Below are 230,686 nucleotides of genomic sequence, written 5' to 3' on the forward strand. Positions count from 1 at the left end.
CCACCGTGTAAATTTCCTTTTCAACAGTGATTTTAAGCTGATGCAATGTTGCTGTAAATTTCCCGGCCAGCAGATGATCGTTTTCTTCGGCCACTTTCAGCAAAGCAAAAAACTTGTATCTGATCGGGTTGAAATCGAACAGTTCGCGCAGCAAAACCTGTTGGAAAGTTTTTTTGGCTTCCGTCAGGCTGTTTTCGGTTGGTGCGTTGCGTTCGCTTTCAATGGTATAAGTAGCAACAGTTTGATCGGTAATCACGCTTTTTCCTTTCAGCGGAGAACTTAAAACCATGCCTTCCAGCGTTTTACATCTGCTTAAAGCAACGTAAACCTGGCCGTGGGTAAAAGCATCTTCGGCATCAATAATGGCTTTTTCAAACGTTAAACCCTGACTTTTATGGATCGTAATTGCCCAGGCCAGCCGCAGCGGGTATTGCGTAAAACTGCCAACAATATTTTCCTGTACTTCTTTTGTGGATGGATTTAAAGCGTATTTAATGTTTTGCCAAACCATCTGGCCAACGCCAATTTCATCTTCATCGCCCTGGCATTTTACATAAATCACTTCATCTGCAATCCGCACAACTTTGCCAATTTTTCCGTTGTAAAAAAGTTTGTCGCGCGAGCTGTCGTTTTTTACAAACATCACTTGTGCGCCAACTTTCAGCTCCAGATCAAAAACCGTTGGATAAGCAAATTCCGGAAAATCGCCCTGAATAACAGCTTTAAACTGATGTGTAACTACTTTAAGCTGAGCCAATTTGCTGACATTCAGGTTTTGTGCCGAATTATTGTGCGTGGTCAGCGTGATATAACCTTCACTTTCATTCGGCTTAAAATCAGGCACATAGCGTTTGTTCAGATCAGCTAAAACTTGCTGCGTGATCCGGTTTTCGCGGATGGCATTTAAAAGGTCGATAAAAGAAGTATCGGCCTGACGGTAAATATGTTTTAGTTCGATGTTCACCAGCGGCGTTTGTTTGAGAGCGCGGCTGCTGAAAAAAAACATCGTATCGTAATAAGCGCGCAGCAGTTGCCATTCATCCGGCTTTACAATGGGCGAAAGCTGGTGCAAATCCCCGATCATCAGCAACTGCACGCCGCCAAAAGGCTGATTACGAGATCGATAACGGCGCAGCACCTCGTCCATTGCATCCAAAACATCAGCGCGCACCATACTAATCTCGTCGATCACCAGCAAATCCAGACTTTTCAGCAGGTTGATTTTTTCCCGGTTCAACTGTTTTTTAAAAGCGGCGTTACGGTCCGGGTTTTCCTGCGGGATATATGGTCCGAACGGTAACTGAAACAACGAATGAATAGTTACGCCGCCCGCATTGATAGCCGCCACTCCCGTTGGTGCCACAACTGCAATGCGCTTGTTGGACGTTTTTTTCAACTGGTGCAGAAACGTGGTTTTACCTGTTCCGGCTTTTCCGGTTAAAAAAATATTGCGGTTGGTATGCTGTACAAAGTTGTTTGCGAGATCAAGTTGCGGGTTTTGCTGCATAAAACAATGATAAGAAATTTAGCAATAATATTAAAACGAAATTTTTTATTGTTTAAGGAAACTATAATTTTGATTGTCTATTGTTGTTATAATTCCTATCTTCAAATAAAAAAACAATGAAAACAGTTGAATTAGAAAATATAGTCTGGAAAGAAGGCAAATATCATGTAGCCAGATGTTTAAATGTTGAAGTTTCCAGCTTTGGCGAATCTAAAGAAGAAGCTTTAACTAATTTGCAGGAAGCTTTGGAATTGTATTTTGAAGATGAAGATTCAATTAATTTGGTATCTGTAGAATCTCCCGAAATCGTAGCAACTACTTTAAAATATGCCTAAACTTTACTCTTCCGATTATATTATCAAGATTTTAAAGAGTAAAGGTTTTAATATTATTTCACAACAAGGAAGTCATATTAAACTACGTAGATTTGGACGACCAACTTTAACAGCTATTGTTCCAGCAGGCCGAAAAGAAATGCCTATCGGAACATTTCGTTCAATTTTAAAACAAGCCGGATTATCTGAAAATGATTTCAAATAAACTTCTTCAACGCATTCTTCACCTGCGCCAAATATCCCGTTCCAAATAAATTCAAATGCAGCAGCAAAGGATATAAATTCCACAGATCAATCCTTTCCTGCCAATCATTTTGCAAAGGAAACACTTCCTGATAAGCCTGGTAAAAATCAGCACTAAAACCACCAAAAAGATGCGTCATGGCCAGGTCGAACTCCCGGAAACCATAACTTACGGCCGGATCAATTAAATAAGGTTTGCCTTCGCTGCTGATCAGGTAATTCCCGCTCCACAAATCGCCGTGGATCAAGGCTGGTTTTTCTTCGTCAAAAAGTCCGCCTAACTTTTGGTAAAGCTTTTCAAAATCAGACACCAATTTTAGGTCGATAAAAGAAGCATCGAAAGCCATCCTGACCATCGGCTGCAAGCGTTCTTCTGTAAAAAAAGCTGTCCAGGTTTGATGTTTTTGGTTGGATTGTGGCAGCGAACCCATGTAATTATCCTTTTCAAAACCAAAATCCGCAGCAGGGTTTTGGTGCATTTCGGCTAATTGAAAACCTGATTTTTGCATGGCGGCTTTTGTTTTCGGGCCGGTTTCGATGTTTTCGAGCAGCAAAAAACTTTGGTTTCCGGCAATTCCCGTTCCGGTTACGTTGGGCACGGCAATAGTTTTGGTTTGGCGGATGGCAGCCAAACCTTCTACTTCCAAAGCAAACATATCCGGAAATCTCTCAGCATCGTTCAGCTTTAAAATGAAGTGTCCGGCCGCGGTTTGCAAACGATAAACTTTGTTGATACTTCCGCCAGAAACGGGTTTTGCAGCGATGATACTGTTTTTATCGCCTAAATTTTGGTGCATTACCGATTCTATTTTCTGTTTTAAATCCTGTTCAAAAACTGCCATATAACCACTATAAAATCCACCCAAATAATCACAAAATTTTGTTCTTCTAAAACGTTATTTTTGCAGGATAAATGAAGCACATCCGCAATTTCTGTATCATCGCACACATTGATCATGGTAAAAGTACCCTGGCCGATCGGCTGCTCGAATATACCAATACCGTTACCAAACGCGAATCGCAGGCGCAACTGCTGGACGATATGGATTTGGAGCGCGAGCGTGGCATCACCATCAAAAGCCACGCTATCCAAATGGACTATGTTTTAGACGGTCAGCCATACGTTTTAAACCTGATCGACACGCCCGGACACGTTGATTTTTCGTACGAAGTTTCCCGTTCTATCGCCGCCTGCGAAGGTGCTTTGCTGATTGTCGATGCCTCACAAGGAATCCAGGCGCAAACGATTTCCAACTTATATCTGGCTTTGGAAAATGATTTGGAAATTATTCCGGTTTTGAATAAAATGGATTTGCCGGGCGCAATGCCGGAAGAAGTGAAAGACCAGATTGTGGATTTAATTGGCTGCAAACGCGAAGATATTCTGGCGGCCTCGGGCAAAACCGGACAGGGCGTGCACGAAATTTTGGAAGCAATTGTTGCACGCGTCCCGGCTCCTGTTGGCGATCCAACTGCACCTTTGCAGGCGTTGATTTTTGATTCGGTTTTTAACTCTTTCCGCGGCATTATTGCTTATTATAAGGTAGTTAATGGCGAAATCCGTAAAAATACCAAAGTGAAATTTATGGCCACCGGCAAAGAATATATTGCCGATGAAGTGGGAACGTTAAAACTGACGCAGGTGCCGAAAGACGTGATCAAAACCGGTGATGTCGGCTACATAATTTCGGGCATAAAAGAAGCACGCGAAGTTAAAGTTGGTGATACAATTACCCTAATTGAACGCCCGGCAGCCGAAGGCATACAAGGTTTTGAGGAAGTAAAACCAATGGTTTTTGCCGGGATTTATCCGGTTGATACGGATGATTTCGAAGAGCTGCGCGAAAGCATGGCCAAATTGCAGCTAAATGATGCTTCGCTGGTTTTTGAACCGGAATCATCAGCGGCTTTGGGTTTTGGTTTCCGCTGCGGTTTTTTGGGGATGCTGCACATGGAAATTATCCAGGAACGTTTGGAACGTGAGTTCGATATGACGGTAATTACCACCGTTCCCAACGTTTCTTATCTGGCTTACACTACCAAAGGCGATGAATTGCAGGTTCACAATCCTTCCGATTTGCCTGACCCAAGCAAATTGGATTTTGTGGAAGAACCATACATCAAAGCTAATATCATTACCAAATCGGAGTTTGTTGGTCCGGTAATGTCGCTTTGTATCCAGAAACGCGGAACGATCGTGAATCAATCTTACCTGACTGCCGATCGTGTGGAATTGATTTTTGAGCTGCCGATGGGCGAAATTGTATTTGATTTTTACGATAAATTGAAAACGATTTCCAAAGGTTACGCTTCTTTTGATTATACGCAGATCGGTTACCGTCAGTCGGATTTGGTGCGTTTGGATATTCGTTTAAACGGCGAACCGGTTGATGCTTTGTCTTCGCTGATCCACCGAAGCAATTCTTATGATTTTGGCAAGAAAATCTGCGAAAAACTGAAAGAACTGATCCCGCGCCAGCAGTTTGAAATTATTGTTCAGGCTTCTATCGGTGCTAAAATTATCGCCCGCGAAACCGTAAAAGCTTTACGTAAAGATGTAACCGCAAAATGTTATGGCGGCGATATTTCCCGTAAACGCAAACTTTTGGAAAAACAGAAAAAAGGTAAAAAACGGATGCGCCAGGTGGGTAATGTGGAAATTCCACAATCCGCATTTATGGCGGTTTTGAAATTAGATTGATAAAAGAAGTATATTTATCAATAATTATGATTGTAGATTTAAAAAATATTGGTGCAATAAGCCACTCAGAAATTGATCTTTCTAAAGATTTAATTATACTATCTGGACCAAACAATACTGGTAAAACTTATATAGCTTATACCTTGTACGCTATTTACAAATTTACAAGGGAGTTTGATGAGTTGACCTTAATGGGTAGTAATGTTGTAAATACATTATTAGAAAAAAATATTGAATTGTTATTACACGATGGGAAAGTATCAATCAAATTAAAAAACGAAATAATATTAGCAATAATTGAGGAAGTTTTCGAAGGAGTTGTAAGTTATCTACCAAATGTGTTTGCCAGTGATGAAAAGTTTTTCTCTGAAGCAAAAATAAAACTGCAGATTCCAAATAAATTTATTTCAGATTTTATTGATCATCTTCAAATAAAATCTAGCTTTAAATTTCCTGGTAATATAATTATCCAAATTCAAAAAGATCAAAACAACGACGAAATTGACTTTTTTTACAGTGTAGATACAAAGACGGAACGAACAAGCAATAGTCGAATTATTTTACAAATTAGGTACATTATTGCACAAAAAATTACTGAAAGCATTTTAAATGCCATGTTTAATAACGTTTATATTACTCCTACAGAAAGAACGGCTATAAATTTATTCAGTAAAGAACTTTCTGTTAAAAGAAATGAAATTGTTGATCGTTTATTAGAATATAAAACAAATAAAGCTCAAAATAATCTTTTAAGAGAAGTTCAAAGATATCCTTTACCAATACGAGATAGTTTAGCAATTGCCGAAGATTTAGCTAACCTTCAAAAAAGCAAAAGTGATTATAATTTTATTGCTGATAAAATCGAAAAAGAGATTCTAAAAGGGAAAATTACTGTTTCTAAAGATGGTGATGTCTTATTCAATCCTTCAAAATCTAATATTAAAAATCTTAATATACATTTATCGGCTTCTGTTGTAAAATCATTATCTAATTTAGTTTTCTACTTTAGACATTTAGCTCAACATAATGATTTTATAATTATTGATGAGCCAGAATTAAACTTGCATCCTGACAATCAAATAATTATGGCTAGGTTAATTGCAGAAATTGTTAATAATGGATTTAAAGTATTAATAAGCACACACAGTGATTACATAGTCAAAGAACTTAATAATCTAATTAGAATAAATCATGGCAGTGATGAGATCAAAGATAAATTAATGTCGTTGTATGGATATTCTGAGAATAATTTATTAAGAAAAGAACAAATTGGTGTTTATTTATTTAAGGACAAAAAATCTCAGAATATTCCTGTAGATGACTTAGGATTTGAAGTATCTACCATAGAAAAAGAAAATAGTATTTTAGCTGAGGCATCAGAAAGAATTTATTTTGAAGTGTTTGAAAAATGATACTCAATAAAATTCAAAATATAATTTATAGTTCATTTCAAACAAACGTAAAGGGTAGAAAATTTACTCTAAAAGAATCGTCTAAAAGTGCCAAATGTATAACTGCAAAATTTGAAGCAGAAGGTGACTATATAGTTTTCAAGTTCGATCAAGCTATAAAAAGAAATGGAATTAAAATTCAAACATTGATCCCTTTTCTTGAAGATGGTAACTCTCAGTGTATCTGTGATTATTTGATATTTTACCTTAAACCTAACGGTTCTTTATTTGCTGTAATTTGTAATATGAAATCAGTAAATAAGAGTAATAATATAGAACAAATAAATGCTGGAAAAATACTTGCAAACTTCATCTTTGAAACTGCTAAAAGGATAAATCCATTAGAATTCGAAAATGTAAGCTTAAATACTACACAAGTTCTTTTCTCTTATAAAAATCTTTATCAAGGCGGTAAGAACAATCAATCTGGCATTATCAACTTAGTTTCTAACTCTGAAATTAGTCAAACATTTATTTTTGAACACAAGTGTAAATAATACATGCAACTCCTCGACGGCAAATACATCTCCGAAAAACTGAAAACAGAAATTGCACAAGAAGCTGCTGAGGTTTTAACGCAAACCGGTCGTAAACCACATTTGGTAGCGGTTTTGGTTGGACATGATGGCGGCAGCGAAACTTACGTGGCCAGCAAAATGCGCAACTGCGAAAAGGTTGGTTTCCAATCTTCATTGGTGCGTTATGAAGATGACGTAAGCGAAGAAGAATTGCTGGAAAAAGTTGCCGAATTGAATGCAGATGCCGGCATCGACGGAATCATTGTACAATTGCCTTTGCCCAAACACATCGACCCGGAAAAAGTAACCGAAAAAATTGACCATCGCAAAGATGTAGATGGTTTTCATCCGTTAAATCTTGGAAGAATGCAGCGTAACTTGCCTTCTTTTATTCCGGCTACGCCTTATGGGATTATGTTGATGTTGCAGGAATACGGCATCCAAACTTCCGGAAAACATTGCGTGGTGGTTGGCCGAAGCAATATTGTAGGTTCGCCAATGAGTATTTTAATGGCGCGAAATGCCAATCCCGGAAACTGCACCGTTACCATTTGCCACAGCCGCACGCCGGATATTAAAAAATACACTTTAGAAGCTGATATTTTGATCGTTGCTATCGGCAAAAAGAATTTTATTACGGCAGATATGGTGAAAAACGGCGTAATTGTGATCGATGTTGGCATGAATAGGGAAACTTCAACCCAAACCAAATCCGGCTACAAACTTTATGGTGATGTGGATTTTGAAAAAGTGGCACCAAAAGCTTCCTGGATTACACCGGTTCCGGGCGGCGTTGGTTTGATGACAATTATCGGGTTGCTTAAAAACACACTTGCCGCAGCACGAAAAGAGGTTTATCCTTAAAAATAGGTGGTAAAAGAAGCATTCATCTTGAATAGATTTCCGCTGTATATAACCAACATAAAGGGCCGTTTGCAAGATCGGCACTTTTAAGGTAGCCACCCAAGCGTGGTGGGTTGAATGCCGCCCGGAGGCGATCCGGCATTCTTGAATTTTTGGTTCTTTTGTTTCAAGACAAAAGAACGAAACAGCCAGCAACCGCAGGTTTGCTTTTATCAACCATGCTTCTTTTAGCATATATTTTTTGATCAGGAACTGCGTTCCCTCTTCTATTTCTTTTTCCTTGATGAAAAAGAAACAAAAAATCAAGGCAAACCCGATCGCCTCCGGGCGTTTTGCCGGGCAGCCGCACCTGAGTGGTTATCTGTCCTGCGGCTTTGCAAACTTCATAATTGCAAAATCAAAAAATAGGTGATAAAAGAAGCATCTGGCAAAAATAAAGAGCCGTCATAAAGATCAGCTGTGAAAGGCAGTGTGCAAAGTAGCCACCCAGGCGCGCTGGGAAGAATGCCGCCCGGAGGCGATACGGCATTCTTGAATTTTTGGTTCTTTTTGTTTCAAGACAAAAGAACGTAAAACCAAGCAACCGCAGGTTGGTTAAACCGAACATGCTTCTTTTATCATATATTTTTTGAAGTATGTTCAAAAAATATATTAATATTCTACTTTCAAATTCATCAGCTTTGGCGTTTTTATTATCTCCCCTAAAGTGCTGTTTAAAGTGAGCGTTTTTTTATCCGCAGAAAGCTTTGCCCGCACATTTCCGGTTTTTTTGACCGGCCGCGGGAAACGCATCAGCACGCTGTAAGGCATCTCGATCAATGCCGCTTTGGCCATACTGTACATTGCTTCGTTTTGCCGGAAATACTGCCGGAATTTTACCGTATCGATCTGGCGCGAAAACTTTTTGCCACTGATGTCGTAATCAAAATAATCTTCGTTAATGCCCATCCCGCCGCTGCTTGCGCCGGTTTGCATCACCTGCGGATCGCTGATCAATTGTCCGATTTTTTGCTGCTGTGCCAGTTTAGAAACATGCGTTAAAAAATATTTTACTTCTTTGGCACTTTTGGCTTCGTACTGCACGTTAACCTGCATCTGGCTGTTTTTCAGGTTCATTTTAAGGTGCAGCAGCGTTGCCCGCGCCAAATCAACCTGGTCGTTGCTCAGCTTTTTGCGTTCGGCAGCGGTCAAATCACTGTAGAAATTAATGGCAGTGTCTTTTTGCATCAGGTAAGATGGCGTTTGTTTTACAGAATCGGGCAGCAGGTTGGAAAGCACCGAAACCGCCCTGCCCATGTTAAACCGATAATCAATTTTGCAGGCACCGCCTTTTTGAAAAACGTAATGTTCCTCCACGTTCACACACGAAGAAAATACCGATAAAAGAAGCATCAGCAAAGGAAAATAGAGTTTTTTCATGCAAACAGTTTTTGGGGCGGTACAAATATGCGGTATTTATTAAACTGAATGTCAGGAAATTTAATCGCCAAAAACCAATACCGCCCGATTGCTTATATTTGCCGCTTGGAACTTACATCAGCACAACCGGCAGCGGGCACCATGCTTCCTTTAATGGAAGAATTTTATACTATTCAGGGTGAGGGCTTTAACACTGGCAAAGCGGCATATTTTATCCGCTTGGGCGGATGCGATGTAGGTTGCCCCTGGTGCGATGTGAAGGAAAGCTGGGATGCCGATAAACACCCGATGACGGCGGCCGATACGATTGTGGCAAACGCCAAAAAATACCCGGCAAATGCAGTAGTGATCACCGGTGGCGAACCGCTGATCTACAATTTGAATTACCTGACTTCGGAATTGCAGAAAGCAGGCGTCAAAACTTTTATAGAAACTTCCGGTGCGTACCCGATTTCCGGTTTTTGGGATTGGATCTGCCTTTCGCCCAAAAAATTTAAAGCACCAACGCCTTCAGTTTTAGCTGCTGCGGATGAACTGAAAGTGATCGTTTTTAACCAATCCGATTTTAAATGGGCTGAAGAACATGCTGCTTTAGTTTCTGCGGATTGCAAATTGTATCTGCAGCCCGAATGGTCAAGAGCTGCAATTGTTACGCCGCTGATTGTAGATTACGTGATGCAAAACCCGAAATGGGAAGTTTCGCTGCAAACGCATAAATATTTAAACATTCCGTAAAGAAATTTCTAACTTGGTTTCGTATAAAGCTTTGCTATGCGATACCTGTGGACACTTCTTTTATGCGTACTTTTTTCACTTGGCCTTAATTTTTCTGTTTTTGCGCAAAAGCAATATTCCACCAACAACAAAGAAGCGATTAAATTCTATGCTTTAGCCAACGAAAGCATTGATTATCAGCAATATGACCAGGCAATTACGCAATTAAAACAATCCATCGCGGCCGATGAACAGTTTGCCGAAGCGCATAACCAGCTGGGCAACGTTTATCGTTACAAACACCGTTATGCCGAAGCTTTTACCGAATTTACACGCACCATCGCCCTCAACCCAAACTACAACCGCGCCGTTTATTTGAATTTAGGCGATGTAAGCATTATGCTGGGAAAATACAGCGAAGCCAAAAACGTTTTGCAGCAATATCTGGCTTTTAACGAGGTTTTGCCGAAAGACCGCGCCACGGCAAAAAAGCTGATAACTGATTGCGATTTTAGCTTGCAGGCCGTTCAGCATCCGGTTGATTTTAAGCCGGTCAACCTCGGAAACGGGATCAATTCCCCTGCTGATGAATATTTGCCCAGCGTTACTGCGGATGAAAGCACGCTGATTTTTACCCGAAAAATTGGCAATAATGAGGATTTTTATCAGAGCAAAAAGCAAAACGGACAATGGGCAGATGCCGCCGGTTTGAGCAACAAAATTAACACGCCGGATTTTAACGAAGGTGCCCAATCGCTTACGCAAGATGGTCAGTATCTGTTTTTTACGGGCTGCAACCGACCGGATGGTTTGGGAAGATGCGACATATTTTTATCCCATAAAAACAGTACCGACTGGGATAAACCATTTAACTTGGGCGAACCGATCAATACGCCCGGCTGGGAATCGCAGCCTTCCATCAGTGCAGATGGCCGCACGCTTTATTTTGTGAGTTTGCGCAAAGGCGGTTATGGCGGATACGACATCTGGAAATCGCATTTAACCGATAAAGGTTGGGGCGAACCGGAAAACCTGGGCCCCAACATCAACACGCTCTACGATGAGCAGTCGCCGTTTATCCACCCGGACGATCAAACGCTGTATTTCAATTCCAATGGCTGGCCGGGTTTGGGCGGAAAAGATTTGTTTTTGAGCCGGAAAGACCAGAACGGCAACTGGCAAAAACCGGAAAACCTGGGTTATCCCATCAATTCCGGCGGTGATGAAAACGGCTTAACGCTCACGGCCAATGGCAGTTATGCGTTCTTCTCGTCCAACAATTTAAAAGGTGCAGGCGGCTATGATATTTATACTTTCGAGCTGCCCGAAAAGCTGCGGCCAACCGTGGTTACGTATGTAAAAGGTACGGTAAAAGATGCACAAACTAAGCAAGCCATTGATGCCGATGTGCAGATTGTGGATTTGAAAACCAACCAAACGATTTTTAAGAATGTAAACGCTTTAAACCAGGGACAATTTTTGGCAACGCTCCCGATAGGAAAAGATTATGGTTTAAATATCTCCAGGCCGGGTTATTTGTTTTATTCTGAAAATTTCTCGCTGAGCAAACAAAAAAACGATAAGCCATTTGTAATTGATGTGGCTTTGCAGGCGATAGAAGCCGGCAAAAAATCAGTTTTACGCAACATTTTTTTTGACACCAATAAGTTTACGCTGAAGCCGGAATCCAAATCGGAACTGGAAAAACTGATTGCTTTTTTAAACCTCAACCCAAAAGTTGCTATTGAGGTTTCGGGTTTTACAGATAACGTGGGCGATGCAAAATCAAACCAGCTGCTGTCGGAAAACCGGGCAAAAGCGGTGTATCAGTATTTGCTCGCCAATAAAGTTTCGCCCGCAAAACTAACTTTTAAAGGTTACGGTGCCATGCAGTTTATCGCCCCAAACACGACCGAAGAAGGCCGTGGCCGGAACAGAAGGACGGAATTTAAGATTGTTTCTTTTTAAAAGGAAATGGATTGGATTGAGGCTTCTTTTACGATACATTTTTTGATCAGGAACTGCGTTCCCTTTTCTCTTTCTTTTTCCTTGATGAAAAAGAAACAAAAAATCAAGGCAAACCCGATCGCCTCCGGGCGTTTTGCCGGGCAGCCGCACCTGGGTGGTTACCTGTCCTGCGGCTCTGTATAGTTTTTAAAAAAGTAAAAAAATAGATGATAAAAGAAGCATCTGCCTGCCAAATTTATACCTATAAAAACAGCATTAAATGCTACTTTTAGCTGCTATCCGAATACCATGTCTAAAAACGCTTATCAGCCAATATTACAACAATCTTGACCGCGCCTTACAATTTGGCAAATCCAGCACCGAAACCGCCATCCACAACCATTTTTGGATATTGCTGAACGAATACGCCACTGTTTGACGGGCCCTAAAACAAGTTCAGGAGACAGCAGGCCGTATGCCCAACAATGTTTTTACGTGCGCTCTACAGTGCCATTAACTTTTAAGCGGATAATTTCCATATTGTCCAAACCTTCGTTATCAACTACTTTTACCGCAATATTGTGGATGCCCGGTTTAAACTTGTGCCGTTGCGTGCCTTGTTTATCAATGATCACATCGGGTTTAAAACCTTTTTCTGCCTGATAATTAAAATCCCAGGTAAAAAATTCAATACCTGCAACGCTGTGGCCGCTTGCTACAAATTCAATTTCACGGACGTTGTTTTTATCCCTTCCGGCTTCGTTTACTTGTACCGTTAAGGTTGGTTTTTTGGCAATCGGCACAATGTCTTCCACTTTTATCAATTCTATAATTACATCTTCCTGATTGTGTAAACGCGCAACTTCCTGTATCGCACCTTTGCCAAAGGAAAACGCGATGATAAAACCAACCGGCTTTTTCGCTGCTTTATTTTTTTCAAAAAGTGCTTTGTCGTAACGTTTTACGGCGGAAAGAAAATTATCAACCACGTTTCGGCCGATGTTGTCGCTGCGCTTTACTTGTATGGGCGTATTGTCTTTTGTTTTTCCATCCAAACCCAAATCATTGCGTTGTTTGGAATTGCTGGTGCCGCCATATTGGGAAACGATCCAAGTTTCAAATTCAAAAGCATCTTTGTACCGAAGTGTATCATAATCATACTTATGCAATTGCACGATAAAAGGTTTGCTGAACAAATCCTGCTGCACGTTTAAGCGGAACTCGGTTACTTTTACAGCTTGTACGGATTGATCAATCCCAACCCAACGACGGTTAAATTTATCTGCAACGGCAACGGTTGTACCGCCACCAACAAAAGGATCGAGAATTAGATCATTTTCGTTGGAACCTAATTCTATAATTCGTTTTAGTAATGCTTCTGGTTTTTGTGTTGGATAACCAATTCTTTCTATTGTTTGAGATTGTACATTACCTATGTCAGTCCAAATATTACTTAATAGATTGCCTTTTTGTTCGTTTAAATATCTTTTTAGTCTTGGTCTTTTAGAAAAATCAAAACTTTCATTAGCTCCAATTGGATAATATATTCTTCCTTCATCATGTAATTTTTGCATTGTAGCTTTTTCATAACGCCATCCTTTAGGTGGATATGGAAAACCTTGCCACTCGTACATCATATTAGGCCGAGGATTTGGACTTGCCATATCTGCGAGCGAATAAACACCGCGGCCATCGTTATCATCTGATTTGAAAAAACTTTCTTTATAATCATCACTATGGTTTCCATAAATAGGATTATGAGTGTACTTGTCTGATTTTGTATAGTACCAAATTGTATCAGTAAGTACAGCCAATTTTTTCTTAGCATCATTATGTGAATTATGACGTTGCCAAATAATTTCTGCTTTAAAATTTTGATAACCAAAAATCTTATCCAAAATCTCAACTCTGATATAAGCGTTGGCGTGCCAATCACAATGCAAAAAGATGGAACCGGTTGGTTTCAATATCCGGTGCATTTCGATCACACGTTCTTTTAACCAGGAAATATAATGATCGATGCCGCCGCTAAAACGGTCTTCAAAACTGCGCACTTCGCCGCTGTCGCCCCAAATCACTTCGTAAGTGCGGTTACTAAAAAACGGCGGGTCGAGGTAAATCAAGTTTATGGTTTCGCTTTCAAGCTGCTTCAGTATTTCTAAATTATCGCCAAGTATCAATTTGTTCACCGCTTCCATTATCCGTATTGGTTGTTTAGCCAATTGCTAAACCTATATAAATCCAGCGATTAAACAAAAAAGTATGCTAAAAACAGCATGTGGCAAATCGGGCTTGATTATCTAAATAAATTTAGATAATCCTGGAAAACATATAATCTCCCGCGTTGTCCGCCGGTTATTTCTTCAAATATTTTTAATTTTTCGAGGTCGTCTGCAAGTTTATAAGCGGATGCTGCAGATAAACCGGTTATCTTTCCAATCATGGCAGAATTGACAATTGGTTTTTGATATAAATAATTGAGCACTTTTTGCGCGTTCAATGCCCGGCTGCCTAAAGAAGCTATTTTTGCTTCTGTTTTTTTCTGTAGTTGTAGTATTTGGTCGAAAGTTTGAATTCCGCTACGTGCAGTTTCAGTAACACCAACTAAAAAGAATTTAAACCAGCGCGAAATGTCGTTTTTCTCTCTGGCGCGCATCAAGTTATCATAATACAGGGTTCTGTTTTTTTCAAAAAAATCCGACAGGTACAAAATAGGTTTTTTTAAAATTCCTTTTGAAACCAAATATAAGGTGATAAATAAGCGGCCAATCCTGCCATTACCATCTAAAAACGGATGGATGGTTTCAAACTGGTAATGAATTAAAGCAATTTTTAAGATTTCCGGTAAAAATATGGTTTCGTTATGGGCAAACATTTCGATATCGCTCATTAAATCGGCAATACTTGTATGCACCGGCGGTACAAATACAGCATCGCTAATGGTTGCACCTCCAATCCAATTCTGGCTTGTTCTAAAGTTTCCCGGTTGTTTTTGTTCGCCACGTACACCTTGGAGCAATATTCCGTGTGTGTCTTTGATCAATCTGGAAGAAAAAGGAAGTGTTTCCAAACGCTCAATGCCATAATTCATGGCCTGGATATAATTTTGTACTTCGTCCCAATCATCACGCTTATCCAACGGCACATCTTCTTTAGCCAAAAGGGCTTCTTCCATGTTGGTTTGCGTGCCTTCAATTTTGCTGGATTGCGTAGCCTCTTTAGTAACATGCATTTGTATAAACAAATTCAGGTTAGGGATGTAATCAGAAAACATGTCCAATCGGCCTAATTCCCGGTCTGCTTTACTTAGCAAACTGATAATTTCCATATCTTCTAATTTCCAATCCCGATTAATCAGATTAGGCTGAAAACTTTTGTAATAACCTTGATTGGTATATAATCCTGCTTTAAATGATTTCATTATTCTTATAAACTAAAATAAAGATACGCCTTATTTTAGTTTTCGGCCAAAAACTAAAATAAGGACCGACGCTATTTTAGTTTTGCTCCGTTTTCTAAAATAAGGTTTTTGCAAATTTCCGATTACAATCCAAATGCTTCCGCATAATTTGATAGCTTAGGGTTTCTAAAATATTTTCTCTTTACATGAAAAAACGGATACTGTTTTTATCGATACTTTTTTGGGCAAACGGCTTGATGGCACAAAAAATACAGTCGCCGGCAGAGTTTTTAGGTTACAAATTAGGCGATCAGTTTACGCAGCACGAGCGCATTGTAGCTTATTTCAGGTACATCGCCCAAACTTCCAAAAACGTAAAACTGACGCAGTACGGAACGACGAGTGAAGGCCGCCCGCTGCTAACGGCTTTTATTGCTTCGGATGAAAATATTGGAAAATTAGAAGAAATCCGCCAGAATAATTTGAAGTTGGCGGGTCTGGAAAACGGACAAGGCAGCACCAATACACCGGGAATTGTGTGGCTCGGTTACAACGTCCATGGCAACGAGCCAAGCCCAAGCGAAGCGGCCATGGAAACGCTTTTTGAACTGGCTGATCCATCCGATGCCAAAACAAAAAACTGGTTAAAAAACGTGGTTGTGGTGATTGACCCATGCCAGAACCCGGACGGCCGCGAGCGTTATGTTAACTTTTACAACCCGGTACATACCATTCCGCCGGATGCCGACCCCGCCGCACGCGAACACCGCGAACCCTGGCCGGGCGGCCGCTACAATCATTATTATTTTGACATGAACCGCGATTGGGCCTGGCAAACACAAAAAGAATCGCAGGAAAAACTGGCCAATTACAACAAATGGCTGCCGCAGGTGCATGTGGATTTCCATGAGCAGGGCTACAATGCGCCGTATTATTTTGCGCCTGCCGCCGAGCCTCTTCACCGCGATATTACGCCCTGGCAGCGCGAATTCCAGGTAATGGTGGGGAAAAACAACGCCAAATATTTTGATCAAAATGGCTGGCTTTACTTTACCAAATATGAGTTTGACCTGCTGTACCCGTCTTACGGCGATACTTATCCGCTGTACAACGGCTCCATCGGGATGACGTTTGAGCAAGGCGGAATCAGTGCTGGTTTGGCGGTAAAAACTTCTTCCGGTGATACGCTGACTTTGGCTGATCGTGTGGCGCATCACCTGGCAACAAGTTTGAGCACGGTGGAGATTTCTTCGAAAAACGCCCAAAAACTGATGCAGCATTTTAAAGAATTTTATGATAAGGCCAGGAACAATCCGCCGGGCGATTTCAAAACTTACGTGATCAAAAATGAAAATCCGGATAAGCTGAAAGCACTGGCAAAATTGTTCGATAAAAACAGCATCCGTTATGGTTTTGGCGGAAACGGGCCGGTCAGCGGTTTTAATTATTTCAGCGGAAAAACAGAAAAAACGAATATTGATGCCGGTGATATGATCGTAAACGCCGCGCAGCCAAAAGGCATTTTGCTGCACGTTTTGATGGAGCCGAAAACGTTTATGAGCGATTCTGCCACGTATGATATTACTGCCTGGAGTTTGCCTTACGTGTACGGACTGAAAACTTATGGCCTAAAAGAAGCATTGAAACCGGCATCCCTCAACCCAAAAACCATCGAAAATAATTATGTGGCAACCAGCGGAACGTACGCTTATCTATCCGAATGGAAATCAATGGAAGATGTAAAATTTTTGGCGGCACTGCTTAAAAATAAAGTAAAAGTGCGCTTTACAGAACAAAACTTTTCTGCTTCGGGGAAAACGTTTGCGCCGGGTTCGCTCATCATCACCAAAGCCGGAAATGGCGGACTGAAACAGTTTGACAACGTAGTTTTATCCGCGGCAAAAACCTTCGGCCGTACTTTAACGCCGCTTACTTCGGGCTTTGTGGAAAAGGGAAATGATTTAGGTTCGGGATACGTGCACGTCATCAATCCGCCAAAAATTATGATAGCCAGCGGAGACGATGTTTCGGCTTCTGCCCTGGGCGAGGTTTGGTTTTATTTTGAAAAAGAACTGCATTATCCGGTCACGCTGATCAACACCAAAGATTTAAACCGTGTAAAATGGACGGATTTTGACGTGGCCATTTTTCCGGATGGTTTTTACAATGATCTGCCTGCCGATGAGCTGCAAAACTGGGTAAGCAAAGGCGGAAAACTGATTTTGATGGAAAATGCCGTTGCAAAAATGAGCGGTAAAAAAAGCTTTTCCATCAAATTAAAAGAAGACAAAAAAACGGAAACAGACGTAAAAAACACCGATAAAAGAAGCATTTACGCAAACATAAAACCGTACGGAGACCGCGAGCGCACGGACATCAGTAATAATGTTGCCGGTGCCATTTACAAAGTGGACTTAGACAACACCCATCCGCTGGGTTTTGGTTACCCTGATTATTACTTCACCTCAAAACAAGACGATAAACTGTACAATTTTTTAGAGGATGGCTGGAACGTTGGCACCATCCGCAAAGGCGGTTACGTGGCCGGTTTTGCAGGACAAAAAGCCAAGGCGCGTTTGCAGGACGGTTTACTATTCGGTGTGCAAAATACGGGCCGCGGCGCAGTTATTTACCTGGCCGACGATCCGCTTTTCCGCAGCTTTTGGGAAAACGGAAAATTGTTGTTTGGCAATGCTGTTTTTATGGTGCAATAATTAGCCGCCGCTTTTTACCCGGTTTTTTTCGTCGTCCGCGCCGCTTTTGTGGCGGCGTGCCGGTGCCAGTTTGCTGTTGCCAAAATTGTAGGTCAGCGTAAGCAAGGCCACGCGCGAATCTCGCTTTTGGTAAATATTGATGTTGGTATTGGTATAATTGCTGCTGAGGTTGTTGGTGCGTGTGTTAAAAATATCGCTCACCGAAAATTTTGCGTTCAGTTTTTTGTTGAGGAAAGTTTTGCTCAAACCGGCATCAACCGCATATTGTGGCCTGATGTTGAAAACACCGTAAACCAATGGCGATTGATAATCCCCGGAAAGTTCTGCTTTAAAACCATTACCAATTATAAATGTGTTTAAAGCTTTGGCCTGAAAAGCCGCTTTCCCTCGGCTTAAACTGGCACCAAGCAACGAATCAGACTTAAAACCTAAGTAAAAACCGTTGAAATTTAAGTTGCCCGTCCACCATTTGGCAAAGGTAAAAGGCGCATTAATGTTGATGTTATAAGCGTTTTGCGTTTGCAGGTTCAGTTGTGTATCGTAGGATGCTTTGTTTACCGTTTGGATCACTTCAGTAATCACATCTGTGGTGCGGCTATAGCCCAAACTCAGGTTAATGGTTTTGTTGTAAGTATAGCTCAGCTCGAAAGATTGCGTGTACTGCGGTTTTAAAAACGGGTTTCCCTGGCTGTACGTGTATTGATCTAAATAATAAACAAACGGGTTCAGGTTATCATAACTCGGCCGGTCAATCCTGCGACTGTAATTAAAACCGATGTCGTTTTTGGCGTTGATGCTTTCCTGCAAAAACAAACTCGGGAAAAAGTTCAGATAACTGCGGTCAACCACCTGGTTTCTGGTGATTAAATTTCCGTTGGAACTGGTATTTTCTGCCCGTAAACCAACCTGTACCGAAAGTTTTTTGAACGTATGGCTTAAATTCAAATAAGCCGCGCTGATTTTTTCGGTATAAACAAAGCGGTTGCTGCGCGTGGTATCGTTAACATAACCGCTGCTGCCGGCCAGTTTTTGCGCCTGCAGATCGTTGTCGGTTTTAACATCGCTCAGTTTGATGCCCGCTTCCAGTTTGCCAATTTTTTTCAGGTTTTTGGTATAATCTGCCTTGCCGGTTTTAATGGTGATGACGGATGGCGTTTGGTTGCGCAACAATAACGGCGTACGCTGCACGTTTCCGTCACTCAAAAAGAAATCCGTATTGTATTGCGCGACGTTATTGTTGTTGAATTTTGAGTAATCCAGATCGATCGCCAGTTCCTGCCCGGAAGTATCCAGCTGCAAACGATCGTTTAAATTAAAAGCAAAATTTTTAAACGTTTGATGCAGCTCAGAATACGTTTTCTGCACAGAATCTGTAACACCTTCCTGCGCACCAATCAGCGTGTTAGCCGTGTTAATGTCCTGTTCGCCATTAAAATAACCGTTTATCAAAAAGCCGATGGTGTGTTTTTTGGTGATGTCGTAATCCGTGCCAAAGCGGTAATTATTGTAATAATTGGTTTGGGGCATAAACGTTTTCTGGCTGAAATAAGTGGTATTGTTTCCGCTGCCCACCACACGGTCAATGTTCAGGTTGTTATATCTTTTGTTGTCGCCATGATTGTAGGAACCGAAAAAGTTGAATTTTCCTTCTTTATGGTTTAACGTAAGCGATTGGCTAGTTCTGGGGTAAGCACCGTAACCGCCGGCCAAAATCAGACTGCCGTTGGTGCCCGAAGCCCGGTTTTTCTTCATTTTAATATTGATGATACCCGAATTTCCGGCCGCATCGTATTTTGCGGAAGGATTGGTGATCAGTTCGATAGACTGGATCGAATTGCCATCCGTAGAACGCAGCAGCGTGGCCAGCTGCGCCGACGAAAGATACGTAAGCTTGCCGTCGATCATCACCGTAACGCCTTGTTTGCCTTTCAGGCTGATGTTGTCGTCTTTGTCCAGCGTAACGCCCGGTGCTTTTTGCAAAATTTCCAGCGCATTGTTTCCGGCCGCCAGCACGCTATTGGCTACATTTAATACCGTTTTATCAATTTGATGCTCGATCAAAGGTTTTTGCGCAACCACAGAAACGCCTTTTAATTGCTGCGTGGTAGCCGTCATCACCAGTTTTTCTATGGTAAAAACAGCATGGCCATCGCTGATGGTAACTGGTTGAGAAAAAGCTTTCTTGTAATTGATGACCGTGGCCGAAACCAGATAACTACCGGCCGCAACATTAGCAAATTGATAGTGGCCTTTATCATCCGTTAATGCGCCTTTTACTAAAGTAGAATCTTTGGTTTTAAGCAGCGTTACCGTGGCATAATCCAGCGGTTTTTGTTGTGCATCAACCACAAAACCGCTGATTTGTCCGTTTCTGGTTTGGGCTGATATTCCTTCAGCCCAAAAAATAGTGGATAAAAGAAGCATGGTCAAGGTAAAAAGGTGTTTCATTTTGATAAAATTTTAGACAAAACCATCACGGCCAAGAGAAATCCTCCTTCTTAAAAGCGGTTCAGATAATGCTTTTCAGTAAAAAAATCCCGGGCGTTTTGCCCGGGACCCGTTTTGTTTATGTGCGGGGTTTTGTATTAAGATGCACAAACCACAGGAAAAGTTACAGCGTTTGGCAAATTTTTATCCGATAAAACAAGCATTATTGTTGATGGTCTTTTTCCTGCACTTTTTTAAGGCAGACCAAGCCGTTTTCGGTCATTTTAAAGCGGGCAAATCTTCTGCCTTGCTGGTTCTGGTCTTCGTAGCAATCGTACAAATCCACATCATTCAATATATAATCCAGGCTTTCATCAATTGTAACAACCGAATTTAAGGGCAATTTCAGCGTAACATCCACCTTTTGATCGTGCCACAAAACCCGGTTTGCCGGTATAAGTTTACGATCAAACCTTATGACAGAATCCTGCTGTGTAAAATGATAAGTGGCGTTCCGTGCGTTGCGCAGCGCATCCTGATAATTTGCCCCTTTGGCACGATAGGAAGCTACTACGGCCGGAAATTCGGTTTCGCTTTTTTCGATGTGCAGGCGCACGTTTTCCGGACTTAAATCGGTATCGTTTTCATCGTTCGTGTTCACGATAATATCGTTTGCAAAATCATTTTTTTTAATGCCCAACGTTGCGCTGTCTTCCTTGGTCAGTATTTTTGCGTTGTTTATGCTGAGGAAATAATTTTGCCCGCCGGTTTGCATGACATCGGTTTTTTGGCTGAAACTGGCTTCGTACCTAAAATCTTCGGCAATTTTGGTGGCATAAAAAGCAACGGTACTCAAAGCAGCGATCCAGCCGATCAATAATATAAAACCCACACCTCTGCCAAACACGTCCCTGGAAAAAACAACGCGCACCGTAAACAAAATCAGGGCAAGCAGCGGGATGGCGCAAACCAAAAACCCGCACACGTACAAAAGGTTGCTAAACTCGTAATTGACCAGGTTAAACGGAGAAAAACCGTGCACAAACATGGATTTATTGGCCGAAAAAACCACAATTGCCACCAGTAAAGCAATCATGGCGAACGCACAAACCAGGCAAAACAACACGGCAATTACTTTTAAAATGATTTTACCGCCTCCGTTTAAAAAGCGTTTCAGGAGCAAAAAAAATTCGCCCACAAAATCGCGTATCTTGTATAAAAACGGCTTGGCTTCGCGGTTGGCGTTGGATAAAGATTGGCGCAGGTTTTTAACTTCTTCATCAAAATTACGCTTAAAACCCTGCAAATCAGTTTTTTCGCCTTTCATGGCCATGCGTTCGGCACGGGTGTTGGCACGCGGGATAATTGCCCACAAAATAATATAAATCAGGAAACCGCTGCCAGCACCAAAAATACCAAACACAAAGGCCAGCCTGATCCAAATCGGCTCTACGCCAAAATAATTGGCAATACCGGCCGCCACGCCGCCAATTAAATGATCTTCCGGATCCCGGAACAGGCGGCGTTCGGTTTGATTGTCTGAAAAAACAGTGCTAAAAGAAGCATCGTCCGTGGTTTCGGTAGAGAAATCCTCCAGCGTGCCCATCTGCGCAATCACGGCCGTTACATCCGAAGTGAAAATAACCTGTTTGCCTTCGTTTTTAAGTATTTCGCCAAACATTTCGGCCAGGCGGTTTTCAATATCGGTGGTAATTTCATGGCTGTCGCTGCTGGCCGCAAAATGCCTTTTGATGCCCGTCATGTAGTTTTTCAGGATTTCGTAAGCATCTTCCTCAATATGGAAAATGATGCCGTTTATATTGATAATGATGGTTTTGTTCATGATAAAGATGAGTTGTAAAGGTTTATGGCTTTTTTTTCAGGGAGATTTCTACGGCGAACGATAATTCATGCCAGGTTTTTTCCAGCTGCTGCAGCAGCACCGAGCCTTCGGGCGTAAGCTGGTAGTATTTCCGCGGCGGCCCGGAAGTGGATTCTACCCAGTTGTAACTTAACAAACCGTTGTTTTTAAGCCGGGTAAGCAGCGGGTACAACGTTCCTTCTACCACCAGCAGCTTAGCCGTTTTCAGTTCGGCAATAATATCCGAAGCATAAATTTCCCCGCGGGAAATAATGGCCAGGATACAATATTCCAGTATGCCCTTGCGCATTTGGGTTTGCGTGTTTTCCAAAATCATACTACAAAGATATATGTTTAAGATTGTATTATGCAATACAAGGTACTAAATTTATAAAATTTTTATTTTTAAAAACTTATATGTATGGCAAAATCCTGTTTATCAGGCTTTTACGAATTATCAAGTTTTTGACAGGGCAATTTTTTACAAAAAAAAATCCCAGATAGAAAAATTTATTATATTTTCAGCATTATTTAACTAATAAAAAACGCATGAGAAAAAAATTACTTAGTTCGTTATGGTTTTTTCTGCTGATAGGTTGTTATACCTATGGGCAAAACCGTACAGTAACCGGCACCGTGACCGGCAAGGATGATGGCCTGCCGCTGCCGGGGGTAAGTGTTAGCGTAAAAGGCACCAAGTTTGGGACCCAAACGAATACAACAGGCCGCTTTTCGTTAAGCATCCCTGAAAACAATAGCGTATTGGTTTTTTCTTTTTTGGGATACAGTACACAGGAAGTTAGTGCTACCGGCAATCTTAACATTTCTTTAAATCCGGTAACCAACCAGTTGAACGAAGTCACTATAACCGTTCCTTACGGTACGGCCAACCGAGAAACTTTTGTTGGTTCTGCAGCATCTGTTTCCTCAAAAGACTTAACGAACAGACCTGTTACCAACCCGCTTAGTGCTTTGGCCGGTGTAGCTCCCGGTATTCAGGTAAATCCGGCCAGCGGACAACCGGGCGGTGCGCCAGCAATCAGGGTGAGAGGGTTTGGCTCAATTAACTCCTCTAACGATCCGTTGATTATAGTTGATGGTGTACAATATCAGGGTGCATTAAATAACATCAACACTGAAGATATTGATAATATTTCAGTGCTAAAAGATGCATCTTCAACAGCATTATACGGTGCAAAAGCAGCTAACGGGGTAATTATTGTAACTACCAAAAGAGGCAGAAAAGGTAATAGCCAGTTTAACGTTAAAGCAACACAAGGTGTAATTTTTCGTGGTATTCCGGAATATGATCGTGTAGATGCTTATCAATATTACCCTTTAGAGTGGACAGGTTATCGCAACAGTTTGGTATATGCAACAAACAATCCGCTTTCTATAGCAGATGCAAATATTATCGCATCAGGATTGGGTACACGCAATGCCAATAATCAGCAGGTACTGAACGGCAGAAATTATTTAGATATTTCTCAAACTTTAGGTGCTTTGATCGTTGGTGGTGTATATACCCAAAGCAATAACCCTTTTAATGTACCAAGCACACAAATTGTTGACGTAAATGGTAAAATCAACCCTGCCGCCCAGTTAAGGTACAATGATTTGGATTGGTTAAAAGAAACATTAAGAACAAGTAATAGAAAAGAATATACTTTAAATTATAGCGGTGGCACCGATAAAACAGATTATTATACTTCAGTAGGTTATCTTAATGAAAAAGGATTTGCCAAGAAATCAGATTTTGATCGTCTTACGGCTCGTTTAAATGTCAATACACAAGCTACAAAATGGCTTAAAACCGGTGTAAATATGAATGGTACTGTATCAGAAACGAATAGTACAACAACTACGAGCACTTCTTATGTTAATCCTTTCTTTTTTAGTCGTAACATCGGTCCGGTTTATAATGTATATGCACATAATCCGGTAACCGGGGCCAACTTATATGATGCTTTGGGCAATAAAATATATGATACCGGTGGCTTAGGCAACCTGGGCGTGCCTTCAAGGGCCAGCGGTGCCAGTCCGGGCCGGCATGTATTGCAAGAAATTTTGTTAAATGATAATTCTTTTAAACGTAATTTATTTAGCACGCGTGCTTACGGGGAAGTAAGTTTTCTGAAATACTTTAAGTTTACTACAAATTTAAGTGCTGATTACAGCAACACCTATACCTCATCATACCAAAATCAAATAGTTGGGGATGGTGCACCGGGCGGACGCGCAACCAGGACTGCAAGCTTTATAACAACTTATAACTTAAACCAGTTACTAAATTACTCGCAAACTTTTGATAAACACAGTGTTAGCGTATTAGCTGGACATGAAAATTATTCAAGGTTGATAGATGTATTGGACGGTTCCAGAAACACACAACTTTTGGCCGGCAACACAGAATTGGCAAACTTTACCACAACCAGTAATTTAACTTCGTATAAAGACAGGGACCGCTCAGAAGGATATTTTTCACAATTAAATTATGACTATGATCAGAAATACCTGTTCTCTGCATCAGTACGGCGTGATGGGGTTTCAAGGTTTGGAAGTGATGTTCGGTGGGGAACATTTGGTTCGGCAGGTGCTGGTTGGAGAGTTGACAGGGAAAATTTTCTACGGGACGTAACCTGGATTGATTTGCTAAAAATCCGCAGTAGCTTCGGTACTGTAGGGAATTACCAAACATTAGACAGTAATGGTAATCCAACTTATTATCCATATCAAAGCGTTTATGATATCAACAATAATGCGTTAGAACCGGGTTTCTCACAAAATACTGTTGTAGGTAACCCAAACCTGGAATGGGAAGTAAATAAAACCTTGGATGTGGGTATTGAGTTTGGATTGTTTAAAAACAAGTTAAGCGGCAGCGTAGAATACTATAACCGGAAGTCATCAAACCTACTTTTCTTAGTGCCTCAGCCGCTTTCAAGTGGTATTACCAGTCAATATCAAAATATTGGTACCATGTACAATAAGGGTGTAGAAGTAAATCTGGCAGGTGAGCCTGTCAGGTTTAAAAACTTTAGCTGGAATGTTAATTTTAATGCAACTACCATCAAAAACAGGATTACTAAAATGCCGGACGGGCAACCTGAAATCGTTACCGGAACTAAAAAATTAGCCGTTGGCCACTCTATATATGATTTTTATCTGCGCCAATATGCAGGTGTTGACCCGTCTGATGGTTCAGCACTTTATATCCCAAATGATGGGGCAACCGGCACAAGTATCCGAACCATAAACGGTATTAATTATACAACCGCTATAACAAATGCAAAACTTGATTATAACGGCACTTCATCAATACCGGATGTTTACGGGGCGTTGACTAATACCTTCTCATACAAAGGTTTAAGCCTTTCCATCTTGATTAATTACCAATTAGGAGGGAAAATATATGATTCAAACTATGCCAGCCTGATGTCTATCTCTTCCTACGGAAGTGCTTTGCATAAAGATATATTGAACAGCTGGATGAAACCCGGCGATATAACTGATATACCAAGGATAGACCAGGGAAATTCAACCAATTTATATGCTGCATCAAGCCGTTGGCTGACTAATGCTTCCTATCTGTATTTTAGAAACGCAACCCTTAATTATTCACTACCGAATAAATTTGTATCAAAAATATCCGTTAAGAATGCACGTATTTATGCAAGTGGAGAAAACCTGTTTCTGATAAGCGGGAGAAAAGGGATGGACCCAACACAAAATTTTAATGGTACAGTAACCAATGGCTATGTGCCCCAACGTATCATTAGTTTAGGTTTAAACTTTTCTTTATAAAATAAAATCAACATGAAAAGAAAATATATTTATAGCTTTTGCATAGCGATGGCAGCTTCTGTATTAGTATCATCCTGCAAAAAAGATTTTTTGGAAACGGCCCCAACAGATCAGGTATCAGCAGCAGCTGTATTTACTACAACCAGTAACGCTGCTGCTGCCATGAATGGTGTGTACAGATTAATGTTCAGTGCTTATGACAACCAGGATGAATCGGGCGAAGGGTCAGTTATGATTGATATTGACATGCTTGGCGAAGATCTGGTCAATCCTACAGTAGGCAATAACTGGTTTATATCTTTGTACAGGTATATCACTACACGTAGTGTTACTGCCAGTCAAACGGCCTTTGTTTATCGGTACTATTACAGGCTGATATCCAATGCCAATGCTATTATTGAAGGGGTTGAAGGAGCAACCGGTACTGATGCTGAAAAGAGTGTAATCCGGGGAGAAGCTTTGGCTATACGTGCTTATGCTCATTTTAAATTAGTTCAACTATACGCACAACGTTATGCTGCTGGAGGCCCGAATACGCAATTAGGTATTCCAATCAACATTACCACAACCGTACAAAAACTGCCGCGTTCTACTGTTGAGGAAGTGTATGCGCAAATCAATAAAGATTTGAATGCAGCCATAACCAACCTTGGAACTGCTCCGGCACGATTAAATAAATCGCATATCAATTTGAGTGTGGCACAAGGCATGAAGGCAAGGGTGGCATTAGCAATGCAGGATTACCCAACGGCCGCTACGTTTGCTGCTCAGGCCAGAATGAGTGCTTCGGGCATAAGCTTAATGTCTAACACGGATTATACGGCCGGATTTAACAACCTGACCAACAGTGAATGGATGTGGGGAATTAACCAAATTGCAGATCAGGGAACGTTTTTTTATTCATTCTTTGCTTACATGTCTGTAAACTTTAGTTCTACCAATATCCGTGGTAATCCAAAATGTATCAATTCTACCTTGTATGACCAAATTCCTGCTACCGATATAAGGAAAAGTTTATGGGACCCTACAGCTAAAAGTACTGCATTCCCGGTTCCCCCAAGTGGCTCCAGGTTCCCTTACATGAACCGGAAGTTTTTGGCAAACAGTGCAAGCAACAGTTATGGTGATTTACCTTTTATGCGTTTGGCAGAAATGTATTTAATTGAGGCAGAAGCAAATGCCCGCCAGGGTAAAAATGCGGAGGCACAAAACGCTTTATATACACTTGCGATAAAACGTAACCCAAGTTATGTAAAATCTGCCAGCACTGGCACTAACCTTATAAATGAAATTATGCTTCAAAGACGTTCGGAGCTTTGGGGCGAAGGCTTCAGGTTCACAGACTTAAAACGATTAAACCTTCCTTTAAATAGAAATGGTGCCAATCACGTGGCTTCTGTTGCGATGGTATTTGATATTCCTGTCGGCGACCAACGCTGGCAGTGGCTGTTTCCGCAAGCCGAAATTAATGCGAACAACTTAATTGTGCAAAACCCTAATTGATTTTTCAGGATACTGGTCCGGCTGATTTTTACCCTGTAAAAACAGCATCACCTTTCCAGCACAACTTCCACCCGAAGATTTTTGACCGCTTCTTCGGGTGTTTTATTGTCAAAAAGCGGGTGTTTTCCGCCTAAACCAAAACAACGCATCCGGTTGGCGGCAATGCCGTGCTGCAGCAGATAAATTTTAACGGCCAGCGCGCGCTTTTCAGACAGCCGTTGTAAATAGCGTTCATCCGTAAAAATATTGGCGTTGGTATGGCCGATGATTTGGATGGAAATGTCTTTTTCTTCCTGCAGCAAAATTAGTAGCCGCTTTAAATCATTGCCGGAAGCATTTACAATGGCGGCACTGTTGGGCAAAAAACGGATGTTGTAAAAAACAATCCTGGCATCCGGTTTTAAAATTTCCAGCGTATAATTTTTACCTGGCCGGTCCGGCAAAAAATCATTCAAAAGCACGTATCCTTTTTTCAAAATACTTAGCGTATAAGCCTGGTTCGGGATTTGGAACGAATACTTTCCGCTTACCGCATCGGATACTGTTTTTAGCAGGGTTTTTCCGGCCGAATCTTCTACCAAAATCTCCGCAGCAATGGGTTGCATACTGTTTTTATCAGTTAAATTTCCGCTTAAAACGGGTGTGGTTTTTTGGTTGGAAAGTGACCCCTCGACCGAAGAAAAAAACGTAAAACCTTTGCCGCCCGGATAAATGTTATCAACCACCAGAATGTAGTTTTCACCGGCACGGACAGCAACCGGTTCAGAAAAACTTTTGCCAAGCCCAGGCGATGTAAAACGATCTGAAAAACCCTTTTTTAAACCGGTTTTCCCGTTGATGGAAAGCTCATTCCGGCTGTTGTTGGTTCTGACGGGACGATCGTAATCAATCGTTTGGTTGTTATGGCCGGATGTTTCCTTAAAAAGCATCCAATCGTAATCATCTTTATTTTGAAGCGGCATAATTTCAAAAGATAAAAAACCATCCGCAGCAACCGCCAAACTAAACCAGGCCGTATTATGCTCTTTTTCAAACAGATAGCTTTTTCTTTTTTTATGCTGCGGATATTCCTGTTCCTGCCCGAAACCAACGGCACTGTTTTTAAACACATATTTTTGGTTGAGGCTGAGGGTTACGGCTTCTGTGTAATCACCATTCAGGTGCTGACTGTATGCTTTTAAACTAATCAACATCAAAAACAGCACGACCGGCCGGGCAAAACTCATTTTTTGTCAATACTGTACAAGCCCGGGCCGATAAAAATCAAGCCTAAAAATACGATCGCATCTTCTATGGCGTGGGCCGCGCCTTCCAAACCGGCCCCTTTAGAAAAGTGCATCAGTGCAGCCACAATCAGATTGATCAGCAGCAAAATACAAACCGGTCTGAAAAGCAAGCCGATCAGCAGCAACAAACCGCCAAAAGTTTCGGTAACGGCGGCCATAAAGCCCCAAAAAGCGGGCGCGTAATCAATGCCGACGGCTTTCATGGCACTGCCGATTTTTACCCAATGTTCCGGGCCGCCAGCTAATTTGGGCACGCCGTGGTAAATAAACATTGCGCCCAAACCGATGCGGATGATCAGTAATCCAAGGTTTTTGTAGTTCGACAGGTTTTCAAAAATGGCCATGTTATAAATAAGTTGCGGTTACATGCTGTTTTTGCACAGCTAAATTTAGTGTTTTTCCGAAGATTAAAGCCTGATTATTGGCAATATGCCCGGCTGGAAAGTTAAAACAAACGGGATAACGGTATTCTTTTACCACATCAATAATAATTTCTTCGGCTGTTTGGCCGAAAGGAATGTCATTATCTTTCAGTTCTGTAAAGCCGCCAACCATTAACCCGGCCAGGTTTTTTAGCTTTCCGGCGCGTTTTAGCGTCCTCATCATCCGGTCTATTGCATACAAATATTCGCCTACATCTTCCAGGAACAAAATTTTACCATCATAATCAAAATCAGAAACAGAACCGGAGACGGAAACAAGCAAAGTCAAATTTCCACCAACCAAAATACCTTGCGCCCCGCCCAAACGGTTAAGGTTTCCTGCGGGGAAATGATAACCGAAATCTTCGCCAAATAAAGCTTTTTTTAAAGTTTGCAGCGATTCAGTTGTTCCGTCGGGAATGGTCAGCGGCATTTGTCCGTGGATGGATTGCAGGCCAAAAACCGAAAAAAGATGTGCGTGCAAAACCGTGATGTCGCTAAAACCGATAATCCATTTTGGTGCTGTTTTTATCGGCATAAAATCAACGCGGTCAATCATCCGGACGGTGCCATAACCACCGCGTGCCGCAAAAATCGCTTTGATGCTTGGATCGTTGATAAAACGTTGCAGATCAGCAGCGCGCAAAGCATCATCGCCAGCAAACTGATGGTAAGAAGCCGTAACTGTTTCGCCCAAAACCACCTCCAAGCCCCAGGAATTTAAAAGCGCGATGGCGTCCGTCATTGGTTTTGGCAATTTTTTTGCCGGGCAAGTGATGGCAACTTTATCGCCTTTGCTGAGGTATGGCGGCCTTATAATTTCCATATAATCAAAACCAGATTTTAAGAGCAGGCAATTTGCCTTATCTTTGCAAATTAAAAAATTATCCCCGCAAATTTTGGAAGATCATCAGATAAAAAGATATACCGTTACTGCCGCATTGCCTTATACTAATGGTCCCGTGCACATCGGGCATTTGGCTGGCGTTTACATCCCGGCGGATACTTACGTGCGTTACCTTCGCCTTAAAGAAAAAGACGTTATTTTTGTTTGCGGATCCGACGAACACGGCGTGCCGATCACGTTAAAAGCGCGTAAAGAAGGCGTTTCCCCGCAGGAAGTTGTGGATAAATACCACAAAATCATTGGTGATTCTTTCCGCGATTTTGGGATTTCTTTCAATATTTATCACCGCACTTCTTCGCAAACGCACAACGAAACGGCCGCTGGTTTTTTCAAAAATCTATATGATAAAAACGTTTTCATCGAAGAATCTACTGAACAATATTTTGATGAAAGTGCACAACAATTTTTGGCAGACCGGTACATTGTAGGAACTTGCCCGGTATGCGGCAACGAAAATGCTTATGGCGATCAGTGCGAAAAATGCGGAACATCTTTAAACCCGACGGATTTGATCAACCCGCATTCTACGTTGTCCGGCCAGGCACCCGTTCTGCGCAAAACAACCAACTGGTTTTTGCCGCTCGATAAAATGCAGCCCGAAATCGAAACTTACATAGAAAGCCACCAAAAAGATTGGCGTTCAACAGTTTACGGCCAGTGTAAATCCTGGCTAAACGGTGGTTTACAGCCGCGGGCGATGACGCGCGACCTCGATTGGGGCGTAAAAGTGCCGATAAAAGGAGCAGATGGCAAAGTTTTATACGTTTGGTTTGATGCGCCGATCGGTTATATTTCGGCTACCAAAGATTTACTGGACCCTGATCTTTCCGCAGAAAAAAAACAGGAATATTACCTCAAAAATATACCGGTAAAAACAGCATCCTGGGAAGATTACTGGCAATCCGAAGAAACCAAATTAGTGCATTTTATCGGGAAAGACAACATCGTTTTCCATTGTATCATTTTCCCGGCGGTGCTGATGGCGCATGGCAATTATATCTTGGCCGATCAGGTGCCGGCAAACGAGTTTTTAAATTTGGAAGGCGATAAAATTTCCACTTCCAGAAACTGGGCGGTTTGGCTGCCCGAATATTTGAAAGATTTCCCGGGGAAGCAGGACGTTTTGCGTTACGTGTTGACTTCGGCCGCGCCGGAAACAAAAGACAATGATTTTACCTGGAAGGATTTCCAGGCGCGGAACAACAACGAACTGGTTGCCATTTACGGCAATTTTGTAAATCGTGTGCTTGTTTTATCACATAAATATTTTGATGGAAAAGTAATGCCGACCGGTATTTTATCTTATCATGATGTGGAAGTGATCAACAGTTTGGAAGCTTTCCCTGAAAAAATAGGTTTGGCACTGGAGAATTTCCGTTTCCGCGAAGCTTTGACAGAATTTATGAATCTGGCGCGGTTGGGCAACAAATATCTGGCGGACGAAGAACCGTGGAAAACCATCAAAACCGATCCTGACCGCGTGCAAACCGTGCTGAACATTGGTTTGCAGATCGCGGCAAACCTGGCTATTTTGTCGCAGCCGTTTTTGCCAAACAGCGCCGATGCTTTGTTTACCCTATTAAATTTGGCACCGCAAAATTGGGACAAGGCCGGAACGAAAGATTTGCTGCAAGACGGGCATGTTTTAAACGAAGCCAAACTGCTTTTTGAAAAAATAGAAGATGAACAGATCGAAGCGCAAATTCAAAAACTATTAAACACCAAAATGGAAAACGAACAGGTAAAATTGCCTTTGGTTGAAGCAAAACCAAATATCAGTTTTGAGCAGTTTGCGGCTTTAGATATCCGTGTGGGCACAATTTTATCCGCAGAAAAAGTTGCGAAAACCAAAAAGCTTTTAAAGTTGCAGATTGATACCGGTCTGGATCAGCGGACAATCGTTTCCGGCATTGCAGAATATTTTGAACCGGAAGCAATTATTGGCAAACAGGTAAGTATTTTGGTAAACCTGGAGCCGCGCGAGATAAAAGGGATTTTATCGCAAGGCATGATTTTGATGGCTGAAAACCCGGAAGGAAAACTGAGTTTTGTTGCGCCGACGGAAGGATTTGTCAATGGAAGTGTGATTAGGTAAATTTTTCGCTACTCATACTTTTCAAAATATAAATTTTGTAAATTAGTATTCAGGGTTGTTAGTAATCTTAATTATTTTCCGCAATAAAATTTAAAAATATGTCCAGAAAAAATCAGGATAAATCAAGCACCGAAAACCTGACCAACGGTACGCGGCGAAATTTCTTAAAGCAGTCGTCCTTGATAACCGCTTTGGCATTGGCACCTGCAACAGTTGTTAAAGCTGCCGAAAACCAGTGGGACGAAAAGCTGGCCGATGTTTTTGAAAAGATGCCGGTTACCTTAGAAGTAAACGGTGTAAAGCACAGTTTACAGGTTGAGCCGCGGGTAACGCTTTTGGATACGCTGCGCGAACAATTAAACCTAACCGGGACCAAAAAAGGTTGTGATCGCGGTCAATGCGGTGCCTGCACGGTACATGTGGACGGTGTCCGAATAAATTCTTGTTTGAGTTTGACGATAACCAATCAGGGGAAAAAAATCACGACGATTGAAGGATTGGCCAAAGGTGATGAACTGCACCCGATGCAGGAAGCGTTTATCAAACACGATGGTTTCCAATGCGGGTATTGCACGTCTGGGCAAATTATGTCTGGCGTGGCTTTGATTAAGGAAGGACATGCCAACTCTGAACCGGAAATACGCGAATTTATGAGCGGAAATATCTGCCGTTGTGGTGCTTACCCGAGAATTGTAAATGCGATACAGGACGTTAAAAACGGAAATCAATCATGAACCAGTTTCAATATTCAAGGCCGGCCGAGGCTTCGGTAGCCATCAAAGCTTTGGCCAAAGAACCAAATGCCTACTTTTTGGCCGGCGGCACCAATTTGATCGATATGATGAAAATGGGCTTGGTGGCCCCGCAGAAATTGGTGGACATCAACAATTTGCCCTTAAAAACAGTATCCGAAATCCCGGTCGGGTTACGGATCGGCGCGCTAACGAGCAACAGCAACATGGCCGAACATCCGCTCATCAAACAAAAATATCCTTTGCTTTCGCTGGCTATTAACGCCGGTGCATCGCCCCAGCTGCGCAACATGGCCACGCTTGGCGGCAACATGATGCAGCGCACGCGCTGTCCGTATTTTTTTGATTTGACAATGCCCTGCAACAAACGTGTTCCGGGCAGCGGTTGCGGCGCGTTGGCCGGATATAACCGGATGCATGCTATTTTTGGGGCGAGCGATCAATGTATCGCCGTAAACCCGAGCGACATGAACGTTGCTTTGGCTGCTTTGGATGCGACGGTGCATATCAGCGGGCCGAAAGGAAGCAGAACGATGAAATTTGTAGATTTCCACCGTTTGCCGGGTGATCATCCGGAGCTGGACAATAACCTGAAAAAGGGGGAATTGATTACTGCTGTTGATTTGCCGGAAGCCCGTTTCAGCAAAAACGTACATTATGTAAAAATCCGGGACCGTGCTTCGTATGCTTTTGCGCTCGTTTCTGCAGCGGTAGCGTTGGATATCGAAAATAACACGATAAAAGAAGCACGCTTGGCGATGGGCGGCGTGGCACATAAACCATGGCGTTTAACATCCGCAGAAACCTTTTTAAAAGGAAAACCGGTTAGCGAGGATAATTTTAAAAAGGCCGCACAAATTGCTATGGAAGGCGCAAAAGCTTATCAATACAATCAATTTAAGTTAAAAATGGCACCAAACGCAATTTTACAGGGTTTAAAAATAGCATCCGGACTGGCATCTGCATAATTATCTATTTAAAATTTAATGATGAAAAAAGATATGATAGGCGACCCGATGAGCCGGGTGGACGGCAGGTTGAAAGTTACCGGCGGTGCAACCTACTCCGGCGAATATAAAGTGGCAGGTTTAACTTATGGGGTACTTGTCCCGGCAACCATAACATCCGGAACCGTTACGGCAATTGATACCAAAGCGGCGTTGCGTGCGCCCGGCGTTTTAACGGTGATTACTTCTTTTAACGCTATAAAATTGCCTGGTTATCATAATGATGCAGAAAGGCCGGTCAAAGGTTTAAAGCTTTTTAACGATAATAAAATCTATTTCAACAGCCAGCCGATTGCCTTGGTTGTTGCCGATACATTTGAACGGGCAACTTATGCTGCCACATTGGTAAAGGCAACTTATCAAACCGCACCGTTTGAAACGGATTTCCATAAAAACTTAGATAAAGGCGTGGTGCCGCAAGGTGGCCGCTATAAAGATTACGTTCGCGGCGAAGCGGATGCCTATAAAAATGCACCTGTAAAAGTAGAGCAGGAATACATGCTGCCGTCGGAAATGCACAATCCAATGGAACTGCATGTAACAACCGCTTTTTGGGACGGGGATAAGGTAACGCTCTACACCAAATCGCAAGGCGTAAAAAGCTCACAGCGTTCTGTTGCGGCGGTTTTTGGTATCCCTGCGGAAAATGTACAGATCAATTCTCGCTTTGTGGGCGGCGCTTTTGGCTCGTCGTTACGCACCTGGCCGCATGAAATCGCAGCTGCACAAGCCGCTAAAATGATTGGCAAACCTGTAAAACTGACGCTCACACGGGAGCAAATGTTTACGTTGGTTGGTTATCGGCCGTTGACTATCCAAAAAATAGGTCTGGGCGCTACGGCAGACGGAAAATTAGTTGGGATCACACACGAGTCTCATTCACAATCATCTGTTTACGAGGAATTTACAGAAAATTCTGTCAACGTTTCCCGGTTTTTATACGCCAGTCCGAATGCCAACACGCGTTATAAAATCATTCCGTTAAACGTTGGCGTACCAACACCGATGCGCGGCCCCGGCGAAGCAACGGGATCTTTTGCCCTGGAATCTGCTTTAGATGAGCTTTCCTATCAGCTTAAAATGGACCCGATCGAGCTTAGGCTGAAAAATTATACAGACATGGATCCGGAACGAAACCTGCCATGGTCCAGCAAATATTTAAAAGAATGTTATCAGCTTGGTGCGCAAAAAATCGGCTGGGAAAACCGCAAACCACAACCGGCAACTGCACGTGATGGTGACTGGTTAATTGGTTATGGTATTGGCTGCGGTGCGTTTGGCGCGTATCGTTCTGCCGCACAGGCAAAACTAACTTTAACGCCAGATGGTAAGGTAAATATTAAAAGTGCCACGAGTGATATTGGCCCCGGCACGGCAACAGCAATGGTATTGATTGCTGCCGATATTTTGGGGTTACCTGCGGAAAATATAACGTTTGAATTGGGTAATTCCGCTTTCCCGATGGCGCCAACGCAAGGCGGTTCTGCAACTGTTTCTTCGGTAGGTTCTGCCGTGCATGATGTTTGTATTGCTTTTAAAAATAAAATGCTTCTTTTAGCAGGCAAACCTCAGAATAGCGAAGAAAAGCTGGATTATGTGGCAGTTTTGAAGGAGGCAAACTTGCCGCTGCTCGAGATTACGCAGGAATCAAAAGGCGGCGAAAATGCCCAAAAGTATTCTATGTATTCCTTTTCCTCGCATTTCGCCCAGGTTTATGTGCATCCGTTGACCGGCATGATCAAAGTAAAAAAAGTGGTGGCCGTGGTTGATGCCGGCAAAATAGTCAACTTAAAAACAGCAAGCAGCCAAATGATTGGCGGCGCAGTTGGCGGCATTGGCATGGCCATGACGGAAGAAGCGGTGATGGATGATCGTTATGGCAAGTTGGTAAACGGTAATTTTGCCGATTATCATGTGCCGGTTAATGCAGACATCCCGCAGATTGAAGCCCTTTTTATTGATAAACCCGACCCGATTATCAACCCCATCGGCACAAAAGGTATTGGCGAAATTTCCTTGATTGGCGTGGCCGCAGCTATTGCAAATGCGGTTTACAACGCTACAGGAAAGCGCATCCGGGAGCTGCCGATCACGCCGGATAAATTAGTCTGATTTTGATTGAAAGTGTGATGCTTCTTTTATCGGATAAAATTTTGTCTCTACGCAAAAAACGCCTACTAAAAAAGTATGGTAAAAGAAGCATCGCCATTCAAAAGGCTTTATTGCAAAATAGGTGTTTAGCTGAAGAAAGTTTCAAAGGAAAAACTTAGTTTTGCAATCCGATAAACGTTTTGGTGCGGTAAATAAAAAATGGTCCCGTAGTTCAACGGATAGAATAGAAGTTTCCTAAACTTTAGATATGGGTTCGATTCCCGTCGGGACCACAAACCTGAAAGTTCTGCTTTCAGGTTTTCTCTTTTAAAAATCCTCCTCTTTCAAGAATTGCGATCACTTTGATAATTCTTTAAATAACTGCTGTTTAAAGTTTATTCCGAAGGAAATCAAATCAAGTTAAATTCACATGCTTCTTTTACCACCTAAAATTTGGTGGTTCTTTTGATGGATTTTTCCATCAGCAACAATTACAAAAGGCAAAATTTTAGCCGATAAAAGAAGCATGACCATCGATACCATATCTTCCTAAACCTAATCTGTAATACTTTTTTTATCGACCTAAAAAATAAATTTTTAATTAAAATAAATTTGCTAAACCAATTTAGTTTTTATAGGTTTGATCAACCAATTAAACTTACAAACCATGATTAACTTTAATTACACTTCAGATGGCAAACCGCGTTTCAACAAAAACACTTGTTGCAGAATTAAACCGAAAAAGATAATTATCTATTTATCAGTATTTTAAGTTATTTGATCAATAACTTTCTGTTTATCAATTTCCATACATCTTTTACCCTAAAAAATTTTTAAATGACAGATTTTACATTAACAAAATGGAAAACTGCTGCTTTGTGCTTTTTACTGATCCTGCTTAACAGCTTAACAGGCACAGCGCAAAGCAGAACGGTTACCGGCAAAATAGTTGACAGCAAAAGCAACGAAACCCTTATTGGTGCAACCGTGCAGGTTAAAGGCACCACTACGGGCACAGCCACAGATTTGGACGGGAACTTTAGCCTGAAAGTAAACACCGGTGATGTGCTTGAAATAAAAAGTATCGGTTATGCTACTTTATCCGTACCTGCGGATTTTAGCAAACCAATGGCCATTAGGTTAGAACCGGCAAATACTGCCTTAAACGAAGTATTGGTTGTAGGCTATGCCACACAGCGAAAAGTGGACTTAACGGGTGCTGTATCAAGCATTAAAAGCAGCGATATTGCCAGCCTGCCTGTTGGCGGTGCCGATCAGATTTTGCAGGGAAAAGCAGCCGGTGTTGCCGTAACACAAAATACAGGCGCGCCAGGAGACGGGATCAGTGTGCGCATCAGAGGCGTCGGGACGATCAACAACAACAATCCGCTGTATGTTATAGATGGCATACCTACACCAAACGGTATCAATCAGATTTCGCCAAACGATATTGAAAGCATTAATGTGTTAAAAGATGCTTCATCTGCTGCTATTTATGGTGCCAGAGCGGCAAACGGTGTCGTAATTGTAACCACTAAAAAAGGCAAAAAAGGGCCGCCAAAAGTAAGTTTGAACGCTTACACCGGCGTACAAACGCCGCAGCACCTGATAAAAATGGCCAACACCAGCCAGTATGTTGCAGCATTCAATGCGGCAGCCATTGCGGACGGACGGACACCAATACCCACAAGTTTAAGCAGCAATTTGCCGGATGTGAACTGGCAGAAAGAAGTTTTAAGGCCATCGCCCATAAGCAATGTACAATTAGGTATTAGCGGCGGCAGCGAAAACACCACTTACATTGTTTCTGCAAACTATTTTGCACAGGACGGATTGATCCAGAATTCTGCTTACGACCGCTTAAATTTGCGCACAGCTATCAACAGTACCCTCTCCAAAATTTTTACGGTTGGTACAAATATCAACCTGAGCTATGCCAAAAACCGCCAGGTTGGTACTTCGGGCGATGGTTTTGGGAGCGGAAATCCGGGCGCAAGTGTAACCCGTTATGCCTTGTTCAGAACGCCCGCAACACCGGTTTTTAACAAAAACGGTCAGTATGTAGATATTCCCGCCAACCCGGAGTTTTTTGGTGATGGTTTGAACCCGGTGGGTTTTGCAGACAACTACAACCGGAACTTTTACAATTACGGTTTACTGGGAAATGTATTTTTAGAAATCAACCCGATCAAAAACTTAAAAATCAGAAGTGATGTTGGCACCAATTTTTTGATAACCGATTACAAGCAGTTTTTTGCAACCTGGGGGATTGACCGTTTCTTAAATTCACCCAATAGTTTGGCGCAATCCAACACCAACCAGTTTGATTATAACTGGACGAACACTGCGACTTATAATCTGACACTGGCACAAAAACATGTGTTCAACTTTTTAGTGGGCAGTGAAGTAATCAAAAGCAATACACAAGCCTTGGGTGCTTCCCGTACATTGTATTCTGACCAGGGTTCAAGTTTCCAGTATTTGGATAATGGTTTAGGCATCCAGCAAAACGGTGGCAATCAAACACATTGGGCGTTGTTTTCTTTGTTCGGCCGTGTCAATTACGCTTATAACGATAAATATCTGGCGACATTTAATTTCAGGCGTGATGGTTCTTCCCGCTTAGATCCGCGTAACCAGTACGGAAATTTTTATGGCGGTTCTGTAGGCTGGCGTATTGATCAGGAAGAGTTTATGAAGGACATCAAGCCAATATCTTTGTTAAAGCTGCGGGCCGGTATTGGGCAATTGGGCAATCAGGAAATAGGTAATTACAGTTACGCAACGCTAATCTCGGGTGCCGGTTATTATCCGTTTAACGGAACTGGTAACCAGGGCAATGCCATCAACACTCTGGGAAACCCGAATGTGCGGTGGGAAACAAGTACGCAAACTGATATAGGTTTGGATTTAGGTTTGTTTGATGGTGCTTTGCAAATCACTACGGATTATTTTATCAAAAAAACATCAGGTATGTTGCTGCAGCCGGGCAAACCTCCCAGTGCAGGCGGTGCGGCAAGTGCGTTTGTAAATGCAGGTTCTATGCGTAATCAGGGGTTTGAGTTTGAACTGAATTACCGCAACAGCATCAGCAAAAAAATTAAATACAATGTAATCGGTAATTTATCTGTCATCAACAACAAGGTTACTTCCCTGGCAGATGGCTCCCCTTTAGTTGGCGGCCGGATCGACAACAATTATTATGCTACACAAACGGCTGTAGGCCACCCGGTTGGTTCTTTTTATCTGTTACAGCAGGAAGGCATATTCCAAAACGCACAACAGGTTTTCACCCATGCATATCAAGGAGCTGGCATACAGCCCGGCGATGTAATGTTTAAAGACATCAGCGGCCCGAACGGCAAACCTGATGGTGTTATTGATGAATATGACCGTACTTATGTAGGCAGCCCGATCCCGAAACTGACTTATGGTTTAACCGGTAATATCTCTTATGGAGGTTTTGATGTAAGCTTATTTTTTCAAGGGGTTTACGGTAACAAATTGTACAATCAGATCAATACAGATATTGAAGGGTTTTACCGTTCTTTTAACATAACAGAAAGAATTGCGACACAAAGCTGGATCGGCGAAGGAAGCACCAATGAATTTCCGCGCTTGTCCTGGAACGGTGCCACCAACAATAAACGCCCTTCTACCCGCTTTCTGGAAAATGGTTCTTATCTGCGCCTAAAAAATGTTCAGTTAGGTTATACCATTGGCAATCAGTTAGTAAAAAGGTTAAAGGTTTCTTCGGTAAGGGTTTTTCTGAGTGCTCAGAACGTATTTACGATAACGAAATATACTGGTATCGATCCGGAAATCTATACCAACAGCAATTCAAGTGGTGATGGTGTGCGAGCGGTTGGTATTGATTGGGGAACGTATCCTTCTGCCCGTACGCTTACAGCAGGTATCAGTGCTAATTTTTAAGATTAAATCATAAAAAAATGATCAAAAAATATATAATAACAGCTATAACAGGCAGCTTTTTATTATTGACCGCCAGTTGTAAAAAAGTATTGGAGCAGCCAATCTTAGGCACCTATCAGGCGGCCAATTATTTTACTTCGGTTGCCAATGCAAATGCAGCGGTAAACGCAGCATATGTGCCTTTAACTTTTACAGATGCTTTCTCTAACGAGATATGGGTTTTGGGCGATGTTGCTTCTGATGATGCCGTTAAAGGTGGCTTGCCCGGGGATCAGGCCGATATTGATAACATAGATAAATTTAACATCCTGACCAGTAACTCTGCTGTGGAAGCGGTTTGGGGAAGGTATTATGATGGCGTTTCTAAAGCTAATTTTGTACTGGGCGGCTTATCAGATGAAAACAAAGCTGTGCCTGATGCCACAAAAGCAACCATCAACGGGCAGGCTAAATTTTTAAGGGCCTACTATTATTTTATGCTTACCAATTGCTACGGTGATATTCCTTTGCGTTTACAAGTTGCCACTGCAGATAATTTAAGCACTCCTGCAGTGCCGCAAGCACAGATTTTTGCACAAATAGAAAAAGATTGCACAGAAGCCGCCGCCGCGCTACCAACTGCCTGGACAGGAAGCGATTTAGGACGAGCAACAAAAGGTGCTGCACTTTCTTTACTGGCCAAAACTTATTTATTTGAAGCCAAATATGCAATGGCCGCACAAACGGCGCAACAGGTAGAAGCCTTAGGCATTTATGATTTAACCGCTAAGTTTACCGATAACTTTAACGCGGGTACCAAAAACAACAAAGAAGCTATTTTTTCCATCTGGCACACCGCTGGTTTGAGCCCGAAGCAGGGCAATGCCATGAACCAGGCATTTGCACCGCGGGGAACGCTAAATGGTTACGGTTTTTTTCAGCCAACGCAAAGTTTGGTCAGTAATTTTGAACAATCTGCAACAGGCGTGGACGACCCCCGATTGGATTACACCGTTGCACGTGCCGGTCATCCTTATTTTGACAGTGCTTTTGATGCCAGCTGGACAGCAACCGGTTATCTCACCAAAAAACAAATCCAGCCACTTTCAGAAATCCCTACAGCAACCAAAGGAGATGGTAATCTGAACGTGGAAGCACTTCGTTTTGCAGATGTTTTACTGATAGAAGCAGAGGCTTTGAACGAAGCAGGAAACAGTGCCGCAGCCTTGGTTCCGCTTAACAAAATAAGAAAACGTGCCCGCGAAAGTTATTTAAACGACAATACTTTGACCGGATTTGGCACCGTACCAACCGGCCTGCTTCCGGATATTACCACAACCAGCCAAACACAATTGCGGGATTTGATCCGCAGGGAAAGAAGATCTGAACTGGCTTTGGAGTTTGGCCGCTTTTTCGACCTGATCCGTTACGGAAGTGCGTACGCCACTGCTGCATTGCGCGATCAGCCAAACTTTAATTTTACAACCAACAAGTTTTTCCCGATCCCGCAAAGCGAGCGTTCAACCAATAAATTATTAGGTAAATAATCAAACAAAGCCATGAAGCAATATCAAAAATACTTAGGTTTTACGCTGTTGGCATTTTTGCTGACATGCTGTTTTTATGCCTGTAAAAAAAGCACTTCCCAGGAAACTTATAATTCCAACAAACAAATTATCTCTACTACCATCGATTCTGCAAATAACTTTTATACCAAATCTGTTGAAGGAAAGCGGGCGGGCAATTATTCCGTTGGCTCCCGCACTGATCTTAAAACAGCGATAGATCTGGCCACTGCCGTAAAATCCTCCAGCCAGTACAGCCAGCAGGAAGTAGATAATGCAACGGCAAATCTCCGCCGTGCCATCACTGCCTTTCAATCCAGGTTGATCCAGGATGTTTCTGCAGATAATTTAATTGCACAATGGAAATTTACCGGCAATGCAAACGATGCTTCCGGCCATGGCCACAACGGCACATTAATGACAGGCTATATTAGCGGAGGGATAGATGGAAACACCTTGCCGCAATTAGTTGCTGATCGTTTTAATACAGCAAACAGTGCTTACGATTTCCAGAACGGGGCCAATATTGAAGTACCTTATACAATTGATCTGAACCCGAAAGAGTTTACCATTACCATGTGGATAAAACGCGGCGTGACCAACCCGGACAATTACCTGTTTTCTTTAAATACCTACAACGGGTTTAAATTTCAGTTGCAGGGCAGTAATTTCCTGTTTTTAACTTTTAAGGGCGATAACGGTTACCATGATGTGGACAGCAACCCCGGCGTTGTACCGGCAGATGTGTGGACTTACATCGCCGTATCGTACACCAACGGTACCATGAAATTTTACGTAAACGATAAACTGGTGAAAACCGCAGCCGTAACCGGTACACCTGTTACGCTGCCAAATCCGGTTAATCTGGTGATCGGCCAGAGCTTGCCTAAAAGCCAGATGGGCAGTTCGTATTTTAAAGGTTCTATTGATGATATCCGTTTTTATAACCGCGCTTTAACCGATGCGGAAGCACTTTCGATTTACACCACAGAACAGCCTTAATCAACCTAAACCAATAAAAAATATGCGCCAAAATATAATCAGGCATACTTCTTTTACCTACCTAAAATCAGCCTTGTTCGTTTTGTTTTTTATGCTGATAAACGAAGCATTCGCCCAAAAAAACCGTTTGCCGGATTGGGCTTTCGGTGGATTTAAACGTCCGGCAGGCATTAACCCAATCATCTCTCCGGATTCAACTACACGGTTTTTTGACCCGATTTTGAAGAAAGAAGTCGGCTGGGAATCCAACGATACCTTTAACCCGGGAGCCGCGGTTTTAAACGGCAAAATAGTGGTTTTGTACCGGGCAGAAGATAAATCGGGCGTTGGTATCGGCTTCCGTACTTCCAGGTTGGGTTATGCCGAAAGTGCAGACGGTTTTCATTTTAAACGAAAAAAAACGCCGGTATTTTATCCGGCAAACGATGACCAAAAAAAGTATGAATGGCCGGGCGGCTGCGAAGACCCACGGGTTGCCGTAACCGAAAACGGTACTTACGTGGTGTTTTACACGCAGTGGAACCGCGATGTGCCGCGTTTGGGCGTTGCCACTTCTGCCGATTTGAAAAACTGGAAAAAGCACGGGCCGATTTTTGAAGATGCTTACCATGGAAAATTCCTGAACATCCCGCATAAATCGGCCTCGATCCTGACGAAATTAAAAAACGGTAAACAGGTCATCACCAAAATAAACGGCAAATACTGGATGTACTGGGGCGAACTGCATGTGTATGCGGCAACTTCCGCTAACCTGGTGGACTGGGCACCGGTAGTAAATACCGACGGTACTTTGAAAGAATTAATTTCGCCGAGAAAAGGTTATTTTGATAGCGAACTGACTGAATGCGGGCCGCCGGCTTTGCTGACCGACAAAGGAATTATCCTTTTTTACAACGGAAAAAATAAGGCCGGAGCGGATGGCGACAAGCGTTTTAACGGAAATTCTTACTGTGCGGGCCAGGCTTTGTTTGATAAAAACGATCCGGCAAAAAATATCACCCGTTTGGATGTGCCGTTTTTGCGCCCGATGGCAGCTTTTGAAAAAAGCGGACAATATGTAAACGGGACGGTTTTTATCGAGGGTATGGTTTACCATCGGCAAAAATGGTTTTTGTATTATGGCTGTGCCGATTCCAGGGTTGCCGTTGCGGTTTACGATCCGAAACACCCGGCAGCACCTGATCCGGTTAATTAGTTGTAATGCTTGTTTTTGTCCGATGCTTCTTTTATCACCCTAAATTTTAGGTGGTAAAAGAAGCATTTGTTTTGTGCGGTAAAATTTGCGTATTATACCGCCTGCTTTGCGGTGCTGCAAACAAGATATAATCCGGTATTGATTAGGGATGAAAAAGAAATTATCTATTAAAGATATCGCTCAGGAACTTCAGATTTCCAAAACCACCATCTCGTTTATACTGAACGGCAAAGCCAAAGAAATGCGCATCAGTGATCAGCTCATTCAAAAAGTGAACGACTTTATGAAAGAGAAAAACTATCACCCCAACCAGTTTGCACAAAGTTTACGGACAGGCAAAACCAAGATGATCGCCCTGTTTGTAGAAGATATTGCCGATTCGTTTTTTGCCAGTGTTGCCCGTTTGATCGAAGAAAGTGCTTACCAGAAAGGTTACAAAATAATGTATTGCAGCACCGAAGACAGCCCTGAAAAAACCCGCGAACTGATACAGCTTTTTAAAAGCCGGAACGTTGACGGCTACATTATCACACCGCCAAAAGGTATTGAAAAAGAACTGAAACAGTTGCTGCAGGAAGAAGTGCCGTTTGTATTGTTTGACCGGTATTTCCCTAAAATAAAAACGGATTATGTAATTATCGATAATTTTAAAGGCACACAGGATGCCGTGCGGCATTTTAAGGAACAAGGCTATCAGCATATTGCCTTTATTACTTTAGATTCCGGCCAAACGCAGATGAACGAACGTTTGCGCGGATATGAAACCACGATGGATGAGTTTAAACTGCCTAAAAATACCTTAAAAATCCCGTTTAAACTTGATGTACAAAAAGTTACCGAGCAGTTTACCGGTTTTTTTACCGAACATAAAAATATTGATGCGGTACTTTTTGCCACCAATTACCTGGCCCTGCGTGGTTTTGAAACCTTAAAAAAACTGAATAAAACCATCCCCGGTGATATTGCGGTTATCGCTTTTGACGACCATGAATTTTTCAAAGTTTTTAACCCGGCAATCACTGCCGTGGCCCAGCCGATGAAAGCATTGTCCGATCATTTAATTTCAATGCTGCTGAACAAACTTAACCCGGAACCAGGTTTACAATTGCAAAACCTGCACCAGATTGTGTTACCGGCACAGCTGATTGTCCGGGAATCATCCCCGAAAAAGTAAGGTATGATGGTTTAGCTAAACCTGTTAATACTCAAATCTGCAAAACCGTAGAAAAGAACATTTATGTCGATTGCTTTAAACAGGCCAAAAAAACACCGATAAAAGAAGCATTGGTTTTTTACCGGCGCAGATTATATACGTTGGCAATACCATAATTCAATTCAGGATTGATACCTTGCAGTTATTTAACAAAACTCAAAGCAGTATTTTAATGAGTATTAACGGAATCATCAGCATTACAATCATCCTGACGGCGGTTTTTGCCTACATTAACCATCGGCTGATCAAATGGCCGCCAACAATCGGCATCATGGTGCTCTCGATGGCGAGTTCTATGCTGCTGGCCGCTTTCGGAAACTCTTTCCTGTCTGATAAAGCCATGCAACTGGTTTATTCGATTGATTTCCAGAACATCCTGATGAATTTTATGCTCAGCCTGCTGCTTTTTTCAGGGGCAATACATATCAATGCCAGCAACCTGAAAAAAGAACGCTGGCCGGTACTGGCTTTATCTACCATTGGTATCCTGATTTCCACGGCATTGGTTGGGGGGCTGGTTTGGTATCTGTTACAGCTTTTTCATCTCAAAACACCTTTTATTTATTGCCTGCTGTTTGGTTCCCTGATTTCGCCCACAGATCCGATCGCGGTATTGGCTATTTTAAAACAGGCCAAAATACCTTCTTCGCTGGAGCTGAAAATTTCGGGCGAGAGTTTGTTTAACGATGGTGTGGCCGTTGTGATTTTTATGACGCTGGCCGAAGCCGCACATGCCGGTCCGGATAAAATATCTGTGCTGAACATTGCCAAACTATTTGCGCAGGAAGCAGGCGGCGGACTGATATTTGGTGCGGTGCTGGGCTATATCGGCTATTATGCGCTGCGATCAATCGATGATTATAAAGTTGAAGTGCTGGTTACACTTGCAATTTGCGTGGGCGGTTATTATGTGGCTGGTTATATGCACGTTTCCGGTCCGCTGGCAATGGTGATTGCAGGAATCATCACCGGTAATAAAGTAAAAGATGAAATCCTGTCAGACAACAGCCGGGATTACTTGGTCAAGTTTTGGGAACTGATTGACGAAATCCTGAATGCTGTGTTGTTTCTGCTGATCGGGCTGGAAATGCTGATTATCAAAACCACCGCCATTTTAATGCTGATCGGGGTAATTTGTATTGTAATTGTTTTACTGGCCAGATTGATTTCGGTTTATGTGCCCATAACTTTATTACGGCTTAAAATTTCTTTCGAGAAAAATGTCGTTCTGATCTTAACTTGGGGCGGTTTGCGCGGTGGTTTATCGGTGGCCCTGGCACTTTCTTTAGGCGCAAACATGTACCGCGAAGAATTTGTGCTGATTACTTATATTATTGTGGTATTTTCTATCCTGGTGCAAGGACTAACCATTGGCCGTTTAGTAAAACGGCTGCAACCTGTTGATGCAAGTTAAATGAATGAACCGCTAAAATCATTTAAAAATTATCTGGCCGGAAGGCTGAACCTGCAGGATGACCGCGAAGGTGATGAAATTACCATTGAGTCCATCCGGAAAAATATTGAATTTAAAGGCGTAAACCTGTGGACGCTGATTTTTGCGATTTTTATTGCTTCCATCGGTTTAAATGTAAACTCTACTGCCGTAATTATCGGTGCAATGCTGATTTCGCCTATCATGGGGCCTATTATGGGCATCGGTTTAGGCATTGGCGTTAATGATCTGGAACTGGTAAAAAAAGGTGCCAGAAGCTTGTTTACGGCTACTTTGATCGGCATTATCACTTCGGCCGTTTATTTTGCCATCACGCCGCTGCACGAGGCTCAATCAGAATTGCTTGCCCGCACATCGCCTTCCATCTGGGATGTTTTTATTGCTTTTTTTGGCGGTTTGGCCGGTATGGTGGGTGCTTCCCGAAAGGAAAAAACAAACGTAATACCCGGTGTGGCCATAGCAACGGCCTTGATGCCGCCGCTGTGTACCGTTGGTTACGGCATAGCTACCGGCAACTGGTATTATTGTTTCGGGGCACTTTATTTGTATTCTATCAACAGTATTTTTATTGCCATTGCAACTTATTTAATGGTACGATACCTTAAAATCGGCAAGAAACAGTTTGATGACAGCCGGGTAGAAAAACGGGTTCACCAGTACATGGTTACGATTGTGGTAGTTACCGTTTTGCCCAGCATTTATCTGGCCTATAAAATTGTAGATAAAAATATTTTTGAAAGCAACGCACGTAAATTTTTGAACGAGCAGTTTGTATTTCCCAACACACAAGTGGTCACCAAATCTTTTGTTTATGACAACCATGACAAAAGTATCAACGTGCTGCTGTTTGGAGAGGTATTGCCTAAAAAGAAGATCGACTCGCTAAAAACAGCATTAACCCAATATAAATTAAAAGGTGTAAACCTGAGTATTTTGCAAGGGTTAGATGCGCAGAAACAGATAGACCTGTCGCAAATCAAAACAAGTATTTTGCAGGAAGTTTACGCAGATCAATCTCAAGGCGATACAGCGGGCAGGCGATACAACAGGGTTTCTGGCAATGCAAAATCAGCCAAAACCTTAGTGCAGGACACCGCCGTATTTAAGGAGGTAAAAATACTATATCCGGCCATACAGTATTTGGGCATAAGCAAAATGAAGGTGCTTTATGCAGATACTTCCGCCATTGATACAATCAAAATTGTGGTAATGGGCTTCAGGTCAAAGATTAAACCGAAGGACCAGCGCAAACTGCAATCCTGGTTGAGGGCGCGCTACCAATCTGCAACGCTTAAACTGCTGATCCAGTAATTATCACACCAAAAAATACCTGCTAAAAACAGCATTGGCATTTAATTGCTGTACACAACAACAATTGTATCTGTATTTCTCTTATAGCTAATATTTTCCCGTTCTGCTTTAATCAAAAAAAAATGAAGCCCACTATTTTAACCTTTAAAAAATTTCATGTCCTCGCTGCCATGTTACTGTGCTTATCGGTAATAAGCTGCTCTAAAAACTTAAAATTTACCAATTCAGAAGCCGTGCCTGCTGCGCGTGGCAATGTAAATATTGATAAGGACGACAATGGCAATTACGCTTTAGATATCGATATCCTGCATTTAACAGAACCGTCCAGGCTTCATCCTTCTAAAAACGTTTATGTGATCTGGATGGAAACCGAAAACAACGGTATTAAAAACCTCGGCCAGTTAAAAAGCAGCACCGGCTTTTTCTCAAACACTTTAAAAGCTTCGTTCCATACCGTTACTTCTTTTAAACCGAAACGGGTTTTTATCACTGCGGAGAACGATGCCAACATTCAAACGCCAGGTCCGCAGGTTGTGCTAACGACCAAATCCAGGTAAGCCCCTTCCTTTAATTAAATAAAAAGCCCATCTGTTTATTATGGATATAAACAAAGCCTATCAGCTCATTTCGCACAAAATCATTACCTGGATCAATGATTTTGTGCGCTTGTTGCCCAACATTTTAGTATCGGCATTATTATTAGTGCTGGGCATTTATCTGGCCAAGCTGATCAAAAAAATAGCCTCAAACCTGATCCAAAGAGTTTCGGACAACCGTGCGTTAAACAATCTGTTTACTTCGGTCATCTACATTTTTGTTATTGCAGTCACGCTGTTTACGGTGCTCAGTATTTTAAAACTGGATACCGCCGTAACCTCTATTTTGGCCGGTGCCGGTATTATCGGTTTGGCTTTGGCGTTTGCCTTTCAGGATATTGCCTCCAATTTTATTTCGGGCATTTTTATTTCTTTCCGGAGGCCGCTTCGGGTTGGGCACATTGTAAAAGTGAAAGATTATATGGGAAAAGTGGAGGAAATAAACCTGCGCGATACCATTTTGCGCACTTTTCAGGGCCAGATGGTGATTATCCCAAATAAAGATGTGTTTCAAAACCCGATTGAAAACTTTTCCGTGCTTGGCAAACGGCGGGTTGATCTGTCAATTGGCGTTTCTTATGGTGAAGATTTAGAACAGGTTAAACAAGTAACCATTGAAGCTTTAAAAGGCTTGGAACATCTTTCTGCCGATGAGCCGGTTACACTATTTTACCAGGAATTTGGCGGCAGCACCATCAATTTTGTGCTGCGGCTTTGGATTGATTCGCCCGAGCAGATCATTTACCTGAAAGTATGTAGTGATGCCATTATTCGGCTCAAAAAAGCATACGATAAAAACAGCATCATGCTGCCTTTCCCAACCACCACGTTGGATTTTGGCGTAAAAGGCGGCCTTCCGCTCAGCGATGTGCCCATGAAAGTTATAACAGACCACGGAAGCTGATTGCAAGCGGGAAATTGAAATCTGCAGTCATAATGTCTTGCTATCGATGCTTCTTTTACGACCTAAAATTTGGTGTTTTTCAAACGGGTTTCCCATCGGCAATCCTTGTAAAAAACCACCAAATTTACAGGCATAAAAGAAGCATCGTAAACCTGCTGGCAAAATTTTAAACAGGCTTTTGAAATTTGCAGTTTAAAAAAATCGGGCCACAAATCCGGACAAGATAGTAATACAACAAACGATGCCGGAAGTGCTACCGCTTGTTGTCAAAATCTTTATTGCTTCCTTACCAAATCTGAACCCTTTTTTCTTTAGGCAGATAATTTGAAACGCCGGGCTGAACATGGAACGCATCATAAAAATGCGGATTGTTCATCAACGGGCTGTTTACACGCCACATCGGTGGTGAGTGCGGATTATTATTGATCCACAGGCGCAGAAATTCGTCTTTCATTTTTACGCGCCATATACGCGCAACAGAAATAAAAAAACGCTGGTCTGGTGTGTAGCCGCCAATCTTTGTGGTATCCTGCCCTTCTTTAGTTAGTTTAAAAGCATCATAGGCCATGGCAACACCGCCAATATCTGCCGCGTTTTCGCCAACCGTCATGGCACCTTTGATATGCACGGTATCCAACACGGTAAACGTGTTATAGAGATCAACTACCTTTTGTGTTTTTTCTTTAAATTTTTTATAATCCGCCTTTGTCCACCAATTCTTTACGTTGCCATTTTTATCAAACTGTGCACCCTGATCATCAAATGTATGTGTGATCTCATGGCCTATTACCATGCCGATGCCGCCATAATTAAGCGCATCATCAGCATTGTTATCAAAATAAGGTGGCTGTAAGATACCTGCCGGAAAAACGATTTCATTAGCAGAAGGATTATTATAAGCCGTAACCGTTGAAGGCGTGTTGAACCATTCTGTTTTATCCACAGGCTTGTTGAGTTTTGCCAGTTGAAACTGGTAATTATTGGCCGCAGCGGACACTACATTTTCAAAGTATTTATTTTTTGCTACCGTTACATTATTGTAGTTTCTCCATTTATCAGGATAACCGATTTTTTTGGTGATGGCAAAAAGCTTTTCTTTTGCTTTTTGTTTGGTGCTGTCGTTCATCCAATCAAGCTTATCCATTCTGGCACCCATTGCTTTCTGCAAATTATTTACCAGCTCCTGCACGCGTTTTTTGGCATCTGCCGTAAAATATTTTTTCACGTACAATTGTCCAAGTGCTTCACCTAAGGAATTATCTACTGCGCTTGCCATTATTTCGCCGCGTGTTTTTTGAACAGCCTGGCCGGTAAGTACTTTGTTAAATGCAAATGCAGCGTCAACAAAAGGTTTGCTTAATAAATTTGCATAATTGCTGATTGAATACGCTTTCAGATATAATTTCCAATCATTTATCGGAATGATTTTTAAAGACATGTTCAGCTTTGCATAATAAGCGGGCTGCCCAACATCAATAGAATCTGTTTTCGCGCCCAAATCATTCAAAACATTTACCCAGCCAATGTTAGGTTCCCGCTTTGCAAGTACCGCAACAGCCATTTTATTATAGTTCGCATTTACGTCGCGCAATTCTACGTTTGTTCTGTGCGATGAAGCCAATTGTTTATCTATGTTGTAAACGATGTCAGCATTTTTTGCTGCGGTTGAAGCATCACTGCCTGTAAGCTGAAACAGTGTGGCCAAATATGTTTTATAGGCCTGCTGGATAGCGATGTTTGGCGCATCTGTTTTAAAATAATAATCCCGCTCGGGCAGCCCGATACCCGTTTGGTAAATATGTGCAATATTAAGACTGCTGTTTTTATTATCAGGGCCAACGCTAAAGGCAACAACCGAAGTATTAAATACCTTTGCTTCATCGGCAACAAACTTCATTAAAGCGGCAACATTGCTGATATTGTTGATGCTTGCAAGCAGCGGTTTTATTGGTTGATAACCCCGTTGGTCAACCGTATTTGTATCCATGCCCGAAGCATAAAAATCACCCAGTTTTTGTTCAATGCTTCCCGCAGTATTTTTAGCTTTGGAAACGCTGTCCAGTATGCCTTGCAAGCGTAAACGCTGCGGATAATTCATAAACATGTATGTACCAACACCTGCCTGTGAAGGTGGTATTTTAACCGAATCGTACCATTTGCGGTTCACATACATAAAAAAATTATCGCCGGGTTGAATGGAAGAATCTATTCCCTGTATAGCAAGAGTATTTTTATCCGAAGTATTTTTACATGCCGCCAACGAGCACAATACGGCAAACAGAAATAATATTTTTTTCATCATGAGCATATTGATTTTGTTTTGCCGAAGTTAATATTTCTGGCTGTTTTGTAATTATAAATTACGGCTAAATGGTTGCTTTTAGCATTGTAATTTTTAGGTTATAAAAGAAGCATGGTGTACTTCTTTTATCGGATTAAAAAATCCATACTTCAAAGTACCGGATTGCAAATTAGGACCAGAGGGATAACCAAATATAAAGTTTTATCTAATGCAATACCGAAAATCATCCGATAAAAACAGCCTCAGTAGGAAAAGGTTAAAACGGTTTATTTTAATGGAGAAAATATTTTGAAGTGGGGTTTACAGACTGATTTTTAGGTGATAAAAGAAGTATATTAGCTATCCTTTAAACCTAAACTTTATGAAAACCCTTCTTTTTTTCCTGCTTACTGTTTTATTAAGCAGTTCGATAGTTATTGCCCAACAACCCGACACAAATAGAAATCCACTTATCGATCAAAACGATTTTAAACATAACAAAAAATATTTTCTGGCACATTATGGTACTGATGATTCTACCAAAGCATTGATTAATACTTTTTTCAGGGTGAGAAAAGCTGCTGCTGTGGAAGTTGCATATTCTATTGTTGGAGGTGTTGGGTTATACATTTTTGTTAATCATATTTTCGGCCAAGGCGATAATAAAAGTTTTGATTACGGCACCGTTTTCCTCGCTATATTTGCTATCCCGATAATTCCAGCTTTTGCCGTTGGAGTTGCAGAAGGAACGGTAACGCATTTAATTTATACTCGAAAAAAACTACTGCATCTTATAGCAGATTATCATGCCGGAAAACATTTGCCCAAAAGGTTTACCCATCGGACACGTTATCGGCAAGAATTGAGAAAGGTTAAAGGTATTAAGCCATCAATCTGGAATATTTTGTTTTCAACCTAAATTATGGGTAATAAGTACTCACGTTATTTACTTATTTAAAAATGCTTTAAAAGAAAATTTATGTGCTTCTTTTATATCATAAATTTTATTGCCGTTCAATTCACCGAAAGAGAAGCATTATGTTACCAAAATGAGATTTAAATTGTCAATCAATTTTTGTTTTTTTACCCGATAAAAACAGCATTAAACTACCGCTCACAAATATCTTTGTACGGACAATAAGTGCAAGTTTCCAGCCGCGTAGTTTGATTAAAGGGAATTTGCTGATCAAATAGTTCAGCCAAAGTATTTTGCAGATGAACGGTAAACGCCGCTTTGGCATCTTCCAAATCCACGGATTGCAATACGGTTTTGCCCGATCTAAAATGTGTGCCTTCCGTTTTCATTTTCCGTACGGCGTATAAATTCGGTTCTACGTGGCTGGTTTTGCGTACCTGCTCATAAATATACGTGTAGAAAAGCGTTTGCACCACAGCCTTATTTTGCGATTTGCCATCACGCTCAAAAAGTTTTTCCAACGTGCTGTATTTCAATTCATCGCTGCCGGTTTTGTAATCCACAATACGCGTTTGCCCGTCTTTTTCATCAACACGGTCCAAAATGCCATACAATTGCAGATACTTCTTTTGGCCATTGATTTCTATCGGGAAATGATATTTATAATCCTTTTTGTTCTCCAGTTCGATGATTTGGAAAGGCGAATGCAAATGATCGTGCGCTAAAATCTCCTTCATGTATTCGGCCACAATCTGCAAAACAATCTGTTGCATACTGTTGGCCTGCCGGAGTTGTGTCCGGTTTCTGAATAAAACCTGCGATAAAGCGGCGCGACTGTATTCCATAATTTCCGGCAGTTTTTGGTCGATGCGTTCTGCCGTAATTACCTTGTCCGTTTTGATCAGATCCGCATAAAACCACTCCAGCGCCTGGTGCAAAGCCGAACCGATCTGGCTGGCCTCCAGGTTTTCGGCCACTTCTTCCGGCTCTTTGATTTTGGCCACATAGCGAAAGAAAAACTGCAGCGTGCAAGCCAGATAAGTGGTTAAGGTTGTGGCCGAAATATTGGTGGTTTTAAATGGGTTTCCATTGTAAAAAAAGCCTTCAATTTCTTTCCAAACTTTGCCTTGTTTTGGGATGACAATGACATTGGAAGATTCAATCCGAACCGGCTGCTCTTGTTGCAAATAATTGAATTTCAAATTACTTTCGTAAGCCAGTTGCCGGATAAAACGGCTCGGCTCGGCAGCTTCCGTATCTCCACCCAAACCATCATAAACCAGCGTAACTTTTTCTGATCGTTGCAGCAAGCGGTAAAAAAGGTAGGCAGAAACAGCATCCTGGTTTTCTAAAACCGGCATTCCGTTGGCGCGGCGCAAACTATCCGGGATAAAACTCGGGTTAACGCTGCGTTTCGGCATCGTTCCTTCGTTCATACCCAAAATTATGACGTGTTCAAAATCCAGGCAACGGCTTTCCAGCATCCCCATCACCTGGATGCCGCGCAACGGTTCTCCTTCCAGCGGAACCGCCAAACTGGCCAGCGTTTTCCGGATCAAGGCAAAAACCAGCGATAAACCCAAATTTGGTGCATAAGCATCTAAATTATCATGTAATAAATTAAGTTTTTTACAAGCTTCTAAAATGAGGTTTGCTTCCAGTTCATTTAACTGATTTTGCCTTTGACGCTGCTCCAAAACGGCTGTCAGCATCAAATACAATGCATCAATGGTTTGCAAACCACTGTGGCGCGACGTAAAAAAGTTGGGCGCTAAAGCCGAGATCAAATGCAGTTCGGTCAGCGGCACTTCTGTCCACTGCTGGCTCAACAATTTGTTTTGCAAAGCTTCGCGCTCGGCCGCTTTTACGCCCGAAAGCGGGTGCGATAAAAATGCCAGCGCATCGCGGTAATAAACGGTGTGTTTTTCCTGTTTGTTAATCTGTTCCTGGATGTTCAGCCACAATTCCGTGAGCCCGAAAAGCGGCGATTGCGTGAGCGGATAGCCCATCGTAATGTTCACAATCCCGGCCTCGGGCGGCAGCGTTTGCATCACCGGAACCAGCAAACTTTCGTCGGCCAGGATGATTGCCGTCTTTTCGGGGTCATTTTCAAAATCGGCCAAAGCTTCAAAATCAAATTTTTGGGTGAGGATTTTGGCTTGTGCCGTGTGCCCTTGCGTGCGGATCACATCGACGATGCTTCTTTTATCGGCTAAAATTTGTTGCTGCGGAAAAGAATTAATGAGCTCACTTCTGTTCAGGTTTCTGCGGAGGAAAGTACCGGCTTCCTGCAAATTGTCCTGCAAATAATAATCGTCCGTATCAAAATAAAACAAAGCGCAACCTTCTGATTGCCATTGCTTAAAAAGTGTTTCTTCGCACTTGTTCAAAGCGTTAAAACCGATGAAAATGAGCTTCTTATAAGGTGCGATAAACCGAGGATCGTCCGCCGTGCCGTTTGCCAGGCGGCGATAAGTTTGCGCAGTGGTAATCAAACCCTGGGCTTGCATGGCCTGATGAAAATTGTGATATAAAAGAGGCATCCTGATCCATAATTCCAGGAATTTTTGCTGATGCGAGCGTTGTTTATCCGCAGAAAAAGACGACCAGAAACGCTCTAAAAACGCCTGCTGTTCTTCGGTAAAATGACTGAACTGTTGCTGGATCTGGGCAATGTCTTCCAGCTGCGTAAACAAAGATTTTGCATCAACCAGATCGTAATCCACCTCGGCAAAATCACTTAAAATAATATTGGCCATCGGAAAAAACTGGTCTGGCGTGAGCGTTGGTTTTCCTTCGGCAACCAGCAATTTGTTAAACTCCAGGTGCATGATAAAAAACTGTTTCAGCGGATCGGCCACCACCAAATTAGCGGAAGCCGCAAAAAACGAGGAAACAGTGAAAAAAACAGGGCTAAAAGAAGCATTGCCCTGCAGTTCGCCCAGGTGTTTTTTCAAAAAAGCTTCCGGGCGTTTATTGTTAAAAATGATGGCTGCGTCTTTCAGATCATCACCTAAACGGGCAATTAAATCAGTGGCAACTTCGCGGAGGAAAGGGATCATTCAGGATTAATTGTTAAAATATACGCCATTTTGAGCAACAGATAATCTTGCCGGTTGTGATTAACTGTCCGGCTTTGATCAGGCAAAACCCCGAAACCTATTTTTTGATAGCATTTGATGGCCGGTAAATTATCCTCCAAAACAAATAATTCAACGGTTTTAATTTGAAACAAAGCCTTGCATTCCTCCAATAAAAGATGGATAAAAGAAGTACCGAAACCTTTTCTGCGGTCGGCAGGATTACCGATCAACAATCTGCCGATCCGTGGAATGTTTGTTTCTTGCGGGATGATCTCGCCAAATGCAACAGCTTCATTGTTATCATTTAAGCCGATGTAAAAGTTACGATCAGAATTTTTATGCTGATAATCTGTTACTTGTTTTTCTGTTATCGGAAAGGAAAACTCAGTTCCGGCAAATTGGAAAAGTAGGTTATCACCTGTAATCCAATGGCTTAGAAAAGTAAAATATTGATTAAAATAATTAATGAGCGTCATTAATGTTATTTTTGTATTTTTAAATTAATTATGGCAACATTAATTTTAAAAGTGGAAGACAGCAAGCTAAAAATGGTTAAAGACGTATTAAAAGCGATTGGCGTTTCTGTAGATCAAAAACATATAAAAGTAGAAAATATTCCGAACGACAAAACCGTTCGCGCAATTAAAGATGCCCGAAACGGAAAGGTAACAAAAGCAGAAAGTGTTAATGAACTTTTCAAATCAGTCTGATTGTTTTGTTTACCATAAGTTTTACAAATCGGTTTTTAAAAGACTTGAGGTTAATTAAAAAACGTTCTCAAAAAGACTTTGACTTGTTAAATTCTTTTACAAATCATCTAAGTTTAACTGGTGTAAAAGATTTAGAAAAGAAATATCTGGCTCATAAGTTAAAAGGTGAATATGCTGGTTGCTGGGAATGCCATGTAAAACCAGATTTGTTATTGCTTTGGATTGAAATTACTGCTGACAATGAAATCCGATTAATTCGTACCGGTTCCCACAGTGATTTGTTTTGATTGTAAAATAAAGCGCACTGCCTCAAATTAAACAAGCAACATTCAATAATTTTGTTAAACATTATGCTTCTTTTACCAGGTAAAATTTATGCCGATAAAAGAAGCATTGTTCAACTTAAACCCAATCACTAAAAATGGATTTTAAAAACCAGCTCGAAAGTATTTTTGTAGAGGAAAACCAGGTTCCGCCGGAGTATAATTTACCAGAACAAATCATCCAGCGCGAATATCTTTGCAACGGCGAAATGAAGCAATGGGACGGCGAACTGAGCGAAGTTTCGTCGCCGGTTTGCATCCGTACGCCCGAAGGTTTACAGCGGAAAGTGATCGGCGCCTTCCCGGTTTGCGGCGTTAAAGAAGCGATGGAAGCTTTGGATGCGGCCATGGCCGCTTACGATAATGGCCGCGGCGAATGGCCAACCATGAGCGTGGCCAATCGGATCCACCGTGTAGAACAGTTCACTTTTAAAATGCTGCAGCAAAAGGATTTGGTGGTGAAGCTGATTATGTGGGAAATTGGCAAACCGTATGCCGAATCGGTAAAGGAGTTTGACCGCACGGTAGAATACATCCACGCTACCATTGATGCTTTGAAGGACATTGATCGGCAATCGTCCCGTTTTGAGATTGAGCAGGGGATTGTGGCGCAGGTCCGCCGATCGTCGCTGGGCGTGGTTTTGTGCATGGGGCCGTTCAATTATCCGCTGAACGAAACTTTTACCACACTGATCCCGGCTTTGATTATGGGCAATACGGTACTTTTCAAAACGCCGAAACATGGCAGTTTGCTGCATTATCCGCTGCTTAAAGCGTATCAGGAATGCTTCCCGAAAGGCGTGGTGAACACCATTTATGGCCGTGGTGCAGATATTGTCCCGCCGCTGATGCAATCCGGCAAAATCAATGTTTTAACGCTGATCGGTTCCAGCAAAGTGGCCAATCAACTTAAAAAAGACCATCCAAAAGTGAACCGTTTGCGGGCAGTTTTAGGTTTGGATGCAAAGAATGCGGCCATCATCACCAAAAATGCCAATCTAAAACTGGCAGTGAGCGAGTGCGTAACAGGTTCGCTTTCGTTTAACGGACAACGTTGCACGGCCCTGAAAATCATTTTGGTACATCAGGATTTGGCAGACGCGTTTTTAAAAGAGTTTTCGGAAGCCATCAGCAAGCTAAAATTTGGCATGCCCTGGGAACAAGGCGTAAGCTTAACGCCGTTGCCCGAACCCGGCAAACCAGCATATTTAAAAGATTGTATTGATGATGCGATAGCCAACGGTGCCAAAATCATCAACCAAAACGGCGGCGAAACATTAGCTTCTTTTGTTTATCCGGCGGTTGTTTTTCCGGTAAACGACAAGATGAAATTGTATCGCGAAGAGCAGTTTGGGCCCGTAATTCCGGTAATCCCTTTTCAGGAAATTGAAGAAGCGATCGATTACCAGATCAACTCGCCGCACGGCCAGCAGGTAAGTATTTTTAGCGAAGATGCGGAAGAAATCGCCTCGCTGATCGATCCGTTTGTAAACCTGGTGAGCAGGGTGAACATCAATTGCCAGTGCCAGCGCGGACCGGATATTTTCCCTTTTACCGGCCGTAAAGACAGTGCCGAAGGAACGCTTTCTGTGGTTGATGCCTTGCGCGCTTTTTCCATCCGGTCTTTAGTTGCCACCAAGTTGAATGATGACAATAAAAATCTGATCAACCAAATTGTGAACGATAACGAATCAAACTTTTTGAGCACAAAATTCATTTTTTAGGCGATAAAAGAAGCATCAGACAAAAGAAGCTGCCTCAATTTGAAGCAGCTTCTTTTGTTTATCAGCAAAAATAATTTCAACCCAAAACCTAATTGTTTTTCAGACCGAGTTTGTAATTCTTCAGATCGAGCATGTACTCATTATTCAAAAAATAGTTTAAGCCGAAAATGCAAAAATCATTTCCGGAAGTTTTAGGGTTTTCCAGATAAGTTAAATAATCTGTGGCTGTGGTGGTATAAGTATAATTAAAACCGGAAGTGGTTGCTGCTTTTACCGTACTGTTTGCGGCCAGCAATGCGGCAGTTGCCGGTGCGGTGCTATCTTCAATATAACTGTAAGGTGCCGTGCCAGAATCAAACAAGGCGTTAGCTGTAAGTGTTTTGCCGTTGTAAGTGATTGTTGATGAGATGATTGGATAATATCCGGTTCCGGGATAATTAACCAATTGATGCTGCGTAAAACCGGATGAAGAAGATAAATCGGCATCCGTTAAACCTAAAGTAATTACGCCCGGTACAAAAGTAGAATAACCATTGCCGGAAAAATTGGATGTGCCCAAAGCTGCCATTTTAAAACCTCTGGTCAAACCTATTCCCGGATCGAAAGAACTGAACGGACTGGTTACAAAAACACCATTGTTGAACGTAATATCGTAAATCGGTGCCACGCCCATCACATCAAAATCATGCGCCGTGGCCGTTGTTCCGCCAACATTTACCGCTTTATAATACAGGAAAAAAGGCAAACGCTTAACTAAAATATTACCGTTCACATCGCCGATAGTTACCGGCGCGTAAGCTAAATTTCCGTAAACCGTGGCCCCGCTGGTATTGCTTCCGTAAGTAACGGATGATTTCTGGCTGGTGATGGTAATACCGTTTACAACTGCAGAATCTCCCGTAAAAACAAAACCGGAAGTGGTAATCATCGAAGCTGGCAAAATACCTTGCGCATCCAGCACCATTCCGCCCGAACCGGTATCAAAAACCATCCCGTAAGAAACCGTTTGTGTGCCTACTTTGGATACATTAATTTGTATTTGGCGGTAATTTAAAGTGGCATCTGCACCAAATTCGTACAAACCTAACTTGGTTGGTGTAGCAACTGTTGGTGTGGTGGTTTTATCTTTTTTACAGGAAGCGGCAAATGCCAATATCAAAAATACTCCGGAAATGACGGACAAAACTTTAGAATAGTATTTTTTTTTCATACCGAAGGCTTTAAGTAGTTACAATACTTTTTTTGCGCTTAAGTTTGAACTGAAAACAGCATTTTTTTTGTTGAGAAAAGATAAGTCATCATTAATTTTTTGATTTATACCGATGAAAAAATCATAATAAAGTTTTTGGGCGAAATCAGCACAAATTTATACCGGTAAAAACAGCATCAAAACGAAACAATCGCTTTGATCACGCCGTTTTTCGGATCAAGCCAGCTTTTAAACCGATCTTTCACGTCATCAAAATCTACGCGGTGCGTGATGTACGTTTTCGGATCGACTAAACCGTTTTTCATACTGCTGATCACATGCTCAAAATCTGCGCGTGTTGCGTTACGGCTGCTCATCAGCGTAGCTTCCCGTTTATGAAATTCGGGATGACTGAAGCAGATTTCGCCTTTTTGCAAGCCAATCAGCACAAAACGTGCACCGTGCGCCATATATTGAAAAGCATTGCAGATGGCTTTCTGGCTTCCCGTTGCATCGATCAAAACGGTTGGCATGTTGCCGCTGGTGATTTCCTGCAACTGTTCCATCACGTTTTCTGCGGATGCATTGATGGTGTGATGAACTTTGAGTTTTTCCTTACAAAAGTTTAAACGGTTTTCGTTGATATCCAACGCGATAACTTTTCCACCTGCAATCCGGGCAAATTCCATCGTGCCCAAACCAATCGGGCCGGCACCGATAACCAGCACAAATTCACCTTGTTCCACATCTGCCCTGCGAACCCCGTGCGCGCCGATCGCCAATGGCTCCACCAAAGCCAGTTCATCAAAACTTAACCCTTCGCCATGGACCAAAAGCCGCGATGGCACAGCTAAATACGCTGCCATACCGCCATTGATGTGCACGCCGAAAACCTGTATTTGTGTGCAGCAATTCGGTTTCCCTGACTGGCAGGCGATACAATGCCCGCAGTTAAAATACGGGATAAACGTTACCGCTTCACCTTTTGTAAAACCGGGCGCACCGTCAAAATCAACCAGTTCGCCGGATAACTCGTGCCCTAAAATCCGCGGATAACTAAAAAATGGCTGTGTGCCTTCAAAAGCGTGTAAATCGGTTCCGCAAATCCCAACACGCTTTATTTTGATGAGTGCATTTCCGGGTTTCAGTTTCGGCATTTCCGCAGAACCGTAAGCAAATTGGCCGGGTTCTGTGCAGGTTAATATTTTCATGGTTTTTTATCCGATAAAAGAAGTATCGTTTTTGCTGAGCAAGCCGTGTTCCTGCATCGCTTTCCAAAATCCGGGCGGAATTTTTTTGGCGGCCATTTCGATATTTTCTTTCACTTTTTCGGGTTTGGAAGTGCTCATCGCAACGCTGTTCACGCCAGGAATGTTGAACCCGAAATTGAAACATGCTTCGGCCGGTTTGATGCTGAACTGCTCGCAGAGCGCAAAAAAAGCTTTCCGCCAGTTTAATAAATCCTGCCCTTCTTTTGTATTCGGGTCAACCTGAACGTAATTATAAAAATCGCTTCCGGTCAAAAATCCACCGTTAAAAACAGCAGAATTGATCACCGAAATATTTTTTTCATGCAGTTTGCCGATAAAAGCAATCAGTTCCTGCGGATGGCTTTTCAGCGTCAAACTGTTGGCCAGCATTACCCAGTCCAGATCAACGTCGGCAGTCAGGCGTTCAATCACTTGCCAGGTTTTCGAGCCCACGCCAATCGCCGTAACTTTTCCTTGTTTTTTCAGCTCGGCCAGCGCGCAATAAGCACTCAAAATGTCTTGGTAACGACGTTTTTCGTCTTTTTCATCTTTTGCAGCGGCCAGATATTCGTCCGGGTCGTGCACCGAAACCATTTGCGGCACATAATTTCCGAGCAGCCGGTTTCCCTGTTCAAAACATTCCAAAATACCATCGTAACTGATTTTTTGTACGGCATCGTGATCGATATCTTTCCAAATATCCCGTTCAAAAGTTGGTTGCGGCGTTTTTAATTCGGTTTGATACCAGGCCAGTTTGTTGCTGATGATCACCTGTTTCGGATCGATATTTAGTTCGCGCAGGCATTTGCCCAAAACTTCCAAAGCCAGGCCGGCACCATATTTTCCGGCAGAATCAAAAACCGGGGTCCCGGGCGAATTTTCAATATAATTGCGGACGATGTCCAGTTTCGTTTGATAAGGCAAAGCCTGATAAATGTTCCCCAAACCGCTGGTTCCCCAGATTACGGGCGGAAGTTTGCTATCGGATGCTGTTTTTATCGGCATAAAATCTGGTTACAAATCATAAAATCTAACGGCGTTTCCTCCCCAAAAAAGTTCCTGCTCGTTTTTGGCCAGGGTTGAAGTATAATGCTGAACGACGGAAAGCATTTTTTCATATCCGCCGGCAACATTGCAAACCGGCCAATCGGAACCAAAAAGTACGCGTTTTGCACCAAAAGCTTCAAAAACCACATCCAGGTAAGGCGTAAAATCTGCTGTTTTCCAGTTTTTCCAATTGGCTTCGGTCACCATTCCGGAAACTTTACAACTGACGTTTTCCAGCTCTGAAACGGCAATAATGTTCTTTTTCCAATCATCAATTGTTTTGTTTTTGATGTCTGGTTTGGCAATATGATCGATAACAAAAGGTTGATCCGGGAAATTTTCGATTAGCTTTTTTGCATTTTCCAGCTGCTTAGGAAAAATCAAAATATCATAAGCAAAACCAAATTTTTGCAGCTTTGAAATCCCGTTCATAAATGATTTTTGCAACATAAAAGAAGCATCCGCCTCGCTTTGCAAAATGTGCCGGAAACCTTTCATCAGCTTAAATTGACGATAATATTCCAGCCTTTCCTCAACCTTCGGCGAACAAAGATCAACCCAGCCAACCAACCCTTTAACAATGCTGTTTTTACCGGCATTTTTTAGTTGGAAAATGTTTTCGGCTTCGGATTGATCGGATTGGACGACTACGCAACCATCGAAACTGTTGTTTTGAAGGATCGGTCCCAAATCTTCCGGCAAAAAATCGCGCCGGATTTCGGGCATCGTATCATCGATCCAGCCATCTCTTACCGGATCAAAAACCCAGAAATGCTGGTGCGCATCAATTTTTTGCATACGCTTTTATCACCTGGCGCGAAGTTCCCAAACCGTCAATCCCCAACTCCAGCACGTCGCCGGGTTTTAAATATTTTGGCGGATCGAAGCCCAGGCCAACGCCGCTTGGTGTGCCGGTAGAAATGATATCGCCGGGCAGCAGCGTCATAAACTGGCTAATGTACGAAACCAGCTTCGGCACGCCAAAAATCAAATCATCCGTGTTGCCGTCCTGCAGTATTTCGCCATTTAATTTAAGCCATAAACGCAGCTTGTGCGGATCGTCGATTTCATCTTTTGTGGCCAAAAATGGTCCTATCGGCGCAAACGTGTCGCAGCCTTTACCTTTGTCCCACGTACCGCCGCGCTCCAGCTGAAATTCGCGTTCGGAAACATCGTTGTGCAGGCAATATCCGGCCACGTAATCCATTGCTTCTTCTTCGCTTACATAACTGGCTTTTTTGCCGATGACAATGGCCAATTCTACTTCCCAATCGGTTTTGACAGAATTTTTCGGGATGACAATATTGTCATTCGGGCCAACCAAAGCAGTAGTAGCTTTGAAGAATAAAATGGGTTCTTCCGGGATTTTGGCACCAGTTTCCTGCGCATGTTTGGCATAATTCAGGCCGATGCATACTATTTTTGAAGGACCGGAAACTGGTGAACCCAAACGTTCAGAATCAGGCACTTCGATTAACCGGCCTTGATTTGCTTTCACAAATTCTTCCAAACGCGCCAAACCGTTGTCTTCAAAAAACTGCTCGTTGTAATCTCCGCCGTAGGCAGAAACATCGTAGCGTACATTATCAATGATTACGCCGATTTTTTCTTTTCCGGCATCGCCGTACCGTATTAATTTCATGGTTTTAATTTTAGGTTGATAAAAGAAGCATGCTTCTTTTACCGGTATAATTTAATTGTTCAACTTAATAAATCCACCATCCAAAGGATAATCGCAGCCGGTAACAAAACCCGCTTCGTCAGAACAAAGATAAAGTGCCAGAGCGGCAACTTCTTCGGGTTCGCCCATGCGGCCAATTGGCTGGCTGTCAGATAGTTTGGTAAACATTTCCGCTTCCCGTCCGGCATAGTTTTTCGCAATAAAACCATCTACAAAAGGCGTGTGGATGCGTGCCGGGGAAATGCTGTTGCAACGGATCTGATCGTCCAGATAATCGCGCGCCACGGATAAAGTCATGGCAAAAATGGCACCTTTGCTCATCGAATACGCAAAACGATCGGAGATGCCAACCCAGGCCGCAATAGACGCTAGGTTTAAAACCACGCCGCCGCCGTTGGCCTTCATGTTCGGGATTGCTGCGTACAAACAGTTGTAGGCCCCTTTTACGTTGATGTTGAAAACACGCTCAAAATCAGCTTCTTCCGTGGTATCGGCGCGGCCGATATGCGCAATTCCGGCGTTGTTGATCAGGATGTCGATCTTATCGATCTTCATAAATGTTTCCAGGATTTGCTGCTGGTTGCTTACATCGGCACTGTAAACAAAAGCTTTGCCGCCGCCAGCTTCAATTTCAGCAACGGTTTGTTCGCCGGCTTCGGCATTTAGCTCAATGATGTGCACTATCGCGCCCTGCTTGGCAAAAAGCGCGGCAATTGCTTTGCCGATACCGCTGCCGCCGCCGGTAATAATGGTGTTTTTCCCTGTGAGATCAAACATACTACTGTTTTTATAGATGAAAAATTCGGTCCATCAACAACCACTTTTCGCCTGGTTTTGCCTGCGGCAAAGCTTGTTGATATTTCCACATCAGGTTTTCCCATTCCTGCACTTTTGGGTTAATGGCATCCATTTTAGCCTTTTTTTCAAAGCTAAAAGAAGCATCGGTTTCCATCAGCATAAATAAACGGTTGCCCAGCAGATAAATTTCCATGCTGGTGATACCGGCATCGATGATACTATTTTTGATTTCCGGCCAAACGTTTTCATGGTAAGTTTTATATTCTTCGATCAATTGCGGATCGTTGGCCAGATCAAGCGTAAAACAATATTTCTGCATTTTTATAGGATTGGGGCAACGGCATTAATAAGTTTCAGGTTGGTGCGATGACCCTTCCAGCCAAAAAAAGCGACTACCGCAAAGCAAATCAGCGGCACAAAATAACCCAACTGGATGTTGCCCGCTGCATCGCCGATATAAGCAAAAGCACGCGGCAAAATGGCACCGCCAACAATGCTCATCACCATTAAACTGCTGCCGATGGCGGTATCGTTCCCCAGGTTTTTGATGCCCAGCGCAAAGATAGTCGGGAACATGATCGACATAAAAAAGCAAATGGCGATAACCGTATAAACCGTAACCATGCCATGCAGAAAAATAGCTGATAAACAAAGCATTAAGTTGATGACCGCGTAGATGGCCAGCAGATCGGCCGGCCGGAAATACTTCATCAAAAACGTGCCGATGAAGCGGCCGATCAGAAATGCAATGCCGCCAACACCCAAATAATCTGCTGCTTTTACTTCAGTAAGCCCGGCAGATTTTGTGGCGTAAAGGATAAACAAGCTAAAAACACTAACCTGCGCGCCGATGTAAAAAAACTGCGCCGCCACGCCCCGGGAAAGGTGTTTATGTTTGAATGTTTGAAAAATGTTTTTATCAGTTGCCTGTTCTTCTCCGGATTCGATTTCCGGTAGTTTGGTAAAGGCAAAAGCGATGGCGATCAGCACCAAAACCGACCCTAAAACAAAGTAAGGTGTTTTTACAGAAGAAGCTTCGGTGGCCAGGGCGATTTTGCGGGCGGCCTCCGTCATTTTACTTAGGGTTTCATCGGAAGCACCTTTGGTGAGGATAACGCGCGCGCCGATTATCGGAGCCAAAGCTGCGGCCAAACCGTTAAAAGATTGTGCAAAATTGAGGCGTTGCGTAGAACTTTCCGGATCGCCCAGCGAAGAGATGTAAGGGTTGGCGGCGGTTTCTAAAATAGTCAGCCCGCAGGCGATAACGAACAATGCGATCAGGAAAAACCCATATTGCTGTGTGTTGGCCGCCGGGATAAACAAGTAAGCACCAAAAGCAAAAAGCAGCAAACCCGTAATGATACCGGTTTTATAACCATACTTTTTCAGGATAAAACCCGCCGGCAAAGCCATGATGAAATAGGCGATAAAAACAGCAGAATCCACCAGCGTGGCCTGCACCGTGGTGAGCGTGAAAGACCGTTTTAAATGCGGGATTAATATCGGGTCGAGGTTGTGCGCAAATCCCCACAAAAAAAACAGCGAGGTAACCAAAATCAGCGGGAACAGGTATTTATTTTGCGGCATGCAGGGGTTTTTAAAAGGCTGCTAAATATAGTTATATCCTGCCGTTATACTAATTTTATACCGATAAAAGAAGCATCGGCCCTTAGCTTTTCTCTTCCCAAATTTGGCATAAATGCACAATCGTATCTACGGCTTTTTGCATGTCCTGCACCGAAACCCATTCCTGTTTACTGTGGAAAGCATGTTCACCGGCAAAAATATTGGGGCATGGCAATCCCATAAAAGACAAACGCGACCCGTCTGTGCCTCCGCGGATACTGCGCAAACGCGGCGTTAAACCGGTACGGCGGATAGCTTCCACACCATAATCAATTACCTGCTGGTGCTGGTCTAAAATCTGTTTCATGTTGCGGTATTGCCGGTTGATTTTGAGGGAATACGAAGCCCGCGGAAAGTCCTGCAACACCTCATCGGCCACTTGCCGGATGATAAAAGCGTGTTTTTCAAGCATTTCATCTTCAAAATCCCGGATAATAAAATCTATCACCGCTTCTTCTACATGGCCGCTGATGCACACCGGATGAATAAAGCCTTCTTTTGCAGATGTTTTTTCGGGCGAAAGTTTTATAGGCAGTTCTGTTAATATCCGGCCTGCAATTTTGATGGCACTTTGCATTTTTCCGTTTGCAAAACCCGGATGTGCACCAACACCTTTGATCTTTAACTGTGCGCCATCCGCAGAAAAAGTTTCGTTTTCAATCGTCCCGGCAGATTCGCCATCAATAGTATAGCCAAAATCGGCACCGAGCTTCTGCATATCGGCCTTATCCACGCCGCGGCCAATTTCTTCATCCGGCGTAAATAAAATCTTAATGGTGCCATGCTTTATCTCCGGATGGTTTATCAACTGCTGGCAGGCATCCACAATGGCGGCTACACCGGCTTTATTATCGGCACCGAGCAATGTTGTACCGCTGGCCGTGATAATATCGTTCCCGATCTGGTGTTGCAAATCCTGATGGTCTTCCATCTGCAAAACCACCTTTGGATCATCCGGCAAAACCAAATCCTGGCCCTGGTAATTTGTGTGCACTATCGGTTTCACGTTTGTTCCGTTACAATCCGGCGAGGTGTCCATGTGCGCGCAAAAACATATCACCGGCACCGTTTTGTCTGTATTGGCGTCCACGGTGGCATATACATACCCGTACTCGTCCAGGTGGGCATCGGCCAGGCCGATTTCCAGTAACTCTTTAACCAAAATCCGGCCTAAATCCTTTTGTTTTTGGGTAGAAGGAGTGGTTTTAAAATCCGGATTTGACTGCGTATCAACCGTTACATAATTCAGGAACCTATTTTGTACAGAGTATTGCAACATAAGCGGTGCATTCATCGTTAAACATTTTTGATAATTAGTTAATAATTCTATTTTTGAAATCAGCCAGATTCAAAAATAAAAGATAATATGTTATACGGCCCGGTCATTAAAAAATATAATCTATTGAAAAAGTTCTCCTTATTTATAGCTTTAATTGTTTGCAGTTTTACTGTTTCTGCACAAATCGGTTACAATTATGATCAATTTAGTTTGGGCGTAGGCATCAGCAGTGTAAAAATCCATGGCGACCTATACCATTCTTACGCCAAAGCCGCGCCAAGCGTAAATTTAAGTTACCACATGACCCCATTTGTAACTTTTAGCACCGAAGCACAATTTGGCCGGCTGGAAAGTGCCAATGCCGATACCGCCAAGGCTGTTTACGGCGAACAATCCAGCAATAAATTTACCACGGTGATGTTTCATGGTGATGTGCAACTGGGCGAATTTATTAACTACAACGATGATTTCAGCGCGATCCCTATCCTTACCAAAATCCTGAACGGTGCCAAAAATATTTATGTAGGCACTGGTTTAGGGGTGATTTTTAACAGGATGGATTACATTAACCGTACGGATTACAGAGATCCGAATTTTTCCTACAGCGGTTTGGATAAAAGCACAGAACTGATTATCCCGGTACGCATCGGTTATGAATATAAAATCTATAACGCTTATGATGAACCGCAAATACGTTTAAATTTAGGTTACCAGGCTAATTTTTCTACCGGCGATAATACAGATGGTATCAAATCCGGCCATTACGCAGATTGGTTTTCGCAAATTACCTTTGGCATAAAAGTGGGCATCGGCGGGGTTACGTCTTACCGCAAACCAATACACGTTGGCACTTTTTAATTTAAAAGAAAATTATTATCTTAGGGGAAAATTACATTTTAGCTGATATATCCCTTGAAAAAACAGGCTTTATTAACAAGCATACTGTTTTTATGCAGTAAATTTTTGTTTGCACAACTTAGTTACAACTATCTGGGCTACAGCGTTGGTGCAGGTTTTGGTGTTGCCCGTGCCGATGCAGATTTGCGCGAACATCTTAACAAAGGTGCTGCATTTGTCAATTTTAATTATAATTTTAGTCCGTTTACAACCGGAACGGCAGAGTTGCAGGCTGGCCAATTAGGCGGCGGTCATCCCAACACCGATAAAGATACACGCGCTTTTATCAACACTTATCAGGCAGCCATTATTTATGCTGATTTTCAGGCCGGGGAAATTATCAACTACGAAAACAGCCGTATTTTAAACATCTTTAAAAACTTTTACGCCGGTACTGGTTTTGGTTTTATCCGCAACCACATGAGTTTTATACAGCGCAGCAGCCTCAGCAATCCCGGATATGTTTTTCCGGGCCGGGACAACAGCATAGAAGCCATGCTGGTTTTCAGGGGCGGTTACGAGTTTAAATTTTACAACCAATACCACGAACCGGGCATACGTTTGGATGTTGGTTTTGAAGAAAACTTAGCTTACGGCGAAGGTTTGGATGGTTACGATGATCCGCCAACACAATTTAAAAATAACCATGTAGATCGGTACGGGCTTTTGCATATCGGGTTGAAATATAGTTTTGGTGTCCCGATTTCTTTCCGAAAACCGATCCGCAGATTTTACTGAACATGAACATCGAAACCCTGCGCGAACATTGTTTAAGCAAACCTGCCGTGGCAGAAACCATGCCTTTTGGTGATGATACGCTGGTTTTTAAAGTTGGCGGAAAAATATTTTTGCTGATCAGTTTAAAAGAAGCCAATCGTTTTAATGTAAAATGCGAACCGGAATTGGCTATCCGGCTGCGCGAACAATACGATGAAGTGCGTCCCGGTTTCCACATGAACAAAACGCATTGGAACACTGTTTTTATCGATGGGATTTTGGGCGATAAACAACTGCTGGAAATGATCGATCATTCGTATCAACTCATTGTGAAAAGCCTGCCCAAAGCCATCCGCGAAAACCTGCACTAAAAAAGTATGGTAAAAACAGCATCAGCCCAATTGTTTGCTATCTTTTCGGCATGAAAAATTTGCTTTCCGTTTTTTGTTTTTTGCTGATTTTTGCTTCGGCCCAAGCCCAGTTAACGCCTTTTGAAAAAGATCCGCAGAAAAATACCACGGCCACTTATGCACAAATTGTGAATTATTACCAGGCTTTGGACAAGCAATACGATCAGCTTAAAGTTTACAACATCGGCACAACAGATATTGGCAAACCACTGCAGTTGATCGTGCTTTCGCGGGATAAAGTTTTTGATCCGGCGATTATCAAAAAGCAAAATAAACGCGTTATTTTAATCAACAACGGCATTCATCCCGGCGAACCGGAAGGCATTGACGCCAGCATGATGTTGGTACGCAATCTGCTGAAAAAGAACACTTTGCCAAAAAATGTAGTGGTTTGTATGATTGCCGTTTACAATATTGGCGGCTGCCTGAACAGAGGATTGTCGCGCGTAAACCAAAACGGACCGGCAGCTTACGGTTTCCGCGGAAATGCCCGGAATTTGGATCTGAACCGCGATTTTATCAAAGCTGATTCTAAAAACGTTTTGGGATTTATGCAGATTGTAAATATCTGGAAACCTGATGTTTTTTTGGACAACCACACCAGCGACGGTGCCGATTACCAATACGTGATGACGCTGATTGAAACGCAGCACAACAAACAAAACCCGGTTTTGGCCGATTATACCGCTAAAACGCTTACGCCGGAGCTGTTTTTACGCATGAAAAAATCCGGTTTTGAGATGACGCCATACGTAGAATCTGAAGGCGCAACGCCGGATTCGGGTTTGGTGGCTTTTTTGGAAACGCCGCGGTATTCGTCCGGGTTTATGGCGCAGCACAACATCATCAGCTACATTACCGAAACACACATGCTCAAAACGTATGCGCCGCGTGTAATTTCTACATACGATTTTATGCAGCATTTAATTGATATTGTGCAGCGCGATGCTGTTTTTATCGGTAAAATTAAGGCACAGGCCGATGCGGAAGTAAAAAACCAGAAAACTTTTGCTTTGAATTGGGAGCTCGACAAAAACGATTTCGATACACTGACTTTCAACGGTTTTACGGCCGGTTACAAACCCAGCGAAGTAAGCGGTTTGCCAAGATTATATTATGATCGATCCAAGCCTTTTACCAAAAATATACGCTATTACAACACGTATAAAGCCACGGTTTCTGCGGAGAAACCAATCGCCTACATTATCCCGCAGGCCTGGGGAAAAGTGATTGATTTACTGGGACGTAATGGTGTAAAAACGCACCGGCTTCAATCCGATACCACCATTTCCGTTCAAACATATTACATCACCGATTACAAAACGCCGCCGCGCCCGTTTGAAGGCCATTATCTGCACAGCAATGAAAAAGTATCGGTAAAAACAGCATCGTTAAAATTTTATGCGGGTGATGTAGTGGTTTATACCGATCAGCCGTTAAACCGTTACATCGTGGAAACGCTGGAGCCGCAGGGCGTGGATTCGTTTTTTGCCTGGAACTTTTTTGATTCGATCCTCGGCCAAAAAGAATATTTTTCGGATTATGTGTTTGAAGATGTGGCTGCCGATCTCCTTAAAAAAAACCCTCAGCTGAAGCAAAAACTCGAAACCGAAAAAGTAAAAAACCCGGAGCTGGCCAAAAGTGCGGCCGCGCAGCTTAACTTTGTTTACAAAAATTCTGCTTATTTTGAACCAACTTTCATGCGTTATCCGATCAGCCGTTTGGTTGTGCCGATAAAGCTCAATTTAGATTAATGCCATGCTCGAATATGTTTATGCAACGCCGGTAGCTTCGGCCATTTTTGTGATCACGCTGCTCACCAGTCTGCTGGCTTTTTCCAATCCGCAGGTTTACGAAGAGCTGATCCTGGCCCCGTACCGCGTTTACCGCAAAGAAAAACTGTACACACTTTTTACCAGCGGTTTGATCCATAAAGATTGGCAGCACCTGTTTTTCAACATGTTGTCTTATTATTTTTTCGCTTTTAACCTGGAGCGGATTATCGGCCACTGGCAGTTTGCGGTTTTATATTTGGTGAGTTTGGCGTTGAGTGATTTGCCAACCGTAATGCGCCACCGCGAAGATTTCTGGTACCGGACGCTGGGTGCTTCCGGGGCGATTTCGGCCGTTGTTTTTAGTTTTATTATGTTCGATCCGATGACGAAAATGATGATTTTGCCGCTGCCCATCCCGATCCCGGCCATCTTGTTCGGCGTTTTGTATTTAGTTTATTGCGTGTATGCCGGCCGCCAGCAAGCCGATACCATCAACCATGATGCACATTTTTATGGTGCGTTAAACGGCGTTATCATCACGATTATTTTATATCCGGATGTGGTGCCGTATTTTTTGGGGAAGCTGGGTTTGCGGTAGCGGATACTGTTTTTACCCCTATAAAAACAGTATCTTTTCTGCCATTTTTCTTAAAATTACAAAAAGCAAATCCATGACAACCGAACAGCTTTACCAAATCTATTTACAGCATCCGCAGGTTTGTACCGATACGCGCGGCATCATCCCGGGCAGCATTTTTTTCGCCTTAAAAGGGGCAAATTTCAATGCCAACACTTTTGCCCAAAAAGCATTGGAAAGCGGTGCGGCTTTTGCCGTGATTGATGAAGCCGTTTACAAAACAAGCGATCGTTTTATTTTGGTGAATGATGCACTAACGGCTTTGCAGGATTTGGCGCGGCACCATCGCAAGCAGTTACAAATCCCGGTGATTGGCTTAACGGGATCCAACGGAAAAACAACCACGAAAGAGCTGATTAATGCGGTTTTAAGCCGGAAATTTAAAACTTACGCCACCAAAGGCAACCTCAACAACCACATTGGCGTGCCGCTTACGCTGCTTTCCATCTTCGCAGAAACCGAAATTGCGATTATAGAAATGGGTGCCAACCATCAGCAGGAAATTGCTTTTTTATCCGGACTGGCACAACCTACGCACGGCATGATCACCAATATTGGCCGGGCGCATCTGGAAGGTTTTGGCGGTCCGGAAGGCGTACGCAAAGGCAAAGGCGAGCTTTTTGACTGGCTGGAGCAACACAACGGAACCGTATTTGTAAACCATGATGATTTGGTTTTGGAGGAAATGGCTTTTCACCGGAATTTTGCAAAAACGGTTTATTACGGCAAAGATCAGGCAAATTTAGTTTCGGGCGAAATTTTGGAAAACGTGCCGCTGCTGAAGCTAAATTGGTGGGCGAATGGACATCCATCAACCCAAAAACAGGCAGTGCAAACCAATTTGACCGGCAGTTACAACCTGAGCAATTTGCTGGCTGCTGTTTCTATCGGTGTTTTTTGGGGCTTATCTGCGGAGGAAATCAATGCCGGGATCTCTGGTTATCAGCCTTCTAACAACCGTTCGCAAATCCTTCAAACCAAAACCAACACCCTGATTTGTGATTATTACAACGCCAACCCGAGCAGCATGGAAGTGGCCATCCAAAACCTGGGGGCGATTGCTGCGGATAAAAAAGTGCTGATTTTGGGCGATATGTTTGAACTGGGCGAACATGCTTCGGCAGAACACGCACTCATCATTAAAAAAGCAAACGAAATTGAAGCCGGTCAGCGGATATTTATCGGGAAGGAATTTTACCGGCACCATGCTGTTTTTACCGGTACTTTTTTTGAAACTACGGATGCTGCTTTTATCGCCCTAAAAACAGCACCGGTAACAGGCGCAACGGTATTGATAAAAGGTTCGCGCGGAATGCGTTTGGAAATTTTGGCAGCAGTATTATAGCGATAAAAAACTGCTGAACATCCTTTTAAGTTAATAATTTTTATTTGCTCAACGGCAGCGTGAACCAAAAGGCGGAACCTTTGCCGGGCACGCTTTCTACACCGATTTGGCCACGGTGCTGGCGGATAATTTCTGAACAAAGGTAAAGCCCGATGCCAATGCCAGGGATAATTTGCGTTTGCCCGTTTTCTACCCGGTAAAAACGGTCAAATATTTTGCTTTGATCACTTGCTTTGATACCGATGCCTTTATCTTTGACGTTGATTTTGAGGAGTGCGCCTTCGTTTTGACAACTGATTTCGATTTGCTGGCCCGGAGAAGAATATTTTGATGCATTACTAAGCAGGTTTATAATTACCTGACCTATTTTTTCACGATCGGCATAAACAGGTAATTGCGGGCATGGCTTTAGATAAATGTCGTAGTTTTTTGTGGTGAGGGCTAATTCCTGAACTTTCTCACGGATCAGGTCATCCAGCAAAAAAGCAGTGTTGTCAAGCTCTATCCTGCCGGATTCTAATCTCGAAACATTTAAAAAGCTGTTTACCAAAACCGTCATCTTCCTGATTTGCGAATGAAGTTTTTCTAAAGCTACAGCAGTAAACGAGTCTTCCGTTTTTTTTGCCCTTGCAGCAAGCATTTGCACGTAAGATTTCAACACGGTCAGCGGCGTTTTAAGCTCATGGCTCACCATTGTTATAAAATCGTATTTGCGTTGCTCTTCTAATTTCTGAAGGGTGATATCCAGCATATTGCCCGCCATATATATTGCTTCGCCCTGATGATTATAATAAGCTTTACCGGTTGATTTTATCCATTTGGCCGTACCACCGTTTAAAGGATGCACTATAAATTCTTCGCTGAAAGTGGTTTTGGTATCAATGGCCTGCTGCACGGCCTGACTAACCCTTTCCTGATGTTTTGCGGTTATAGATTGCACCAGTTGTGGTAAAGTAGCTATTTCCCCTACTGCTATACCATGCAGTACACGGGCACTTTCAGAAAAAGTTATAATGCCTGTTGCTAAATCTGCTGTCCAACCGGCCAGGCCAGCTGCGTCCATGGCCATGGCCAGCAAATCCTGTGCTTGTTCCAGCTCTTTTTTCCTGCTTTCCTGCTGTGTAATGTTGTGTATGGCACACATTAAGTATTTCACTTCTCCGGCTGTTCCGGTGATGGGTAAATATTCTGCCTGCCACCAGCTTTCGGCAGGCTTATTGTCATTTACTGCAGGAATGTCATAACGGAGGCTGTTTATAATTACTGGCCGTCCGGTTTCTATAACCTTGTTTAAAGCCTGCCTGATTTGATGGTTGGCTGCAATGGCGGTTTCATCGGCCGGATACATATCCCACATGCTGCTCCCGGTTAAATCCCGGCTCTGGGTACAACTTATTTCCTTAAACTTTTCATTATAGGTTACGATGGTAAATTTCGGACTATCTGCCTCTACAATAATCCGGGGATGCGGCAATTGATGGAACACAGATTCAAAAAAACCTTCTGGTGAATGTTCTGCCATAATTTTAAATTTTTAGAATTCAAAAATGCTTTTAATAGTTTGTCTTCCAAACGCTTATCCATTAACATCCATATCTGCCAACCATACAAAATTAACTGTTGAGCAGGGTTAAATTTACTTTTTATTGATTAGGAATTGTAACAAATCCATCAGCAGAATGATATTGGTACAAAATGAGGATTTTTCTTAACTAAAAGAAGTATCTATACCACGATTAAGCCAGGCTAAGTTGAAGGCTTGCAAACTTTAGTTAAAAAAACGACAAAAAAAGCAGCCTGGGCAAGCTGCCTGCAATACTTAAATTTTAGTACTTAAAATAAGTATCTGACATAATTAATTTTCAAAAATTATAGCTGTAAAAACAGTATCCGGCTTAATTCAGCTTATAAGGCGCAATTAATTGAAACTCCGGAATGTTGACATCAAACGTGCGGTTGTCCAGCAAACGCAGCATTTGATATTCGCCTTTCATGCTGCCCATTTCGGTTTTTAAGTTACAGCCCGAAACGTATTCATGCAGGTTTCCGGGTTCAATAACCGGTTGTAAACCAACTACGCCTTCGCCTTCTACTTCGCGCTTCGTTCCATTAGAATCAAAAATATCCCAGCGGCGGCGCATCAGCTGCACGGCATAATCAGTCATGTTTTCAATCGTAATTTTATAGGCAAACATAAAATGTTCGTTTGCCGGGTTAGAGTATTCTTGCTGATATAAAGTTTCTACAGATACTTTTACACCTTCTGTAATTGTGTTCACCATACTGTTTTTATCAGTTTTTTTTTTGATAACGTTTGTTCAACAATCACGCCATAACAAGTGCGTGGCCGGATTTAATTCCTTCCAGAATGTCATAAATCTCGTCAATATTTTCCGAAGCAACCAGCTTCATCCTCGTTTCTTTAAAGTTTTCAATACCTTTAAAATAGTTGGCATAATGTCGGCGCATTTCAAAAACCCCGGTTTTCGGCCCTTTCCAGGCAATAGATTTTTGCAGATGTGTTTTGCAAACATTTGCCCGTTCTTCTATCGTGGGTTTGGGCAAAAAGTTGCCGGTTTTCAAAAAATATTTAACTTCCCGGAAAATCCATGGGTTACCGATCGATGCACGGCCGATCATCATGCCATCTACCTGAAATTCGCGCTTCCAGGCCAAAGCTTTTTCAGGCGAGTCGATATCACCGTTCCCAAAAACCGGTATTTTAATGTTTGGGTTTTTTTTTACTTCGCTGATCAACCGCCAGTCGGCCTCGCCTTTGTACATCTGTGCGCGTGTACGGCCATGAATCGTCAAGGCTTTGATGCCCACTTCCTGCAAACGCTCGGCAACGGTAAAAATGTTTTTGGTATGATCGTCCCAGCCCAAACGCGTTTTTACAGTAACGGGAAGGTGCGTTGCTTCAACCACAGCTTTTGTCATGGCCACCATTTTATCAATATCCTGTAGCAAACTTGCACCGGCACCGCGGCAGGCCACGTTTTTAACCGGGCAGCCATAATTTATGTCGATCAAATCCGGACCGGCTTTCGAGGCAATTTGCGTAGCCTCGCGCATGGTTTCAATGCTGCTGCCGAAAATCTGGATGCCAATCGGCCGCTCGTATTCAAAAATATCCAGCTTTTGCCTGCTTTTGGCCGCATCCCGGATCAATCCTTCCGAAGAAATAAACTCGGTGTACATCAAATCGGCACCGTTTTGCTTGCACACAAAACGAAACGGCGGATCGCTCACATCTTCCATCGGTGCCAGCAAAAGCGGGAATTCCCCCAGATCAATATTTCCTATTTGAACAGACATGTTTATCTTTAAGGCCTGCAAATTTACATAAATTATCAGCAGATGACGGAAAAGCCTTATCACCAAATATCATATCCGCTGCAGTTTTTACTGATGGTTTTGCTGGCCGTTGGCGGCTTGGTTCTAGGCGGATTGATTTGCGGTATCATCGTCGTGATTATTTACGGCCCATCCGGTTTCAGTGCGATGCTAACGATGAATGACAATATGTCTGCCAGTGCACTCAACAGCTTGAAAATCATGCAAATGGGTTCATCGGTTTTCGGCTTTTTGATCCCGGCCATATTTTTTGCCAGGGTGATTGTCCGCCAGCCCGTTCCGTATTTAAAAGCCAACTGGCGTTTCCCGCTGATGCTTCTTTTACTGATGTTTTTTATCATGCTGATCTCGGCCCCGCTGATGGAAATGCTGATCACCATCAACCAAAAAATGGTTTTTCCGCCTTTTTTAAAGGGTTTGGAACGATGGATGCGCAACCTGGAAGACAATGCCGGCAAGCAAACCGAAATTTTATTGCAGATGAAAACGCCGGCCGCTTTTTTAATCAACCTGCTGATGATTGCCATTTTGCCGGCCGTTTCCGAAGAATTTATTTTTCGCGGCTGTTTCCAGCAGATTTTTACCGGCTGGGCCAAAAGCCTGCATTGGGGCGTTTGGCTTTCGGCGGCGTTGTTCAGTTTTATCCATTTTCAGTTTTTTGGTTTCCTGCCGAGGATGTTGCTCGGCGTGTTTTTCGGTTATTTCGCGGCTTGGAGCGGCAGCATCTGGCCGGGTGTTTTAGGCCATTTTTTAAACAACGGAACCGCCGTATTGGTCACTTATCTGTACCAAAATAAATTGATAAAAGTGAACCCGGATCAACAGCAAATGTTCGATTGGAAAAGCTACACCTTCAGCATTATCCTCACCGTGATACTGTTTTTAGCATATAAAAAAATATCCGGACAAAAACGCCAACTGCAAGCAGCATAATGGAAGCAGACTGGGTCAAAATTTTTACGTCCGCCAATTTCTTTCAATCAGAAATGGTGAAACAATTGCTCATACAGCATGAAATTGAAGTGGTGTTGATGAACAAACGCGATTCGGCACATAACACTTTTGGTCAGGTAGAAGTTTTCATTCATCAATCCGAGTTCAGCCGCGCCATCGAAATCTTGGTTTTAAACGATATCCGGCCATGAAAATCAAATATATTTGGTTATGAAAACCCGCGCCATAACCGGTTTTGTATTTGTTTTGGTGATGCTGGCCGCCTTTTTTTTCGGCCCTTACCTTTTCCTCGGTTTTTTTTCGCTGCTGGGTTTGCTCTGTCTGGCAGAATTTTACGGCTTGATCAAAACAACCGGCATCATCCCGCAGCAAATAAACGGCTTGGTTTTAGGCGGGATTATCTGCGCTGCAGCAACATCTTTTTGGCTCGATGCTTCTTTTACCAGGTATTTTTCAGGATTGATCGTCCTGTTCGGCGTTTTGATATTTTATGCTGAATTGTACCGCAAATCCAACAAGCCTTTCCCCCAAATTGCCTTTACTTTTTTAGGTGTAGTTTATACTTTACTGCCTTTCGTTTTTTTTATGGCGATGGCATTTCTGCAAAAAACTTTTGATTATCATTTACCGCTCGGCTTTGTTTTGTTGTTGTGGACGAACGATACTTTCGCCTATCTTTCCGGCCGTCAGTTCGGCAAAACCAAACTTTTTGAACGTCATTCGCCTAAAAAAACATGGGAAGGTTTCGTTGGAGGGATTATTGCCTCGGTCATCGTTGCTTTTGTTTTAAGCACCTATTTTCAACAGGTTTCTACTTTCCACTGGATCATCGTTTCGCTCATCATTTCTATTTTCGGCACCATGAGCGATCTCGTAGAATCCATGCTTAAAAGAAGCATCAACGTAAAAGATTCCGGCTCGGTTTTGCCCGGCCACGGCGGTTTGCTAGACCGCTTTGACGGACTTTTACTGGCTGCACCATTGGTTTTTATTTATCTGTACTTATTTTCAACTTTGTAATTTAAAACGTTTATTTACTGCATGACTATCCACAAAGAAGGTTTTTCGTCGCTCGCCTTAACCATATTGTTTTTATTTGTGCTGAATGCATTAGTTCACTTTTACTTTCCGGACAATCATGTTTTGCGCTGGCTTACCTACATCTTTTCCGGCGTGTTTTTTCTGATCGTGCTACAGTTTTTCCGGCATCCGAAAATTACAGTCACTACGGATGAAAAAATGGTAATTTGCCCGGCCGACGGCAAAGTTGTGGTGATTGAAGAAGCCCAGGAAACCGAATATTTAAAGGACAAACGCATCCAGGTTTCCATATTTATGTCGCCTGTAAATGTGCACGTAAACCGCAACCCAATTACCGGAATTGTTAAATATTTTAAATATCACCCGGGAAAATATTTGGTGGCCTGGCATCCTAAATCCTCAACCGAAAACGAGCGTACGACCGTTGTGGTAGAAACGCATCAGGGAACCCCGGTTTTGTTCAGGCAAATTGCCGGTGCATTGGCGCGCCGCATTGTCTGGTACGTAAAAGAAGGCGATGAAGTGCAGCAAAGTGCGCAGTTTGGTTTCATCAAATTTGGTTCAAGGGTTGATGTTTTTTTACCCCTGGGAACCAAAATCAGCGTAAACCTGGGCGAAACCGTGAAAGGCGGAAGAACCATTTTAGCGGAATTGATAACGGACTAACCGCGCTGTCGTTCCAACCGAATGGGAGGGATATTCTTCGGGCATAATACTTCTTTATGCCAATTTTTGGTCGATAAAAACAGTATCTAACAACAATTTTCTTTTTGGTTGAGCAGATAGAAAAGAAAATTCAGCACCAATTTTTACCTCATAAAAGAAGCCTTTCAGAAAAAATCTGAAAGGCTTCTTTTATGGACCTAATATCCGGAAAGAAATTATTTTCTTATTGATTTGATACGGGCTGCTTTACCAGTCAGTTCGCGCAGGTAAAACAACTTGGCACGACGTACTTTACCGTGGCTGTTTACTTCCACTTTATCAATATTTGGCGAATTAACCGGAAAAATACGCTCTACACCAATACCGTTAGAAACTTTACGAACAGTAAAAGTTTCGTGCGCGCCGGTGCTGTTACGCTGGATGACCACACCCTGGTAAACCTGAATACGCTCTTTGTTGCCTTCCCTGATTTTGTAATGAACGCTAACGGTATCGCCAGATTTGAACGAAGGAAAGCTGCTTTTAACTATGTTTTGTTCTTCAACAAATTTTACTAAATCCATGATTTTAAGCTCTTAATATCAATTTTTAACCCGTAAAAATCGGATTGCAAGTATAGGGATTTTATTTTGTTTTGAAAAGATGGTTTAAAAATTTTGATAAAGATTTTATACCGGTAAAAACAGCATCATTCAAGCAAATCAGGCCGCCGTTGCCGCGTTCGTTCCAAAGCTTGTTCATGGCGCCATTTTTCAATTTCACCGGCGTTGCCGCTCAGCAAAATTGGCGGAACAGCTTGTCCGTTCCATGCTGCCGGGCGTGTGTACAAAGGTGCATCCAGCAAACCATCCTGAAAAGAATCCGACAAGGCCGAAGTTTCGTCAGACAAAACGCCCGGGATCAGCCTCACCACTGCATCTACCAAAACCGCGGCCGGCAATTCCCCGCCTGAAAGCACGTAATCGCCCACCGAAATTTCCCGCGTTACAAAAGTATCGCGGATACGCTGGTCAATTCCTTTATAATGGCCGCATAAAATGATGATGTTTTTTTTGATAGAAAGCTGATTTGCAATCTGTTGATTCAAAGTTTCACCGTCCGGCGTCATAAAAATCACTTCATCATATTCTCGTTCTGATTGCAAATACTGAATACATTTGGCAAAAGGTTCAATCATCATCACCATGCCGCTGCCGCCGCCGTATTGGTAATCATCTACGCTTTTTTGCTTGTTGGAAGTATAATCCCGCAGGTTGTGGACGCTGATTTCGGCAATCCCTTTTTTTTGCGCACGCTGCAAAATAGAATGCGCAAACGGACTTTCCAGCAAACCCGGCAAAACGGTAACGATATCAAAACGCATGTGGCAAAGATACTTCTTGCGGCCTGAAAAATTTAGGCGGATAAAAGAAGCATTGATGAATATTGCCGATGCTTCTTTTACCGCATAAAATTACAGCAAACCCCGGTCCTGCAATTCACGGCGCTTTTCTTTTTCGCGGCGGCGCAGTTCGCGTTTCTCTACACGGATTTCTTTTGGCGTTTTTCCGGCAGTGTCAACCTTTTTCTCAATCACTTTTTCTACCGAATCTTTTTTGCCGAAAAGCCGCTGGAAAAAATTCGGATGCTCTGCCACGCCTACACCAACGCCGTCGTCATTATTGTCCTGCAGCAAACTGTCCGCGGCAACGGTATCTACAATGGCCATTTTCGGCCTTAAAGCTTCCCGCAAACGCACCGTATAAAAGCCATAAGCAGATGAATCAGGCGGCGTTAAACCTTTAGAAGCCATCAGGCGGCCAATCAAATTAAAATAACCATGGATGGATGGCCGCAAACTTCCGTCAGGCAAAAAAGAATACAAGCCCGATTTTGGTTTTGGTACGATGCTGGCCAGATAAATACTTTCGCCAATGGTTAAATCAGCCGGGGATTTGCCAAAATAATAATGCGAAGCTTCGCCGATGCCGTACACATTTCTGCCCCATTCGATAATATTGAAATACACTTCCAGCATCCGGTTTTTGGTGCTGATATCATTGTTTTCGATCAGCCAAACGATCAGTGTTTCTTCGATTTTGCGGGCAAGCGTTTTTTGCCGGCTTAAAAAAACATTTTTGACCAACTGCATGGAAATCGTGCTGCCGCCGCGCTTAAACTGTTTTTCTTTAAAATCAGTCGCAATAGATTTTCGGATCGATTCTTCCACAAAACCATGGTGGCGGTAAAACGAAGGGTCTTCGGCCGTCATCACCGCGTTGCGCAAATTCGGCGAAATATTTTGCAGCGGTGTAAAATTCGGGTTTGCCGGGCCAACAATCCGCGAGGGCATCGGCTTGCCTTTTTCGTACGGCGTATAAACAAAAACCTGGTTTATTTTGCTGAGATCGGTTTGCCCGTACTGCAAAATCTTAAAGTTTTCTTTCTCCAAACGGGAATCAAAACGCACATTATCAGCATCTTTTGTGTTGAGGTAGAAATTTAAGCCATATTTCAATTTTCCGGAAACTCTGATCCCGGTCAGTGATTCAAATAATCCGCCCGGAAAAGAATTGAACAATGATTGCGCGTCCAGCCAATCGGTATGCAGTTTTAACTCATAAATTTTGGTTGGTTTGAGCGTGATTTTGATAAACGGATTGGCCGAAACATTTTTTAAATGAATAACGGATGAACTATCCACGGAAACATAATTTCCGCCCACAAAAACATTTGCATCGATAGAAGCACTCGGCACCACAATATCGTTGGAAGCTATTTTGGGGTGATTGATCAGCAGGTTCCGCACAAAACACGAACTGAAAATCTGTGTTTCATCACCGTTTTGTTCTTCTTTTTTCAGTTCTGTGCCGATGGTGTCAAAGTTCAGCTTCAACCCATATTTTTTTTCGATAAAAGGCAGTTCCACCTTTTTGTTATCGGCATAAAGCTTAACGGCAATATTCTTTTTTGAAGTATTTACGTTGCCCGCAATGTGCCAGGTAGCATAACCATCGTTCACCAAAATTGTAGAGTACAGTTTGCCGCTTTCTATTGTTGCTTTTGGGATTTGCAGATTGAGTTTGTTGCTATCGTCCCGAAAGGCAATGTCAAACTTGGTTAAGTTCAAATCATCCGGAATTTTATATAAAAACTGCGTTATCAAATTGTGCGCAAAATCGGCCAGGTTGGTGCTTTGTTTATGGGAAGTGCTGTCTTTCTGCTTCTTAAATAAAAACTCAAAATTGCGTACTCCTTTTATACTGGTTAAATTAAGCTTGCCATCCTCCATCAAAATAGTAGAAAACTTAACGTTGCCAATCAGCAACGGCAGCAATTTTACGCCTACCCGGAAATGGCCGATGCGCAGCAAACTGTCCTGATCAAAAGGTACAATGATGATGTCTTTCAGGTTTACGGTGGTTAAGCCGGTAAAGCTGGCCGAACCTATTTTTACATCTAAATTATACGTGTTCCTGGCTTTTAATTTAGCTTTGCCAATAGCGGTCTCAAGCAAAACCTGCCGTTTTGAATAAGCAATTAAACCGGCCACTACCAGAAGAACCAGCAAAGAAACAAGAACAACAAGACCGGTTTTTAAGTATTTACGGTTTAAACGGCGCATCAGTAAATTTTGGATAAAACTAAAAATCTTTTTGCTGCCAAGTATGCCCCGGCAGGATATTTTTAACAAAACGGTTGTGATGCTGTTTTTATCGTACTAAAATCAAAAAAATAGATGAGTATTACCCGCGAAGAGGTTTTAAAAGCGTTGAGTTATGTAGAAGACCCGGATTTGAAAAAAGATTTGGTAACGCTGAACATGATCGAAGATGTATTGATTGAAGGCAATCGCGTAAGTTTTTCGGTGGTGCTGACTACTCCTGCTTGTCCGCTCAAAAGCATGATCGAAAACGCTTGCCGCAATGCCATTTTACATTTTGTAAGCAAAGAAGCTGATCTGCATATCAACATGACTTCCCGCGTTACTACACCCAAAAATGTGGGTGTGCCGGGCGTTAAAAATATTATTGCAGTGGCTTCAGGCAAAGGTGGCGTGGGCAAATCCACTGTTGCGGTAAATTTAGCTTTGGGTTTGGCAAAAACCGGTGCAAAAGTTGGTTTGATCGATGCTGATATTTATGGCCCGTCTATCCCGATTATGTTTGGTTTGGAAGGTGCGCGGCCACAGGCATCCGAAGTAAACGGTAAAACCCGGATTGAGCCGATTGAAAAATACGGTATCAAATTACTTTCTATTGGCTTTTTTACCGATCCGAACCAGCCTGTCCCGTGGCGCGGGCCAATGGTTTCTACGGCTTTAAAACAGCTTTTTAACGATGCCGAATGGGGCGAACTGGATTATCTGGTAGTTGATTTACCGCCCGGAACCGGCGATATCCACATCACCTTAACCCAAACTTTCCCGGTTGCCGGGGCCGTAATTGTAACCACACCGCAAAATGTGGCTTTGGCTGATGCAAAAAAAGGTATCGGTATGTTTATGATGGAAACCATTAACGTGCCGCTGCTGGGGATTATTGAAAACATGGCCTACTTTACGCCTGCAGAATTGCCGGAAAACAAATATTATATTTTTGGACAAGGCGGCGGACAAAAACTGGCCAGCCAACTCAACATTCCGTTTTTGGGCGAAATCCCGCTGGTAAAAAGTATCAGCGACTCCGGAGATGCCGGTGCACCGGTAATTTTGCAGGAAAACAATCCCATGTCGGCCGCTTTTATGGATCTGGCCGAGCGCGTGGCGCAGCAGGTTGCCATCCGCAACGCAAAATCAACAGATGGGGCTGGTGTTAGATAAATTAATTATTTTTACTCGGTAAAAGAAGCATATCATGAATTTGACAGATCAGGTGGAAGTAGCGTTGAACAGTATCCGGCCATTTTTGGAAGCAGATGGCGGCAATGTTTCTATAGAAGAAATCACAGCAGATAACGTATTGAAATTGAGGCTGCTCGGTTCTTGCGGCTCTTGTCCGATGAGCATCATGACGATGAAAGCCGGAATTGAACAGGCAATTATGCGGGCTGTACCTCAAATTAAAGCGGTAGAAGCCGTAAACCTAACGGATATTGATGATCCTCATGCAGTATTACCAGCAAACTTGCAGTAAAAATTTGGTTAAGTATTGTTAAATAGCTTTTAAAAACAGACGACAGCTCAAAAAATATTGCTTCTTTTGTGCCTGTTTTTTTGCCAGGATTGATTTAAACCGGAAATAAATTTCACCATGAAAAAGCTGCTGATAGCTTTAAGTTTGTTCTTGTCTTTTTCTGCATCCGCACAGAAAACAGAACGGCCTTTGGTGCAGTTTTCCGGAATGATCATCAATTCAGACAGTAATACGGTTGTACCGTACACCAATCTTACTAATATTTCTTACAACAACCGGGTGGTTTCTTGTGATTATCAGGGTTATTTTTCTTTTGTTGCGCACGAAAAAGACAGCATCCGGGTTTCTTCGGTTGGTTATCTTACACAAATTGTTGTCATCCCGGAGCATATCAGTAGTAAAAGTTATATCCTCAAAATCAAACTCAAAGCCGAAGCCATTAATTTACCGCTAGTGCGCGTTTTCCCTTGGGCCAGCGCGGATGAATTTAAACGGGATTTTTTAGCTATGAAATTTGCGGATGATGACTTGGCAATTGCCGCAAAAAATTTAAGCAGAGGTTCTGTTATCGCCATGGCAAGGACTTTGCCGCACGACGGGCAAACCAATCAGATTATGAACTTGCAGGGCATGCACGATAATTTAGTGCACATGGGTTCTGGCCCAACCAATCCGTTATTGAACCCGATTGCCTGGGGCAGCTTGATCCGATCGATTATCCGGGGCGATAAAAGCCGGCAAAGCGACAGCAATTAACGTCCTTTTTTTACCGCCGGAAATTTCATTTTATAATCTGCTTTTACAATCCCTTTAGAAATATCAGTCAGCTTTTTCTGGATCAACCTTTTACGCAGCGGGCTGATGTGATCGGTAAATAATTTGCCGTCCACATGGTCGTATTCATGCTGGATAATGCGCGCGGCCATACCTTTAAAACTTTCTTCCTGCTGCTGCAAACCCTCATCCAGATAAGAAATCCGGATATTTTTGTTGCGGTAAATATCTTCCCGGATATCCGGAATGCTTAAACAACCTTCGTTAAAAGGCCAGGTTTCGCCGGTTTCTTCCAGCATGTGTGCGTTGATAAAAACTTTTTTAAAACCTTTCAAATCCGGTTCGTCATCTTCAAATGGCGTGGCATCGATCACAAATAAACGGATAGACTGGCCAATTTGCGGTGCGGCCAAACCAACGCCGCGGGCCGCATACATCGTTTCGTACATATCCGCAATCAGCTGTTTCAGATCAGGAAAAGCGGCTGGTTCTATATCCAATGCAACCCGCTTTAAAACCGGATCACCATAAGCAACAATGGGTAATTTCATTTGCTGCAAAAATAAGGGTTTTGGCGTAATATTATTTCAAGCAGTATGCAGCACCTGTTTAAATTTTACCGGTTTATTTCATAATGCTTCTTTTATCACCTAAAAAACAGTGAATTATATTTTGCTTTTGATAAAACACAAAATTATAGTGCTAAAAGAAGCATCAGGGTTTTTTAAAACAGACCCGCAAGGATTTTGATTTTTGTTAAATATCCTTCAGTTTACCTTTTACTGTATAATCCTGATCGAATTTTTCCGGCCAGATGCTTCTTTTACCACCTAAAATTCAGGCTGATTAAATATACCGGTTAATCAAATTTTCCAAATATTCCTGTTTACCGCTGATGGTTGCAGGTTCGCCGTTTTCGGCCGCGTAGTTGCGCAAGTCTTCTACAGAAAGCTTTCCTGCTTCAAATTCCTGGCCTTTTCCGCTATCAAAAGAAGCATAACGTTCTGCACGGATTTTTTTGTAATCATACATCGTTATTAGATTAAATAGCTTTTGTAACAATATCTTTTTAACCAAGCTAATGTTAAAAACAGTATCTTCATAGTTCGCCACGTAGTATGAAAGTTGAAAAATATGCCCTCAAATCTGAAAGTAGTTTAAATATTTTTGAGTTTATTAGTGAAGGGCCAAAAGGTATAATCCGTAAATTAGTTCAATTTCAGGCAACCAACGAACCGGGACTTTATAATCTTGCTTTCGGTGATAAAAATGCTGAAACTAATGAGATAGATGATCTTGCGATATCAAATAACAATGACAGTGAAAAGGTTTTGGCTACAGTTGTTGCTTCATTGTACGCATTTTTTGACAAATATCCAGATGCTTTTGTTTACGCAACAGGTAGTACAACTGCGAGAACAAGATTATACCGAATGGGAATAACCCGTTTTTATAATGAAATGATTAAGGATTTTTATCTTTATGGACAAGTAGAAGATGAATTTTATTCGTTTGAAATAGGAACAGACTATATAGGGTTTTTAGCACAAAGAAAATTTAACTAAATTGTAAATAATGAAAACAGTACAAGAATTGAATAATCGAAAAGTGCCAATTGTGAGGATTGATCCTTCCCTTGAGCAATATCGGGATAAAACAATCTTTCCTGAAAAATTGGAAAAGGTAAATGAAATGCTTAAAACGGTAAAATTACCAAAGAAGAAAATATAAGCTAATAACAATCACCACCAAAGCTTCTTTTATCACCTAAAATTTGTAACCGAAAACAAAGCTTGTGTGCTTCAAATTCCTTCAGCCGTAACTTTTGGAAATTTTAGCTTTTTAATCAACCCAAATCATCAAGATTTTGCTGGAATCAGGATTTTGGAAGTTGTGGATTTTCCTTTTGATAGGAGGATTTTTAGGTAGGAACTTAGACTAAGTTTTTTTGTTTGTATTGGTTTTTATAAAAAATTATTATTTATCCATACTGGTAATAATTCAATTCCATCATCTTTGGACGTCCATTTTCTATATTCGATACTTTGTGCCATACTTGAAATGTCATTCATGCCACAGGATGTTTCCCATCGTTGATTAGTAGTATAGTTATAAGAATTGCCGGATTGAGGATCATCCCATCTTTCTGTTGATCTTGTTTGGTATGCTCTGTCGTAGACTCCTTCTTTTATATTTATAAAATGAAGAAAAGCTTCTTGGCCATGAATTCCAGTTATGCCATGATACGAAGGTAATTTATCTTCACAATAAAGCTTAAATTCTTTTTCGTTGAATACGTGTCTAAACTGTCTATAAAGATTTTTATTATTGGTTATTAAAATTGGTTGAGGTTCAATTATATTATTAAAATCTGATAAGACATTGTTATTATAATACAATACCGCTTCTTTAGAACTAATGAGTCGTTCAATAAACATATAATCAGGATTGTTAGAAATGTCCTGATTGTGGTTATGAAATGTTATGTAAAATTCTGTGTGCATAGCATTAAATAATGTTTGATGTTAAAAATAAAAGTTTCGGAAATAAAAGCAATAAAAGCAAAAAAGCATCCAACATTCCGGCGAGATGCTTCTTTTACCACCTAAAAAATTGGTAAGCTTAAATATAACAGTTAATCAAGTTTTCTAAATATTCCTGTTTGCCGCAATATTAGTAATTTAGTGAAATGAAATTTTACGTTGATACTTCCGTGTGGGGCGGCTATTATGACAAAGAATTTTCTGAATGGACAATCCCTTTTATTGAGCAGGCAAGGCAAGGTAAATTTACACTTGTAATTTCTGACGTTACCCTTGCAGAATTGCAAGATGCTCCCAAAAATGTAAGAGATTTACCAGAGACCATACCGTCTTCGAACATTGAACTTGTAAACATTACACCAGAGCAACTCAGCCTTGCAGAAAAATATATTTTAGAAGGTGCATTGCCACCAAAATATTATTCAGACGCACAACATATCAGCATATCAACTATTTTAAAAATAGAAAGTTTAGTGAGTTGGAATTTCAAACACATGGTCAATTTTTTCCGTATCAAACAATATAACTTAATAAATCTTAAATTTGGATATTCTATGATCGATATCCGAACACCTAAAGAAGTAACTTATGGAGACCCAGAATAGCAATTTGGAAAAAGATTTTCATGCGGTTGATTACATGCGAAACGTACGAAAAAAAATGTCTGAATTATATTTATCGGACCGGGGAAAATACCTGGAACAAATACAAAAAGCAATGACAGATTTCAAACTACTTAAAAGTCAGTCGGGACAATAATATTTGAATTGTATTTTACAGGTTTGAGTAGAAACAATTTGTTGAACCAAAGAAGCATCCAACGTTTCCGCCAGATGCTTCTTTTATCACCTAAAAATTGTCAACCTAAATATACCGATTAACCAAATTTTCCAGATATTCCTGTTTGCCGCTGATGGTTGCAGGTTCGCCGTTTTCGGCAGCGTAATTGCGCAAATCTTCTAAAGACAATTTGCCTTCTTCAAATTCTTTGCCTTTTCCGCTATCAAAAGAAGCATAACGGTTTTCACGAATGGTTTTGTAATCAGATTTTTGCAGGATGTTATCCGCCGTAATCAATGCGCGGGCAAAAATATCCATGCCGCCAACGTGTGCATAAAACAAATCGGCTGGATCGGTGGAATTTCTGCGGATTTTGGCATCAAAATTAACGCCGCCGTACTTGATGCCGCCGCCTTCCAAAATAATCAACATCGATTCCGTCAGTTCATTAATATCGTTTGGAAACTGATCTGTGTCCCAGCCATTTTGCATGTCGCCGCGGTTGGCATCGATCGAACCCAGCAAACCATTATCAACTGCAACTTGCAGTTCGTGCTGAAAAGTATGCCCGGCCAGAGTTGCATGGTTCACTTCCAGGTTCAATGAAAAATCATTCAGCAGATCGAACTTCTGTAAAAAGCCGATAACCGTTGCCGCATCAAAATCATACTGATGTTTCATCGGCTCTGCCGGTTTTGGTTCGATAAAAAAGCTGCCTTTGAAGCCGTTTTTACGGGCATAATCTTTGGCGGCGTGCAAAAATTTGGCAAAATGTTCCTGCTCGCGTTTCATGTTGGTGTTCAGCAAAGTCATATAACCTTCCCTGCCGCCCCAGAACGTGTAATTTTCTCCGCCCAAGGCAATCGTGGCATCCAAAGCAAATTTAACTTGTGCCGCGCCGTGCGATAAAACCTGGAAATCCGGGTTGGTAGCAGCACCGTTCATGTAGCGTTTATGCGAAAACAGGTTGGCTGTTCCCCACAATAATTTTACGCCGCTTTGTGCCTGTTTTTCTTTGGCGTAATCTACCAAAGTTTGCAAACGGCGTTCGTTTTCAGCAACGTTATCGCCATAATCCACCATATCTACGTCGTGGAAACAATAATAAGGCAAGTTCATTTTGGTGAAAAACTCGAACGCGGCATCCATTTTATCTTTGGCACGTTCAATCGGATCCGATTTTTCATCCCAGGGGAAAATATGCGTGGCACCACCAAACGGATCGGAACCATTTCCCACAAAAGAATGCCAATAAGCACCGGCAAACTTGAAATGCGCTTTCATGGTTTTGCCGTCCACAACGCGGTTTTCGTCATACCAGCGGAAAGCCAAAGGATTATCAGATTCTAAACCTTCAAATTTAATTTGATCGATACCTTTAAAAAATTCTTTTTCTCCTGTGATTATATTTCCCATAATTTTAATAATTGGTTAATGATTGTTTTAGTTTTATGTTGAATTTGGCTGCTTGACAAGTTAATTTTTATGGCATAAAAGAAGCATCCAAAATACAAATGCCGGTCATGTCAACTGCTTATCCAACAAAGTTTTCCATTGCTGATAAACGGCTTCAAAATCATTATTTTCAGGTTCGATTTTTTGCACCGGCTGCATGTTTTGAAAAGCTTCTTCTGGCGAAGTAAAAATATTTGCTCCGATTCCTGCGCCTAAAGCTGCGCCTGCGCTGCCATCATTCTGATATAATTCTACCGGAACGCCGGTTGCGTTGACAAACGTATCGGTAAAAACAGTACTCCTAAACATATTCGCTTTTCCGGCGCGGATAACGGTTGGATGCATTCCGTTTTCGCGCATAATATCCAATCCATAACGGAACGCGCAGGCAATGCCTTCCTGAACGGCACGGAAAATGTGCGCTGGTGTATGCCGGTTTACATCAATGCCAACGATTTGTGCACCAATTTGACGGTTATTCAGCATCCGCTCGGCACCATTGCCAAAAGGAAGAACCAACAAACCTTCGCTTCCAGCTTTAATTTTTGCGGCTTCCTCGTTCATTTGCTGGTACGTGCTGTTTTTACCGGCCAGATTTTTGGCCCAGCGGTTCATGCTGCCCGTTCCGTTGATGCAAAGCAAAACGCCAGTGCGCGTTGCATTTTCGGCATAATTAACGTGTGCAAAAGTGTTTACTCTGGATTGCTGATCATAAACAAATTGATCGCTTACGCCATAAATAACGCCCGAAGTCCCGGCGGTTGCGGCAACTTCACCAGGTTTTAAAACGTTGAGTGACAAAGCATTGTTGGGTTGATCTCCAGCTTTATACGAAACCGGAATGCTGTTTTTAAGACCTAAATTTTGTGCTACTTCCGCTTTAACTTCACCATGAACAGCAAAGACAGGTTTGATTTCGGGGAAAATAGCTTTGTCGAAACCAAAATAATTGATCACATCTTCAGAAATTTTTTGGTTGATAAAATCATAAAAAACACCTTCCGAAAGAGCAGAAACCGAAGTAGTGATTTCGCCGGTCAGTTTCATGGCAATAAAATCGCCAGGCAACATTACTTTGTCTATTTGCGCATAAATTTCCGGCTCGTTTGCTTTTACCCAGGCCAATTTGGATGCGGTAAAGTTCCCAGGCGAATTGAGTAAATGTGCTAAACTTTTTTCTTCGCCAATCGCTTCAAAAGCATCGTTCCCAATTTCTACCGCACGGCTATCGCACCAGATGATACTGTTCCTGAGGACGTTCTGATTTTTATCCACCAAAACCAAACCGTGCATTTGGTAAGCGATACCGATGGCGGCAATATCCTGCGGATTATATTTGCCGGATTGATTGCATGCCGAGATGGCTTGCTGCGTAAAAGCCCACCAGGTTTCGGGCGATTGCTCTGCCCAGCCGGGTTGCAGCGAAATGATTTCGGCTTCCTGTTCTGGGAATTGTGCCGAAGTAATGGTGTGCTGTGTGACCGCATCCAGCACAGAAACTTTTACGGAAGAGGTGCCCAGATCAATACCTAATAATAACATGGTTTATCTATAATCCTGTAAGAAAAAATCAGTTTTTTTGGGGTTTCGTGAACACAAAAGTAAGAAGATCTGCAATCGATTGCCCATTTTTATTTTTTTGCTTAGGGCCTGTTTAAAATTCTGTCGAATAGTTGTACGGTGCTTCTTTTATGCTCGTAAATTTTGCTTTTGTAATTGTTGCCGATAGAAAAACCCATTAAAACACCAATTTTTAGGTGGTAAAAAAAGCATAGAAAATATATCGGACAAAATTTAAACAGGTTCTTAAAAAAACCCGACATTGCGGCCATAAATCTATGTGAACAATCATTTTTAACAAAGGACGCTTCTTTTATGCCTGTAAATTTTGCCTGATAAAAGAAGCATTTGGCGATTGAAATTTTTGCAAAAACCCTCCACCCGAAAAAAACCCTTATAAAAAAAGCATCTATGAAAAAGTTGTTTACCAACAAGTTGCGCTTACTTCCGCTGGCATTGCTCCTGGTGCCCGCGCTGGGCATGATGAAAAAAAACAAGTTTGAACACAAATTTCAAGACCCGTCTTTACCGATTGAAGAACGCGTGAACGACCTGGTTTCCAAGCTCACGCTGGAAGAAAAAGTAGATCAGATGACCAACAGTACACCCGCCATTCCGCGCTTGAGCATACCCGCTTATGATTGGTGGAACGAAGCTTTGCATGGCGTTGCCCGGGCCGATAATCAATACAAAACCACCGTTTACCCGCAAGCTATTGCCAATGCAGCTACTTTTGACAGCCCTGCCGTACATGAAATGGCCGACGAAATTGCCACTGAAGGCCGCGCCATCAACAACGAAAACCTGAAACACAACAACGCTGCGCAGTACACGGCTTTAACTTACTGGTCGCCCAATATCAATATTTTCCGCGATCCGCGCTGGGGCCGCGGACAGGAAACTTATGGTGAAGACCCCTTTTTAACGGCAACGATGGGAAAGGCTTTTGTAACCGGTTTGCAGGGAAACGACCCGAAATATTTAAAAGCGGCCGCCTGCGCCAAACATTACGCTGTGCACAGTGGTCCGGAGCAAGCCAGGCATAAATTTGATGTAGATGTAAGCAATTATGATTTGTGGGACACTTATCTGCCAGCGTTTAAACAGCTGGTTGTTAATGCAAAAGTGGCCGGCGTAATGTGCGCTTATAATTCTTTCAGAGGGCAGCCCTGTTGCGGCAGCGATATTTTGCTGACCAATATTTTGCGCAACCAATGGAATTTTACCGGTTATTTAACTTCGGATTGCGGTGCGATTGATGACTTTTCTGCACCAAACGCCCACCACAGCTCGCCGGACGCAGAAACGGCATCGGCTGATGCGGTTTTGCATAGTACGGATGTAGAGTGTATCCTTGGCCCGGGATCTTATAAAACACTGGTAAAAGCCGTAAAAGACGGCAAGCTAACCGAGCAGCAAATTGATGTTTCAGTAAAACGCTTGTTTACCATCCGTTTCCGTTTGGGTTTGTTTGATCCGGTTGAGCAGGTAAAATATCGCCAAATCCCGCTTTCGGTGCTGGAAAGCCCTACGCACCATGCGCACGCTTTAAAAATGGCGCACGAATCTATTGTTCTCCTCAAAAACGAAAACCGGTTGTTGCCGCTGAAAAAAACCTTGAAAAAAATTGCTGTTGTTGGCCCGAACGCAGCTGATAAAACCAGTATCCTGGGCAATTACAACGGCATTCCGTCGCGTTTGGTGAGTGCTTTGCAAGGGATCAAAGACAAAGTTGGGGCAAGCACAGAAGTAATTTACACATCAGGAACGGGTTACGTTAAACCAAATGCAAACCTGAAAGCCGCTGTTGACAGTGTTAAAGATGCTGACGTGATTGTTTTTGTCGGTGGTATCAGCCCAAGACTGGAAGGTGAAGAAATGAATATAAAACAGCCCGGTTTTGATGGCGGCGACCGCACTTCGATTATGCTGCCCGATGCACAAACGACGTTTTTAAAAGCATTGAAAGCTACCGGCAAACCAGTTGTTTTTGTTATGATGACCGGTTCTGCCCTGGCAACGCCTTATGAATCGGCCAATATCCCGGCCATTGTTAATGCCTGGTACGGCGGTCAGGACGCAGGAACGGCCATTGCAGATGTACTTTTTGGGGATTATAACCCGGGCGGACGATTGCCGGTAACTTTTTACAAAAGCAACAGCGATTTAACCGCCGCTTTTGATGATTACTCCATGAAAAACCGCACTTACCGCTACTTTACCGGGCAGCCGCTGTATGGTTTTGGTTATGGGCTGAGTTATACTGCTTTTAAATATGATTTGCTGACTACGCCGTCAGCTTTACAATCCGGCAAAAAAAACACCATCAGCATTAAAGTAACCAATACCGGCAAAATGGCCGGCGATGAAGTAACGCAGCTTTACCTATCGCACGTGGGCGTTAAAATGAAGACGCCGCTAAAAGCCCTGAAAGGTTTTGAGCGCAACTTTTTAAAAGCCGGGGAAAGCAAAATCATCAGGTTTGAGCTGAAGCCGGAGGATTTGACGCTGGTTACCGAAAACGGAAACAGCATTGCCGCCAAAGGAAAAGTGATGATTAGCATTGGCGGTTGCCAGCCCGACGCACAAACGCAGGCCAGCAAAAAAACCGTATCAAAAACCGTATCGGTTATCTAAAAAAAGGTTGATAAAAGAAGTAGCCTCACCCCAGCCCTCTCCAAAGGAGAGGGAGTAAGAATGCTTCTTTTATCAACCTAAATTTGTTCAGCTTAAAACCCGATCGAGTTGCCGCCATCTACCGGCATAATTACGCCGGTAACGTATTTTGCCGCATCCGAAGCAAAATAATAAACCGCTTCGGCAATATCGGCCGGTTCGCCCAGCTTGCCCATTGGCGTGCGCGACATTACTTTTCGCTTTCGTTCCGGATCACTGTCTAACGCTTTTGCCGACATATTCGTAGCGATAAAACCCGGTGCCACGCAATTTACGCGGATGCCTTTTGGCGATAATTCTACGGCCATTGCCTTCGTCATGCCTTCAATTGCCGATTTGGCCGCCGTATAAGAAATCACGTAAGGAATGCCGTAACGCGCCGCCATCGAGCTGATGTTGATGATGCTGCCGCCGCCATTTTCCAACATAAAACGCGTTACTTCGCGGCTCATCACAAAAACCGAAGTGGTGTTGGTTTGGATGATGTTCTGGAAATCCTCGTCCGTAACTTCCATAAAATGTTTCTTCTGGTTGATGCCTGCATTGTTTACCAAAATATCAATCTGGCCATGCTCGGTTACAATTTCTTGTATCAGCGCCGGAACGCCTTTTAAATCCTGCAGATCAAAAACTTTATACTGGCAAAGTTGGCCCAAACTTTCTGCTGCTGCTTTTAAATTGTTTTCGTTCCGGCCGATGATAATTGTTTTGACCTGGTTTTGAACCAACTTTTTGCTGATTGCCAAACCCAAGCCCGATGCGCCACCCGTTACGATGGCAATTTTTGATGCTTCTTTTACACTCATTTTTTTTAGTGTTGACTTTCTTTTTTAAAATGATTGTTTTGATTCCACTCGAAAAAAATTATATACTTCTTTTATCACCTAAAATTTGGTGGTTTTTTTAGGGGATTTGAATCAGCAACAACTATAAAAGCAAATTTTGATGGCATAAAAGAAGCATTATAAATTTGTCGGCAAAAATTTTAAATAGCCCCTAAATCATTCAGCAAAAATACTGTTTTTATCAACCCAAATTCAGGCTGATAAAAACAGTATTGGTTATTGGCGAACAGCTTGTTTTATAAGTTTGGTTTCGGGTTGATTTATTACATTTGACAACCAATTTTACTTCGTTATTTCCAATTTATGAAGCTGTGTACCCCTCGTTCCTACTTATTTTACCTGGCTGCGGCAACGGCCGGTTTAGGCTTGACCATCGCTTTAAACAGTGGTTTTTCTGCGGATCAGGGGCAAAAATGGCTGTCCGCGAATGCCGCCGACAGCATTGTGCTCATCAAAAATCCGCAAGGTGTCACGCTGGGTTATTCCCGAAAATCAGGTATAAAAATACTGACAGTCAATAGTTTGGCTTTTAAAGACCTGAACAAAAACGGCACTTTGGATAAATATGAAGACTGGCGTTTGCCGGTTGATGAGCGCGCCAAAGACCTCGCATCCAAGCTTTCTTTGCCACAAATTGCCGGCCTGATGCTGTATAGTATGCACCAGGTTATCCCGGCACTTAGCGGAGGCCCTTTTGGTGCCGGTACTTACAACGGCAAACCGTTTTCTGCAGGCGGTATTGATGCGGCAGACGTGACCGATCAGCAAAAAGAATTTTTATTAAAGGACAATTTGCGCCATGTACTTATTACTTCTGTACAAAGCCCGGAAGTGGCCGCCCGCTGGAACAACAACGTGCAGGCTTTGGCAGAAGGGGCCGGTTTTGGCATCCCGGCAAACAACAGTTCTGATCCGCGGCACAGCACCAATTCCGGCGTAGAATATACGGCCGGTGCCGGCGGGAAAATTTCGCAATGGCCGGACCAGTTGGGTTTGGCGGCAACTTTTGATCCGGCAGTTGTGCTACAGTTCGGGCAAATTGCCGCTCAGGAATATCGTGCGCTGGGCATTACAACGGCTTTATCACCCCAGATTGATCTCGGCACAGAACCGCGCTGGGTACGCATTAACGGCACTTTTGGCGAAGACCCGCAACTGGACGCCGATATGGCGAGGGCTTATGTTGATGGTTTTCAAACCTCCACCGGACCTGCAGAAATTAAAGATGGCTGGGGCTACCAAAGCGTAAACGCGATGATGAAACACTGGCCTGGCGGCGGCCCGGAAGAAGGCGGCCGCGATGCGCATTTTGCCTATGGCAAGTTTGCAGTTTATCCAGGTAATAATTTTGATGAGCATTTGGTGCCATTTGTGGATGGTGCCTTAAAATTGGCCGGTAAAACAAGCATGGCATCTGCAACAATGCCGTATTACACCATTTCTTACGGTCGGGATATCAAAAACAAGGAAAACGGCGGCAATAGTTACAGCAAATATTTGATTACAGATTTGCTTCGGAACAAATACCATTACGATGGTGTGGTTTGTACCGACTGGCTGGTTACGGCAGATGAAGGCGCGAAACCGGATGTTTTTGCCGGAAAATCCTGGGGGATGGAAACCAAAACCGTGGCCGAGCGGCATTACAAAATTTTGATGGCCGGCGTGGATCAGTTTGGCGGCAACAACGTGGCCGCACCAGTAATTGAAGCTTACCAAATGGGCGTAAAAGAACATGGCGAAGCTTTTATGCGTGCCCGTTTTGAGCAATCTGCCGTTCGGCTGCTCAAAAATATCTTTCGGGTTGGCTTGTTTGAAAACCCTTATCTGGATGTAGAAAAATCCGGGCAAACGGTTGGTAAGGCCGCTTTTATGAAAGCCGGTTATGATGCGCAATTAAAATCCATCGTAATGCTAAAAAACAGTAACCATATTTTGCCCCTTAAAAAAAGCATGACGGTTTATCTGCCTAAAAAATATACACCTTCTGTGCAGGGGTTTTTCGGCCCGCCATCCGCAGAAAAATGGGAGGATGCGATGAAACCGGCGTTATTGTCTAAATATTTTAACATTACCGATGACCCGGCCAAAGCAGACTGTGCCGTGGTTTTAATTGCCAGCCCAACCGGAAGTGCCGGTTATGACAGTAAAGACGTAGCAAAAGGCGGCAATGGTTATGTGCCGATACCGCTGCAATATGGCCCTTACACGGCCACGCTGGGCAGAGCACAAAGTATTGCAGCCGGTGATCCGGCAGAGCCGGGCGTGACCAATCGATCGTACAAAAACAAAACCGTTACGGCCTCCAATTTTAATGACCTAAAAACAGTATTGGAAACCAAAGCAGCTATGAAAGGCAAACCGGTTATAGTGGTAATGATGCTTACTAAACCCGCCATCCCGGCCGAATTTGAGAAAAAAGCCAATGCCATTATAGCGTGTTTTGGCGTGCAAGACCAGGCTTTGCTGGATATTCTGACTGGCCGGGCAGAACCTTCCGGCTTGTTGCCTTTCCAGATGCCGGCGAACATGAAAACGGTGGAATTGCAGAACGAAGATATTCCGCATGACATGATTTGCTATACCGATGCCGACGGACACACCTACGATTTTGGTTTTGGCATGAACTGGAAAGGTGAAATCCATGATGCACGGACCAGCAAATATGTAAACACCATCAGCAAACCAAAATTTAGTTTGCAAGGTGGAGTTTTAACCATCACCAGCAGCACGCCGGAAACTAAAATTTATTACACAACAGATGGAAGCACGCCGTCTTTCAGCAAAAAAAATGTATATGTTAAACCATTTACAATCAGCAATAATATGGTTGTAAAGGCAATTGCCAAAAAATACGGACAGAATAATAGTGTTTTGGTAGAATATCAACCTAAAACTTTAAGCAAATAAGGTTTAAATTTTGTATGACAACAAAACGGCCGACAGGATTTAATCTTGTCGGCCGTTCAATTTTATACCGATAAAAGAAGCATCAGCAGCTTATCGCTTCCGTTCGCCTTTCATCGTTGAAGCAATTTTTAAAGCTTCCAAAGCGTTTACAATGCCGCCGGTTTTGCTCAACGTTGTAAAATCAACTTTCTGTTTTGTTCCGGGCTTAATCACCTGTATGTTTTCTGGTTTTGCTGATGCCAGAATCACTTCTTTTAACTGCCGGGCACTCAATGTCGGGTAATATTCAAGCACTAAAGCCGCAACACCTGCGGTTATCGGCGAAGCAAAACTGGTCCCGTCGGCCGTATTAAATTCGGCATCTTTATCAATGGACGTTACCTTTACGCCCGGCGCGAAAACATCCACGTTTTTTTTGCCGTAATTACTGAAACTGGCAGCCAGGTTTTCATCTTTTAAAGCCGATGAGGCACCTACGCTGATCACGTTATCCGAAGTGGTCCCGTCTAAAAAACTATCGTTCGGAAATTCCGGCTTAACATCCACGTCCTGGTTATCGTTGCCGGAAGCCTGCACTAATAAAACATCTTTTGCAGCAGCATATTTAATGGCATCGTCCACCCATTTTTTGTGCGGGGACAATTTTTTACCGAAACTCATGTTCACCACTTTGGCACCGTTGTCCACCGCGTAACGGATGGCGTTGGCAATATCTTTATCATATTCATCGCCGTTTGGTACTGCTTTTATCGCCATAATTTTAACATTATCGGCAATGCCGTCAATGCCGTAACCATTATTACGGACCGCACCGATCAAACCGGCCACACCTGTACCGTGTGAGGCATCTCCGCATTCCACCATATTACTGCCATAATTTTTATCGTTGATATTGTTCGGATCATCGCCAACGGTACGTTTACGCGCATCCAGGTCGGGGTTTACATCATTGTTCAGTTTCGTGATGTATTCGTTCAGCTCGGTAATGGTTTTGGTATCGGTTTTGGCATTGTCTGCTTCCTGAAAAATCAAACCCCAGATGTATTTGCTCTGTTTAAGTGTATCGTTTTTATCGTCCAGTTTGTTCAAATCCCCTTTGGTGAAGGATTGCCCGGCCGATAAATTCAATGTTTTTTTCAGATAAGCATCCGTAGTAACCAGCGCGTTCATCAGCGGCGAAAGCTGGTTTAATTCTGATTGGGATTTGTTAACGGTAGAGTCCCGGATGCCTTTCACCTTCAGCCAGTACGCATATTCTGCCTTATCGGGAGCAGCAGAAGCGGTGGTAATTGTTGCGTACTTATCTTTCAAACGATAATATTCGCGCACTTCTTCGGTGGTTTCGTTCACATCACATTTACCGTTCGGGCCGCCCAAAAAATTCCATCCGTGCATATCATCGATGTAACCGTTGTGGTCGTCGTCTTTGCCGTTTCCGGCTTTTTCCTGCGTGTTCAACCACAAAACCGGCTGCAAATCTTTTTGCAGCGTATCTATGCCGCTATCAATGGTGGCCACTACAACCGTTTTGCTTTTTTTACCCTTTAAAAAATCGTAAGCCTGGTTTAAGCTCACCCCCAGATAACCATCTTTTTGCAGGTCTAAGGTGTGCCAGTTTTTAGGCAGATCAGCAGGTTTGGCCGGCATTTGCTGTGCGATGGAAGCAGTATTTACAGCGAACAGGGCAACTGCCAGAAAAGCAGTTGTTTTAAAATTAATTTTCATGAATCGATATATGGGATTTAGCGGTTATCAGTTTTTGCGGAGATTATTTTATCCTGCTAAAAGAAGCATTTTGCCGACACAAACCAAGCTTAATTTTATACTAAAAAAGCAATATTTTACGTTTTGCCGGTTATACTTCGTTTTCAAACAAGATATTTAAAAATGCTTTTTCGTATTTTTGTTAAAGCTACAATTTTAGGCAGCTAAAAACAGTATGGTTTACTCAAGCTTATTTAATTGTTAAGCATTGTTAACGGCACAGAAACCTTTTTCAGTATCAATTTAAAAATTAATTAAACACTGTTGTTCAATACAGACAACAAAAATTTGTTCTGCTAATAAAATTGAATGGAAGAAGAATTTGATTACAATTTCTCTGAGGATCCGCGGTTTTCTGTAGAACGGTACGAAGAGATGCTCCGCAACCACGATCAATATTTTTTTGATACGCAGGTATTTGAAAACATTATTGATTATTACATCGAAAAAAATGACCCCGTAAAAGCCTTGCAGGTAGTGGGCTACGCGCGCAGCCAGCACCCGTTTGCCGCCATATTTTTGATTAAACAGGCTCAGCTTTTCATCGTGACCAACCAAGTGGCCGATGCATTTGCCATTTTAGAAAAAGCAGAAAGTTTGGAACCTTTTGAAGCCGATATCTACATCATCCGCGGCAACCTCTACGAAAGCCTGGAACGCCACGAAGAAGCACTGGAAAATTATGAAAAAGCCCTGCCCATTGCCGAAGATACGGATGATATTTTGCTGCACATTGCCTTCGTTTACCAAAGCAAAGGCGAGTATGACCTGGCCATCACTTACCTGAAACTTTGCCTGGAGCAAAATATGGAAAACCAGGATGCTTTATACGAACTGGCTTTTTGTTACGATGTGCTGGACAGGCAAAACGAAAGTGTGCAGTTTTATGAGCAATATATTGATAAAGAGCCGTATAGCTATGCCGCATGGTATAACCTGGGCAATGCTTTTACCAAATTAAATTTGTTTGAAAAAGCCATTGATGCGTATGATTATGCCATTTTGATCAATGAAAACTTTACATATGCTTATTTTAACAAAGGTAATGCGCTGATCAATCTGGATAAATTTGCCGAGGCGATTGAGGTTTACAAGCAAACGCTGGAATACGAGCCAAGCAGTGCCGATACGTATTGCTCTATCGGTGAGTGTTACGAAAAACTGGAACGCATGGACGAAGCGCGCGCCTATTATAAAAAAGCTGTCCGCAAAGATGCCAAAATGGGCGATGCCTGGTTTGGTATCGGCGTAACGCTTGATTTTGAGGAACGCTATTTTGAAGCTTTGCGCTATTATAAACGTGCATTGGAACTTGACGACAGCAACCCGGATTATTGGTTTGCCATTGCAGATGCCAATTATAAGCTTGGGAATTTGCCCGGATCAGAAGATGCATACGCAAAGGTGATTGAGTTGAACCCGCTGGATGTAGATGCCTGGCTGGATTATTCGTCTATCTTATATGAGCAGCATAAACTGACGGCCGCTATTGAAACAATTGCCGATGCCATAAAAAATAACCCGGACGCGGCAGAATTATTTTATCGCATGGTGGCCTATCTTTTTGCCAAAGGAGAATATAACGAAGCGTTAAACTATCTGGAAATCGCATTGACAACCGATCCTGAAAAGCACCCGATTTTATTTGAATATCTGCCGCAATTGCAGGAAAACAAAGCGATTGTGGATATCATCAACCGGTTTTTTAAGGCATAAAAGAAGCATTGTCAAGGTTTCATACGTATAAACGCAGTTAGATTTTGGTTTTTTTTTACATTTGCGCATATCCGGGCCGGTTACCGTCCGGTTTTATATTAATTTTTGTTTCTGCATGAATTATTTTTTAAACAATATTCCGGAGCGACCGCAAAAACCAAGATCATCAGGCTTTACCATGGTAATGGACAAAGGATTGAGTTTGAGGCAGGTAGAAGACTTTATAGAGGTTTCCGGCCAGCATACCGATATTGTAAAATTAGGCTGGGCAACTTCATATGTTACGCCAAACCTCAGCGAAAAACTGAAGCTTTACCGAGATGCAGGCATTCCAGTGTATTTTGGCGGTACTTTGTTCGAAGCCTTTATTATCCGCGGCCAGTTTGATGATTACCGCCGCACGCTGGATCAATACCAGATGGATTTTGCCGAAGTTTCTGATGGTTCCATCACCATTGAACACGAAGAAAAGTGCGATTATATCAGGAAGTTAAGCGATCAGGTTACCGTAATTTCTGAAGTGGGCTCTAAAGACGTGGAAAAGATTTTTGCGCCTTATAAATGGATCAGGCTGATGAACGCTGAACTGGAGGCCGGTTCATGGAAAGTGATCGCGGAAGCCCGCGAAAGCGGAAATGTTGGTATTTACCGTGATTCGGGCGAAGTTAGGCAAGGTTTGGTGGATGAAATCCTGACCCAAATCCCGGAAGAAAAAATTATTTGGGAAGCACCGCAAAAAGCACAGCAGGTTTGGTTTATCAAACTGATCGGGGCAAACGTAAATTTAGGGAATATTGCGCCCGCAGAAGTGATCCCACTGGAAACCATCCGCCTCGGATTGCGCAGTGATACCTTTGATTTTTTTCTGAATCAATAAACCACTTTTCGTGTTCACTCAGCATAAGGTAACAATAACCCCATGAAAAAATACGGACTGATTGGTTTCCCGCTAACACATTCTTTCTCTAAAAAATATTTTACAGAAAAGTTTGAAAAAGAAGGGATTAATGATGCTTCTTACGATCTTTTTGAATTGGCAAATCTGAGCGATTTCCCGGAACTGATTAAAGACAACCCGGATTTATGTGGTTTAAATGTGACCATTCCGCACAAAATTGGTGCAATTTTTTATGTAAACTGGCTGGATGACGAGGCCAAAAAAGTAAAAGCCATCAATTGTATCAAAGTGATTCAGGAAAGTGCCCTCGCAGCCGCTTTTTCGGGCGAAGTGGGTTTTGTTGGCCAGGATTTTAGGCTGGAAGGTTACAATACCGATATTTATGGTTTTGAACATTCTTTAAAACCACTCTTAAAATTGCACCATAAACGGGCTTTGGTTTTAGGGAACGGCGGTGCCAGCCGGGCAGTTAGATATGTTTTAAAAAAGCTGGGCATCCCTTTTAAAGTAGTATCCCGCAGGCCCAGGCCAAACCAGCTTTTGTATGAAAATTTAACACCAGAAATTGTTAAAAGCTACAGATTAATCATCAATACCACACCGCTGGGCACAGATCCGGACATTACCGCTTTTCCGCCGATACCTTACGATGCCATTACCGAACGGCACTTGTTGTATGATTTGATTTATAATCCTGAAAAAACGGTTTTTTTACAAAAAGGCGAAGCACAGGGGGCTGAAATTAAAAACGGCCACGAAATGCTTGTTTTACAAGCCGAAAAAGGCTGGGAAATCTGGAACAAAAAAAACCATGAACCGATCTCAATCATTTAAATTTTTACTGATTTCAATTTGCACGGTTTTGTTTTTTTCCTGCACCAATCATGATTTTTCCCCTAAACCGCGTGGTTTTTTCCGCTTAAATTTTCCTAAAAAAGCTTATCGTGTTTATAACGGTAAGTGCCCATTTACGTTCAGCTATCCGGTTTACGCCAATATTGAGCCCGATAAGAACAGAAATGCACAGCCTTGCTGGTTCAACCTTGAATTTCCGGATTTTAAAGGTACACTGCACCTCAGTTATATGCCTGTAACTTCCAAAAAAGTTTTTAATGAACTGATTGAAGATGCCCACACTTTCGCCTTTAAACATACGGTAAAAGCAACCGGAATTGATGAAGGGACCATCGCTTACCCGAACCGAAAAATGTACGGCATTTATTACCGCATTGATGGCAACGCTGCTTCATCTGTACAATTTTACCTCACAGACAGCACCAAAAATTACCTTCGGGGAGCCTTGTATTTCAATGAGTTGCCACGTCAGGACTCTATCAAACCGGTTTTGGATTTTGTAAAAAAAGATATTGATGTGATGATCAAAAGCATTCGCTGGAAAAACTGATGCTTCTTTTATCGGTATAAAAACAGCAAATACGGTTAACTTTTATCCAGCACATCTTCTGCATCTTTCGTAATCTCCGGTTCGATCGCATGTTGTTTTGGAAAGTTGAATAGCAGCGAAGTAATCACCGGGACTAAAAACACTGCAACGGTAAAAAGCGACACAAAAAGATCTGTTTTCTTTCCTTCCAGTATTTCTGAAAATAGCGTTCCAGGATAAAAATGTGTGTATAAAGAAGCCGTAAGTTTGATGCCCAAAACGCCAATTACCACAAAAGCAACCGTTTCTAAAAACGTAAATTTCTCCATCAGCTTTACAAAAGCCTGCGCCACAAAACGCATGGCCAAAATGCCGATAAAAACGCCGGTATAAATTAAAAAAACATGATCGGTAAAAGCAACGGCCGCAAAAACATTATCAATAGAAAAAGCCAGGTCCATCACTTCCACCAAAGCCACCGTTGCCCAAAATGTACCTACCAAACCAACGGTAGAACGATACACCCAGCTTTCGTTTTTATTTACCGATTCTTCTTCAGCATCACCTGATTTCCCTTTAAAATAATCAAAAGCCAGATATAATAAATACAAACCGCCCAAGGGTTTTAGCCACCAGATTTTGACTAACCACGCCGCCAGAAACAAACAAATGCCACGGAAAACATAAGCGCCAATAATACCGTAACGCAAGGCTTTACTGCGCTGCTCTTTCGGCAAATCAATCACCATGGTAGCCAAAACGGCTGCATTATCTACCGAAAGCAGGCTTTCGATCACAATTAAATTTAAAATTATCAGCAAGCCTGCCTGTATATCTTCGCCCAATAACCGATGTAAAAAATCCATATCGCTTTTTTTGTAATGCTGTTTTTATGACTGTTTTTTTGGTGTGTTGTTACAATTAAGTGCTAAATCATGTCGGTGTTCAGCATTGCTTTCAAAATGTTTGCCTGCGCATCAATATTGCTGATGTTCTGCATAAAACTGATGTCGCTTAGTTTCCGGTAATTTTCGGCCAGCAAGGTTTTAATTTCCTGCGGAAGATACGCTTTTGCCACGCCAATATTACTTTGCAACTGATCGTTTTTGGCTTTTAGCTCTGAAATCATATTTTCTTTTTGCGAAACCTGATTGGTTAAATTGATGTTGATGATCTTCTCATAATCACAAAACAAAAAAAGGTTCCTAAGCGGATAAAACAAAAAATAACGTTCCGTTTCTGCAAATTTATAAACTTCCAGAACCGTGTTTCCGGCTTTCAATCCGCAGAAAAACGCTGTTTTAAAATCATATTTGCAAAGTAAACCCAACAGCTTTTTCTCGATGGCTGCATGTGCGTTTGCATAAACCTTCGCCGCATCAAACCGGATCAAATCCTGCAAAAGTTCAGCAGAAATTTCGCTGTAAAACTCCGCAGAAAACCTTGCACTAAAGCTGTTGATGTTTTTGGAGAAAGGATATTCATCAGAATTGTCAGACAGCAATTGGTACAAACACCTCAACGAAATATTGATCTTTAAAGTCTGTTTCTGTTTTCCCTGCCCGTAGTTTTTTTCCTGATAAAAAGAGCTTGCAAGCTGTGATTCCAGCTCATTGTTCAGCTGGATTTCATCAAACAAAAGGCTGACGTTCTGCTCGTTGTTTTTCTTGATTTTCTTCAGCAGATCAATCAAACTTGCTGTGTATTGCAGATGGAAAAGCTCGAGATTATTGGCATCCAATTCCGGGTTTTGTTCGAACAGCTGATGAATAACCTGGCTGCGCAGATAAATTTTGTAGATAATTTCTTCCTGAAAAAATGCCGCAAGCAATTGCAGTTTACTGATGATTTTTTGAGAATCTTGAAAAATTGCCTGCCGCTGGTCCATTCATACAAAATTACTTAATGCTGGTCACATTTTTTTTGAGTTCGGTTTCCAAACTTTGCAGTTCCGTATTCAGTGCTTTGCGGTTTTGCGTGCCTTCGTCATGGATGCGTTTTACCTCGTTCAGCGTTTCGATTAGCGATTGCGTGGTGCGTTTTAACGTATCGATGGAAACCACCGTTTTCTCGTTTTCGCGCGCCACGTCAATACTGTTTTGCTTCAGTAATTCGGCATTTTTTTGCAGGATGGAATTAGTCGTGTCCGAAATCTTTTTCTGCACTTCCACATGCTGTTTTTGCCGGTTCAAAGCTACGGCAATCGTCAGTTGGTTTTTCCAAACGGGAATCGTAGTCGAAATAATGGACTGCGCTTTTTCGGCGATAGAAGTATTGTTGTTTTGCACCACGCGGATTTGCGCCAGCGATTGCATCATGATGAAACGAACTACTTTCAAATCAGCCAAACGTTTATCCAAACGGTTTATAAAATCGCGCAGGTCAGCAATCTCATAATCCTGATAATCAGCAGGATTGCTGTCCATTTGTGCCAGCTTTTCGCTCAGTTCATTAAACTTCAGCTGTCCGGAAATGATCAGTTCTTCCATTTGTTTGATGTACGAAACATTGCTATCGAACATGGTTTGCAGCGAGCTATTGTCTTTGATGGAATTAACGCGGCCAATTTTGATTTTATTCGTGATCTTATCAATATTGTTCACCACGGTATCGTATTTCTGGAAAAGCTTTTGCGTATCAACCACCATTTTTTTCAGGAACGGGATTTTGGAAAGGATAGATTTGAACGAACTTTGCTCCAGTTCGTCCACATCAATATAATTCAGTTCCGAAAGCAAATCGGTGATCAAACCGCCAACTTCGCCGGAGTTGTACGTACGCACTGACGTTAAAAACGCATTGCTGTATTTTTCCATCGAATTTTGCACTTCCACGCCGTAATTCAGGATCGAATTAACATCTTTTGGATCGATGGTTTTGCTGATTTCACCCAGCTTCTGCTCGTCTTGCGGCGTCATTGCAGACAAATCGACATTGCCGTCTTTGTCCATTTTTACCGAAGGAACGGTTTGATTATTGGCTGGAATAGTTTCCATTAATTTAAGTTTTGGGTTGAAAATTGCTTTGTGCCGCTGCTTCTTTTATCAGCATAAAATTGGTGTTACAAATATTGGTTGATAACCGTGGTGATGGTTTCCGGCAATTTTTTATCGGTAGTTGGCTCGCCGATGGCATTAAATTTCCACTCGTTGTTCCGCTTGTAAAAAATCCCCATCACCATCGAAACAAAACCCGAAAAGCCAGAATTGTGCGCAATATCATACGTGGCAAAAACTTCTTTCACCATTTTTGGCGTGCCTTCGTAAATGCGTATCGAAGCAAACGGTATTTTACCAAAATCGTGCCCGCGGAAACTGTTCAGCACAAAAGCAACATGCTCTATATCAGCACTTAGCAATGAAAAATCAAGTGTAATCACTTCGTTGTCCAGGCCGTCATCGCCATCAATATCGCCCGTTAAATCATCGCCGCTATGTTTTACCGAACCGTTTTTTGATTTCAAATTGCCAAAATAAATGGTTTCCTGCAACTTTTTGTCGGCATCAAACAACGCGCAACTGGCATCCAAATCCACTGCTTCTTTTGTGGTGCCAAATCCGAAGAAACCCCTTTTCTCGATCGCGCCCCAATTAATGCCCACACAAATATTTTGCAGCTTGCTGCCGTTGGCTTTTTCCAAGTTGATGCGCTGTCCTTTTTGAAGATTAATGGCCATAATTTTAGTTGTATTTGTTTAAATAATCCTGCAAACCGCCTTTCATGCCTACACCAACGGCCTCAAATTTCCATTTGCCTTCGCGTTTGTAAATGCGGCCAAATTCTACGGCGGTTTCGATCGAAAAATCTTCTTCCAGCTCGTATTTCAACAATTCTGTATTGCTGGCCGTATCAAAAATCCGCACAAAAGAATTACGGACCTGCCCGAAATTTTGCCTTCTGCCGGCCGCTTCGTGGATGGTGACCACAACCGCCAGCTCTGTTGCCCGCGGATCGATCAGGGCCAGATCGATTTTAAGCTGCTCATCATCGCCCTCACCGGCACCCGTCAGGTTATCACCGGTATGTTCTACGCCGCCATCCGGAGACAGCAAATTGTTGTAAAATACGAAATGTTCATCCGAAAGCAGCTTTTTATTTTCCCCCAGGATAAAAACCGAAGCGTCCAAGTCAAACTCCGTTCCGGTAGAAGATGTGTTGGTGTCCCAGCCCAAACCGATGGTAAATTTGGGCGCATTGATATTTTCCCGTTGTCCTTTTTGCAAATTAATGGCCATGTGCTGATTATATTTTATGTTGAAATGAAGTTTAATAACCTTCAAATTTAACAGATAATTACTCAAATATAAATTTGTTGAAACTTGTATTTTTATAGGATAAAAGAAGCATGTGTTTGTTACGCGCTGAACGGCTTTACTTTAAAAATATTTTTTGCGGATATTATTTGCTGCCGTACGATAATCAGTCAACAAATCCGATTTAAACATTATTGGGTTTAGTTTTTAATGCTTCTTTTATCGCCCAAAAAATAGTGAAATATGGCTTGCTTATTTTTGATCACAATTTTGTTATAGTTTAGTTTGAGGATGAAAAGAATTTCCAGTATTGATGTTGCACGCGGTTTGGTTATGGTGATCATGGCCCTTGACCATACCCGTGATTTACTGCATGTGAGTTCGATAGCTCAATCACCAACCAATCTGAACACAACAACGCCGATCTTATTTTTTACAAGATGGATAACCTATTTGTGCGCTCCGATATTTGTATTTCTGGCTGGCACATCAGCCTATCTTTCACTAAAGAGAAAAAACAATATCGCCCAAAGCAGGGAATTTTTGCTTAAACGCGGATTTTGGCTTATCGTACTTGAATTTACGGTAGTCAATTTTGGTCTTTTCTTTGACCCTGGTTTTCACTTGCTTTTGTTTGAAGTAATTGCAACAATTGGGTTCGGATTTATCGCTTTGTCATTATTACTCAGAGTACCGCTTAAAATCCTGTTTTTTATCGGTTTAATTATTGTTTTTAGCCACGATCTTTTTGCCTCAATTCCGTTTGCCCGGGGTTCATTGGCATTAAAAATTCTGTCCCCGTTGTTTAACCTTACACCGATACCGTTATTCTCCGGTCATTTAATGCTTGTTGCCTATCCGCCGCTTCCGTGGCTTGGCATTATGCTTATCGGATTTGCAGCGGGCAGGTTATTTGAATTGCCGGAAGAGAAGCGCAAGCCAGTGTTCTTCCAAATCGGTTCAATATTGCTGATATTATTTGCCTTAGTTCGTGTTGTCAACAGATATGGGGATACGGTTCCATGGTCTTACCAGAAATCTTCTATATTTACTTTTTTGTCATTTATCAATATTAACAAATACCCGCCTTCGCTTTTGTTTACCTTAGTTACGCTGGGGATTATGTTTTTAATCCTTAGTGCGGCAGAAAAACGAAACAACAAATTAACTGCTGTTGCCGGTGTTTATGGAAAAGTACCGTTGTTTTATTTTATTGTGCATTTCTATCTCATTCATACAATATTGTTGATCATACTTTTTGCGCAGGGGTTCCATTGGGCCGATATGAATTTTGCCTCGGGCTCCTTCGGTAGGCCAAAAGGTGCTGAAAGCGGCGTACCGTTGTGGGCAGTATATCTGATTTGGATAGGTGTCGTTGCTCTATTATACAAGCCCTGCCTCTGGTTCGGAAAGCATAAAGCCAGCTATAACTCCTGGTGGACCGGTTATCTTTAAATCCGAATTTATCGCCTGTGCAAATATAAAAGGATAATGATCAAGATCTTGACCACTAAACATTTGGATACGTTTGTAACTTTTATTGAAAGGGATATAATGTCTGTTTAAGTTTCTGCCAAAAAAGTTTTGAATGCTTCTTTTATCGCCCAAAATTTTGCTTTTGCAATTGTTGCCTATAGAAAACCCCCTTGATAAACCACCAAATTTTAGGCGATAAAAGAAGCATATATAATTTAACCAGACCCTAAAATCTGGTGCTTTTAAAAAACCCTGCCACAAAAAGCAATATTATCGCCCCGGCGAGCAACAGGAGCATTTTTGAATTGCTGCTATTTGCGCTTACAGCCACAGCAGAAACCCGTTCTTCCGTCATCTGCCTGCCCGCAACCGGTTGTGATTTTGATGCGCTGCCGCCGGGCGTTCCGGTTGGGTTTCGCTTTATGGCCGCAATTTTTTTGCTGTATTGAGCAGAAAGGGTTTTCCCACCAGGCACTTTTTCAACAATACTTTTAATATATCTGGATAACGCCGGTGAGTTGCAAACGGCTGTATTACAAGCCGCCCCGTTGCTGGCCACAGATTTTGCAACCGTTGTGGCCATGGTTTTTAATTGCGCATCGCTTGCTTTCCAGTAACCTTTTTCTGTGGCTTCCAGCATAGCGAAAACCATAGATTGTTTGGCATAAGGATTTGCCTTATCCAAATATTTGCTCAAACCAAGCTTGTTTTTATCGGTAAGGTAAGTATCATAAACATCGTTCCAATCCTGATCGGTTACCATGTTGCTGTTGGTTACGTTCCACAAGAACATATTTTCGGTAAAAGCATCCATGTAACGGGCACCGTCGTAACCGTGGTCCATCATCCCTTTGATCCATTTTGGGTTTAAATAACGGCTACGCAATTCGGCATGAAAAAAATCCGATAAGGGCGTGACCTCGCTGTTGCTGGTGTCCGAAAGATCATTGATAAACATGTCCGGCTCCCGCCCCGTCGTGTTTTTAACGGCTAAATTGTAAGCACCGAAATACGCAGCCACCATCGGATGGTCCATCACGCCATAAACGTTTGACGATCTGCTAAAAGCTGCCGCGTCCACATCTTTGATATTGAGTTCAAACAGGCCGCGTTGGTAAAGTGCTTCTGCTTTTTCGCCATAAGCGTGTGCCATTCTTTTGAGGTAAAGGTTAGAAACAACGGTATCGGTTTTCCAGCCTTCGCTGTTTTCACCTGCAAACTCAACATTGGTAGAATATGCGCCCTGGTTGCTCGAAAACACACGCAAAGCAGCAACGTCCATCGAATCGATGTGCAGTTTTTTCTGATAAGCCAAACTATGCCTGCGCACCCAATTGGTGCCGGTACTTACGCTTGCGGCCAGTTTTACCGCTTTGTCGAGCATTTTGATATTGCCATAAAAATGGTCCCGGTAAGTGCCAGACGTTGTTATCAGCACGTCAATCCGTTCACGGCCCAGTTCATTGTCCGGGATAAGCGCAACGTCCATCACCTGGCCTTTCGTGTTCCAAACGGGTTTTACGCCCATCAGGTACATGATCTCAGCTTCGCTAACTCCTTGATTATTAGTTATTTCGGCAGACCATAGCACAAATGCCACTTTTTTGGGAATGCTTCCTTTACCGTGCTTTTTTTCAAACTGCAGCAAAAGCTGATCGGCCATGCGTTTGCCCAAAACCCATGCTTCTTTTGTCGGTATATTTTTGGTATTGATGGAGTATGGGTTTCGGCCGGACGGAAGTGATTCCGGGTTCCTGATCGGATCGTCAGTTGGCCCGGTGGGAATATATTTACCGTCCAGGGCGCGCATAATTTGCGTGATTTCGTTGTTAGCTTGGTTCAATTTATTGCGATAAACCAGTGCCTTTTGTAATTCGCGGGCAACGGCCGTGTCGCTTCGGTGCCAATAACGCCTTGTTGTTTCGTTGATGTTTTTGTTGTTGAAGACCACATCCCGCACCATATCAACAGAAAGTTTTTGTTTTTTCGCTTTATCGCCAGGCAACAGTTTTTCAAACTCTTCGCCCAGCATATCGTGTATCATTTCTGCCAAGGTATTTCCGGTTGGTGCATTGCCCAAAATATGCCCGCCGTTTGCCATATGTTGCCGCGCTATTTTGTTGATATAAGCTTTCGCCTGCTTCAAAAAATCATCCGGCGAAACGGTCATGAGCTTTTGATTGTCAAGATCGTTCTGGATATGCAGTTTTACGCTTAAAGCTATCGCTTTTTGCCGCAAGCGGTTTTTGAGCACGTTATTGGTCGAGCTTTGCCAGTCGTCAATAGCGTTACTAAGTATTTTTAGCGAATCACTTAATCCCGCTTGTGTAATTTCTGTTAGATAACCGATTGTTAGCGCGCTTGCCCGGCGTTTATTGGCAATCCCGCCATTGGCAATCAGTGGAACCAAGCTGATATGCGGCAAATTACCGATCAGTTCGCCATTAAAGTCTTTGCGCGACGGGCCTTCCAGTTTTCCGGGCATCAAAGAGAGCTGACTAAAAAGACTTATAAAAGCATGCGGCTGGTAAACGCGTTTCATCCACTCGTAAAAAGCAATATAAGCATGACTTGGCGGGATGGCGTCTTTGCCATAGATCAAGGCGTGATTATCCTGCAAACCCCAGTTTGGATGAGGTGCCAAAATTATATTGCCGTCTTTGATTATAGGAATAATGAAAGACTTTTTACCGATACTGTCTGTAATGGTCATCAATTTGCCCGGCACCGGGCCCCAATTTTTGATCACTTCCTGCTGCTGTGCAGCGGGATAAGCATGAAACCAATCTAAATATTGCTGTTCCGGGATGGTGATCACCTCTCCGTTTGCTATCCGTTTTTTTAATTCCGCAGGTGCCCAAGTGCCAACATTGGAAGCATGTACAGACATTTGCCGCGCCAGCTGCGCCGCAGATGGCAAAGGCTGGCCGCCAACGTTGTATCCGCTGTTTTTCCAGGTTTTTAACAGCTTCACCAAACTTTGCGGCACATCCAAATAAGCATCTATATCTGCGCCAACGTTGGCTTTGCCACTGCCTTCGCTGTAATAAGTACAAACAATTTTTTTGTTGAAATTTGGTGTACGCCGCAATTTTACCCAATCTATTGCACGTTCCACACGCCAATCAACCTGATAATCAATTGGATAAACGTTACGCTCGCCATCGGCCAAAGTTTTATCAGCACCAACAATCATCGGTTCGATCACACCGTCGCGCTCGGTAAAATAAAAACGGTCTGTCATGTCCGGAGAAAACCCACCAGGTTCTTTTTCCCATTCGGCAGGATTTTTAATGTATTGCGTGGCCGTCCCGAGCAAAGGCACGTCAAGGTTTTCTGCGGATTTTCGCCCTTTTTCAGGTTTGCTAAAGTTAAGGTACATCCCGCCATAAAGCACAGCATCAACAATAGGCTTGTTGTTTATCCTGAAAAAAGAATCCAGCTTAAAACCACTTTTTTGCATTAAGGCGATCGGCCTTGCACCATGCTTTTCTATACTTTTAATTAGCGCATCAACCACGCGCATGTCTTTCTTGATGTAGTTGGTTTGATAAAATACCAAACCGATAACAGGCGTGTTTGCCGAATCCGCAGTTTTGGGATATTGCTTGTCGTACCATTTTAAATACGCCGAAGCAGAGCTAAAAAGGCTGTCGCTGCCCGGGTGATAAAACCCATAAAGCGGATATTTTATCGGTTTGACAACGTTGACCGGCAGCTTAAATACTTTAGCTGCGATGTAGGACAGCAGGCCTCTATAATTTTCCGCATTGCCGTTTTCCCAGTAGGTTTTTATATCCGGATATTGACTTAGCTGCACATTTCCTTTGGCAAGCGGCGTTTCTAAAAACAAAACTTTTGTGCGTGCTTTGATCGAATCGATCTGCGGTTTCAGCAAAGAAATCCGTGTGCCCAAACTCTCAAAAATAACCAAATCATGTTTGCTCAGTTCTTCAACAGAAAAAACCGGTAACTGCCCGGTGCCGCTTGTGCCGTAAAGGTCTGTCTGCATGACATCGCCGTAATTTTTTGCCGCTTTTTTAAACTCGTACGGATTGAGTTCCACGTGTGGGGAAACCAAGGCCAGGGAAGGTTTTCTTGAACGATGGCAGCTAAAAAAAAGCAATGCCAAAGCGGCGATCTGCAGATAAGCGATAAATTTACGCATGTTTGTTATTGGGTTTTTGTGGTATCAGACACATAAATCACCTGCCCGTTTTCCAACTGATAAGCCGTGCCTAAACGCACACCATTGCCAGCCATGTTTTTGGAGCTGACCTTGCGTTTTACGATCTGGTTGTTTTTCTTTTCGATCATCTCAATGTCGCCGTTTTTTGTTTTTTTGGTCAGCGTCCATTCGCTGTCTTTGCTCATCAAATCCTGCGAAGAAAGCAATGTGAACATGGCCGCAATCACGGCCACGATAAATGCGATGCTCACGTCAAACAGCTGCGCAACGCCGGCAATCGGGTCGTCTTCCGTTTCGTTGTCTGTATATCTTTTTACCGGTTTTAAAAATTTCATTTTGTTAAAATTTAAGGTTGATACGTCTTTTTTAAACTGCCTGCCAACTTTTCTTCCGCCAGTTTTGATAACTCATAAATATCTTTTCGCTGCCATTTTAAGCGTGCGTGCATGATCGAATAGGCAATTCCGCCAACCACGAGGCCAATGATGGTTGTAGAAAATGCGCTGATCATTTGCGACGATAAACTGTTTAAATTGCCCTGCGACAAGCTGCTCAACGCTTTTGCCATTGGCGTGAGCGTGCCGATCAGCCCTAAAGTTGGGCCCATTTTTACGCTGTACCTTGCTGCTTGTATTTGCTGCATGCTTTTTTGCCCCGCTTTTTCCAGCACGTGGTTTAACTCAATTTCAACAATAGAAGCATCATCAGGCCGCATGTTATTTATCTCGTTGATAAATTGCCCGATAAAAAACGCAGGGGATTTGCTGCGGAGCCAATATTCCCGGCAAAAAACACCGGAGCCGTAAATAACTTTCCCCAATAAAAAAAGCAACGTAACCAATACCGGATAGATCACCAGGTTGGAAAGCGTGTAAAGCAGCGATTCTAAAATTTTAAGTAAGTCCATAAAGCGGTCTAAATTTTTATAATGTGATGAAATGTTGATGCTTCTTTTATGCCTGTAAAATTTGTTTTTCAATTTTATGCCGATAAAAACAGCATGTGGTTTCGCCTATTTTATACCGATAAAAGAAGCATCGCATTTTTCAGGAAAAACCATAAGTGGCGATAATTATCTTCTGGCGGACGAACCAAAATTGTAGGTGTATCGCAGCCGTAATGTTCGCCCGGGCTGGTCGTAGCCTCGTTTTTCGTAGTAGTTTTCATCGGTCAGGTTATTGATGGAAAGCCCGATCTGATGATGTTTGGTAACGTTGTAAGAACCGGCCAGGTCAAGCACGATAAAATCCGGATAGTAAACGATGGGCCGCAACGGATCGTTAAAATCGGTATCGTAACGCCGGCCAACATAACGGCCTGTCAGCCTGATGTTATAGTTCCGGTTGTTGCCATATTCCAAACCATAATTAACATTTACTTTGGCCACGTTTTGTATGGCAACCGCCGTTTCGGCACCAGTTGTTGGGTTTACGGTGATATCCTGCGCCCTTTTATTATAGGTTACGTTGGTAAAAGTCCGTAACGTGTAGCGGAAATTGGCCAGCGCACCAAAATCATAACTGGCGTTAAATTCATAACCCCTGATTTTACTTTTATTGGCATTGTAATAATTGGTCACGGCGGTTACGTTGTCCGTACCAATTGTATATGCCGGTGATGGCGGTGCTGAAACGGAAGCAATCCGGTTTTTTACATTGGTGCTAAAGTAGGTCACATCAAAAGTAAAGCCTGTTTTGGTATCATCATATTTGATCCCTCCTTCTTCGGAAACGCTGCTTTCGTTTTTAAGGTCGGGATTTCCTTGTGATACCGTTACTTTCCCTGACCCAGTTCCGGAAACCTGATAACCGGCAATCTGCAAAGCGTCCGGCGTAACAAATCCTCTTCCGATACTGCCGTGCGCCGTAAAATTACCGATGAAATTGTATTGGGCACTCAAACTTGGATTGACAATATTGTTGGTTTGCGAACCCGCAAAAAGTGTTTTTGTATAATTTGGGGTTGAAGTGAGCTTAAATTCGGTATTGTCCAACCGTAAACCCGGGTTAACAATCAGTTTGCTTTGTAGAAACCTGAACTGACCTTGCGCATAAAACCCGTTGGTAATGATAGAAGCGTTTGGCGCGATAGCGGTAGTAGTTTGTAACCCGGTTGTTTTGGAAGGTGCAGTTTCGCTGATCGTTTTGGATGATGCATTGTTGTAATCATAACCAATTATTACTTTTTGGCCATGTAAAAAAGATATGGCGTCCTTTAATTGTGCACCATACCATTGGTATTTGCTCCTGCCGGATTGATAAGGGTTTGGGATAACCGCCCCCGAAGTGGTACGGACGGCAAACGTGGTGGAAGACTCGTTTGCATAATACATACGGATGCCGATATCGTTATTTTTGATTTTCCCGGTAACCGATGCTTCCGCGTTATTGCGCAAAATATTTTTCAATCCCGCACCGCCTTCGCCAGAAAATATATCGCCCGGGGTTTCCACATGGTTTGCCCGGAAAAGCGTCCCGCTAATGTCCGCACGCCAGTTGCTGTCTATTTGATAACCGATCCGTGCCGATCCATTACCGTATTTATAACGCGTGTTCGGCCGTACTTGTCCGTCGCCACGCGAATCATCGGCCGTGGTTACTTTGCCGTTGCTGTAATAATCTGTCGCGGTGCCGCTGTGTAATATCCGCCTGAAAAAATTACCATCGCCCATTTTAAAATTTGTATTTCGCTGGAAAAACGTTCCCGCTACATCGAAATCAAGTTTTTTAGTGATATTTCCGCCGACCTTGCCGCCAAACTGAAGCGTATTGTACGAGCCGTAATCTGCAAAAACATTTCCGCGGACGTTGCCTGTTGTTTGTGGTGTGATGATATTGATCACGCCGCCCATCGCCTGCGAACCATATAATGCCGAAGCAGGGCCTTTTAAGATTTCGATATGATCGATAAAATTCAAGTCCAGCGTCCCTAAATTGGTCGTTCCTGCCGGGCGGCCATTGATAAGTAATAAAGTATGCTGCGTTAAACCGGAAAACTGCGGCCGAAAACCCCGAAAACCAACACCAGACAGTATCCCTGGATACTGAATAACATCAACGGCCGTTGTTTTTTTTATAATGTCCGTTACGTCTAAAGCAGGTGTGTAAGCAATGTCTTTTGAACTGATAAGTTCCACTTTTTGCGGCACGTCTTTTAATCTTTGCCTTGTCCTTCCCGCGGTTACCACAACTTCCCCAAGGGATTTTGCCACATATTGCAACACGAAAACCCGGTTGTTTAGCGATGAATCTTTGGTTATTTTGATTTCCCGCTGTTTAAAACCAACATGGCTGATAATCAACGTAAAAGGATAAGCGGCAATCGGAATGCTGAACTTGCCTTCTGGATTTGTACTGCCGCTAGCTTCTTTTTCTGCGCCTTTAACGGTAATTGAAGCACCTGTTACCGGGCGGGAATCTACTTCCGATAAGACGGTTCCTTTAAATAATTGTTGGGCAAAAACAGTATTGGGTTGTATGATGAAAGTTAGGATAGAAAAAAAGGATAAAACAAGTAAAAATTTTATTTTCATGTGGTTTTTAGAGAAATATTGAGTAATATCTGGTTAGAAGTCGGCACACAACCGAAAAACATAAATCCGGCTTTTGCCATAAGTTTTAAATGAAGCAGGAGCGGATTTAATTTTTGTAAAATCACGTAAGAAAAAATGCGTTGTGATTAAAAGGCCGTAGGCGGACCTTTATTGCCGGAAATATGGACAAACCCAAAATTGATTACACCAACAATTGCCTTGTTTTGCAGGTAAACGGTATTGACAAAAAGGTTGATCGCAACATCGTCGAACCGGTGGGTTTGTTGGGAAAGTTTGTGGTAAACGAAGCCGCAAACGGCACAATTTGAACTAACCGATTCTTTGTTTTTCAAATGTTTATGAAAGCGGATAAATAACGAAACTCCTCTTTCATCGTGATGATGAAAGGCTTCAACAAAAGGCAACAAGAAAAAAATTGCCAGCAAGAAAATCGTTATAATTGTTTTAAGAAGCTTGTTTGCTGCCAATTGCATAATTTATCAATTGCAGCAAAGTTGCATATAAAAATTGGTGATTTGAGTTTTTTATATTTTTTTTAGGACTAAATTTTGTTTAAAAACGATAGGACGATTTTGTCATACTTCTTTTATCACCTAAAAGTTGGTGGTTCTTCATTCTCAACAATCTGCCAAAAACCCAAATTTACAGGCATAAAAGAAGTATATAAATGTCTGCAATTAAACTTTGAACAGCTTTTAGAAGTGAACATAAATAAAAAAGGAGACACAAATTAATGTAGCTCCTTTTTTATTTTGGCAGAATGGACGGGACTCGAACCATGCCCTTATATTGTTGAATTTCAATGTTTTTACTTTCTAAAAACCTGGTGCTCACCAGATGCTCACCTATTTTTTGCAACTGATTGAATGCAAATGGGTTACATCAAAGGTATAAAAAAGTATGTTTTGATGCAATTTTATTCGCCGAATTTTAATGGCTCTATCTAAAGACTGATGATTATAAATTTAATCTTAGTTATCTTTCTGAAAACGCCGTCAATGATCATCATCCCGAAACTCTCCTAAATCACACCGATAAAACAGGTCCAACTCGATTCCACGGTGCTTATAAAGAAATCATTTCAAAAAGTTTTCCAACGAACTCCTCTTTACTAGGCACCTCTTTGCCTTCGACTATGTCTAATGACCATTGAAAAAATGCCATATCGATTTCATCTTCGGGAATCATTCTAACCCTATCTAAAATCGGTGTTGAATATTTGTTCTCTAGGTCAACTAACCAAGATAACTCAATTGGCGAATGCGGATCCAACCTTACCCGAGATTCCGTCAAGCGCCATAAATCATAAATGATCGTTGTATAGAGGGCCTTAACTTCATTTAGTGATATCTTGGTAAATTTGAGTTCCGGTAAAAAGAGTAGTGACTCTTCGTCCGGTATAATTGGAATCGGCATCTCGATATCCAAATCCGATTCCATGCTGACCTCCTCGATATAATCTTTGGAAAATCTAAGGCCAGACCGTACAGTATCATTGTCAACAAAAAACACACTGTAAAAGTGAATATCCAAAACCTTAAGCGGCTTGAGTAATAAGCTAAATCTCAAAAGCTCGTAACCATTGGTATGATCCAAATTTGCAACGCCGAACGTCGCAAAGGTTAATGTATCAGTTTCTTTAAGTTGTGACGGCAGGTAAAACACAAGGTCGGTTGACGAGGCTATTTCCTTCAATATTTGTTTAACCCTATTCAACTTGCGGTCATGAAAACTATCCCACCATTCGAAAACGGCATTTTTGCCGACCGCCTTTGGCTGCTGTGACTCTATTGGTTCATGGTGAAGAAAATACATGACTGTTTGATAGAGCCTGTTGTACCAATTTGCTTCATTACTTAAAAGCTCTGAATTGTCAAAGTACTGAAAAGTAAGTTTTTCAATAGTGTTAAAAGCAGCTTGCATCTTTTCGAGGTCGAAGTAAGTTGCTTTCAAATTGATGGTACCAATATTTCGGTCATTATCCTTTAAGGGATTAACTATATTCTGAAATTGGCTATTAAGATTTGAAAGATGTACGAGCCAACTATTGATAATTTTATGGTCAGCCTCATAAGTTTTTGTATTAAATACTTTTGTTTTATAGCTTGGAAAAGGCTTTCTAACCGTTAAAAGAGCCGATAACTTTTCCCTTTGCTTGATCATCGGTTCGATGGTAGCAAGTTGTTTCTTCCTATTTCTTTCGATCAGTGAATCTAAGAAACGAACGAAAGGTTTAACCGTTTCAACCGCTTCGGCCCTTATATATAGGATGCCTTTTTGCCAATCAAAAACTGATGATGCCGCATAATTTTTAAGGATCGTTGATGACCAGATTACGTTAAGATTTACATCAAAAAGACTTCCAATAGATTCGAGCGTCATTCCCTTGTTTGAATTCATCCGCACTGTGGAAACCAATTGCTCGTTGGGAAACGGCAATAAAATAGCTTGAGTATTGTATTTCTCGTAGTAAGGCAGGAAAGATGAGATTGTTCTAATCCGGTCAACACTAATGTCATTTGCCTGGTTAATCTCATCATCACGAAGCAAATAATTGATCGTTATTTCATCCCCCTCTTCACTGATCGTTATCGAATCTGTTTTAACTTTTAAAAGACTAATGATTTCAGATTTATTCTTATTAATAAAATCACGATACTTTTCAGGATTCTCAATCCTACAATAAACAAATAGGTCTTTGCTTTCCGTAACTGGCAAATCCACCAGCTGGCGAATCAGGTGTTCCTGTGTAGTTTCTATTTTCAAATTGAATGTCAGTTCTAATTTGTTAAACCACTTGTACAAGAACTCCAGGCCTTCATAACTAACGATCGGTGCAGTTCTTGATGGCAAAGCCAGGCTTAAGGCAGAACCAAATTGAGAAACCCCTGTATCTTTCAATGTATATTCAGGGAGTTTTTCAGCGATCTCGGCAAGTTTGCGAAAATTTTGCCCACCATCATCGCCAAGCATTTCTCCGAATTTTTGCAGCGTTTTTAAATTTGCGAAAGGAATTGAGTCATAAACGAAGATCTCAATCCCTCCCCCGCAATGAGCTTGGTCAAAAAAGGATTTATTTTTCAACCAATACATTTGCGGTTCACCATGAAGAATACCGTCAAAGGCGGCGGCCATATCAGTAAAGGCTCCGTTGACCAACAGACCTGCCAGTTCTTTGTAAAATACAGGCTTTTCCGAGTCCTTCAGCATACCTGGTGCATTAGCAAAAAAGTCGTATTTATCCTCCCCAAGTAATGTGTAGACCACAATCAAAGTATCTGCAATAGATACGAAATCATGTAGGGCATCTTTTATGTGCTCCGATCTGACGGGATGTAAACCCTCTACGTATTGTTGGTCAAAACGAATGAAATACTCGCTTTCCAATTCCTGGAAAACCGCACCGCGATCCTGTTCAAACCGTATCGTTCTATTGATATATGATATCAACATTTTGGTTTCTACCTTAAGGTTAAGGCAATCAGCAACGGCTACGATTCGCAGTATCTCCAATTTAGCCGCAGCGCTACTCTCCCGGGTAAGCTCTTTCAACTGCTGTTTTATACGGTCTTCGATCATCTGGCCACGGGTCAACAGGTAGGTGTATTCAATCAGCAACCCGCGGTCTTGTACCTGCTCCCATACAGGCTGCCAGTTTGGTGAACCTGTATATAGTTTGTTTTTTTGTTTAAGTTGTTGATATATCTCTTTGGCCTCGGATTGAGACAATTGGATATCTATTATTTGAAGCCCGATCCTTGATATGTCCGCTCCGTACCGGTACCAATCTTCATATCTTGAAGTGATCAATAATTTTACGGGGAGATCCGCTATTTTCTCTGCAAGAACTGACCAATAAGAAAGTGTGCTATCTAACCCGTCAATAACGATTAACGGTTGCTCTCCAATGATAATCCTCACCGTCAAAAATTCCTTGATAGCGTTTACTTGTTCCCAATTCACGCATTGGTATAACTGGTAAATTTTATACTGTTTTGAAAGATTAAACCCTACTTGCCATGCCAATGTTGACTTACCTTGCCCACTCGAGGATCGAATCACAACTGCGTCGGTTTCATTTAGTTTGGTATTGATTTGCTGTTCCCAGCCTTTTCGTCGTACAGGCAACTGGTCGGCTATGTGTACAGGTTTGGCAGCCTTCCCTTCAAAATAATCATCATTAGACTTTCCTGTTGTCTGGTAAATTACCGGGGCGAGCCAATTATGTCGCCAGGCAAGATTTACCGGGGCTTTGGAAAATGAATCCGTAACCATTATCAGTAACTCCTGGATATCGGTTCGGAAAATTTTTGAACGCTCTTTAGAGCGGGTAAAGGCAAAGTAAAATAGCGCTTTAAAGTACTGATCTTCGGCACCGACATTTACATTCCAGTTTTTCAATAGTGATAACCGTATCTTTGAAATAATATCGTTGAGATTATGTTTTTCGTAAGAGATGCGGCTTAGGAACTTTGCAAAATCGATATGCCTGTATTGTTCTCCCAAGCTGTTTAATTTTTCTGCCCAAAAAGCAATTGCGCCACTAGTTGTTTTCCCGGAGATCAGCGCATGAAGGTTTCCGTCGGAGATTTTCATATTATAAACTAACCTGAAATTGGCCGTCGGTTCCAAAGCATATACTTCAAGGAAGTTTTGCAGGACACCAAGTGTCCAAAATGTGCCTGCATTCAGCGGATTCTGTGACGATTTTAACTGTATATATTCTGCCTCTCTTGCATCGGATTTACGCTCTGAAACAACATCAATATCTTCCAGCCCTTCCAGATGAACGTATTTGTCGCTACTGTCGGCATTAAGCTTTTCTAAAAGGATTAATACTGCATAGGCGATCTGAAACTCTGTACCCCTAAAATTGACAGCGCCACCGGATCTTTTGTGTTCGATCTGTTGCAAGTAAGAGACGAGTATTTGCTGAGGGGTAATTGATTCAGGCGGCAAATTCATATTAATTTAGGATTTTAAATGGTATGCAATATAATTCATCGTCATCAGTAAACAGTACATCGGTATTTATTGATTATTTTTATCATAAATATTTAAGCCTATTGGATACCGACATTTCATTATCAGAGCGAACGTTTTACGCCCTTGTAGATCAGGAAGAGACGGCTTACGCTGCGACTGATGCCATTGATCTGGCCAATGAGGTACTTATTCTTTACAAGGACGAACCATTATTTGATCGAACGCCAATGGCGGTAGAGTTTTTTTGCTTTATGTCATTCCCTGATGACGAAGGGCATTTTAATAGCTTAACAGCTACCGGAATAGAGCGACTATCGTCCGATACCGCAGCTGTTTACTTAAAAAAGAGAATTACTCAAAGCCCCAACCTTTACTCGATCAGCCGATACGGACATATTCTGTGGGAGTTTCACAAGTCATTCCAACATGTTAAAATAGCAATAGAATCCTACCTGCAGATTGCAGGACATTGTCTTTCAAAGCTGTCTAATGATGAAAAGTCTTTCAGCCCTTTTAAACAATCGTTTCAACAGGCATTGATATTAAGCCTGAATTTAAAATATGAGTCAGGCGTTTCTGGCGCTACCAGTATTTTAGAGAAGTTTGTCCAAACGAGAACTGAGTTATGGATGAAAGAAATGATCATAGATCATCTACTTTCAAAAGCAAAAAAGATATTAAAGGCAGTCAACTTATTACCTTTCGTGGAAGAAGTCAAGGGCAATCCTGTGTTGAAGGGATATTTCCAGGCGAAAGAGATCCATCTTTGCGCCATCAAGGTGGCCAATTACTATAAAACAGGGGACGCACCGCTACTTTATGAACAGCTGGGCGATAAAATAAGGGCTGATGCCAATGGCAGAAAAGACGATAAGACCGGACTGGTCGTCATCCCACACCTTGCTGAAGCAATGAAATATTACCGGTTCGCAAAGGCTGATGAAAAATTTAAGGAGACGGCCAATGAGCTTGCTTTGTTTAAGAAAAAAGAAAACCATTCGCCCGGGTCAGAATTCCCTTGAGTGATACGTTAGGGGTACAGCTATTCGCGATGAACGAGCGATTTATCAAATGGATCAGTGCTGTACCGCCCGAAGCGCGACTTGTTGTTTTAGGAGGTGACAATAGCTTTCTTCCCAGGTTCGGGGCATCAGCAGCGGTACATAGCAGTCGATCGTTAACGTCATTGTTTACGGTTTATCAATTCGATAAGAACCAAAATTCAAAACTTTTAAAAGACCGGGCTAAACCGAAAAACGACGCCGATACGACGTATCACGCTCAATTTCAATTGACCGCCAAGCAAATTATAGTTACCATTATGCATGAACTCATTAAGAGCCGGCTGTTACCCGTCGAAAAGATGGACGAGCATTTCAAAAATAATTGGATAGGAATCATTCATCAGGCAGAAACAGACGGAAAATCAACTCCAATATGTTTTTATGACTACATACGTCCAGCATTAATCCATTATTTGGAACAAGTCACTAAATCTTTAACGAATTCAGGTGAGGCCAACTTTATTATGTGTATCGATGCCATGGTCATCAGGTTGAAATTTCTTTTGAGAAGTTTATTTAAACTCAAGGAAATCTCAACTACCACAATTGACACTGCGTCAAACGAGTTACGGGAGCTTTATTTACCGGAATTGCTTGAGCGGTCGAAAGAACTTAAGGTATTAGCCGATCAGGAGTATCAGGTATTAAATTACTTGTATACGAAAAGCGGGCTTGACCTGCGCAACAATATTGCACATGGATATTTTGATAAAAAATCTTACACCATCGAACTGGCTGATATAGTTTTCTGGTCTATAGTAAAACTTGGAGAACATCTTTTTCCAGCGCCGTAGGTGAATATTTTCCACTTCCTATTGATCTTATTTTCAGCACCTTATAGCGTTCCACTATCTCAACTCACCGACAACTCACTATTTTTCTTTTTTGATGCAAATCTTAGTTAAAGATGAAGATTTAGTAAATACGATGAAAATAAATATTATCCGAGCCTTTTCTAGTTAAATTTGGAATCACTTTGCATTGTCTTTAATTATATTAATTAATGCTTCAAGTGACAATGTTAAATTTCTTTTCATATGTACCATTCGATGGCAGTTTGAACATAGAGGTATTAGGTCAGTTTCAGGATTCGTTTCTACTAAAACAAAGCCATGATTAGGTTTTAATTTCCTTAAGTGGTGGATTTCAATAAAATCTTTTCCAATTTTACCATATTTCTCGAAGAAATTAAACCCGCAAGCCTTGCATGTTAAACCATGAATTTTAATTGCCTGAGTCCTTAACTTACCTATACGTTCCGCAATTTTCGAAATGACAATTTTTTCACCACCCTCCGTTTCCGATTCTTGAGTATCAAGAATTACTGGCTGGTTTTCGTTGTTTGAAAGTTCATTTTCAAATTTTCGAAACTCAATGTATCGTTTGAACCCATTAGTTTTTCGCTTTCTTTGGATTCTTTCTGACTCTATAACATGTGGAAGATTGAAAAGCTTATCAAAATATTCTAATAGAACAAATGTATCAACTTCGTCGCAAAGAGATTTAAGATGAAGACTAAAATTATTATTTAAATCTTCTGTAATAAGGTTAATTGAATTCGCATAGGCATCTATCGTGGATTCTTTGTATTGTCCAGATTCACCTCTTCCCTGATTTTTAAGATATAAAATGAATTTATCTTTTCATTATCCACGGAATACAATTAGAATATGTGCTAAATTAATATGTAAGTATTTTTTTAAATATTGCCTCAGCAAGCAATGGCGGTACAGCATTACCAATCTGTTGTTGCACATGCATTAGTGTTCCCTCAAACTCAAAATGATCCGGAAAACTCTGCAGACGTGCTGCTTCTCTCACCGAAAGACCACGGTCCTGAAACGGGTGGATCAGCATATTTTTTCTGTAATTTGATATTACAACCGAAGGAGATCCTGCATCAAGTCTCTTATAGATTCCGCTATGGCAATTATCTACATTTGCATAATTAGCCATCATTTCTATTGGAATCGCTCTCCAGTTTTGTCCCTGCTTGATATGTTTGTAACGCTCAATTACATAATCTTCATTTTTAGAAACAAGATTCTGACGGGCAACAGTTGATTTTGAACGCATCGACTGCGCATAGCCACTAACTTCGCTAATATCTTTGCTGTATGGAAGTTCAGCAAATTTGTCGCCATTCAAAAGTTCAGGTAGATCTGAAATAGCTTCTTCTACGGTTACTCTTGTATCGCTTTTTTCAGGAAATTCAAAAACCTTTCCCAGACGGTTTCCTACCATTATAAAACGGTTGCGGTGTTGCGGAACACCATAATCTGAGGCGTATAAAACTTGTTCGGTGGTTTCATAACCTATTTCTTTGAAACAGGCTTTAATTTCTTTGACAGTTTCACCTTTATTAAACGTTGTTATGCCTTCAACGTTTTCAAATAAAAACCACTCTGGCTGAAGTTCATCTACAAACCTTACGAATTCGTTAAACAGATAATTGTTTTTGTTGAATTCGGTACGGGTTTTTGTATTGGACAGGGAGAAGCCCTGGCATGGCGGACCTCCAAAAACTATAAAGGGCTCTTTGGCAATATGCTCTAAGGGCTTTATCTTGCCAATGTCTTCGCAGAGAATATTAACGCCCCGATGATTTTTGCTGAATGTTTTTGCAGCAGACGGATCTTTCTCAATTGCCAGGCCGATACTAATACCAGCATTTTCGGCACCTAAACTCAGGCCACCTGCGCCGCTGAAAATATCAATACCAATTTTTTTAGTAGTTTTCAAAATGTAATTTGTTGACAATGAGTCTTTTACGAAAAAATATTTAATTCTGCAAATTGAAAATTTCGACCTTTGAAGGTAGCAAATAAGGCTTGCTTTTAAAAAAGGTTTTTTAATTAGTTACAACTGCTCAAGTCCGACACCTTCCATCTTTGCACTCTCATAGATCTGTGACAGGATTTTTGCCTGTTTTTCAGAAGGAAGATTGATTTTCCCTCCGGCCATTTTTGCAAGAACATCAAGATGCATACTGCTGAGGTTTTTGATTCCTTTATAATTACTGTAGTAATTTAAGATTACGTTCCAATCATTAGATGAAACTTTCATAACAAAAATCTGAGCATCAATTCCTTTGTCCACCGCCTTAGTTTCTTTGGCATCTTTAGCTTTGAAATTTTTGTCTTCGCGGAAAATAAAAAGCCTCGGATCTTCTTCCGGAAATTCGATGTCAATTTCCTGCACACTTTCCCAGCATTTAAAGTTTTTAGTCCACTGAGTGATATTGGCATAACCGGTAGCCGGGTGGGTTACGCTGTGATAGACTTTTTCCGAAATAAGCTTGAGCATTTCTGTAAGCGAATCGGGAATATCCTGCAGTTCCCATATTAGGTCGAAGTTCAGATCAACGCCAGAACCTTGGGTTAACGCCGATAAATAGGAAATTGTATAAGCAACTGTCTGAGCTCGAAAACCTCCGTCATACCACGGGGCGGCGGAAACTATTCGTTCGGTAGCTCTGAAAAGAATAACACGACAGATTGCATCTTTAAAATAAGATTCTGTAATTGCCAGATTATCCTTTTCAAGAATTTCATTTATTTCCTCGGCAAATTTTTTAAAAGCTTCCTGTGCTCCTTTTGAAACAATATCCGGCCGTCTTCTCCAGGTAACTTCTGTTTTTGAAAGAAGTGTTTTATCTACTACCTGCTGCTTCGGATTTTCAATTAAAAATTTGTTTTTATCAGTCGGTTTCAAATATGCCTGACTATTCAGATATTCCCCGCGCACACGCTCATAAAACCAGTGCGTGCGTTTCTGAGATCCTCCAGTGGCTGGTGCAAATACTCTGTTCGAATAGTCTTTCATATCCTTGTGAAAAGGGCTATTGGAAAAAAAATCTGAATTATTGATCTTATTCTGTGTGTTCGCATATTCTGCGACTTTAGATATAAATTCGTCCTGGTTCTCCGTTTTTTTGACAACAGAAAGCTTCATTTGGACGGCAACTTTTGATACATCAAGCTTCGATGTCATTTTTGCCGCATAAATAGCAGATGTAGTCTGTCCCCCGTTTACGATCTGAAAGTTTTTAATAACCTTAAGATTCCCATCGTCGCCAATTTCCACCGATTCTGCTGTCGCAGTAATTCCATTATTATAAGCAAAGAACATCTCCGGTTTCCACTCTATTGTATTTCGAAGACCTTTATTTACGCCCCCTTTGAACTGCAGGAAAGTTCTTACATTCTGCTCAAAAAGCTTCTGTCCGTTATGCTCGTAAATATCGACCAGCAGATCACCTTTTAAAACCGTCAGATAAGACTGATAACTGTCATTTTCATCGTTAATTACAAGACAAGGGAGGTTTACATTGATATCGGATACTGCGGATTTTGTTTCCGACTCATATATGTTATGGAGATATTCTATATCAACCACCCTGAAATCAAACTGCACATCTTTTATGGTTTCCGCAGGAAGTTCCACCAGATTTCTTGTAGCCTTTCCATCTGTAAGTACCATCAGGCGTACCTTATGCAGCATTTTATTCTCAAAATACCGGTATATATTATAGGCCATCGAATGTGCTTCCGACGTCTCCTCCATTTCCCGGAACAATCCTTCCGTGGATTTATTAAAAAAAGCTTTTAAACGCGTAAATTTTGTTTCCAGCTGCGTTCTTGTCAGAGACTGAACAGAATCGTCCTGGTAAAACTGATGGCTCAGAATCGTCAGAATCTTTCTTTCATCATCATAATCAAAACCATATGCTTCAATGCCTCTTTTAATATATTCTGCTGGTGTATAATTACTCGTCAGATCTCCAACACTCACCAGGTCTTCGCATACAATTTCAAAAAATGACTGGGCCGTTAACAGGCCGCGTGAGTCTGCATCTATCAGCACTGACTGTATAAAGTCCTGGTGAAATTCTTCTAAGCTTGCCATTTATCAGATGTTATTTAATGATGGTATATTCGTTTCAAAAGCTTTGCATTTAGACAGATCAATTGTATACTGTACTGCAGTAATCTGATCGGCAACTGCAGCTGAAGTTATTCTTGGGAACTCTACAGAGACGTTATAGCTTTTTCTGCTGTCAGTAGTGTATTTAAAAAATGGTCCTTCTGTAATTCCATCAAAATAACCATACTGATTTAATTTCCCCTCAAAACTGTCGAGTAGCCTTGAATCTGCTGAAAGCTTCTCCCTTATATCATCAATTAAATCCAGGATATTCCTGCCGCCATTTGTTTTACTTACGCCGAATGCAACGAGGTAGAGACGCTTTGTATCAAATAGCAGCTGATGCATAGAGGATATTTTGACAAAGGGCCCTTTAGAGGTAATGTATGATTTTATTTCAGCAAGGAAATCATCAAACGAAAAATCCTGTTTGTCAAAATCGGGACCAACCCAGGCACCAATAGCAGGATCAATTGGCATTGCTGTCAGAACGTTATCATTTAAAAATGCAAGCTCTGCGAAAAGCCCCATCTGTAACTGTTCGGTCATTGTTTTTGCCGCTCCCATGCTTAAAAAACGCTGCCAGTGACGCAGTCTGTTTGCAACTGTGCTGTATAGCTTAGGTTCTGTTTCAGCAGTCAGGGAGCTATTGATCAGGTCAAGACACAGGGTATGGAAAATATCCTGGTCAGAAGGATTCATTATAACTAAAAACAATTCATCATCGACATTTTCATGCCTGTGAATTAACGATGTGATGCCGCTTATTTTAGCAATCGGCTCAGCGTCAGCTGGAATATTTTTGAAATTTATTCTTAAGCCTGATCTCCCTTTATCATCCTTAATCCAGTGAAATCTGTAAGCGGTTTTTATTTCAACTCTTTTTGATGAAGCCAGGTTAATTTTTGCCCAAGGGTTGTTTGTTTCTTCAGTCATCGGAAGCCTGATCTAATTCTAAATCTCTTAGGAGATTCTGGTAATAAACGGTATTTATTTTCAAGGTTACGATATCCTCTTTTGAAGTCACATCGCCGGGAAAGCTGGCACCAATTGCTACAATTTCATCAATTCCGTATTCCTTAGTTGGCTCACCATTTTTGTTAAAAGTGGGTTCGATTATATGAAGCATCAGGAGCGGACGCGGAAGATTCTTCCTAGTCTCCCCGCGATCTGCCGCGTATTTTTTTCTCAGTTCCGGGTCCGCTATTCCAATTGATTCCGCGGATCCTGATGAAACCTGTCTGTTCTGGATTTCAAAAAAGCCTTCCTTCTTATAAGTAAACTGTCTTTTTTCCCGTTTGATTTCAATTCCTTTATGAATAAAAGGGGCGCCGGTACCATTGTGAAGGGAAACATCCCAGTTAATATCCCGTTCTTCAGTAAATTTCTCGATATACGGTAGCGGCATTCTGGAGGTGAGGCCAAGCCGGTCGTTTTCAAAAGTCTTGAACTTTTTAAGAAAGCCTCCGATTATTTTCCTATCCACGTTCTTCCAAATACGACTGCCTTCAACTGGTTCCGAAACTGCAAGTGAGTCCATAAGCAACTTGACAAGATCGATGTTTTTCTTTATGTCGGCGGGGTCGCTTCTAAGTCTGCTCGTTTCCTTTAGCCTTCCATCGAGCTTTAAAGAATGGACATATTCCGTAACATTCTTCTGTTTGTTACGTGCTGTTACCTGAAGTGCGTTATCGGGGTTTTCCTGCACGGACAAGCCGAAATCATTGGGCGTCATGCCTTTTTCAGCCATCAGTTTGAAGTCCTTATAGAGATCTTCCGTTGAACTGATAATTTCAGCAAAATCTTCAATTCGGTCTGCCGGCATAAAAATCCGGCAAAGATCCTCGTACCCCGGCCTGTACCCAAACCACCTGCCCATCTGTAGTAGGGTATCCCAAAAAACAGTGCTTCGCAGAAAATAGCTTATGCTTAGTCCTTCAACAGTAAACCCGCGGGCAAGACTGGTACCTCCGATAACAATTGCATTAGTAACAGCGTCGTTTCTGTAAATCAGCGGAAGAGTGGTCTTCTGATGGACCTCTCTTACAATTACACTATCGATAATATCTGTCAGGCTGAGCAGAATATCTTTCCAATTAAATTCTATCTCTTTGTAATACTTTTCAAGGCTCGATTTTAGATCCTGAAGATGAAGGCTCTGATCAAGAGCATCCGGCAGTTTACCATATGAGGTTATATCCTTAGTTAAGTTCGTAAGATATGAGGCAGCCTGCTTTGCAAGCTTTTTATGAACGTCTGTAAATCTGGAGGCATGTATCAGCATGCTGTTATGTTTGTTCCCCTGCCCGCGGAGATTTCTTATGACTACGACAAGGAGAAAGAGGCGCAGCGCTTCCAGCAGTGTGCCTGGCAGGTGATCAATTTCAAGATCCTTTTTATGATTGAGAGGAAGGATATCGGTCCAGTCGTTAATTGCAACCAGGGATTTTCTTTCAGTCTCAAGAAATATACGTCTTGCTCCAAAATAATTCGTCGGAGCATCAAGCGCATAAATAAAATCCTTTGGAAATAAGTCTCTTCCCAAATCCGCACTTTCAGCTTTATGATCAATAAATATATTAGCATAGGGTGTTGCAGTAAAAGCGATATAAGCGCTTTTCTGAAAAAGACCTATCAATGTTCTCAGCCTTTTATTAATAATTGTTGGATCACTTTCTTCTCTAGTGTTGATGGACGCGTAATCAGACTCATCGTCGATAACAAGCATTGCATGTTTTACAATCTTGTTCACATACTGCTTCTGCAGCCAGTCAATAACATTTTTGAGTGTTCCCGAATTCTTCTTTATTACCATAAGGATTGGCACACTGATGTTGTCAAAATTCAGACCCTGAGCAACCTTGTCTGCATCGTGCTTATTAAAATCCTTTTCAACAGTTGTCAGACTGTATGGCAGCATTTCCTTTTTAGAGTTTCCTTTTCCTGCTCCAACCTGCACACCTTTGGACTGACCAATAAATGATTCATTGAGTCTTTCTTGAGTCTGATTCCTCAGATTGTTTTTATCACCGGCGATAACTACTATAAATTTATACCCTGCATCAGCAGCTTTGCAGACTATTGCCGCATAATTACCTGTTTTTCCTGACTGAACATGGCCAACCACCATTCCATATCTGGAGAACGACGAAACAGTTGGGTTTTCAATATTATCCAAGATAATATCAGTATCCTCATCTATCGTTTTGACTACATCAGGCGGAAGGGTTGTTGCAAGATAATCGGCATAACGAGGCCAGTAATATTTTAGCGATTTCTGCTTATTAAGCGTTGACCACCATACAGTATCTCGGTCCTGCTGTTCTTCACCCTGAATCAGGGTGCCGTTAGAAAGCTTAACATTAAAATAAATTTCAAAATCTGTCGCCATCCTTGCCCAGTCTTCTTCTGATAAGTCAGTATAAGAATCTATCGAAAGTATGTTGGCAAAGTTTTCTGCGCCTATAGCTGTAATTACGTTTCTGATTTTGGTAATTTCTTCTTCAATTTTAGTTGGCGGCAGAGAACCGTTAACCTTTAATAGTTTGTTATGAATATTCTCGTTAACTGCTTGGTAACTAATTGTGTCCATCTTGTAATAGATTTTTGCGGCCTTTGTATAATTCTGTTTTTAGTAAATCATCAATATCTTCCTGCGATAAGCCGGAGGCAAGCAGTTTTGATGTTAAGTCTGTTATATCGGTTTCAGTAAACGCAGTCTGCTGTTTAATCAAATGGGGATTTTTCTGAAGGTTAAATTGTATCGCTTCTATAGGAAGGTATGCTTCAAGGCCTTTTAACAGAAAATTAAGTTTCTCTATGGCTGCCAGCAGATAAATCGTCAATCAGTGACCTGAAAAGAGGATGTTCCTGATTAACTGCAAAACGAATGTCATCATTGAGAGAAAGAATTTCCCAGAACTGCACAATAGTTTTGTCTTCGATTTTTCTGCCTCTGCCAGTGTATGGACGCGAGCCTTTTTCGGTGGCCTGACCAATTACCCTTTTTAAATCTCTTTTAATTTCTTCTGACGGTCTGGCTATAGATTTTTTAATATCTATACCCCAGTGTGCATCTATACTGTTGGGAATATCAATTTTTATTCGGACAAGTTTATGAGCATCAAGCGATTTATGAAGCCCCCACCAAGTGCCGTAAATTAGTATTCGGTTTTCTCTGTACAGATAGAACCCCTGAGATTTTATATAACCTTCTTCAGTTGCATACAGATCATACTCCTGCTGGGTAAGTTTGGAATGATGCGGAAGAATGTATGGCTGTATAATAATATTCGTATCATAAAGCCTGATTTTTTCAGCCGGTAGTTGCTGCGTTGCCGGATGATTCATATTAAATGGGTTAAACGGAATTAAAATATTTTGATTAACAAATATTTTAACTGCCTTAGCGGTTTCTGACCCTTCAAGATATTTATGAAACACAAGAGATAAATGTTTCCTCAGAAGAGCAATTACATTTGCAAAACTATGCTTGTCAGATCTGTCAATATTCTCCCAGCAGACTAGCGTTCCGCTTTCCAGTGCATACAGATCCTGTAGAAGAGGAATGTGATCGAAGTTCTCAGGGGTTATAAGAAGCCACTTATTTTTTTGTGAGATATAATCGATATCCCATTGTCTCGCATAAACCTGACCATCCTTCTTTGTTATTACAGTCAGTTTTTTACACTGCGAAAAAGATGCAGTTTTCAGACCCAGACCAAACCTTCCTAAATCATTTTTCTTTCGTACATCCTTCGGGTTTTTAGAAGCAAGTCTCATAGCCTCCAGTAATTTAGGCTCGGACATGCCAGATCCGTTATCAAGCATGGAAAAAACGAGATGAGGATTAGGAACAGTTACGATTTTTATTTCCGAACAACCCGCTGTTAAGCTATTGTCGATTAAATCGGCGACAGCGACTTCAAACGAGTACCCAATGTCTCTTATAGAGTCAATAAAATTACCAACATTTGGGTCAACGACCTCTGTTTTAAGCATATAAATAATAAGGTTTAAGGCCTGATTAGGTCTATATGTTAAAAGTAGTATTATTTATAATATTCTAAGTTATTAAATCGGGTTAATATAAATTAATTGAGTTATCAGAGAGGTCATCGTTTTTAAAAAACATTCCTTTTTGAGCTCGCACTCCCATATTACAATAACCTTCCATCCCATATTTTTCAAACCTTCTTGGTTTTTAGCATCCCGTATCGAGTTCCCACTGAGCTTTATACTCCAGTATTCAGTATTTGATTTTGGTGAAACAGCATACCGGCATCCGGGATGGCCATGCCAGAAACAGCCATGAATAAGTATGACTGTTTTATATTTTGGTAATATAATATCAGGTTTTCCGGGGAGATTTTTATTGTGTAGTCGAAAGCGGAAACCGGCTTTAAACAAATATTTTCTTACTAATAATTCCGGCCGCGTGTCTTTGCTTCGGATTCGAGACATATTAAAACTTCTTACTTCTTTACTATGAGTATCTGCCATACTTATTCAAGATCAACATGGATGCCACAATAATTTTAAATAGCGATATGGCATTAAAGACAACTTTAAAAAATTAAAATGTTGTACCCGTCTCGAATTTCTCTAGTAATGGTAGATAAGTTTATCCCTTACCAAACAACTTATCAAAAAAGGGCATATGTCTATTTTTTGCATATTCAATAAGCTTAGAAAAGGTCATAACTTCGATATGAAGATTGTTATTGGCCTCCATCTTATAAAATGTCCCGAATGGTGTTTTTTGCCAGCCTTTTCCAATATTAAATTGTTCCAACAGCGGAGGTAAGAAATCAAGAATAACAAAACCAAATTTAGGTGTCTCCTTTTTTACAACAACATGTTTGCCTTTATAATTTTTCTTATCTGGTGAATAAAGAAAATCATCAAAATAGGGCTCGATCAGTTCAGAGAACTGCCACCTGTAATCATTTTTGTTTTTCTGATGTGCCACATCGCCAGGTCGTTTAAATTCAAAAATGACCATAGAATTAAGCTCCCCGTTGCTTTTATCACCGAAACTGATTGGGTTGTCAAACATTTGGGGCTGTTCATTCAAGCAGATGAGATCCGGCTCCTTAGCACTTTTCTTTTGGGAAATCGAAGTGATCGACTTATCAGAAGCGATGAACTTATAAGACAGGAATCGTTCATCAAGTAGCCATAGATTGTGCATTTCATAAGGCATTTCTTCATTGGTAAATCCTAACGGAAAGATAATGTTATGGATATCCTGTTCTAACTTATATTTACCTTCACTATCTGCCTCAAGAAACTTATCAAACAGATCAATGATAGCCTTGCGTCGCATCATATAATCAGCAAGACTGTCGACATCATAAGCGGTTTTTTCTTGAATATCCTTTTTTATTTTTTGAATAGTTTCTTCACTTATCTGCTTATTGTCAATAAAATCCTGCAGTTTGGTTTCAACTACCTTACGAGCATGAAAAGAAATACGGTAAAGATGCTCCTCCTTTTTATCATCCGTTAAGTTTGGCGGTATAGATTTTAGCAGTTCAGAATTATTCCTTAAACTTTTATACCTAGGCGCTTTTTCATCAATATAATTTTGAAGTTCGGATTGGCTTTTTTTAGACGAGTCTTTAATGTGATCATCGTATTCTTCTTCAAGCACTTTTACTAAAGCATTCTCAATCTGGTCAAATGAGATGATTCCCTGATCCTGAAAAAGCCCGTCATCCTCCTGCGGAATAGCAAATCCGTTTCTTGTCTTATAGTTTTTCTTATTAAGGTAATCGCTAACAATGTAAACTTCTAAAAAATAAGCCTTGCCACCTTGGACAATCGGGTAGCTGAAAAGACTATTCACCTTCGCAATGCTCTTGGGTTGTCCCACTACTCGTGAATTTGCACAATAATAGATATAGTGATTCTTCCTATTATTTTCCTTTAAGACTTTAGTTATATAGGCTCGGAATATCTGGTCACCGACTTGGAATGTTCTTTCCTTTTCTTTTGATACTTGCTGGAAAAGATCATTAATTACTTCACCTTCCTGGCTTTCTGCGTCGAAAATCCGAATGAGCGGCATTTGATCACTCAAGTAATAAATAAGACAGTGATGCATCACTTCCTTGGAAATATCCGCGATGCTAACTGCAGTCCTATCTTTAATTATTGGATTAAAACAGTCAACAAGTTCAATCGTAGTTTTGGCGATTTCCGTATCTGAATCCTCATACTTTAATGGAGTTACCTCATCTTCAGAATCGCACCTAAATTCTCTAATTTTCCATTTGCCGTTTTCATTAAAAATGCTTCTTACATTCATTTCGCGGAATGCAGCAAGCACAGTAAATCTTCCAATTCCTTTACATCCAAAATCTCGGTTCACCTTGGAAAATGGTGTTTCAAATGATTTAAAATTCTTTTCGGTAAAGCCTATACCGTTGTCAGTAATAGTAATGGAACTGATTGTCCGTATCCCCTCGATATGTGTCTGCTGCGGAAGGTCTCCCCGTTTAATCTTGATCTGAATTTCCTTCTCAGCTACATCTGATTGTATTAAACTGATGATTGAATTAACAACACACTCAAATAAAGGCAACAATGCGTCTTTTGGGGTCAAGTCTACGGTTTCAACAATATTTTGAACAGATACAATCATAGCGGCTTAGTATGGCATAAATATAGGCTTATTCAGACTTTGAGGCTAAATTATTTAACCGTAATATAATGTTGGAATGTCAGGCAGTCTCATAAAACAAATATTGGGAATAAATTTATTATATCAATAAGAATTACTAAATTTATTAGTAAATTCTAAGGTCTCTTGATCTGTAATAGATGACTAATAGATTATTTTATGCAGCTTACTAATAAGCAGAGATTTAACAATTGATATTTAACAATAAAGACTATTTTTACTAATAACGATTAAATATGGACTTATTCAGCAATGTTGCCGCCGGCGAATACAATAAACAGGCTAAAATTGGACAAGCAGAGGTCGAGTATATACAATCAGCGAGCATTCTGACCGAAGCGAAAGGATTTATGAGTGCTTATGATTATACCCTTAATCCTTATACAGGGTGTTCATTCGGCTGCAACTATTGTTACGCTGCCTTTTTTTCTCGATCATCAGATGAAAAAGATAATTGGGGATATTGGTTAAAGGTAAAAGAAAATGCACTTCAGCTCTTAATGAAATTCCGAAAAAAACCTTTAAATAATAAAACTATCTATATAAGTAGTGTAACGGATCCTTACCAACCAATTGAAAAAAACCTTCAGTTAACAAGAAGTTTATTAATTGAGTTATTAACCTATCATAAACCCAGACTGGTTATTCAGACAAGAAGCCCCCTTGTGACCAGGGACATAGATCTCCTTAAACAATTTGAAGTGGTACAGGTAAATATGACTGTGACTACGGACAGCGAGGCAGTCCGAAAAGCATTTGAGCCTTTTTGCCCCTCAAACAAATTAAGACTCAAGGCCATACAAGAAGTCACCGATGCGGGTATCCAAACATGCATTACTATGACGCCATTACTGCCCGTGGAAAACGCATTGGACTTTACCAGTGAATTACTGCACACTGGCGTAAAAAAGTTTATCGTACAGCCGTTTCACCCAGACAAAGGCAAGTTTATTGCCAGTACACGGGAAATTGCTTTTGAACAAATGCGCCTTATGAACTGGAATGATTTGAAATATAGCGAAGTAGTTCAGATATTTAAGCAGAAACTTCCCTGGCTTGGAGAAGGAAAACAAGGCTTCGCACCAATTTAACGAATGACAGAAGAACTGAAAGTATGGTTAAGATCCCAGCAGGACAGCCTGGATAAGATCGTCGCTGATTCCGCGGTGGCATTTTATAATGAGCATCGGACAATGTCTAACTTTAAATATGATCTTAAAAAATGTCATACTGAAAGCTACAATTTAATTAGGGGAAAAGACCTATGTTATGACAGGTTTAATACGGCATTCGCTTATTCTCTTTGGTACCATCCTAGGCGCGTAAATACATTTCTAACATTCTTTCTAGACAAAGTACTTGAGCACCAAAGCGATCATCTCGAAGTTTTTGATCTTGGTGCTGGGGCGGGGGCTATTCAATGGGGGCTCGGACTGATTTATGCCGGACTAAAAAGACTCGGTAAACGGGTCCCACGCATCACCATAATTAACATTGATACAAGTCCGTTCATGTTGACTTATAATCGGGATTATTTATGGAAAGAGTTCATTAAAGTTTACCCAGAAATTGACAGCAACTTCATTACCGAGTTTGAGGTAAATTCCTGGAATAATGAACATAATCTTGAAACTTCTAATTCTATTTTATCAGCAAGTTACCTATTCGATGCGTCTGATAATAAAAATGAAATTGCAAGTGATTTTAAAGAATTAGTTAAAAAGTATAAACCACAAACAGTTCTCCTGTTAACTTCGAGCCAGCCTGAAAAAATGCGCTTCTTAACTGAACTCGAATATGAGTTTAAATCTCAGGGCTTTGATGCACATCGAATACAAGAAAGCAACTTGCTTTTTACAAAACCACTTGAAAATATTAATAGAATCCGGGTGAAATTAGGCTCAATTTTAGATATATCAGAGCTTCAACGATCATCCTCCTGGATTGATAGGAGCCACTCCGGTCTTGTTCTTCAAAAGCCACAGGCTGCAATGGCATTTAGCTACGGGGCAAAACCCATCACAGAACTTAACATTTTCAATCCTCCGATCACCGTGAGAAGGGAGGTAACGTTAAATGAAAAACAAAAACGCGCCTCAAAGGACGGGGACTCCCCCGCTATCATAGTAGGACCGGCTGGTTGCGGGAAAAGTATTGTTATCACTGAAAAAATAAAGAATATCGTAGAAAACAGTAATTATTCTCCCAATCTGAAAATACTGGTTACAACTTTCAACAAAGGCCTTATTGGCAAGATTGCGGAATGGCTCATTGATTTACTTGACAACACCAAATATTCTATTCGGTACGATACCAATTTTCATGGCTTTAACGATAAATCAAGCCATTTTAAATTTCATGGCTCTAATGTTACTAATATTCGACTTCTACACTTTGATATGTTGCCTAAATTATTAGGTAATGTACGTTATCAAGGGCTTGTAAGCCATCAGCAGCATTTTAATTTACTTGATGAAATCATTAAAAAAGTAAAGAACGAAGAACGGATTATTAATGACCAATACGATAGCATTCTGAATCACGACTTCCTTTTTGAGGAATACCATCGTGTTATCTATGGCCTACAGGTTGGCATTACCAAGGGTGAAGAGACCTATCTCTCTATCAAAAGAACCGGACGAGGCAACAACCCATCCATGCCCAAAAACAGCGATCGGAGGAAATTAGCTTGGCGGTGCCTGATTCAATATGCACAGTTGATGCATAAAGGAGGAATACAAAGTTTCACATTGAGAAGACAATACTTATATGGAAAATTGAAATCAGGGGAATTAAAAACCAACTACGATTTTATTTTATTGGATGAATTTCAGGATTGCACCAACGCCGACTTTGAGATTTTTTATATGATGATTAAAAATCCGAATAATCTCACAATTGCAGGTGATCTTGCCCAATCTATTCATCTTGGAACAGCAGCACGAATACCTCGAGATGAAAAAATGATCCGACGTATTTTTCATAGATTGGATGGGTCCTATCGCCTGCCAGTACGAGTTAGCGAAAGTATTAAAATGCTATCTGAGGCAATTGTCTCTCGCTTCGGAAATGATGAAGGAGTAACAGGAATAACGCCTTATAAAGGCTCGCCACCTGGTGCCCGTCCAATATTGGTTTACGGAGAGGATACGAATGATCTTGCAGAAAAAATTTGTAAAATTTTCAACGTGTACAAAATTTATGACCTAAAAAAGGCTACCATTTTAGAAAAAGACAGGGAACTATGCAACGCAATTGTCAGTCATGGAATCGATGCGGAAACAGATTCCGTTTTAGGACTTAAGGGGCTCGAAAAAGAATGTATTATATGGTCAACTCGCATTCCACTGGAATTTGAAAAGGAAGTTTTTGAATTTGCCTATACTATCGTCACACGCACCTCTTGTATCTTAATTATCGCTATAACAGCTTCTACCCAAAATATCTACAAAAAGGTACTCGGGCTATTAGATCGGGAGCGACTGATCATATGGGACAGTAAATCTGAAACAGAATTTGATTCTTTCTGTGAACAATACATTGCAGAAGTTATAGAGGATGAGGATTGATTTGCTGAAAGTTGACAATATTTCAACAAGTTCATATCCTATATGATATCTGTTTCGGTCAACATATAAGTTAGTAATATAGTTAAGTCGTAGTGTATAGCTCTGAAATGAAAGGTGTGTATTTTATTAATCTTTAGATTTTTTATAACAAATATTTAAAGTTGAAAACAATTACTATCTTTGATATACTCAAGGCGTATACTACCTGATGTATGCCGCCCAATTAAGCGAAACTAAGTTTCGCGGGGTCTAAATGCGATGCTGATCGCAGCTTTATGAATACGGGAATAGGCCCGTAGTCGTTTCGTAAAGTTCAAGTTCACCTTAGTTTTTTATTATGGCGGCGATAGAAATTATCACCAAACAAGATCTCTTGGAATTCAAGAATGATCTTATCAGGGACTTAAAAGCAGTCCTAAACCCGACTCAGCAGGCGGCAAAACAATGGGTAAAAAGCAACGAGGTAAGAATGTTGCTCAGCATCTCACCGGGCACGTTACAAAACCTGCGCATTAATGGCACACTTTCATTTACCAAAGTGGGCGGCATGATGTATTACAAGCTGGAAGACATTCAAAAAGTTCTGGAAGGGGGTAAACAATGAGACCACCTGTAAAACCCGACAAATTCAAGGTATACAATGAGCGGGCTATGAAAATGAAGAAAGATCCGCGATTATTTATAAGTCATTCAAGCCTTTATAATGCTTTATTTATCTGCTTGCAGCAGAATGGTGGAATTACTCCTTTTCAAGTCAATCGTAGGGTATTAATGTCTTATAGCAATATTGCATCTACTGCTACCTATCATAAATGTATTAAGAAGTTGGTTGAGTTAGGTTATATTAGTTATAGCCCATCTTACCATCCTATAAAAGGCAGCCTGATTTCCTGGCAGGAGGAGATAGCATAAAATCTATCAATCTTACGATCACGAAATCGACAGATCTTGTAATCCGTAAATCCCACGATCCCATTATCGCTAAAACTTGCGATATGCAAATCTTGCGATCAGGTTATCTTCCTATCTAAGCCCCCAACTCAACCAGCCGTTTTCGAGATTATCGAAAACGGCTTTTAAATGGTGCCTGAAATCGCCCTCTCAGTTTTACGAAGCATCAATTAACTTAAAAATCATTATCAAAAAACATGTTGCTTTTGTAACTGCAAGATGTCTTTTTGTGTGACAAAAAGTCTCTTGCCCTCCCGGGAGGATTTAAAAAAATTCGCAACTCATTTTTTCCTGGAAGTCTTTAAAAATTGCACGAAAGCCTTGTTCATGATTGGTTAGATGGGTAACAATGAATAAATCACTATCATGGGATTACCTAACTCACCATTATCGCAAAGGTAGTCCAAGCCGGAATAAAATGTCAAGGGTATACAAGCGAGCCGCATTGTTCGCTTTTAGCGGCTGGCTCGCCCTTGACATTTTATCCGGCTTTGCTTTTAGTTGCTTACATGGTGATTAAGGCTGTATTGTTCATAGCTGTCAAAAAAGAAAAAGAATTTAATAAAGTCGATATGTGCTTTAAGCGCATGTTTGCGGGATGAAAATTAAAAAAAATAACAAGTCCATTGGTTTGCTTTTTCAGCAGGCGCTCGACAGAAAATTAACATCCGATATCAGTAAACTGCATAGAGATAGCCTTCGATATGCCTACAATCAGTTCATGCTCTTTTTAGGGCCAGAAGGCCGTGAAATGTCAATCAAGAAATTAAAAACGTCTACAATCGAAGAATTCCTCCAACGGTACAATTCATCTCCCACGAGCTACATGAATAAAAGGCGTGAATTAAGTTCCCTTTTTAATGGGGCTACCAGGCTAATTGATGAATCTTTAATGACGGTTAAGAAAACTGAAGTACAGAAAATCAAACCTACACTTCATTTAGCTTATGAAAAAGATCAGCTAAAACCTGTGCTCAATTTTCTAAAAGCCAGGCAAACCAATCTTTATCGCTGCTGCCTGATGACCTATGGCTGCTTATTGCGCCCTCATGAGGAGATACGGCTACTGACTAAAAAACATTTTAAGGTTAATAATACCGAGATCCATTTAGATGGTAGTGAGAATAAGGGTGGCAAGATCCGGGTTGTCTATGTACCCGATTATGTAAGGCATGAACTGGGGCCTGTTCTTGACGGGATTAAAAGAGATGACAATATATTCAGTTTAATTAACGAGCCATTTAATGATGATTATTTCAGCAAACAATGGTCACGGGAAAAGAAGATATTATTGAGCCATGGATTGATATACCCTAAACAGACATTATATTCTTTTCGGCATACCGCTGCGATAGATGTTTTTCGTCGTACAAAGGATGTTCATATGGTTCAGAAAATGATGGGACATTCATCAGTACTTATAACGATGAAATATCTCCGAAGCCTGGGTGAATTTAACATGGATGAGCTAAAATCTGCAGCGCCAGTTTTATGATCAGATTTACACGTAAAGAAATCTACCAGATGGTATGGGAGCTACCAATGACAGAGATTGCTAAGAAATATAAGATATCGGATGTTGGTTTTCGTAAAATATGTCTTCGTATGAATATTCCTGTTCCAAAAACAGGCTCCTGGGCTAAAGTTAAAGCAGGGCACGATAGACGCCAACCTAAGCTGCCGGCTCAATGGGATGGACAAGATTTTATTGAACTCAAAGAACGACCTCAGGAACAACCCGTTAAAAAAGCTTCCGAGCGAATACAGCTCGTTAAAGAAATAATTCAGAAGGAATTTCCATTCAAGGTACCAGAACGATTGATAAAACCTGACCCGCTAATTATAGCTGCGAAAGAAAGTTTGGAAAAACTGACTGATATCAATTATCCTGGAATGGCTGTAACCACAAAAGGGCAACTGGACATTCGTGTGGCATCATCTAATGTTGGGCGGGCACTTCGTTTTATGGATACGTTAATTAAATGCGTTCGCGCCAGAGGATATATTTATGAGATAAGTACAGATGGGAATTATATTGTTGTTGGTGAGGTAAAACTCAGGGTCAATTTTCGGGAACGGACAACCAAATTCAAGGTCGATAAACCCTATCAGGAATTTGAGTGGCGGCCAAATGGTAAAATAGTGTTTCGACTTGATGACAGGTTAAAGTCTGAATGGGGAGATTCCAAAACCAAACTATTAGAAGACCAGTTGCCAAAAATAATGGCTAAGTTGGATATATCAGCTAAACAAGAAGAGGAGTATTTAAAAAATGCACGTATATGGCAAGAGAATTGGGAAAAGCAACGCAAACTTCAGGCAAAACGTGATGCACACCAGCATGAAGAGCGAGAGAGCTTTAAAGAGTTAATGACGCAGGCAAAGCGCTGGAAACAGGCCCAGCTTATTCGAGAGTCCCTTGCTGCAATACCCAGCTCCAATAATGACTGGCTGGCTTGGGCCGAGCATAAAGCAGATTGGCTCGATCCAATTGTAATGGCTGAAGGTGAATGGATGACTGAAGGAGACAAGGATATCTTTTAACAGCAACTGATTCTAATACACCAGAGCGGCTGTATCTCAATATATGATACAGCCGCTTTTCTTAATTTATTCGGATATTTATCTAATTAACTATCAAGAATGGCTTCGATTGCCTCTTCAAAAAACCAATTCAAAAGATTTTTTTAATAGCTCTAAGGCTTTTTTTTGCTCCCTAACTTTACCCACGCGGATTGCATCGACTAAAGCAAGTTTATCATATAGCTGTTCATCATCCATTGCCGCCATTACTTGATTGGGGTATAGCGGTATTATCGCCTGGCCTTTTGATTTCCCATTAGCACTTGGCCATACATAGGTTTCATCAGATACAAAGTAATCTTTCAGAATGGGAGCGCTGTGTGCGGTTGGCAGCCCGCGAACAATAGGGCCTGGCTCAGCAGGGAAAACGAATTTTAATCCGTGCTCGATAAAATTATACAGGGCAGTTTTAAAAACAACCCGTTTATCAGGGCTGATCAATTTGGCAATCATGGAACGATTTAAGGATTCGCTGATCTCAGAATTGCTGATGTATAAACTAGTCGCAAGATCTTTGTTCAGCCAGTTTTTGTCTGACGAAGTTATTTTCAGCAGTAAGACCAAATCATGCGGCCTCATCCCATTATGCGCTTTCATATACGAATATAACCACCAATTTCTAAATTCGCGATTTGCGAATTTAGAAATTGGTGGTTTGGTTATTTCGCAATAAGTATTAAGTCGTTAACGCATAGGTGGTATTTCGTCCACTGCCTAGCTCTTTCTCCGCAAATTTGCGGAGAATAAATGTCATATTCTCCGCACCATTATGAAATTGCAATCCATATCACTTATCTTCGATACCCACCTCTGCCTCGTCCTATATCTTCAGAATTATCATCATCGTCCCGATCAGATCCTGGGTTTTGTTGCATCCTATCATATTCATCCACTGCATTGTTAATACTACTTTTTACAATTTCCCATGTGAGCTTTTTGTCTTTGAGGATGACGGGAACGCTTAAGTCAACATCCTGATAATGCAGTAGTGATTTGCGCGCCATGCCATGATTAACATTTGGATATTTACTGCAATAGAAGTCCACAATATTTTCATAAGTAAATTCTTTGAGCAGATAGTGAATATCTATGAAGTCTTTCACCCGTTGCCCACTATTAACAATTGCATTTATTTTCATTGCGGCAATATCCTCTAGTGACATCATCCGAATCCCTTGAATAGTTTCAATTTGCTTAATTGGCGGGTATTTGTGACTTATCAGGTCAAAATCCACGTCAAAAATACTTCCACTAACGTAATTGTTTTTTTGTCCCCTGATCTCGGCGTGATATTGTTTTTTTAAATGGTCCGCTAATTCCCCACCATCAAAATCCCCGGTATTAAAAAGGTCTATATCTATAGAATCCCGGTGACCAAGCTTCAGTGCTAAAGCGGTTCCTCCAACTAGGTGAAAAGAATTGAACTGCTGATCTCGCATCAGCTTTTTGATTAGATCCAGTGTCCCTGGTTTAACTGTTTCTTTGTGTAACATTTGAGCTCATTTTTGCTCAACTGGAAATATTCACAAACAGCATCAATGGTCATATCGGTTAAATAATTGATTTCTTCTTTCAGAGAACAAATAACGTTGTCCCTTCCATAAAATCGTATCATTTCTTCCCATTCTGATTTGTTGCCCTTATTAAGCACCCGCTCCATAATCGTCAGCTTTGACCTTCTCCAATCAATTTTATCAAAATCAAAATCCCAGAATAATACAGGCGGCAGGTTAGGCCTGGTGACTTTTTGTATCAATGGCTGCCGCTCTATTTTAACATCGTCATTTTCAAATGGGATTTTTTTCTTGGAAAGATAATTATTCAGGGTATGATAATTAAAATCAGGGTAGCTGTCGCAAAAACCTTTAAGACTTGAAAATACATCAATATCGATTCCTGCAAAACGTTTCCAATGCACTAATACTACTCTTTTATTGATTTCTTTTATCATACCCAAAATTAACTAAAAACTATACGAACTGCCTAATATTTGTGAATATTTGTCAATTGATGGTTTTAATTAATTGCCGACAGCTTAACTTTAAGTGTGGCCATATCAGAACTGATCTTATGATCCATTACCTTAGCATAGATTTGTGTGGTCTTGATGCTGGTGTGCCCCATCATCTTAGCCACACTCTCTATTGGAACGCCATTATTAAGCGTTACAGTCGTAGCGAACGTATGCCGGGCAATTATGGAAAGTCAGTAGTTTGGAAATGCCGCACAAGTCGGCTATCTCCTTTAAATAGGCATTCATTTTTTGGTTACTCATTACCGGAAGCAAAAGATCGTCGACAATACATTGTGGGTTATCCTCGTATCTTTCAATAACTTTTAATGCTGCCGGCAAAATGGGAATGCGGGATAAAGTATCTGTTTTTTGGCGGTTGGTATGGATCCAAAGATCGCCGTCGACTCCCTTGGCCATTTCGGAACGTTTAAGCTTTTTGACATCGACATAGACAAGCCCGGTATAACAACTAAACAGAAAAATATCCCTGACTAAGCGCAGCCGATCTACGGAAAATTCCTTTTCTGCAATGGCCGTCAGATCTTCCTTGGTCAGCACAACCCGGTGAACTTTTTTGGTTTTAGGCTTATAGTTCAGATACGGATCAATCGTAAGCCAGCCATTACCTAGGCAGATACGGACAATTTTTCCTAAATTTTTAATATACTTGATCGCAGAATTGTTGACGCACTTGCGAACGCTCCGGAGGTAGTACTCAAAATCATTAAGGAATTCGAAATTGATTTTTGTGATAGGTATGTCAGAAACATTGTGCTGCCATTGCATGAAATCTTTGGTATGCATTAACGCTGTTTCATAACGTTGCAGTGTGCTCTTCTCAAATTCCTGCCCTACCAGGCTGCGCATCTTTTGGTTATGGTCTTCAAAAACGGTAACCAAGGTGCGTACTTTTTCTGTTTTACCAATAAAGCGATTTTTGAGGCTTTCGGCGGTAACCATTTCGTCATTGGCCGTCATCCAGCGATGGAACTCCTGGGCTTTAGCCTGCAAGGTGTCGAGATAAGAGTTGAGGGTACGAACGTCTTCTTTGGTGCCGATAGCACGGCCTGCTTGTGTATTCCAGCGGGAAGGATCACATGTTTTTCCGGTTGAGGCTTCGGCCCGTCGGCCGTCAACGGTAAACCGCAGATAAATGGCTACCGGACCATTTTTGTAGGTAGAGCGCTTCTTTAAATAAAAAAGCAAATTGATGTTAGTTCTCATTACAAATGAATTAAATAGTGAAACAAAATTGATTATTCCATCACTTGCAATCAAGATGTTCACTCGCTGAACATCTTCTAAATCAGTTACTTATGGTATTTCTGGTGAGCATCTTTTTAGCTTTAATATGCTCACCGAATTGCTCACCTTTTTTATGCTAAAACATGCATATTTTGGTATTTTCGGCTAAACATAAAAGCCTGTAAATCGATGATTTACAGGCTTTTATGCAATTTTGACATTGTTTTCAGCGGAATGGACGGGACAGCAACCTATCCTAACAATCCATTGATAATCAATAATTTAAGAGCTTAAAAATGTGGCAATTCCCGAATTACCTACAAATAATTTGCTACAGTTTGATTCCTAATGACTTGCATAAAGATAAGAAGTAATAACATTTGATGCAAAATATCTTCGTGAAAAATTATCCTTTAAATATAAAAATGAATATTTAATTATATAAATAGAAAATTCTTGGAATGTCATTATTAATCGCATTTAAGTCACTAAGTTCCTGGACGGTTTAGCTGCGATCAACTTTCGGTATATTATAGAATAGATAACATATAATAAATAATTATCTGTTGTCTATTTGATATTGTCCACAGTTTAATTAAAGTGGTCATATATTAATTTCGAAGATATCATTTTGCAGTGACAACACCGTTGTTTGGTCGTCATTCCAAGTTGAATACTCCCGTAGATTTATTCATAATAACATATCTTAAATTAGGACTTACCTGGAACTTTAAAGATAGTCATGACTGTATCTACTAAATTATTAAATAACGAGCTTGGAGTCTTCTTAATTTCAATAATTACTAATATATTTAGCATTTTATTGTCGAATAGGATAATGCCTACCCTAATTAAAAGTATTAATTTTACAAAGTATGGGAAAACCATTTGCTAAAGAATTAGAGAAAATAAACGATACCTTAACATGGGCGTTGGCACAGGATACGAGCGCATTCCGGAAGCATTTATTGCAAAATAAATCTAAACCATTATTTGTCGTTGGGTCTGGAGGATCTCTTAGTGCTTGTCATTACGCTGCATTATTATACCAGCAATGCGGTATAATGGCCAAAGCCATTACTCCTCTTGAATTATATTATTCTCAAAATACTTTGCGTGAATCGAACGTGTTGTTTATTACGGCCAGCGGTAAGAACACAGATATTTTGTTCGGTTATAAGACTGCGATCAGTTTTGAGCCCAATAAGATTTTTAGTTTATGTATGAAATTGAGAAGTCCGTTAGCTGCATTAGCTGCGGAAACTTCGTTAAGCGAGCATTTTGAGTATGACAACCCTGCAGGCAAAGACGGATTTTTAGCCACCAATAGTCTGATTGCCTTTTTTGCGATTTTATTTAATACATTGTGTATTAACCCCAAAGATGAACAAGGCCCATTAGAAGAAGACATTACATTCTTAGCTGATCTTGAAGATTTTATCTGCAAAATTACGCCGGATTACACCTTTAATTTATTACATGCAGGTTATGGGCAGCCTGTTGCGGTTGACTTGGAATCTAAATTGGCGGAAGCGGCACTTGCTGACGTGCTCGTTTCGGATTATCGAAATTTCGGGCATGGCCGACATCATTGGTTTGATAAGCGAAAAGATAATTCAGCAATCATCGCTATCATTTCTCCGGAAGAAGAATTGCTTGCTAAAAAAACATTAGAAATTTTGCCGGCAGACATCCCGGTTTTAATTATCAGAACCGGATTAAAAGGCTCATTTGGAAGCATTGACCTTTTGGTTAAGTCTTTTAGTTTTATTAGAAGGGTCGGTGAAATTCAAAAAATAGACCCGGGAAGACCCGGTGTACCAGGTTTTGGCAGTAAACTGTACAACCTGAGGTACAGCAATTTATTTAAACCGGAAAAATCCGGATTATCCGAACTGGAAAGAATCGCTATTTTACGTAAAACAAAAGTACCATCAATTAACTCGTTGTCAGAGCAAGAAGTCGCTTACTGGAGTAAAGCATATCGGGGTTTCAAAAAAACTATGAACAGCGCAACTTTTGGCGCGATTATCTTCGATTATGATGGTACGTTGTGTGCTGGATCAAATAGATTTTGTGGTATCGATGCTGAAGTAACAACCAGCTTAAACGAATTATTGGAAAATGGGCTGGTGATTGGTATCGCAACTGGCCGTGGCCAATCCGTACGTAAAGATTTGGTCGACAAAATTCCGACTCAATATCATGACCGGGTAATCATTGGATATTATAACTGCGCTGATATCGGCTTTTTAAGTGATGTAACCAAGCCAGATAAAGAAATCGAAGTGAGTAAGCCACTACAGGAATTATTTGCAACAATAAACGCCTATGATTTTCCAGTAGAAATTTCTCCTGAACTAAAACCTAACCAAATAACAGTAGAGATCAAAAAGGAAAACGAATGGAAAAAGGTTCGGACAATGATTATCGACTTGATATTAAGTCAAAATTTAAGCGGTATTCAGATTCTGGAATCTAGTCATTCGATGGATATCATTGATCAAAATATGACATCGAAACTTAATGTTATTAGTCATTGCGAGTCACTTATACATCAATTGAAATTGGCAGGTGCTTGCCTATGTATCGGTGATAAAGGGCAATGGCCAGGTAATGATTATCAATTATTAACATCTACCTACTCTTTGAGTGTAGATGAAGTTTCTTCATTAAGTGAAACCGGTTGGAATGTTGCAGCACCCGGCATAAAAAATGTAAAAGCTACGATCTATTACTTATCTTGCCTGACCTATAAGCCTAATGGGGTCACAATAAATTTGTTATGAGGTCAGCCTTAGCGGAGAAACTTTTAGCTAAAACGATGCATTGGACACCGGATGAAACATCCCGGGAACGTCCTTTATTACAAGCTTTAGCTAATTTTAAATACGATGAATATCAGCAATTCTCTCCTGGCATCAGATTTATTGAAAGTTTGGTTAAGTGGTTGGCGCAATTTAAAACTGTCGAGGAAAAGAAAACTGCTTATGATTTCATTTCCAAATCACTAATTTTCATATCTAACGACCAAGTTGCTCACTTGGTAAATATTACGTATGCGGACAAAATCCAACCAATCATTATTAAAAAGACCGCCGACTTCATTGGCATTAATAGTTTTTGGGTTAGAAAAATAGTTAAGAGTACCAGCTATAAGGTAATTTTGCGCAGGTCGCTGTTTATTGGTTTAAGTGACGGATCGAAAATTGATCAACTGAGGCGAAGTACGTCGCGGATCAGTAATGAACAGGTATTAACGACCTATTCGATTTCCGGGGAAAAAATTAAAGATATGCTGGGCGAGCTGAAAAAATCGCAAATCAGCAATAAATTCAATACCGTTTTTCTCATTGATGATTTTACGGCTAGCGGTACCAGCTATTTTCGGAGAGTTGAAGGCGGCTGGAAAGGGAAAATTTACAAATTTTTAAAATCCGTTACCGCCAAAGCAGCTAATGCTGAACTTTTTCAGGCCGGGGAAAAATTGGACATTCATATCATCTTTTATCTCGCCACAAGCGAGGCGCTGGAGAAATTGCGGGCTAATATGGATACCTTTAAAACTGAACACCCTGAATTCAACTTCGAGTTTAGTATCGACGCGGTGCAGGTTATCGGGAGCGATATAAAAGCGGAGATTTTAAAGAATACCGCCTTTGTGGATTTGATTAAAAGTTACTACGATGATAGTATTAATGATAGTCACTATAAAGAGGGTAAGCATGATGAGCCTTACCTTGGCTTCAATGAATGCGGTTTGCCATTGATTTTGAACCATAACACGCCAAATAATTCATTGCCAATATTGTGGTTCCCTGACGATAAAGTAAAAGGATTATTCCCAAGGGTAAAACGACATAAAGATGAGTAGGCTGAGAAACCCTTTCCGTTTGCGGGCATCGGAGAAAATTGAATCTGATGCCAGTTTTCTGCGATTATATAACCCTGCTATACTTGACTCTATTATAGATCGGGATAAGGATGGTTTGTTGTGGAATAATGTGCTTTATATTCATAGTTCCCCTGGAGCCGGTAAAACATCTTTATTAAGGGTTTTCGAGCCGGATACACTCAGTACCCTGTTAAATAATAAATCAGCACCGGATAGCAAGGGTTTATTTGGTTTGTTGAAAAAGCTGAACGTACTAACTGATAACTCCATTGAGGTGCTGGGTGTCACCCTAGTGTGTACCCGTAATTATGAGATATTAGAAGAACTTGATGTGTCTAACGCTCAAAAGCTGCGTTATTTTTTCTCGCTATTGAATGCTAGGATCATTTTGGCGACATTGCGGTCTGTTGTTGACCTTGAAAATTCAAACGCTCCGTTTAACGAGGTATTAGAAAGTGTTAATTATACTTATGACAACCGGGAGAACTTTTTTACAGGCCTTTCACTGCCTTGCACAGGTAAAGAACTCTATGCCTGGGCGTCTAATATCGAAAAGAAAGTTTACCAAGCTATCGATAGTTTTTTACCGCTTGCGGATATCCAGCCGACAGGACACGATGAATTATTTTCGCTCAGCGTGCTGAAACCGGATAATTTGTTGCTCAATGGCAAGCCGGTGATCAATAAAATCCTGTATATGCTGGATGACACACACAAGTTATCCAATACGCAACGTACTGCGTTACGGAAGTATGTCATCGAAAAGCGGGGGAATTTCAGTATTTGGATTTCGGAGCGATTAGAGGCTTTGGACCCGGTTGAGAATTTAAGGTCTTTTGAAGGGAGGGATTACGAGGTGCTTAATCTTGAAAAATTCTGGAGTGACCGGCCCGGTAAGTTTGAATCGGTATTGGCAAATATCGCGGACAAAAGGGCATCTATATCGACCGAAGAGGTTAATTCCTTCCGTGAATACCTAGACAACGACCTTGAAGAAGGGCAATTTAAAAATTCTTTTTTAGAAGCTATTGAAACCACAAGGGAAAAGATTGCCAAAATCACCAGTTATACCAACAAATTTGATCACTGGATCGAATTCGTGAAAAGCCAGAACGGCAGTGAACTGGACATTGCTATCCTTTATAAAAAGCTGGAGATCTTGATCAACAGAAATTTGGGGAAATCGCAGTTGGCTTTTGATTTTCCGTTGTCTGCTCAGGAACTCAATGATAAACTTAAACCAGACCTGGAAGTATCATCCAAATTATTTTTGTCGAACTCCGTAAACCTGCCGTACTATTTCGGGTTTAAGAACCTGGTCAAATTATCGTCCAATAATATTGAGCAGTTCTTATCTTTTTCAGCGGATATGTTCGAAGAGATGCTTTCCAATAATTTGCTGGGCTATAAAATCAATGTGGAAACCAACGAACAGGAAAAAATACTAACCAAGGCCGTTGATGCCAAATGGAATGAACTAAGTAAAATTCTTCCTTATGCCAATATTGTCCTGAACTTCCTTTCCAAACTTGGCGAGAGTTGCAAGAGCGATACCTATAAACCCAATGCTCCCTATGCGCAAGGCGTAACCGGCTTTGCCATTAAGGAAAGTCCAAATATGTTTGATAAGGGGCTGAATTGGTTCGAAATGGAGCATTATCAGTCGTTAATCAATGTGATTTCTACTTGTGTGGCCTTTAATCTCTTAGAAGTTAAACAAATTATCCAGGGCGAAAAAGACAATAAAAATGATGTTTATTACCTAAACCGGTGGCTATGCTTGAAATTTAATTTGCCGTTCTCTTATGGTGGTTGGCGTCATAAGCAAACCGATGAATTACTTAAATGGACCAAAGTATGAAACCATTGAGATGGGACCCTTCCGTGATGATACGCGGTAACAAAACCAGTGAATTTTGGAAGGAACACTGTAAAGATGAGTCCAGAAAACTTTTGTTTATACTGGGCAAAGGTTTTGATGTTCGTATGAATATCGCTATTAAGGAATTAGTTGACAGCAGCCCGGCAGTTGATGTTGAATGCTGGATGATAGAGTTTGATGAAGGTAGCGGTTCAACGTCTACTAAATATCAGTCTTATGCAGATGAAAATTTGACAGAGCTGCAAATCTTGCTGGCAGGTAAGGCCTTGGTTTCAAAAAAGATATTGCTTTGGAGTTCGAAAGGTAAAGGCAAGCGCAAGAGGATCGGTGACCGACAAGCGGCACAAATTCTAAGCAGTTATGATCAAATCTCCTCCTTTACTGATATTATTATCGATATCAGTGCCCTGCCGAGGGGTGTTTATTTTTCACTAGTAGGTAAATTTTTAACTTTTATTGATATGTACGCAACCAGCAAGACTCCAAACCTTTTCGTAGTTGTAGCAGAAAATGCCGAGGTTGATATCAGAATAAAAGAAAAAGGTATTGACCAAGATGTGGGATACCTGCACGGTTTTGGAGGGACGATTGAACTCACATCTGAATCAGAAGAGCCTGTAATATGGTTCCCGATCCTGGGCGAAGATAAAGTTGAGCATTTAGATAAAGCGTACGGACATATTCGGCCCAATGAGATTTGCCCGGTGCTGCCTTTTCCATCAAAAAATCCACGCCGGTCAGATACGCTCATTAAAGACTATCACCAGCTTTTGTTTGATAAATTGAATATTGAGCCGCAGAACATCATGTATGTGCCGGAACAGAATCCTTTCGAGGCTTATATTCGTTTAACTAAGGCGATCAGTAATTATAATGAATCTCTAGCAGCACTTGATGGCTGTAAAGCAGTCATTTCGACCTTCTCCAGTAAGTTATTATCCATTGGGACACTGATGACAGCTTATGATTTAATTGACGAAATTGGTGTAGGTGTATTAAATGTTGATTCCCAGGGTTATGAGATCGAATCATTTGAAAGTTTAAAAAAGATTAAAGAAGATAGCGAACTTTTTGTAATTTGGCTTACAGGGGAACCCTATGATGAAAGTTAATAATTTGATGATTAATAAGGTAAATTCGGTTTGTATCGGTACAGGTTTGGTAGCGCTGGATGTTGTTATCAGCAGTAACGCCGGTAATGCTGCACAGTTTTACGCGGGCGGTTCTTGCGGTAATGTGATCACGATCTTATCTTACTTAGGTTGGAATACCTATCCCATTGCCCGGTTGTCAGATAATCCAGCTTCGAGTCTTTTAATGGAAGACTTAAAGAAGTGGCAGGTAAAAGACGATCTTCTCTCTTTCACGGACGATGGCAGTACGCCGATCATTATTCACCGTATCTTAAAAGATAGTTCCGGGGCACCTAAACATCGCTTCGAATTTAGAAATCCGGAAGATGGTACTTACTTGCCTTCTTATAAACCCTGCCTCTCCAAATCAGTACCGGGTATTGTCGAAACAGGTATTATACCCCATGTTTTTTATTTTGACCGGATCAACCGGGCTTCGATCAACCTGGCTAAAGAATATAAGGCTAAAGGTGCAATTATATTCTTTGAACCGTCGAGCATGAAGGATCTGAGGGGGTTCGAGGAATGCCTATCCATAGCGGACGTGGTGAAATTTTCGCAGGACAGGATTGCCGGCTACGAAGACAGTTATGCTACCGGGCAGTGTTTCCTGGAAATACAGACGCTTGGGAATGATGGTTTAAAATTCAGGACTAAAAACAGTGGTCAATGGCTGAACCTACCTGGCTATACAATAGATAATGTCATTGATTCCGCTGGTGCGGGAGATTGGTGTAGCGCCGGGATAATTATTAATCTGTTTTCAGCCGGTGTAGAATTGCAGTCCTTAAGCAGAGAAGATATCGGTATAGCCTTGCAATTTGGCCAGGCTTTAAGCGCCTTAAATTGTACATTTGAAGGTGCGCGTGGCTTAATGTACAATATCGGGAGAAATGATTTAATTTTATCCGTCCAACATATTTTGGATTCTCATCTTAAGAAGATACCTCAACGCAGCCGACCGTTGCTGACTTATCATAACCCCAACAAAGAGGTTAAAATTGCTTCCTTGTTTGCTACCGCTTAACGGTACTTTATCTTATGGCGGCGAAATCAAAAAAGGAACGGGATATACAGTTTTTCCTCATCGCCCTGGTGGTAGTTGTGTTTATCGCCGGCTCGTGGTTCATCAATTATTACCTGCTCTATAGTTTAAAGAACGACGATAAAGCAGCTACCGGTGAAATGTTCGGTGCGGTTAACGCTTTATATTCGGGTTTAGCTTTGGCAGGAATTATCCTGACGATCTTACTGCAACGACGGGAGCTGAAAGAAACGCGTAAGGAGTTTAAAGTAGAAAATGAAACATCGAAAACACAGCAATTCGAGTCGACTTTCTTTAACTTATTGCAAAACCAGCTCCAGATCACTCAGGATTTACAATCCATTATAACTGGTATTCAACAGGATTGGACGCAGGCGGTCAGTAAAAAATATGAAGGAAGGGAGTTTTTTATGGTTTCCAAGTCTGAGATCGCGCGCATTTTAAAGGCCCTGGCGTACACAAAATATGATCGATGGGATTATTGGACCTACGCCGCTATTGGTCCTACGCAGGATGATCCGACCGAAGATAACACGGATCTAACTGAAGCCCGGATCTATTATGCCAATCTATTTTACAATATTTCAGAAAACGATTGGAAAAAGGCAAAAAAACTTAACCTGGAAAAACGGGTTAAGCTGGCCTATGGTCACTTTCTGATCAAGCACCATCATGCGATCGGACATTATTTTCGCCACTTATATTATATACTTAAGTTTCTGAAGAATTCAGAAAATGATCAGTTAGCCGGTCTTAACGATGATGAAGATACTTTAAAAAAGAAAAAGTTTTACTATTACGCCCAATTTGTACAGGCACAAATGTCTGAATATGAATTAATGCTGCTTTATTATCATTGCCTGTTCTATCCCAATATGAAAAAGTTACTGGTGCATTATAAGATATTAAATAATGTCGCCACAGAGGATTTGGTAGAGTCTGATCATAATTTTATGACTAATGTGCAATTGAAAAGCAGGAAATCCATATTGGAGTCGCTTTAGGCCGTGTCCTCAGCCCAATGTGTACTATCTCTGAAACCGGTACCTGGCGGGGCCAGCAAAAGTAGATCGTTTAATATGTTATCGATCTCCTCACCAAAAAAAATAGCAGTTTCAGCACATTCCCACTCTTCTATTTTACTTAGTGGCTGGATAGCATGGCAAACAATACTTACGATCTCTTTGGGAGCGAATTTGAAAGATTTGATCGTTTCTATAATCTTTTCATGCCGTCTAAATTCAACATACGGGCCGCTAACCGTTTCATAACCAATATGAATGATGCCTTTCCCATCGGCAGGAATTTGATTAACAGCCTTACTTAGGATCTTTTTTATGTCTTTTGCTTTTCTGTCGATAGATTCTTCAGCGATGCATTCCCATTTTGCAGACCAGGCTTGATGAACACCTCCATAAAACTGGTTAAGCACATGCAAACCATCTTCTAAGCCATAAGTGGAAATCTCCAATGGCGCGATGATTTGCGTATAGCTGCCATGTATCTCATATTCCCCGGCGAAGAGTTCGATCATCTGAGGCGATCCTTTTCTTACCGAGTTGACGATCATGTGCTTAGCTACTTTGTCCATGTCAATTTTTCGTGCGCTAAAAACTACCTGGCTGGTTTCCAGCATCTGATCCTTTTGGTTCAGTCCTCCGGCTCGAAAGAAATCGCTATATAGCCTGCCAAGCGTGTCTTCGGGCACTTCTTCCACAGGGACTTTAAATACAATATCCGCATGGGTAAATGTGCCGTAAGCCTGCATAGCGATCGCCAAATGACGCCATCGTTTGTACCATTGCTGCCTTTCCTGTTCAGCATACTCGGTCACCTTTGCCAGGCGTTTACATTCTACAAAGTATTGCGTTCCACGCCGTGTTACTTTAAGGTCTGGGGTATGGCCGGTCTTTGCTTCTTCTAAAAATTCTACGCGCCAGCCACTTTTAGCATAAGCGAGAGCGACAACGAGTTCGAATAAGGTGGAATCTGGTTGATTTTGGCGTTCATTCAACATTTCTGTCAACCGCTGGTCAATTCCATCGATTTGTTTTAACATCGGTATGTACCTGCCAATAGCCGCAAAGAAAGGATAAATACGTGCGGACTGAAAAGGTTCATCACAACCCGGTCGGGTAACCAGCGAATCTATTAAATACATATACCAAGCCATCCAGTCGTCGTACACGGCGAATGGTTCGAAAAGTTTGTTAACATCTGAACGGAACTCCGGGCGCTCGCTTTGGCTTTTTGCTTCCAAAGCATTGAAGTAAGCCACGACATTTTTTCGGCGTCGTTCCCACTCTTCGTTACCTAAAACCTCAATGAACCATTTGAGCGCTTTTTTAGTTGATATGATCCATTCTTCCATTTTGTTGGTTATAACCCGTTTTGTATATAGTCTGCTAATTTTAGTAGTCAACCAAGCCCAAAGTCCAATTAAAACTGTACTCGAATTCGATGTTTGAGATTTAACATCTACAACGCCTTACTAAATCTAAGATATTGGAGCGAAATGTACGGTCAGTAATTGATAATTAATATATTTATGAACCAATAAAGGATAAATGAACATTATCAATAATTTCACTGCATATATTTTTTGCTTAATAGTATCTATAGGAATTCTCGAAAGCAAATATTCGCCAGTGTAAAAATATTAATTGCAGGAGATCGATTTATAGGGCATAATCTAAATTTTATCATCTTTGTTCAGTTTGGTTAGTTTCGTATCCCTATGAAAGAATACTTTAAACCACTTGCCTCTTTCAAAAAACGCGAACATCCTTTCGACATAGGAATGCCTTTTTCCTGGTGGAAAGGCCATTATGACCGCCATTTCTTGAATAATCTATATGAGCGAAAAGAAAGCGAGTTTGAAGCTTTTTACAAATATCACCTGGATCATTTTTTAAAAGTAAACCCAGGATCGCAAGAGGTAGAATTTTACAAGCACCTAAGAGATCTTATTCAGGACGGAATTGCCGTCTTGATCAAGGAAGACAAACCCGGCTCAAAAACCAAGCACGAGCGAACCAACATACAAAAAGCGCAGCTGCGGGCATTTGCTGGTTACCTGGATTCTATCGACCAATGGGCCGTTCGCCCCCGGCTTGAGGTTTATACTGAAAAGGACGCAGCTATCGCAAGACTGCAAAACCAGATTATAGCATTAGAAAAGCAGATCAGCGAAATGAAGGAATACGACGTGGTACAGAAGATCAGGATAGAGGAAGGCCACCTGCCGACAGTCGTTGATTTGATTCAGCAACTACGCGACCTGCAATTACCTGCTGGCAGGAACCTGGTCCGTTGCGATTACAAAACGCCTTATTACAAGATGATCAGTAAGTATTTTTCCATCGATGGCAAAGACATACCCATAGAGACTGCCAAGAATTATTTCTCCGGTAAACAAGATGATTTAGCCGTTAAGGGTACTTCAGTCCCTCTGGATAATAAGCTGTTTAAGATCGTACCAAACACCGCTAAAAAGGTGACTAAGAAAAGCAATAAAGCTTAAAAGGTATTTTCTTATCGCTGTTAGCCAGTTTTCACCCCATTCTTTCATAGGTGGCCTAACTTTCATTAATTCAACAACTTAATTCTAACAACACCCATCTTGTTCGCCTCTTATACATGACCATTCGGATCTGATGGTCATGAGATCAGCTATTTGCTGGTATACATTCGTCCAATTAACCAAAAAACGGAGTACAGATGCAAGTAGAGCTATTAACTAAAGAAGACCTGAAACAGTTCAAGGCAGAACTGGTACAGGAACTGAAAGACGCATTCGGCGGAGGTGCGAAACCAACAAACAAGGAATGGCTAAAAAGTGCTGAGGTAAGAAAGCTACTGGGTATCTCGCCTGGTACGCTGCAAAACCTGCGTATTAACGGTACATTCACCTATTCCAAAATAGGCGGCATGATGTATTACCGTTACCAGGACATCATGAGGCTATTGGAAAAAGGAGGTGTCAAATGAAAAAGGCACCTGCCGAACTGGCATTGCTAAAAGCAATCCAAAAACATAAAGGGCTGAGCCCTTTTCATATTAGCCTTTACACGGCAATGCTATGCTCGTGGCAGGAACAGCAGTACAGTACACCTTTCAGGGTAACCCGAAGTAGGTTGATGGCAACATCTGGCATCCGTTCAGCGGCCACTTATCATAAGTGTTTAAAGGAACTGATCAAAGAGGAGTACATCATTTACGAGCCTTCTTTTGATAAGCATATTGCAAGCCGGGTGACCTTAGTTACGGCAAAAGCAGGTATGTAAGATGAACAGGTTAAAACCAATTGCAATATACCGTATCGCAATAAATAGTAGCGGGATACTCTATCTGCCTGTAAGGAGCAAGGTTGTGTTTCTGTTACCACAAAAACCTTTCCGGGGGCCTATGGCCGCCTGGAAACCTTGCCCTTTGCGCCCGGTGGTTGCAGACGAGATAACGACAAATTCACAACAATTAACCAATGGAGAAAGCAGTCAAAAAAGATAATATAAGAGTGGCCGGACAGCCAAAAAACAAGGGAGGCGCACCGAAGAAAAGGGTCAGGCGGGAGTTAATTATTAGGGTGAGGATGACCGCGACCGAACGCTTTCAGGTTGACAACAAAGCCAAAGCTGCCGGGATGCGTTCGAGCAGCTGGATCAGGGCAGCGGCCAAAAGTGCCAAGATAGTTCCCCGCTTAACTGCGGACGAACGGCGCATCCTTTGGATGCTTGCAGAGCTGGCGAACAACTTAAACCAGCTGACTAAGCTTGCCCACCAGTTGGGACTTTTAAACGTCGTCAGAGATTGCTCTGCCATTTTAACAGAGATCGATATTACCTTAAAACACCTGAATAACGATGATCGGGAAAACAATGACCGGTAGAAGTTTCGGCGGTTGTATCCGCTATGTTGTAGGAAAGCAGGATGCGGTGATTTTGGATGCAGCAGGCGTAAGGATGCAGCAGGTAAATCAGATGATAAATGATTTTAACCTGCAAAGAAAATACAACCTTGCCTTGGGAAAAGCGGTAGGCCATATTGCGTTAAGCTGGAGTGTAAACGACCTTGCTAAACTTGACGATGAAGTCATGCTGAATTTGGCAAAGGAGTACCTGGAAAAAATGAAAATCCGGGAAACGCAGTATTTAATTGTAAAGCACCAAGACAAAAGCCACCCGCATTTGCATATTGTTTACAACCGGGTAGATAACAGCGGCAAAACCATATCGGACAATTTTCAAAGGCAGCGGAACGTACAGGTTGCAAAAGAGATGACCCTAAAGCATGGTTTTTATTTGTCACCGGGCAAGGAAGATGTGAATCGGGATAGGCTTAAAGGCCGGGACAAGGTCAAGTACGAGCTGTACGATGCAATTCGGCTAGCCAGCAAAAAAGTAAAAAACATCACGGAGCTACAACAGGCACTTTCCAAACAGGGCATCACCCTTCAACTCAAATATAAAAGCGGCAGCACCGAAGTACAGGGCATCAGTTTCAGCAAAGGGGAATACAAATTCAAAGGCTCCGAAATTGACCGTAGTATGAGTTATGCAAAATTGAGTACAGCGATAGAGGGGCAGCAACAAATGGGGCCCGAAAAAAGCCTGGCGGATCAGTTACGGGAAGCCGTGCAAAACGCCCGGCAGGAAAGCGGCGATACGCAAAAGCCAGAGCAGCAAACGGATTACCCGCAAACCGGGCTTCAGTCGCAATATTTAAAAACAATGCCGGACTTGGATTTTGTTAGTAACGACCCCGGCTTTGATATTGGTATTTCGGACGATATTGATGACGAGGCCATTCTTGGCCGAAACAGGCACCGGAAGAAACAAGCCCGGACCAATACACGGTAACCACATTCAGGTGTATAACGAAAAAAAAGAAATGGACGATAACAATAGAAAAAACATTCAGGAAGAAATTGGTGAGAGGCTTGATAGCAATGAAGAGAACATCAACAATCTCGTTAAAAAGAATGCAGCAATAGAAAAGCAGCTGGGTAAAATATTGGAAATCAAAATCCCGGATTATTCCGAAGCGATTGAAACGTTGACCCGCGAGGTCAGAGAAAGCAGGGAAAATGATCAAAGCAGTCAGTTGTTGGCTTCGCTTCGTGCTATTAACAATAAACTGGACAAAGTACCGAAATCTGCTATTAAACAGTTGCGTATTTTGCTCTTTCCGGAGGTCAATCCCGGCCAGTATTACAAAATTGTGTTTGGCAGGTTGATCGCGTGGGCGTTCTGCTTTATGGTTGCGACTTATATCTTTATATCGAGTTCTAAAGCTATTGAGATCTATAGATATAATAAAGATGTCAGCCAGTCAGTACATTACGGAAGGGCATGGCTTTATTTACAGCAACATGCTAAGAAAAAAGTGCTGAGTGCGATGGATCAGGCTTATGAAAAGACAGCGGATAAATAACGCGTGATATTGCTTATTTATTGTAAAGTGGGTGGTTAATTTTTAGAGTTCTTTAACAACTCAACTTTTTCTCGCTCACTTTGCAATAAACGCTCGTACAAATCGATAATTTTTTCAATAGGATTAAATTGCTGGTAAATAAAGGCTACTGAGTTCTCATGGAATTGATTATCGTAGATATTATTAAAAAGATTGATAGCCTTTTCTTCATCAAAGTTTTTAATTGCAAGAGGCGTAACCCCTAAAGCCTTGGCTACTTTTTCTAAAGCTTCGTCCTCTACTTTTTCGCTTTGCTCAATCTTAGAAACTGCCTGCTGACTAATTCCCAATTCGGCAGCAAGGGTTTCTTGCTTCATATTTCGTAATTCCCGAATCCGGCCTATTTTGCGTCCTATATGTAAAGTCTCTGCCATAGCTTCAAAAGTATGAATATGGGTAAATGTACGAAACAAATGGCACGTTGTAAAGTACAAACGCGCATGGTTCGGTACGATGGAGCTTTGCTTTTACTTTGATTTGGCCAGTCAATAAAGGCAGGCCATAAAAAGTACGGCAATGAACCTTCGCCATTATTCCACCTGGGATTTCTATCCCCAATACTTAAATCGGGATGAAGTAAACAACCCGTTAACCGTTATCGTTGAGTTCTTTTCCGCCGACTGGCTTCCCGGCCATCTGGAAGCACTGAAAACATGGCGGACATTTGTAACAGAAGACAGGCATTATACCGACCGGCAGAATAACCCTGCAAACCTGCTTTATACTTATATGCTTCACGTCCAGTTGGTCGAGGCTTGTTTCCTGTTGATGCAATCCAGCGGGGGGAGAAAAAAGGACAACCCGAGAGAGGCTGAACAGGACAAACAGCTTTTACAGGAAAAAAGCACCTGGCTGCATTTCCCGAAAGGGTTAAGCCATGAGGAACTTTTAGACCCTTACTTAGTATTGGAAAGCTTTTTTAAAGATTACAACTTGCCCCAATATCGCGACTTTCTTTACCAGTGGCTGGAAAAGGGACTTTCCCGTTTTGCTGCTGACGAGGCTATGCCAGCAAGGGAAATCATCAGGGTTTACGAAAACCTGGAAAAGCTTTATCAGGCTACATGGCTGATCCGCCGGAGGGAAATGGAACCTGTGCTTAAAAAAAAGAATGACAATGTGGCGGAAGTAGCGCGAGAAACAGAAGAAGCAGAAACAATAGCAGCAGAAATAACCATAGCAGAAGGAAAGGAAATAACGGAAACAGAGGTCAAAAAAGAAGGTACAAATGAAACCCTAAGTTCTGTCGGCTATCGGCCCCCCACTCTTGAAACTTCTGTTACCCAAGAGGGGCAGCAATTGCTCTCAAAGATTATTAGCATTGTCAAACATAAAGTACCGACAGTTGAGGCCGTAATCTATTTAGGTGCAATAAGTGGTAAACCAGATGAAATTCCATCTATTTATTTACTGGTTATTGTAAGTAATGATGAAAGAAAGCAAGGGCATGAACTGACCAGTACGATTGAAGAAAGCTGCAAACCCCTTGCAAACGTTACGGCATTGGTACATAGTGCAGGTATTGTTTTAAAGGCAGTAGAGCGAAAGAATTACTTTTTCTGCAATTCTTTTCTAAAGCCAGTGCTTTACTTATCGGGCAACGTTCTGTTGCCGGTGCCGCCTGAAATCGATGGGGAACTGTTAAAACAAAAAAGGGAGGAAAATTTTCAGCACTGGTATGGTCAGGCAAACGAGTTTTTAAACGGAGCGGATTATTACTGGAATTCCAGTGTTTATGGTCTTGCTTCGTTTTCTTTGCATCAGGCAGCAGAAAATGCGCTTACTGCTATTATCCGTGCAGTGTTAGGCTACAGGCTAAACTTGCATAACCTTGCCAGGCTTCTTCGCATCACTGAGATATTTACGGAAGAACTGAAATCAGTATTTTCCTTAGATACCATAGAAGGCGTCCAGCTTTTTAACCTCCTGCAAAAAGCTTACAATGAACCGAGGTACAAGGATGACTTTAAGCCGGAAGAAGCATCGGTAAGATTGCTTTTTGATTTAGTTAGTAAATTGTTGGAAAGAGTGAATGATATTTACATGCTGGCTTATGGGGAATAAACCAAATGGTATCTTTCTTTCGCAATCCGGCTGATTTGGTAGAGGCAACGCACCGCTCCTACAAAGGTAGCCACGCGGTAAAACCGTCAAGGCTATACAAAGCGGGCAGTTGTTTTTGTTTTTTTTATTTGCCTGCCCGACCTATGACAGTCTTACCGCTAACAGCAGTCAGCCTGTTACGCATTGCAATGCCCTGGTCTGTTTGTTTTGTGCTGAATATCCTATCCCCATTTTCTTTCAGTAGCCGGGATAATCGTCTGTTTCTGGCAAGCGGTATTTATTCCCTTTTTTATGATCGCTTCTAATCAAAAACAAAAAGCAGGGTAATCACTGATAGCAAGCAAAGTTCGCCATCCTCCCGGAAACGGTGGCCTTTGCACGCCTGTTGCCCTCGCACCAAGGTAGTACCCTGAAAAAATGGGTATCCCTTCGCTCTACTCCGGGAGCCTCCGCATTTTTTCATGGTCTCCACCTTGCCCTTATTCCGGGAAGGATAGCGTGATGTGGCTTTTATCACCCATTACCTCACGCTAAACAATCTTCATCATGAAAAGTATCCATCAAACACCGTCCCTCTTTCAGGTAGCAGAAATCAGTATTAGTTATTCCAGTAAAGTTAAACCATCCGAGAGGCCAAAGATTGGAAGCAGCAGGGATGCCTGCGAAATCCTGCGCGATAACTGGGACGAAGGTAGTATAGAACACCGCGAGGAAATGCGGATCATGTTGTTAAACCGAATGAATAAAGTCATCGGGATTTTCTTAGTATCTGTAGGAGGGTTTGCAGGGACCATATGCGACCCGAAGGTCGTATTTCAGGCAGCATTAAAAGCCAATGCCAGTTCCATTATCCTTGCACACAACCATCCTTCCGGAAACTTAAAACCAAGTGAGGCAGACTTACAGCTGACCGAAAAATTGAAAAAAGGTGGGTTGCTACTGGATATTGCAGTCCTTGACCACCTAATTTTAACCGAAGAAGCTTACACCTCTCTTGCTGATGAAGGGCTGATGTAGCCCTAAAAACCCCTTGTGGGGTTTTTTTACGATCTTGGCTATAAATAATCTATTTCTTAAACAGGCAGTTATTCTCAATGTTATTACTGTTAGTAGCAATTAAGAAAACTATTTTCAAAGCCAATTGGGTTTTTTATCTATCAAGCTATTTCGTGAAGCTCATTTCCTACTATTTTTAAATACAAAAGCCATATCTGCCATTTATTTATTGTGCACTAAATGTTTCAGCTCTCAGTTCCTAAACATTTTTCGCTAATTCAAAACCGGGTACTTTTTGTACTTCACCCGTCGGTTGTCAAAAGCTTTCATTTTACCTTCAAGAATATCAACAATGTGATTATTCATAACTTTATCCTCAATACCTCCTGCATCACATGAAACGACATAGTTGTTTTCTTTGTCAATATCCATATATACAATTTGTTCAGCATCCGCCACTATAGCAAGGTTCGGATTATGGGTAACCATAATAATTTGGCGAAGCTTCTTTGCACGCTTAATGTAAGGAACCAATATTTCCGCTACGCTCTGATTATCCAAATTATCTTCCGGCTGGTCAATAATCAATGGCTTATTATCCTTATCTAAAACAAGATAAAAAACAAGCAACAATCCGCCCTTTTCTCCGGGCGATAGTTGATTTAAACCTTTTCTATTTAACCGCAGATCATATTCAGGTTTAAGATAAGACAGGGAACATAAGTAATTAAAAAAATCAACTTTTCGGTTATCCTTAATGCGAATATCCAATGTGTCAATTTCCGTCAAAAATTCATTAATACTATCTTCAATATCAAAATTATATTTACTAATTAGTTTTCGGATTGCCTCATCGCCGTTATTATGGAAAGCTCCATAACGGAATACATAGTCAAAAAACTGTGTATAAAATGTTTTATCTACTTTAAAGGAGCTTTCAATAGTAATATTCTGTTCAGCACTATACTCTTCCAGGATAACAGAAATAGCCTGTTTCATCTTATTATATATTTCCTGAATCTGTTTTTTTTGATTGTAAACATCTATTGTCAGTTGTTTGCGTAAATCTTTTTGAGTTTCGATTTCTTTTGGCAAAGCGTTGTTAATATACGCAAGTTCCGCTTCGTAAAATTTAATTGTATTAGGAACATCATGAGCGCCAATGACCGCTTTTTGCTTCGTTTCCCAATCCTTAATTTTGACAAGGTAGTCCTGGTAATCTTTAAACGGCTTTTCGAGTTCTTTTTCAAGGGCAGTTTTTTCAGTTTGCAGTTTTGCAAGTTTAACTATCAAGCTTTTTTCATTTACAGGATCGGCAGCAGCCACAGGATACAACGCTGTATTAACCTCGCTAATAGAATGATTAACTTTTCTTAGTTCCTCTTGAACTGTTTTAAGATCAATGTTGAGTGAGACAATTTCATTGATATTAAATTGGTATTTCTCAAATAGGGGTTGCTGCTGAGTTTTCCAATCATCAAACGATCTTTGTAATCCATTTGTCTCCAATATCAGATTTTCGTAGTCAGTAGCTTTTATCTTTAAAACGGTTAGGCTAGATTGTTCCATTTCAATTTCGAATTCTAGCCCGCTAATCTCGTGCGAAAGTTTAGTTACCTTTTCAGCTTTTTGTCTTTGCTCCAACGACAATGAAGTATCGTTGTCTGGATTAACCACCACAACTATAGTGTCCTTTTCCTTGTTATGCAGATCAAGCTCATTAACCTTTGTGACCTTTTGATTTTCTATGCTTTGCTTATAATCCGGTGTAACTTTTTGTTCTAAAACATCAAGATGTTTGTTGATAACCCCTAATTTAATTATGAGTTGATCAATCTGTCTTGATAACAATTCGGTTTTATAAGCTTCCAAATCAGCAAAGGAAGTTTTTCCAAGCTTATCGGAATCATCTAATCGGGAAAACACCACCTTGTTGATTTCCTCTTTGAAGTTGCTATCCTCAGTGTTACATAATTTTTCAAGATAACTTTGTGGAATGTATTTAATTCGTTCAACTCCATTAAAATCAATATTTTCATTTAGGTTACGGGTTGAAGTTGATCTATCAAACCAGGTTATGGTACCACTAAAATTTTCAGCGTATCCCTTTTGACAAAATTTGTCGCTATTTAAAAAAGAAAAATCTTTCTTAGCAATGTGAGAATTACCGAGAAGGGCAATTATGTCAGCAATTGCACTTTTCCCCTTCCCTTTATTGCCAATTACAGCTGTCAATTCAAGTCCTAGTTCAAGTTCAAAATCTTTGAACCAAACTCCTTTTTTACCATCGTAATCTGGTTGATTACTAATATTTATTTTGTCAATATAGTTGCTTTTTGAAGCTCTAATACGAGCGAAAAGAGGTGGATATTCTCCTATAAAAACACGGTCATGAGGTTCAAAAAGTATTTGTCTTATTCCTTCAAAAGATATACCTGCCTTGACAAAACAGTTTCGTTGCTGATCTGGCTCAAACAGCTTATCATAATCATGAGCATCAGAACCCCAGATGCAGGGTTTTAAACTTTTAAATTCTCCCAAAAAGTCTTCTACTGAAGTTGCTTTCTCACCCAATGCAAAACTGATAGTTTTTGCATTAGAGCTAAACAAGGCGTTTGCTTTTGCTAAAATAAGTTTTCTTGTTAAGCCATCTTGCTGATTAAATCTAATTTCGGAAAGATCCTCATCTGATGGAACAACAATAAGATACTTTTCTTTAAAATCAGTATTATTTATTAGATAATCCGTTATCTTACTATCATCTACTACGGCATGTGTCATACCTATTCGAAGTGAAGTACCAATTAAATCTGGCTGTTCCTGTTTTAAACGAGCACCTAAACTTTCCAGATTAACGGTTTTTAATTTTTTTCGCTTATCCGATTCATCCGGATCTGATTCATATAAAAAATCAAGGTCATGAAGAAAGCTCTCTTCAATTGTTTTAACGGATAATTGATCTGAAAAGATGACATGAAAATTTATTCGGCCTGATTCTACTTTGGTTTTTCCGTCCTTTTCAAATTTATTAATTTGAACAATTTTATTTAAACGAAATTCAACATTTGCTAGAAGAAGAATCTGCTTTATTTTAAAAATCTCCGGTTCTGTGAATAGTTCCTTTAGCTTTATTTCATTTTCTAAATAATCTTGTCTGATCTTTTTGTAACCTTCAATAGTAAAGTAATCAGTTATACCTATGACATTTATTTTTTTTTCGATAGCCTTACGAAATAGCTTTTGAACATAAACATCGAAATCAGCTCCAAACTCATTTGATAGTGCCGAAAATGGGGTGTGAACATGAAAATCGCATTTTCGCCAGATTGATCCTCTCGAAGTATTCATTAAGAAATAATATTAGGTCTAAGCTGTTAAAGATAGGGGTCTATTCATGAGTAAACAATAACCCGAAAATATTTAGTATTATTCGGCAAAAAAGAATAATGAGTCTTTATGATAGATTACAGAAAGCTTCCAGCGAAGAAGATGTTAAGGATGCTTATATTAAAGCTCTTGGTTTAAAAGAATATCAAAAAAATTTGATAGATATTCAAACTAAAGAAATTTGGTTTGAAGCAAAAGATACTGGTAAACATTCTACATACAAGATGTTTACTCAATTAATGCACTATGTTCAAGATGCATTAAATAAAGGCGATTATGTTCCGCCATTTTTAGCAGTAATTGATACGCAAAAAGCCGCAATTATGAAAAGTGCGGATGTTTTACCTTTTCTTGCAAAAAGGACTATCAAATGGGGTAAATCTGCCAGTGGTTACACACCGGAGGCTTTAGACGCTATTTCTGCTCACATCGGTACTCACTTTGTTTCTTTTAAAATCCAAACTCATGAAGATGAATTTATAAGCACGATAAAAAGTGCTGTTAAAAATGGTGACATTATTCGAATACAAATTACGCCTGACAATTTAAAGCAGGTTTTTGATAAATGGGTTTTGATGATTGGGAGGGAGATTAAAGGAATAGCAGAAGAAGATTATGCTCTCTTATTTTTTGCCGATATCATGCATGATGGTACTGTTTCCACTCATGAAAACTTGCCTGCAGAACTTATGCATAAAAATGGCGCACCTGTATTTAGTTTAAGTGGCCATATTTATGAGCTGGGGAACAAAGAAGGATATCGCCAATTTTGGGCAATTTATCATAAGCCGCCAAAAGCTGAGTATCGCAATTACTTACTTGAAAGACGTGATAGTTTGATTCCTATCAACGAACGCAGTTTTAAAGGAGCTTTTTATACACCTTTAGTTGTGGTAGATAAGGCCTATGATAAGCTTGCGGAAACTCTAGGCAAAAACTGGCAGAAGGAATACATAGTATGGGATATGTGTTGTGGTGTGGGTAATTTAGAAGTGAAGCACAGTAATCCACGCAACATATACATGAGTACTCTAGATCAAGCAGATGTTGATGTGATGAAAGCCACGAAAACTTGTGTGGCCGCACAACGGTTTCAATACGATTATCTAAATGATGATATTACCGAGGCTGGGGAAATTGATTACAGCCTGACAAATAAAATTCCTGAAGGCTTACGCAAAGCTATTGCGGAAGGTAAAAAAATTTTAGTATTAATAAATCCACCATACGCTGAAGCACGAGCAGGTTTAGGCAGTAAAAGTAAATTAGGAGTAGCAAAAACCAAATTAGCTGCCACGGCTATTGCAAAATATGGAAAAGCAAGTAATGAACTTTATACTCAATTTGTAACTCGTGTTGCACTTGAAATTCCAACGGCCACACTTGCAATGTTTAGTACGTTAAAGTACGTTAATGCTCAAACAATGGATATTTTCCGTACAGAATGGAATGCAAAGTATTTAGGTGGATTTGTAGTTCATAACCAAGCATTTGAAGGTTTGAAAGGGAATTTCCCAATTGGTTTTTTAATATGGTCAACTAATCAAAATGCAATAAAGAAACTGCCTATCATTGAAATTTCTGCTGAAGTTTTAAATAAGAAAGCCCAAGCTATTGGCGAAAAACGTTTTTACCATCTTCCAAATAAACAATTATTGACCAACTGGATTACTCGGCCTAAAACAAATAAAACTGAAGTTATTCCTTTAAAAAATGCCGTTACTCCAGCCACATCTACAAAAGATTTAAGAGGGCTAAAATGGTCAGATAATGCAATTGCATTTCTTTGGTGCAAAAGTAACGACATGCAGCACGCTAATCAGACAGCACTGTTTTCATCTGGATTTGGTGACGGGCATGGGATTTTCATTAATGCTGAAAATCTTTGGCAAGCGGCTATTGTTTATTCAGTTCGCAGTCTAATCAAGCCCACATGGTTAAATGACCGGGATCAATTCCTACAACCTATTAAACCATTGTTGGACGAATTTAAAAATGACTGCTTGGTTTGGATGTTGTTCGATGGAAGTAATTTAACTGCTAGTGCAAACGACCTTAATTGGAATGGAAAACAATGGTCAATTGTGAATCACTTTATCCCTTATACTGAGAACGAGGTTAATGCACCGGAGCGTTTTGAATCAGATTTTATGGTTCAATATTTATCAGATAAAACTCTTTCAAAAGAAGCTAAACTGGTAATAGAGGAAGGAAAGATATTGTGGCAAGCTTATTTCTCCCAGACAGATGTAAGAACAGTAAGAGACGAATTGATGTTAAACCGGTCTGACGTTGGTTGGTACCAGGTTAGGAAAGCCTTACAGGCACGGAACTCAAGTGGAGATTCTGTTCCTATAAGCTTTAAGCCTTTTGAATATGCATACAGAGCGTTAAGTGAAAAATTAGAACCTCAAGTATATGAGTTAGGCTTTTTGAAAACTTGATAAAACAAAGGTGGTATGTTTTTTCAATTACCTTTCAGCAATCTAATTCATGAAAATAGATGACGGTATCTAAAACATCTATATAAGTAATGGAGCGGTCGGTATATTGGAGGGTTTCAACTGCGTGAACAACTGTATGGCCAACCACCTGGTGGTATCCTTTTAACATGTCAGTAGTTGTTTCTTTTTTGTCAGCCCAGGTTATACCCCCGTTGCCTTCACCGCCCCTAAAATATCCGGCAGCATGTAAAATGTACCGCTGACCGGTTTGATTAACTTTATTCAGAAGATCGGCTAAAGTATCGTTTTCGTCTTTGATCTTCTGTAAAATAGGTATCCTCAAAAACTCCTGATACCAGGAATTTGTAATTCCAGCATGAGAAAAAATGTAATTTCCTTTTTGATAAGCAATTTGGAATAAATCCTTATTGTCGTTAAACAAGCTTGTTAACTCAGCCTGCATTGTAGGACGAAAGCCGCTGCATTGGTAGCTAGGAAAATAAAGATATTGGATATCATGGTTTCCCAATAGTAAAACCATTTTATCCGGGTTTCTTTTCTTAAGGTTAATGATGTTTTCCAGGTTCTCGTAAATGACTGTATTGGAAGCAGTAAAACTGTCAACGTAGTCCCCAAGGAAAACCACTTTGTCATAGTTTTCGATATTTATTTCCTGCCAGTAGTCTTTGCCGTGCAGATCGCCGATAATGATATGTTTCATGACTTGGTTACTTTTTAAAAACCTACAAGATTATTTTTTTGCAATCTTGTAGGTTTCTTGCGCGTATTAATGCTGATAATTTAGTTTTTAGGATTGATCAAGTTGACAACAACTTTTACCATCATATCTTTTTCTTCCGGTTTGCTTTCGGCAATCATTAAAGTTAAAGCAACTAAGGCATTATCTGCTATTCGTTTGGAACCATCTTCCCTATAAAGAATATTGTTTTTTTCCAGAAACCAAACGAACAGGTAAGCAGCAATCCGTTTATTGCCATCTGAAAACGAGTGGTTCTTAACCACAAAATATAACAGGTTCGCTGCCTTTTCCTCAATTGTTGGATAAAACTCTACGCCACCAAAGGATTGATAAATGGTCCCGATAGAACCTTTAAAAGACTGATCTTTTTCATTGCCGAATAAGGAACTGCCACCAAATTTATCTTTCAGGGCCTTGATTGCTTGTATGGCCTCTTCGTAAGTGGCAACGAACAACTGCTGATCGGTAGTCCCTTCAACGCCCAATTGCTGATGGTCATATTTGTCGAGGATATCTAAAGCATAACTGTAGTCGGTTACTACCTTCAATAACCCGGTTGCTTCATCTGAAGTCAGCTCTTTGCTTTTCAGTACATTTCCAAGAAGCTGTACAGTTTGTTTTAAGGAGTTGTATTGATCGTTATGCTCTTTCAGCCTTCGCTCGTTGATTGAATAACCTTTAATCAGGTGATCTTTTAATACCTTATTCGCCCAAATACGGAACTGGGTACCTCGTTTGGAATTTACCCGGTACCCGACCGAGATAATAACGTCTAAATTGTAAAACTCCAGTTCTCTGCCGACCTTTCTTTCACCTTCAATTTGAACTGTTGCATTTTTTGCAACAGTTGCTGTTCTTTCTAATTCGCCTTCATCGTAAATATTACGCAAGTGCCTTGAAATAACAGACTTGTCCCTTTCAAAGAGGTCTGCTAATTGATTAAGTGTTAACCATAAGGTATCTTCCTGTAGTTTTACATCTACAGTTGCTGTACCATCAGTCGATTGATATATAATAATTTGATCGTTGGTCATAAAAATTGAAATTAAAAGTTTTTGATAACTATTTGTGTATTGGAGGTAATTCACCCACCGGTAATGGTATTAAACACCATTAAATTAGCTTTTAGCCATTTTCTTTTTTAGAAGCTGCATGTCCTCGCTTATTTTATGGTCCATCACTTTGGCGTAGATCTGTGTGGTCTTAATACTGGTATGCCCCATCATTTTGGCTACGCTTTCAATTGGTACGCCATTATTCAGCGTTACCGTTGTGGCAAAGGTGTGCCTGGCAATGTGAAAGGTCAGCAGCTTACTAATCTTACACAAGTCGGCAATCTCTTTGAGATAGGCGTTCATTTTCTGGTTACTCATTACCGGAAGCAGGGTATCTTTAACAACACATTGCGGGTGGTCATCGTACGCACGAATAATAGACAGGGCAACAGGTAAAACCGGTATCCTGGAAAGTGTATCCGTTTTTTGCCTGCTGGTGTAGATCCATAAATCCCCATCAATGCCTTTAACCAATTCCGAGCGTTTCAGTTTATGCACATCCACATAAGCCAGGCCGGTATAACAGCAGAATACAAACATGTCCCTAACGGTGCTAAGCCGCTCCACACTGAATTTCTTTTTTGTTAGCCGTTCCAATTCCTCTTTGGTCAGCACCTCGCGGTGAACCGCCTTTTGTTTGGGCTTGTAGTTCACATAAGGATCAACCAACAGCCAGCCATTCCCCAGGCAAATACGAACAATCTTTCCTAGGTTCTTAATGTATTTGATCGCGGAGTTATTGCCGCACTTACGAACGCTCCGCAGATAATATTCAAAATCATTTAAAAACTCAAAATTGATTTTTGTTACTGGAATATCCGAAATATTATACTGCAATTGCATAAAATCCCTAGTGTGCATCAGGCAAGTTTCATAACGTTGCAGGGTGCTTTTTTCAAACTCCTGCCCGACAAGGCTTCTCATTTTTTTGTTGTGGTCTTTAAACACGGATAGCAGCGTGCGTGCTTTTTCTTCTTTACCGATAAAGCGGCTTTTTAAGGTTTCGGCTGTTATCGTTTCATCTGCTTCTGACATGCGGCGTTGTAGCTCATGGATTTTAAACTGGATACCGCTCAGATAAGCATTTAATGTTCTGGAATCTGCTTTTGTTCCGGTAGCCCTACCAGTCGCGGCATCCCATCTTTCTGGGTCGCATTTCCGACTGACCGCAAATTCCGTGCGTTTGCCGTCCACGGTTAGGCGTAAATAAATTGGCATTTCCCCTGAGCTGTAATTTTTAGGTTTTCTCAAGGAAAAGAGCAAAGAGAGTGTTGTTCTCATGGCTTTGGATTAATTAAAAAGTGGATAAAATTGATTAATTAATCACCAGGAATCAAGATGTTCAATAACTGAACAAGTTGTAAGTCAAACTTTTACAGGTTAATTCGGGAGTTCGCAAGCTAACTTATAAATGACTCCCGAATTACTCCCTTTTACTTTGTGAAAAGATGAATAATTTGGTATGCCCTGAAAACAAAAAACCCCTTAAATGACGTCATTTAAGGGGTTTTTACTGTTTTTGATATTGAAAAAGCGGAATGGACGGGACTCGAACCCGCGACCTCCTGCGTGACAGGCAGGCGTTCTAACCAGCTGAACTACCACTCCGTTTCCGTTTGGAATGCAAATATAGCTTTGATTTTGGTTACTGCAACAATTCTTTCAAAAAAATTAAACTGTTGTGCCTTCCTGTAGTTTCTCCGCATTTTCGGCAAACTGCAAAGCTTCTATAATTTCCTGAATGTCACCATCCATAATAGCGGGCAGGTTGTATAAAGTTAACCCTACACGATGCTCGGTTACGCGGCCCTGCGGGTAGTTATACGTGCGTATTTTTGCCGAACGATCGCCCGTAGAAACCATCGTTTTCCGTTTGGCTGCAATATCGCCGTTGTGTTTTTGCAGCTCAATATCATACAACTTACTGCGCAGCATTTCCATGGCACGCAAACGGTTGCCCAACTGCGAGCGTTCTACCTGGCAAACCACTACCATACCAGTTGGCCGATGTGTTAATTGTACTTTGGTCTCTACTTTATTCACGTTCTGTCCGCCTGCACCACCAGACCGTGAAGTTTGCAGGTCCACATCAGCCGGGTTCAGGTAAAAATCCACTTCTTCCACCTCAGGCAAAACCGCAATTGAAGCTGCCGAAGTATGCACGCGCCCCTGCGTTTCGGTATCCGGTACGCGCTGTACGCGGTGCACACCCGATTCGTATTTTAATAAGCCGTAAACATCTTCACCGTTTACCTCAATAATTACTTCTTTATAACCACCGGCTGTACCTTCGGTAAAATCAACAATATTATATTGCCAGCCTTTTTTCTCAAAAAAACGTGTGTACATCCTAAACAAATCACCGGCAAAAATAGCAGCTTCATCACCACCAGTCCCGCCACGGATTTCCAGGATCGCATTTTTAGCATCTTCCGGATCTTTCGGGATCAACATGAGCCTGATTTTTGATTCCAGTTCTTCCTGTTGCTGCAAAAGCTCGTCCAGTTCGGCTTTGGCCATTTCCTTAAAATCTTCGTCTTTTTCGTTCGCCAGGATTTCGCGGCTGGCATCAATATTACTTATCACATTGGCATAAATATGGTATTCCTCAACCACTTTGCCCAACTCTTTATATTCACGGTTCAGCTGTGCATAACGCTTCATATCGTTGGTTACTTCCGGGTTGCTCAGTTCCGATTCTACGTTTTGCCAGCGTTGTTCAATCGCTTCTAATTTATCTAACATATGGTTTTTTGTAGTGGAAGCGGCCTGTTTTTCCTGTAGATCAGGTTTGTGCCGATGCTTCTTTTATGGGGTAAATTTACGGTTTTGGCGGATTTATTTCCTCCCGGAAACGAGCGATTTATTTTCCTCTCGTTCAAAATACCGCAACTCCAAATTTTCACCGGTAAAAACAGCATACGTATTGTGGTAAACCCATTCGCCGAGATTGATGTAACGGCTTTTTTCGTCCAGCTGAATGTCCAGCGGTAAATGCCGGTGGCCGAAAACCATATAATCATAAAACTTGGTTTTCAGCACTTCTTTGCAAAAAGTAACCAGCCATTCCTGCTGGCCGGGTTTGGATTCTTCTTTTCCTTCGTTGATGATACGGCTTTTCCGGCTCCATTTTGAGGCAATGCCAACGCCCAGATTTGGATGCAAGCGCGCAAAAAGCCACTGGCAGGTTTTACTGCGGAAAAACCATTTCAGTAATTTATAAAACTGATCGCCGGGGCCTAAACCATCGCCGTGGTGCAGAAAAAACTTTTTACCGTTGCGCTCAATTTCCAGTTCATTGCTGATAATGGTTGCCCCCAATTCTATTTTCAGATAATCAAACATCCACATATCATGGTTGCCTTTAAAGAAGTAAAGTTTTACGCCCGCATCAGAAAGTTCGGCCAGTTTCCCCAAAAAACGGATGTATCCTTTGGGCACCACGGTTTTATATTCAAACCAGAAATCAAACACATCGCCCATCAAAAAAATTTCCGAAGCATCTTTTCCGGCCATGTCCAGCCAGCGGACAATGCGATCTTCACGCTCGCGGGAAGCAGCATAATCGGGCACGCCTAAATGAAAATCGGAAGCAAAATAAAGTTTATTACGAACGGGCATTTCAGCAAAAATACTGCAAAAGTTGTTTTTTTGAAAACCTGGTGAGGCTTCTTTTACAGGTAAAATTTTTGTGCCATAAAAGAAGTATTGCCAAAATAAAATCTAAATACTTTATTTAGCTAAAAGCGTTTTTATACAAATGGATATCAAAACACAATCGTACCCAAGAACCGCCAAAGGAATAATTACCGATACTTATTTTGAAACCGTTGTTGCCGATCCATACCGCTGGCTGGAAGATGACACTTCCGCAGCAACCAAAAACTGGGTTCAGGAGGAAAACAAAGTAACGCAGGATTATCTGCATCAAATCCCTTTTCGCGATAAAATCCGCCAAAAACTCGAGAAACTCTGGAATTATGAAAAATTTAGCGCGCCTTTTAAAGAAGGAAAATACACATATTTCTACAAAAATGACGGCCTGCAAAATCAACCGGTTTTGTACCGACAGTTGGAAAACGGCGAACCGGAAGTTTTTCTCGACCCAAATACTTTTTCTGCAGACGGAACTACGTCGCTTGGCGGCATCAGTTTTAGTAAAGATGGCAGTTTGGCGGCTTACCAGATTTCGGAAGGCGGTTCTGACTGGCGCAAGGTGATCGTCCTAAAAACATCCGATAAAAACAGCATCGGCGAAACTTTAGCGGATGTTAAATTCTCTGGTTTGGCCTGGAAAGGCAACGAAGGTTTTTATTACAGCAGTTACGAAAAGCCAAAAGAAGGCAGCCAGTTGGCAGGCTTAACGCAATATCATCAGCTTTTTTACCACAAACTTAACACGTCGCAAAGCACAGATCAATTAATTTTTGGTGGGGAAACAACAAAACGCCGTTATATTGGCGCATATTTAACAGAAGATGAACGTTTTTTGGTGATTTCCGCAGCCGAAGGTACCACCGGGAACGAATTGTATTTTCAGGATTTAACAAAACCCAACTCCGGCATTAAAACCATTGTTGGCAATTTTGATTCTCATCAGGAAATTATAGAAAACGTTGACGGCAAACTTTTCGTTTTTACTAATCTAAATGCGCCGAATTATAAATTAGTTACCGTTGATGTCGCTGATCCGAAACCGGAAAACTGGCAGGATTTAATCCCGGAAACGGAAAATGTGCTCGATGTTGCTACCGGCGGCGGAAAGATTTTTGCAGAATACCTAAAGGATGCCACTTCAATGATTTTGCAATACGATAATGCGGGAAAGCTGGAGCATCAGATCCTGTTGCCTGCTGTTGGCACGGCAGGCGGTTTTGGCACAAAAAAAGAAGAGCGGGAAACCTATTATACATTCACTTCCTACGTGTATCCGCCAACCATTTTTAAGTATAATATTGCTTCAGGCAAATCGGAACTTTATAAAAAATCAGGCGTAGCTTTTGCCTCGGAAAAGTACGAATCGAAACAGGTTTTTTATCCTTCTAAAGACGGAACAAAAATCCCGATGCTAATTACGCATAAAAAAGATACTGTTTTTAATGGCAAAAATCCGACTTTGCTTTATGCTTACGGTGGTTTTGGGGTGAGTTTGACGCCTGCTTTCAGCACTTCCAATATTATTTTGCTGGAACAAGGCGGCGTTTACGCTGTACCAAATTTGCGCGGCGGCGGAGAATATGGCGAAAACTGGCATTTAGCGGGTACAAAATTGAACAAGCAAAATGTGTTTGATGATTTTATCGCTGCTGCGGAATATCTGATCCAAAACAACTATACTTCAAAAGATTATCTGGCAGTTTCCGGCGGTTCAAATGGTGGATTATTAGTTGGCGCGATGTTGACACAACGGCCTGATTTGTTTGCTGTTGCATTGCCAGCGGTTGGCGTTTTAGATATGTTGCGTTATCATAAATTTACTGCCGGTGCAGGTTGGGCTTACGATTATGGAACGGCAGAAGATTCTGAAGAAATGTTTGATTATCTGTACAAATATTCGCCTTATCACGCTTTAAAATCCGCTGATTATCCGGCAACGATGGTTACAACTGCCGATCACGACGACCGCGTAGTTCCCGCACATTCTTTTAAATTTGCCGCGCGGCTGCAGGAATTTCAGCAAGGCAACGCGCCTGTTTTGATCAGGGTTGAAACCAAAGCCGGGCATGGTGCAGGCCGTTCAACAGCACAAATTATCGGTCAGGAAGCTGATAAATGGGCGTTTATGTTTAAAAATATGAATTTAGGATGGAAAGAATAATCCGATAAAAAAACACCCGTAAAAGAAGCATTGCTTTTTGTTCTATATTGATGGCATACTGTTTTTATGCACCTTTTTTAGGTGAAAAGCGATTTTGAAATCCGCCAAAAAAATCCGTTAGTTTTCCTCAGTTGCAGGCATTTTGGCAGCCAAAGCAGCAATCGGTTTGCCAATAATTTTGTGTTCGCCCTCGCCTTTTAAAATCGACGCCAGTTCCGGTTTGTTTTGGATGACTTGCGCGGCGGCGTTCAGTTCTTTATCGTATTTAAAACTGTCTTCAATCCGGCCTTTTTCAAAATAATAACGGGCCATCAATTCGCTTTCCAAAATCTGCCTGATTTCTGCCTGATGCTGTATCAGATCATTTTTTTTGCTAACGGCCAGTTTGGCTTTCAACGCATCAAACTCCGGTTTAATTTCAGGCATTTGCTTTTCATGATCGGCAATCAGTTTCAATTCCGTCAAAACACGTTCGGTTTGCGTGCTGTAACTGTAATCTTTGCCCGATAAATATTTTATAAAATCAGCATAATCGGCATCATTCAGGCTGAATTTATCCGGCGTTGGCAACTGACTGTGCGTATTTCGGTACGAATTGGCATAATTGAAAATCAGCATTTTAGTGATCAATGCTTTGGAAATATTAGCGATGACATCCTGTTTTACCACCACATCCGGATAAATACCGCTGCCATCATAAACTGAACGGCCAGCTTTGGTTTTGAACTCATGGATCAAAGAATCTGCCACTTTTACAACCGTGCCGTCTTCTTTACGGTGCGTGTAATCCAACGCCTGGATACATCTCCCGGAAGGAACGTAATACTTGGAAATGGTAATTTTAACCAAGCTGTTGTAGGGCAAAGAAAAGGTTTGCTGCACCAGGCCTTTGCCGTAGCTGCGCTGGCCGATGATTACCGCACGGTCCAGGTCCTGCAGTGCACCGGCCACAATTTCTGAAGCGGAAGCAGATCTGCTGTTCACCAAAACAACTAATGGCAAATCGGTTTCTATCGGTACATTTTGGGTGTAATAAATATTGTTTTTCTCTTTCAGCTTGCCTTTTTGAGAAACCACTTCTACTCCTTTCGGCACAAAAAAATTAACGATTTTTACGGCTTCCTGCAAAATCCCGCCACCGTTGAAACGCAGGTCTAACACGATGCCTTTCGGGTTATTTTTTTTCAGGTCGAGCAAAGCGTCCTGCACTTCCTGGCCGGAGTTTTCCAGAAATTTATCCAGTTTGATGTACCCGATGCCGTCTTTCACCATACCGTGATAAGAAACATTTGGCTGTTTGATTTCTTCGCGGACCAGGTTTTTTACCAATAACTGTGCTGCGTTTTCGCGCTTGACCAGCAGTTTGACTACGCCGCCTTTTGCACCTTTTAGCAACTGGCTCACCTCATTACTTTTTTTACCGGCCAGGTCTATGTCGTTGATTTTGAGCACTTCATCACCTACGCGCACATCTGCTTTTTGTGCCGGATAACCTTCAAAAAGCTGCGAAATAATCACTTTATTGTTCCGGTTATACACGCCGGCACCAATGCCGCCATATTGCGTGCTGATGTAATGCAGTTTGTAATCTTCAATTTCGGATTCGGGCACAAACTCGGTGTACGGGTCAAGGCTTTCCATCATCGCGTCCAAACCTCGTTTAATTAGCTTAGTGGAGTTAATTTCATCTACATAATTTAGGTTCACTTCTTTATAAACCGTGGCAAAAATATCCAGGTTTTTGGCCACCTGGAACAAATCGTCCCGGAAAGCCCAGCCGCTGGCAGCCAGTAAAAACAAACTTCCGCCCAAAACCAACTTTTTACTTTTACTGACCACTTTGCTTTTTGCCATAAACTTAAATCCGGAACACTAATTTAATAGAAATAAAGCAATTACCTGTTGCTAAAACTGCAATTAAAGCCGATTATTATCAATGTTGACCAACGCTTTTTTCAACGTAAAAACCACATATTCGCGGTTGCGGTCAACCAGTTTCATCAGGCGTTCGATCAAATCATTTTCGTTGCCTTCGGTATATTGCAATTGCTCATCTGTTAAACTATTATATTTACGCTGCACTTTTAGTTTCACGCGTTCCCATTCTTTATTGCTGATGGATATTTCTGCCATTTTCTTTTTTTATTCAAACGTAACACAAATTTTAGGCGATTAAAAACAGCATCGTCGATTTTTGATTGTATTGTTGCAACTAAACTTTGTACGAAAAAACCAATCCTAACAACCTATGAAAAAGATTTTTTTTACCCTGCTTATCGCTGCCGTAAGTTTCAGTGCAAAAGCCCAATTTAGCCTGGGGATAAAAGGCGGCGTTAATTTTTCGCATTTAAGTGTGGATAATGGCCGGATCAATACCAGCGCATTACCAGGTTATCAGATAGGTTTATGGACGCGTGTCGGGCGAGGATTTTACGTGCAGCCGGAGGTTTACTTAGGCAGTTCGGGCAGTAATTTCAATTTTAACTACGATCAATCCAACCAAAGTATTACCGAAAGCGGTAAGGTGCGGTTTACCACTTTAAATGTACCTCTACTTTTTGGCCAGTCTTTTGGGTTGAGCAGATTAAATTTCAGGCTGATGGCCGGGCCGATGTATTCGTATATTTTGAACACGGATCAGAATTTATCCCAAAACGTCAAAAACGCTTATCAGGATTTTGGCAATTACCGCAACAGCACGTTAGGTTATCAGGCCGGAGCGGGCGTAGATTTACTTGCTTTCTCGGTTGATTTACGTTACGAAGGCGGTTTAACCCAAATCAACCCGGCTTATGGCCAGCGGCAAAACGTTTGGCATTTAAGTTTGGGCTACAAGTTTTTATAGGGTAAAAGAAGCATCGGAGCCTCACCCCAACCCTCTCCAAAAGAGAGGGAGTAGGCCGATGCTTCTTTTACAGGGATAAATTTTACTTGTTGGTATAAAAAGAAATCCCTGGAGGGTTAAAATAAATTTCCGGAAATTTTGTAGTCGGGTCTGTGGTTGGCAAAGTAGGCCGGGTGCTGGCTTTTAAAGTAATCCCAGCTCCGGGCACAACATAATCTGCGGCCAAACCTCTGCCGATAATGGTATAAAACCGCCCCGGCGTTAATGCTATTGATGCAGAAACTGTTCCAATTTTGGTTGTAGTACCGGCTAAATATAGTTGAAACGTATAGGATGTTGTTCCTATCGCGTTCAGATCAACGGCTACAAAATCGGTTACGTTTGGATAAGCAACATTGCTGATGATTGTTTTGGCAGTGGCCGTACCGCCTGTTGGCGTATAAGTGCCCGCCAAATCTACAGGAGTTCCGTTTGGTATCAATTGCGCCAAGCGGATGTAAGCCTTGCCTGCAACAGCATCCGGAAATTTATCCATAATCATAATGCTTGTTAAACCTGTAGTTGCAGAGCCGGGCAAACCGATTGTAAATAGGGAATAGGCCGAACCATCAGCCGTGTTTTGTGTGATACTGCTTACTGTTGTAGCCGGAATCACGGTTTGCTTGCTTACCAAGGCCGGTACAGGGGCAGCGGTTATAATTTTGATGCTGGTATTGCCCGAAGCAACTACTGAATAATTGCTTCCCGGAAAAATACCGAGATAACTGTAACCTGTTACAACTGATGTTGGCGCAGCGTTATCTGTTAAAGATGCGTTGACATTTGGCGTAACCTGTACCCCGTTTACAAAAGCATTTAAAGCCGGGACACCCGGTGCGGCATGGATAAATTTAAGCTGTGTACCTGTTGCCGGGGCCGATGCTTGTTTTGGCACTGTTTTTTTACAACTAACTAAAGTCAGCACAAACCAGCAGACGATATATATTTTCTTCATAGTAATTTGTCAGATTTAATTAGGTAAAATAAACCAGGGTTTTGTAGTATGATAATCTGGTTGCAGCGCGCCTATTGCTTTTAAAGCAGGTACATTCCAAATGTATTCTGAATTATAACGAGGCCTTAACAGATAAACCTGTTTACCGGCATTGTCAGGGTAAAGTGCATCCGGTTTTTGGAACCCTTGAAAAATACCCGGATCATAATTGTAGCGGCGTTCATCGGCCCAGGCTTCAAAATTTCCCCAAACAAAAAGCGAAATAAACTTTTGCTGCATAATGTCGCTTAGCTGCAATGTTGCAGCACTTTGCCGTACGCAAGGGCCGGCTAAATAAGCTGCTTTTGCGGCTGCACTGATATAGTTTTGAGAACCTGTTAAATTTTTCTGAGATGGCGGATTACTAACAAAATCTAAACTTGCCGATACAGCAATTCGGTAAGCCGCAAATGCACCCTCTAAGTCACCCTTTTTATACAAAGCCTCTGCTTTAAAAAACTGCAGTTCCGGATAAGTCATAAACACCCCTCTGGAATTATCACTATAAATATAATGCTGTGTAGAGCCGGGAGCGGGGTAACGTATTATTCCCTGGCCATACAAATAGGGTATGATTGTATTAGGGTCATTGGTATTGGGGTCTCCGTTGCTGCCCACAACGCCCCGGTAAATTCCGTCGTTACTTGCGCCAAGCATAAAGGGCAAGCGCGGGTCAAGTGTATAGTTTGCCGTTGTGGAGCCGGTAAAGATACGCCCGTCAAGCAACCGTACTATATAATCGGATTGCTTATAAGAGCCCAGGTTGCCCCGGACAGTTCCCCAAAAATTTGAATCAGCAGATACTGAGCCATTGCATTCTACGCTTGCGTTATCGGCATTGCTTACAAAAGAACTATCTACATATTTTTTTACATCGTCGGGCTTAAAACTGGATTTATTACTTAAATGCAAAGCATTTTGGGCAAGTATGGCATAAACAAATTTAATCCATTTGCTGCGGTCTCCGTAGTAAATGTAATCGCCTTTCGCTAAGGAAGTTGAAGTTGTTGTACCATCTGTTTTAATGGCAAGGTTAAGATAATTTAAAGCCTGCCGACAATCTTTAACTACTTCGGCATAAACATCCTGCGGGGTATCATAATCAAAAGTTAACCGTGTTGGGTCGAATGCTTCTTTTACGATCATATTATTGTACAAGTCGCCGCCGTTCTGCCATCCCCAGGCGCGTATTGCCCAGCCCACGCCTATATAATCATACTTTTGTTTTGGTGTTGCATCCTGCCATAATAAAGTGATGTTTTGGCCCAGGCTGAAATAAACCGTACGCCACATTTCGCCTCCTGCATCACTGGAAGGTACATACCCTTCTTGGTCCCAAGGATTATTTGCGGCCGATGAACCCCAAACCTGTGCATACTGGCCAACATAACGGCTGTCAAACCAAACCCCTCTGGCCATACCGGCTTGGATAGCGGGCAGCAAGCTGGAAGCATCTACCGCTACCGGTGCGTTCGGGTTATTATTTACATCAACAAATTTTTTACAACTGCTTAAAGCACTTACTGTTAGCAGGGAAAATATATAGTATTTAATTTTTTTCATGTTGTGATTGATTTTACAGCCTTACCCTTAAACCCATAGAAATTACCCGCGGAGTAGGCAATACACCATAATCATATCCTGCGGCACCGGAACCTAAAGTGGAAGAGTTGGTCCCGTTGACATCCGGATCGGCACCAGAATAATTGGTGATTAAAAACACATCTGTAGCGGTAACAAATACACTGGCAAATTTAAACACCTTTTGTCTGGCTAAAAGTTTTTGCGGCAAACGATAGCTCAACGTAATATCTTTTAACCTGACCCAATTGATATTATGTTCGATAAAATCAGCATCAATAGCACTGGTGTAATAAGTGTTTTGGTAATAAGGTGTTACCTGAATGGTGTTGACTGTTGGCGTGGCCGTATTTTCCTTTCCGTCTTTCAGCACACCGGGAACCGTAATTGGCGTTAACCTGTTTGTGGTGCGGGCACTTAAACCGTACTTGGTCAGGAACAATTCATTCCCGTTAAACACATCTCCGCCTTTACGAATGTCAAAAAGAAAATTCAGGTCGAAGTTTTTATAAGCGAAATGATTGCCTAAACCGATGGAAAATTTAGGCTGCCTGTCTCCCACCACGCCAAAAGTTAAATTGTTGATCGGTAAACCTGTGCTTGGGTCAACCAGAACCTGACCGGCATTATTTTTGGCATAATTATAAGAAGCAATGTTTAAAGTGCTTGCACCCGGAAAAACGCTTGACCGTGTATTGTTATATAACCAGGTATCAGAGTTGTAATATTCTGGCAAACCGCCAAGATTAACTACTTTGCCACGTTTAGCATCAAAGTTTAAAAATATATCCCAGCTAAAGGATTTTGTTTTTACCGGCGAACCGGTCAATGCTATTTCTACCCCATGATTTCTTACTTCACCGCCATTCAGATACTCCAAAATGTAACCTGAGCCATAACTAATTCTTGGATTGAAAATCTGGTTAGTAGCAATGTATTGATAGTAACTGATATCTGCGTTAAAACGTCCTTTAAAAAACTGTAATTCTGCACCTAAATCAATTTCTTTATCTCTTTCCGGCCTTAAACGCGGATTGTTGCCGGTCACATCATAAGCAAAACCGCCGCCGGTTGTGGTTTGCTGTAATAAGGTAGAAAATATTTTGTAAGGCTGGGCCGGGTCTTTACCTACTTCAGCATAAGAAGCCCTTAACTTTCCGTAAGATAAAATCGGATTGTCTTTTAAAAACGGCAGTTCGGTAAAAATAAAACCAGCACCTACCGAAGGATAGAAATAATGATCTTGTGCCGTTCCCGAAAGCCTCGACGAATATTCTTCCCTTGCGGTGGCGTTCACGATAATCATTTCTTTATAAACCAGATTTAGCCTGGCAATGCCCGACAGATAACGTGTCCGCCGCAAATAATCTGATGATCGTTGTGTGGTTGGCGTAGTGTTATTGATACTATTGAAATCCGGCTGGATAAATTTTTCGCCATAAAAACCGTTTAAATCATCCGAATTGCTGATGGCTTCTGTTCCTAAAGCAAAAGTTGCCCTAAAATCTTTAAAGCTTTTTTTAGCAGTAATAAATAAGGAACCGTTTAATTGCAGGTTGTTGTCTGCATAATTATCAATGATGCCGCCTGCCGTTAAACCGGACGTGCTGGCAAAACCGTTAAGGGCCGAATTTTGTGTGGCCAAACTGTTCTGACTGATAAAATTATTGCCCTGTGTGCCTGCATAATCAATACCCATCAAACTTCTGATGTTTAACCAGTTGGTAACATTGTATGATAAATCTATGGTACCGACCACGCGGTTTGTTTTATCAGAACTGATGTTGTTGTGTGCGTCCCAAAGCGGGTTATCGTAATCATCCGCAATACCGCCTGCAGACGTTAGCGGTAAAATTAAGCGTTTGCTGCCATCGGCATTTTGGTAATTGCGCACATTATCAAAAGTTGGCCACGCCAAAGCATTTAAAAAAGTGCCTGTTGCACCTTTGTTGAGTTTGCGGTTATCAACGTTGAAATAATTGAAAGTTGCACTGCTTTGCAGTTTAGACGACAGTTTGGATGTTCCGGCAAAACGGATGGACGTTTTATTGTTGTAAGCAACCGGCAACACACCTGTAGCATCCCTAAAAGAAGCCGAAATGCGGTAAGTGGTTATGGTATCGCCACCTTCAAAAGCCACATTGTTTTGAACCACATGGCCGGTTTGCGTACTGTTTTTAAGGTTGTTAAAAGTTGGTGTACCAGGCGCATAAGCCGGGCCAAATGCGGTGCGTACCGCTGTGCTGGTGTTGCCGTTTGTGCCAATGCCAAACATGTTTTGCACTTTCGGGAACAAATAGGCGTTGGCAAAACTGAAGTTGTTGTCATAAGTAACCGCACCGTTGCCGCTATGGCCTTTTCTGGTGGTAATTACAATTGCCCCGCCGGAAGCCGAAGAACCGTAAACCGCCGCCGCATCCGCTCCTTTTAAAACGGTAACCGTTTCAATATCATCCGGGTTCAAATCGGCAATACGGTTGGTAAAATCCGCACTTCGGTTGGCACCGTTGGAAGTAAGCAACGTTTGGTCAACCGCATCATTACTGATCCGTACACCGTCAATTACAAAAAGCGGACTGTTGCTGCCGCCAATTGAATTAACACCGCGCAATACAATAGATGATGAGGCACCCGGATTGCCACTTGTGCTGGTAACCGTAGCACCGGCAACACGGCCTTGCAAAGCATTCAAAAAGTTTTCGCGCTGCGTTTGCTGTATAGCTGCCCCTTTTACGGTTTGTACCGGCGAGGTTAAATCCCGCTGCCTTTGCGAAACACCGAAACCGGTTGTTATGGTAACTTCGTTAAGCGTTTTTGCATCTTGTTTTAAACTTACATTAATTGTATTTGCCGCGCCAACAACACGTTCTTGCGTAGCCGTCCCAACAAAAGAAAACACCAGGGTTTGGCCCGTAGCAGCCGAAATGGTGTACAAACCATTTGCATCGGTTTGCACGCCAATGTTGGTGCCTTTAATTTTTACAGAAACGCCGGGCAGCGCGTAGCTGTCTTCTTCGGCTACAACTTTTCCGGTAATTTTTTTGTTCTGCGCCATCACCTGGGCAGTACAAAACAACATCCCCAGAAAAAACAGAAGTAAATTTTTTTTCATACACAGTTTTATTTTTTTGTTAAAACTAAAAGAAAATTGGCATCAACCAACCTTCAAAATCAGTTATGGTAATGCAATGTAATTTTTTTCTAAATATTGCTAAAACAAATCATTTTAATTGAATCTGCTTAAATTTTGTTCAATTTATTTTCGATGCTTCTTTTACCACATAAAAAATGTGATTTTTCTAAGCTTCTTTTATCGGTATAAAATTCAAAATACAAAATTTACTGGCTAAAAGAAGCATTATAAATTTTTCTGATATGAAAACTGAACAGGCTTTGAAAATAGTACAGAAGTTTACTTCGGAAAACAAAACTTCCCCATCAACACGGCCGGGTTTTGGTTGATCGTAATGGGTTCTCCGGCCACTGCTTCGTTGGCCAGCAAGGCAAACAAAACGGCTTCTTTCGCATCCGCATCCAAACCTAAAACCGCAGAATTTTGAATACTGTTTTTAGGCAACATTTTTTGGAGTGTTTGCAGGAGGAACGGATTTCGGGCACCGCCGCCGCTTACAAAAACGCGCAAACCCTCCGCAGAAAAATTTTTCAAAATACCTTCTGCCAAAATTTGTGCGGTAAAAACAGTAAGCGTGGTTATCAAATCTTTGGGGCTGATGTTCTGGGTGGAGGATTTTACCTGTGCAATCGCTACAAAATCCAGATTGAACAATTCCGGCCCGGTTGATTTGGGCAATGTTTCTGCAAAAAACGGATGATCTTTTAAGGCGGACAACAATTCCGGATCCGTTTTTCCCGAAAATGCAATCTTTGCGTCCGCATCAAAAGGCAAATTAAAATACTTGCGGCAGGCAGCATCGATCAGCGTGTTTCCCGGCCCGATATCCGATGAAATTATGCCAGTAAAAGAAGCATCCGCAGGCAAAAAAGTAAAATTGGCAATACCGCCGATGTTCAGCAAAATCCGGTTTTCGCCTTTTTTGCTTCCCAGAATTACATCGCCGTATAAAGCCAAAGGCGCACCTTCGCCACCGGCAGCCAGGTGTTTTTGCCGGAAATCGCTAACCGTTATAATCCCGGTTTTCACCGCCAGATGATCGCCGTCGCCAATTTGCAGCGTTGCGTTCGGGTAGTTTTTTTGCTGGTGCTGATGCTTTGGCGCGTGATAAATGGTTTGCCCGTGGCTGGCGATCAAATCCACCGATACTGTTTTTACCTGCCATTTTTCCAAACATTGCAAAACCAATTCGCCATGGAAACTGCCAATATATGCGTTCAATAAAGTCAGCTTTTCCAGGTCAACCATTTTTTTGGAAAAAACCCGGCGCACTTCTTCCCGAAAAAAATCATCGTAAACAATCGTTTCAAATTCCAGCAGCTCAAATTTGGTTTGCATTCCGCTGCCCGAAAACCGGCATAAGGCCACGTCCAGCCCGTCCAGCGACGTGCCCGACATTAAGCCGATAATAGTTTTCTGTTTCTTTTGCGCAATTGCAAAAAGTTGCTGTACATTGCTGTTCAATTCTGATGGTTTTTGTGGGGCCGGTTTGCCGCCTCACTAAAGTAAATTTTTTATGTTGAATTTATACCGATAAAAGAAGCATTATGCTAAACCCTGCCCTAAAGACGCCCAAACCACGCCTCCTTTCGCTCGATGTTTTTCGTGGGATCACCGTTGCCATGATGACGCTGGTGAACAATCCCGGCAGCTGGGCGCACATTTACACGCCGCTGGAACACTCCGAGTGGAACGGCTGCACGCCAACCGATCTGGTTTTTCCGTTCTTCTTGTTCATCGTTGGCGTTTCCATAGTTTTTGCGATGGAAAGTAAAAAAGCCGATCCGGCATTGCACCGGCAACTGATCATCGGCATTGTCCGCCGCGCGGTTATTTTGTTTTCTATCGGATTGCTTTTGAGTTTGTTCCCTCGCTTTCATTTTGCAACAGTGCGCATTCCGGGCGTTATCCAGCGCATTGCCGTGGTGTATCTGATCGTAAGTTTGCTGTATATTTATCAAAGCCGAAAAGCCATGCTGATTACGTTTTGGGCGATTTTGATCGGCTATTATCTGATCATGACTTTCATCCCGGTGCCGGGCGTTGGTTATGCAAACCTCAACCCCGAAACCAACCTGGGTGCCTGGATTGACCGGAGTGTTTTGGGCGAGGCGCATTTGTGGAAATCCTCCAAAACCTGGGACCCGGAAGGTATTTTGACCGATTTGCCCGCCGTTGCCACCGGGATTTTCGGCGTTTTGATCGGCACTTTTTTAAAGCGGAAAGACCAGCCGGAAGCACAAAAAGTTTCCTGGCTGTTTGCCGTTGGCGTGCTGGCCATTATTGCCGGACTTTTGGCTGACCTTTTTTTCCCGATAAACAAAGCCTTATGGACCAGCTCGTACGTGCTTTATGCCGGCGGTTTGGCCATCCTCGGGTTAACGCTTTTATACTGGCTGATTGATGTGCAGGGCTACAAACGCTTTACCAAACCCTTCGTTATTTTTGGGGTGAACGCCATTACGGTTTACACGTTTTCGGGCATTATCCCGCGGATCCTCAGCATGATTAAATTCAATAATCACGAAGGAACAACAGTAAACCTGCAGGAATATTTGTACAATACTTTTTTTACGCCCTATTTTTCACCCATCAACGCTTCGCTGGCCGGCGGTTTGACTTATGTGTTGATTTGGTACATTATTTTATGGCTGATGTACCGGAAAAATTTGATTATTAAGGTTTGACAGGTTTATAAATCTCCGCTTCAAGTAATTCTTTATTAAACAGAAAAAGCTATTTTCGAAGAAAATATAGTTGCTAAAAAAAGCATCATAAATCAGCCTGATTAAATGGAAAAACTAAAATTTATAGACCTTTTTTGTGGTATTGGCGGGTTTCGGATAGCAATGGATCAGGCCTGTAAAGAGAATAATATCATTCCGGAATGCGTGTTTTCCTCCGATATAGATAAATTTTGTCAGGATAGCTATGAAAACAATTTTGGAGAAAAGCCAGCGGGAGATATAACGTCAATTGATCCAAAAGAAATTCCGGATCATGATATTTTGTTTGGTGGATTTCCATGCCAGCCTTTTAGTATCATCGGGCAAATGAAAGGTTTTGATGATATCAGAGGAACTTTGTTTCATAACATTGCCAGCATTATAAAAGAGAAAAAACCAAAAGCATTTGTTTTAGAGAACGTTAAGCAACTAGTAGGGCACAACAACGGGCAAACTTTAAAAGTTATCCTTAAAGTATTGCAGGAAGACCTGAAATATACTGTTAGGGTTGCTGTTTTAAATGCGCTCGACTATGGGTTGCCGCAAAAAAGAGAACGTGTGGTAATTGTTGGGCATAAAGAACCCATTTTATTTTCTTATCCACAACCAATGCGACCGTTTAAGCCATTATCGGAAATATTGGAGTGGAAGATTGACAAAAAACATTTGGCATCAGATTATATTGTAAAAAAGAGAAAAGAAAGACATCAATCAGCTTATAAACTTTCAATCTGGCACGAAAATAAATCAGGTAATATTTGTTCCTATCCGTATTCATGTGCATTACGTGCAGGTGCGTCATATAATTATTTACTTGTAAATGGCGAAAGAAGATTAACACCCCGAGAAATGTTCCGTTTGCAAGGGTTTCCTGATACGTATAAAATTATTGCAAATGATACACAGGCCAGAAAGCAAGCAGGGAATGCTGTGCCTGTAAATTTGGTTAAGGCTGTTATATTAAAGTTACTTCCATATGTGGCAAAATTAATGGATATAAAAGGTGTTTTGAACGAGTACGAAATAGTATAATGAATGGACAGCAATTTACCTAAATTAAGAACCGTTAATAAATCTGTCCCTCCGTACCCTTTAAATAAATTCCCAAAAGATTTTCCTTACAAAATTGGTGAACAATTGATTTATATACTTGCAACCAGAGGAGAGGTAGATATTGAAGGAAAGGAATGGGAATCTATTTTTGGTAAATCTATCGGCGCAGACTGGACACCCAGTGTTGTAGGGTTAGATGATATTAGGATGGGCAATACTGCTTGGGGCGCAAAATCTATTTTAAACAAAAAGCCATCTACCGTTACAAACATTAGGTTAATTTCCGGTAGAAATGATTTGATAAATTCATATAACTACAATGTTCAGCCTGGCTTATTTCCAGAGGAGCATGGGGAAAAAGTCTTAAATATTTACAATGCCAGGGTTTCTGCAATACGTGAAAAATTTCAACATTTAAGGACTATAATTTTGATTCGGTCTAAAAGCTTATCAGAATGCGTGATCTATGAGGTTGATGCAATTAGATACGACCCTGAATTATTTTACTGGAAATGGAATGGCAAAAATTTGTATGGTTACTATAAAGCAGATAATGTTCAAAAATTTACCTGGCAATCAGGAGGACAACAATTTACCATATTTGAATCGGTACCAAAAGAAAGATTGGTACTTAATTTACGAAAGCCAGAGGTTGTATCTAAGGATTTTGTGCTTGATAAAGTAGGGTTTAGCAATGATTGGATAACAGTAACCAAGCTAATTTAACATGTATAAAACCCTCTAAATTAAACATCAAAAAAACATTGATAAAAACAGCATTACTCATTACAACCCAAATACTAAACCTAATTTTTCTTCCATCATAAACTTATGCTAAAACATCGTTTACTTTATCTTTCGATTGCTTTGCTGGCTTTTGAAACAGCTGCAACGGCGCAAATCAAACCAAAACCATCGCCCCGAAACAAACCACGGCCAGAAGTTTTGGCCGGTTCGCTGATTCCGGCCGATCCGGACGTGCTGATTGGCAAATTGCCAAATGGTTTAACGTATTACATCCGCAAAAACACGGAGCCGAAATACCGCGCCGATTTATACCTGGTAAACAAAGCAGGTTCGGTTTTGGAAAATGATGACCAGCAGGGTTTGGCGCACTTTGTAGAACATATGTCGTTCAACGGCACGCGGGATTTTCCTAAAAACGAACTTATTGATTTCCTGCAAAAATCCGGTGTGCGTTTTGGTGCCGATATCAACGCTTATACGTCTTTCGATCAAACGGTTTACCAGTTGCCGCTGCCCACCGATAGTGCCAAACTATTTGCCAAAGGTTTTGATATTTTAAGTAACTGGGCGGGTTTTGATTCTTTTGACCCAAGCGAAATCGATAAAGAACGCGGCGTGGTTTTGGAGGAAGAAAGGCTGCGCGGCAAAAACGCACAGGAACGAATTTCACTGCAAACGTATCCGGTTTTGTTCAACAATTCGCGTTATGCACAGCGCATTCCGATCGGGAAAGAAGCTATTTTGAAGAATTTTAAATATCAAACGATCAAAGATTTTTACAAAGACTGGTACCGGCCGGATTTGCAGGCCGTGATTGCCGTTGGCGATTTTGATCCGCAGCTGGTATTGAAACTGATCAGGGAAAATTTCTCGGAACTGAAAAACCCGGTCAAAGAAAGGCCTTTTGTAACGTACGCTATCCCGGCGCACAAGCAAACGCTGGTAAAAATCGTAACCGATAAAGAGCAGCCTTATACCATCGCGCAAATCATTATCAAACATCCGGAAACCATCACCAGAAACACGATGGATTTACTGCAAAATATGCGCGTAAGCTTGTTTAACAGCATGATTGCTGCACGGATTGCCGAACTGACGCAAAAAGGAAACCCGCCATTTTTATTTGCGCAAAGCAGTTACGGCAGCTTTTTGGGCGGATTGGATGCGTTTTCATCCGTTGTGGTGGCCAAACCCGGCGAATTGGAAAAAGGCGTGAAAGCCATTATGGCAGAAAATGACCGTGTAGAAAAATTTGGTTTCACGCAAACCGAACTGGACCGGGCAAAACAAAGTGTGCTGACCGCTTTAGGTCAGCAGTTTAAAGAGAAAGATAAAACACGTTCTGCTGTTTTTGTCAATCAATATCAGCAAAATTTTTTAAAAGGAACGGCAATTCCTTCCATTACCTATCGCTATGATTTTTACAGCAAAAACATGGGCCGGATCAAGCTGAGCGAAATCAATGCGCTCACAAGCAAATTTATCAGCAATGAAAACCGTGTCGTGATCGTTCAGGCCCCGGAAAAGGAAAAAGCCAATCTGCCGGATGAAAAAACACTGCTTGGCTGGATCAGTTCGGCCGGACAAGGTATTACGGCTTATGTGGATGAAGTGAGCAACAAACCCTTGCTGGAAAACATCCCAACGGGTACAAAAGTGGTTTCCGAAAAGAAAAACGCAGCCATTAGCAGTACCGAGTTTACGCTCGCTAACGGTGTAAAAGTGGTGATGAAGCCAACAGATTTCAAGAATGACCAGATACTCATCAACAGTTACAGTTTTGGCGGGACTTCGCTGTCCAGTGATGCGGATTATACCTCGGCAGAGATGGCCGATGGCGTAATCGGCAGCAGCGGCGTTGCTTCTTTTACCCAGATACAATTGGATAAAATGCTGGCGGGCAAAACGGTCAATGTTGCGCCTTACATTGGTTCTACAACCCAGGGTTTTAACGGCAGCACTTCGCCTAAAGATCTGGAAACGGCGTTGCAGTTGGTTTATTTATATACTACTTCGCCGCGAAAAGATGCCAACATCTGGGACGCCAATATCTCTCAATATAAAACCGTGATTGCCAGCCGCAGTGCCGTGCCCGAAAGCGTTTTTCAGGACACGGTCTCTGCCGTGATGAGCAGTTACAACATGCGTGGCAGCACGCCAACTTTAAAGCAGTTAGACGCGGCCACTTTAGATAGAGCCTACAATTTTTACCAGCAGCGTTTTGCGGATAATGGCCATGCTGTTTTTACTTTGGTTGGAAACTTTGATCCCGAAAAAATCAAGCCACTGCTGGAAAAATATCTGGGCGCATTGCCTGCCACTGGTGCAAATACTTCGTACAAAAACCTGAACATCCATGCGCCGGCAGGCAAAATCACCAAAACGGTTTATAAAGGTTTGGAGGCAAAAAGTTCAGTGCAATTGGTTTTTACGGGCGATTATACTTACAGCGAAGCTAACAATCTGCAGCTGGACGCGCTGGAAGAGATCCTGAACATTAAAATGATTGAGCGTTTGCGTGAGAAAGAAAGCGGCGTTTACTCGCCAAGTGTCCGGATTTCTTACACCAAAATCCCGAACAGCCGTTACAACGCCACCGTTTCTTTTGGTTGCGCGCCCGAAAACGTGGAAAAACTGATCACGGCCGCGCTGGAAGAAATTGCCACCATCAAACAAAAAGGTGCCGAAACTACTGATATTCAGAAGTTTAATGCCGAAGAAAGCCGTTCAACAGAATTACAGTTGAAAAATAACGGTTTCTGGCTGGGGCAGATTGCCAGAAGTTCTCAATATCAGGAAGACCCGGCGGATGTATTAAACCATGTTAAAGAATTAAGCCAGGTAACGGTTGAAAGCACAAAAGCCACGGCCGATAAATATTTGAGCGGCGATAATTTGATACGCTTTATTTTGTTGCCGGAGAAGAAGTAGAAGAAGCAATTAGCTTATAGCCGTCAGCTTTCAGCCATCTAAAAATGGTAATGAGCTGGCGGCTATAGTGCTGAAAGCTGATTGCCGATAGTCAACCGTTAAAAAATTAAATAGGTAATACCGCCACGATCACCGGGCAAATACACAATCACGGCCCGGCATTTTCCATTTAAAATTTCAAAAGCGATGCCTTTTTTATCGTCATAAATTTGGTATGGCGGTTTTTTATCAGCATAAGATGCTGTTTTTATCACCTTAAATTTGGTCTGGATTTCGGTTAAAGTTGAACCTGCACCAATTCTTTCCGAGGTTTTAAAATAAGGGGAAGTTACGCGGATTTGCTTTATACGGCTGATGTTTTCGTCGGGATTGCCTAAGTTTCTTACACAAAAAACCTGCGTTTGATATCCTTTAGGATTATGATCGGCAAACCAGGTAGAAAGCGATTTGCCCATGGCCGCATCGCCGGAATCAGGTTTGCCCAAAGCTTTGTAAACCGAATCTGCATTTTCGCGCAGGGTAATTTGCCCGATACTTTTCCCCGGAACAATCAGGGCCGCAGCCGGAACCAGCTTTTCCTCCGCAGAAATTACCGTGCTAAAAACAGTATCGGCTACTTTTTTGGTTTGGGCAGATTGGGTTTGCGGCTGGTTGCAGGCCAGCAAAAGGAAAAAACTGCAAACTACGGTTAGCTTTTTGAGGAACATATATTCAAACTTTATCTTAATTTTAGAGGATCAAAAATAAAAGTGCGGCAAACAGCAATTTATTTTCCTGAGAATCAATACAACTTCAACAACTTTTTTAAGCTGATGTTTTTGTCTGCCAAATTGCAAAAGGCCAATCCGCTTCTAAAAAAACCTCCAAAAATAGACATTTCCAGTGATGAGGTTCAGCAACTGCTTAAAAGTTTTGAAACACATCAGTTAAAATACCTGCTGATTGGTGGCATGTCAGGTGCATTTTATGGCCATACCCGCACCACTGCCGATATGGATATCTGGATAAAAAACAGTGTTGAAAACCGGGAAAGTTTGGTTAGGGCACTTTCAGAAAATAATGTTCAGGGTGCAAAATATTTGATAAACACACAATTTGGTTTCAGCTATACGACTGTTCCGTTTGGTAAAAATGGTTTTACGTTGGATTTAGGCGAGCAAACCAAAGCTTTTGCCAACATGATTTTGAGGATTGCTATGCGCAAGCCATAACCGGTGATTTTGAAGGTACGCCAATTAAAGTTATTTTACTGGCTGATTTGATTAAAGAAAAGCAAGCCACAGCCAGTCCAAAAGATTTAGGCGATTTAGAAGAACTCAGGAAAATACAAAACGCCTTATTTCCCAAAAAGTAAAATGCTGTTTTTATCCCCTAAATTTTGTTGTAAGTAATCAAAGCCTTTTCGCAACGCCTGCAATCCTGCTAACTTTGTAAATCAATGTTAACAAAAGGGCAACAGGTTATCCGCGCGTGGTACAAGCAAAAAAAGTGGAAACAGTTTCCGTTTCAGCAAGAAATGGAAGCGGCTTACCTGGCGGGAAATTCAGGCTTGCTCAATGCGCCAACCGGCAGCGGCAAAACGTTTGCGCTTTTTTTGCCGTTTCTGGTAGATTATATTGATACGCACCCCAAAGATTATCAAACCCGGAAAAACAACGGACTTTTATTGTTATGGATTACGCCGCTGCGTGCGCTAACCAATGATATCCGCAAAGCCATGCAAGCTGTTTGCGATGATCTGGGTTTGCCCTGGAACATCGGCACACGTACAGGAGATACTTCTGCTGCCGAACGCAACGCCTTGCGCAAACGGTTGCCGGAAGTGCTGCTGACCACACCCGAAAGTTTGCATTTGATGCTCGCCCAAAAAAATTATCCGCAAACGCTGCAATCTTTGCAGGTGCTGGTGGTGGATGAGTGGCACGAACTTTTAGGCAGTAAAAGAGGTGTGCAGGTGGAGTTGGGTTTGTCGCGGTTGAAAGGCCTTGAGCGTTTGCCAGTTGCAAGTGGCGAGTTGCCAGTTTTAGGTGATAAAAACAGCATCGCCTCTGGCTCCCTTTCCCATGGAGAGGGTTGGGGTGAGGCTGTTAGTACCAAAAACCCGCAACCCGCACCTCGCGCCTCGCAACTCCGCATCTGGGGCATCTCCGCAACCATCGGCAACCTGGAGCAGGCCGCGGCGGTTTTGCTGGGAAATGATTTCCCGAAGGAAAACATCCGCCTAATCCGGTCGGAAATCGAGAAAAAAATCACCATAGAATCCGTCATTCCGCACGAACTGGAGCGGTATTCCTGGAGCGGCCATTTGGGCGTAAAACTTTTGCCGCAGGTGATGGAAATTGTAAATAAAAGCAATACTACACTGCTCTTTTGCAACACGCGTGCCCATGCCGAAATCTGGTATCATGCCGTGCTGGACAAATATCCGGAGTACGCAGGCATTATGGCAATGCACCACGGTTCGCTGGACAATGAGTTGCGCAAATGGGTAGAGCAAGCCCTGCACGATGAAATGCTGAAATTAGTGGTTTGTACATCAAGCTTGGATTTAGGGGTAGATTTTCGTCCTGTGGATACCGTAATCCAGATTGGCAGCCCTAAAGGCGTTGCCCGTTTTATGCAGCGCGCCGGCCGAAGCGGGCATCATCCCGGAGCAGTTTCCAAAGCTTACTTTGTGCCCACGCATTCGCTGGAACTGATGGAAGGTGCTGTTTTAAATGAAGCGATGCGCGCCGGGATTTACGAAAGCCGCGACCCCGTTTTGCTGGCTTTTGATGTGTTGATGCAATATTTGGTCACGCTGGCCGTTTCGGATGGTTTTCGTGCCGATGACGTTTTTAGGCAGGTAAAAACAGCACACGCTTATGCGGATTTAAGCCGGGAAGAATTTGGCAGCCTGCTGGATTTTATCACTTCCGGCGGGAAAACCCTTTCTCAGTATGACGAGTTTTTAAAGGTTGAATTTGAGAACGGCCTTTACAAAGTAAACAACCGCCGTGTGGCCATGCGCCACCGCATGAGCATGGGCACGATTACAAGTGAAGTAAGTTTGCGCGTGAAATGGTTAAGCGGCGGCAGTTTGGGCACGATTGAAGAGAACTTCATTTCTAAAATAAAGCCCGGCGATAATTTTTGGTTTGCAGGCCGAAGTCTGGAACTGATTAAGGTGAAAGACATGACGGCCTTCGTTAAAAAATCCAGTGCTAAAAAAGGCATGATCCCAAGCTGGATGGGACAGCGGATGCAGCTTTCATCACAATATTCGGCCGTGATCCGCGAAAAGCTGGACGAGGTGGCGCAAGGGCTGGAAAAAGACCCGGAAATAAAAGCCCTGAAACCGCTGTTTGATCTGCAGGCCAAAGATTCGCACCTGCCGCAAAGCCATGAGTTTTTGATCGAACAATTGGAATCCCGCGAAGGCCATCACCTGTTTTTTTATCCGTTTGATGGCCGCCAGGTGCACGAAGGCATGGCATCGCTGCTGGCTTATCGTTTAGCAAAAATCAAACCGGCCACGTTTTCCATCGCCATGAACGATTACGGTTTTGAACTGCTGACCGATGATTTTATACCGATAAAAGAAGCATTGAAAGAAGACGTCTTCAGTCAGCAAAACCTGTTGGACGATATCCAGCAAAGCCTGAACGCCACCGAGATGGCCAAACGCCGTTTCCGGGATATTGCGCACATCGGCGGTTTGGTTTTTACGGGTTATCCGGGCCAGCCGATAAAAAATAAACATTTGCAGGCTTCTACTTCGCTTTTGTTTGATGTTTTTAGTGAATATGAGCCGGATAATTTACTGCTGCAACAAGCTTATAATGAGGCTTTGGCGTATCAATTAGAAGAGTTCAGGCTGCGGGCGGCCTTGCTAAGAATATCTACCCAAAAAATCATCCTCAAAACCATTAAACGGCCAACGCCTTTTGCTTTCCCGATTTTGGTTGATCGTTTGCGCGAAAAAATGACCATGCAATCCCTGGAAGAACGTGTTGCGAAGATGACGGTGATGTATGAAAAATAGGTGGTAAAAGAAGTATTGGGTAGTTAAATATTTATTTTCTCATATATAACTACCCTGCAAACTACTATTATTCTTCATATTGAATTTCTAAAAATTTGAATTTATTGTCAACGCGTTTTGCCTTTGCCTTTACATTAATCCATTTGTTTAAATGTAAGCTTTCAGTATATTTTGTCTGCTCTATATGTTCGTTCCCTGATATTTTTATTTTAGGCTTTGACATTTCAGTTTCATCATTCAGGTTTCTGATAAAGGCATTTCCTTGTCTTGTATCAGTATTTAAATGATAAATGTAAATTTCATAAGATTGAAAATCATCATCAATAGAAATTAGTTTTTTAGACACTTCTATTGCTTCGACTGCATTTTGAAATGCTTCTGAATAATTAGTGTCCATGATAGAAATAAATTCTTCGTCTTGCCCATTATAATTTGAGAACTCTATAGTGTCAAAATTTTTACCAATTTGTTCAGTTATTTCTTCAAATAATGGCAATGATTTTTTTAAGTCATCTTTCAATTCTTTTTCAAAACTTTCAGGTTGCTTCAAATTTCCTTTGATGTAAAGATTTTCAAATGCGACGAGTAAATTATTATATTCGTCTGAAACCTCCGTTACCTCATTAATGAATTGTTCTTTGTCTTTTACAATTGAAGTTGATATATATTTTACATATTCATGTATATACTCTTCTATCGGAATTTGTGGTGAAAATAAATCTTGTCCTTTTTTGTGCTTAAATTCTAATTCAAGATTTATTTTAAAACTTCCAGGTGAATAGGGTTGTAAATATGCAGATGGTTGAAGATTAATGTTCTTTAAACTTTTAAGTCTCCCTTCTAAGAAATCGGAAAACGCTGTTTGGATATTTGAAACTTCTTCCGCAATTGCTCTATTCAAATCCGCAACTTTACCTTTTAATCCCAAAGAGTAGGAAAACGAAAAAGTCTTTTTATAGTTAGGACAAAAAGAACTATCAAGTGGCTGATATTCTTCTGGAATATTTTCAAATTCTAATGAGTATGCATTTAAGGTTTTACCATTAAAACCTTTCTTTACAAGGTATTTAGTCGTCGTTTCTTTTAATAGTTCCTTGTAAGATTTCTTTTTATTAATAAATTCATAGTATTCCTTATTTGAAAGAATAGAGTGTATAGTCCAAATTACTTTTTCATCATCGTCTTCTTCCAAGTGTGAACCTAAGATTTTATTACCAAATTTATTGACGCCTAAAAATAGAATAGGAAAATCATCATAGTGCAACACTTTATAGCTTGAGCTAATATTTATTAATTCAAGACTTGAAGCAATTAAGTTATTTATGTCAATCGGTGCCATTATACAAATTTTATAACATCAACTGGTTCAATGTAGTCGAAGGTGAACAAGTCCGATTTAAAAAAATTATGATGGCTATCTGCATTTTCGATTGGAGCATGAATGACCTTTCCTGCTTCTTCTTTAAATTTAAATTTTAGACAGTGTCCACCTTTCTTAGGATTAATCGTAAATGTTGTTTTATAATGTTCATAAATAAGTGTTTCGATTTCGTTAGAGGTTTTGTTTATAGACAAAGCTTTGTAATTACAAATATCGTCACAACCTTCAGATTCTACACCAATTCCCCTTTCCCAATGAGTTTCAAAATCTTTGTCTGCCAAATCTTCTTTTCTCAATTTTCTAAGATAAACTTCTTCAGATTTAGGAATGCTTGTCTTGCTTAAACAGTCGCACTTGTGTCCATTGGTTATGTTATCAAATGTCATGTAGGTATAATGTTGGTAATAGAAGTTTACTTTTATATTGATGCAAGTAACACTACTTGGAGCAATATTAGAAATTGATTATCTATTAGAAGCCAATAGAATTAAAAAACAACCGCTAAAAACACCCCTACGCTTTCTTCTCTTCTGTATTGAGCAAATTCATACTCATCATTTCCTGCATGGTACGTTTCATGCCATCGGTAGAACCGTCCAGAAAAATTACGTTGCCTTTAGAGTTTTCAGAAAAGTGCTTGATGGATTCTGTCCACATCGTAAACAGAATTACAGAAGTGTCCATATTGGCGTCCTGCATTTCTTTGGCCGCTACAGACATGCCTTTGGCCACTTCTTCCCGGAACAAAGCAATACCTTGTCCGCGTAATTGTGCCGCCTGGCGTTCTGCTTCTGCGGCAATTTTAATGGCATTTCCTTCCGCTTCGGCACCTTTGGTTTTGGTGATGAGTAACGCCTGTCCTTCGTTTTCGGCAGCCGCTTTCAGGTTGTTTGATGCCACAACCTGGCTCATGGATTTCATGATCACGTCATCAAAAGTGATGTCGTTCAGTTGCAAATCCTGCAGATGATAGCCCCAGCTTTCCAAAATCTGATCCAATTGTTCTTTTACATGCTCTACGATATCACGCCTTAAAATCAACACATCGGCCTGGCGTTTGGTGGCCACGTAAGCACGGATAGAACCTTCGACCGTACGGATTAAAGCCTGCATCAAATTTCGTTCGTCCACAAATTTAAAAGCCACGTTTTTGATGGTTTCTTCATTCTGATCAAAAACCGAATATAATAACATTGCTTTAAAATAAACATTGGCCTGATCAACCGTTACAGCCTGAAACTCCAGTTCTACCGAACGGTTTTGGATGGAAATACGGGAAAAAACCTGCTCTATCAGCGGGATTTTGAAGTTGAGGCCCGGAAACAAAATCCTTCTGTATTTGCCAAAAACCGTTACAACGGCAATTGTGCCCTGCTGCACCGTTACAAACGAGCTGAACGCAATCAGCAGCAAAATCAGCACAAAAACCAAAGAGAAAACATTTGCCATTTCTAAAGGAATTTTATTACGGACAAACGTATAATATCCGCAGCAATAAATTTGGTTTATTTTTTGCTATTATGCAACCACTTAAACCTTTAACAATTAAAAAAATGAAAAGAACTTTTGGCGCGGTTTTAACCGTTTTAGGTATTATCGGAATTATTTATGGCGGATACAGCTTTATTCAGCACACAGGCGATACGCGGTCTGTTTGGGTAGCGGTAATCATAGGGATTATTTTTTTCTCCAGCGGGATCAGCCTGGTGCGCACCACAAAAGATGTATAAAACAAAAAACCCTTGCTTCTTTTGCAAGGGTTTTTTTGTTAATTGTTAGAAGCCAATTGTGCCAGCAACCGGCCGCCGTTGTAATAATAACGTGTCCAGTAGGGGTCTGCCAGATTGCTGATCATTACGCCTTTGCTGGATGAAGCGTGAGCAAAGCGGCCATCGCCGATATAAACGCCTACATGAGTGATGGAGCGGCTGTGTATTTTGAAGAAAACCAGGTCGCCTTCTTTCAGATCCTCTTTTCCAACCGGGTTAACCATGCTGAAAATGTTCCGGCTGTTGTTGCCGATAACGGTATTGAATACATTATTATACAGTTCGAAAGCAAATTTAGAACAGTCGATCCCTTTTTTGTTGTCTCCGCCCAAATGATAAGGCGTTCCGATCCAATCATAAACAAACTGAAACAGCTTTACATTAGAAGTAGCGGATAATGCCACGCCCATAATCTGAGAAAAGTAGCCTTTACTCAAATTATCTTCATTATCATCATCATTATTTTTTTCTGTGGGTTGATTTGGAACGACTTTTGTTATTTGTGCATTAACAGTAACTGTTGTGATTGCTAATAGGATAACAGTTATTAATTTCTTCATTTAATTAATTTTATTGATTTTTCAATGAGTTAATTTAACTCCTGATTGCATTCTTTTATCAGGATTTCAAATCTATCTGCTTTTTTTCGTTAAAAAAAACCAAATTGATAATTTTTTTCAATTTATCGCTTGGGTATAACGTAAACAAACTGTTGCGGGTTTCGCTTTTTTGTCAGGATATAATTAGATTTGCTGTTCTTAAAAACAAAGGATATAGTTTAATGAGCTCAGTTGCGATTACCAAAGACACGTATTTAATGTGGTATGAATCCATGCTATTAATGCGCAAGTTTGAAGAGAAGACAGGACAGTTATACGGACAACAGAAAATTCGCGGCTTTTGCCATTTGTACATTGGGCAGGAAGCGGTTTTGGCCGGGGCCATGTCTGTCATAAAAAAAGGCGACAGTATGATCACCACTTACCGGGACCATGCACACGCTTTGGCATTGGGCACTTCCCCAAACGCAATTATGGCCGAGTTGTATGGCAAAGCAACCGGCTGCTCTAAGGGAAAAGGCGGTTCGATGCACCTTTTTGATAAAGAAAATTTTTTTTATGGCGGCCATGCAATCGTTGGCGGACAAATCCCGCTGGGCGCAGGTATTGCTTTTGCCAGCAAATACAGAGGTGAAGATTTTGTAAACCTATGTTATATGGGCGATGGTGCCGTTCGTCAGGGCGCACTGAACGAAACCTTTAACATGGCAATGCTGTGGAAGTTGCCGGTCGTTTTTATCTGCGAAAACAACGGCTACGCCATGGGCACATCCGTAGCACGTACCACCAACATGACGGATATTTACAAAATGGGCCTGGCGTATGACATGCCTTCTGCACCGGTAGACGGAATGGACCCAGTTGCGGTGCATAATGCCATGGACGAAGCAATTCAGCGTGCACGAAATGGTGAAGGCCCGACTTTTTTGGAAATGCGTACTTATCGTTATAAAGGACACTCCATGTCTGATCCGCAGAAATACCGCACTAAAGACGAAGTAGAAAGCTATAAAGCAAAAGACCCGATTGAAGTGGTCAAACAAGCTATTTTAAAAGAAAACTATGCTGATGAGGCCTGGATTGGGGAAATTGATGCTAAAGTAAAAGGCATTGTGGACGAAGCGGTGAAATTTGCAGAAGAATCACCCTATCCGGAAGCTTCCGAGCTTTATACCGATGTGTATATGCAAAAAGATTATCCATATATCATGAGCTGATTTTTTAGCCGATAAAAGAAGCATTGATCAACATAAAAAATTCCAATTATTAGATATGGCCGAAGTAGTAAAAATGCCAAAAATGAGCGATACCATGACTGAAGGGGTATTGGCAAAATGGCATAAAAAGGTTGGTGATAAAATTAAATCAGGTGATTTGCTGGCAGAAGTGGAAACCGACAAAGCCACAATGGACCTGGAATCTTATCAGAATGGCACCATTCTTTATATCGGTGCAGAAGAAGGAAAAGCCGTTGCAATTGATGCCGTAATTGCCGTAATCGGAAAAGAAGGCGAAGATTATAAAGCCGCTTTAGATGCTGATGGCGTTACCGCACTTCAACCTGAAACAAAAACAGAGGCTCCGAAAGCAGAAGAAAAACCTGCCGCTGCAAAAGTTGATTTGTCAAGCATTCCGGCAACAGTGATCAGGATGCCGTTGCTTAGCGATACCATGACAGAAGGAACCATTGAAAAATGGAATTTCAAAGTAGGCGATAAAGTTAAAGCTGATGATTCGCTTGCTGATGTTGCAACTGATAAAGCAACAATGGAAGTTGTTGGTTATGAAGAAGGCACCTTGCTTTATATTGGTGTAAAAGAAGGTGAAGCCGCATCTGTAAACGGTATCATAGCAATTGTTGGTAAAGAAGGAACAGACATTACGCCTTTATTACAAGATGGCGGAACAGATGCACCGTCCGCAGAAACAAAACCAGAAGAAACAGAAAATACACCGGTAAAAGAAGCATCGGCAGAAACGGCAATCCCGGCAGATGACAGCCGGGTCAAAGCTTCTCCGTTGGCGCGGAAAATTGCGAAAGATAAAGGCATCAACTTAACAGAAGTTAAAGGAAGTGCAGAAGGTGGCCGCATTGTTAAAAAAGACATTGAAGCCTTTAAACCGGGCGCAAAACCTGCAGGCACAACGGCAACGCCCGAATCGGCAGAAATTCCATCGGTAAAAGAAGCACAGGAAGCCGTTTCCATTAGTGCAGCTGCCAAAGAAGGAATGGCCAAAGCGCAAGGTACAATTACGCTTACACCTTACATTGGCGAAGAGAAATTTACCGAAAAGCCGGTTACACAAATGCGCAAAGTAATTGCGAAACGCCTGGCCGAAAGCCTGTTTACCGCACCGCATTTTTTTGTTACCGTTTCTATTGATATGGATGCCGCCATGGTTGCCCGTACCAAAATAAACGAGGTTTCGCCGGTCAAAATATCATTTAATGATCTGGTGGTGAAAGCTTGTGCGAGTGCTTTGAAGCAGCATCCGGCTATAAATTCATCCTGGTTGGGCGATAAAATCCGTTACAACGAACACGTAAATATTGGCATCGCTGTTGCAGTTGATGAAGGCTTGCTGGTTCCGGTCGTTCGTTTTGCAGATGGTAAATCATTGAGCCGGATTTCTGCGGAAGTAAAAGATTTCGCCAAAAAAGCAAAAGACAAAAAACTGCAGCCAGCTGATTGGGAAGGTTCTACGTTCACCATTTCTAACTTGGGCATGTTTGGGGTAGATGATTTCACCGCGATCATCAATCCGCCAGATTCCTGTATTTTGGCTGTGGCCGGTATCCAGCAAATTCCGGTGGTCAAAAACGGCGCGGTTGTTCCGGGAAATGTGATGAAAGTTACGCTAAGTGCCGATCATCGCGTGGTGGATGGTGCCACAGCAGCAGCATTTTTAAATACCGTAAAATCATTGTTGGAAGAACCGGTCAGGTTGCTGATCTAAACCGGATACTTCTTTTATCGATATAAAAATCCCGAAGAAAATTTTTTCGGGATTTTTTTGTTTTTGACCAACTGCATTTTTCCGCAGAAACCTTAAATTTAAAAAAATGAAAAAAGCACTTTTACTTCTACTGATTTTGCCGTTGCTGTGTGCAAGTTGTAAAAATTCAAAAACAGGGACTAACGCTGCCGCAAACCAGGATTTGGCCTCATTTTTTGATCGGTATTACGAAAACCGGTTGAAATTATATCCGTTGGAAGCAACTTCTATTGGTGATAACCGCTACAACGATCAGTTGCCGAATGATGGTTCTGCGGATTTCCTCAAAAAAGCAAAATCTTTTTATGCGGATAACCTGCAAAAAATAAAGCAGTTTAAACGGGAAGATTTGAACGCAGAAGATCAGCTTTCCTATGATATTTTTACGTACGAAATGCAGATGGCGCTTGACGGTTTCAACTACCATTTTGAGTACCTGCCTTTTAACCAGTTTTATGCCTTGCCGCTTACAATTGGCCAGTTTGGTTCGGGCAGCAGCGCGCAACCGTTTAAAACCGTAAAAGATTATGATGACTGGCTGAAACGCTTGTCCGCTTTTTCGGTTTGGGCAGATACGGCCATCAACAATTTCAACAAAGGCATCAAAGCAGGGACCGTATTGCCAAAAGTTTTGGTTGTTAAAATGATACCGCAAATGCGCGCCATGGAAGTTGCAGATCCGGCCAAAAGCTTGTTTTACAGTCCCATCAATAATTTCCCAAAATCTTTTTCGGGCACTGAAAAAAGTAGGCTAAAAGAAGCATATACAAAAGCAATTGTGCAAGTTATCGTCCCAACATATAAAAAATTAGGCGATTACCTGCAAACGCAATATTTGCCCCATGCCAGAACCAGTTCTGGTTATTCTGCCATGCCGGGCGGTGCCGAAATGTATAAATATCTGGTAAAGCAGCAAACTACCACCAACAAAACACCCGAAGAAATTTACCGGCTGGGTTTGAGTGAAGTGAAACGCATCCGTACAAAGATGGACAGCATTAAACAAGCGGTTGGTTTTAAAGGCGATTTGCAAGCATTTTTTGAGTACATGAAAACCGATCCGAAGTTTATGCCTTACAAAACGCCGCAACAGGTTTTGGCCGCTTTTGATCAGATCCATAAACGCATGGAGCCGAACCTGAAAAAAATGTTCAACCACGTGCCGAAAACGCCTTTTGAAATCCGGCAAACAGAGGCTTTTCGTGCAGCTTCGGCCAGTGCAGAGTACAATCAGGGTTCTGCGGACGGCAGTCGGCCGGGCATTTTTTATGTGCCGATTTTGGATGCCACCAAATTCAACACCACTTCCGGCATGGAATCTTTGTTTCTGCATGAGGCGATTCCCGGTCATCATTACCAGATTTCACTTACCCAAGAAAATACTTCGCTGCCCAAATTCCGACGCTTTGGCGGCGATAATGCTTATGTAGAAGGCTGGGCACTGTATTGCGAATCTTTAGGAAAAGAACTGGGTTTATACACCGATCCGTACCAATATATGGGTGCTTTGGGCGATGAAATCCACCGCGCCATCCGTTTGGTGGTTGATGTAGGCATCCATACAAAAGGAATGACACGCGAACAGGCCATCAAATACATGATGGACAACGAAGCCATTAGCGAACAAGGTGCCACAGCAGAAATTGAGCGTTATATGGCCATTCCGGGGCAAGCTTTGGGTTATAAAATTGGTGCGTTGAAAATCCAGGAACTTCGTAATAAATACGAAAAGCAAATGGGCAGTAAATTTAACCTGGCCGATTTTCATAATCAGATTTTAAAAGACGGTTCGATGCCGCTGTCTGTTTTGGAAAAGAAAATGGATGCCTGGGCGGCAACACAGAAATAAGGTTGTTAGCGGTCATTGTAAAGCGGCACCGATAACATTTTTCAATCATTTTAGAGCCTGTTTAAAATTTGTTGAATACATTTTCTATGCTTCTTTTATCACCTAAAAATCATTGGGTTATTGTACTTTTTAAATTGGAAGAGTATTGAAAAACAAAATTTATAGGCATAAAAGAAGCATCATATATTTTGATGATAGAAATTTAAACAGGTTCTTAAATGAGAGACATAAATTTTACGCTGTTTCCGGTTTTGAAAACAGAAAGGCTGACTTTGAGACAACTTATAAACAGTGATGCCGATGAAATATTTGCGCTGCGTTCGGATGACAAGGTAAACAAATACCTCGATAGGAAGCCGAGCAAATCAATTGATGATGCAAAGACTTTCATTCAAACTATTAAGGAAAACATCCAAAGGAAAAATTCAATTTATTGGGCAATTACGTTGAGCGGTACTGACAAACTAATTGGAACAATCTGTTTGTTTGACTTTTCGGATCACAACTCAAAGGCAGAAATTGGATATGAGTTATTACCCGACTTTCAGGGAAAAGGAATAATGCTGGAAGCGACTTTAAAGGTAATTGCCTTTGGAATTCAATATATCGGACTAAGTTCAATAGAAGCATATACACATTCCGAAAACCAAAGTTCAACATGGCTTTTGGAGAAAACTAATTTTAAAAAAAACAGTGTTGACAAAGGAAATTTAATGATGTTTAAATTTACATCTAAAGACTGAAAGAACAACGAACCACTAACATGGGGATTGGCATTATTGGGCAGGCCGTTGTTGGTTTCAGCTATAGTTCGCCATCAGTTTCAGTTGTCGGAAGATGTTTTTTAAATATCCAAACAATGCCAAGCCTGTTCGATAAAAGAAGCATTCGCTTTTACGTATGCTTCTTTTATTAACTAAAAATCAGTGCTTACTTTTTAGTTTTATCAGCATAACTGAATACTTTTTGCAGCAAAGCAGTTGTCCGGGCAGATGGTAAACCTTGTCTGATTTGCAGTTCCTGTTGTGCAATTTCTGTAAACAAACCGCTGATGGCTTTTTGCGTAACGTAGTTTTCAATGTCCGGATCAACTTTGCCAGATGTGAACGGCACTTTATTGTAAGCTGTGGCTGCCTGCTTATAATATTGTGCGGCACCAACTTTATCCAAACTCTGGTGCACAACTGGTCGGAATTTATTGGCCAGCGAATCTGTTGTAGTCCGTTTAAAATATTGCGTGGCCGCATCACTCGGGCCCAGCAAAATGTTGGTGGCATCTTTTAAACTCATTTGTTTTAAGGCGGAAATGAAGATCGGTTTAGCTTCTTTTGCAGCATCTTCTGCAGCTCGGTTAAGCGACAGGATGACGTTATCGCACAACTTGTTCAGCCCTAATTTCCGCAAAGTAGCTTCTGCTTTTTGTGCCTGCGGCGGAAATAAAATCTTTACGGCAGCATTTCCAAAAAAACCATTTACAGCCGAAAGCTTATCGCTGCTTTTGATAACGCCTTGCTGCAATGCTTCTTTTATGCCGGTAGAAATTTCCTGGTCTGATGGTGTGCCGCTTGTACTGGTTTTGGTAGCTTTGGATAAAATTTTATTGAGGAACTGGCTTTGCGCTTTTTGAGGGTTCCCTGCCAAAAAAAGTATGGTAAAAACAGTAATGTACAAAAAGATGGGTTTCTTCATCTGATGATATTTGAAAAGATAACGCTTCTGTTGACGAACGATTGCACCTAAAGGTTTCATCGTCATCAAACTAAAAGTTTTCAAAGCATCAAAAACGATCAGTAATTTCTAAAACTCGTTTTAAAACAACTGTATAATCGAAAAAACAGCCGCCGCAACCAGCGCAGAAACCGGAATGGTCAAAACCCAGGCCCAAATCAAATTGATCGTTACGCCCCAGCGCACGGCAGAAACGCGTTTGGTTAAACCCACACCGATGATAGAACCGGTAATTGTGTGCGTGGTAGAAACCGGGATACCAAAATGTTCAGTTGCAAAAAGCGTAATCGCACCGGCCGTTTCGGCACTTACGCCTTCCAGCGGCGTAACTTTGGTAATTTTGGTGCCCATTGTTTTAACGATTTTCCACCCGCCAGACATGGTGCCGGCAGCAATAGCCGAATAACAGGCAAACGGGATCCACTCTGGCATAACCGTTCCGTTTGTGATCACTTTTGAAGCCACCAGTGCCACATAAATAATACCCATTACTTTTTGCGCATCGTTGCCGCCATGTGCAAAACTCAATGCGCCGGAGGAAACTAATTGTAAGCGTTTAAACCAAACTTCTGCAACAGACGGGCGCGCATTCCGGCAGATGTTCATAATAAGGATATTGATGGCCATCCCGATAATCATCCCGATAATCGGTGCCAGGAAAATAAAAATTACAATCTTGATAATCGGATCATAATTGATGGCCGAAAACGGATTTACATGCATAAAAGCAGCATTCGTCATCCCGGCACCGGCAAAACCGCCAATTAAAGTATGTGATGAGCTGGACGGGATACCAAACCACCAGGTAATTAAATTCCAGGTGATAGCAGCAAGTAACCCGGCCAGGATGACGTGCATTGTAATAAAGTTCTCAAAAACGGTTTTGGCGATGGTATTGGCTACTTTGTGGTCTTTAATCAAAAAATAAGCTATAAAATTGAAGGAAGCCGCCCATAAAACCGCTTGAAAAGGCGTTAAAACTTTAGTAGAAACAATAGTGGCGATGGAGTTTGCCGCATCGTGGAAACCATTTATAAAATCAAAAATCAAAGCCAGGATAATAACGGCAACAAGTAAAGCTGAAACCATTGCTTATGCGTTTTTTACAATGATCGATTCCATTACGTTGGCCGCGTCTTCACAACGATCGGTTGCGGTTTCCAGCGCAGCTAAAATTTCTTTGTATTTAATCAGGCGAATCGGGTCTTTTTCGTATAAAAACAAATCTGCCACGGCGCGGTCGAAAACATAATCGGCCTGGTTTTCTATGCTGTTGATGCGGATGCAGGATTCGGCAATATTACGTACGTTTTTTAAATCTTTCAGTTCGGCAACGGCTTTTTGCAGATCATTGCTGCCTTGCAAAATCAGTTCAGACAATTTTCGGATTGGCTCCGTCATCTCCGTGATCTGGTACAAATTCATCCGGTTGGCCGAACCTTGTATCAAATCCGCCACATCATCAATAGCTGCGGCTAATGAATGGATATCTTCCCGGTCAAACGGTGTGATAAAGTTCTTACCCAATTCTAAATAAATCTGATGGGTAATATCATCGCCAACATTTTCCAGTTTGTCAATCTGCTGGTAAAGTTTTTGTCGTTCGGCCATATCATCAGAATTTACGGCTTCTACAATTAAAACAGCCATTTCTACCACATTTCCTGCCGCTTGTTCAAATAAAGGGAAAAAGATTTTTTTATCCTTCGGGACAAAATACTGGAAGATGCTGTTTAACGACATATGAAAAAATTACAGTCAAAAGTACAGAACCCGATGTTAAGTTAATGTTAAATTGAGTAGGGTAAACCGGGGAAAGTGGCTTGTTTGACTTTTTCAAGCGTAAAACCAAAAGTAGAACCGATGCCAACCGTGCTGCGGACGTTGATGGTTTGCTGATGCGCTTCTACAATGTGTTTTACAATAGAAAGCCCTAATCCTGAGCCTGCAATCTGGCGTGAACGGCTGCTGTCGGTGCGGTAAAAACGCTCAAACAGGCGTGGCAGGTTTTTTTCATCGATGCCGTCACCGTCATCCGTTACTTCCACCAAAATCTGTTTGTGCAAACTAAATAAACTCACAAAAATGGTCCCGTTGGTTTTTCCATATTTAAAAGCGTTATCGATCAGGTTTAATAAAACCTGCCTGATCCTTTCGCGGTCTGCATTTACAAAAATCGGTTCGTTGTATTTTTCTTTAAAAACTAATTGTATCTGGTATTTTTCAGATTTGATCTCTTCGGATTCAAATACTTCTTTTATCAGCTCATTTATCTTGAATTTGCTGCTATTGATCGGCAGTGCGCCGGATTCAAGCTTGGAAATTTCATCCAGATCGTTGATCAGATAGCTCATCCTGTCCACATTGTTAGAAGCTTTTTTCAGAAATTTCAATGCCTGTTCGGTATCTTCCAAACCATCTTCATCCTGCAACGCATCCAGATAACCCTGAATGGCAAAAAGCGGTGTTTTAAATTCGTGCGATAAATTGCCCAAAAATTCGCGCCGGAAATGTTCCTGTTTTTTTAAATCATCAATCTCCTTTTTTTTCTGTTTTGCCCATTCTTTCACTTCTTCTTCCACATCATGTATCGGATCAGAACCCATGTTTTCGCCCAGGGCATCGCGCAAATCCCGGCCCAGTTTCAGGTTGTTGATGAGTTTATAAATGAGTTTTATTTTCGAGTAAACGTATTTTTCGATCAGATAATAAAATACAACAAAGCTGGTAATCAGTGAGATAAAAAAAATCTGCAGCACATCATACCAATTCCGGCTGAAGTAAAAGTTGGTGATGCCGAGGGTAATGGCAACGGCCAGCGCATTGATAAAAACCAGTACATTGAGCTTCATACCTCAAATTTAGGTTTTGTAGAGGATAATCTGCCATCTGAACGCCCATTTCCAGCGGATAGTATAATTTGTGGTCCCGGCTTTTTGCAGCAGCGTTTTCAGTTCTTCCCGCTTAAAACCTTTTAAAACTGAAAGCGGGCCATCGTATTGTGCCAACCTGGAACCGGTTAGTTTTGTCAAGATTTTAACCACAAAATAAGGCAGCCAGTGCCGGTGCAAATCATCAATAATTACGGCGCGGCCACTGCAAATCATCATTTTTTTGATCAGCAAAACCCAATCTTCATCAGAAAAATGGTGCGTAAAAAGCGTACTTAAAACAACATCAGCTTGCAATTTTTCAGTTTCTGCGGATAAAACATTGGCCAAAACAAAACGGATATTAGGCGAAATATTTTTCCGGCGGGCAAAACCAACAGCTACAGGCGTGGCATCAATTCCGGTTAAAACCAGGTTTTTTGCAATGAATTTTTGGTTGATGGAACGCAGCACGTCCCCGCCGCCGCAACCCCAATCGCTGATGTGGAAATTTTGTTGTGGCGATACTGTTTTTAGGGCAGAAAAAACAACATTGTAACCGCCAAGATACCGGTTCACCAATTCCAAACCGCTCAATAAAGGGTCAATTTCTGCGGAAGCCAGACTGAAATCGTCCATCAGTTCCGGCCCGGTGGCGCGCTTGCTAAAATCAGGCATCAAAAAGGCTGTCCATGTGTTTTACTGATCAGAAAATCAGCCAGTTTTGGTAAATGGTTCAATGTTTTCAGCGTAAGATCGGTTGCCGCATTTCGCCCGAAAAGCTTCTGCATTTGCCGCCCCGTCCACAAACGCGCCGCAAATTTCTGGTTCCAGGCCGAAGTATAAGCTTGTTCCAACATGCTTCTTTTATCAGGTAAAAATTGGTGTGGCCGGTAAAATTCCATGATTTTTTCTGCTAAAATTTTGGCCGAGTGAATGGCCATCGTCATGCCGTTTCCGCATAGCGGCGCAATCATGCCGGCCGTATCGCCGCTCATCAAAATATGCTGTTCTACGGGTTGTTTTTTCTCGAAAGAAATCTCATTGATCACTTCCGGTTTGTCCAGCAAAAACTCGGCTTCTTCAAAAATCCGGTTCAAATATGGGTTTTTTCGGATCACGTTTTGCTCCAGCGCAGCCAGCGTCCCGTATTTCCGCAAGTCATCACGGTGCGCCAGGTAACACATGCACCAGCGGTTGCCATCCACTTTGCTAACGCCGCAATAACCGTCTTTATAATTGTTCAGCTGGATCAAATCCGAAGGCAAATCCGCTTTGATATGAAATTTTACGGCCAGAAACGGACTTCGTTTATAAAAAAACCGGCGGTTTAGTTTTTGGTCCAGGTTGGCGCGTTTACCAAAAGAACCGATCACCAGCGGCGTTTCCAGTTCTATTCCGTTTGCTTTGATTTTGAATTGATTATCCTGAAAACCCACTTCTTCCACCTTCGTGCCCAGCATAAAACCAACGCCTTCTGCAAGTGCTTTTTTGTACAGAAATTCGTCAAAAGTATATCGGCTCAGGCCAAAACCGCCCAAATCCAGCTTTTGCGAAAATTTTGCGCCCGAAACTGCCGTAATTTCCAGCCGATTGATGCGCGAAACGTTCAGTCCCTCCAGATCAATAGCCAGTTTTTTTAAAAACGGAATGGTTTCGTTAGAGATATATTCGCCGCAAACCCGATGAAAAGGATACGTTTTACGCTCGATCAGCAACACTTTATAACCGGCGCGATTAAGCAAAATGGCGTTGAACAAACCGGCCAAACCGCCGCCGATGATGATCACATCATTCATGCGGATTGCTTTTTCAGCACTAAGGATTCTACCGTTAGGCCCGGGCCGAAGGCAAAACCAAGTATATTTTGGGTTGCCGGTCCGGTTTTTTCGTCCAAGATTTTTTTCAGTACAAACAAAATCGTGGCGGATGACATGTTGCCGAATTCCTGCAAAACCTGGTGCGCCATACTGTTTTTACAGGCACAAATCCCAAGCCCGGTTTCGGCGGCATCCAGTATTTTTTTCCCTCCGGGATGAATGGCAAACTGATCAATCTCTGCCAAAACCAAACCTGATTTCTGCAAAACCTGATCTGCCAGGCCGCGGATATATTTCTGGATTTGTTTGGCAACTTTAGACGTTAAGATCATTTCGTAACCAAAATTGCCGATTTGCCAGTTCATCTCGTTTCTGGAATCATAAATATATTCGGCATGGAAACTTTCCAAACTAAGGCAAGGCTGCGCGATGCTTCTTTTATCGGTATTTTCTACGATAACTGCCGCCGCGCCATCAGAAAAAAGCGAATTGGCAATCCAGTTTTCTACCGTGTTTTCTTTTTGAAAATGCAGTGTGCACAACTCCACCGAAACCACCAAAACTTTGGCTTTTGGGTTGGCCCTGCAAATAGAATCGGCAATTTTGAGCGCATTGATGCTGCCGTAACAACCCATAAAATTGATGCAGGTGCGTTCGGTGCTTCGGTTTAAACCCAAATTTTCAACCAGGTCAATGTCAATCCCGGGCGCGTACATGCCGGTGCAGCTTACGGTAACCAGGTGCGAAATTTTACCGGTAAAAGAAGCATCAAATGCAGCTAAACATTTTTGCGCCGCCGCAACAGCAATTTTGATGGCATTTTCCCGATAAAAACCCATCCGCATTTTGGTGTCAGGGAAAGGTTCCAGGTTTTCATTTGCGGGAAAGAACTGGTTTTCGGCAAAATCATCCAACCCAAAATCCGGAATGGCCGAATACCGGGAAGCGATAGCACTGTTATCGTAAATTTTTTTAAGCCGGGCTGCATCGTTTTCATTCAAACGGAAAGCCTTTTGCATAAAACCGTAAGTTTTATTTTGGGCGAGATGATTTGGCGGGTTTGCGGTTCCGATGGCACTGATGCAACTACTCATTTTTTATCAATTTGGAACGGCTATTTTGTTGTTTCCACAACCACGGAAACCAGCGCATCATTGGCCAAAACCATACTTTTGCCGCCGATACCGAAATCGGAACGGCCAATGGTGAAATTGCCTTTAAATGAACTGCTGTTTCCGCTTTCTGTATAAGTGAAAGGAACTTTTATGCGTTTGGTTTTACCTTTTATAGTTACGTTGAACAGGCCGGTATAGTTTTCGTTTTTTTGGTGATCGAAAGAAACGGATTTCAGCGTGATTTCCGGATATTTTTCCACATCAAAATATTCTTCTTTTTTAAGGTGTTTATCGCGCATGGAATTGTCGGAATCCAGCGTGCGGGCATCCACCGAAGCTTCAATACTGCTTTTATCGAGGTTATTTTGATCAAAACTGATCTTGGCCTTAAAACCGCCAAACTTACCTTCGGTGCCAATCCCCAAATTTTTGATACGGAAAGTTACTGCCGATGAAGTTATTTTTTGCGGCGTTTGCGCGGCGCAAGGCTGCCAAAAAAAAGGTGCTAAAAACAGTATCGCTAAAATTTGTTTCATGGTTTATTTACGTTTAATCTTCAACCAAAATCCTGATGTATTATTACATTAGCAAATAAAATTTCCAAATGCTTGTAAGCAAATCAACCCTGGCGCACCTGCGGTTTGTGTTTTCCGTTTTTTTACTGCCGGTTTATCTGTTTGCCTACAGCCAGATCAATGATGTGCCTGCATTTCGGGCATTGCTGGTTTTTATCATCTGGTACGTGCTGGCCATCCCCGCAACCAACGGCTATAACAGTTATTTTGATAAAGATGAAGGCAGCATTGGCTTGCTGGAAAAGCCGCCGGCAGTTGATAAAAATTTGTACTTTGTTTCTATTTTGATGGAAACCCTGGCGTTTTTGCTGGGTTTGTTCATCAGTTTTTGGTTTGCTTTTGCGGTGCTGCTTTATGGGATTATGTCCAAACTGTACAGCCATCCGGCAACGCGCTTAAAAAAATATCCGGTCATCAGTTTTTTAACGGTTTTTTTTTTTCAGGGCGCGTTTATGTACTGGGCAATTTATGGCGGTTTAGCGGGCCCGGTTTTGCTTTATCTGGGCTGGGACAGCTCGGTGTTGATTGCGGGCGGAATTTGTTCCTGTTTGATCGGCGCTTCGTATCCGCTCACCCAAATCTATCAGCATGAAGAAGACAGCAAACGCGGCGACCATACGCTGAGTTTGCTGCTGGGATACAAAGGTTCGTTTATTTTTTCGGGAATTGTGTTTGCCGCCGGAATCGTATTAAGCTTCTTTTACTGGCATATTTTGGGCGAGATGAAAAACTTTTACGTGTTTCTGGCCTGCTCGTTCCCCATATTTCTGTTTTTTAATTACTGGTTTTTTGGGGTGATAAAAACAGCATCCGCAGCAAACTACCAAAACGCCATGCGCATGAATTTTATCAGTGCTGCTTTTATGCTGTTTTATTTTGGCTGGCTTGTTTATCAGCATTAAAACTCTACGTGCGCGCGGATGCTGAAAACGTTGACCGGGCCGCGGTCTATGTTATAAGCCGGATGCAAAATAAACTGATAATCAGGCGTTAACCAAAAGCTGTTTTTATAGGCGTTCAGCTTGTAGTACAGTTCGGCAATCATTTCCGGCGAATAATTGAGCGCGCCATCGCCAATTATAAAACCGTAACCGCCGGCCGCCAGATAATCTCGGTGCGGGCCGGAAAGGCCGTTCCCTACAAAAGCCAAACCGATTTCGTCTTTCGCGCGCTTCCAGGAGGTGCCTGCCAAAACGCCGCCAAAGCTGATGGAACGGTCAATTTCGGTAAAAGCCCAGGTTTCGTAGCGGCCATCATTGTAACTGGCTTTGGCAAAAACACCAAAATCACGCGTCATAAACTGATCTGCGTTGATGCCAAAACCTAATTTGTTGCGGCCGTAATCTCTGGTCGATACAACATCCGGTGCCGTTGGGTTTTGGGCGATGGCCAAGCGGTAATCGCCCATTTTTGCATTGTTGTTGAAAGTCAGGATCCGGAAAGAACCTTGTTTGTTGCCTGCAAAAGTGTAGCGTTTTTCAAATTCCAGCGTTTGTGCATTGGCTTTGCCGATTTTACCGTCCCAAACCGAGCCATTTGCCGTGTTGGTAACCATGGTTAAGGCGAAACGCAAATCCCAGGATGGCTGGTGATAATCTGTATAAATACCAAAAACGTAGCCGCGCGTATTGGCCGGATAATCCCAGGCAGGGTTGCTCATCAGGCTCCAGTTCAAAAACTGCGTGCGCGGATCATGACTGAAAGCGTTGGTGTCAAAAAAATCGGCCATGCCAAACTTGCCTGCCGTGATGGAAAAATAACGCCTGCTTTGCAAACCGGCCAACTGGTTGTTGTCGTCCGAAAGCGTGTCCTGCTCCGTTCCCCAGCTAAAACGCTGCGTTAAATAAGCACGGGCAATGTAGATCTTTGGCTCGGCAGCACCCACGCGAAAAGTTTCGCCGTTAGGAAAACCGGCCACGCCCAGCGTTTGACTAAACCCGGAACCGCCTGACATTTCGGTGTTAAAATAAGCCTGGGCACCTTTCCATAACCTCGCTCCGCCAAAAAGCGTAGCGGTTAAAGAACTGGCCGTTTCGTGGTTGGGTGATAAACTGTTGTCGCCGGAATATTTTGCGCTGAAACCGGGATGCGTTTGCGTAACTACGGTTTGCTGGAAATGGAAATTAAAGCGTTGCTGTTTTACGGTATCTGTGTTTTGGGCTTTGGCAGCTAAAAAAAAGGTTGATAAAAACAGTATGTAAAAAGTTTTGTGCATAAAAATAACCCGTGTTCAAACGAATTGCAAATAAAGCACAAGTTATTTAATTTCGTTCCATTCGGCATAAAACTGTTCCAGATAGTGCTCCATAAAACGGTGCCTTTGCGTGGCAATTTTGCGGGCCGTTTTGGTGTTCATTTTGTCTTTCAGCAGCAGCAATTTTTCATAAAAATGATTAATGGTTGGCGCAGCAGAATTTTTGTATGCTTCTTTTGTGAGGCTAAAATCAGGTTCGATTTCCGGGTTGTACATTTCCCGGTTTTTAAATCCGCCGTAAGTAAAAGCGCGCGCAATCCCGATGGCACCGATGGCATCCAGCCGGTCTGCATCCTGCACCACCTTCATTTCTTCGGAAGTAAACCCAACCGCATCAAAACTTGATTTGAACGACATGTGCCGGATAATTTGCTGCACATGTTCTGTAATTTCGGCATCAACATTTAAACTTTTCAAAAAATCCCCGGCTGTTTTTGGCCCGATCTCTTCATCGCCATTGTTAAACTTTGCGTCGGCAATATCGTGCAGCAGCGCGGCCAGTTCAACCACAAAAAAGTCAACATTTTCTGTTTGGGCGATGCGTTTGGCATTGTTCCAAACACGAAGAATGTGCCACCAGTCGTGGCCACTTTCTGCGGTTTTTAAAGTTTGCTTTACAAATTCTGCGGTTTTTTGTATGATAAAAGAAGTATTCGTCATTCATTAAAAAGCATAATGGCCTTATAACGTTTAGCTGCAAAAAAGTTTTACCGAAAAGCATACTGTTTTTAGCGTATAAATTTTAGTGTTTATTTTTTATACGCTGATGATCCGCATATTTTCTGCATCCCAGTGGATCACCCGGTTTTCAAAATAACTGAGGTTGCAGGCCAAAGCCGGTGCAGCGGCGCGGAAACCGAAAACCGCGTTTTCTACCACGGGTTTTCCGTTGCGCACGCTATCAAAAAAGTTGGCAAAATGGTCGTTGGAAGCGTTGTAACCTTCGGCTGCAGTGTAAGTAACATCGGGCATTTTGGGTGCGGTTTGTTCTGCTGTAGAATATTTTTGGTTATAGTCTGTAATGATCTTTTTCTGCATGGCTTCCGGATACGTAAACAACGAATCCCACCCGCCATAACCCGGTGCTATCGGCATTTTGCTTTTGCGTATGGTAAAGCCGTTTCCCTCGCCAAATAATTCAATAACACCTTCTGTACCAATTATTTTGGTTGAAGTGCGGTCACCTTCTCCGCTTACAAAATTAACCTGCAGCGAAACCTGGAATGGCGGATGTTCTGTTGTTTGCGGATATTCGATCACGGCCGTCATTACGTCGGGCACGTTGCGGCCATCTTTCCAATACGTTAAACCACCGATGGAATATATTTTTTCCGGCCCTTTGGCATCCGTTAAATAATGGATGCCCGTAAGCAAATGCACAAACAAATCGCCGGCCACGCCTGTGCCGTATTCGCGGTAATTACGCCAGCGGAAAAAACGGTTGTCTTCATAAGCATGTTTTACTTTTTGATTGGCCTGAAAGCGGTTCCAATCCACCGTTTTTGTGCTGGCATCCGTTGGGATGGTATATTGCCAGGCGCCCAGCGCACTTTGCCGGTTAAAAGAAGCTGCCACCGTATTGATCTGCCCGATGGCACCGGCTTTGTACAATTCTTTCGCTTTGGTAAAGGCCACGCTGCTGATGCGCTGGCTGCCTACCTGAAAAACCGCTTTGGTGTCCTGCTGTACTTTGATTTCGTGCAAACCTTCGGCAATGGTGTGCACCATCGGTTTTTCGCTGTAAACGGCTTTACCTTTGCGCATGGCATCAATGGCAATGGTGCTGTGCCAGTTATCACTTGTGGCGATGATGACGGCATCGATATCTTTGCGGTCTAAAATTTCGTGGTAATCAGAAGTGGTAAAAAGCTGGTTGCCGTAAACTTCTTTAGCGCGCTGCAATCGGCCCTGATACAAATCGCAGCAGGCCACCAGTTCTACGCCCGGCACGGTAAGCGCGGCGCGGGTATCATTAAAACCCATTATGCCCATGCCGATGGTGGCAATGCGGATTTTATCACTGGCGGAAATGCGTTTTTCGACTTGTAAAATCCGGGTTTCGTGTGTTTCCTGTTCAGCAAAAGAGCTTAAAACCGCCGAACTGAGCAAAACGGTACTGCCAAATTGCTTGATGAATTTTCTCCTGTCAGACATGATCTAAATTATAAATGGTTTATCAAAAGCCGGGGGCGGCCAGTTGGTTAACAAATATAAAGTTTTATCCAACGGAACATTAAAATTTAGGTGATAAAAGAAGTATATTAGTTACGTCTTAAACCTGATTATATGAAAACAATTTTAGCTTGCCTGCTGGCTTTGCTGTTAAGCATATCCCACCTTCTGGCACAGAAATCAGAACCGGTTTCCATCAACTTAAACAATTATAAACATCCGCAGCAATATTTTTTAGATCATTACGGCACGGATGATTCTTCCAAAGCTTTGATCAAGTATTTTTTCAAGATCAGAAAAGCATCGACGATTGAAACAGTGATAGGGGCATTTCTTGCAGGAGGCTTAATCAGCGCATTTTTAAGTACGAATGCTACTTTTGTGGCAGTTTTATATGCTCCTGTGATTTTTGCAGATGCTTTGTTAATTATTGATGGGCCAGTTGCTCAATTAGTTTACACCCGAAAAAAGCTTTTACACCTTTTAACTGATTATCAATCTGGGAAACATCTGCCTAAAAAACTTATTAAAAAATGGCGTTTTAAGCGTGAGTTGAACAACCTCAACAAAGTTAATTTTACCTAACCGAAAACGTTTGATTTTACTGGCATAAAAACAGCATTCGCCCGGGCTTCTGCTATCTTTGATCCTTGAAAAAACACAATGCAACTGGAGTTTGATATAGCCATTATTGGTGCAGGCTGCGCCGGGTGGCAATTGCTGCAGCAATTGAGTTTGCAGGATGATTGGGCCGATTGTAAAGTGCTTTTGCTGGATGATGGCGCAGAAAAACAGCAATCCTGGTGTTTTTGGTCGGCCGGCAACCATCCTTTGCAACATCTGGCAACCAAAAGCTGGCAGCAGCTCAGCTTTCGTTCGGCCGGGTTTTCAACTACGCAAATGGCCGCGCCATATGTGTATCACCATATTCCGGGCAAGGTTTTTTTTGCTTATTTTGAGCAGCAATTTCTCCCCCAAAACCCAAACATTACAGTTGTACAGGCAAAAGTAAACCGGGTGCAAAAATCAGCAAACAGCTTTCTGATCGATACAACCGATCAAAGTTTCCGGGCGAAAACCTGTTACAGCAGCCTGGTTCTGCAGCAAAACAAACAACCCGAACTTTGGCAGCATTTTAAAGGCTGGTATATCGAAACCGAACAGGAAACTTTTGATGACCGTGCCGCTGTGCTGATGGATTATACCGTTCAGTTATATCAGGAGGTGCATTTTATTTACGTGCTGCCGTTTTCTAAAACCCGGGCATTGGTGGAAGCTACTTTTTTTTCTGCGGAGTTGGTCCGGGAGGAAATTTACGAGGAGTTGATAACCGTTTATCTGCAGCAGCACTTTCCGCAAATTTGTTACAAAATCACTTCCGCAGAAACCGGCCGCATACCAATGAGCAAACAAACTTTTGGCCGCTATGGCACGGCCGGGGAAACGCTGATCGGCAAAGCCGCCGGCATGGTTAAAGCCAGCACGGGCTACACTTTTAACCGCATTACAAAAGACAGTGCTTTCCTGGCGAAAAACAGGGCACAAAAACAGCATTTAAGCTCGATGGCTACCCGCGGCCGGTTCAGGTTTTATGACGCTTTGCTGCTGAACATGATCCGGCAATCGCCCCAAATTATCCCAAAAGTTTTTGCCCGGCTTTTTAAAAATAACCGTTTGCCGGTTGTACTTCGGTTTTTGGACGAGCAAACCACGCGGCAACAAGAGGTAAAAATCTTTGCTTCGTTGCCCATCGTCCCGTTTATTAAGCAGGCGATAAAATATATTTTTACTGATCGTGGCAGAAACTGACCCAATCCTTCAAAAAACCAAACTGGTTAATTTTACCGTGCTGACCGGTGTGGTGCTGGTTGCCTGGCAAATGCTGCACCCGATCCCAATGGCGTTTCAATTGACGTTTTTGGTGATTGGCCTGCTGCTTACCGGGATTCCGCATGGCGCTTTGGATCACTTGGTGCAGCAGGAAACAGCCAAACGCCGCGGCAAGCCTTTCAAACTGTTTGTTTTTTTAGGCGGATATTTACTGAACATGCTGCTTTATGCCCTGGCCTGGTATGTTTTCCCTTCCTTCAGCCTGTTTTTTTTTCTGCTGATTTCCTGCTGGCATTTTGGCGAAACTGATATTGAAACCTATCCGCAACAGGTTTTTCTAACCGTAATATTACGTTTTTTATACGGGGTTTTTGTGTTGAGCTGGATTTTACTGGCACACAAAACCGAAGTTGGCCCGGTATTGCTGCACTTAGTCCCTGCGCGTAGTTTGCTTTTTGAACAATGGCTCTGGCTGAGCAGCCACGCTTTTTGGCTGCTGCCATTATCAGGGTTGATACTTTTAGTTTTGCTCCTGTTTACCGGGTTTTACCATAATTATCCGCATTGGTCTAAACTAACGTTGCAACTGCTGGCCATACTTTTATGCACTTATTTTTTGCCTTTGCTGCCGGCATTCGGTTTGTATTTTGCAGGATGGCACGGGCTGGTCACGCTATTCAATATAAAAGGTTTTATCATTGGTGAAAATGCCGCCGCCGATAAAACCTTGTTTAAAATCTGGAAAAGGGCATTGCCTTTCAGCCTGCTTGCCATAACCGGCTTATTGCTGGCCGGTTATCTGCTTCCGCGCTATGCACCTTTGTTTGATCCGTTGCCGCTGCTGTTTGTTTTTTTATCGCTGATTACGCTGCCGCACATGCAGGTAATGCACGGTTTAAACAGCTAAGGGCAAAATTAATCTACCAGGTGTGCATCCATGGTAGCTTCTTCTGCAACCCTTTTTTCGAGTATTTTTTTAGCGGCCAAATAAACTACCACACCAGCACCTACTTTATTTATGACGTCAAAAATGCTAAAGGAAATGTGGATATAATTTAGGTTAAAACCATGAACGGTGGTTAAAACATACCCAATTGGATACACGCCCCAAGTAGTTACGGTTGATAAAGCAAGCCATTTGTAAGCCCTGCGCTCTTCGGGTTGTACGGTATCTTTGTAACGTTTCCAAAAAATCCACAAAATGTACGGAACCACTAAGTACCCAACGGTAGATATGGCTCCCCACATCAGTTTATCACCCACCATAATATGACCGTTGGCACTTAACTGCTGCTCGCCGATATAGCCGGTCAGGATCATAAAAAAATCAGCAAACAACAACCAGAAAATGTTGCTTTTTTCCTGACTTGGCTGAATTTTGAGCATACTTACTGCTTTGATCAGCAGCAATGGCGTGGTAATGCCCCAGTCGATATAGCGTAACTGGCCAATCGCATTGTAAGAATTTCTTAATAATTCGTCTCTTTTTTCCGGATCTGTAAGTTGCGAAAGCTCACGGAGCATTTCATGGTAAAAATGAGCGATCAGCATGTAAGAGATTCCGGCAACGGCCGAAATAATGGCGGTAAGATACCTGGAAGAACGGTGTTCCGGTGCTACGGAAGATTTGCCGAGCCAGGAAAAAATCACACTTCCCAGAAAAGCATAGGCTGCAAAAATCAGGAAAAAATACGTAATCATGGACGACATGCCAACGCTGCTGGCCATTGGGAGAAACGAGTCTGAAAACTGCATGATGGTGAGGATTAGTTTGTTAATGTTTAATTATTGCTTAATTGTTAACAATTAGCACAACAGCGCAAATGTTTCATTGCTTTACAATTAAAATTTATTAAAAAACGGGCAGGTTTTTGTGAAGGGCAAATGATCGGAAATTTTTTAACCGTTATCTTTTTTAAAAAATGATTGTTAAAATGCTTCTTTTACCAGGTAAAATTTTAGGTGGTAAAAGAAGCATGGCAATCATTGCAACTTTAATCAACCCGGGCACTTAGCCAAAAATATTAAAACACCGCTAATTTTCCGGTTCAAACAGCAGCGTAAACATTCCGGCGGGATCAAAAATTTCGTTACTTACCGCTAATAGTTCCTCCGAAGAAACCGCGTTGATTTTCGCAAAAACTTCTTCCAGCGTATCAATCCGCCCGAAATCCATCAAACTTTTGGCCATCGATAAAATCAGGCCTAAACGGTTTTCTTCGCCCAAAGCAATCTGACCGATAAATTTTTGTTTTGCCTGATGTAACTGCAACGCCCCCAGCTTGTTATCGCGCAGTTTTTGCAGTTCTTTTTGAATAAGCTTAATGGCTTTAGGTGCCTTTTCAGGGTCTGTTCCGAAGTAAATCGAAAACAAACCTGTATCCGTCATGGGCGAATAATTGGATTCTACCGTGTAAGCAATACCGTGTTTTTCGCGGATTTCCAGGTTTAATCTCGAACTCATGCCGTTGCCGCCCAACAAATTGTTCAGTAAAAGAAGCATCGTTTTTTGGTCGGTAAAAGAAGCATATGCCCTGCCGCCCATCATGCAGTGCGTTTGCGAAATCGGCTTTTCCATGCGCACAAAATCCGCAGCAACCGTACCTGGCGCGATGCGTTTTTCAGGCTGTTTATTTTCTGGCAAAGCACCAAAATAACGTTCGGCCAGCTTGATGATTTTGCCAAAATCATAACTTCCCGTAACGGCAAAAACCGCCTGGTGCGTATTGTAATTTTGGGCGATAAAAGAAGCAATATCGTTTTTGCCGAGGGAATTTACAGACGTTGCAGTGCCCAAAATATTCCTTCCCAAAGCATGGTTTTTAAAAACCAGCTCTTCAAAATCATCCTGGATAGCTTCTTCCGGCTGATCCTGATACGAGGCGATTTCATCCAAAATCACGCCTTTTTCTTTGTCCATTTCCTCTTGCGGAAAAATGGAATGGAAAAAAATATCTTCCAGCAAATCCATCGCACGCCCTAAATATTCTTTCAAAAACGAAGCATGGACGCAGGTATATTCTTTGGTGGTGTAAGCGTTCAGATCGGCACCAACCACTTCCAATCGGTTTAAAATCTGATTAGTGTTCCGCCTTTCGGTAGCTTTAAACAGCAGATGCTCAATAAAATGCGCCAACCCGTCTTTGCCTTCGGCCTCATCGCGCGAACCGGCGTTGATCATCAAACAGCAATGGGCAATCGTAGAATCTGCGGGGCAATATAAAATCCGGATGCCGTTGGGCAACTGATGCGTTTGGTAATTTGTCATGCTCGGCAGCAAAGATAAGCAATCACGGGCCGAAAGAATTTGAAGAAACAAGCTGCCGATTGCCTAATTTTACCCGATAAAAACAGTATCAGCTATCAACCATGAACTACAAACCATGAACCCAAAAACTACAACAGTTGCCGATAAATCTTTTAAAATGATGATTTCTGCCGAAACCATTGCCGATCGGATCAGGGTTTTGGGCGGGGAAATCAACCGGGATTTTGCAGATAAAAAACCGGTGCTGATCGGTATTTTAAACGGTTGTTTTTTGTTTATGGCCGATCTGGTCAAGCAAATTGATGTGGATTGTGAGATTGCTTTTATGAAAGTTTCCTCTTACCACGGCGGCATGGAAAGCAGTCGCACGATCACGGAAGATTATGATTTGAAAATGGCTGTTTCCGGCCGGCATTTAATTATTGTGGAAGATATTGTGGACACCGGCAACACAATGCGTTTTATTGTTGATAAGCTACAGGCCAAAAAACCGGCTTCGGTAAGTATTGCCACATTGCTTTTTAAACCAGCCGCAATGGAACAAAAGCTTGATCTGCAATATGTTGCCTTCGAGATCGAAAATAAATTTGTAGTTGGTTACGGTTTGGATTACAAAGGTTTGGGGCGAAATCTGAACGCGGTTTATCAGGTGGTTTTGTAAGGAAAAAGTATTGGTAAAAGAAGCATTGGGGTTTTAAAACCCCAATGCTTCTTTTAGCACCTAAATTTTAAGCAACCACGGCCTGTCCGGCCATTTCTTCCAAAACTTCTACAGCTTCATTGATCGTTTTAATACCTTCAAAACTGATGCGCAAACTGTTTTTCACTTCTTTTAAATTACATCTGCGCGGATTATCCTGCACGAATTGCAAAATTTTATGGAAGGAAACGCTCTCAAAATAAGGCGATTGCTGGTTGGCAATAAAATAACCGCGCAGGATGCTCTTTTTAAGGGATACTTTTTCAAATCCGATGGACTTGCCCAGCCATTGCAAACGCACGGTGTTCAGCATATCTTTTACCGGCCGCGGGATTGGGCCAAAACGGTCTTCCAGTTGTTTGGCAAAAGCCTGCAGTTCAGTTTCGTTTTCTAATTTAGAAAGTTCTGTGTAGAGGTTGTAACGTTCGGCAATGCTCGTTACATACTCATCCGGGATCATGATTTCCAAATCCGTGTCAATCTGTGTAAAAGAAACAAACGGACGAGGTTTTTCATCCTGGAAAACACCCTGAAATTCTTCGTCTTTCAGTTCCTGGATCGCTTCGTCCAAAATTTTGTGGTACATTTCAAAGCCAATCTCCGCAATAAAACCGCTTTGTTCTGCGCCAAGCAAATTTCCGCTACCGCGGATATCCAGATCGCGCATCGCCACATTAAAACCGCTGCCCAAATCAGAAAATTCTTCAATCGCGCTCAGGCGTTTCCGCGCTTCGGAAGTTAAGGTTGATAATGGCGGACTTAGCAAATAGCAGAACGCTTTTTTGTTGCTCCGGCCAACGCGTCCGCGCATCTGGTGCAAATCGCTCAAACCGAACATGTGCGCATGGTTAATAATGATCGTGTTGGCGTTCGGAATGTCCAATCCTGCTTCGATGATCGTTGTAGCAACCAAAACATCGTATTCGCCGTTTACAAATTTCAGCATTACATCTTCCAGCGCATCGCCTTCCAATTGTCCATGCGCAATGCCAACGCTGGCTTTAGGCACCAATTTATGGATCATACCGCCTAATTGTGCCAAATCCTGCACACGGTTATGGATGAAAAAAACCTGTCCGCCGCGGTTTACTTCAAATTCTACGGCTTCTTTTATCAGCTTATCGTTAAAAACATGCAATTCTGTAACTACAGGCTGCCGGTTTGGCGGCGGCGTGGAAATAATGGACAAATCGCGCGCGCCCATCAACGAAAAATGTAAAGTCCGCGGAATTGGCGTGGCGGTCAAGGTCAGCGTGTCCACGTTTACACGCATCGTTTTTAGTTTTTCCTTGGTGGAGACACCAAACTTTTGCTCTTCATCGATAATCATCAAACCTAAATCTTTAAACTTCACATCTTTGCTGACCAAACGATGCGTGCCGATCAGAATATCAACTTTTCCATCGGCCACATTTTGCAGCGTATCTTTAATTTGTTTGGATGATTTGAACCGGTTTACATAATCAATATTGCAGGGGAAATCTTTTAAACGATCAGAAAACGTTTTAAAATGCTGTGCGGCCAAAATAGTTGTCGGCACCAAAACGGCCACTTGTTTACTATCCGCAACAGCCTTAAATGCGGCACGAATGGCAACTTCCGTTTTGCCGAAACCAACATCGCCGCAAATTAAACGGTCCATTGGGTGCGGCGATTCCATATCTCGCTTTAAATCTGCCGTCGCTTTTTCCTGATCCGGCGTATCTTCATAGATAAAAGAAGCTTCGAGTTCATTTTGCAAATAGCTATCCGGCGAAAAAGCATTTCCGTGTTGCGTTTTCCGCACGGCGTACAATTTGATCAGATCGCGGGCAATGTCTTTAACTTTTTTTTTTGTGGTTTTTTTGAGCCGGTCCCAGGTATCGGTGCCCAGCTTATTCATTTTAGGCATCGTACCTTCTTTTCCGCTGAACTTGGAAATCCGGTTCAGGGAATTGATGTTGACGTATAGCAAATCGTTGTCCGCATAAATCAACCGGATCATTTCCTGAGATTTGCCGTTCACTTCCACTTTTTCCAGACCGGCATACTTTCCAATTCCGTGGTCGATATGTGTTACATAATCGCCCGGTTTGAGTTCGCGCAGTTCTTTTAAAGTGATTGCCTGCGATTTCTGATAGCCTTTTTTAAGCTTGTATTTATAGTAACGATCGAAAATCTGATGGTCGGTATAACAGGCCAGTTTTTGGTCGCGGTCTACAAAACCTTCACGGATAGAAACAGGGATTGGCGTAAACTTGGCCGTTTTGTCCAAATCCTCGAAAATCGCGTATAAACGTTCAATTTGTTTGGTAGAATCGGTCAGAATCAGGTTTTCGATCTTTTCCGAATCGTTATTTTTGATGTTGTGGATCAGCAGGTTGAAATCTTTATTAAATGATGGCTGCGGCCGGATATCAAAACTAATGGTTTGGTCTGCCTGATAAAAAAACTGCTTGCCAAACTCGATCACACTAAAATCACGCAATTGATCGGCAATCATTTTTTCATTACAAAAACTGTAAACCGGATCGATCCAATCCTGATTTTGGTTTTTCTCGGTTACAGGCAAAGCTTTCCAAAGTTGCGTGGCTTTTTTGTGGCCTTCCTGGATTATATCCAACGTAAATTGTACATCTTTTATCCAAACTGCTGTATCAGCATCAATATATTCCAACAGGGAAATATTGTTTTGGGTAAGAAATTTGGACTGCACGTTCGGCACAATCGTAATGCTTCTTACTTGTTCTACAGATAATTGGCTTTCGATTTCAAAAGTCCGGATCGATTCAATAAAATCACCAAAAAACTCAACACGATAAGGCAAATCATGCGAAAAAGAAAAAATATCCACAATGCCTCCGCGAATGGAAAACTGGCCCGGACTGTACACAAAATCTACGCGTTCAAAATCATATTCGATCAAAAACTCGTTGATAAAATCAATGCTGAGCTTGTTTTGCACGGCAATTTCCAATGTGTTTTTTTCGAGAGAATTGCGGTCGATCACCTTTTCGGCCAAAGCTTCCGGATAAGTAACAATCAGGTTTCCAAATTCCGAAGCATGGTTCAGTTCGTTCAAAACCTCGGCACGTGCCAAAACATGGCTTGCATCGGGCTGTGTAAAATCAAACCCTTTGCGGTAAGACGACGGGAAATGCAGGATTTCTTTGTCCAGCAAATTTTCCAAATCGGCCTGAAAATAACCGGCTTCTTCCTGATCAGGCAAAACGAAAATCAAATGTTTATGCTGCAAAAAATACAGCGCAACGGCCAGAAATGCATCGCTTGAACCAACCAAACCACGCAAATGTATGCGCTGGTTTTTGCCCGAATTTAGCATCTGGGCCAAACTTTTTACGCGGCCATCAGCCTTGTAACGTTCTAATATATCGCGGATATTCAAATTGCTGCAAATATACCAAATAGAAAATCTGGTAAAAAGTGTTTGGTAAAAGTTAAATCTTTCAAACAAATATTTATCTGTTTGTTTTCATACAGCAAGCTAATTTGCTGATACTTCTTTTACATACCTAAATTTTACCTCATGAAAAATGCAATTATTTTTGGAGTCGTTATCGGAATTTTAAGCGGGATATGGATCTGGGCAATGTACGTGCTCGGCCATTCTACTTTTAGTACGGATTCACCTTATGAAGCCACTTCGATATTAATCCCGATCATCGGTTTGTTTTTTGGGGTGAAAAGATACCGCGACGTAGATAAAGCAGGCCATATCACCTTTTTTGAGGGTTTGCAGGAAGGTTTTAAAATCCTTTTTTTCGGCGGGTTTGTGGCCGTGGTTATCGCCATTTTATTTGTTACTTATGTGGCAAAAAGTTCTATTACCGATTTTTCGGGCAAAATTTTTGGTGCTTTGCTGGTCGGCGTAATTTCTGCGCTGGCCGTTGCTTTGCTGCTGATGAAAGGCTCTAAAAGGATAGATCATTAATACTGTTTTTACCGGGTAAATTTTGTTGTTTAATTTCAGCGCATGAAACTGAACGAAATCACAAATTATCTGGAAAGCCTGGCCCCGCTGAGTTATCAGGAAGATTATGACAATTCCGGGCTGATTGTAGGTTATGCCGATCAGGAAATTTCGCAGGCATTGATTTCTCTGGATTGTACAGAAGCAATTGTAGATGAAGCAATTGCAACCGGTTGTAACCTGATCGTCTCGCATCATCCAATTGTTTTTAAAGGCTTAAAAAAATTCAACAGCAAAACTTATGTAGAGCGCGTTGTAGAAAAGGCCATTAAAAACAGCATTGCCATTTATGCCATCCATACTAATTTGGATCATGTAAAAACCGGCGTCAATCAAAAAATTGCAGCTAAATTAGGTTTGCAAAACTGCCGGGTTTTATCGCCCAAAAGCAACCTGCTGAAGAAATTGAGCACGTTTGTACCTATTGCCCAAGCAGATGAAGTTCGGGATGCTTTGTTTGCTGCCGGAGCCGGAAATATCGGCAATTATAGCGAAGTCAGCTTTAACAGTAACGGGACCGGAAGTTTTAGAGCGAATGAAAACGCGGCTCCTTTTAGCGGCGAAATCGGTTTGCGCCACCAGGAACAGGAAGTTAAAATTGAGGTTATTTATCCTCAAAACATTGAAAACAAGCTGCTTGCCAATCTGATTATGGCGCACCCTTATGAAGAAGTTGCTTATGATTTGTACCCGATCACAAATAATTATCCGGAAGTTGGCGCGGGATTGATTGGCGAACTTACTTCTCCGCAGGAAGAACTGGATTTTCTATATCACGTAAAAACCCAAATGCAGGCAGCAGTGGTTCGGCATACTGTTTTTACCGATAAAAAAGTGAAGAAAGTTGCAGTTTGCGGCGGTTCGGGCAGTTTTTTGCTGAAGAATGCCATTGCTGCCGGTGCAGATGTTTTTGTAACGGCTGATTTTAAATACCACGAGTTTTTTGATGCAGAAGGGAAATTAGTGATCGCCGATATCGGACATTTTGAAACTGAGCAGTTTACACAAGAATTATTGGCCGAAATTATTGGCAAAAAATTTCCTAACTTTGCAGTCCGTTTAACAAAAATTAATACAAACCCCGTCAAATATATTATTTAATGGAACAAACAGTAGAGCAGAAGCTGAAAGCTTTATACGAACTACAAACTATCCACACCAAAATAGACCGGATCAGACAGGTTAGAGGCGAATTGCCTATGGAAGTGAGCGATCTGGAAGATGAAGTTGCCGGTTTGGAAACCCGGATCCAAAAAATTAAATACGATTTGGATGATTTGGAAGACAGCGTGGTAACCCGCAAAAACCTGATTAAAGAAGCACAGGCAAACACCAAAAAATATGAAGCACAACTGGCGGAGGTAAAAAATAACCGCGAGTACGATGCTATTTCTAAAGAAATTGAAATCCAAGGACTGGACGTGCAGGTAAGCGAGAAAAAAATCAAAGAAATTGGTTTTGAAATTGCCACCAAAACACAGGTTTACGATAAAGCATTAATTGATTTAGAAGAAAGACGCAAAGATTTTGAAGTCAAAAAAGCTGAATTGGGCACAATCACTGCTGAAACTGAAAAAGAAGAAAACGAACTGACCGGCCAGATCGAAGATGCCAAAAAGAACATTGATGAGCGTTTGCTTTTTGCTTATACCAAGCTGAGGGGCAATGCAAAAAATGGCTTGGCCGTGGTAACTATTTCCCGCGATGCTTGTTCAGGATGCTTTAATGAGATACCGCCGCAACGCCAGGCAGATATCCGCCAGCGTAAAAAAATCATCGTTTGTGAACACTGCGGACGGATTTTGGTTGATGAACAAATGGTTTTAGAAAACGGAGAAGCAGTTGCAACTGTCTAAAATCTGATTTTCAATTAAATAAAAAAAGACACCGGAAAAAGTGTCTTTTTTTATGCCGTAAAAGAAGCATTCCATCAATATTGATACACAATTGCGTTAATATTCATCCCGGCACCAACCGATGCAAACAAGATTTTATCTCCCGGCCTGATGCTTTGGCCTTCCATTTTTCCTTTTAAAATAGAATCCAGCAACGTTGGGATTGTGGCCACAGAACTGTTTCCATGACGCGAAATATTCATCGGCATCAATTCCGGTTTAAACTCCACATCGCCATAAAGCTTAAAAACACGCTGCATAATGGCCGTGTCCATCTTGCCGTTTGCCTGATGGATCAATACTTTTTTTATATCATATAAATTGGTGTTGGCTTTTTCGAGTGCTGTTTTGATTACTTGCGGCACATGAACCAATGCATATTCATACAGTTTCCGGCCATTCATTTTGATGTATAAATCTTTTTCTGCGGATTTTTCCGGATTATAAGAGCTTCCCATCGTCAGTAAATCAGCATAATCCACCGCGTGCGATTGGGTTTTATGCGAAATAATCCCTGCATTTGTATCGGTAACCGCTTCTAAAATTACGGCCCCGGCACCATCAGCATAAATCATGCTATCACGGTCATGCGGGTCTGTAACCCGCGACAAAACTTCGGCCCCAATTACCATAATCCTTTTGGCATCACCGGATTTGAGGTAATAATTAGCCTGTATCATCCCTTCTACCCACCCAGGGCAGCCAAAAGGTAAATCATAAACCACGCAATCCGGGTTTTTGATGTGTAGCTTCTGCTTGATCCGGGCAGCCAGCGTAGGGACTAAATCCACACGGTTATTACCCGCAGAAACATCACCAAAATTATGCGCCACGATAATATAATCCAGCGTTTCACCATCAATCCCGGAACTTTCCAAAGCATCTTTTGCAGCCAGATAACCTAAATCCGAAGTGTTTTGATCCGGGGCTGCATACCGCCGTTCTTCAATTTCGGTAATGCTTTTAAACTGATTTAAAATGACAGGATTGCTTTTGGCAACGCGTTTTCCATCTTTTTCAAAAAACTGATAATCAGCGAAATAATCACTGGTAATGGTTTTTTCCGGCAGATAACTTCCGGTAGCAACAATAACGGAGCGAATAGAATTTGACATGACTTATACTAAATACCAAAATGGTATATGGTATAAATTTAAGCTAAAATATTTA

At 41.7% G+C, this 230,686-nt stretch carries 191 protein-coding genes, 2 tRNA genes and 1 pseudogene (1 of these 194 running past the window's edge); 99 read left to right on the forward strand and 95 right to left on the reverse strand.

Going from position 1 to position 230,686, the window contains the following annotated elements:
* On the reverse strand, nucleotides 1-1,507 hold the 5' portion of the coding sequence (locus tag ACOFKR_RS00275; protein ID WP_419802025.1) for an HRDC domain-containing protein. The gene continues 998 nt to the left of window position 1, outside the view; the window shows 1,507 of its 2,505 coding nt (coding positions 1-1,507); its start codon is at nucleotides 1,505-1,507; its stop codon lies beyond the left edge, outside the window.
* Nucleotides 1,508-1,623: 116 nt separating this feature from the next.
* Between ACOFKR_RS00275 and ACOFKR_RS00280 the strand changes: the two genes are divergently transcribed.
* Complete coding sequence (locus tag ACOFKR_RS00280; RefSeq protein WP_419802026.1) at nucleotides 1,624-1,842, forward strand: type II toxin-antitoxin system HicB family antitoxin; 219 nt, start codon at nucleotides 1,624-1,626, stop codon at nucleotides 1,840-1,842.
* Nucleotides 1,835-2,047 (forward strand): type II toxin-antitoxin system HicA family toxin, encoded by a 213-nt coding sequence (locus tag ACOFKR_RS00285; protein ID WP_419802027.1) that lies wholly within the window; start codon nucleotides 1,835-1,837, stop codon nucleotides 2,045-2,047. The genes ACOFKR_RS00280 and ACOFKR_RS00285 overlap by 8 nt, the downstream gene beginning before the upstream one ends.
* Here ACOFKR_RS00285 and ACOFKR_RS00290 read toward each other — a convergent pair.
* Nucleotides 2,040-2,927 carry a fructosamine kinase family protein gene (locus ACOFKR_RS00290; RefSeq protein ID WP_419802028.1) on the reverse strand — a complete coding sequence of 296 codons (888 nt, stop codon included), beginning with the start codon at nucleotides 2,925-2,927 and terminating at the stop codon, nucleotides 2,040-2,042. The genes ACOFKR_RS00285 and ACOFKR_RS00290 overlap by 8 nt on opposite strands.
* Nucleotides 2,928-2,998: 71 nt before the next feature.
* Between ACOFKR_RS00290 and lepA the strand changes: the two genes are divergently transcribed.
* The 5 genes from lepA (at nucleotide 2,999) to ACOFKR_RS00315 (ending at nucleotide 8,031) form a co-directional block, all read left to right on the forward strand.
* Complete coding sequence (gene lepA, locus ACOFKR_RS00295; RefSeq protein WP_419802029.1) at nucleotides 2,999-4,786, forward strand: translation elongation factor 4; 1,788 nt, start codon at nucleotides 2,999-3,001, stop codon at nucleotides 4,784-4,786.
* 26 nt (nucleotides 4,787-4,812) lie between these two features.
* Nucleotides 4,813-6,198, forward strand: coding sequence for an AAA family ATPase (locus ACOFKR_RS00300; protein ID WP_419802030.1), 1,386 nt, complete (start codon nucleotides 4,813-4,815; stop codon nucleotides 6,196-6,198).
* Nucleotides 6,195-6,734, forward strand: coding sequence for a hypothetical protein (locus tag ACOFKR_RS00305; protein WP_419802031.1), 540 nt, complete (start codon nucleotides 6,195-6,197; stop codon nucleotides 6,732-6,734). Before ACOFKR_RS00300 ends, ACOFKR_RS00305 begins: the two co-directional genes overlap by 4 nt.
* Nucleotides 6,735-6,737: 3 nt before the next feature.
* Entirely contained in the window at nucleotides 6,738-7,619 is an 882-nt protein-coding gene (locus ACOFKR_RS00310) for a bifunctional 5,10-methylenetetrahydrofolate dehydrogenase/5,10-methenyltetrahydrofolate cyclohydrolase (RefSeq protein ID WP_419802032.1), read from the forward strand.
* A gap of 283 nt (nucleotides 7,620-7,902) precedes the next feature.
* Nucleotides 7,903-8,031, forward strand: coding sequence for a hypothetical protein (locus ACOFKR_RS00315; RefSeq protein WP_419802033.1), 129 nt, complete (start codon nucleotides 7,903-7,905; stop codon nucleotides 8,029-8,031).
* A gap of 239 nt (nucleotides 8,032-8,270) precedes the next feature.
* Here ACOFKR_RS00315 and ACOFKR_RS00320 read toward each other — a convergent pair whose 3' ends face one another.
* Nucleotides 8,271-9,038 carry a hypothetical protein gene (locus ACOFKR_RS00320; protein WP_419802034.1) on the reverse strand — a complete coding sequence of 256 codons (768 nt, stop codon included), beginning with the start codon at nucleotides 9,036-9,038 and terminating at the stop codon, nucleotides 8,271-8,273.
* A gap of 141 nt (nucleotides 9,039-9,179) precedes the next feature.
* Between ACOFKR_RS00320 and ACOFKR_RS00325 the strand changes: the two genes are divergently transcribed.
* The 3 genes from ACOFKR_RS00325 (at nucleotide 9,180) to ACOFKR_RS00335 (ending at nucleotide 12,138) form a co-directional block, all read left to right on the forward strand.
* Nucleotides 9,180-9,773 carry a 7-carboxy-7-deazaguanine synthase QueE gene (locus tag ACOFKR_RS00325; protein WP_419803599.1) on the forward strand — a complete coding sequence of 198 codons (594 nt, stop codon included), beginning with the start codon at nucleotides 9,180-9,182 and terminating at the stop codon, nucleotides 9,771-9,773.
* 36 nt (nucleotides 9,774-9,809) lie between these two features.
* Nucleotides 9,810-11,720 (forward strand): OmpA family protein, encoded by a 1,911-nt coding sequence (locus ACOFKR_RS00330; protein ID WP_419802035.1) that lies wholly within the window; start codon nucleotides 9,810-9,812, stop codon nucleotides 11,718-11,720.
* A 259-nt stretch (nucleotides 11,721-11,979) separates the two neighbouring features.
* On the forward strand, nucleotides 11,980-12,138 hold the full coding sequence (locus tag ACOFKR_RS00335) for a hypothetical protein (RefSeq protein ID WP_419802036.1): 159 nt from the start codon (nucleotides 11,980-11,982) through the stop codon (nucleotides 12,136-12,138).
* Nucleotides 12,139-12,190: 52 nt separating this feature from the next.
* On the opposite strand, the gene ACOFKR_RS00340 is transcribed toward ACOFKR_RS00335, so the two are convergent.
* Nucleotides 12,191-13,897, reverse strand: coding sequence for a site-specific DNA-methyltransferase (locus ACOFKR_RS00340; protein ID WP_419802037.1), 1,707 nt, complete (start codon nucleotides 13,895-13,897; stop codon nucleotides 12,191-12,193).
* A gap of 98 nt (nucleotides 13,898-13,995) precedes the next feature.
* Complete coding sequence (locus ACOFKR_RS00345; RefSeq protein ID WP_419802038.1) at nucleotides 13,996-15,120, reverse strand: Fic family protein; 1,125 nt, start codon at nucleotides 15,118-15,120, stop codon at nucleotides 13,996-13,998.
* Between the two features lie 185 nt (nucleotides 15,121-15,305).
* Between ACOFKR_RS00345 and ACOFKR_RS00350 the strand changes: the two genes are divergently transcribed.
* Nucleotides 15,306-17,813: a M14 metallopeptidase family protein gene (locus ACOFKR_RS00350; protein WP_419802039.1), complete on the forward strand. Its 2,508-nt coding sequence runs from the start codon at nucleotides 15,306-15,308 to the stop codon at nucleotides 17,811-17,813.
* On the opposite strand, the gene ACOFKR_RS00355 is transcribed toward ACOFKR_RS00350, so the two are convergent.
* From ACOFKR_RS00355 to ACOFKR_RS00365, 3 genes are all read right to left on the reverse strand, one after another.
* A complete protein-coding gene (locus tag ACOFKR_RS00355; protein WP_419802040.1) occupies nucleotides 17,814-20,261 on the reverse strand; it encodes a TonB-dependent receptor domain-containing protein in 2,448 nt (815 codons plus the stop codon). It lies immediately after the preceding gene.
* A gap of 202 nt (nucleotides 20,262-20,463) precedes the next feature.
* Nucleotides 20,464-22,083 carry a PspC domain-containing protein gene (locus ACOFKR_RS00360; RefSeq protein WP_419802041.1) on the reverse strand — a complete coding sequence of 540 codons (1,620 nt, stop codon included), beginning with the start codon at nucleotides 22,081-22,083 and terminating at the stop codon, nucleotides 20,464-20,466.
* Between the two features lie 22 nt (nucleotides 22,084-22,105).
* Entirely contained in the window at nucleotides 22,106-22,438 is a 333-nt protein-coding gene (locus tag ACOFKR_RS00365) for a PadR family transcriptional regulator (protein WP_419802042.1), read from the reverse strand.
* Between the two features lie 212 nt (nucleotides 22,439-22,650).
* Between ACOFKR_RS00365 and ACOFKR_RS00370 the strand changes: the two genes are divergently transcribed.
* The gene (locus tag ACOFKR_RS00370) at nucleotides 22,651-25,905 is read left to right on the forward strand and encodes a SusC/RagA family TonB-linked outer membrane protein (protein WP_419802043.1); all 3,255 of its coding nucleotides are present in this window, start codon (nucleotides 22,651-22,653) and stop codon (nucleotides 25,903-25,905) included.
* Between the two features lie 12 nt (nucleotides 25,906-25,917).
* A complete protein-coding gene (locus ACOFKR_RS00375; RefSeq protein ID WP_419802044.1) occupies nucleotides 25,918-27,408 on the forward strand; it encodes a RagB/SusD family nutrient uptake outer membrane protein in 1,491 nt (496 codons plus the stop codon).
* Nucleotides 27,409-27,455: 47 nt separating this feature from the next.
* On the opposite strand, the gene ACOFKR_RS00380 is transcribed toward ACOFKR_RS00375, so the two are convergent.
* The 3 genes from ACOFKR_RS00380 to ACOFKR_RS00390 are packed head-to-tail and all read right to left on the reverse strand — an operon-like array spanning nucleotide 27,456 to nucleotide 29,942.
* Nucleotides 27,456-28,634: an OmpA family protein gene (locus ACOFKR_RS00380; RefSeq protein WP_419802045.1), complete on the reverse strand. Its 1,179-nt coding sequence runs from the start codon at nucleotides 28,632-28,634 to the stop codon at nucleotides 27,456-27,458.
* Nucleotides 28,631-29,038, reverse strand: a complete 408-nt coding sequence (locus tag ACOFKR_RS00385; RefSeq protein WP_419802046.1) for a DoxX family protein — start codon at nucleotides 29,036-29,038, stop codon at nucleotides 28,631-28,633. The genes ACOFKR_RS00380 and ACOFKR_RS00385 overlap by 4 nt, the downstream gene beginning before the upstream one ends.
* A gap of 1 nt (nucleotide 29,039) precedes the next feature.
* Nucleotides 29,040-29,942 carry a S66 peptidase family protein gene (locus ACOFKR_RS00390; RefSeq protein WP_419802047.1) on the reverse strand — a complete coding sequence of 301 codons (903 nt, stop codon included), beginning with the start codon at nucleotides 29,940-29,942 and terminating at the stop codon, nucleotides 29,040-29,042.
* A 73-nt stretch (nucleotides 29,943-30,015) separates the two neighbouring features.
* Between ACOFKR_RS00390 and metG the strand changes: the two genes are divergently transcribed.
* From metG to ACOFKR_RS00460, 14 genes are all read left to right on the forward strand, one after another.
* Nucleotides 30,016-32,118 (forward strand): methionine--tRNA ligase, encoded by a 2,103-nt coding sequence (gene metG / locus ACOFKR_RS00395; RefSeq protein WP_419802048.1) that lies wholly within the window; start codon nucleotides 30,016-30,018, stop codon nucleotides 32,116-32,118.
* Nucleotides 32,119-32,216: 98 nt separating this feature from the next.
* Complete coding sequence (locus ACOFKR_RS00400; RefSeq protein ID WP_419802049.1) at nucleotides 32,217-32,852, forward strand: (2Fe-2S)-binding protein; 636 nt, start codon at nucleotides 32,217-32,219, stop codon at nucleotides 32,850-32,852.
* Nucleotides 32,849-33,838 (forward strand): FAD binding domain-containing protein, encoded by a 990-nt coding sequence (locus ACOFKR_RS00405; RefSeq protein ID WP_419802050.1) that lies wholly within the window; start codon nucleotides 32,849-32,851, stop codon nucleotides 33,836-33,838. The genes ACOFKR_RS00400 and ACOFKR_RS00405 overlap by 4 nt, the downstream gene beginning before the upstream one ends.
* Nucleotides 33,839-33,856: 18 nt before the next feature.
* Nucleotides 33,857-35,989 (forward strand): xanthine dehydrogenase family protein molybdopterin-binding subunit, encoded by a 2,133-nt coding sequence (locus ACOFKR_RS00410; RefSeq protein WP_419802051.1) that lies wholly within the window; start codon nucleotides 33,857-33,859, stop codon nucleotides 35,987-35,989.
* A 200-nt stretch (nucleotides 35,990-36,189) separates the two neighbouring features.
* Nucleotides 36,190-36,261 (forward strand) — tRNA-Arg (locus ACOFKR_RS00415).
* 544 nt (nucleotides 36,262-36,805) lie between these two features.
* Complete coding sequence (locus ACOFKR_RS00420; RefSeq protein WP_419802052.1) at nucleotides 36,806-39,901, forward strand: SusC/RagA family TonB-linked outer membrane protein; 3,096 nt, start codon at nucleotides 36,806-36,808, stop codon at nucleotides 39,899-39,901.
* Between the two features lie 17 nt (nucleotides 39,902-39,918).
* Complete coding sequence (locus ACOFKR_RS00425; protein WP_419802053.1) at nucleotides 39,919-41,427, forward strand: RagB/SusD family nutrient uptake outer membrane protein; 1,509 nt, start codon at nucleotides 39,919-39,921, stop codon at nucleotides 41,425-41,427.
* 12 nt (nucleotides 41,428-41,439) lie between these two features.
* Nucleotides 41,440-42,447, forward strand: coding sequence for a LamG domain-containing protein (locus ACOFKR_RS00430; protein WP_419802054.1), 1,008 nt, complete (start codon nucleotides 41,440-41,442; stop codon nucleotides 42,445-42,447).
* Between the two features lie 22 nt (nucleotides 42,448-42,469).
* Complete coding sequence (locus tag ACOFKR_RS00435) at nucleotides 42,470-43,642, forward strand: glycoside hydrolase family 130 protein (RefSeq protein ID WP_419802055.1); 1,173 nt, start codon at nucleotides 42,470-42,472, stop codon at nucleotides 43,640-43,642.
* 148 nt (nucleotides 43,643-43,790) lie between these two features.
* Nucleotides 43,791-44,816, forward strand: coding sequence for a LacI family DNA-binding transcriptional regulator (locus ACOFKR_RS00440; RefSeq protein ID WP_419802056.1), 1,026 nt, complete (start codon nucleotides 43,791-43,793; stop codon nucleotides 44,814-44,816).
* 211 nt (nucleotides 44,817-45,027) lie between these two features.
* The gene (locus ACOFKR_RS00445) at nucleotides 45,028-46,269 is read left to right on the forward strand and encodes a cation:proton antiporter (RefSeq protein WP_419802057.1); all 1,242 of its coding nucleotides are present in this window, start codon (nucleotides 45,028-45,030) and stop codon (nucleotides 46,267-46,269) included.
* On the forward strand, nucleotides 46,270-47,619 hold the full coding sequence (locus ACOFKR_RS00450; protein WP_419802058.1) for a TIGR00341 family protein: 1,350 nt from the start codon (nucleotides 46,270-46,272) through the stop codon (nucleotides 47,617-47,619).
* 170 nt (nucleotides 47,620-47,789) lie between these two features.
* Nucleotides 47,790-48,176, forward strand: coding sequence for a hypothetical protein (locus tag ACOFKR_RS00455; RefSeq protein WP_419802059.1), 387 nt, complete (start codon nucleotides 47,790-47,792; stop codon nucleotides 48,174-48,176).
* 40 nt (nucleotides 48,177-48,216) lie between these two features.
* Nucleotides 48,217-49,119: a mechanosensitive ion channel family protein gene (locus ACOFKR_RS00460; RefSeq protein ID WP_419802060.1), complete on the forward strand. Its 903-nt coding sequence runs from the start codon at nucleotides 48,217-48,219 to the stop codon at nucleotides 49,117-49,119.
* 286 nt (nucleotides 49,120-49,405) lie between these two features.
* Here ACOFKR_RS00460 and ACOFKR_RS00465 read toward each other — a convergent pair whose 3' ends face one another.
* Complete coding sequence (locus tag ACOFKR_RS00465; protein ID WP_419802061.1) at nucleotides 49,406-51,421, reverse strand: M13 family metallopeptidase; 2,016 nt, start codon at nucleotides 51,419-51,421, stop codon at nucleotides 49,406-49,408.
* A 361-nt stretch (nucleotides 51,422-51,782) separates the two neighbouring features.
* Between ACOFKR_RS00465 and ACOFKR_RS00470 the strand changes: the two genes are divergently transcribed.
* On the forward strand, nucleotides 51,783-52,319 hold the full coding sequence (locus tag ACOFKR_RS00470) for a hypothetical protein (RefSeq protein WP_419802062.1): 537 nt from the start codon (nucleotides 51,783-51,785) through the stop codon (nucleotides 52,317-52,319).
* Between the two features lie 188 nt (nucleotides 52,320-52,507).
* Here the strand turns inward: ACOFKR_RS00470 and ACOFKR_RS00475 are convergent, their stop codons facing one another.
* Complete coding sequence (locus ACOFKR_RS00475) at nucleotides 52,508-55,378, reverse strand: PD-(D/E)XK nuclease family protein (protein ID WP_419802063.1); 2,871 nt, start codon at nucleotides 55,376-55,378, stop codon at nucleotides 52,508-52,510.
* Complete coding sequence (locus ACOFKR_RS00480) at nucleotides 55,375-55,875, reverse strand: GNAT family N-acetyltransferase (RefSeq protein WP_419802064.1); 501 nt, start codon at nucleotides 55,873-55,875, stop codon at nucleotides 55,375-55,377. The genes ACOFKR_RS00475 and ACOFKR_RS00480 overlap by 4 nt, the downstream gene beginning before the upstream one ends.
* 30 nt (nucleotides 55,876-55,905) lie before the next feature.
* Between ACOFKR_RS00480 and ACOFKR_RS00485 the strand changes: the two genes are divergently transcribed.
* The 3 genes from ACOFKR_RS00485 to ACOFKR_RS00495 all read left to right on the forward strand — a co-directional run bounded on the left by ACOFKR_RS00485 (nucleotide 55,906) and on the right by ACOFKR_RS00495 (nucleotide 58,156).
* Nucleotides 55,906-56,109, forward strand: a complete 204-nt coding sequence (locus ACOFKR_RS00485; protein WP_419802065.1) for a hypothetical protein — start codon at nucleotides 55,906-55,908, stop codon at nucleotides 56,107-56,109.
* Nucleotides 56,110-56,114: 5 nt separating this feature from the next.
* A complete protein-coding gene (locus ACOFKR_RS00490; protein WP_419802066.1) occupies nucleotides 56,115-56,396 on the forward strand; it encodes a type II toxin-antitoxin system YafQ family toxin in 282 nt (93 codons plus the stop codon).
* 134 nt (nucleotides 56,397-56,530) lie between these two features.
* Nucleotides 56,531-58,156, forward strand: coding sequence for an NADP-dependent glyceraldehyde-3-phosphate dehydrogenase (locus ACOFKR_RS00495; RefSeq protein WP_419802067.1), 1,626 nt, complete (start codon nucleotides 56,531-56,533; stop codon nucleotides 58,154-58,156).
* Between the two features lie 88 nt (nucleotides 58,157-58,244).
* Here the strand turns inward: ACOFKR_RS00495 and ACOFKR_RS00500 are convergent, their stop codons facing one another.
* The 9 genes from ACOFKR_RS00500 to pepT form a co-directional block, all read right to left on the reverse strand.
* Nucleotides 58,245-59,366 carry a hypothetical protein gene (locus tag ACOFKR_RS00500; protein WP_419802068.1) on the reverse strand — a complete coding sequence of 374 codons (1,122 nt, stop codon included), beginning with the start codon at nucleotides 59,364-59,366 and terminating at the stop codon, nucleotides 58,245-58,247.
* 176 nt (nucleotides 59,367-59,542) lie between these two features.
* Nucleotides 59,543-60,556: a zinc-binding alcohol dehydrogenase family protein gene (locus tag ACOFKR_RS00505; protein ID WP_419802069.1), complete on the reverse strand. Its 1,014-nt coding sequence runs from the start codon at nucleotides 60,554-60,556 to the stop codon at nucleotides 59,543-59,545.
* Between the two features lie 6 nt (nucleotides 60,557-60,562).
* Nucleotides 60,563-61,600, reverse strand: a complete 1,038-nt coding sequence (locus tag ACOFKR_RS00510) for an aldo/keto reductase (RefSeq protein WP_419802070.1) — start codon at nucleotides 61,598-61,600, stop codon at nucleotides 60,563-60,565.
* 9 nt (nucleotides 61,601-61,609) lie between these two features.
* Entirely contained in the window at nucleotides 61,610-62,440 is an 831-nt protein-coding gene (locus tag ACOFKR_RS00515; RefSeq protein ID WP_419802071.1) for an amidohydrolase family protein, read from the reverse strand.
* The gene (locus ACOFKR_RS00520; protein WP_419802072.1) at nucleotides 62,427-63,284 is read right to left on the reverse strand and encodes a fumarylacetoacetate hydrolase family protein; all 858 of its coding nucleotides are present in this window, start codon (nucleotides 63,282-63,284) and stop codon (nucleotides 62,427-62,429) included. Before ACOFKR_RS00520 ends, ACOFKR_RS00515 begins: the two co-directional genes overlap by 14 nt.
* 51 nt (nucleotides 63,285-63,335) lie before the next feature.
* On the reverse strand, nucleotides 63,336-64,100 hold the full coding sequence (locus ACOFKR_RS00525; RefSeq protein WP_419802073.1) for an SDR family NAD(P)-dependent oxidoreductase: 765 nt from the start codon (nucleotides 64,098-64,100) through the stop codon (nucleotides 63,336-63,338).
* 10 nt (nucleotides 64,101-64,110) lie between these two features.
* On the reverse strand, nucleotides 64,111-64,440 hold the full coding sequence (locus ACOFKR_RS00530; protein WP_419802074.1) for an L-rhamnose mutarotase: 330 nt from the start codon (nucleotides 64,438-64,440) through the stop codon (nucleotides 64,111-64,113).
* Nucleotides 64,441-64,442: 2 nt separating this feature from the next.
* Nucleotides 64,443-65,708 carry an L-fucose:H+ symporter permease gene (gene fucP / locus ACOFKR_RS00535; RefSeq protein ID WP_419802075.1) on the reverse strand — a complete coding sequence of 422 codons (1,266 nt, stop codon included), beginning with the start codon at nucleotides 65,706-65,708 and terminating at the stop codon, nucleotides 64,443-64,445.
* An 82-nt stretch (nucleotides 65,709-65,790) separates the two neighbouring features.
* Complete coding sequence (pepT, locus tag ACOFKR_RS00540) at nucleotides 65,791-67,041, reverse strand: peptidase T (protein ID WP_419802076.1); 1,251 nt, start codon at nucleotides 67,039-67,041, stop codon at nucleotides 65,791-65,793.
* Between the two features lie 108 nt (nucleotides 67,042-67,149).
* Between pepT and ACOFKR_RS00545 the strand changes: the two genes are divergently transcribed.
* From ACOFKR_RS00545 to ACOFKR_RS00570, 6 genes are all read left to right on the forward strand, one after another.
* On the forward strand, nucleotides 67,150-67,884 hold the full coding sequence (locus ACOFKR_RS00545) for a hypothetical protein (protein ID WP_419802077.1): 735 nt from the start codon (nucleotides 67,150-67,152) through the stop codon (nucleotides 67,882-67,884).
* Nucleotides 67,885-67,989: 105 nt separating this feature from the next.
* On the forward strand, nucleotides 67,990-68,661 hold the full coding sequence (locus tag ACOFKR_RS00550; protein ID WP_419802078.1) for a hypothetical protein: 672 nt from the start codon (nucleotides 67,990-67,992) through the stop codon (nucleotides 68,659-68,661).
* Nucleotides 68,662-68,663: 2 nt separating this feature from the next.
* Entirely contained in the window at nucleotides 68,664-69,011 is a 348-nt protein-coding gene (locus ACOFKR_RS00555) for an MmcQ/YjbR family DNA-binding protein (protein WP_419802079.1), read from the forward strand.
* A 50-nt stretch (nucleotides 69,012-69,061) separates the two neighbouring features.
* A complete protein-coding gene (locus ACOFKR_RS00560) occupies nucleotides 69,062-70,804 on the forward strand; it encodes a M14 family zinc carboxypeptidase (protein ID WP_419802080.1) in 1,743 nt (580 codons plus the stop codon).
* Nucleotides 70,805-70,808: 4 nt separating this feature from the next.
* Nucleotides 70,809-71,423 (forward strand): rhomboid family intramembrane serine protease, encoded by a 615-nt coding sequence (locus ACOFKR_RS00565; protein WP_419802081.1) that lies wholly within the window; start codon nucleotides 70,809-70,811, stop codon nucleotides 71,421-71,423.
* A 73-nt stretch (nucleotides 71,424-71,496) separates the two neighbouring features.
* Nucleotides 71,497-72,807: a UDP-N-acetylmuramoyl-tripeptide--D-alanyl-D-alanine ligase gene (locus ACOFKR_RS00570; protein ID WP_419802082.1), complete on the forward strand. Its 1,311-nt coding sequence runs from the start codon at nucleotides 71,497-71,499 to the stop codon at nucleotides 72,805-72,807.
* Nucleotides 72,808-72,847: 40 nt separating this feature from the next.
* Here ACOFKR_RS00570 and ACOFKR_RS00575 read toward each other — a convergent pair whose 3' ends face one another.
* From ACOFKR_RS00575 to dusB, 3 genes are all read right to left on the reverse strand, one after another.
* The gene (locus tag ACOFKR_RS00575; RefSeq protein ID WP_419802083.1) at nucleotides 72,848-74,329 is read right to left on the reverse strand and encodes a PAS domain-containing sensor histidine kinase; all 1,482 of its coding nucleotides are present in this window, start codon (nucleotides 74,327-74,329) and stop codon (nucleotides 72,848-72,850) included.
* A gap of 373 nt (nucleotides 74,330-74,702) precedes the next feature.
* Nucleotides 74,703-75,089, reverse strand: a complete 387-nt coding sequence (gene apaG, locus ACOFKR_RS00580) for a Co2+/Mg2+ efflux protein ApaG (protein ID WP_419802084.1) — start codon at nucleotides 75,087-75,089, stop codon at nucleotides 74,703-74,705.
* Nucleotides 75,090-75,132: 43 nt separating this feature from the next.
* Entirely contained in the window at nucleotides 75,133-76,125 is a 993-nt protein-coding gene (gene dusB, locus ACOFKR_RS00585) for a tRNA dihydrouridine synthase DusB (protein ID WP_419802085.1), read from the reverse strand.
* A gap of 42 nt (nucleotides 76,126-76,167) precedes the next feature.
* Here dusB and ACOFKR_RS00590 point away from each other — a divergent pair, with 42 nt between their 5' ends.
* Genes ACOFKR_RS00590 through ACOFKR_RS00605 form a run of 4 tightly spaced genes read left to right on the forward strand, consistent with a single transcriptional unit; the run spans nucleotide 76,168 to nucleotide 78,825 of the window.
* Nucleotides 76,168-77,097 (forward strand): CPBP family intramembrane glutamic endopeptidase, encoded by a 930-nt coding sequence (locus tag ACOFKR_RS00590; protein ID WP_419802086.1) that lies wholly within the window; start codon nucleotides 76,168-76,170, stop codon nucleotides 77,095-77,097.
* On the forward strand, nucleotides 77,097-77,309 hold the full coding sequence (locus ACOFKR_RS00595) for a hypothetical protein (protein ID WP_419802087.1): 213 nt from the start codon (nucleotides 77,097-77,099) through the stop codon (nucleotides 77,307-77,309). Before ACOFKR_RS00590 ends, ACOFKR_RS00595 begins: the two co-directional genes overlap by 1 nt.
* Nucleotides 77,310-77,328: 19 nt before the next feature.
* Nucleotides 77,329-78,138, forward strand: coding sequence for a phosphatidate cytidylyltransferase (locus ACOFKR_RS00600; protein ID WP_419802088.1), 810 nt, complete (start codon nucleotides 77,329-77,331; stop codon nucleotides 78,136-78,138).
* Nucleotides 78,139-78,159: 21 nt separating this feature from the next.
* Nucleotides 78,160-78,825: a phosphatidylserine decarboxylase family protein gene (locus ACOFKR_RS00605; RefSeq protein ID WP_419802089.1), complete on the forward strand. Its 666-nt coding sequence runs from the start codon at nucleotides 78,160-78,162 to the stop codon at nucleotides 78,823-78,825.
* Nucleotides 78,826-79,040: 215 nt separating this feature from the next.
* Here ACOFKR_RS00605 and rplS read toward each other — a convergent pair whose 3' ends face one another.
* The 3 genes from rplS to ACOFKR_RS00620 form a co-directional block, all read right to left on the reverse strand.
* Entirely contained in the window at nucleotides 79,041-79,388 is a 348-nt protein-coding gene (gene rplS / locus ACOFKR_RS00610) for a 50S ribosomal protein L19 (RefSeq protein WP_419802090.1), read from the reverse strand.
* Between the two features lie 125 nt (nucleotides 79,389-79,513).
* A complete protein-coding gene (gene trmD / locus ACOFKR_RS00615) occupies nucleotides 79,514-80,188 on the reverse strand; it encodes a tRNA (guanosine(37)-N1)-methyltransferase TrmD (RefSeq protein ID WP_419802091.1) in 675 nt (224 codons plus the stop codon).
* A gap of 90 nt (nucleotides 80,189-80,278) precedes the next feature.
* Entirely contained in the window at nucleotides 80,279-82,429 is a 2,151-nt protein-coding gene (locus ACOFKR_RS00620; RefSeq protein WP_419802092.1) for a transglycosylase domain-containing protein, read from the reverse strand.
* A gap of 114 nt (nucleotides 82,430-82,543) precedes the next feature.
* Here ACOFKR_RS00620 and ACOFKR_RS00625 point away from each other — a divergent pair, with 114 nt between their 5' ends.
* The 3 genes from ACOFKR_RS00625 to ACOFKR_RS00635 all read left to right on the forward strand — a co-directional run bounded on the left by ACOFKR_RS00625 (nucleotide 82,544) and on the right by ACOFKR_RS00635 (nucleotide 84,695).
* Nucleotides 82,544-83,626 carry an Mrp/NBP35 family ATP-binding protein gene (locus tag ACOFKR_RS00625; protein WP_419802093.1) on the forward strand — a complete coding sequence of 361 codons (1,083 nt, stop codon included), beginning with the start codon at nucleotides 82,544-82,546 and terminating at the stop codon, nucleotides 83,624-83,626.
* Between the two features lie 34 nt (nucleotides 83,627-83,660).
* Nucleotides 83,661-83,939: a NifU family protein gene (locus ACOFKR_RS00630; protein ID WP_419802094.1), complete on the forward strand. Its 279-nt coding sequence runs from the start codon at nucleotides 83,661-83,663 to the stop codon at nucleotides 83,937-83,939.
* 117 nt (nucleotides 83,940-84,056) lie between these two features.
* Nucleotides 84,057-84,695 carry a hypothetical protein gene (locus ACOFKR_RS00635; RefSeq protein ID WP_419802095.1) on the forward strand — a complete coding sequence of 213 codons (639 nt, stop codon included), beginning with the start codon at nucleotides 84,057-84,059 and terminating at the stop codon, nucleotides 84,693-84,695.
* Here the strand turns inward: ACOFKR_RS00635 and def are convergent.
* Nucleotides 84,692-85,264, reverse strand: a complete 573-nt coding sequence (gene def, locus ACOFKR_RS00640; RefSeq protein ID WP_419802096.1) for a peptide deformylase — start codon at nucleotides 85,262-85,264, stop codon at nucleotides 84,692-84,694. The genes ACOFKR_RS00635 and def overlap by 4 nt on opposite strands.
* A 295-nt stretch (nucleotides 85,265-85,559) precedes the next feature.
* Nucleotides 85,560-85,739, reverse strand: a pseudogene (locus ACOFKR_RS00645) (xylose isomerase); the annotation flags it as partial.
* Between the two features lie 92 nt (nucleotides 85,740-85,831).
* Here ACOFKR_RS00645 and ACOFKR_RS00650 point away from each other — a divergent pair.
* A complete protein-coding gene (locus tag ACOFKR_RS00650; protein WP_419802097.1) occupies nucleotides 85,832-86,278 on the forward strand; it encodes a DUF6934 family protein in 447 nt (148 codons plus the stop codon).
* A 10-nt stretch (nucleotides 86,279-86,288) separates the two neighbouring features.
* Nucleotides 86,289-86,444: a hypothetical protein gene (locus ACOFKR_RS00655; RefSeq protein WP_419802098.1), complete on the forward strand. Its 156-nt coding sequence runs from the start codon at nucleotides 86,289-86,291 to the stop codon at nucleotides 86,442-86,444.
* A gap of 233 nt (nucleotides 86,445-86,677) precedes the next feature.
* Here ACOFKR_RS00655 and ACOFKR_RS00660 read toward each other — a convergent pair whose 3' ends face one another.
* Nucleotides 86,678-87,151 carry a hypothetical protein gene (locus ACOFKR_RS00660; RefSeq protein WP_419802099.1) on the reverse strand — a complete coding sequence of 158 codons (474 nt, stop codon included), beginning with the start codon at nucleotides 87,149-87,151 and terminating at the stop codon, nucleotides 86,678-86,680.
* Between the two features lie 251 nt (nucleotides 87,152-87,402).
* Between ACOFKR_RS00660 and ACOFKR_RS00665 the strand changes: the two genes are divergently transcribed.
* Nucleotides 87,403-87,861 (forward strand): PIN domain-containing protein, encoded by a 459-nt coding sequence (locus ACOFKR_RS00665; RefSeq protein ID WP_419802100.1) that lies wholly within the window; start codon nucleotides 87,403-87,405, stop codon nucleotides 87,859-87,861.
* Nucleotides 87,862-88,120: 259 nt separating this feature from the next.
* Here ACOFKR_RS00665 and xylA read toward each other — a convergent pair whose 3' ends face one another.
* The gene (gene xylA / locus ACOFKR_RS00670) at nucleotides 88,121-89,452 is read right to left on the reverse strand and encodes a xylose isomerase (RefSeq protein ID WP_419802101.1); all 1,332 of its coding nucleotides are present in this window, start codon (nucleotides 89,450-89,452) and stop codon (nucleotides 88,121-88,123) included.
* A gap of 105 nt (nucleotides 89,453-89,557) precedes the next feature.
* A complete protein-coding gene (locus ACOFKR_RS00675; RefSeq protein WP_419802102.1) occupies nucleotides 89,558-91,033 on the reverse strand; it encodes a xylulokinase in 1,476 nt (491 codons plus the stop codon).
* A gap of 429 nt (nucleotides 91,034-91,462) precedes the next feature.
* On the opposite strand from ACOFKR_RS00675, the gene ACOFKR_RS00680 reads away from it, so the two are divergent.
* The gene (locus ACOFKR_RS00680) at nucleotides 91,463-93,688 is read left to right on the forward strand and encodes a glycoside hydrolase family 3 C-terminal domain-containing protein (RefSeq protein WP_419802103.1); all 2,226 of its coding nucleotides are present in this window, start codon (nucleotides 91,463-91,465) and stop codon (nucleotides 93,686-93,688) included.
* Between the two features lie 92 nt (nucleotides 93,689-93,780).
* Here ACOFKR_RS00680 and ACOFKR_RS00685 read toward each other — a convergent pair whose 3' ends face one another.
* The gene (locus tag ACOFKR_RS00685; RefSeq protein ID WP_419802104.1) at nucleotides 93,781-94,533 is read right to left on the reverse strand and encodes an SDR family NAD(P)-dependent oxidoreductase; all 753 of its coding nucleotides are present in this window, start codon (nucleotides 94,531-94,533) and stop codon (nucleotides 93,781-93,783) included.
* Nucleotides 94,534-94,875: 342 nt separating this feature from the next.
* Between ACOFKR_RS00685 and ACOFKR_RS00690 the strand changes: the two genes are divergently transcribed.
* Nucleotides 94,876-97,482 (forward strand): glycoside hydrolase family 3 N-terminal domain-containing protein, encoded by a 2,607-nt coding sequence (locus ACOFKR_RS00690; protein ID WP_419802105.1) that lies wholly within the window; start codon nucleotides 94,876-94,878, stop codon nucleotides 97,480-97,482.
* Nucleotides 97,483-97,572: 90 nt separating this feature from the next.
* Here the strand turns inward: ACOFKR_RS00690 and ACOFKR_RS00695 are convergent, their stop codons facing one another.
* Nucleotides 97,573-99,207, reverse strand: a complete 1,635-nt coding sequence (locus tag ACOFKR_RS00695; protein ID WP_419802106.1) for a S8 family serine peptidase — start codon at nucleotides 99,205-99,207, stop codon at nucleotides 97,573-97,575.
* A gap of 348 nt (nucleotides 99,208-99,555) precedes the next feature.
* On the opposite strand from ACOFKR_RS00695, the gene ACOFKR_RS00700 reads away from it, so the two are divergent.
* From ACOFKR_RS00700 to gldD, 4 genes are all read left to right on the forward strand, one after another.
* Nucleotides 99,556-100,962, forward strand: coding sequence for a tetratricopeptide repeat protein (locus ACOFKR_RS00700; RefSeq protein ID WP_419802107.1), 1,407 nt, complete (start codon nucleotides 99,556-99,558; stop codon nucleotides 100,960-100,962).
* Between the two features lie 115 nt (nucleotides 100,963-101,077).
* Nucleotides 101,078-101,839, forward strand: coding sequence for a phosphosulfolactate synthase (locus tag ACOFKR_RS00705; protein WP_419802108.1), 762 nt, complete (start codon nucleotides 101,078-101,080; stop codon nucleotides 101,837-101,839).
* A gap of 42 nt (nucleotides 101,840-101,881) precedes the next feature.
* Nucleotides 101,882-102,694, forward strand: a complete 813-nt coding sequence (locus ACOFKR_RS00710; protein WP_419802109.1) for a shikimate dehydrogenase family protein — start codon at nucleotides 101,882-101,884, stop codon at nucleotides 102,692-102,694.
* Nucleotides 102,672-103,265, forward strand: coding sequence for a gliding motility lipoprotein GldD (gene gldD, locus ACOFKR_RS00715; RefSeq protein ID WP_419802110.1), 594 nt, complete (start codon nucleotides 102,672-102,674; stop codon nucleotides 103,263-103,265). The genes ACOFKR_RS00710 and gldD overlap by 23 nt, the downstream gene beginning before the upstream one ends.
* 35 nt (nucleotides 103,266-103,300) lie before the next feature.
* On the opposite strand, the gene ACOFKR_RS00720 is transcribed toward gldD, so the two are convergent.
* From ACOFKR_RS00720 to ACOFKR_RS00740, 5 genes are all read right to left on the reverse strand, one after another.
* Nucleotides 103,301-104,110: a TerC family protein gene (locus ACOFKR_RS00720; protein WP_419802111.1), complete on the reverse strand. Its 810-nt coding sequence runs from the start codon at nucleotides 104,108-104,110 to the stop codon at nucleotides 103,301-103,303.
* Nucleotides 104,111-104,172: 62 nt separating this feature from the next.
* Entirely contained in the window at nucleotides 104,173-105,132 is a 960-nt protein-coding gene (locus ACOFKR_RS00725) for a hypothetical protein (protein WP_419802112.1), read from the reverse strand.
* A 10-nt stretch (nucleotides 105,133-105,142) separates the two neighbouring features.
* Nucleotides 105,143-106,240: a toxic anion resistance protein gene (locus ACOFKR_RS00730; RefSeq protein WP_419802113.1), complete on the reverse strand. Its 1,098-nt coding sequence runs from the start codon at nucleotides 106,238-106,240 to the stop codon at nucleotides 105,143-105,145.
* A gap of 65 nt (nucleotides 106,241-106,305) precedes the next feature.
* Entirely contained in the window at nucleotides 106,306-106,920 is a 615-nt protein-coding gene (locus ACOFKR_RS00735; RefSeq protein ID WP_419802114.1) for a TerD family protein, read from the reverse strand.
* Nucleotides 106,921-106,924: 4 nt separating this feature from the next.
* Complete coding sequence (locus ACOFKR_RS00740) at nucleotides 106,925-107,479, reverse strand: TerD family protein (RefSeq protein ID WP_419802115.1); 555 nt, start codon at nucleotides 107,477-107,479, stop codon at nucleotides 106,925-106,927.
* A 309-nt stretch (nucleotides 107,480-107,788) separates the two neighbouring features.
* On the opposite strand from ACOFKR_RS00740, the gene ACOFKR_RS00745 reads away from it, so the two are divergent.
* Nucleotides 107,789-108,952 (forward strand): DUF1624 domain-containing protein, encoded by a 1,164-nt coding sequence (locus tag ACOFKR_RS00745; RefSeq protein WP_419802116.1) that lies wholly within the window; start codon nucleotides 107,789-107,791, stop codon nucleotides 108,950-108,952.
* A 247-nt stretch (nucleotides 108,953-109,199) separates the two neighbouring features.
* On the opposite strand, the gene ACOFKR_RS00750 is transcribed toward ACOFKR_RS00745, so the two are convergent.
* From ACOFKR_RS00750 to ACOFKR_RS00765, 4 genes are all read right to left on the reverse strand, one after another.
* On the reverse strand, nucleotides 109,200-113,141 hold the full coding sequence (locus tag ACOFKR_RS00750) for a cobaltochelatase subunit CobN (RefSeq protein WP_419802117.1): 3,942 nt from the start codon (nucleotides 113,139-113,141) through the stop codon (nucleotides 109,200-109,202).
* Between the two features lie 5 nt (nucleotides 113,142-113,146).
* Nucleotides 113,147-113,497, reverse strand: a complete 351-nt coding sequence (locus ACOFKR_RS00755) for a DUF2149 domain-containing protein (RefSeq protein ID WP_419802118.1) — start codon at nucleotides 113,495-113,497, stop codon at nucleotides 113,147-113,149.
* Nucleotides 113,498-113,508: 11 nt separating this feature from the next.
* The gene (locus tag ACOFKR_RS00760; protein WP_419802119.1) at nucleotides 113,509-114,069 is read right to left on the reverse strand and encodes a MotA/TolQ/ExbB proton channel family protein; all 561 of its coding nucleotides are present in this window, start codon (nucleotides 114,067-114,069) and stop codon (nucleotides 113,509-113,511) included.
* Between the two features lie 165 nt (nucleotides 114,070-114,234).
* A complete protein-coding gene (locus tag ACOFKR_RS00765; protein ID WP_419802120.1) occupies nucleotides 114,235-116,694 on the reverse strand; it encodes a TonB-dependent receptor in 2,460 nt (819 codons plus the stop codon).
* Between the two features lie 182 nt (nucleotides 116,695-116,876).
* Here ACOFKR_RS00765 and ACOFKR_RS00770 point away from each other — a divergent pair, with 182 nt between their 5' ends.
* The gene (locus tag ACOFKR_RS00770) at nucleotides 116,877-117,023 is read left to right on the forward strand and encodes a hypothetical protein (RefSeq protein ID WP_419802121.1); all 147 of its coding nucleotides are present in this window, start codon (nucleotides 116,877-116,879) and stop codon (nucleotides 117,021-117,023) included.
* A gap of 757 nt (nucleotides 117,024-117,780) precedes the next feature.
* Here ACOFKR_RS00770 and ACOFKR_RS00775 read toward each other — a convergent pair.
* Nucleotides 117,781-121,680 carry a hypothetical protein gene (locus ACOFKR_RS00775; RefSeq protein WP_419802122.1) on the reverse strand — a complete coding sequence of 1,300 codons (3,900 nt, stop codon included), beginning with the start codon at nucleotides 121,678-121,680 and terminating at the stop codon, nucleotides 117,781-117,783.
* 101 nt (nucleotides 121,681-121,781) lie between these two features.
* Between ACOFKR_RS00775 and ACOFKR_RS00780 the strand changes: the two genes are divergently transcribed.
* Both ACOFKR_RS00780 and ACOFKR_RS00785 read left to right on the forward strand, forming a co-directional pair.
* A complete protein-coding gene (locus tag ACOFKR_RS00780; protein ID WP_419802123.1) occupies nucleotides 121,782-122,723 on the forward strand; it encodes a hypothetical protein in 942 nt (313 codons plus the stop codon).
* A 29-nt stretch (nucleotides 122,724-122,752) separates the two neighbouring features.
* Nucleotides 122,753-123,559: a DUF4209 domain-containing protein gene (locus tag ACOFKR_RS00785; RefSeq protein WP_419802124.1), complete on the forward strand. Its 807-nt coding sequence runs from the start codon at nucleotides 122,753-122,755 to the stop codon at nucleotides 123,557-123,559.
* A 177-nt stretch (nucleotides 123,560-123,736) separates the two neighbouring features.
* On the opposite strand, the gene ACOFKR_RS00790 is transcribed toward ACOFKR_RS00785, so the two are convergent.
* The 9 genes from ACOFKR_RS00790 to ACOFKR_RS00830 form a co-directional block, all read right to left on the reverse strand.
* Complete coding sequence (locus tag ACOFKR_RS00790; protein ID WP_419803600.1) at nucleotides 123,737-124,396, reverse strand: HNH endonuclease; 660 nt, start codon at nucleotides 124,394-124,396, stop codon at nucleotides 123,737-123,739.
* A gap of 49 nt (nucleotides 124,397-124,445) precedes the next feature.
* Nucleotides 124,446-125,507, reverse strand: coding sequence for a DNA cytosine methyltransferase (locus tag ACOFKR_RS00795; RefSeq protein ID WP_419802125.1), 1,062 nt, complete (start codon nucleotides 125,505-125,507; stop codon nucleotides 124,446-124,448).
* Between the two features lie 117 nt (nucleotides 125,508-125,624).
* A complete protein-coding gene (locus ACOFKR_RS00800; protein WP_419802126.1) occupies nucleotides 125,625-127,673 on the reverse strand; it encodes an AIPR family protein in 2,049 nt (682 codons plus the stop codon).
* A 3-nt stretch (nucleotides 127,674-127,676) separates the two neighbouring features.
* Nucleotides 127,677-128,627: a PD-(D/E)XK motif protein gene (locus tag ACOFKR_RS00805; protein WP_419802127.1), complete on the reverse strand. Its 951-nt coding sequence runs from the start codon at nucleotides 128,625-128,627 to the stop codon at nucleotides 127,677-127,679.
* Nucleotides 128,620-131,283, reverse strand: a complete 2,664-nt coding sequence (locus tag ACOFKR_RS00810) for a Z1 domain-containing protein (RefSeq protein WP_419802128.1) — start codon at nucleotides 131,281-131,283, stop codon at nucleotides 128,620-128,622. Before ACOFKR_RS00810 ends, ACOFKR_RS00805 begins: the two co-directional genes overlap by 8 nt.
* Nucleotides 131,270-131,536: a hypothetical protein gene (locus ACOFKR_RS00815; protein WP_419802129.1), complete on the reverse strand. Its 267-nt coding sequence runs from the start codon at nucleotides 131,534-131,536 to the stop codon at nucleotides 131,270-131,272. The genes ACOFKR_RS00810 and ACOFKR_RS00815 overlap by 14 nt, the downstream gene beginning before the upstream one ends.
* Complete coding sequence (locus ACOFKR_RS00820; RefSeq protein ID WP_419802130.1) at nucleotides 131,499-132,692, reverse strand: ATP-binding protein; 1,194 nt, start codon at nucleotides 132,690-132,692, stop codon at nucleotides 131,499-131,501. Before ACOFKR_RS00820 ends, ACOFKR_RS00815 begins: the two co-directional genes overlap by 38 nt.
* A gap of 72 nt (nucleotides 132,693-132,764) precedes the next feature.
* The gene (locus tag ACOFKR_RS00825; RefSeq protein WP_419802131.1) at nucleotides 132,765-133,193 is read right to left on the reverse strand and encodes a very short patch repair endonuclease; all 429 of its coding nucleotides are present in this window, start codon (nucleotides 133,191-133,193) and stop codon (nucleotides 132,765-132,767) included.
* Between the two features lie 121 nt (nucleotides 133,194-133,314).
* Nucleotides 133,315-135,339 (reverse strand): hypothetical protein, encoded by a 2,025-nt coding sequence (locus ACOFKR_RS00830; RefSeq protein WP_419802132.1) that lies wholly within the window; start codon nucleotides 135,337-135,339, stop codon nucleotides 133,315-133,317.
* A gap of 275 nt (nucleotides 135,340-135,614) precedes the next feature.
* On the opposite strand from ACOFKR_RS00830, the gene ACOFKR_RS00835 reads away from it, so the two are divergent.
* The 6 genes from ACOFKR_RS00835 to ACOFKR_RS00860 all read left to right on the forward strand — a co-directional run bounded on the left by ACOFKR_RS00835 (nucleotide 135,615) and on the right by ACOFKR_RS00860 (nucleotide 142,442).
* A complete protein-coding gene (locus tag ACOFKR_RS00835) occupies nucleotides 135,615-136,469 on the forward strand; it encodes a radical SAM protein (protein ID WP_419802133.1) in 855 nt (284 codons plus the stop codon).
* A gap of 3 nt (nucleotides 136,470-136,472) precedes the next feature.
* Entirely contained in the window at nucleotides 136,473-138,947 is a 2,475-nt protein-coding gene (locus tag ACOFKR_RS00840; protein WP_419802134.1) for a UvrD-helicase domain-containing protein, read from the forward strand.
* Nucleotides 138,948-139,284: 337 nt separating this feature from the next.
* Entirely contained in the window at nucleotides 139,285-139,551 is a 267-nt protein-coding gene (locus tag ACOFKR_RS00845) for a helix-turn-helix domain-containing protein (RefSeq protein WP_419802135.1), read from the forward strand.
* Nucleotides 139,548-139,859: a winged helix-turn-helix domain-containing protein gene (locus ACOFKR_RS00850; RefSeq protein ID WP_419802136.1), complete on the forward strand. Its 312-nt coding sequence runs from the start codon at nucleotides 139,548-139,550 to the stop codon at nucleotides 139,857-139,859. Before ACOFKR_RS00845 ends, ACOFKR_RS00850 begins: the two co-directional genes overlap by 4 nt.
* Nucleotides 139,860-140,496: 637 nt before the next feature.
* Nucleotides 140,497-141,393, forward strand: a complete 897-nt coding sequence (locus ACOFKR_RS00855) for a tyrosine-type recombinase/integrase (protein WP_419802137.1) — start codon at nucleotides 140,497-140,499, stop codon at nucleotides 141,391-141,393.
* A gap of 47 nt (nucleotides 141,394-141,440) precedes the next feature.
* Nucleotides 141,441-142,442 (forward strand): hypothetical protein, encoded by a 1,002-nt coding sequence (locus tag ACOFKR_RS00860; RefSeq protein ID WP_419802138.1) that lies wholly within the window; start codon nucleotides 141,441-141,443, stop codon nucleotides 142,440-142,442.
* Between the two features lie 117 nt (nucleotides 142,443-142,559).
* On the opposite strand, the gene ACOFKR_RS00865 is transcribed toward ACOFKR_RS00860, so the two are convergent.
* The 5 genes from ACOFKR_RS00865 to ACOFKR_RS00885 form a co-directional block, all read right to left on the reverse strand.
* Nucleotides 142,560-143,078, reverse strand: a complete 519-nt coding sequence (locus ACOFKR_RS00865; RefSeq protein ID WP_419802139.1) for a hypothetical protein — start codon at nucleotides 143,076-143,078, stop codon at nucleotides 142,560-142,562.
* A gap of 194 nt (nucleotides 143,079-143,272) precedes the next feature.
* On the reverse strand, nucleotides 143,273-143,974 hold the full coding sequence (locus ACOFKR_RS00870; RefSeq protein WP_419802140.1) for a nucleotidyl transferase AbiEii/AbiGii toxin family protein: 702 nt from the start codon (nucleotides 143,972-143,974) through the stop codon (nucleotides 143,273-143,275).
* Nucleotides 143,932-144,432: a DUF6922 domain-containing protein gene (locus tag ACOFKR_RS00875; RefSeq protein WP_419802141.1), complete on the reverse strand. Its 501-nt coding sequence runs from the start codon at nucleotides 144,430-144,432 to the stop codon at nucleotides 143,932-143,934. The genes ACOFKR_RS00870 and ACOFKR_RS00875 overlap by 43 nt, the downstream gene beginning before the upstream one ends.
* A gap of 65 nt (nucleotides 144,433-144,497) precedes the next feature.
* A complete protein-coding gene (locus ACOFKR_RS00880; protein ID WP_419803601.1) occupies nucleotides 144,498-144,680 on the reverse strand; it encodes a tyrosine-type recombinase/integrase in 183 nt (60 codons plus the stop codon).
* Nucleotides 144,640-145,719: a site-specific integrase gene (locus tag ACOFKR_RS00885; protein ID WP_419802142.1), complete on the reverse strand. Its 1,080-nt coding sequence runs from the start codon at nucleotides 145,717-145,719 to the stop codon at nucleotides 144,640-144,642. Before ACOFKR_RS00885 ends, ACOFKR_RS00880 begins: the two co-directional genes overlap by 41 nt.
* An 896-nt stretch (nucleotides 145,720-146,615) precedes the next feature.
* Here ACOFKR_RS00885 and ACOFKR_RS00890 point away from each other — a divergent pair.
* The 6 genes from ACOFKR_RS00890 to ACOFKR_RS00915 are packed head-to-tail and all read left to right on the forward strand — an operon-like array spanning nucleotide 146,616 to nucleotide 154,699.
* The gene (locus ACOFKR_RS00890; RefSeq protein ID WP_419802143.1) at nucleotides 146,616-148,529 is read left to right on the forward strand and encodes a hypothetical protein; all 1,914 of its coding nucleotides are present in this window, start codon (nucleotides 146,616-146,618) and stop codon (nucleotides 148,527-148,529) included.
* A complete protein-coding gene (locus tag ACOFKR_RS00895) occupies nucleotides 148,526-149,614 on the forward strand; it encodes a phosphoribosyltransferase-like protein (protein ID WP_419802144.1) in 1,089 nt (362 codons plus the stop codon). The genes ACOFKR_RS00890 and ACOFKR_RS00895 overlap by 4 nt, the downstream gene beginning before the upstream one ends.
* Complete coding sequence (locus tag ACOFKR_RS00900) at nucleotides 149,607-151,496, forward strand: hypothetical protein (protein WP_419802145.1); 1,890 nt, start codon at nucleotides 149,607-149,609, stop codon at nucleotides 151,494-151,496. The genes ACOFKR_RS00895 and ACOFKR_RS00900 overlap by 8 nt, the downstream gene beginning before the upstream one ends.
* Nucleotides 151,493-152,629 carry a hypothetical protein gene (locus ACOFKR_RS00905; RefSeq protein WP_419802146.1) on the forward strand — a complete coding sequence of 379 codons (1,137 nt, stop codon included), beginning with the start codon at nucleotides 151,493-151,495 and terminating at the stop codon, nucleotides 152,627-152,629. Before ACOFKR_RS00900 ends, ACOFKR_RS00905 begins: the two co-directional genes overlap by 4 nt.
* Nucleotides 152,616-153,677 (forward strand): hypothetical protein, encoded by a 1,062-nt coding sequence (locus ACOFKR_RS00910; protein ID WP_419802147.1) that lies wholly within the window; start codon nucleotides 152,616-152,618, stop codon nucleotides 153,675-153,677. The genes ACOFKR_RS00905 and ACOFKR_RS00910 overlap by 14 nt, the downstream gene beginning before the upstream one ends.
* Nucleotides 153,678-153,691: 14 nt before the next feature.
* On the forward strand, nucleotides 153,692-154,699 hold the full coding sequence (locus ACOFKR_RS00915) for a putative phage abortive infection protein (RefSeq protein ID WP_419802148.1): 1,008 nt from the start codon (nucleotides 153,692-153,694) through the stop codon (nucleotides 154,697-154,699).
* Here the strand turns inward: ACOFKR_RS00915 and ACOFKR_RS00920 are convergent.
* Complete coding sequence (locus ACOFKR_RS00920) at nucleotides 154,696-156,066, reverse strand: hypothetical protein (protein ID WP_419802149.1); 1,371 nt, start codon at nucleotides 156,064-156,066, stop codon at nucleotides 154,696-154,698. The two genes, ACOFKR_RS00915 and ACOFKR_RS00920, sit on opposite strands and share 4 nt — an antisense overlap.
* A gap of 366 nt (nucleotides 156,067-156,432) precedes the next feature.
* On the opposite strand from ACOFKR_RS00920, the gene ACOFKR_RS00925 reads away from it, so the two are divergent.
* From ACOFKR_RS00925 to ACOFKR_RS00950, 6 genes are all read left to right on the forward strand, one after another.
* Complete coding sequence (locus ACOFKR_RS00925) at nucleotides 156,433-157,218, forward strand: hypothetical protein (protein ID WP_419802150.1); 786 nt, start codon at nucleotides 156,433-156,435, stop codon at nucleotides 157,216-157,218.
* Between the two features lie 197 nt (nucleotides 157,219-157,415).
* Complete coding sequence (locus ACOFKR_RS00930; protein WP_419802151.1) at nucleotides 157,416-157,685, forward strand: helix-turn-helix domain-containing protein; 270 nt, start codon at nucleotides 157,416-157,418, stop codon at nucleotides 157,683-157,685.
* Entirely contained in the window at nucleotides 157,682-157,981 is a 300-nt protein-coding gene (locus ACOFKR_RS00935; RefSeq protein ID WP_419802152.1) for a hypothetical protein, read from the forward strand. Before ACOFKR_RS00930 ends, ACOFKR_RS00935 begins: the two co-directional genes overlap by 4 nt.
* A 197-nt stretch (nucleotides 157,982-158,178) precedes the next feature.
* Nucleotides 158,179-158,583: a plasmid mobilization protein gene (locus tag ACOFKR_RS00940; protein ID WP_419802153.1), complete on the forward strand. Its 405-nt coding sequence runs from the start codon at nucleotides 158,179-158,181 to the stop codon at nucleotides 158,581-158,583.
* On the forward strand, nucleotides 158,558-159,553 hold the full coding sequence (locus ACOFKR_RS00945) for a relaxase/mobilization nuclease domain-containing protein (RefSeq protein WP_419802154.1): 996 nt from the start codon (nucleotides 158,558-158,560) through the stop codon (nucleotides 159,551-159,553). The genes ACOFKR_RS00940 and ACOFKR_RS00945 overlap by 26 nt, the downstream gene beginning before the upstream one ends.
* A gap of 31 nt (nucleotides 159,554-159,584) precedes the next feature.
* Complete coding sequence (locus ACOFKR_RS00950; RefSeq protein ID WP_419802155.1) at nucleotides 159,585-160,127, forward strand: hypothetical protein; 543 nt, start codon at nucleotides 159,585-159,587, stop codon at nucleotides 160,125-160,127.
* A gap of 35 nt (nucleotides 160,128-160,162) precedes the next feature.
* Here ACOFKR_RS00950 and ACOFKR_RS00955 read toward each other — a convergent pair whose 3' ends face one another.
* A complete protein-coding gene (locus ACOFKR_RS00955; protein WP_419802156.1) occupies nucleotides 160,163-160,540 on the reverse strand; it encodes a helix-turn-helix domain-containing protein in 378 nt (125 codons plus the stop codon).
* Nucleotides 160,541-160,682: 142 nt separating this feature from the next.
* Here ACOFKR_RS00955 and ACOFKR_RS00960 point away from each other — a divergent pair, with 142 nt between their 5' ends.
* A complete protein-coding gene (locus ACOFKR_RS00960) occupies nucleotides 160,683-162,230 on the forward strand; it encodes a HEPN domain-containing protein (protein WP_419802157.1) in 1,548 nt (515 codons plus the stop codon).
* A 546-nt stretch (nucleotides 162,231-162,776) separates the two neighbouring features.
* Entirely contained in the window at nucleotides 162,777-163,247 is a 471-nt protein-coding gene (locus ACOFKR_RS00965; protein ID WP_419802158.1) for a JAB domain-containing protein, read from the forward strand.
* Between the two features lie 252 nt (nucleotides 163,248-163,499).
* Here the strand turns inward: ACOFKR_RS00965 and ACOFKR_RS00970 are convergent, their stop codons facing one another.
* Nucleotides 163,500-166,574: a TrlF family AAA-like ATPase gene (locus ACOFKR_RS00970; RefSeq protein WP_419802159.1), complete on the reverse strand. Its 3,075-nt coding sequence runs from the start codon at nucleotides 166,572-166,574 to the stop codon at nucleotides 163,500-163,502.
* Nucleotides 166,575-166,672: 98 nt separating this feature from the next.
* On the opposite strand from ACOFKR_RS00970, the gene ACOFKR_RS00975 reads away from it, so the two are divergent.
* Nucleotides 166,673-169,057 (forward strand): hypothetical protein, encoded by a 2,385-nt coding sequence (locus tag ACOFKR_RS00975; RefSeq protein ID WP_419802160.1) that lies wholly within the window; start codon nucleotides 166,673-166,675, stop codon nucleotides 169,055-169,057.
* A gap of 34 nt (nucleotides 169,058-169,091) precedes the next feature.
* Here the strand turns inward: ACOFKR_RS00975 and ACOFKR_RS00980 are convergent, their stop codons facing one another.
* The 6 genes from ACOFKR_RS00980 to ACOFKR_RS01005 form a co-directional block, all read right to left on the reverse strand.
* Complete coding sequence (locus ACOFKR_RS00980) at nucleotides 169,092-169,778, reverse strand: metallophosphoesterase (protein ID WP_419802161.1); 687 nt, start codon at nucleotides 169,776-169,778, stop codon at nucleotides 169,092-169,094.
* 80 nt (nucleotides 169,779-169,858) lie between these two features.
* Nucleotides 169,859-170,851 (reverse strand): RhuM family protein, encoded by a 993-nt coding sequence (rhuM, locus tag ACOFKR_RS00985; protein ID WP_419802162.1) that lies wholly within the window; start codon nucleotides 170,849-170,851, stop codon nucleotides 169,859-169,861.
* An 84-nt stretch (nucleotides 170,852-170,935) separates the two neighbouring features.
* Nucleotides 170,936-172,153 carry a site-specific integrase gene (locus ACOFKR_RS00990; protein ID WP_419802163.1) on the reverse strand — a complete coding sequence of 406 codons (1,218 nt, stop codon included), beginning with the start codon at nucleotides 172,151-172,153 and terminating at the stop codon, nucleotides 170,936-170,938.
* A gap of 253 nt (nucleotides 172,154-172,406) precedes the next feature.
* Nucleotides 172,407-172,480 (reverse strand) — tRNA-Asp (locus ACOFKR_RS00995).
* Between the two features lie 63 nt (nucleotides 172,481-172,543).
* Nucleotides 172,544-173,617 carry a peptide chain release factor 1 gene (gene prfA / locus ACOFKR_RS01000; RefSeq protein ID WP_419802164.1) on the reverse strand — a complete coding sequence of 358 codons (1,074 nt, stop codon included), beginning with the start codon at nucleotides 173,615-173,617 and terminating at the stop codon, nucleotides 172,544-172,546.
* Between the two features lie 93 nt (nucleotides 173,618-173,710).
* Nucleotides 173,711-174,493, reverse strand: a complete 783-nt coding sequence (locus tag ACOFKR_RS01005) for a UDP-2,3-diacylglucosamine diphosphatase (RefSeq protein WP_419802165.1) — start codon at nucleotides 174,491-174,493, stop codon at nucleotides 173,711-173,713.
* Between the two features lie 139 nt (nucleotides 174,494-174,632).
* On the opposite strand from ACOFKR_RS01005, the gene ACOFKR_RS01010 reads away from it, so the two are divergent.
* Nucleotides 174,633-176,690, forward strand: a complete 2,058-nt coding sequence (locus tag ACOFKR_RS01010; RefSeq protein WP_419802166.1) for a prolyl oligopeptidase family serine peptidase — start codon at nucleotides 174,633-174,635, stop codon at nucleotides 176,688-176,690.
* A gap of 117 nt (nucleotides 176,691-176,807) precedes the next feature.
* On the opposite strand, the gene ACOFKR_RS01015 is transcribed toward ACOFKR_RS01010, so the two are convergent.
* Together ACOFKR_RS01015 and ACOFKR_RS01020 are read right to left on the reverse strand one after the other, a co-directional pair.
* Nucleotides 176,808-178,544, reverse strand: coding sequence for a S41 family peptidase (locus ACOFKR_RS01015; protein WP_419802167.1), 1,737 nt, complete (start codon nucleotides 178,542-178,544; stop codon nucleotides 176,808-176,810).
* A 63-nt stretch (nucleotides 178,545-178,607) separates the two neighbouring features.
* Nucleotides 178,608-178,823 carry a hypothetical protein gene (locus ACOFKR_RS01020; protein WP_419802168.1) on the reverse strand — a complete coding sequence of 72 codons (216 nt, stop codon included), beginning with the start codon at nucleotides 178,821-178,823 and terminating at the stop codon, nucleotides 178,608-178,610.
* Nucleotides 178,824-178,938: 115 nt separating this feature from the next.
* Here ACOFKR_RS01020 and ACOFKR_RS01025 point away from each other — a divergent pair, with 115 nt between their 5' ends.
* Nucleotides 178,939-179,535, forward strand: coding sequence for a porin family protein (locus ACOFKR_RS01025; protein WP_419802169.1), 597 nt, complete (start codon nucleotides 178,939-178,941; stop codon nucleotides 179,533-179,535).
* Between the two features lie 82 nt (nucleotides 179,536-179,617).
* On the opposite strand, the gene ACOFKR_RS01030 is transcribed toward ACOFKR_RS01025, so the two are convergent.
* The 4 genes from ACOFKR_RS01030 to ACOFKR_RS01045 all read right to left on the reverse strand — a co-directional run bounded on the left by ACOFKR_RS01030 (nucleotide 179,618) and on the right by ACOFKR_RS01045 (nucleotide 186,746).
* Nucleotides 179,618-180,529, reverse strand: coding sequence for a DUF4397 domain-containing protein (locus ACOFKR_RS01030; RefSeq protein ID WP_419802170.1), 912 nt, complete (start codon nucleotides 180,527-180,529; stop codon nucleotides 179,618-179,620).
* A 15-nt stretch (nucleotides 180,530-180,544) separates the two neighbouring features.
* Nucleotides 180,545-182,131 (reverse strand): SusD/RagB family nutrient-binding outer membrane lipoprotein, encoded by a 1,587-nt coding sequence (locus ACOFKR_RS01035; protein ID WP_419802171.1) that lies wholly within the window; start codon nucleotides 182,129-182,131, stop codon nucleotides 180,545-180,547.
* Between the two features lie 13 nt (nucleotides 182,132-182,144).
* Entirely contained in the window at nucleotides 182,145-185,261 is a 3,117-nt protein-coding gene (locus ACOFKR_RS01040) for a SusC/RagA family TonB-linked outer membrane protein (protein WP_419802172.1), read from the reverse strand.
* Between the two features lie 300 nt (nucleotides 185,262-185,561).
* Nucleotides 185,562-186,746, reverse strand: coding sequence for an anhydro-N-acetylmuramic acid kinase (locus ACOFKR_RS01045; protein ID WP_419802173.1), 1,185 nt, complete (start codon nucleotides 186,744-186,746; stop codon nucleotides 185,562-185,564).
* 83 nt (nucleotides 186,747-186,829) lie between these two features.
* Here ACOFKR_RS01045 and ACOFKR_RS01050 point away from each other — a divergent pair, with 83 nt between their 5' ends.
* The 4 genes from ACOFKR_RS01050 to ACOFKR_RS01065 all read left to right on the forward strand — a co-directional run bounded on the left by ACOFKR_RS01050 (nucleotide 186,830) and on the right by ACOFKR_RS01065 (nucleotide 192,739).
* On the forward strand, nucleotides 186,830-187,969 hold the full coding sequence (locus tag ACOFKR_RS01050; protein WP_419802174.1) for an acyltransferase family protein: 1,140 nt from the start codon (nucleotides 186,830-186,832) through the stop codon (nucleotides 187,967-187,969).
* 105 nt (nucleotides 187,970-188,074) lie between these two features.
* Nucleotides 188,075-189,040, forward strand: a complete 966-nt coding sequence (locus tag ACOFKR_RS01055) for a DNA cytosine methyltransferase (RefSeq protein ID WP_419802175.1) — start codon at nucleotides 188,075-188,077, stop codon at nucleotides 189,038-189,040.
* Nucleotides 189,041-189,043: 3 nt separating this feature from the next.
* Nucleotides 189,044-189,787, forward strand: coding sequence for a hypothetical protein (locus ACOFKR_RS01060; RefSeq protein ID WP_419802176.1), 744 nt, complete (start codon nucleotides 189,044-189,046; stop codon nucleotides 189,785-189,787).
* Nucleotides 189,788-189,892: 105 nt separating this feature from the next.
* Nucleotides 189,893-192,739 (forward strand): M16 family metallopeptidase, encoded by a 2,847-nt coding sequence (locus ACOFKR_RS01065; RefSeq protein ID WP_419802177.1) that lies wholly within the window; start codon nucleotides 189,893-189,895, stop codon nucleotides 192,737-192,739.
* Nucleotides 192,740-192,837: 98 nt separating this feature from the next.
* Here the strand turns inward: ACOFKR_RS01065 and ACOFKR_RS01070 are convergent, their stop codons facing one another.
* Nucleotides 192,838-193,446 carry a hypothetical protein gene (locus tag ACOFKR_RS01070; protein WP_419802178.1) on the reverse strand — a complete coding sequence of 203 codons (609 nt, stop codon included), beginning with the start codon at nucleotides 193,444-193,446 and terminating at the stop codon, nucleotides 192,838-192,840.
* Nucleotides 193,447-193,557: 111 nt separating this feature from the next.
* Between ACOFKR_RS01070 and ACOFKR_RS01075 the strand changes: the two genes are divergently transcribed.
* Both ACOFKR_RS01075 and ACOFKR_RS01080 read left to right on the forward strand, forming a co-directional pair.
* Nucleotides 193,558-193,950, forward strand: coding sequence for a hypothetical protein (locus tag ACOFKR_RS01075; RefSeq protein WP_419802179.1), 393 nt, complete (start codon nucleotides 193,558-193,560; stop codon nucleotides 193,948-193,950).
* A 227-nt stretch (nucleotides 193,951-194,177) separates the two neighbouring features.
* Nucleotides 194,178-196,763 carry a ligase-associated DNA damage response DEXH box helicase gene (locus ACOFKR_RS01080; protein ID WP_419802180.1) on the forward strand — a complete coding sequence of 862 codons (2,586 nt, stop codon included), beginning with the start codon at nucleotides 194,178-194,180 and terminating at the stop codon, nucleotides 196,761-196,763.
* A 67-nt stretch (nucleotides 196,764-196,830) separates the two neighbouring features.
* Here ACOFKR_RS01080 and ACOFKR_RS01085 read toward each other — a convergent pair whose 3' ends face one another.
* The 3 genes from ACOFKR_RS01085 to ACOFKR_RS01095 form a co-directional block, all read right to left on the reverse strand.
* The gene (locus tag ACOFKR_RS01085) at nucleotides 196,831-198,102 is read right to left on the reverse strand and encodes a hypothetical protein (RefSeq protein ID WP_419802181.1); all 1,272 of its coding nucleotides are present in this window, start codon (nucleotides 198,100-198,102) and stop codon (nucleotides 196,831-196,833) included.
* Nucleotides 198,102-198,530 carry a hypothetical protein gene (locus ACOFKR_RS01090; RefSeq protein ID WP_419802182.1) on the reverse strand — a complete coding sequence of 143 codons (429 nt, stop codon included), beginning with the start codon at nucleotides 198,528-198,530 and terminating at the stop codon, nucleotides 198,102-198,104. Before ACOFKR_RS01090 ends, ACOFKR_RS01085 begins: the two co-directional genes overlap by 1 nt.
* Nucleotides 198,531-198,657: 127 nt before the next feature.
* Nucleotides 198,658-199,593, reverse strand: coding sequence for an SPFH domain-containing protein (locus tag ACOFKR_RS01095; protein ID WP_419802183.1), 936 nt, complete (start codon nucleotides 199,591-199,593; stop codon nucleotides 198,658-198,660).
* Nucleotides 199,594-199,697: 104 nt separating this feature from the next.
* On the opposite strand from ACOFKR_RS01095, the gene ACOFKR_RS01100 reads away from it, so the two are divergent.
* The gene (locus ACOFKR_RS01100; protein WP_419802184.1) at nucleotides 199,698-199,874 is read left to right on the forward strand and encodes a hypothetical protein; all 177 of its coding nucleotides are present in this window, start codon (nucleotides 199,698-199,700) and stop codon (nucleotides 199,872-199,874) included.
* A gap of 38 nt (nucleotides 199,875-199,912) precedes the next feature.
* Here ACOFKR_RS01100 and ACOFKR_RS01105 read toward each other — a convergent pair whose 3' ends face one another.
* Nucleotides 199,913-200,473, reverse strand: a complete 561-nt coding sequence (locus ACOFKR_RS01105; RefSeq protein WP_419802185.1) for a C40 family peptidase — start codon at nucleotides 200,471-200,473, stop codon at nucleotides 199,913-199,915.
* Nucleotides 200,474-200,694: 221 nt separating this feature from the next.
* Between ACOFKR_RS01105 and pdhA the strand changes: the two genes are divergently transcribed.
* From pdhA to ACOFKR_RS01125, 4 genes are all read left to right on the forward strand, one after another.
* Entirely contained in the window at nucleotides 200,695-201,690 is a 996-nt protein-coding gene (pdhA, locus tag ACOFKR_RS01110) for a pyruvate dehydrogenase (acetyl-transferring) E1 component subunit alpha (protein WP_419802186.1), read from the forward strand.
* Between the two features lie 55 nt (nucleotides 201,691-201,745).
* On the forward strand, nucleotides 201,746-203,431 hold the full coding sequence (locus ACOFKR_RS01115; protein ID WP_419802187.1) for a 2-oxo acid dehydrogenase subunit E2: 1,686 nt from the start codon (nucleotides 201,746-201,748) through the stop codon (nucleotides 203,429-203,431).
* 106 nt (nucleotides 203,432-203,537) lie between these two features.
* Entirely contained in the window at nucleotides 203,538-205,319 is a 1,782-nt protein-coding gene (locus tag ACOFKR_RS01120) for a DUF885 domain-containing protein (protein WP_419802188.1), read from the forward strand.
* Nucleotides 205,320-205,537: 218 nt separating this feature from the next.
* Entirely contained in the window at nucleotides 205,538-206,062 is a 525-nt protein-coding gene (locus ACOFKR_RS01125; protein WP_419802189.1) for a GNAT family N-acetyltransferase, read from the forward strand.
* 187 nt (nucleotides 206,063-206,249) lie between these two features.
* On the opposite strand, the gene ACOFKR_RS01130 is transcribed toward ACOFKR_RS01125, so the two are convergent.
* The 8 genes from ACOFKR_RS01130 to ACOFKR_RS01165 form a co-directional block, all read right to left on the reverse strand.
* Nucleotides 206,250-207,008: a DUF4197 domain-containing protein gene (locus ACOFKR_RS01130; protein ID WP_419802190.1), complete on the reverse strand. Its 759-nt coding sequence runs from the start codon at nucleotides 207,006-207,008 to the stop codon at nucleotides 206,250-206,252.
* Nucleotides 207,009-207,128: 120 nt separating this feature from the next.
* The gene (locus ACOFKR_RS01135) at nucleotides 207,129-208,136 is read right to left on the reverse strand and encodes an anion permease (RefSeq protein WP_419802191.1); all 1,008 of its coding nucleotides are present in this window, start codon (nucleotides 208,134-208,136) and stop codon (nucleotides 207,129-207,131) included.
* A 3-nt stretch (nucleotides 208,137-208,139) separates the two neighbouring features.
* Nucleotides 208,140-208,790 (reverse strand): DUF47 domain-containing protein, encoded by a 651-nt coding sequence (locus tag ACOFKR_RS01140; protein ID WP_419802192.1) that lies wholly within the window; start codon nucleotides 208,788-208,790, stop codon nucleotides 208,140-208,142.
* A 47-nt stretch (nucleotides 208,791-208,837) separates the two neighbouring features.
* Nucleotides 208,838-209,899 (reverse strand): sensor histidine kinase, encoded by a 1,062-nt coding sequence (locus ACOFKR_RS01145; protein WP_419802193.1) that lies wholly within the window; start codon nucleotides 209,897-209,899, stop codon nucleotides 208,838-208,840.
* A gap of 9 nt (nucleotides 209,900-209,908) precedes the next feature.
* Nucleotides 209,909-210,595 carry a methyltransferase domain-containing protein gene (locus ACOFKR_RS01150; protein WP_419802194.1) on the reverse strand — a complete coding sequence of 229 codons (687 nt, stop codon included), beginning with the start codon at nucleotides 210,593-210,595 and terminating at the stop codon, nucleotides 209,909-209,911.
* Nucleotides 210,595-211,716 carry an NAD(P)/FAD-dependent oxidoreductase gene (locus tag ACOFKR_RS01155; protein WP_419802195.1) on the reverse strand — a complete coding sequence of 374 codons (1,122 nt, stop codon included), beginning with the start codon at nucleotides 211,714-211,716 and terminating at the stop codon, nucleotides 210,595-210,597. The genes ACOFKR_RS01150 and ACOFKR_RS01155 overlap by 1 nt, the downstream gene beginning before the upstream one ends.
* The gene (locus ACOFKR_RS01160) at nucleotides 211,713-212,831 is read right to left on the reverse strand and encodes a type III polyketide synthase (protein WP_419802196.1); all 1,119 of its coding nucleotides are present in this window, start codon (nucleotides 212,829-212,831) and stop codon (nucleotides 211,713-211,715) included. Before ACOFKR_RS01160 ends, ACOFKR_RS01155 begins: the two co-directional genes overlap by 4 nt.
* A 20-nt stretch (nucleotides 212,832-212,851) precedes the next feature.
* Nucleotides 212,852-213,388, reverse strand: coding sequence for a YceI family protein (locus ACOFKR_RS01165; RefSeq protein ID WP_419802197.1), 537 nt, complete (start codon nucleotides 213,386-213,388; stop codon nucleotides 212,852-212,854).
* Nucleotides 213,389-213,456: 68 nt separating this feature from the next.
* On the opposite strand from ACOFKR_RS01165, the gene ACOFKR_RS01170 reads away from it, so the two are divergent.
* Nucleotides 213,457-214,329, forward strand: coding sequence for a UbiA family prenyltransferase (locus ACOFKR_RS01170; protein ID WP_419802198.1), 873 nt, complete (start codon nucleotides 213,457-213,459; stop codon nucleotides 214,327-214,329).
* Here ACOFKR_RS01170 and ACOFKR_RS01175 read toward each other — a convergent pair.
* The 3 genes from ACOFKR_RS01175 to ACOFKR_RS01185 all read right to left on the reverse strand — a co-directional run bounded on the left by ACOFKR_RS01175 (nucleotide 214,326) and on the right by ACOFKR_RS01185 (nucleotide 217,835).
* Nucleotides 214,326-215,642 (reverse strand): carbohydrate porin, encoded by a 1,317-nt coding sequence (locus ACOFKR_RS01175; RefSeq protein ID WP_419802199.1) that lies wholly within the window; start codon nucleotides 215,640-215,642, stop codon nucleotides 214,326-214,328. The two genes, ACOFKR_RS01170 and ACOFKR_RS01175, sit on opposite strands and share 4 nt — an antisense overlap.
* 42 nt (nucleotides 215,643-215,684) lie before the next feature.
* Entirely contained in the window at nucleotides 215,685-216,341 is a 657-nt protein-coding gene (locus tag ACOFKR_RS01180; protein WP_419802200.1) for an HD domain-containing protein, read from the reverse strand.
* A 96-nt stretch (nucleotides 216,342-216,437) separates the two neighbouring features.
* On the reverse strand, nucleotides 216,438-217,835 hold the full coding sequence (locus ACOFKR_RS01185) for a Gfo/Idh/MocA family oxidoreductase (protein ID WP_419802201.1): 1,398 nt from the start codon (nucleotides 217,833-217,835) through the stop codon (nucleotides 216,438-216,440).
* Nucleotides 217,836-217,967: 132 nt separating this feature from the next.
* Between ACOFKR_RS01185 and ACOFKR_RS01190 the strand changes: the two genes are divergently transcribed.
* From ACOFKR_RS01190 to ACOFKR_RS01200, 3 genes are all read left to right on the forward strand, one after another.
* Nucleotides 217,968-218,438 (forward strand): hypothetical protein, encoded by a 471-nt coding sequence (locus ACOFKR_RS01190; protein ID WP_419802202.1) that lies wholly within the window; start codon nucleotides 217,968-217,970, stop codon nucleotides 218,436-218,438.
* Between the two features lie 78 nt (nucleotides 218,439-218,516).
* The gene (locus ACOFKR_RS01195) at nucleotides 218,517-219,662 is read left to right on the forward strand and encodes a lycopene cyclase family protein (protein WP_419802203.1); all 1,146 of its coding nucleotides are present in this window, start codon (nucleotides 218,517-218,519) and stop codon (nucleotides 219,660-219,662) included.
* On the forward strand, nucleotides 219,649-220,590 hold the full coding sequence (locus tag ACOFKR_RS01200; RefSeq protein ID WP_419802204.1) for a Brp/Blh family beta-carotene 15,15'-dioxygenase: 942 nt from the start codon (nucleotides 219,649-219,651) through the stop codon (nucleotides 220,588-220,590). Before ACOFKR_RS01195 ends, ACOFKR_RS01200 begins: the two co-directional genes overlap by 14 nt.
* Nucleotides 220,591-220,598: 8 nt before the next feature.
* Here the strand turns inward: ACOFKR_RS01200 and ACOFKR_RS01205 are convergent, their stop codons facing one another.
* Both ACOFKR_RS01205 and ACOFKR_RS01210 read right to left on the reverse strand, forming a co-directional pair.
* Complete coding sequence (locus tag ACOFKR_RS01205) at nucleotides 220,599-221,438, reverse strand: bacteriorhodopsin (RefSeq protein WP_419802205.1); 840 nt, start codon at nucleotides 221,436-221,438, stop codon at nucleotides 220,599-220,601.
* A 280-nt stretch (nucleotides 221,439-221,718) separates the two neighbouring features.
* Nucleotides 221,719-222,951 carry a M16 family metallopeptidase gene (locus ACOFKR_RS01210; RefSeq protein WP_419802206.1) on the reverse strand — a complete coding sequence of 411 codons (1,233 nt, stop codon included), beginning with the start codon at nucleotides 222,949-222,951 and terminating at the stop codon, nucleotides 221,719-221,721.
* A 115-nt stretch (nucleotides 222,952-223,066) separates the two neighbouring features.
* On the opposite strand from ACOFKR_RS01210, the gene hpt reads away from it, so the two are divergent.
* Complete coding sequence (hpt, locus tag ACOFKR_RS01215) at nucleotides 223,067-223,612, forward strand: hypoxanthine phosphoribosyltransferase (RefSeq protein WP_419802207.1); 546 nt, start codon at nucleotides 223,067-223,069, stop codon at nucleotides 223,610-223,612.
* Between the two features lie 67 nt (nucleotides 223,613-223,679).
* Here the strand turns inward: hpt and mfd are convergent, their stop codons facing one another.
* Nucleotides 223,680-227,036: a transcription-repair coupling factor gene (mfd, locus tag ACOFKR_RS01220; protein ID WP_419802208.1), complete on the reverse strand. Its 3,357-nt coding sequence runs from the start codon at nucleotides 227,034-227,036 to the stop codon at nucleotides 223,680-223,682.
* A gap of 141 nt (nucleotides 227,037-227,177) precedes the next feature.
* Between mfd and ACOFKR_RS01225 the strand changes: the two genes are divergently transcribed.
* The 3 genes from ACOFKR_RS01225 to ACOFKR_RS01235 are packed head-to-tail and all read left to right on the forward strand — an operon-like array spanning nucleotide 227,178 to nucleotide 229,477.
* Nucleotides 227,178-227,582 carry a DUF4199 domain-containing protein gene (locus ACOFKR_RS01225; protein WP_419802209.1) on the forward strand — a complete coding sequence of 135 codons (405 nt, stop codon included), beginning with the start codon at nucleotides 227,178-227,180 and terminating at the stop codon, nucleotides 227,580-227,582.
* A 42-nt stretch (nucleotides 227,583-227,624) separates the two neighbouring features.
* Nucleotides 227,625-228,722: a Nif3-like dinuclear metal center hexameric protein gene (locus tag ACOFKR_RS01230; RefSeq protein WP_419802210.1), complete on the forward strand. Its 1,098-nt coding sequence runs from the start codon at nucleotides 227,625-227,627 to the stop codon at nucleotides 228,720-228,722.
* Nucleotides 228,722-229,477, forward strand: a complete 756-nt coding sequence (locus ACOFKR_RS01235) for a zinc ribbon domain-containing protein (protein ID WP_419802211.1) — start codon at nucleotides 228,722-228,724, stop codon at nucleotides 229,475-229,477. Before ACOFKR_RS01230 ends, ACOFKR_RS01235 begins: the two co-directional genes overlap by 1 nt.
* A gap of 74 nt (nucleotides 229,478-229,551) precedes the next feature.
* Here the strand turns inward: ACOFKR_RS01235 and ACOFKR_RS01240 are convergent, their stop codons facing one another.
* Entirely contained in the window at nucleotides 229,552-230,631 is a 1,080-nt protein-coding gene (locus ACOFKR_RS01240) for a 3-oxoacyl-ACP synthase III family protein (RefSeq protein WP_419802212.1), read from the reverse strand.
* Nucleotides 230,632-230,686: the final 55 nt, after the last annotated feature.

The sequence above is a fragment of the Mucilaginibacter sp. genome (assembly GCF_965201005.1).
Taxonomy (GTDB): domain Bacteria; phylum Bacteroidota; class Bacteroidia; order Sphingobacteriales; family Sphingobacteriaceae; genus Mucilaginibacter_A.

What these genes read in the sequence shown, in the direction of transcription:
- ACOFKR_RS00280 (WP_419802026.1), top strand. Translation starts at nt 1,624, where the DNA reads ATGAAAACAGTTGAATTAGAAAATATAGTCTGGAAAGAAGGCAAATAT.
- ACOFKR_RS00285 (WP_419802027.1), top strand. Translation starts at nt 1,835, where the DNA reads ATGCCTAAACTTTACTCTTCCGATTATATTATCAAGATTTTAAAGAGT.
- ACOFKR_RS00290 (WP_419802028.1), bottom strand. Translation starts at nt 2,927, where the DNA reads ATGGCAGTTTTTGAACAGGATTTAAAACAGAAAATAGAATCGGTAATG.
- lepA (WP_419802029.1), top strand. Translation starts at nt 2,999, where the DNA reads ATGAAGCACATCCGCAATTTCTGTATCATCGCACACATTGATCATGGT.
- ACOFKR_RS00300 (WP_419802030.1), top strand. Translation starts at nt 4,813, where the DNA reads ATGATTGTAGATTTAAAAAATATTGGTGCAATAAGCCACTCAGAAATT.
- ACOFKR_RS00305 (WP_419802031.1), top strand. Translation starts at nt 6,195, where the DNA reads ATGATACTCAATAAAATTCAAAATATAATTTATAGTTCATTTCAAACA.
- ACOFKR_RS00310 (WP_419802032.1), top strand. Translation starts at nt 6,738, where the DNA reads ATGCAACTCCTCGACGGCAAATACATCTCCGAAAAACTGAAAACAGAA.
- ACOFKR_RS00315 (WP_419802033.1), top strand. Translation starts at nt 7,903, where the DNA reads ATGAAAAAGAAACAAAAAATCAAGGCAAACCCGATCGCCTCCGGGCGT.
- ACOFKR_RS00320 (WP_419802034.1), bottom strand. Translation starts at nt 9,038, where the DNA reads ATGAAAAAACTCTATTTTCCTTTGCTGATGCTTCTTTTATCGGTATTT.
- ACOFKR_RS00325 (WP_419803599.1), top strand. Translation starts at nt 9,180, where the DNA reads ATGCTTCCTTTAATGGAAGAATTTTATACTATTCAGGGTGAGGGCTTT.
- ACOFKR_RS00330 (WP_419802035.1), top strand. Translation starts at nt 9,810, where the DNA reads ATGCGATACCTGTGGACACTTCTTTTATGCGTACTTTTTTCACTTGGC.
- ACOFKR_RS00335 (WP_419802036.1), top strand. Translation starts at nt 11,980, where the DNA reads ATGCTACTTTTAGCTGCTATCCGAATACCATGTCTAAAAACGCTTATC.
- ACOFKR_RS00340 (WP_419802037.1), bottom strand. Translation starts at nt 13,897, where the DNA reads ATGGAAGCGGTGAACAAATTGATACTTGGCGATAATTTAGAAATACTG.
- ACOFKR_RS00345 (WP_419802038.1), bottom strand. Translation starts at nt 15,120, where the DNA reads ATGAAATCATTTAAAGCAGGATTATATACCAATCAAGGTTATTACAAA.
- ACOFKR_RS00350 (WP_419802039.1), top strand. Translation starts at nt 15,306, where the DNA reads ATGAAAAAACGGATACTGTTTTTATCGATACTTTTTTGGGCAAACGGC.
- ACOFKR_RS00355 (WP_419802040.1), bottom strand. Translation starts at nt 20,261, where the DNA reads ATGAAACACCTTTTTACCTTGACCATGCTTCTTTTATCCACTATTTTT.
- ACOFKR_RS00360 (WP_419802041.1), bottom strand. Translation starts at nt 22,083, where the DNA reads ATGAACAAAACCATCATTATCAATATAAACGGCATCATTTTCCATATT.
- ACOFKR_RS00365 (WP_419802042.1), bottom strand. Translation starts at nt 22,438, where the DNA reads ATGATTTTGGAAAACACGCAAACCCAAATGCGCAAGGGCATACTGGAA.
- ACOFKR_RS00370 (WP_419802043.1), top strand. Translation starts at nt 22,651, where the DNA reads ATGAGAAAAAAATTACTTAGTTCGTTATGGTTTTTTCTGCTGATAGGT.
- ACOFKR_RS00375 (WP_419802044.1), top strand. Translation starts at nt 25,918, where the DNA reads ATGAAAAGAAAATATATTTATAGCTTTTGCATAGCGATGGCAGCTTCT.
- ACOFKR_RS00380 (WP_419802045.1), bottom strand. Translation starts at nt 28,634, where the DNA reads ATGAGTTTTGCCCGGCCGGTCGTGCTGTTTTTGATGTTGATTAGTTTA.
- ACOFKR_RS00385 (WP_419802046.1), bottom strand. Translation starts at nt 29,038, where the DNA reads ATGGCCATTTTTGAAAACCTGTCGAACTACAAAAACCTTGGATTACTG.
- ACOFKR_RS00390 (WP_419802047.1), bottom strand. Translation starts at nt 29,942, where the DNA reads ATGGAAATTATAAGGCCGCCATACCTCAGCAAAGGCGATAAAGTTGCC.
- ACOFKR_RS00400 (WP_419802049.1), top strand. Translation starts at nt 32,217, where the DNA reads ATGTCCAGAAAAAATCAGGATAAATCAAGCACCGAAAACCTGACCAAC.
- ACOFKR_RS00405 (WP_419802050.1), top strand. Translation starts at nt 32,849, where the DNA reads ATGAACCAGTTTCAATATTCAAGGCCGGCCGAGGCTTCGGTAGCCATC.
- ACOFKR_RS00410 (WP_419802051.1), top strand. Translation starts at nt 33,857, where the DNA reads ATGATGAAAAAAGATATGATAGGCGACCCGATGAGCCGGGTGGACGGC.
- ACOFKR_RS00420 (WP_419802052.1), top strand. Translation starts at nt 36,806, where the DNA reads ATGACAGATTTTACATTAACAAAATGGAAAACTGCTGCTTTGTGCTTT.
- ACOFKR_RS00425 (WP_419802053.1), top strand. Translation starts at nt 39,919, where the DNA reads ATGATCAAAAAATATATAATAACAGCTATAACAGGCAGCTTTTTATTA.
- ACOFKR_RS00430 (WP_419802054.1), top strand. Translation starts at nt 41,440, where the DNA reads ATGAAGCAATATCAAAAATACTTAGGTTTTACGCTGTTGGCATTTTTG.
- ACOFKR_RS00435 (WP_419802055.1), top strand. Translation starts at nt 42,470, where the DNA reads ATGCGCCAAAATATAATCAGGCATACTTCTTTTACCTACCTAAAATCA.
- ACOFKR_RS00440 (WP_419802056.1), top strand. Translation starts at nt 43,791, where the DNA reads ATGAAAAAGAAATTATCTATTAAAGATATCGCTCAGGAACTTCAGATT.
- ACOFKR_RS00445 (WP_419802057.1), top strand. Translation starts at nt 45,028, where the DNA reads ATGAGTATTAACGGAATCATCAGCATTACAATCATCCTGACGGCGGTT.
- ACOFKR_RS00450 (WP_419802058.1), top strand. Translation starts at nt 46,270, where the DNA reads ATGAATGAACCGCTAAAATCATTTAAAAATTATCTGGCCGGAAGGCTG.
- ACOFKR_RS00455 (WP_419802059.1), top strand. Translation starts at nt 47,790, where the DNA reads ATGTTACTGTGCTTATCGGTAATAAGCTGCTCTAAAAACTTAAAATTT.
- ACOFKR_RS00460 (WP_419802060.1), top strand. Translation starts at nt 48,217, where the DNA reads ATGGATATAAACAAAGCCTATCAGCTCATTTCGCACAAAATCATTACC.
- ACOFKR_RS00465 (WP_419802061.1), bottom strand. Translation starts at nt 51,421, where the DNA reads ATGATGAAAAAAATATTATTTCTGTTTGCCGTATTGTGCTCGTTGGCG.
- ACOFKR_RS00470 (WP_419802062.1), top strand. Translation starts at nt 51,783, where the DNA reads ATGAAAACCCTTCTTTTTTTCCTGCTTACTGTTTTATTAAGCAGTTCG.
- ACOFKR_RS00475 (WP_419802063.1), bottom strand. Translation starts at nt 55,378, where the DNA reads ATGATCCCTTTCCTCCGCGAAGTTGCCACTGATTTAATTGCCCGTTTA.
- ACOFKR_RS00480 (WP_419802064.1), bottom strand. Translation starts at nt 55,875, where the DNA reads ATGACGCTCATTAATTATTTTAATCAATATTTTACTTTTCTAAGCCAT.
- ACOFKR_RS00485 (WP_419802065.1), top strand. Translation starts at nt 55,906, where the DNA reads ATGGCAACATTAATTTTAAAAGTGGAAGACAGCAAGCTAAAAATGGTT.
- ACOFKR_RS00495 (WP_419802067.1), top strand. Translation starts at nt 56,531, where the DNA reads ATGGATTTTAAAAACCAGCTCGAAAGTATTTTTGTAGAGGAAAACCAG.
- ACOFKR_RS00500 (WP_419802068.1), bottom strand. Translation starts at nt 59,366, where the DNA reads ATGAAAAAAAAATACTATTCTAAAGTTTTGTCCGTCATTTCCGGAGTA.
- ACOFKR_RS00505 (WP_419802069.1), bottom strand. Translation starts at nt 60,556, where the DNA reads ATGAAAATATTAACCTGCACAGAACCCGGCCAATTTGCTTACGGTTCT.
- ACOFKR_RS00510 (WP_419802070.1), bottom strand. Translation starts at nt 61,600, where the DNA reads ATGCCGATAAAAACAGCATCCGATAGCAAACTTCCGCCCGTAATCTGG.
- ACOFKR_RS00515 (WP_419802071.1), bottom strand. Translation starts at nt 62,440, where the DNA reads ATGCAAAAAATTGATGCGCACCAGCATTTCTGGGTTTTTGATCCGGTA.
- ACOFKR_RS00520 (WP_419802072.1), bottom strand. Translation starts at nt 63,284, where the DNA reads ATGAAATTAATACGGTACGGCGATGCCGGAAAAGAAAAAATCGGCGTA.
- ACOFKR_RS00525 (WP_419802073.1), bottom strand. Translation starts at nt 64,100, where the DNA reads ATGTTTGATCTCACAGGGAAAAACACCATTATTACCGGCGGCGGCAGC.
- ACOFKR_RS00530 (WP_419802074.1), bottom strand. Translation starts at nt 64,440, where the DNA reads ATGCAGAAATATTGTTTTACGCTTGATCTGGCCAACGATCCGCAATTG.
- fucP (WP_419802075.1), bottom strand. Translation starts at nt 65,708, where the DNA reads ATGCCGCAAAATAAATACCTGTTCCCGCTGATTTTGGTTACCTCGCTG.
- pepT (WP_419802076.1), bottom strand. Translation starts at nt 67,041, where the DNA reads ATGAATGCACCGCTTATGTTGCAATACTCTGTACAAAATAGGTTCCTG.
- ACOFKR_RS00555 (WP_419802079.1), top strand. Translation starts at nt 68,664, where the DNA reads ATGAACATCGAAACCCTGCGCGAACATTGTTTAAGCAAACCTGCCGTG.
- ACOFKR_RS00560 (WP_419802080.1), top strand. Translation starts at nt 69,062, where the DNA reads ATGAAAAATTTGCTTTCCGTTTTTTGTTTTTTGCTGATTTTTGCTTCG.
- ACOFKR_RS00565 (WP_419802081.1), top strand. Translation starts at nt 70,809, where the DNA reads ATGCTCGAATATGTTTATGCAACGCCGGTAGCTTCGGCCATTTTTGTG.
- ACOFKR_RS00570 (WP_419802082.1), top strand. Translation starts at nt 71,497, where the DNA reads ATGACAACCGAACAGCTTTACCAAATCTATTTACAGCATCCGCAGGTT.
- ACOFKR_RS00575 (WP_419802083.1), bottom strand. Translation starts at nt 74,329, where the DNA reads ATGGCAGAACATTCACCAGAAGGTTTTTTTGAATCTGTGTTCCATCAA.
- apaG (WP_419802084.1), bottom strand. Translation starts at nt 75,089, where the DNA reads ATGGTGAACACAATTACAGAAGGTGTAAAAGTATCTGTAGAAACTTTA.
- dusB (WP_419802085.1), bottom strand. Translation starts at nt 76,125, where the DNA reads ATGTCTGTTCAAATAGGAAATATTGATCTGGGGGAATTCCCGCTTTTG.
- ACOFKR_RS00590 (WP_419802086.1), top strand. Translation starts at nt 76,168, where the DNA reads ATGACGGAAAAGCCTTATCACCAAATATCATATCCGCTGCAGTTTTTA.
- ACOFKR_RS00595 (WP_419802087.1), top strand. Translation starts at nt 77,097, where the DNA reads ATGGAAGCAGACTGGGTCAAAATTTTTACGTCCGCCAATTTCTTTCAA.
- ACOFKR_RS00600 (WP_419802088.1), top strand. Translation starts at nt 77,329, where the DNA reads ATGAAAACCCGCGCCATAACCGGTTTTGTATTTGTTTTGGTGATGCTG.
- ACOFKR_RS00605 (WP_419802089.1), top strand. Translation starts at nt 78,160, where the DNA reads ATGACTATCCACAAAGAAGGTTTTTCGTCGCTCGCCTTAACCATATTG.
- rplS (WP_419802090.1), bottom strand. Translation starts at nt 79,388, where the DNA reads ATGGATTTAGTAAAATTTGTTGAAGAACAAAACATAGTTAAAAGCAGC.
- trmD (WP_419802091.1), bottom strand. Translation starts at nt 80,188, where the DNA reads ATGCGTTTTGATATCGTTACCGTTTTGCCGGGTTTGCTGGAAAGTCCG.
- ACOFKR_RS00620 (WP_419802092.1), bottom strand. Translation starts at nt 82,429, where the DNA reads ATGCGCCGTTTAAACCGTAAATACTTAAAAACCGGTCTTGTTGTTCTT.
- ACOFKR_RS00625 (WP_419802093.1), top strand. Translation starts at nt 82,544, where the DNA reads ATGAGTATTACCCGCGAAGAGGTTTTAAAAGCGTTGAGTTATGTAGAA.
- ACOFKR_RS00630 (WP_419802094.1), top strand. Translation starts at nt 83,661, where the DNA reads ATGAATTTGACAGATCAGGTGGAAGTAGCGTTGAACAGTATCCGGCCA.
- ACOFKR_RS00635 (WP_419802095.1), top strand. Translation starts at nt 84,057, where the DNA reads ATGAAAAAGCTGCTGATAGCTTTAAGTTTGTTCTTGTCTTTTTCTGCA.
- def (WP_419802096.1), bottom strand. Translation starts at nt 85,264, where the DNA reads ATGAAATTACCCATTGTTGCTTATGGTGATCCGGTTTTAAAGCGGGTT.
- ACOFKR_RS00650 (WP_419802097.1), top strand. Translation starts at nt 85,832, where the DNA reads ATGAAAGTTGAAAAATATGCCCTCAAATCTGAAAGTAGTTTAAATATT.
- ACOFKR_RS00655 (WP_419802098.1), top strand. Translation starts at nt 86,289, where the DNA reads ATGAAAACAGTACAAGAATTGAATAATCGAAAAGTGCCAATTGTGAGG.
- ACOFKR_RS00660 (WP_419802099.1), bottom strand. Translation starts at nt 87,151, where the DNA reads ATGTTTATTGAACGACTCATTAGTTCTAAAGAAGCGGTATTGTATTAT.
- ACOFKR_RS00665 (WP_419802100.1), top strand. Translation starts at nt 87,403, where the DNA reads ATGAAATTTTACGTTGATACTTCCGTGTGGGGCGGCTATTATGACAAA.
- xylA (WP_419802101.1), bottom strand. Translation starts at nt 89,452, where the DNA reads ATGGGAAATATAATCACAGGAGAAAAAGAATTTTTTAAAGGTATCGAT.
- ACOFKR_RS00675 (WP_419802102.1), bottom strand. Translation starts at nt 91,033, where the DNA reads ATGTTATTATTAGGTATTGATCTGGGCACCTCTTCCGTAAAAGTTTCT.
- ACOFKR_RS00680 (WP_419802103.1), top strand. Translation starts at nt 91,463, where the DNA reads ATGAAAAAGTTGTTTACCAACAAGTTGCGCTTACTTCCGCTGGCATTG.
- ACOFKR_RS00685 (WP_419802104.1), bottom strand. Translation starts at nt 94,533, where the DNA reads ATGAGTGTAAAAGAAGCATCAAAAATTGCCATCGTAACGGGTGGCGCA.
- ACOFKR_RS00690 (WP_419802105.1), top strand. Translation starts at nt 94,876, where the DNA reads ATGAAGCTGTGTACCCCTCGTTCCTACTTATTTTACCTGGCTGCGGCA.
- ACOFKR_RS00695 (WP_419802106.1), bottom strand. Translation starts at nt 99,207, where the DNA reads ATGAAAATTAATTTTAAAACAACTGCTTTTCTGGCAGTTGCCCTGTTC.
- ACOFKR_RS00700 (WP_419802107.1), top strand. Translation starts at nt 99,556, where the DNA reads ATGGAAGAAGAATTTGATTACAATTTCTCTGAGGATCCGCGGTTTTCT.
- ACOFKR_RS00705 (WP_419802108.1), top strand. Translation starts at nt 101,078, where the DNA reads ATGAATTATTTTTTAAACAATATTCCGGAGCGACCGCAAAAACCAAGA.
- ACOFKR_RS00710 (WP_419802109.1), top strand. Translation starts at nt 101,882, where the DNA reads ATGAAAAAATACGGACTGATTGGTTTCCCGCTAACACATTCTTTCTCT.
- gldD (WP_419802110.1), top strand. Translation starts at nt 102,672, where the DNA reads ATGAACCGATCTCAATCATTTAAATTTTTACTGATTTCAATTTGCACG.
- ACOFKR_RS00720 (WP_419802111.1), bottom strand. Translation starts at nt 104,110, where the DNA reads ATGGATTTTTTACATCGGTTATTGGGCGAAGATATACAGGCAGGCTTG.
- ACOFKR_RS00725 (WP_419802112.1), bottom strand. Translation starts at nt 105,132, where the DNA reads ATGGACCAGCGGCAGGCAATTTTTCAAGATTCTCAAAAAATCATCAGT.
- ACOFKR_RS00730 (WP_419802113.1), bottom strand. Translation starts at nt 106,240, where the DNA reads ATGGAAACTATTCCAGCCAATAATCAAACCGTTCCTTCGGTAAAAATG.
- ACOFKR_RS00735 (WP_419802114.1), bottom strand. Translation starts at nt 106,920, where the DNA reads ATGGCCATTAATCTTCAAAAAGGACAGCGCATCAACTTGGAAAAAGCC.
- ACOFKR_RS00740 (WP_419802115.1), bottom strand. Translation starts at nt 107,479, where the DNA reads ATGGCCATTAATTTGCAAAAAGGACAACGGGAAAATATCAATGCGCCC.
- ACOFKR_RS00745 (WP_419802116.1), top strand. Translation starts at nt 107,789, where the DNA reads ATGAAAAGAATTTCCAGTATTGATGTTGCACGCGGTTTGGTTATGGTG.
- ACOFKR_RS00750 (WP_419802117.1), bottom strand. Translation starts at nt 113,141, where the DNA reads ATGCGTAAATTTATCGCTTATCTGCAGATCGCCGCTTTGGCATTGCTT.
- ACOFKR_RS00755 (WP_419802118.1), bottom strand. Translation starts at nt 113,497, where the DNA reads ATGAAATTTTTAAAACCGGTAAAAAGATATACAGACAACGAAACGGAA.
- ACOFKR_RS00760 (WP_419802119.1), bottom strand. Translation starts at nt 114,069, where the DNA reads ATGGACTTACTTAAAATTTTAGAATCGCTGCTTTACACGCTTTCCAAC.
- ACOFKR_RS00765 (WP_419802120.1), bottom strand. Translation starts at nt 116,694, where the DNA reads ATGAAAATAAAATTTTTACTTGTTTTATCCTTTTTTTCTATCCTAACT.
- ACOFKR_RS00770 (WP_419802121.1), top strand. Translation starts at nt 116,877, where the DNA reads ATGGACAAACCCAAAATTGATTACACCAACAATTGCCTTGTTTTGCAG.
- ACOFKR_RS00775 (WP_419802122.1), bottom strand. Translation starts at nt 121,680, where the DNA reads ATGAATTTGCCGCCTGAATCAATTACCCCTCAGCAAATACTCGTCTCT.
- ACOFKR_RS00785 (WP_419802124.1), top strand. Translation starts at nt 122,753, where the DNA reads ATGAACGAGCGATTTATCAAATGGATCAGTGCTGTACCGCCCGAAGCG.
- ACOFKR_RS00800 (WP_419802126.1), bottom strand. Translation starts at nt 127,673, where the DNA reads ATGGCAAGCTTAGAAGAATTTCACCAGGACTTTATACAGTCAGTGCTG.
- ACOFKR_RS00805 (WP_419802127.1), bottom strand. Translation starts at nt 128,627, where the DNA reads ATGACTGAAGAAACAAACAACCCTTGGGCAAAAATTAACCTGGCTTCA.
- ACOFKR_RS00810 (WP_419802128.1), bottom strand. Translation starts at nt 131,283, where the DNA reads ATGGACACAATTAGTTACCAAGCAGTTAACGAGAATATTCATAACAAA.
- ACOFKR_RS00820 (WP_419802130.1), bottom strand. Translation starts at nt 132,692, where the DNA reads ATGCTTAAAACAGAGGTCGTTGACCCAAATGTTGGTAATTTTATTGAC.
- ACOFKR_RS00825 (WP_419802131.1), bottom strand. Translation starts at nt 133,193, where the DNA reads ATGGCAGATACTCATAGTAAAGAAGTAAGAAGTTTTAATATGTCTCGA.
- ACOFKR_RS00830 (WP_419802132.1), bottom strand. Translation starts at nt 135,339, where the DNA reads ATGATTGTATCTGTTCAAAATATTGTTGAAACCGTAGACTTGACCCCA.
- ACOFKR_RS00835 (WP_419802133.1), top strand. Translation starts at nt 135,615, where the DNA reads ATGGACTTATTCAGCAATGTTGCCGCCGGCGAATACAATAAACAGGCT.
- ACOFKR_RS00840 (WP_419802134.1), top strand. Translation starts at nt 136,473, where the DNA reads ATGACAGAAGAACTGAAAGTATGGTTAAGATCCCAGCAGGACAGCCTG.
- ACOFKR_RS00845 (WP_419802135.1), top strand. Translation starts at nt 139,285, where the DNA reads ATGGCGGCGATAGAAATTATCACCAAACAAGATCTCTTGGAATTCAAG.
- ACOFKR_RS00850 (WP_419802136.1), top strand. Translation starts at nt 139,548, where the DNA reads ATGAGACCACCTGTAAAACCCGACAAATTCAAGGTATACAATGAGCGG.
- ACOFKR_RS00855 (WP_419802137.1), top strand. Translation starts at nt 140,497, where the DNA reads ATGAAAATTAAAAAAAATAACAAGTCCATTGGTTTGCTTTTTCAGCAG.
- ACOFKR_RS00860 (WP_419802138.1), top strand. Translation starts at nt 141,441, where the DNA reads ATGACAGAGATTGCTAAGAAATATAAGATATCGGATGTTGGTTTTCGT.
- ACOFKR_RS00865 (WP_419802139.1), bottom strand. Translation starts at nt 143,078, where the DNA reads ATGAAAGCGCATAATGGGATGAGGCCGCATGATTTGGTCTTACTGCTG.
- ACOFKR_RS00870 (WP_419802140.1), bottom strand. Translation starts at nt 143,974, where the DNA reads ATGTTACACAAAGAAACAGTTAAACCAGGGACACTGGATCTAATCAAA.
- ACOFKR_RS00875 (WP_419802141.1), bottom strand. Translation starts at nt 144,432, where the DNA reads ATGATAAAAGAAATCAATAAAAGAGTAGTATTAGTGCATTGGAAACGT.
- ACOFKR_RS00885 (WP_419802142.1), bottom strand. Translation starts at nt 145,719, where the DNA reads ATGAGAACTAACATCAATTTGCTTTTTTATTTAAAGAAGCGCTCTACC.
- ACOFKR_RS00890 (WP_419802143.1), top strand. Translation starts at nt 146,616, where the DNA reads ATGGGAAAACCATTTGCTAAAGAATTAGAGAAAATAAACGATACCTTA.
- ACOFKR_RS00895 (WP_419802144.1), top strand. Translation starts at nt 148,526, where the DNA reads ATGAGGTCAGCCTTAGCGGAGAAACTTTTAGCTAAAACGATGCATTGG.
- ACOFKR_RS00900 (WP_419802145.1), top strand. Translation starts at nt 149,607, where the DNA reads ATGAGTAGGCTGAGAAACCCTTTCCGTTTGCGGGCATCGGAGAAAATT.
- ACOFKR_RS00905 (WP_419802146.1), top strand. Translation starts at nt 151,493, where the DNA reads ATGAAACCATTGAGATGGGACCCTTCCGTGATGATACGCGGTAACAAA.
- ACOFKR_RS00910 (WP_419802147.1), top strand. Translation starts at nt 152,616, where the DNA reads ATGATGAAAGTTAATAATTTGATGATTAATAAGGTAAATTCGGTTTGT.
- ACOFKR_RS00915 (WP_419802148.1), top strand. Translation starts at nt 153,692, where the DNA reads ATGGCGGCGAAATCAAAAAAGGAACGGGATATACAGTTTTTCCTCATC.
- ACOFKR_RS00920 (WP_419802149.1), bottom strand. Translation starts at nt 156,066, where the DNA reads ATGGAAGAATGGATCATATCAACTAAAAAAGCGCTCAAATGGTTCATT.
- ACOFKR_RS00925 (WP_419802150.1), top strand. Translation starts at nt 156,433, where the DNA reads ATGAAAGAATACTTTAAACCACTTGCCTCTTTCAAAAAACGCGAACAT.
- ACOFKR_RS00930 (WP_419802151.1), top strand. Translation starts at nt 157,416, where the DNA reads ATGCAAGTAGAGCTATTAACTAAAGAAGACCTGAAACAGTTCAAGGCA.
- ACOFKR_RS00935 (WP_419802152.1), top strand. Translation starts at nt 157,682, where the DNA reads ATGAAAAAGGCACCTGCCGAACTGGCATTGCTAAAAGCAATCCAAAAA.
- ACOFKR_RS00940 (WP_419802153.1), top strand. Translation starts at nt 158,179, where the DNA reads ATGGAGAAAGCAGTCAAAAAAGATAATATAAGAGTGGCCGGACAGCCA.
- ACOFKR_RS00945 (WP_419802154.1), top strand. Translation starts at nt 158,558, where the DNA reads ATGATCGGGAAAACAATGACCGGTAGAAGTTTCGGCGGTTGTATCCGC.
- ACOFKR_RS00950 (WP_419802155.1), top strand. Translation starts at nt 159,585, where the DNA reads ATGGACGATAACAATAGAAAAAACATTCAGGAAGAAATTGGTGAGAGG.
- ACOFKR_RS00955 (WP_419802156.1), bottom strand. Translation starts at nt 160,540, where the DNA reads ATGGCAGAGACTTTACATATAGGACGCAAAATAGGCCGGATTCGGGAA.
- ACOFKR_RS00960 (WP_419802157.1), top strand. Translation starts at nt 160,683, where the DNA reads ATGAACCTTCGCCATTATTCCACCTGGGATTTCTATCCCCAATACTTA.
- ACOFKR_RS00965 (WP_419802158.1), top strand. Translation starts at nt 162,777, where the DNA reads ATGAAAAGTATCCATCAAACACCGTCCCTCTTTCAGGTAGCAGAAATC.
- ACOFKR_RS00970 (WP_419802159.1), bottom strand. Translation starts at nt 166,574, where the DNA reads ATGAATACTTCGAGAGGATCAATCTGGCGAAAATGCGATTTTCATGTT.
- ACOFKR_RS00975 (WP_419802160.1), top strand. Translation starts at nt 166,673, where the DNA reads ATGAGTCTTTATGATAGATTACAGAAAGCTTCCAGCGAAGAAGATGTT.
- ACOFKR_RS00980 (WP_419802161.1), bottom strand. Translation starts at nt 169,778, where the DNA reads ATGAAACATATCATTATCGGCGATCTGCACGGCAAAGACTACTGGCAG.
- rhuM (WP_419802162.1), bottom strand. Translation starts at nt 170,851, where the DNA reads ATGACCAACGATCAAATTATTATATATCAATCGACTGATGGTACAGCA.
- ACOFKR_RS00990 (WP_419802163.1), bottom strand. Translation starts at nt 172,153, where the DNA reads ATGAGAACAACACTCTCTTTGCTCTTTTCCTTGAGAAAACCTAAAAAT.
- prfA (WP_419802164.1), bottom strand. Translation starts at nt 173,617, where the DNA reads ATGTTAGATAAATTAGAAGCGATTGAACAACGCTGGCAAAACGTAGAA.
- ACOFKR_RS01005 (WP_419802165.1), bottom strand. Translation starts at nt 174,493, where the DNA reads ATGCCCGTTCGTAATAAACTTTATTTTGCTTCCGATTTTCATTTAGGC.
- ACOFKR_RS01010 (WP_419802166.1), top strand. Translation starts at nt 174,633, where the DNA reads ATGGATATCAAAACACAATCGTACCCAAGAACCGCCAAAGGAATAATT.
- ACOFKR_RS01015 (WP_419802167.1), bottom strand. Translation starts at nt 178,544, where the DNA reads ATGGCAAAAAGCAAAGTGGTCAGTAAAAGTAAAAAGTTGGTTTTGGGC.
- ACOFKR_RS01020 (WP_419802168.1), bottom strand. Translation starts at nt 178,823, where the DNA reads ATGGCAGAAATATCCATCAGCAATAAAGAATGGGAACGCGTGAAACTA.
- ACOFKR_RS01025 (WP_419802169.1), top strand. Translation starts at nt 178,939, where the DNA reads ATGAAAAAGATTTTTTTTACCCTGCTTATCGCTGCCGTAAGTTTCAGT.
- ACOFKR_RS01030 (WP_419802170.1), bottom strand. Translation starts at nt 180,529, where the DNA reads ATGAAGAAAATATATATCGTCTGCTGGTTTGTGCTGACTTTAGTTAGT.
- ACOFKR_RS01035 (WP_419802171.1), bottom strand. Translation starts at nt 182,131, where the DNA reads ATGAAAAAAATTAAATACTATATATTTTCCCTGCTAACAGTAAGTGCT.
- ACOFKR_RS01040 (WP_419802172.1), bottom strand. Translation starts at nt 185,261, where the DNA reads ATGAAAAAAAATTTACTTCTGTTTTTTCTGGGGATGTTGTTTTGTACT.
- ACOFKR_RS01050 (WP_419802174.1), top strand. Translation starts at nt 186,830, where the DNA reads ATGCTAAACCCTGCCCTAAAGACGCCCAAACCACGCCTCCTTTCGCTC.
- ACOFKR_RS01055 (WP_419802175.1), top strand. Translation starts at nt 188,075, where the DNA reads ATGGAAAAACTAAAATTTATAGACCTTTTTTGTGGTATTGGCGGGTTT.
- ACOFKR_RS01060 (WP_419802176.1), top strand. Translation starts at nt 189,044, where the DNA reads ATGGACAGCAATTTACCTAAATTAAGAACCGTTAATAAATCTGTCCCT.
- ACOFKR_RS01065 (WP_419802177.1), top strand. Translation starts at nt 189,893, where the DNA reads ATGCTAAAACATCGTTTACTTTATCTTTCGATTGCTTTGCTGGCTTTT.
- ACOFKR_RS01070 (WP_419802178.1), bottom strand. Translation starts at nt 193,446, where the DNA reads ATGTTCCTCAAAAAGCTAACCGTAGTTTGCAGTTTTTTCCTTTTGCTG.
- ACOFKR_RS01080 (WP_419802180.1), top strand. Translation starts at nt 194,178, where the DNA reads ATGTTAACAAAAGGGCAACAGGTTATCCGCGCGTGGTACAAGCAAAAA.
- ACOFKR_RS01085 (WP_419802181.1), bottom strand. Translation starts at nt 198,102, where the DNA reads ATGGCACCGATTGACATAAATAACTTAATTGCTTCAAGTCTTGAATTA.
- ACOFKR_RS01090 (WP_419802182.1), bottom strand. Translation starts at nt 198,530, where the DNA reads ATGACATTTGATAACATAACCAATGGACACAAGTGCGACTGTTTAAGC.
- ACOFKR_RS01095 (WP_419802183.1), bottom strand. Translation starts at nt 199,593, where the DNA reads ATGGCAAATGTTTTCTCTTTGGTTTTTGTGCTGATTTTGCTGCTGATT.
- ACOFKR_RS01100 (WP_419802184.1), top strand. Translation starts at nt 199,698, where the DNA reads ATGAAAAGAACTTTTGGCGCGGTTTTAACCGTTTTAGGTATTATCGGA.
- ACOFKR_RS01105 (WP_419802185.1), bottom strand. Translation starts at nt 200,473, where the DNA reads ATGAAGAAATTAATAACTGTTATCCTATTAGCAATCACAACAGTTACT.
- pdhA (WP_419802186.1), top strand. Translation starts at nt 200,695, where the DNA reads ATGAGCTCAGTTGCGATTACCAAAGACACGTATTTAATGTGGTATGAA.
- ACOFKR_RS01115 (WP_419802187.1), top strand. Translation starts at nt 201,746, where the DNA reads ATGGCCGAAGTAGTAAAAATGCCAAAAATGAGCGATACCATGACTGAA.
- ACOFKR_RS01120 (WP_419802188.1), top strand. Translation starts at nt 203,538, where the DNA reads ATGAAAAAAGCACTTTTACTTCTACTGATTTTGCCGTTGCTGTGTGCA.
- ACOFKR_RS01125 (WP_419802189.1), top strand. Translation starts at nt 205,538, where the DNA reads ATGAGAGACATAAATTTTACGCTGTTTCCGGTTTTGAAAACAGAAAGG.
- ACOFKR_RS01130 (WP_419802190.1), bottom strand. Translation starts at nt 207,008, where the DNA reads ATGAAGAAACCCATCTTTTTGTACATTACTGTTTTTACCATACTTTTT.
- ACOFKR_RS01135 (WP_419802191.1), bottom strand. Translation starts at nt 208,136, where the DNA reads ATGGTTTCAGCTTTACTTGTTGCCGTTATTATCCTGGCTTTGATTTTT.
- ACOFKR_RS01140 (WP_419802192.1), bottom strand. Translation starts at nt 208,790, where the DNA reads ATGTCGTTAAACAGCATCTTCCAGTATTTTGTCCCGAAGGATAAAAAA.
- ACOFKR_RS01145 (WP_419802193.1), bottom strand. Translation starts at nt 209,899, where the DNA reads ATGAAGCTCAATGTACTGGTTTTTATCAATGCGCTGGCCGTTGCCATT.
- ACOFKR_RS01150 (WP_419802194.1), bottom strand. Translation starts at nt 210,595, where the DNA reads ATGCCTGATTTTAGCAAGCGCGCCACCGGGCCGGAACTGATGGACGAT.
- ACOFKR_RS01155 (WP_419802195.1), bottom strand. Translation starts at nt 211,716, where the DNA reads ATGAATGATGTGATCATCATCGGCGGCGGTTTGGCCGGTTTGTTCAAC.
- ACOFKR_RS01160 (WP_419802196.1), bottom strand. Translation starts at nt 212,831, where the DNA reads ATGAGTAGTTGCATCAGTGCCATCGGAACCGCAAACCCGCCAAATCAT.
- ACOFKR_RS01165 (WP_419802197.1), bottom strand. Translation starts at nt 213,388, where the DNA reads ATGAAACAAATTTTAGCGATACTGTTTTTAGCACCTTTTTTTTGGCAG.
- ACOFKR_RS01170 (WP_419802198.1), top strand. Translation starts at nt 213,457, where the DNA reads ATGCTTGTAAGCAAATCAACCCTGGCGCACCTGCGGTTTGTGTTTTCC.
- ACOFKR_RS01175 (WP_419802199.1), bottom strand. Translation starts at nt 215,642, where the DNA reads ATGCACAAAACTTTTTACATACTGTTTTTATCAACCTTTTTTTTAGCT.
- ACOFKR_RS01180 (WP_419802200.1), bottom strand. Translation starts at nt 216,341, where the DNA reads ATGACGAATACTTCTTTTATCATACAAAAAACCGCAGAATTTGTAAAG.
- ACOFKR_RS01185 (WP_419802201.1), bottom strand. Translation starts at nt 217,835, where the DNA reads ATGTCTGACAGGAGAAAATTCATCAAGCAATTTGGCAGTACCGTTTTG.
- ACOFKR_RS01190 (WP_419802202.1), top strand. Translation starts at nt 217,968, where the DNA reads ATGAAAACAATTTTAGCTTGCCTGCTGGCTTTGCTGTTAAGCATATCC.
- ACOFKR_RS01195 (WP_419802203.1), top strand. Translation starts at nt 218,517, where the DNA reads ATGCAACTGGAGTTTGATATAGCCATTATTGGTGCAGGCTGCGCCGGG.
- ACOFKR_RS01205 (WP_419802205.1), bottom strand. Translation starts at nt 221,438, where the DNA reads ATGCAGTTTTCAGACTCGTTTCTCCCAATGGCCAGCAGCGTTGGCATG.
- ACOFKR_RS01210 (WP_419802206.1), bottom strand. Translation starts at nt 222,951, where the DNA reads ATGACAAATTACCAAACGCATCAGTTGCCCAACGGCATCCGGATTTTA.
- hpt (WP_419802207.1), top strand. Translation starts at nt 223,067, where the DNA reads ATGAACCCAAAAACTACAACAGTTGCCGATAAATCTTTTAAAATGATG.
- ACOFKR_RS01225 (WP_419802209.1), top strand. Translation starts at nt 227,178, where the DNA reads ATGAAAAATGCAATTATTTTTGGAGTCGTTATCGGAATTTTAAGCGGG.
- ACOFKR_RS01230 (WP_419802210.1), top strand. Translation starts at nt 227,625, where the DNA reads ATGAAACTGAACGAAATCACAAATTATCTGGAAAGCCTGGCCCCGCTG.
- ACOFKR_RS01235 (WP_419802211.1), top strand. Translation starts at nt 228,722, where the DNA reads ATGGAACAAACAGTAGAGCAGAAGCTGAAAGCTTTATACGAACTACAA.
- ACOFKR_RS01240 (WP_419802212.1), bottom strand. Translation starts at nt 230,631, where the DNA reads ATGTCAAATTCTATTCGCTCCGTTATTGTTGCTACCGGAAGTTATCTG.